At 72.5% G+C, this 220,145-nt stretch carries 239 protein-coding genes, 4 tRNA genes, 1 pseudogene and 2 CRISPR repeat arrays (1 of these 246 running past the window's edge); of the genes and pseudogenes, 150 read left to right on the top strand and 94 right to left on the bottom strand.

Annotated elements, in window-relative coordinates; genetic code table 11:
* Positions 1-235, top strand: the 3' end of a protein-coding gene (locus IF27_RS11120; protein ID WP_052849285.1) for an aldo/keto reductase. Its footprint begins 638 nt before the window's first position; the window shows 235 of its 873 coding nt (coding positions 639-873); its start codon lies beyond the left edge, outside the window; it ends in the stop codon at positions 233-235.
* A gap of 8 nt (positions 236-243) precedes the next feature.
* Here the strand turns inward: IF27_RS11120 and IF27_RS11115 are convergent, their stop codons facing one another.
* The 3 genes from IF27_RS11115 to IF27_RS11105 all read right to left on the bottom strand — a co-directional run bounded on the left by IF27_RS11115 (position 244) and on the right by IF27_RS11105 (position 3,084).
* Positions 244-1,200, bottom strand: a complete 957-nt coding sequence (locus tag IF27_RS11115) for an MBL fold metallo-hydrolase (RefSeq protein WP_190232903.1) — start codon at positions 1,198-1,200, stop codon at positions 244-246.
* 181 nt (positions 1,201-1,381) lie between these two features.
* On the bottom strand, positions 1,382-2,344 hold the full coding sequence (locus IF27_RS11110; protein ID WP_190232906.1) for a CehA/McbA family metallohydrolase: 963 nt from the start codon (positions 2,342-2,344) through the stop codon (positions 1,382-1,384).
* A 128-nt stretch (positions 2,345-2,472) separates the two neighbouring features.
* Positions 2,473-3,084: a TetR/AcrR family transcriptional regulator gene (locus IF27_RS11105; protein ID WP_052849282.1), complete on the bottom strand. Its 612-nt coding sequence runs from the start codon at positions 3,082-3,084 to the stop codon at positions 2,473-2,475.
* Between the two features lie 140 nt (positions 3,085-3,224).
* Here IF27_RS11105 and IF27_RS11100 point away from each other — a divergent pair, with 140 nt between their 5' ends.
* Positions 3,225-4,184, top strand: coding sequence for an alpha/beta hydrolase family protein (locus IF27_RS11100; RefSeq protein ID WP_052849281.1), 960 nt, complete (start codon positions 3,225-3,227; stop codon positions 4,182-4,184).
* Between the two features lie 99 nt (positions 4,185-4,283).
* Here the strand turns inward: IF27_RS11100 and IF27_RS11095 are convergent, their stop codons facing one another.
* From IF27_RS11095 to IF27_RS11085, 3 genes are read right to left on the bottom strand one after another with little or no spacing between them, the layout of a single operon-like run.
* Positions 4,284-5,075 carry an ABC transporter permease gene (locus tag IF27_RS11095; RefSeq protein ID WP_052849280.1) on the bottom strand — a complete coding sequence of 264 codons (792 nt, stop codon included), beginning with the start codon at positions 5,073-5,075 and terminating at the stop codon, positions 4,284-4,286.
* Complete coding sequence (locus tag IF27_RS11090; protein WP_052849279.1) at positions 5,072-6,064, bottom strand: ATP-binding cassette domain-containing protein; 993 nt, start codon at positions 6,062-6,064, stop codon at positions 5,072-5,074. Before IF27_RS11090 ends, IF27_RS11095 begins: the two co-directional genes overlap by 4 nt.
* Positions 6,065-6,076: 12 nt before the next feature.
* The gene (locus IF27_RS11085; protein WP_052849278.1) at positions 6,077-6,748 is read right to left on the bottom strand and encodes a DUF4097 family beta strand repeat-containing protein; all 672 of its coding nucleotides are present in this window, start codon (positions 6,746-6,748) and stop codon (positions 6,077-6,079) included.
* A 218-nt stretch (positions 6,749-6,966) separates the two neighbouring features.
* On the opposite strand from IF27_RS11085, the gene IF27_RS11080 reads away from it, so the two are divergent.
* Positions 6,967-7,737: a GbsR/MarR family transcriptional regulator gene (locus IF27_RS11080; protein ID WP_052849277.1), complete on the top strand. Its 771-nt coding sequence runs from the start codon at positions 6,967-6,969 to the stop codon at positions 7,735-7,737.
* Positions 7,738-7,755: 18 nt separating this feature from the next.
* Here IF27_RS11080 and IF27_RS11075 read toward each other — a convergent pair whose 3' ends face one another.
* The 4 genes from IF27_RS11075 to IF27_RS11060 all read right to left on the bottom strand — a co-directional run bounded on the left by IF27_RS11075 (position 7,756) and on the right by IF27_RS11060 (position 11,144).
* The gene (locus IF27_RS11075; RefSeq protein ID WP_052849276.1) at positions 7,756-8,625 is read right to left on the bottom strand and encodes a glycosyltransferase family 2 protein; all 870 of its coding nucleotides are present in this window, start codon (positions 8,623-8,625) and stop codon (positions 7,756-7,758) included.
* A 106-nt stretch (positions 8,626-8,731) separates the two neighbouring features.
* Positions 8,732-9,958, bottom strand: a complete 1,227-nt coding sequence (gene tgmC, locus IF27_RS11070) for an ATP-grasp peptide maturase system methyltransferase (protein WP_052849366.1) — start codon at positions 9,956-9,958, stop codon at positions 8,732-8,734.
* Positions 9,912-10,904 carry an ATP-grasp ribosomal peptide maturase gene (gene tgmB, locus IF27_RS11065; RefSeq protein WP_052849275.1) on the bottom strand — a complete coding sequence of 331 codons (993 nt, stop codon included), beginning with the start codon at positions 10,902-10,904 and terminating at the stop codon, positions 9,912-9,914. Before tgmB ends, tgmC begins: the two co-directional genes overlap by 47 nt.
* Before the next feature lie 6 nt (positions 10,905-10,910).
* A complete protein-coding gene (locus IF27_RS11060; protein ID WP_052849365.1) occupies positions 10,911-11,144 on the bottom strand; it encodes a putative ATP-grasp-modified RiPP in 234 nt (77 codons plus the stop codon).
* 187 nt (positions 11,145-11,331) lie between these two features.
* Between IF27_RS11060 and IF27_RS31540 the strand changes: the two genes are divergently transcribed.
* The gene (locus tag IF27_RS31540; RefSeq protein ID WP_110945750.1) at positions 11,332-11,610 is read left to right on the top strand and encodes a DUF6087 family protein; all 279 of its coding nucleotides are present in this window, start codon (positions 11,332-11,334) and stop codon (positions 11,608-11,610) included.
* Positions 11,611-11,878: 268 nt separating this feature from the next.
* Here the strand turns inward: IF27_RS31540 and IF27_RS11055 are convergent, their stop codons facing one another.
* The 3 genes from IF27_RS11055 to IF27_RS11045 all read right to left on the bottom strand — a co-directional run bounded on the left by IF27_RS11055 (position 11,879) and on the right by IF27_RS11045 (position 13,520).
* Positions 11,879-12,265 carry a hypothetical protein gene (locus tag IF27_RS11055; RefSeq protein ID WP_052849274.1) on the bottom strand — a complete coding sequence of 129 codons (387 nt, stop codon included), beginning with the start codon at positions 12,263-12,265 and terminating at the stop codon, positions 11,879-11,881.
* A gap of 116 nt (positions 12,266-12,381) precedes the next feature.
* Positions 12,382-12,606: a DUF397 domain-containing protein gene (locus IF27_RS11050; protein ID WP_052849273.1), complete on the bottom strand. Its 225-nt coding sequence runs from the start codon at positions 12,604-12,606 to the stop codon at positions 12,382-12,384.
* Positions 12,606-13,520, bottom strand: coding sequence for a helix-turn-helix domain-containing protein (locus IF27_RS11045; RefSeq protein ID WP_223291003.1), 915 nt, complete (start codon positions 13,518-13,520; stop codon positions 12,606-12,608). The genes IF27_RS11050 and IF27_RS11045 overlap by 1 nt, the downstream gene beginning before the upstream one ends.
* Positions 13,521-13,666: 146 nt before the next feature.
* On the opposite strand from IF27_RS11045, the gene IF27_RS11040 reads away from it, so the two are divergent.
* The 5 genes from IF27_RS11040 (at position 13,667) to IF27_RS11020 (ending at position 15,908) form a co-directional block, all read left to right on the top strand.
* Positions 13,667-14,092 (top strand): ATP-binding protein, encoded by a 426-nt coding sequence (locus IF27_RS11040; protein WP_110945749.1) that lies wholly within the window; start codon positions 13,667-13,669, stop codon positions 14,090-14,092.
* A complete protein-coding gene (locus tag IF27_RS11035) occupies positions 14,089-14,322 on the top strand; it encodes a DUF7848 domain-containing protein (protein WP_052849271.1) in 234 nt (77 codons plus the stop codon). The genes IF27_RS11040 and IF27_RS11035 overlap by 4 nt, the downstream gene beginning before the upstream one ends.
* The gene (locus IF27_RS11030; protein ID WP_052849270.1) at positions 14,319-14,522 is read left to right on the top strand and encodes a hypothetical protein; all 204 of its coding nucleotides are present in this window, start codon (positions 14,319-14,321) and stop codon (positions 14,520-14,522) included. The genes IF27_RS11035 and IF27_RS11030 overlap by 4 nt, the downstream gene beginning before the upstream one ends.
* A 115-nt stretch (positions 14,523-14,637) precedes the next feature.
* Positions 14,638-14,838, top strand: a complete 201-nt coding sequence (locus tag IF27_RS11025) for a DUF5708 family protein (protein WP_052849269.1) — start codon at positions 14,638-14,640, stop codon at positions 14,836-14,838.
* 47 nt (positions 14,839-14,885) lie between these two features.
* Positions 14,886-15,908, top strand: a complete 1,023-nt coding sequence (locus tag IF27_RS11020) for a protein kinase family protein (protein ID WP_052849363.1) — start codon at positions 14,886-14,888, stop codon at positions 15,906-15,908.
* Here the strand turns inward: IF27_RS11020 and IF27_RS11015 are convergent.
* From IF27_RS11015 to IF27_RS10960, 12 genes are all read right to left on the bottom strand, one after another.
* Positions 15,886-16,347, bottom strand: coding sequence for a GNAT family N-acetyltransferase (locus tag IF27_RS11015; protein ID WP_052849362.1), 462 nt, complete (start codon positions 16,345-16,347; stop codon positions 15,886-15,888). The genes IF27_RS11020 and IF27_RS11015 overlap by 23 nt on opposite strands.
* Positions 16,344-16,904, bottom strand: coding sequence for a GNAT family N-acetyltransferase (locus IF27_RS11010; protein WP_052849268.1), 561 nt, complete (start codon positions 16,902-16,904; stop codon positions 16,344-16,346). The genes IF27_RS11015 and IF27_RS11010 overlap by 4 nt, the downstream gene beginning before the upstream one ends.
* A gap of 84 nt (positions 16,905-16,988) precedes the next feature.
* Positions 16,989-20,297, bottom strand: coding sequence for a S8 family peptidase (locus IF27_RS11005; protein ID WP_052849267.1), 3,309 nt, complete (start codon positions 20,295-20,297; stop codon positions 16,989-16,991).
* Between the two features lie 158 nt (positions 20,298-20,455).
* On the bottom strand, positions 20,456-23,716 hold the full coding sequence (locus IF27_RS11000) for a S8 family peptidase (RefSeq protein WP_223291002.1): 3,261 nt from the start codon (positions 23,714-23,716) through the stop codon (positions 20,456-20,458).
* A 277-nt stretch (positions 23,717-23,993) separates the two neighbouring features.
* Positions 23,994-24,992, bottom strand: coding sequence for an inorganic phosphate transporter (locus IF27_RS10995; RefSeq protein ID WP_052849265.1), 999 nt, complete (start codon positions 24,990-24,992; stop codon positions 23,994-23,996).
* A 7-nt stretch (positions 24,993-24,999) separates the two neighbouring features.
* Positions 25,000-25,620 carry a DUF47 domain-containing protein gene (locus tag IF27_RS10990; RefSeq protein ID WP_052849264.1) on the bottom strand — a complete coding sequence of 207 codons (621 nt, stop codon included), beginning with the start codon at positions 25,618-25,620 and terminating at the stop codon, positions 25,000-25,002.
* A gap of 117 nt (positions 25,621-25,737) precedes the next feature.
* Positions 25,738-26,082, bottom strand: a complete 345-nt coding sequence (locus IF27_RS10985) for a DUF2516 family protein (RefSeq protein WP_052849263.1) — start codon at positions 26,080-26,082, stop codon at positions 25,738-25,740.
* A gap of 109 nt (positions 26,083-26,191) precedes the next feature.
* A complete protein-coding gene (locus tag IF27_RS10980; protein ID WP_052849262.1) occupies positions 26,192-26,743 on the bottom strand; it encodes a hypothetical protein in 552 nt (183 codons plus the stop codon).
* Positions 26,743-27,105, bottom strand: coding sequence for a helix-turn-helix domain-containing protein (locus tag IF27_RS10975; RefSeq protein ID WP_052849261.1), 363 nt, complete (start codon positions 27,103-27,105; stop codon positions 26,743-26,745). Before IF27_RS10975 ends, IF27_RS10980 begins: the two co-directional genes overlap by 1 nt.
* Before the next feature lie 53 nt (positions 27,106-27,158).
* Positions 27,159-27,938: a helix-turn-helix domain-containing protein gene (locus IF27_RS10970; RefSeq protein ID WP_110945770.1), complete on the bottom strand. Its 780-nt coding sequence runs from the start codon at positions 27,936-27,938 to the stop codon at positions 27,159-27,161.
* Between the two features lie 103 nt (positions 27,939-28,041).
* Positions 28,042-28,851: an alpha/beta fold hydrolase gene (locus tag IF27_RS10965; protein WP_052849260.1), complete on the bottom strand. Its 810-nt coding sequence runs from the start codon at positions 28,849-28,851 to the stop codon at positions 28,042-28,044.
* Positions 28,852-28,900: 49 nt separating this feature from the next.
* A complete protein-coding gene (locus IF27_RS10960; protein ID WP_052849259.1) occupies positions 28,901-29,881 on the bottom strand; it encodes a helix-turn-helix domain-containing protein in 981 nt (326 codons plus the stop codon).
* A gap of 67 nt (positions 29,882-29,948) precedes the next feature.
* On the opposite strand from IF27_RS10960, the gene IF27_RS10955 reads away from it, so the two are divergent.
* On the top strand, positions 29,949-31,163 hold the full coding sequence (locus IF27_RS10955) for an MFS transporter (RefSeq protein WP_052849258.1): 1,215 nt from the start codon (positions 29,949-29,951) through the stop codon (positions 31,161-31,163).
* Between the two features lie 103 nt (positions 31,164-31,266).
* Here IF27_RS10955 and IF27_RS10950 read toward each other — a convergent pair whose 3' ends face one another.
* On the bottom strand, positions 31,267-31,620 hold the full coding sequence (locus tag IF27_RS10950; protein ID WP_052849257.1) for a winged helix-turn-helix transcriptional regulator: 354 nt from the start codon (positions 31,618-31,620) through the stop codon (positions 31,267-31,269).
* A gap of 58 nt (positions 31,621-31,678) precedes the next feature.
* Between IF27_RS10950 and IF27_RS10945 the strand changes: the two genes are divergently transcribed.
* Positions 31,679-32,566 (top strand): NAD(P)-dependent oxidoreductase, encoded by an 888-nt coding sequence (locus IF27_RS10945; RefSeq protein WP_052849256.1) that lies wholly within the window; start codon positions 31,679-31,681, stop codon positions 32,564-32,566.
* A gap of 45 nt (positions 32,567-32,611) precedes the next feature.
* On the opposite strand, the gene IF27_RS10940 is transcribed toward IF27_RS10945, so the two are convergent.
* Positions 32,612-33,262, bottom strand: a complete 651-nt coding sequence (locus IF27_RS10940; RefSeq protein WP_052849255.1) for a LysE family translocator — start codon at positions 33,260-33,262, stop codon at positions 32,612-32,614.
* Positions 33,259-33,729 (bottom strand): hypothetical protein, encoded by a 471-nt coding sequence (locus IF27_RS30975; protein ID WP_190232902.1) that lies wholly within the window; start codon positions 33,727-33,729, stop codon positions 33,259-33,261. Before IF27_RS30975 ends, IF27_RS10940 begins: the two co-directional genes overlap by 4 nt.
* Positions 33,730-33,845: 116 nt before the next feature.
* Between IF27_RS30975 and IF27_RS10930 the strand changes: the two genes are divergently transcribed.
* Positions 33,846-35,318, top strand: a complete 1,473-nt coding sequence (locus IF27_RS10930) for an aminotransferase-like domain-containing protein (protein WP_110945748.1) — start codon at positions 33,846-33,848, stop codon at positions 35,316-35,318.
* 205 nt (positions 35,319-35,523) lie between these two features.
* On the opposite strand, the gene IF27_RS10925 is transcribed toward IF27_RS10930, so the two are convergent.
* Positions 35,524-35,703, bottom strand: a complete 180-nt coding sequence (locus tag IF27_RS10925; protein WP_052849253.1) for a DUF6126 family protein — start codon at positions 35,701-35,703, stop codon at positions 35,524-35,526.
* A gap of 14 nt (positions 35,704-35,717) precedes the next feature.
* On the bottom strand, positions 35,718-36,350 hold the full coding sequence (locus tag IF27_RS10920) for a helix-turn-helix domain-containing protein (protein WP_110945747.1): 633 nt from the start codon (positions 36,348-36,350) through the stop codon (positions 35,718-35,720).
* A 181-nt stretch (positions 36,351-36,531) separates the two neighbouring features.
* Here IF27_RS10920 and IF27_RS10915 point away from each other — a divergent pair, with 181 nt between their 5' ends.
* The gene (locus IF27_RS10915) at positions 36,532-37,356 is read left to right on the top strand and encodes an alpha/beta fold hydrolase (RefSeq protein ID WP_110945746.1); all 825 of its coding nucleotides are present in this window, start codon (positions 36,532-36,534) and stop codon (positions 37,354-37,356) included.
* A 13-nt stretch (positions 37,357-37,369) separates the two neighbouring features.
* Here the strand turns inward: IF27_RS10915 and IF27_RS10910 are convergent, their stop codons facing one another.
* Positions 37,370-37,723 (bottom strand): MerR family transcriptional regulator, encoded by a 354-nt coding sequence (locus IF27_RS10910; RefSeq protein ID WP_052849252.1) that lies wholly within the window; start codon positions 37,721-37,723, stop codon positions 37,370-37,372.
* 172 nt (positions 37,724-37,895) lie between these two features.
* Between IF27_RS10910 and IF27_RS10905 the strand changes: the two genes are divergently transcribed.
* The 10 genes from IF27_RS10905 to rocD all read left to right on the top strand — a co-directional run bounded on the left by IF27_RS10905 (position 37,896) and on the right by rocD (position 48,077).
* Positions 37,896-38,507 (top strand): nucleotidyltransferase domain-containing protein, encoded by a 612-nt coding sequence (locus IF27_RS10905; protein WP_052849251.1) that lies wholly within the window; start codon positions 37,896-37,898, stop codon positions 38,505-38,507.
* Positions 38,508-38,765: 258 nt separating this feature from the next.
* The gene (locus tag IF27_RS10900; RefSeq protein ID WP_052849250.1) at positions 38,766-39,920 is read left to right on the top strand and encodes a methyltransferase; all 1,155 of its coding nucleotides are present in this window, start codon (positions 38,766-38,768) and stop codon (positions 39,918-39,920) included.
* A 35-nt stretch (positions 39,921-39,955) separates the two neighbouring features.
* Positions 39,956-40,441, top strand: coding sequence for a MarR family winged helix-turn-helix transcriptional regulator (locus tag IF27_RS10895; RefSeq protein ID WP_052849249.1), 486 nt, complete (start codon positions 39,956-39,958; stop codon positions 40,439-40,441).
* 95 nt (positions 40,442-40,536) lie between these two features.
* Positions 40,537-42,015 carry an MFS transporter gene (locus IF27_RS10890; protein ID WP_263053836.1) on the top strand — a complete coding sequence of 493 codons (1,479 nt, stop codon included), beginning with the start codon at positions 40,537-40,539 and terminating at the stop codon, positions 42,013-42,015.
* Positions 42,012-42,479: a TIGR03618 family F420-dependent PPOX class oxidoreductase gene (locus IF27_RS10885; protein ID WP_052849248.1), complete on the top strand. Its 468-nt coding sequence runs from the start codon at positions 42,012-42,014 to the stop codon at positions 42,477-42,479. Before IF27_RS10890 ends, IF27_RS10885 begins: the two co-directional genes overlap by 4 nt.
* A 132-nt stretch (positions 42,480-42,611) precedes the next feature.
* Positions 42,612-44,357: a polysaccharide lyase family 8 super-sandwich domain-containing protein gene (locus IF27_RS10880; protein ID WP_052849247.1), complete on the top strand. Its 1,746-nt coding sequence runs from the start codon at positions 42,612-42,614 to the stop codon at positions 44,355-44,357.
* A gap of 38 nt (positions 44,358-44,395) precedes the next feature.
* Positions 44,396-44,821: a nitroreductase/quinone reductase family protein gene (locus IF27_RS10875; RefSeq protein ID WP_052849246.1), complete on the top strand. Its 426-nt coding sequence runs from the start codon at positions 44,396-44,398 to the stop codon at positions 44,819-44,821.
* A gap of 370 nt (positions 44,822-45,191) precedes the next feature.
* Entirely contained in the window at positions 45,192-45,671 is a 480-nt protein-coding gene (locus tag IF27_RS10870; RefSeq protein ID WP_052849245.1) for an Lrp/AsnC family transcriptional regulator, read from the top strand.
* 232 nt (positions 45,672-45,903) lie between these two features.
* The gene (ddaH, locus tag IF27_RS10865) at positions 45,904-46,860 is read left to right on the top strand and encodes a dimethylargininase (RefSeq protein ID WP_223291010.1); all 957 of its coding nucleotides are present in this window, start codon (positions 45,904-45,906) and stop codon (positions 46,858-46,860) included.
* Complete coding sequence (gene rocD, locus IF27_RS10860) at positions 46,857-48,077, top strand: ornithine--oxo-acid transaminase (RefSeq protein WP_052849244.1); 1,221 nt, start codon at positions 46,857-46,859, stop codon at positions 48,075-48,077. The genes ddaH and rocD overlap by 4 nt, the downstream gene beginning before the upstream one ends.
* A 16-nt stretch (positions 48,078-48,093) precedes the next feature.
* Here rocD and IF27_RS10855 read toward each other — a convergent pair whose 3' ends face one another.
* Positions 48,094-48,741 carry a TetR/AcrR family transcriptional regulator gene (locus IF27_RS10855; RefSeq protein WP_052849243.1) on the bottom strand — a complete coding sequence of 216 codons (648 nt, stop codon included), beginning with the start codon at positions 48,739-48,741 and terminating at the stop codon, positions 48,094-48,096.
* 133 nt (positions 48,742-48,874) lie between these two features.
* Between IF27_RS10855 and IF27_RS10850 the strand changes: the two genes are divergently transcribed.
* The 3 genes from IF27_RS10850 to IF27_RS10840 all read left to right on the top strand — a co-directional run bounded on the left by IF27_RS10850 (position 48,875) and on the right by IF27_RS10840 (position 52,179).
* On the top strand, positions 48,875-50,479 hold the full coding sequence (locus IF27_RS10850; RefSeq protein WP_052849242.1) for an MDR family MFS transporter: 1,605 nt from the start codon (positions 48,875-48,877) through the stop codon (positions 50,477-50,479).
* A gap of 127 nt (positions 50,480-50,606) precedes the next feature.
* The gene (locus IF27_RS10845; RefSeq protein WP_052849241.1) at positions 50,607-51,272 is read left to right on the top strand and encodes a class I SAM-dependent methyltransferase; all 666 of its coding nucleotides are present in this window, start codon (positions 50,607-50,609) and stop codon (positions 51,270-51,272) included.
* Between the two features lie 76 nt (positions 51,273-51,348).
* Positions 51,349-52,179 carry an isocitrate lyase/PEP mutase family protein gene (locus IF27_RS10840; RefSeq protein WP_052849240.1) on the top strand — a complete coding sequence of 277 codons (831 nt, stop codon included), beginning with the start codon at positions 51,349-51,351 and terminating at the stop codon, positions 52,177-52,179.
* 506 nt (positions 52,180-52,685) lie between these two features.
* Here IF27_RS10840 and IF27_RS10830 read toward each other — a convergent pair.
* Positions 52,686-53,558, bottom strand: coding sequence for an NmrA/HSCARG family protein (locus tag IF27_RS10830; RefSeq protein ID WP_052849238.1), 873 nt, complete (start codon positions 53,556-53,558; stop codon positions 52,686-52,688).
* 133 nt (positions 53,559-53,691) lie between these two features.
* Here IF27_RS10830 and IF27_RS10825 point away from each other — a divergent pair, with 133 nt between their 5' ends.
* The 7 genes and pseudogenes from IF27_RS10825 to IF27_RS10800 all read left to right on the top strand — a co-directional run bounded on the left by IF27_RS10825 (position 53,692) and on the right by IF27_RS10800 (position 57,860).
* Entirely contained in the window at positions 53,692-54,162 is a 471-nt protein-coding gene (locus IF27_RS10825; protein ID WP_052849237.1) for a MarR family winged helix-turn-helix transcriptional regulator, read from the top strand.
* Between the two features lie 93 nt (positions 54,163-54,255).
* Positions 54,256-55,200, top strand: a complete 945-nt coding sequence (locus tag IF27_RS10820; protein WP_052849236.1) for an SDR family NAD(P)-dependent oxidoreductase — start codon at positions 54,256-54,258, stop codon at positions 55,198-55,200.
* A gap of 35 nt (positions 55,201-55,235) precedes the next feature.
* Positions 55,236-55,583 carry a nuclear transport factor 2 family protein gene (locus IF27_RS10815; protein WP_052849235.1) on the top strand — a complete coding sequence of 116 codons (348 nt, stop codon included), beginning with the start codon at positions 55,236-55,238 and terminating at the stop codon, positions 55,581-55,583.
* 98 nt (positions 55,584-55,681) lie between these two features.
* Positions 55,682-56,521, top strand: coding sequence for an alpha/beta fold hydrolase (locus IF27_RS10810; RefSeq protein WP_052849234.1), 840 nt, complete (start codon positions 55,682-55,684; stop codon positions 56,519-56,521).
* 348 nt (positions 56,522-56,869) lie between these two features.
* A pseudogene (locus IF27_RS32040) lies at positions 56,870-57,163 on the top strand (WhiB family transcriptional regulator); the annotation flags it as partial.
* Positions 57,158-57,661 carry an RNA polymerase sigma factor gene (locus tag IF27_RS32035; protein WP_420821999.1) on the top strand — a complete coding sequence of 168 codons (504 nt, stop codon included), beginning with the start codon at positions 57,158-57,160 and terminating at the stop codon, positions 57,659-57,661. The pseudogene IF27_RS32040 and the gene IF27_RS32035, both read left to right, overlap by 6 nt.
* A 1-nt stretch (position 57,662) precedes the next feature.
* Complete coding sequence (locus IF27_RS10800) at positions 57,663-57,860, top strand: hypothetical protein (protein ID WP_052849233.1); 198 nt, start codon at positions 57,663-57,665, stop codon at positions 57,858-57,860.
* Here the strand turns inward: IF27_RS10800 and rarD are convergent.
* The 5 genes from rarD to IF27_RS10775 all read right to left on the bottom strand — a co-directional run bounded on the left by rarD (position 57,842) and on the right by IF27_RS10775 (position 64,236).
* Positions 57,842-58,831, bottom strand: coding sequence for an EamA family transporter RarD (gene rarD / locus IF27_RS10795; RefSeq protein WP_223291001.1), 990 nt, complete (start codon positions 58,829-58,831; stop codon positions 57,842-57,844). The two genes, IF27_RS10800 and rarD, sit on opposite strands and share 19 nt — an antisense overlap.
* Before the next feature lie 131 nt (positions 58,832-58,962).
* Positions 58,963-60,075 carry a 2-oxoacid:ferredoxin oxidoreductase subunit beta gene (locus tag IF27_RS10790; RefSeq protein WP_052849232.1) on the bottom strand — a complete coding sequence of 371 codons (1,113 nt, stop codon included), beginning with the start codon at positions 60,073-60,075 and terminating at the stop codon, positions 58,963-58,965.
* The gene (locus tag IF27_RS10785; protein ID WP_052849231.1) at positions 60,065-61,984 is read right to left on the bottom strand and encodes a 2-oxoacid:acceptor oxidoreductase subunit alpha; all 1,920 of its coding nucleotides are present in this window, start codon (positions 61,982-61,984) and stop codon (positions 60,065-60,067) included. The genes IF27_RS10790 and IF27_RS10785 overlap by 11 nt, the downstream gene beginning before the upstream one ends.
* A 209-nt stretch (positions 61,985-62,193) precedes the next feature.
* On the bottom strand, positions 62,194-62,853 hold the full coding sequence (locus IF27_RS10780) for a response regulator transcription factor (protein WP_052849230.1): 660 nt from the start codon (positions 62,851-62,853) through the stop codon (positions 62,194-62,196).
* A 66-nt stretch (positions 62,854-62,919) separates the two neighbouring features.
* Entirely contained in the window at positions 62,920-64,236 is a 1,317-nt protein-coding gene (locus tag IF27_RS10775; protein ID WP_052849229.1) for a sensor histidine kinase, read from the bottom strand.
* 208 nt (positions 64,237-64,444) lie between these two features.
* Here IF27_RS10775 and IF27_RS10770 point away from each other — a divergent pair, with 208 nt between their 5' ends.
* The 12 genes from IF27_RS10770 (at position 64,445) to IF27_RS10715 (ending at position 75,105) form a co-directional block, all read left to right on the top strand.
* A complete protein-coding gene (locus IF27_RS10770) occupies positions 64,445-64,816 on the top strand; it encodes an NADH-quinone oxidoreductase subunit A (RefSeq protein ID WP_052849228.1) in 372 nt (123 codons plus the stop codon).
* On the top strand, positions 64,807-65,376 hold the full coding sequence (locus IF27_RS10765; protein ID WP_052849227.1) for an NADH-quinone oxidoreductase subunit B: 570 nt from the start codon (positions 64,807-64,809) through the stop codon (positions 65,374-65,376). Before IF27_RS10770 ends, IF27_RS10765 begins: the two co-directional genes overlap by 10 nt.
* The gene (locus tag IF27_RS10760; RefSeq protein WP_052849226.1) at positions 65,373-66,290 is read left to right on the top strand and encodes an NADH-quinone oxidoreductase subunit C; all 918 of its coding nucleotides are present in this window, start codon (positions 65,373-65,375) and stop codon (positions 66,288-66,290) included. Before IF27_RS10765 ends, IF27_RS10760 begins: the two co-directional genes overlap by 4 nt.
* The gene (locus tag IF27_RS10755; protein WP_190232899.1) at positions 66,290-67,249 is read left to right on the top strand and encodes a complex I subunit 1/NuoH family protein; all 960 of its coding nucleotides are present in this window, start codon (positions 66,290-66,292) and stop codon (positions 67,247-67,249) included. Before IF27_RS10760 ends, IF27_RS10755 begins: the two co-directional genes overlap by 1 nt.
* Positions 67,246-67,776, top strand: a complete 531-nt coding sequence (locus IF27_RS10750; protein WP_052849225.1) for a NuoI/complex I 23 kDa subunit family protein — start codon at positions 67,246-67,248, stop codon at positions 67,774-67,776. Before IF27_RS10755 ends, IF27_RS10750 begins: the two co-directional genes overlap by 4 nt.
* The gene (locus IF27_RS10745; RefSeq protein WP_052849224.1) at positions 67,773-68,312 is read left to right on the top strand and encodes an NADH-quinone oxidoreductase subunit J family protein; all 540 of its coding nucleotides are present in this window, start codon (positions 67,773-67,775) and stop codon (positions 68,310-68,312) included. The genes IF27_RS10750 and IF27_RS10745 overlap by 4 nt, the downstream gene beginning before the upstream one ends.
* Positions 68,312-68,644, top strand: a complete 333-nt coding sequence (gene nuoK / locus IF27_RS10740; RefSeq protein WP_052849223.1) for an NADH-quinone oxidoreductase subunit NuoK — start codon at positions 68,312-68,314, stop codon at positions 68,642-68,644. Before IF27_RS10745 ends, nuoK begins: the two co-directional genes overlap by 1 nt.
* A complete protein-coding gene (locus IF27_RS10735) occupies positions 68,641-70,527 on the top strand; it encodes an NADH-quinone oxidoreductase subunit 5 family protein (protein WP_052849222.1) in 1,887 nt (628 codons plus the stop codon). The genes nuoK and IF27_RS10735 overlap by 4 nt, the downstream gene beginning before the upstream one ends.
* Positions 70,528-70,537: 10 nt before the next feature.
* The gene (locus IF27_RS10730) at positions 70,538-72,130 is read left to right on the top strand and encodes a complex I subunit 4 family protein (RefSeq protein ID WP_190232898.1); all 1,593 of its coding nucleotides are present in this window, start codon (positions 70,538-70,540) and stop codon (positions 72,128-72,130) included.
* The gene (locus tag IF27_RS10725) at positions 72,127-73,668 is read left to right on the top strand and encodes an NADH-quinone oxidoreductase subunit N (protein ID WP_052849221.1); all 1,542 of its coding nucleotides are present in this window, start codon (positions 72,127-72,129) and stop codon (positions 73,666-73,668) included. The genes IF27_RS10730 and IF27_RS10725 overlap by 4 nt, the downstream gene beginning before the upstream one ends.
* A gap of 156 nt (positions 73,669-73,824) precedes the next feature.
* Positions 73,825-74,688, top strand: coding sequence for a zinc metalloprotease HtpX (gene htpX / locus IF27_RS10720; protein WP_052849220.1), 864 nt, complete (start codon positions 73,825-73,827; stop codon positions 74,686-74,688).
* A gap of 15 nt (positions 74,689-74,703) precedes the next feature.
* A complete protein-coding gene (locus IF27_RS10715; protein WP_052849219.1) occupies positions 74,704-75,105 on the top strand; it encodes a YccF domain-containing protein in 402 nt (133 codons plus the stop codon).
* A gap of 13 nt (positions 75,106-75,118) precedes the next feature.
* Here the strand turns inward: IF27_RS10715 and IF27_RS10710 are convergent, their stop codons facing one another.
* The gene (locus IF27_RS10710; RefSeq protein ID WP_110945743.1) at positions 75,119-75,742 is read right to left on the bottom strand and encodes a DedA family protein; all 624 of its coding nucleotides are present in this window, start codon (positions 75,740-75,742) and stop codon (positions 75,119-75,121) included.
* Between the two features lie 100 nt (positions 75,743-75,842).
* Entirely contained in the window at positions 75,843-76,946 is a 1,104-nt protein-coding gene (gene corA / locus IF27_RS10705; RefSeq protein WP_052849353.1) for a magnesium/cobalt transporter CorA, read from the bottom strand.
* 179 nt (positions 76,947-77,125) lie between these two features.
* Between corA and IF27_RS10700 the strand changes: the two genes are divergently transcribed.
* Positions 77,126-77,635, top strand: coding sequence for a signal peptidase II (locus tag IF27_RS10700; RefSeq protein ID WP_223291000.1), 510 nt, complete (start codon positions 77,126-77,128; stop codon positions 77,633-77,635).
* A gap of 64 nt (positions 77,636-77,699) precedes the next feature.
* On the opposite strand, the gene IF27_RS10695 is transcribed toward IF27_RS10700, so the two are convergent.
* A complete protein-coding gene (locus IF27_RS10695; RefSeq protein WP_052849218.1) occupies positions 77,700-78,188 on the bottom strand; it encodes a YajQ family cyclic di-GMP-binding protein in 489 nt (162 codons plus the stop codon).
* A gap of 132 nt (positions 78,189-78,320) precedes the next feature.
* Here IF27_RS10695 and IF27_RS10690 point away from each other — a divergent pair.
* Positions 78,321-78,402 (top strand) — tRNA-Tyr (locus IF27_RS10690).
* 93 nt (positions 78,403-78,495) lie between these two features.
* On the opposite strand, the gene IF27_RS32030 is transcribed toward IF27_RS10690, so the two are convergent.
* Positions 78,496-78,792 carry a site-specific integrase gene (locus IF27_RS32030; protein ID WP_420821996.1) on the bottom strand — a complete coding sequence of 99 codons (297 nt, stop codon included), beginning with the start codon at positions 78,790-78,792 and terminating at the stop codon, positions 78,496-78,498.
* A 370-nt stretch (positions 78,793-79,162) separates the two neighbouring features.
* A CRISPR array of direct repeats spans positions 79,163-81,205; the repeat unit is 29 nt; unit sequence CGGAACACCTCCGCTCGCGCGGAGAGCAC.
* A 467-nt stretch (positions 81,206-81,672) separates the two neighbouring features.
* On the opposite strand from IF27_RS32030, the gene IF27_RS10680 reads away from it, so the two are divergent.
* The 8 genes from IF27_RS10680 (at position 81,673) to cas2e (ending at position 91,639) form a co-directional block, all read left to right on the top strand.
* Positions 81,673-84,558: a CRISPR-associated helicase/endonuclease Cas3 gene (locus tag IF27_RS10680; protein ID WP_052849217.1), complete on the top strand. Its 2,886-nt coding sequence runs from the start codon at positions 81,673-81,675 to the stop codon at positions 84,556-84,558.
* A 513-nt stretch (positions 84,559-85,071) separates the two neighbouring features.
* Entirely contained in the window at positions 85,072-86,682 is a 1,611-nt protein-coding gene (gene casA / locus IF27_RS10675; protein WP_052849216.1) for a type I-E CRISPR-associated protein Cse1/CasA, read from the top strand.
* A gap of 38 nt (positions 86,683-86,720) precedes the next feature.
* Entirely contained in the window at positions 86,721-87,494 is a 774-nt protein-coding gene (gene casB / locus IF27_RS10670) for a type I-E CRISPR-associated protein Cse2/CasB (protein WP_052849215.1), read from the top strand.
* Positions 87,495-87,567: 73 nt separating this feature from the next.
* Positions 87,568-88,806 carry a type I-E CRISPR-associated protein Cas7/Cse4/CasC gene (gene cas7e / locus IF27_RS10665; protein WP_052849214.1) on the top strand — a complete coding sequence of 413 codons (1,239 nt, stop codon included), beginning with the start codon at positions 87,568-87,570 and terminating at the stop codon, positions 88,804-88,806.
* Entirely contained in the window at positions 88,803-89,660 is an 858-nt protein-coding gene (gene cas5e, locus IF27_RS10660; RefSeq protein ID WP_052849213.1) for a type I-E CRISPR-associated protein Cas5/CasD, read from the top strand. The genes cas7e and cas5e overlap by 4 nt, the downstream gene beginning before the upstream one ends.
* Positions 89,657-90,331, top strand: coding sequence for a type I-E CRISPR-associated protein Cas6/Cse3/CasE (gene cas6e, locus IF27_RS10655; protein WP_052849212.1), 675 nt, complete (start codon positions 89,657-89,659; stop codon positions 90,329-90,331). Before cas5e ends, cas6e begins: the two co-directional genes overlap by 4 nt.
* 59 nt (positions 90,332-90,390) lie before the next feature.
* Positions 90,391-91,308, top strand: coding sequence for a type I-E CRISPR-associated endonuclease Cas1e (gene cas1e / locus IF27_RS10650; protein WP_110945766.1), 918 nt, complete (start codon positions 90,391-90,393; stop codon positions 91,306-91,308).
* A 19-nt stretch (positions 91,309-91,327) separates the two neighbouring features.
* Positions 91,328-91,639, top strand: a complete 312-nt coding sequence (cas2e, locus tag IF27_RS10645) for a type I-E CRISPR-associated endoribonuclease Cas2e (RefSeq protein ID WP_052849210.1) — start codon at positions 91,328-91,330, stop codon at positions 91,637-91,639.
* An 18-nt stretch (positions 91,640-91,657) separates the two neighbouring features.
* Positions 91,658-92,418: a CRISPR direct-repeat array (repeat unit 29 nt; unit sequence GTCCTCTCCGCACGCGCGGAGGTGTTCCG).
* Between the two features lie 194 nt (positions 92,419-92,612).
* Here cas2e and IF27_RS10640 read toward each other — a convergent pair.
* Both IF27_RS10640 and IF27_RS10635 read right to left on the bottom strand, forming a co-directional pair.
* The gene (locus IF27_RS10640; protein WP_223290999.1) at positions 92,613-93,134 is read right to left on the bottom strand and encodes a hypothetical protein; all 522 of its coding nucleotides are present in this window, start codon (positions 93,132-93,134) and stop codon (positions 92,613-92,615) included.
* Positions 93,135-93,225: 91 nt separating this feature from the next.
* A complete protein-coding gene (locus IF27_RS10635) occupies positions 93,226-93,594 on the bottom strand; it encodes a hypothetical protein (protein ID WP_052849209.1) in 369 nt (122 codons plus the stop codon).
* A 143-nt stretch (positions 93,595-93,737) separates the two neighbouring features.
* Between IF27_RS10635 and IF27_RS30970 the strand changes: the two genes are divergently transcribed.
* Genes IF27_RS30970 through IF27_RS10625 form a run of 3 tightly spaced genes read left to right on the top strand, consistent with a single transcriptional unit; the run spans position 93,738 to position 95,075 of the window.
* Positions 93,738-93,890: a hypothetical protein gene (locus IF27_RS30970; protein WP_190232897.1), complete on the top strand. Its 153-nt coding sequence runs from the start codon at positions 93,738-93,740 to the stop codon at positions 93,888-93,890.
* The gene (locus IF27_RS10630) at positions 93,887-94,468 is read left to right on the top strand and encodes a sigma-70 family RNA polymerase sigma factor (RefSeq protein WP_223290998.1); all 582 of its coding nucleotides are present in this window, start codon (positions 93,887-93,889) and stop codon (positions 94,466-94,468) included. Before IF27_RS30970 ends, IF27_RS10630 begins: the two co-directional genes overlap by 4 nt.
* Positions 94,449-95,075, top strand: a complete 627-nt coding sequence (locus tag IF27_RS10625; protein WP_190232896.1) for a hypothetical protein — start codon at positions 94,449-94,451, stop codon at positions 95,073-95,075. The genes IF27_RS10630 and IF27_RS10625 overlap by 20 nt, the downstream gene beginning before the upstream one ends.
* Positions 95,076-95,115: 40 nt before the next feature.
* Here IF27_RS10625 and IF27_RS10620 read toward each other — a convergent pair whose 3' ends face one another.
* Positions 95,116-95,832 carry a FadR/GntR family transcriptional regulator gene (locus IF27_RS10620; RefSeq protein WP_052849206.1) on the bottom strand — a complete coding sequence of 239 codons (717 nt, stop codon included), beginning with the start codon at positions 95,830-95,832 and terminating at the stop codon, positions 95,116-95,118.
* A 178-nt stretch (positions 95,833-96,010) separates the two neighbouring features.
* Here IF27_RS10620 and IF27_RS10615 point away from each other — a divergent pair, with 178 nt between their 5' ends.
* The 6 genes from IF27_RS10615 to IF27_RS10590 all read left to right on the top strand — a co-directional run bounded on the left by IF27_RS10615 (position 96,011) and on the right by IF27_RS10590 (position 103,579).
* Positions 96,011-97,630, top strand: a complete 1,620-nt coding sequence (locus tag IF27_RS10615; RefSeq protein ID WP_223290997.1) for an ABC transporter substrate-binding protein — start codon at positions 96,011-96,013, stop codon at positions 97,628-97,630.
* Between the two features lie 14 nt (positions 97,631-97,644).
* Positions 97,645-98,586: an ABC transporter permease gene (locus tag IF27_RS10610; protein ID WP_420821998.1), complete on the top strand. Its 942-nt coding sequence runs from the start codon at positions 97,645-97,647 to the stop codon at positions 98,584-98,586.
* Positions 98,583-100,505, top strand: a complete 1,923-nt coding sequence (locus IF27_RS10605; RefSeq protein WP_052849203.1) for a dipeptide/oligopeptide/nickel ABC transporter permease/ATP-binding protein — start codon at positions 98,583-98,585, stop codon at positions 100,503-100,505. The genes IF27_RS10610 and IF27_RS10605 overlap by 4 nt, the downstream gene beginning before the upstream one ends.
* Positions 100,502-101,530, top strand: coding sequence for an oligopeptide/dipeptide ABC transporter ATP-binding protein (locus IF27_RS10600; RefSeq protein WP_052849202.1), 1,029 nt, complete (start codon positions 100,502-100,504; stop codon positions 101,528-101,530). Before IF27_RS10605 ends, IF27_RS10600 begins: the two co-directional genes overlap by 4 nt.
* On the top strand, positions 101,527-102,447 hold the full coding sequence (locus tag IF27_RS10595) for a dihydrodipicolinate synthase family protein (protein ID WP_052849201.1): 921 nt from the start codon (positions 101,527-101,529) through the stop codon (positions 102,445-102,447). Before IF27_RS10600 ends, IF27_RS10595 begins: the two co-directional genes overlap by 4 nt.
* A gap of 124 nt (positions 102,448-102,571) precedes the next feature.
* Positions 102,572-103,579 (top strand): alpha/beta hydrolase, encoded by a 1,008-nt coding sequence (locus IF27_RS10590; RefSeq protein ID WP_052849200.1) that lies wholly within the window; start codon positions 102,572-102,574, stop codon positions 103,577-103,579.
* Here IF27_RS10590 and IF27_RS10585 read toward each other — a convergent pair.
* From IF27_RS10585 to IF27_RS10570, 4 genes are all read right to left on the bottom strand, one after another.
* Positions 103,566-104,795 carry a sialidase family protein gene (locus IF27_RS10585; protein ID WP_223290996.1) on the bottom strand — a complete coding sequence of 410 codons (1,230 nt, stop codon included), beginning with the start codon at positions 104,793-104,795 and terminating at the stop codon, positions 103,566-103,568. The two genes, IF27_RS10590 and IF27_RS10585, sit on opposite strands and share 14 nt — an antisense overlap.
* 101 nt (positions 104,796-104,896) lie before the next feature.
* Entirely contained in the window at positions 104,897-105,562 is a 666-nt protein-coding gene (locus IF27_RS10580) for an NAD(P)H-binding protein (RefSeq protein WP_052849198.1), read from the bottom strand.
* Positions 105,563-105,576: 14 nt separating this feature from the next.
* Entirely contained in the window at positions 105,577-107,463 is a 1,887-nt protein-coding gene (locus tag IF27_RS10575; RefSeq protein ID WP_052849350.1) for a sialidase family protein, read from the bottom strand.
* A gap of 153 nt (positions 107,464-107,616) precedes the next feature.
* A complete protein-coding gene (locus IF27_RS10570) occupies positions 107,617-108,816 on the bottom strand; it encodes an amidohydrolase family protein (RefSeq protein ID WP_052849197.1) in 1,200 nt (399 codons plus the stop codon).
* 127 nt (positions 108,817-108,943) lie between these two features.
* Here IF27_RS10570 and IF27_RS10565 point away from each other — a divergent pair.
* From IF27_RS10565 to IF27_RS10535, 7 genes are all read left to right on the top strand, one after another.
* A tRNA-Thr gene (locus IF27_RS10565) sits at positions 108,944-109,016 on the top strand.
* A gap of 44 nt (positions 109,017-109,060) precedes the next feature.
* Positions 109,061-109,133, top strand: a tRNA-Met gene (locus IF27_RS10560).
* Positions 109,134-109,229: 96 nt separating this feature from the next.
* The gene (gene rpmG, locus IF27_RS10555; RefSeq protein WP_052849196.1) at positions 109,230-109,394 is read left to right on the top strand and encodes a 50S ribosomal protein L33; all 165 of its coding nucleotides are present in this window, start codon (positions 109,230-109,232) and stop codon (positions 109,392-109,394) included.
* 107 nt (positions 109,395-109,501) lie between these two features.
* The gene (locus IF27_RS10550; RefSeq protein WP_052849195.1) at positions 109,502-109,960 is read left to right on the top strand and encodes a MaoC family dehydratase N-terminal domain-containing protein; all 459 of its coding nucleotides are present in this window, start codon (positions 109,502-109,504) and stop codon (positions 109,958-109,960) included.
* On the top strand, positions 109,957-110,391 hold the full coding sequence (locus tag IF27_RS10545) for a MaoC family dehydratase (protein WP_052849194.1): 435 nt from the start codon (positions 109,957-109,959) through the stop codon (positions 110,389-110,391). Before IF27_RS10550 ends, IF27_RS10545 begins: the two co-directional genes overlap by 4 nt.
* A 92-nt stretch (positions 110,392-110,483) precedes the next feature.
* Positions 110,484-111,062 (top strand): TetR/AcrR family transcriptional regulator, encoded by a 579-nt coding sequence (locus tag IF27_RS10540; protein ID WP_223290995.1) that lies wholly within the window; start codon positions 110,484-110,486, stop codon positions 111,060-111,062.
* An 89-nt stretch (positions 111,063-111,151) separates the two neighbouring features.
* Complete coding sequence (locus IF27_RS10535; protein WP_223290994.1) at positions 111,152-112,615, top strand: DHA2 family efflux MFS transporter permease subunit; 1,464 nt, start codon at positions 111,152-111,154, stop codon at positions 112,613-112,615.
* 75 nt (positions 112,616-112,690) lie between these two features.
* Here the strand turns inward: IF27_RS10535 and IF27_RS10530 are convergent, their stop codons facing one another.
* Positions 112,691-113,164, bottom strand: coding sequence for a VOC family protein (locus IF27_RS10530; RefSeq protein WP_052849192.1), 474 nt, complete (start codon positions 113,162-113,164; stop codon positions 112,691-112,693).
* Between the two features lie 117 nt (positions 113,165-113,281).
* On the opposite strand from IF27_RS10530, the gene IF27_RS10525 reads away from it, so the two are divergent.
* A complete protein-coding gene (locus tag IF27_RS10525) occupies positions 113,282-114,337 on the top strand; it encodes a UDP-N-acetylmuramate dehydrogenase (protein ID WP_052849191.1) in 1,056 nt (351 codons plus the stop codon).
* A 21-nt stretch (positions 114,338-114,358) separates the two neighbouring features.
* Here IF27_RS10525 and IF27_RS10520 read toward each other — a convergent pair whose 3' ends face one another.
* The 3 genes from IF27_RS10520 to IF27_RS10510 form a co-directional block, all read right to left on the bottom strand.
* A complete protein-coding gene (locus IF27_RS10520) occupies positions 114,359-115,180 on the bottom strand; it encodes an SAM-dependent methyltransferase (RefSeq protein ID WP_052849190.1) in 822 nt (273 codons plus the stop codon).
* 115 nt (positions 115,181-115,295) lie between these two features.
* On the bottom strand, positions 115,296-116,315 hold the full coding sequence (locus tag IF27_RS10515) for an adenosine deaminase (protein WP_052849189.1): 1,020 nt from the start codon (positions 116,313-116,315) through the stop codon (positions 115,296-115,298).
* A 101-nt stretch (positions 116,316-116,416) separates the two neighbouring features.
* Entirely contained in the window at positions 116,417-117,673 is a 1,257-nt protein-coding gene (locus tag IF27_RS10510; RefSeq protein WP_052849188.1) for a pyridoxal phosphate-dependent aminotransferase, read from the bottom strand.
* 223 nt (positions 117,674-117,896) lie between these two features.
* Between IF27_RS10510 and IF27_RS10505 the strand changes: the two genes are divergently transcribed.
* The 10 genes from IF27_RS10505 (at position 117,897) to IF27_RS10460 (ending at position 131,104) form a co-directional block, all read left to right on the top strand.
* Positions 117,897-117,969, top strand: a tRNA-Trp gene (locus IF27_RS10505).
* A gap of 94 nt (positions 117,970-118,063) precedes the next feature.
* Positions 118,064-118,330 carry a preprotein translocase subunit SecE gene (gene secE, locus IF27_RS10500; protein WP_223290993.1) on the top strand — a complete coding sequence of 89 codons (267 nt, stop codon included), beginning with the start codon at positions 118,064-118,066 and terminating at the stop codon, positions 118,328-118,330.
* 68 nt (positions 118,331-118,398) lie between these two features.
* Positions 118,399-119,244, top strand: coding sequence for a transcription termination/antitermination protein NusG (gene nusG / locus IF27_RS10495; RefSeq protein WP_052849187.1), 846 nt, complete (start codon positions 118,399-118,401; stop codon positions 119,242-119,244).
* A 184-nt stretch (positions 119,245-119,428) separates the two neighbouring features.
* Positions 119,429-119,863: a 50S ribosomal protein L11 gene (gene rplK / locus IF27_RS10490; protein ID WP_052849186.1), complete on the top strand. Its 435-nt coding sequence runs from the start codon at positions 119,429-119,431 to the stop codon at positions 119,861-119,863.
* Positions 119,864-119,942: 79 nt separating this feature from the next.
* Positions 119,943-120,659, top strand: a complete 717-nt coding sequence (gene rplA / locus IF27_RS10485) for a 50S ribosomal protein L1 (protein ID WP_052849185.1) — start codon at positions 119,943-119,945, stop codon at positions 120,657-120,659.
* Positions 120,660-120,820: 161 nt separating this feature from the next.
* Positions 120,821-121,807, top strand: coding sequence for an SCO4651 family lipoprotein (locus IF27_RS10480; protein WP_052849184.1), 987 nt, complete (start codon positions 120,821-120,823; stop codon positions 121,805-121,807).
* 318 nt (positions 121,808-122,125) lie between these two features.
* Positions 122,126-122,671 (top strand): 50S ribosomal protein L10, encoded by a 546-nt coding sequence (rplJ, locus tag IF27_RS10475; protein WP_052849183.1) that lies wholly within the window; start codon positions 122,126-122,128, stop codon positions 122,669-122,671.
* Positions 122,672-122,750: 79 nt separating this feature from the next.
* The gene (gene rplL / locus IF27_RS10470; protein WP_052849182.1) at positions 122,751-123,140 is read left to right on the top strand and encodes a 50S ribosomal protein L7/L12; all 390 of its coding nucleotides are present in this window, start codon (positions 122,751-122,753) and stop codon (positions 123,138-123,140) included.
* A gap of 472 nt (positions 123,141-123,612) precedes the next feature.
* Positions 123,613-127,098, top strand: a complete 3,486-nt coding sequence (gene rpoB / locus IF27_RS10465) for a DNA-directed RNA polymerase subunit beta (RefSeq protein WP_052849181.1) — start codon at positions 123,613-123,615, stop codon at positions 127,096-127,098.
* Positions 127,099-127,192: 94 nt separating this feature from the next.
* The gene (locus IF27_RS10460; RefSeq protein ID WP_052849180.1) at positions 127,193-131,104 is read left to right on the top strand and encodes a DNA-directed RNA polymerase subunit beta'; all 3,912 of its coding nucleotides are present in this window, start codon (positions 127,193-127,195) and stop codon (positions 131,102-131,104) included.
* A 155-nt stretch (positions 131,105-131,259) separates the two neighbouring features.
* Here IF27_RS10460 and IF27_RS10455 read toward each other — a convergent pair whose 3' ends face one another.
* Positions 131,260-132,525 carry an LCP family protein gene (locus tag IF27_RS10455; RefSeq protein ID WP_223290992.1) on the bottom strand — a complete coding sequence of 422 codons (1,266 nt, stop codon included), beginning with the start codon at positions 132,523-132,525 and terminating at the stop codon, positions 131,260-131,262.
* Between the two features lie 241 nt (positions 132,526-132,766).
* Here IF27_RS10455 and rpsL point away from each other — a divergent pair, with 241 nt between their 5' ends.
* The 44 genes from rpsL (at position 132,767) to IF27_RS10235 (ending at position 162,917) form a co-directional block, all read left to right on the top strand.
* Positions 132,767-133,138: a 30S ribosomal protein S12 gene (gene rpsL / locus IF27_RS10450; RefSeq protein ID WP_049572471.1), complete on the top strand. Its 372-nt coding sequence runs from the start codon at positions 132,767-132,769 to the stop codon at positions 133,136-133,138.
* Positions 133,139-133,140: 2 nt separating this feature from the next.
* Entirely contained in the window at positions 133,141-133,611 is a 471-nt protein-coding gene (gene rpsG, locus IF27_RS10445; RefSeq protein WP_052849178.1) for a 30S ribosomal protein S7, read from the top strand.
* 38 nt (positions 133,612-133,649) lie between these two features.
* The gene (gene fusA, locus IF27_RS10440; protein ID WP_052849177.1) at positions 133,650-135,770 is read left to right on the top strand and encodes an elongation factor G; all 2,121 of its coding nucleotides are present in this window, start codon (positions 133,650-133,652) and stop codon (positions 135,768-135,770) included.
* Between the two features lie 169 nt (positions 135,771-135,939).
* Complete coding sequence (gene tuf, locus IF27_RS10435) at positions 135,940-137,133, top strand: elongation factor Tu (RefSeq protein ID WP_052849176.1); 1,194 nt, start codon at positions 135,940-135,942, stop codon at positions 137,131-137,133.
* A gap of 217 nt (positions 137,134-137,350) precedes the next feature.
* Positions 137,351-137,743: a DUF485 domain-containing protein gene (locus IF27_RS10430; RefSeq protein WP_052849175.1), complete on the top strand. Its 393-nt coding sequence runs from the start codon at positions 137,351-137,353 to the stop codon at positions 137,741-137,743.
* Positions 137,740-139,443 (top strand): solute symporter family protein, encoded by a 1,704-nt coding sequence (locus IF27_RS10425; protein ID WP_223290991.1) that lies wholly within the window; start codon positions 137,740-137,742, stop codon positions 139,441-139,443. The genes IF27_RS10430 and IF27_RS10425 overlap by 4 nt, the downstream gene beginning before the upstream one ends.
* A 182-nt stretch (positions 139,444-139,625) precedes the next feature.
* Positions 139,626-140,279: an NAD(P)-dependent oxidoreductase gene (locus IF27_RS10420; RefSeq protein WP_052849174.1), complete on the top strand. Its 654-nt coding sequence runs from the start codon at positions 139,626-139,628 to the stop codon at positions 140,277-140,279.
* A gap of 87 nt (positions 140,280-140,366) precedes the next feature.
* Entirely contained in the window at positions 140,367-141,461 is a 1,095-nt protein-coding gene (locus tag IF27_RS10415) for a DUF5954 family protein (protein ID WP_223290990.1), read from the top strand.
* An 82-nt stretch (positions 141,462-141,543) separates the two neighbouring features.
* Positions 141,544-142,614 carry a sensor histidine kinase gene (locus IF27_RS10410; protein ID WP_110945740.1) on the top strand — a complete coding sequence of 357 codons (1,071 nt, stop codon included), beginning with the start codon at positions 141,544-141,546 and terminating at the stop codon, positions 142,612-142,614.
* On the top strand, positions 142,611-143,345 hold the full coding sequence (locus IF27_RS10405) for a LytR/AlgR family response regulator transcription factor (protein ID WP_052849173.1): 735 nt from the start codon (positions 142,611-142,613) through the stop codon (positions 143,343-143,345). The genes IF27_RS10410 and IF27_RS10405 overlap by 4 nt, the downstream gene beginning before the upstream one ends.
* Positions 143,342-143,719, top strand: coding sequence for a hypothetical protein (locus IF27_RS10400; RefSeq protein WP_052849172.1), 378 nt, complete (start codon positions 143,342-143,344; stop codon positions 143,717-143,719). Before IF27_RS10405 ends, IF27_RS10400 begins: the two co-directional genes overlap by 4 nt.
* A gap of 38 nt (positions 143,720-143,757) precedes the next feature.
* Positions 143,758-145,194, top strand: coding sequence for a sodium/solute symporter (locus IF27_RS10395; RefSeq protein ID WP_110945763.1), 1,437 nt, complete (start codon positions 143,758-143,760; stop codon positions 145,192-145,194).
* Positions 145,195-145,691: 497 nt separating this feature from the next.
* Entirely contained in the window at positions 145,692-146,000 is a 309-nt protein-coding gene (gene rpsJ / locus IF27_RS10390; protein WP_016473429.1) for a 30S ribosomal protein S10, read from the top strand.
* A 16-nt stretch (positions 146,001-146,016) separates the two neighbouring features.
* Positions 146,017-146,661: a 50S ribosomal protein L3 gene (gene rplC, locus IF27_RS10385; RefSeq protein WP_052849170.1), complete on the top strand. Its 645-nt coding sequence runs from the start codon at positions 146,017-146,019 to the stop codon at positions 146,659-146,661.
* A gap of 8 nt (positions 146,662-146,669) precedes the next feature.
* A complete protein-coding gene (rplD, locus tag IF27_RS10380) occupies positions 146,670-147,350 on the top strand; it encodes a 50S ribosomal protein L4 (RefSeq protein ID WP_052849169.1) in 681 nt (226 codons plus the stop codon).
* Positions 147,350-147,688, top strand: coding sequence for a 50S ribosomal protein L23 (gene rplW, locus IF27_RS10375; RefSeq protein ID WP_052849168.1), 339 nt, complete (start codon positions 147,350-147,352; stop codon positions 147,686-147,688). The genes rplD and rplW overlap by 1 nt, the downstream gene beginning before the upstream one ends.
* Positions 147,689-147,729: 41 nt before the next feature.
* The gene (gene rplB, locus IF27_RS10370) at positions 147,730-148,566 is read left to right on the top strand and encodes a 50S ribosomal protein L2 (protein WP_052849167.1); all 837 of its coding nucleotides are present in this window, start codon (positions 147,730-147,732) and stop codon (positions 148,564-148,566) included.
* A gap of 12 nt (positions 148,567-148,578) precedes the next feature.
* A complete protein-coding gene (rpsS, locus tag IF27_RS10365; RefSeq protein WP_052849166.1) occupies positions 148,579-148,860 on the top strand; it encodes a 30S ribosomal protein S19 in 282 nt (93 codons plus the stop codon).
* A 51-nt stretch (positions 148,861-148,911) separates the two neighbouring features.
* Positions 148,912-149,259 (top strand): 50S ribosomal protein L22, encoded by a 348-nt coding sequence (rplV, locus tag IF27_RS10360; protein WP_052849165.1) that lies wholly within the window; start codon positions 148,912-148,914, stop codon positions 149,257-149,259.
* On the top strand, positions 149,259-150,104 hold the full coding sequence (rpsC, locus tag IF27_RS10355) for a 30S ribosomal protein S3 (protein WP_052849164.1): 846 nt from the start codon (positions 149,259-149,261) through the stop codon (positions 150,102-150,104). The genes rplV and rpsC overlap by 1 nt, the downstream gene beginning before the upstream one ends.
* 4 nt (positions 150,105-150,108) lie before the next feature.
* The gene (rplP, locus tag IF27_RS10350) at positions 150,109-150,528 is read left to right on the top strand and encodes a 50S ribosomal protein L16 (RefSeq protein WP_052849163.1); all 420 of its coding nucleotides are present in this window, start codon (positions 150,109-150,111) and stop codon (positions 150,526-150,528) included.
* On the top strand, positions 150,528-150,779 hold the full coding sequence (gene rpmC, locus IF27_RS10345; protein WP_052849162.1) for a 50S ribosomal protein L29: 252 nt from the start codon (positions 150,528-150,530) through the stop codon (positions 150,777-150,779). The genes rplP and rpmC overlap by 1 nt, the downstream gene beginning before the upstream one ends.
* Positions 150,779-151,060 (top strand): 30S ribosomal protein S17, encoded by a 282-nt coding sequence (gene rpsQ / locus IF27_RS10340; RefSeq protein WP_052849161.1) that lies wholly within the window; start codon positions 150,779-150,781, stop codon positions 151,058-151,060. The genes rpmC and rpsQ overlap by 1 nt, the downstream gene beginning before the upstream one ends.
* Positions 151,061-151,064: 4 nt before the next feature.
* A complete protein-coding gene (gene rplN / locus IF27_RS30965; RefSeq protein ID WP_019433424.1) occupies positions 151,065-151,433 on the top strand; it encodes a 50S ribosomal protein L14 in 369 nt (122 codons plus the stop codon).
* Between the two features lie 3 nt (positions 151,434-151,436).
* Positions 151,437-151,760, top strand: coding sequence for a 50S ribosomal protein L24 (gene rplX / locus IF27_RS30960; RefSeq protein WP_052849160.1), 324 nt, complete (start codon positions 151,437-151,439; stop codon positions 151,758-151,760).
* Entirely contained in the window at positions 151,760-152,326 is a 567-nt protein-coding gene (gene rplE, locus IF27_RS10325; protein ID WP_052849159.1) for a 50S ribosomal protein L5, read from the top strand. The genes rplX and rplE overlap by 1 nt, the downstream gene beginning before the upstream one ends.
* Before the next feature lie 3 nt (positions 152,327-152,329).
* Positions 152,330-152,515, top strand: a complete 186-nt coding sequence (locus tag IF27_RS10320) for a type Z 30S ribosomal protein S14 (RefSeq protein ID WP_052849158.1) — start codon at positions 152,330-152,332, stop codon at positions 152,513-152,515.
* Between the two features lie 65 nt (positions 152,516-152,580).
* Positions 152,581-152,979 (top strand): 30S ribosomal protein S8, encoded by a 399-nt coding sequence (gene rpsH / locus IF27_RS10315; protein ID WP_052849157.1) that lies wholly within the window; start codon positions 152,581-152,583, stop codon positions 152,977-152,979.
* A 23-nt stretch (positions 152,980-153,002) separates the two neighbouring features.
* Positions 153,003-153,542: a 50S ribosomal protein L6 gene (gene rplF, locus IF27_RS10310; protein WP_052849156.1), complete on the top strand. Its 540-nt coding sequence runs from the start codon at positions 153,003-153,005 to the stop codon at positions 153,540-153,542.
* A gap of 2 nt (positions 153,543-153,544) precedes the next feature.
* Positions 153,545-153,928 (top strand): 50S ribosomal protein L18, encoded by a 384-nt coding sequence (gene rplR / locus IF27_RS10305; RefSeq protein ID WP_052849155.1) that lies wholly within the window; start codon positions 153,545-153,547, stop codon positions 153,926-153,928.
* Between the two features lie 37 nt (positions 153,929-153,965).
* Positions 153,966-154,568 carry a 30S ribosomal protein S5 gene (gene rpsE / locus IF27_RS10300; protein ID WP_052849154.1) on the top strand — a complete coding sequence of 201 codons (603 nt, stop codon included), beginning with the start codon at positions 153,966-153,968 and terminating at the stop codon, positions 154,566-154,568.
* On the top strand, positions 154,568-154,750 hold the full coding sequence (gene rpmD / locus IF27_RS10295; RefSeq protein ID WP_052849153.1) for a 50S ribosomal protein L30: 183 nt from the start codon (positions 154,568-154,570) through the stop codon (positions 154,748-154,750). Before rpsE ends, rpmD begins: the two co-directional genes overlap by 1 nt.
* Position 154,751: 1 nt before the next feature.
* Positions 154,752-155,234, top strand: coding sequence for a 50S ribosomal protein L15 (gene rplO, locus IF27_RS10290; protein ID WP_052849152.1), 483 nt, complete (start codon positions 154,752-154,754; stop codon positions 155,232-155,234).
* A gap of 216 nt (positions 155,235-155,450) precedes the next feature.
* Complete coding sequence (gene secY, locus IF27_RS10285; RefSeq protein WP_052849151.1) at positions 155,451-156,776, top strand: preprotein translocase subunit SecY; 1,326 nt, start codon at positions 155,451-155,453, stop codon at positions 156,774-156,776.
* Entirely contained in the window at positions 156,776-157,432 is a 657-nt protein-coding gene (locus tag IF27_RS10280; protein WP_052849150.1) for an adenylate kinase, read from the top strand. The genes secY and IF27_RS10280 overlap by 1 nt, the downstream gene beginning before the upstream one ends.
* Positions 157,433-157,457: 25 nt before the next feature.
* Complete coding sequence (gene map / locus IF27_RS10275; RefSeq protein ID WP_052849149.1) at positions 157,458-158,291, top strand: type I methionyl aminopeptidase; 834 nt, start codon at positions 157,458-157,460, stop codon at positions 158,289-158,291.
* Between the two features lie 204 nt (positions 158,292-158,495).
* Positions 158,496-158,717, top strand: coding sequence for a translation initiation factor IF-1 (gene infA, locus IF27_RS10270; RefSeq protein ID WP_003948620.1), 222 nt, complete (start codon positions 158,496-158,498; stop codon positions 158,715-158,717).
* A gap of 43 nt (positions 158,718-158,760) precedes the next feature.
* Positions 158,761-158,874 carry a 50S ribosomal protein L36 gene (gene rpmJ, locus IF27_RS10265; protein WP_049567412.1) on the top strand — a complete coding sequence of 38 codons (114 nt, stop codon included), beginning with the start codon at positions 158,761-158,763 and terminating at the stop codon, positions 158,872-158,874.
* Between the two features lie 201 nt (positions 158,875-159,075).
* Positions 159,076-159,456: a 30S ribosomal protein S13 gene (gene rpsM / locus IF27_RS10260; RefSeq protein ID WP_052849148.1), complete on the top strand. Its 381-nt coding sequence runs from the start codon at positions 159,076-159,078 to the stop codon at positions 159,454-159,456.
* Positions 159,457-159,523: 67 nt separating this feature from the next.
* Positions 159,524-159,928, top strand: coding sequence for a 30S ribosomal protein S11 (gene rpsK, locus IF27_RS10255; protein WP_004571845.1), 405 nt, complete (start codon positions 159,524-159,526; stop codon positions 159,926-159,928).
* A gap of 29 nt (positions 159,929-159,957) precedes the next feature.
* Positions 159,958-160,584 carry a 30S ribosomal protein S4 gene (gene rpsD, locus IF27_RS10250; RefSeq protein WP_052849147.1) on the top strand — a complete coding sequence of 209 codons (627 nt, stop codon included), beginning with the start codon at positions 159,958-159,960 and terminating at the stop codon, positions 160,582-160,584.
* A 121-nt stretch (positions 160,585-160,705) separates the two neighbouring features.
* Entirely contained in the window at positions 160,706-161,728 is a 1,023-nt protein-coding gene (locus tag IF27_RS10245; protein ID WP_052849146.1) for a DNA-directed RNA polymerase subunit alpha, read from the top strand.
* Positions 161,729-161,825: 97 nt separating this feature from the next.
* Entirely contained in the window at positions 161,826-162,368 is a 543-nt protein-coding gene (gene rplQ / locus IF27_RS10240) for a 50S ribosomal protein L17 (protein WP_052849145.1), read from the top strand.
* 165 nt (positions 162,369-162,533) lie between these two features.
* Positions 162,534-162,917: an SH3 domain-containing protein gene (locus tag IF27_RS10235; protein WP_190232895.1), complete on the top strand. Its 384-nt coding sequence runs from the start codon at positions 162,534-162,536 to the stop codon at positions 162,915-162,917.
* Between the two features lie 56 nt (positions 162,918-162,973).
* On the opposite strand, the gene IF27_RS10230 is transcribed toward IF27_RS10235, so the two are convergent.
* Complete coding sequence (locus tag IF27_RS10230) at positions 162,974-163,447, bottom strand: nuclear transport factor 2 family protein (RefSeq protein WP_052849143.1); 474 nt, start codon at positions 163,445-163,447, stop codon at positions 162,974-162,976.
* A 175-nt stretch (positions 163,448-163,622) separates the two neighbouring features.
* Between IF27_RS10230 and IF27_RS10225 the strand changes: the two genes are divergently transcribed.
* Together IF27_RS10225 and IF27_RS30955 are read left to right on the top strand one after the other, a co-directional pair.
* Complete coding sequence (locus IF27_RS10225; RefSeq protein ID WP_052849345.1) at positions 163,623-164,537, top strand: ATP-binding cassette domain-containing protein; 915 nt, start codon at positions 163,623-163,625, stop codon at positions 164,535-164,537.
* Between the two features lie 36 nt (positions 164,538-164,573).
* Positions 164,574-165,332, top strand: coding sequence for an ABC transporter permease (locus IF27_RS30955; RefSeq protein WP_052849142.1), 759 nt, complete (start codon positions 164,574-164,576; stop codon positions 165,330-165,332).
* Between the two features lie 63 nt (positions 165,333-165,395).
* Here IF27_RS30955 and IF27_RS10215 read toward each other — a convergent pair whose 3' ends face one another.
* From IF27_RS10215 to IF27_RS10195, 6 genes are all read right to left on the bottom strand, one after another.
* Positions 165,396-166,490 (bottom strand): methyltransferase domain-containing protein, encoded by a 1,095-nt coding sequence (locus IF27_RS10215; protein WP_338058204.1) that lies wholly within the window; start codon positions 166,488-166,490, stop codon positions 165,396-165,398.
* A gap of 68 nt (positions 166,491-166,558) precedes the next feature.
* Entirely contained in the window at positions 166,559-166,780 is a 222-nt protein-coding gene (locus IF27_RS30950) for a hypothetical protein (RefSeq protein WP_190232907.1), read from the bottom strand.
* 27 nt (positions 166,781-166,807) lie between these two features.
* The gene (locus IF27_RS10210) at positions 166,808-167,635 is read right to left on the bottom strand and encodes a helix-turn-helix domain-containing protein (protein ID WP_052849343.1); all 828 of its coding nucleotides are present in this window, start codon (positions 167,633-167,635) and stop codon (positions 166,808-166,810) included.
* Positions 167,632-168,156 carry a DUF6879 family protein gene (locus tag IF27_RS10205; protein WP_052849141.1) on the bottom strand — a complete coding sequence of 175 codons (525 nt, stop codon included), beginning with the start codon at positions 168,154-168,156 and terminating at the stop codon, positions 167,632-167,634. The genes IF27_RS10210 and IF27_RS10205 overlap by 4 nt, the downstream gene beginning before the upstream one ends.
* Positions 168,140-168,343 (bottom strand): hypothetical protein, encoded by a 204-nt coding sequence (locus IF27_RS10200; protein ID WP_052849140.1) that lies wholly within the window; start codon positions 168,341-168,343, stop codon positions 168,140-168,142. Before IF27_RS10200 ends, IF27_RS10205 begins: the two co-directional genes overlap by 17 nt.
* 125 nt (positions 168,344-168,468) lie before the next feature.
* On the bottom strand, positions 168,469-169,095 hold the full coding sequence (locus IF27_RS10195; protein ID WP_110945762.1) for a response regulator: 627 nt from the start codon (positions 169,093-169,095) through the stop codon (positions 168,469-168,471).
* Positions 169,096-169,384: 289 nt separating this feature from the next.
* On the opposite strand from IF27_RS10195, the gene IF27_RS32025 reads away from it, so the two are divergent.
* Positions 169,385-169,900 carry a GNAT family N-acetyltransferase gene (locus IF27_RS32025; RefSeq protein WP_420821995.1) on the top strand — a complete coding sequence of 172 codons (516 nt, stop codon included), beginning with the start codon at positions 169,385-169,387 and terminating at the stop codon, positions 169,898-169,900.
* Here IF27_RS32025 and IF27_RS10185 read toward each other — a convergent pair.
* The gene (locus tag IF27_RS10185; protein ID WP_052849137.1) at positions 169,816-171,357 is read right to left on the bottom strand and encodes a sensor histidine kinase; all 1,542 of its coding nucleotides are present in this window, start codon (positions 171,355-171,357) and stop codon (positions 169,816-169,818) included. The two genes, IF27_RS32025 and IF27_RS10185, sit on opposite strands and share 85 nt — an antisense overlap.
* Positions 171,358-171,445: 88 nt before the next feature.
* On the opposite strand from IF27_RS10185, the gene IF27_RS10180 reads away from it, so the two are divergent.
* Positions 171,446-172,375: a helix-turn-helix domain-containing protein gene (locus tag IF27_RS10180; RefSeq protein WP_052849136.1), complete on the top strand. Its 930-nt coding sequence runs from the start codon at positions 171,446-171,448 to the stop codon at positions 172,373-172,375.
* A gap of 11 nt (positions 172,376-172,386) precedes the next feature.
* On the opposite strand, the gene IF27_RS10175 is transcribed toward IF27_RS10180, so the two are convergent.
* The 3 genes from IF27_RS10175 to IF27_RS10165 all read right to left on the bottom strand — a co-directional run bounded on the left by IF27_RS10175 (position 172,387) and on the right by IF27_RS10165 (position 174,237).
* A complete protein-coding gene (locus tag IF27_RS10175) occupies positions 172,387-173,037 on the bottom strand; it encodes an NAD(P)H-binding protein (protein ID WP_052849135.1) in 651 nt (216 codons plus the stop codon).
* 77 nt (positions 173,038-173,114) lie between these two features.
* Positions 173,115-173,744, bottom strand: coding sequence for a TetR/AcrR family transcriptional regulator (locus tag IF27_RS10170; RefSeq protein WP_052849134.1), 630 nt, complete (start codon positions 173,742-173,744; stop codon positions 173,115-173,117).
* Between the two features lie 55 nt (positions 173,745-173,799).
* Positions 173,800-174,237 carry a hypothetical protein gene (locus IF27_RS10165; protein ID WP_052849133.1) on the bottom strand — a complete coding sequence of 146 codons (438 nt, stop codon included), beginning with the start codon at positions 174,235-174,237 and terminating at the stop codon, positions 173,800-173,802.
* A gap of 273 nt (positions 174,238-174,510) precedes the next feature.
* Here IF27_RS10165 and IF27_RS10160 point away from each other — a divergent pair, with 273 nt between their 5' ends.
* Together IF27_RS10160 and IF27_RS10155 are read left to right on the top strand one after the other, a co-directional pair.
* Positions 174,511-175,272 carry a hypothetical protein gene (locus IF27_RS10160; protein WP_223290988.1) on the top strand — a complete coding sequence of 254 codons (762 nt, stop codon included), beginning with the start codon at positions 174,511-174,513 and terminating at the stop codon, positions 175,270-175,272.
* Positions 175,273-175,320: 48 nt separating this feature from the next.
* Positions 175,321-175,788: a GNAT family N-acetyltransferase gene (locus IF27_RS10155; protein WP_190232894.1), complete on the top strand. Its 468-nt coding sequence runs from the start codon at positions 175,321-175,323 to the stop codon at positions 175,786-175,788.
* Between the two features lie 18 nt (positions 175,789-175,806).
* Here IF27_RS10155 and IF27_RS10150 read toward each other — a convergent pair whose 3' ends face one another.
* Both IF27_RS10150 and IF27_RS10145 read right to left on the bottom strand, forming a co-directional pair.
* Complete coding sequence (locus IF27_RS10150) at positions 175,807-176,127, bottom strand: DMT family transporter (RefSeq protein WP_052849131.1); 321 nt, start codon at positions 176,125-176,127, stop codon at positions 175,807-175,809.
* Positions 176,128-176,195: 68 nt separating this feature from the next.
* Positions 176,196-176,555: a DMT family transporter gene (locus tag IF27_RS10145; RefSeq protein ID WP_052849130.1), complete on the bottom strand. Its 360-nt coding sequence runs from the start codon at positions 176,553-176,555 to the stop codon at positions 176,196-176,198.
* Between the two features lie 111 nt (positions 176,556-176,666).
* On the opposite strand from IF27_RS10145, the gene IF27_RS10140 reads away from it, so the two are divergent.
* Positions 176,667-177,146, top strand: a complete 480-nt coding sequence (locus IF27_RS10140; protein WP_052849129.1) for a MarR family winged helix-turn-helix transcriptional regulator — start codon at positions 176,667-176,669, stop codon at positions 177,144-177,146.
* A gap of 60 nt (positions 177,147-177,206) precedes the next feature.
* Here IF27_RS10140 and IF27_RS10135 read toward each other — a convergent pair whose 3' ends face one another.
* The 4 genes from IF27_RS10135 to IF27_RS10120 are packed head-to-tail and all read right to left on the bottom strand — an operon-like array spanning position 177,207 to position 181,124.
* Complete coding sequence (locus tag IF27_RS10135) at positions 177,207-178,184, bottom strand: ABC transporter substrate-binding protein (protein ID WP_052849128.1); 978 nt, start codon at positions 178,182-178,184, stop codon at positions 177,207-177,209.
* Positions 178,181-179,026, bottom strand: coding sequence for an ABC transporter ATP-binding protein (locus tag IF27_RS10130; protein WP_052849127.1), 846 nt, complete (start codon positions 179,024-179,026; stop codon positions 178,181-178,183). The genes IF27_RS10135 and IF27_RS10130 overlap by 4 nt, the downstream gene beginning before the upstream one ends.
* Positions 179,023-180,099 (bottom strand): FecCD family ABC transporter permease, encoded by a 1,077-nt coding sequence (locus IF27_RS10125; protein ID WP_052849126.1) that lies wholly within the window; start codon positions 180,097-180,099, stop codon positions 179,023-179,025. Before IF27_RS10125 ends, IF27_RS10130 begins: the two co-directional genes overlap by 4 nt.
* A complete protein-coding gene (locus IF27_RS10120; RefSeq protein WP_052849125.1) occupies positions 180,096-181,124 on the bottom strand; it encodes a FecCD family ABC transporter permease in 1,029 nt (342 codons plus the stop codon). The genes IF27_RS10125 and IF27_RS10120 overlap by 4 nt, the downstream gene beginning before the upstream one ends.
* Before the next feature lie 108 nt (positions 181,125-181,232).
* On the opposite strand from IF27_RS10120, the gene IF27_RS10115 reads away from it, so the two are divergent.
* Positions 181,233-181,871, top strand: coding sequence for an HAD family hydrolase (locus tag IF27_RS10115; protein WP_052849124.1), 639 nt, complete (start codon positions 181,233-181,235; stop codon positions 181,869-181,871).
* Between the two features lie 5 nt (positions 181,872-181,876).
* Here IF27_RS10115 and IF27_RS10110 read toward each other — a convergent pair whose 3' ends face one another.
* Together IF27_RS10110 and IF27_RS10105 are read right to left on the bottom strand one after the other, a co-directional pair.
* On the bottom strand, positions 181,877-183,520 hold the full coding sequence (locus IF27_RS10110; protein ID WP_052849123.1) for a hypothetical protein: 1,644 nt from the start codon (positions 183,518-183,520) through the stop codon (positions 181,877-181,879).
* Positions 183,521-183,669: 149 nt separating this feature from the next.
* Positions 183,670-183,930, bottom strand: a complete 261-nt coding sequence (locus tag IF27_RS10105) for a hypothetical protein (protein ID WP_052849122.1) — start codon at positions 183,928-183,930, stop codon at positions 183,670-183,672.
* Positions 183,931-184,096: 166 nt separating this feature from the next.
* Here IF27_RS10105 and IF27_RS31905 point away from each other — a divergent pair, with 166 nt between their 5' ends.
* Positions 184,097-184,480, top strand: a complete 384-nt coding sequence (locus IF27_RS31905; protein ID WP_052849121.1) for a cold-shock protein — start codon at positions 184,097-184,099, stop codon at positions 184,478-184,480.
* 26 nt (positions 184,481-184,506) lie between these two features.
* On the opposite strand, the gene IF27_RS10095 is transcribed toward IF27_RS31905, so the two are convergent.
* Genes IF27_RS10095 through IF27_RS10080 form a run of 4 tightly spaced genes read right to left on the bottom strand, consistent with a single transcriptional unit; the run spans position 184,507 to position 188,185 of the window.
* On the bottom strand, positions 184,507-185,349 hold the full coding sequence (locus tag IF27_RS10095; protein ID WP_052849120.1) for a 1,4-dihydroxy-6-naphtoate synthase: 843 nt from the start codon (positions 185,347-185,349) through the stop codon (positions 184,507-184,509).
* Positions 185,346-186,101 carry a futalosine hydrolase gene (locus IF27_RS10090; protein WP_052849119.1) on the bottom strand — a complete coding sequence of 252 codons (756 nt, stop codon included), beginning with the start codon at positions 186,099-186,101 and terminating at the stop codon, positions 185,346-185,348. The genes IF27_RS10095 and IF27_RS10090 overlap by 4 nt, the downstream gene beginning before the upstream one ends.
* A gap of 25 nt (positions 186,102-186,126) precedes the next feature.
* Positions 186,127-186,708, bottom strand: a complete 582-nt coding sequence (locus tag IF27_RS10085; RefSeq protein WP_052849118.1) for a hypothetical protein — start codon at positions 186,706-186,708, stop codon at positions 186,127-186,129.
* A 28-nt stretch (positions 186,709-186,736) separates the two neighbouring features.
* Positions 186,737-188,185 (bottom strand): MFS transporter, encoded by a 1,449-nt coding sequence (locus IF27_RS10080; protein WP_110945738.1) that lies wholly within the window; start codon positions 188,183-188,185, stop codon positions 186,737-186,739.
* A gap of 350 nt (positions 188,186-188,535) precedes the next feature.
* On the opposite strand from IF27_RS10080, the gene IF27_RS10075 reads away from it, so the two are divergent.
* From IF27_RS10075 to IF27_RS10065, 3 genes are all read left to right on the top strand, one after another.
* A complete protein-coding gene (locus tag IF27_RS10075; RefSeq protein ID WP_052849117.1) occupies positions 188,536-189,282 on the top strand; it encodes a DUF3027 domain-containing protein in 747 nt (248 codons plus the stop codon).
* A gap of 97 nt (positions 189,283-189,379) precedes the next feature.
* Entirely contained in the window at positions 189,380-192,487 is a 3,108-nt protein-coding gene (locus IF27_RS30945) for a sacsin N-terminal ATP-binding-like domain-containing protein (RefSeq protein ID WP_052849116.1), read from the top strand.
* Positions 192,475-193,308 (top strand): endo alpha-1,4 polygalactosaminidase, encoded by an 834-nt coding sequence (locus tag IF27_RS10065; protein ID WP_223290986.1) that lies wholly within the window; start codon positions 192,475-192,477, stop codon positions 193,306-193,308. Before IF27_RS30945 ends, IF27_RS10065 begins: the two co-directional genes overlap by 13 nt.
* A 6-nt stretch (positions 193,309-193,314) precedes the next feature.
* Here the strand turns inward: IF27_RS10065 and IF27_RS10060 are convergent, their stop codons facing one another.
* The 3 genes from IF27_RS10060 to IF27_RS10050 are packed head-to-tail and all read right to left on the bottom strand — an operon-like array spanning position 193,315 to position 196,668.
* Positions 193,315-194,004: an alpha/beta fold hydrolase gene (locus IF27_RS10060; RefSeq protein WP_052849115.1), complete on the bottom strand. Its 690-nt coding sequence runs from the start codon at positions 194,002-194,004 to the stop codon at positions 193,315-193,317.
* A gap of 9 nt (positions 194,005-194,013) precedes the next feature.
* On the bottom strand, positions 194,014-196,374 hold the full coding sequence (locus tag IF27_RS10055) for an HAD-IC family P-type ATPase (protein WP_052849114.1): 2,361 nt from the start codon (positions 196,372-196,374) through the stop codon (positions 194,014-194,016).
* A gap of 27 nt (positions 196,375-196,401) precedes the next feature.
* The gene (locus tag IF27_RS10050) at positions 196,402-196,668 is read right to left on the bottom strand and encodes a DUF2530 domain-containing protein (RefSeq protein ID WP_052849113.1); all 267 of its coding nucleotides are present in this window, start codon (positions 196,666-196,668) and stop codon (positions 196,402-196,404) included.
* Between the two features lie 157 nt (positions 196,669-196,825).
* Between IF27_RS10050 and IF27_RS10045 the strand changes: the two genes are divergently transcribed.
* The gene (locus IF27_RS10045; RefSeq protein ID WP_052849112.1) at positions 196,826-197,272 is read left to right on the top strand and encodes a MarR family winged helix-turn-helix transcriptional regulator; all 447 of its coding nucleotides are present in this window, start codon (positions 196,826-196,828) and stop codon (positions 197,270-197,272) included.
* Between the two features lie 52 nt (positions 197,273-197,324).
* The gene (locus IF27_RS10040) at positions 197,325-198,656 is read left to right on the top strand and encodes an MFS transporter (protein WP_052849111.1); all 1,332 of its coding nucleotides are present in this window, start codon (positions 197,325-197,327) and stop codon (positions 198,654-198,656) included.
* Positions 198,657-198,689: 33 nt separating this feature from the next.
* Here IF27_RS10040 and IF27_RS10035 read toward each other — a convergent pair whose 3' ends face one another.
* A complete protein-coding gene (locus IF27_RS10035; RefSeq protein WP_052849110.1) occupies positions 198,690-199,217 on the bottom strand; it encodes a GNAT family N-acetyltransferase in 528 nt (175 codons plus the stop codon).
* A gap of 42 nt (positions 199,218-199,259) precedes the next feature.
* Between IF27_RS10035 and thpR the strand changes: the two genes are divergently transcribed.
* Entirely contained in the window at positions 199,260-199,793 is a 534-nt protein-coding gene (gene thpR, locus IF27_RS10030; RefSeq protein WP_052849109.1) for an RNA 2',3'-cyclic phosphodiesterase, read from the top strand.
* A 106-nt stretch (positions 199,794-199,899) separates the two neighbouring features.
* On the opposite strand, the gene IF27_RS10025 is transcribed toward thpR, so the two are convergent.
* From IF27_RS10025 to IF27_RS10015, 3 genes are all read right to left on the bottom strand, one after another.
* Positions 199,900-200,889 carry an aldo/keto reductase gene (locus IF27_RS10025; RefSeq protein WP_052849108.1) on the bottom strand — a complete coding sequence of 330 codons (990 nt, stop codon included), beginning with the start codon at positions 200,887-200,889 and terminating at the stop codon, positions 199,900-199,902.
* Positions 200,890-201,155: 266 nt separating this feature from the next.
* Entirely contained in the window at positions 201,156-201,683 is a 528-nt protein-coding gene (locus IF27_RS10020; protein ID WP_052849107.1) for a hypothetical protein, read from the bottom strand.
* Between the two features lie 66 nt (positions 201,684-201,749).
* Positions 201,750-202,307, bottom strand: a complete 558-nt coding sequence (locus IF27_RS10015) for a hypothetical protein (protein WP_190232893.1) — start codon at positions 202,305-202,307, stop codon at positions 201,750-201,752.
* A 162-nt stretch (positions 202,308-202,469) separates the two neighbouring features.
* Here IF27_RS10015 and IF27_RS10010 point away from each other — a divergent pair, with 162 nt between their 5' ends.
* Positions 202,470-203,531 (top strand): hypothetical protein, encoded by a 1,062-nt coding sequence (locus IF27_RS10010; protein WP_052849105.1) that lies wholly within the window; start codon positions 202,470-202,472, stop codon positions 203,529-203,531.
* Here IF27_RS10010 and IF27_RS10005 read toward each other — a convergent pair.
* On the bottom strand, positions 203,515-203,982 hold the full coding sequence (locus tag IF27_RS10005; RefSeq protein ID WP_052849104.1) for a hypothetical protein: 468 nt from the start codon (positions 203,980-203,982) through the stop codon (positions 203,515-203,517). The two genes, IF27_RS10010 and IF27_RS10005, sit on opposite strands and share 17 nt — an antisense overlap.
* An 81-nt stretch (positions 203,983-204,063) precedes the next feature.
* Positions 204,064-204,840 carry a TetR/AcrR family transcriptional regulator gene (locus tag IF27_RS10000; protein ID WP_052849103.1) on the bottom strand — a complete coding sequence of 259 codons (777 nt, stop codon included), beginning with the start codon at positions 204,838-204,840 and terminating at the stop codon, positions 204,064-204,066.
* A 115-nt stretch (positions 204,841-204,955) separates the two neighbouring features.
* Between IF27_RS10000 and IF27_RS09995 the strand changes: the two genes are divergently transcribed.
* Together IF27_RS09995 and IF27_RS09990 are read left to right on the top strand one after the other, a co-directional pair.
* Complete coding sequence (locus tag IF27_RS09995) at positions 204,956-205,939, top strand: ATP-binding cassette domain-containing protein (protein WP_052849102.1); 984 nt, start codon at positions 204,956-204,958, stop codon at positions 205,937-205,939.
* Complete coding sequence (locus IF27_RS09990; RefSeq protein WP_052849101.1) at positions 205,936-206,727, top strand: ABC transporter permease; 792 nt, start codon at positions 205,936-205,938, stop codon at positions 206,725-206,727. The genes IF27_RS09995 and IF27_RS09990 overlap by 4 nt, the downstream gene beginning before the upstream one ends.
* Positions 206,728-206,782: 55 nt before the next feature.
* Here the strand turns inward: IF27_RS09990 and IF27_RS09985 are convergent, their stop codons facing one another.
* On the bottom strand, positions 206,783-207,199 hold the full coding sequence (locus IF27_RS09985; RefSeq protein ID WP_052849100.1) for a VOC family protein: 417 nt from the start codon (positions 207,197-207,199) through the stop codon (positions 206,783-206,785).
* Positions 207,200-207,257: 58 nt separating this feature from the next.
* Between IF27_RS09985 and IF27_RS09980 the strand changes: the two genes are divergently transcribed.
* Together IF27_RS09980 and IF27_RS09975 are read left to right on the top strand one after the other, a co-directional pair.
* On the top strand, positions 207,258-207,872 hold the full coding sequence (locus IF27_RS09980; RefSeq protein ID WP_420821994.1) for a TetR/AcrR family transcriptional regulator: 615 nt from the start codon (positions 207,258-207,260) through the stop codon (positions 207,870-207,872).
* 151 nt (positions 207,873-208,023) lie between these two features.
* Entirely contained in the window at positions 208,024-208,575 is a 552-nt protein-coding gene (locus IF27_RS09975) for an Asp23/Gls24 family envelope stress response protein (RefSeq protein WP_052849098.1), read from the top strand.
* Between the two features lie 48 nt (positions 208,576-208,623).
* Here IF27_RS09975 and IF27_RS09970 read toward each other — a convergent pair whose 3' ends face one another.
* The gene (locus IF27_RS09970; protein ID WP_052849097.1) at positions 208,624-209,331 is read right to left on the bottom strand and encodes a LuxR C-terminal-related transcriptional regulator; all 708 of its coding nucleotides are present in this window, start codon (positions 209,329-209,331) and stop codon (positions 208,624-208,626) included.
* On the bottom strand, positions 209,328-210,617 hold the full coding sequence (locus IF27_RS09965) for an ATP-binding protein (protein ID WP_052849096.1): 1,290 nt from the start codon (positions 210,615-210,617) through the stop codon (positions 209,328-209,330). Before IF27_RS09965 ends, IF27_RS09970 begins: the two co-directional genes overlap by 4 nt.
* 121 nt (positions 210,618-210,738) lie before the next feature.
* Between IF27_RS09965 and IF27_RS09960 the strand changes: the two genes are divergently transcribed.
* Entirely contained in the window at positions 210,739-212,097 is a 1,359-nt protein-coding gene (locus tag IF27_RS09960) for a PspC domain-containing protein (RefSeq protein WP_052849095.1), read from the top strand.
* Complete coding sequence (locus IF27_RS09955; protein ID WP_190232892.1) at positions 212,094-212,381, top strand: hypothetical protein; 288 nt, start codon at positions 212,094-212,096, stop codon at positions 212,379-212,381. The genes IF27_RS09960 and IF27_RS09955 overlap by 4 nt, the downstream gene beginning before the upstream one ends.
* Here IF27_RS09955 and IF27_RS09950 read toward each other — a convergent pair.
* Positions 212,329-212,901 carry a DoxX family protein gene (locus IF27_RS09950; protein ID WP_052849093.1) on the bottom strand — a complete coding sequence of 191 codons (573 nt, stop codon included), beginning with the start codon at positions 212,899-212,901 and terminating at the stop codon, positions 212,329-212,331. The genes IF27_RS09955 and IF27_RS09950 overlap by 53 nt on opposite strands.
* 36 nt (positions 212,902-212,937) lie before the next feature.
* Positions 212,938-214,095, bottom strand: coding sequence for a hypothetical protein (locus tag IF27_RS09945; protein ID WP_052849092.1), 1,158 nt, complete (start codon positions 214,093-214,095; stop codon positions 212,938-212,940).
* 419 nt (positions 214,096-214,514) lie between these two features.
* On the opposite strand from IF27_RS09945, the gene IF27_RS09940 reads away from it, so the two are divergent.
* Positions 214,515-216,593 (top strand): glycosyl hydrolase family 28-related protein, encoded by a 2,079-nt coding sequence (locus tag IF27_RS09940; RefSeq protein WP_052849091.1) that lies wholly within the window; start codon positions 214,515-214,517, stop codon positions 216,591-216,593.
* Positions 216,594-216,795: 202 nt separating this feature from the next.
* Positions 216,796-217,242 carry an anthrone oxygenase family protein gene (locus IF27_RS09935; protein ID WP_052849090.1) on the top strand — a complete coding sequence of 149 codons (447 nt, stop codon included), beginning with the start codon at positions 216,796-216,798 and terminating at the stop codon, positions 217,240-217,242.
* Between the two features lie 45 nt (positions 217,243-217,287).
* Here IF27_RS09935 and IF27_RS32020 read toward each other — a convergent pair whose 3' ends face one another.
* From IF27_RS32020 to IF27_RS09925, 3 genes are all read right to left on the bottom strand, one after another.
* Positions 217,288-217,515, bottom strand: coding sequence for a nuclear transport factor 2 family protein (locus IF27_RS32020; protein ID WP_420821993.1), 228 nt, complete (start codon positions 217,513-217,515; stop codon positions 217,288-217,290).
* 155 nt (positions 217,516-217,670) lie between these two features.
* Entirely contained in the window at positions 217,671-218,750 is a 1,080-nt protein-coding gene (locus IF27_RS09930; RefSeq protein WP_110945734.1) for a C40 family peptidase, read from the bottom strand.
* A gap of 139 nt (positions 218,751-218,889) precedes the next feature.
* Positions 218,890-219,681 (bottom strand): DsbA family protein, encoded by a 792-nt coding sequence (locus IF27_RS09925; RefSeq protein WP_110945733.1) that lies wholly within the window; start codon positions 219,679-219,681, stop codon positions 218,890-218,892.
* Positions 219,682-220,145 lie beyond the last annotated feature (464 nt).

The following is a 220,145-nucleotide window of genomic DNA, read 5'->3' as shown; positions in this document are numbered from 1 at the left end:
CCCGCTGGCCACCGGCGGCCTGGTCGCGGAGAACGGCCCGCTCGGCCGGATCGCCGCCGACCGCGGGCTGCGGCCCTCCCAGCTCGCGCTGGCCTGGCTGCTGCGCCGCTCCCCCGTCCTCCTCCCGATCCCCGGCACGTCGTCCGTGAAGCACCTGGAGGAGAACACGGCGGCGGCCGAAGTGCGCCTGTCCGACGACGAGTTCGCCGCCCTGTCACAGGCCGTCGCGTCCTGACGCGGCGATCAGCGGCCGTCGTGCTGGTGCTGCTCGGGCAGCAGGCTCCCGGCGTGGGCCCAGGGCAGGACGTTGCCGAGGCGCCCGCCGTCCGCCTCCCGCGCGAAGAAGTCGAGGACCTCCCGGTCCGAGTGGCGCAGGCTGAAGTGGGTCAGGACGAACAGGGTGTGCCGGTGGGCCTCGACCACCGGCCGCAGGTCGCTCCACAGGGTGTGCCCGACCCGGTCGGCCCGCTCCCGCTCGCTGTCGTGCAGGAACGTGCACTCGGTGATGATCACCGGATACGCGAAGAGCCACGGGTTCCGCGCGAACACGCTGACGTGCGTGTCGCCGAGGAAGGCGAACAGCGGTCGCCGCACCTCCTGTTCGACCGCGACGCCCGCCTTCCGCCGCGCGGCCACGAGACGCCCGAACTCGCCGCCACGTCCCTGCCCGGCCAGCGAGCGGCGCAGCTCCTCGTACTCGGGCAGCAGCGCCTTGCCGACCTCGGAGACGGCGTACCCCACACAGGGCACCTTGTGCACGCACTCCACGACCCGTACGTGGTGGCGCCGCCCTCGCCCGAAGGTGAACTCGTCGCCCTGCCGCACCCCGTGCAGCCGGTGGCCCCCGCCGAGGCCGGGGTCGTACGCCGCGCCGTGGTTCAACTCCGCCGACGCCCGCAGGAAGGACTCCGCGAACGGCACGGCCTCGGCGGGCAGATAGATGTCGGTGCCCGGCCTGGAGGCGAGGAAGTCGAGGTCCTTCACGTGGTCGGCGTGGGTGTGGGTGAGCAGCACCGTGTCGGCCTGGCGTCCCTCGCACAGCCCGGCGTCCAGCGCGCACCGCAGCTCGGGGATGTGGAGGAACGTCTTGTCGTTGGCGCGCGAGTAGCCGGTGAGGGTGAGCCCGGTGCCGGGCATCTCCCACGTCTTCCACTGGCGGAACGGGTGCCCGCGTTCGAGCCGTGCGGGAGGGTTCGTCATGGCCGCGTCTCCTGGACGTCCGCGGGCGGACCGGGCGTCCACCGTGATCATGGTCGGCCGATCGTAGACGGACGGAGCGGCGGGCCGCCGCGAATTACTGCTGCTCCAGCACCTGTTGGGCTTCCGCCCTCTTGGCGGCCCGGTGGCCACCGTCCCGCGCCGTACCGCCGGTCGAGGCGGGTCAGAGCAGGACGACGGGGTTGCTCAGCGCGGCCATCAGCCCGTCCGCGTACCGCACCTCGACGCGGACGAACGCCGCCTCGGCCGCGTCCCCGCGCCACTCGACGGTGTCCGCCCCGGCGGGCGGCAGCGTGGCGCGGTGCGCCGGGCCGCGCTCCGTGCGCAGCGTGACCGTGCCGTGCGGGACGCCCCGGACGGTGACGCGCACCGTCGCCTCGCCGTCCCCGGCGTCCAGCCGCTCGCCGATCCCGGCCGTGCGGCCGTCCGCCTCGGCCGACACGGCGAGTTCGACGTCGGCCGACGCCGCGATCCAGCTGCGCCCGGCGCGGATGCCCGCGAGGACGGCGGCCGTGGTCAGGTCCTCGGCGAGGACGACGGTCTGCGGGGTGGCGAGCTGCCCGGGGAGGTGCGCGTCGCTGTTGCCCATCGCGGGCCGCCAGCGTCCGCCGCGGTGCAGGTCGGCGGCGAGGAGGCGGCCCCACTCGGCGAGCGCGGCCTCGTTGTCCGCCTGCCACGGCACGTCGGACGACCAGGCGCCGTTCCAGACCTCGACGGCGTCGAAGCCGTCGTAGGGGTACAGGAAGGTGCCGGACGGGTAGGGCGCGTGCGGATGCGCGGCGACGCACAGCCCTCCGGCGCGGTGCACGTCGTCCAGGTGCCGCCCGATGACGCCGTCGCGCACGCCGTGGTCCCAGGGCACGAGCTGCCCGGCGCGGATGCCGAGCGCGAGCCAGTGCCCGGTCCTGGTCGTGACCTCCTCGCCGAGCACCACCAGCAGGTCGTCGTCCGCGTACGGCGCCCAGGCGCCTTGCGGGGCGGCCGAGTTGTGCTCGGTGGTCGCGATGAAGTCGAGCCCGGCGGCCCGTGCCTCCGCCGCGAGCCGCTCCGGCGTCAGCTCGCCGTCCGAATGGACCGAGTGCACATGGCAGTCGCCCCGGTACCACCCTCGTCCGCGCCGCGCCATCGCCCGCCAGCCCCCTTCTGCCCCCGCGCCCGTCCCGTCCGGCCGCACCGTCCCTCTTGTATCACCGGGCGCGGGCCGGAAACGCGGCTTCGCCAGGAGCGGAGGGGAGCGGAGCCGCGGGCGGGCGGTCACGCCGCGCCGCCGCCCGGCGGGGGCTCCCGGCGCAGCCCGTCGAGCAGCAGCCCGATCAGGCGGCGCGGTTCGTAGCGGGGGTCGGTGTCCCGCCCGATGCACAGGTTGCCGATGCCGCGCAGGAGTTCGTAGGGCTGGACGTCCGCCCTGATCTCCCCGGCGTCGGCCGCGGCGTCGAGGAGCGCGGCGCAGACCGGCAGCAGGCGGTCGAGGAAGTGCGTGTGGAGCGCGGCGAAGCGTTCGCTGTCCGACTGGAGGGCGTCCGCGAGCCCGTGCTTCGTGACGAGGAAGTCGGTGAAGAGGTCGATCCACCCGGTCAGCGCGTCGAACGGCGCGTCGGCGTCGGCCAGCAGACGCGGGCCCGCCTGCGCGCACGCCTCGATCTGGTGCCGGTAGACGGCGGTGACGAGGTCGGCCCTGGTCGGGAAGTGGCGGTAGACCGTCGCCATGCCGACCCCCGCCCGTGCCGCGATCCGGCGGATCGGCGCGTCCACGCCCGAGGTCGCGAACACCTCGGCCGTGGCGCTGAGCACCGCCTCGCGGTTGCGCAGCGCGTCGGCCCGCGTGCTCCGGGGCGACGGCTCGTCGGCGGGACTCTCGGTGGGCATGACGCCATCCTTCCAGCGCGGCTTGACAAAACGGAGCGGTGTTCCGGATGCTGAAACGGAGCAATGCTCCACTTCAGCTCGGCCGAAGCGGAGAACTCCTGACCGCCCCGTCGGTCCGCAGAAAGGGCAGCCACCGCCTCATGAGCACATCCTCCGCCACCGCCGCCACCCCGGGCGCGCCCGTCCCCGTCCTGTCCTACAGCCCGGTCACGCTGCCGGTGCCGGGCCGTCCCGTGGACCTCCAGGTCCGCGTCACCGCGCCCGAGTCAGGGACAGGACTGCCCGTCGTCCTGCTCTCGCACGGACAGGGGCCGTCCCAGCACCTCTCCTCCCTCGACGGCTACGCGCCGCTGGCCGCCCGCTGGGCCGCCCAGGGCTTCGTCGTCGTCCAGCCCACCCACCTCTCCTCCAGGACGCTGACCCACCTGGTCGCCGACGCCCCGGGGGCGCCGTTCTTCTGGCGCTCGCGCGCCGAGGACATGACCCACCTCCTCGACCGGCTCGACGCGATCGAGAAGGCCGTCCCGCTGCTGGCCGGCCGGATCGACCATGGCAGGATCGCCGCCGCCGGGCACTCCTTCGGCGGTTTCACCACCGCCACCCTGCTCGGAGCCGGGCTCACCGACCCCGACACCGGCGCGCGCGTGGACCTGCGCGACCCCCGGATCGCGACGGGCGTCCTCCTCGCCGCGCCCGGCAGGGGCGACGTCCTGAACGGGCCCATGGGCGGCGCGCTGCCCGTCCTCACGACCCTCGACTTCTCCACGATGACCACCCCCGCGCTGGTCGTCGTCGGCGACGCGGACGACCCCCGGCACTTCACGGACGTGGGCCCCGCCTGGCACGCCGACCCCTACACCCTCGCCCCCGGCCCCACGTCCCTGCTCACCCTCTTCGACGCGGGGCACGCGCTCGGCGGAATCCCCGGATTCGACGCCGCCGAGACCACGGACGAGAGCCCCGAGCGGGTCGCCGCCGTCGCCCGCCTCACCGCCGCCTACCTGCGCAGCCGCCTCTTCCCCGGCGACCCTGCCTGGCAGGACGCGCGCGACGCGCTGGCCTCGGAGCCGGGCCCGCTCGGACGCGTCGAGTCCAAGTAACCCCCGCGCGCACGCGAGGCGGCGCACGCCGACCGTACGTCGGGGTGCGCCGCCTCGCGTGGTACGGGCCGCGGGGGATCGCCCGCGCCGTCACGACGCCTACCGCGGGTCGCGGTCGAAGGTGGCCGTGGACCAGAAGTAGCCGAGCGCCGCGAGCCCGAGGCACCAGGCCAGGGCCAGCCAGCCGTTGTGGCCGATCCCGGTACCGAGCAGCAGCCCGCGCAGCGTCTCGATCGCCGGGGTGAAGGGCTGGTACTCGGCGATCGGGCGGAACCAGCCCGGCATGGTCTCCACCGGGATGAACGCGCTGGACAGGAGCGGCAGCAGGATCATCGGCATCGCGTTGTTGCTGGCCGCCTCGGCGTTCGGGCTGACCAGGCCCATCCCGACCGCGACCCAGGTCAGCGCCGAGGCGAAGAGCACGACCAGCCCGAACGCGGCGAGCCACTCAAGCGCCGTCGCGTCCGTGGAGCGGAAGCCGATGGCCAGGCCGACGGCGCCGACGAGGACCGCGCTCATCGCGCACTGGAGCACGCTGCCGACGACGTGCCCGACGAGCACCGAGCCGCGGTGGATCGCCATCGTGCGGAAGCGGGCGACGATGCCCTCGGACATGTCGGTGGAGACGGAGACCGCCGTCCCGATGACGGTGCTGCCGATGGTCATCAGCAGGATGCCGGGGAGGATGTAGGCGATGTAGTCGGCGCGGTCCGCGCCCCCGCCGCCGATGCCCGCGCTCATCACGTCGCCGAAGACGTAGACGAAGAGCAGGAGCAGCATCACGGGCGTGAGCAGCAGGTTCAGGGTGAGGGACGGGTAGCGGCGGGCGTGCAGGAGGTTGCGCCGCAGCATGGTGTTCGAGTCGCGGACGGCGAGGGCGAGGGCGCTCATCGGACGGTCTCCTCGGGCTGGGTGGTCCGGTCGGTCCGGTCGGTCTTGGTCTGGGTGGGCACGGCGGAGCCGGTGAGGGCGAAGAAGACGTCGTCGAGGTCGGGCGTGTGGACGGTCAGTTCGTCCGCCTCGACGGCCGCGGCGTCCAGCCGGTCGAGCAGCGCGCGCAGGTCGCGCTGGCCGCCGTCGCTGGGGACCTGGAGGGACAGCGCCTCGTCGTCGCGGGCGGCCTCGCCCAGCGCCGTGGCGGCGGACCGGTAGACGTCCGGGTCGGTGAAGCGCAGCCGGACGTGCCCGCCGGGGACGAGCCGTTTCAGCTCGGCGGCGCTGCCCTCGGCCGCGATCTGCCCGCCGTTCAGGACGGCGATCCGGTCGGCGAGCTGGTCGGCCTCGTCCAGGTACTGGGTGGTGAGGAAGACGGTGACGCCGCCGGTGACCAGCTCGCGGATGATCCCCCACATGGTGTGACGCGAGCGCGGGTCCAGGCCGGTGGTCGGCTCGTCCAGGAAGATGATCCGCGGGCCGCCGACCAGCGTCATGGCGATGTCGAGGCGCCGCTTCATGCCGCCCGAGTAGGTGGACGCGGGCTTCTTCGCGGCCTCCACCAGGTCGAAGCGCTCCAGCAGTTCGGCGGCGACCCGTCGCCCGTCGGGGCGGGGGAGGTGGTGCAGGTCCGCCATCAGCAGCATGTTCTCCTCGCCGGTGATCAGGCCGTCCACGGCGGAGAACTGCCCGGTGACGCCGATCGTGGCGCGGATCGCCTGCGCGTCGGTCGCGAGGTCGTGGCCGCCGACGCGGATCGGGCCGGAGCCGGGGCCGGGGGAGACGAGGGTGGAGAGGATCTTGACGGCGGTGGTCTTGCCCGCGCCGTTCGGGCCGAGGAGGGAGAAGATCGTGCCCTCGGGGACGGTCAGGTCCACACCGTCCAGGACGGTCTTGTCGCCGTAGGACTTGCGCAGCCCGTGCGCGGCGATGGCCGGGTTCGTCATGGTGGGTGCTCCTCAGAGGCTGCGGGCGACGATGTCGCCGTGGGCGGTGGTCGCGTGGAGGGTCAGGGCGGCGTCGGCGCCCTCGCTGTTCCTGAGCGCGTTGCGGATGCGGCCGTGGGCGGTACCGGCGTCGAGGGAGGCGGAGACGCCGTGGGCGGCGCCGACCGTCACGTCGCCCGAGTCGGTGCGCAGCACGACCGTGCCGCGTACGGCCTCGGTGACGCCGATGTCGCCCCTGCGGGTGCTGATCTCGGCGGGGCCGTCCAGGCGGCCGACGGTGATGTCGCCGTCCTGGAGGGTGAGGCGGGCGCTCGCGGTCTCGTCGAGCTTGACCGAGCCCCGTGCGGCTTCGTAGGTGACCTCGCCCAGGCGGCCGACGCCCCGCAGTTCGGCGTCGGCCGCCTTCGCCTCGACGCGGGAACCGGCGGGCAGCTGGACGGTCACCTCGACCGATCCGGGGCTGCCGAGCGCCCGGTTCCTCGGCGGCGCGGACTCGATCCGCAGGACGCCCTCGTCGTAGGCGACCGTGACCTGTTCCGCCGCCTTCACATCGCGGCCCTTGGCGGCGTCGGCTGGCAGGACCTCGACCGTGACGTCGGACCGGTCGGCCGCGATGAGGCGGACGCGTCCCGCGGGGATGTCGAGGACGGCGGAGACGGGGGCGGTGGTGGCGAACTTCTGCATCGTGCTCTCCCTCGGCGTTGTTTTCCGATGCGAGAAAGCTACGTTGCGTTCAGGGATCTGGCAATCAACTCGTTGCACAGCAATGTGATCTGTGCAGCTCAGAGCCATGAAACTGTTGCAATGGGTCTGAAGCCAAAGCAACAGGCGAGACTTGTCGTTGCAATGGATGGTGGTTGACGCTAAGGTGGGCGGCACCTCGGACAGGAAAGGGGACGGCGATGCCGGGAGGCAGGCTCACCCAGCAGGAACGTCGGCAGATCGCGCTGGGCCTGGCCGACGGTCTCGCCTACGCGGAGATCGCCAGGGGGCTCGACCGTCCGACCTCGACCGTCACCCGTGAGGTGCTGCGCAACGGCGGCCCCGGCGGCTACCGCGCCGACCTCGCCCACCGCGCCACCGAGCACCGCGCCCACCGGCGCAGGCAGGCCGTGCCCCGGGGGGCGGCGGCCCCCGCGCGGGCCGACGGGCGCGACGCCGAGGCCGTGCGCGCGTACGAGGAGGTGTTCACGACCGTCCTCATGCAGACCGGCCTGCCCAAGATGATGGCCCGCGTGATGGCCGCCATCTGCATGACGGACGCGGGCAGCCTCACGTCGGCCGAACTCGTCCAGCGCCTCCAGGTCAGCCCGGCGTCCGTCTCCAAGGCGATCACGTTCCTGGAGAGCCAGGGCCTCGCCCGCCGCGAGCGCGACGACCGCCGCCGCGAGCGCTACATCGTGGACGACGACATCTGGTACGACGCGATGAAGGCCAGCGCCCGGTCCAACGCCCAGCTCATCGAGACCGCGCGGCAGGGCGTCGGCGTCCTCGGCCACGGCACCCCGGCCGCCGTGCGCCTGGAGAACATCGCCCGGTTCATGGACTTCGTCAGCGAGAGCATGGCCCGCGCGGCCGAACAGGCCCGCGAGGTGCTGTTCACGAAACCCACGCCCCCGCCGGGCGAGGACGGCGCCGGGGGCGACTCAGGGCCGGACACCGGCCGCCGGTAGACGGCCGTCAGGACGGTCTCACAGCACCGGCGGCCGTCCGAGGCGGGTCATGGTCCACACGGTGGACCAGCGCAGGGGGCGGCGTGTTCCGCAGGGGGTGCGCCAGCCTTCCGCGAAGCCGCCGAACCACGCCCGCAGTCCGGCCGTGTCCCGCGTGCGCGCGAGCGTCAACGCCGTCCAGACGCCCAGGTAGAGGGGCACCAGCGCGGTCGGCAGGTGGCGCCGGGCCAGATAGACGCGGTTGCGGGCGGTGGTCCGGTGGAAGACGGCGTGCCGGGCCGGCGAGGTGCGGGGGTGCTGCAGCAGAAGGCCCGGCTCGTAGACGATCTTCCATCCGGCGTCCAGCGCGCGCCAGGCCAGGTCCGTCTCCTCGTGGGAGAAGAAGAACGCGTCCGGCCAGCCCCCGACCTGCGCCAGCATCCGCTGCGACAGCACGTGCGCCCCGCCGAGGAACGTCGTCACCTGCCCACCGCGCAGCGGGTCACCAGCCCGCAGTCTCGGGACATGGCGGCGCTGGGTGAACCCGGTCTCGTCCGCGATCCGGAACCCGACGATCCCCAACTCCCGGTCGGCCTCGAACATCCGCACGATGCGCGCGAAGTCGGTGTCGGCGACGAGGAGTCCGTCGTCGTCCAGGTCCAGCACCAGGTTCACGTCCCGCAGATGCGCCAGGGCGACGTTCCGCCCGCCGGTCACCCCGAGGTTCTCCGGCAGTTCCACCGCCTGCACCCAGGACGGCAGCGCCAGGTCCGCCAGGGAGCAGCCGTTCCCGATGACCACGGTGCGTGCCGCCGGTGCCGTCTGCGCCCGGACCGAGGCGAGCAGCGCGGCCAGTTCTTCGGGGCGCGTCCCCATAGTGAGGATCGCGACGCCCAGCGTCAGGGCCATCCGGACCGTCCTGCCGGGGAAACGGGAGATGAACACGGAAGAACCGGAGCGTACTCCCCCCGCGCCGCCCGACCGCGCCGTGAGGGCGTGACGGTCGGCGGACGCCTCAGACGCCCAGGCGCAGGTCCGGCATCCGGGGGTGAGACACGTACTGCGTCCGGCCGTTGACGTGGAGGCCGAACTCCTGCTGGCCCGGCCTACCGGCCGCGTCGTAGGCGTCCAGCGTCTCCTCGACGCGTTCCCACAGGCGGACGGGCCCCTTCTCACCCACGCGCCAGGCTCCCTCGCCCCGGGTGAGAACCGCTGCTGATCCGGTCGCCACGTCGATGAGATGGAGGGCGTCGTCGCCGGTCGCGGTCAGTTGCGCGGTGGGTACGGAGGACTGGGCGAGGAAGCGGAGGAAGAACGCCTCCTCGGTCGCGTCCGTGATCCGTGCCGGGCTGTGCCGTGCGTCTCGTCGGGCGGCGGGGACCTCGGCTGCCCAGTGCGCCGGGTTGCCGAAGGGGGGCGGGGCGTCGGTGCGGGCCGACATGAACGAGACCGTCCCGGGCAGCAAGGGGCCCGCCGCCGTGCCGTCGGTGGCGACGGTGAGCAGGACGCGCGCGTACCCGTGCAGCCAACCGCCCAGTGTCACGAGGATCTTGCCGCCGGGGCGTGTCTGTGCGACGAGAGCGGGGGGTACCGTACGGAAGGAGCAGGCGGCGACGATCCGGTCGAAGGGCGACTCCGGCCAGTACCCATGGCGGCCGTCGGCCACCGCGAGGGTGGGTGTGTAGCCGCAGTCGTGGAGCGCGTCGGCTGCCACGGCGAGCCGGTGGTCGTCCACGTCGATGCTGGTCAGGCGGGTGGAGCCGAGACGTTCACCGACGAGGGCGGTGGAGTATCCGCTGCCCGTGCCGATCTCCAGGATGTCGTGTTCCTCGGTGACCTCCGCGTCGCGCCACATGCGCAGGACGAGGGACGGGAGCGTGGACGACGAGGTGGGCGCGCCGCCGTGCCGCGCGCGGGGCGCCGCCCAGTCGGGCTCCTCGCCGTCGAACTGGGTGATCAGCGAGATGTCCGAGTAGGCCGCCGTGAGCCACCGTGGCCGGTCGAGGGCGGCGGTGACCGGCTCCCAGACCGGCAGGCCGTGCTCGTCGGCGGCGCCGGACGGCAGGTAGAAACCGGGGGTGAACCGGTGCCGGGGGACCGCGCGGACCGCGTCGCCCCATCGCTCGTCGCCGACGACCCCGGCTTCCACGAGAGCCTCCGCCAGGCGTTGGCGCAGCCGTGTGGCCTCCGACTCGTCAGCGGGTGACGTGCTCACCGCCGGTCTCCTTCTCCATGAGGACATCGGCGAACGCCTCCGCGATGTCCGTCGCCTCGGGCAGCCAGCCCCACTGTCCGTTCGGGTTGCATTCGATCCAGATCCAGTGCCCCGGGTCATCGGCCGGCCCCGTGAGGGCGAAGTCGAAGCATCCGAAGACCAGATCGAAGGCTGCCAGATAGTGAAACAGAGCCGTTTCGATCGACGGCGGAAGCCGGACCGCCACGTGCGTCAGCTCGTCCCAGTGGCCGCGTCGCCAGTCGAGTTCGTCGTGCGGTGCTGTGATGCGCGTGGCGAAGGCCCTTCTTCCGACCACCGTCACGCGGACGTCGCCGGATTTCGGGATCTCCTTCTGGAACAGATGGGCCGTGACAGAAAGTGAACTGTCGAAGGAGGAGGGCGCGACGCGTTGTGTCCAGATGGCACCGGTTGTGCCGTCCTCCGAAAGGGGGAGGCCACGGAACGTCTTGTAGATGACGGGACCGTGTTCGCGGGCGAACTCTCCTGCCGCCTGGACCTCGTTGGTGATCAACGTGCGGGGAATGGCGAAGCCCAGCTGAGCGGCGATCCGTAGCTGGGTCGGCTTGAAGTCCGCCGCGGTCACAGCCTGCGGATGATTCACGTACCTGGCCGTTGGCAGATTGGCCAGTACACCGCCGAGTCCATGCTTGGCCTCGGCGGTGGCGAATGCTTGCTGCTGCTTGGACAGGTGCGCGAATCGGTTGGCGTACGGCGTGGGACGCCGATAGTAGACAGCCCTGATCTCCTCCAGCCTGACACTCCGCGTGGGCGTGCAGAGGCGTCCGCTCCATTCCCCACTTGCCGCATCGATGTGAGCCTCGAAGGAGAGGCCCCGACCGATGTCTGCCGGATCGACCCGTACGACGGATGAACCCCGCTTGTTGAGCACGTCGATGACCTGGTCGGAAGTGACGTCTTCCAGAGACGTGACGACCAGGACGGTGGAGCGCACCGTGTGTCAGTCCGATTCGTAGTCGGTCGTGTGATCGTCCTGCGTCTGAGTCTGCGGCGTCTGCCCGTCGCTTCCTCCGGACATCGACGCGGTGCCTTTCGTCTTGGAAGTACCGTGCCTTCCCATCTCCACGACGTGGCCTCTCCAGTCGGTGTAGACGGCCATCTGCGTCTTCCCGTCGAGCGTCACCCTCCCGTAGGCTGGTGGGGGCGTGGGCAGCCGGTCGGTGACGAGTTTCATCGCCCATGGGGTGCTGTGCTCGGACCGTTCCATTCATCGCTCCTTGCCGTAGTGCGAGGCAATGAATGGCTGCCCTTTCGCATCATGCTGACTCGTCTCATTTGAGACAGAGCACACGCCCAAGGCGGCGAGTGGGCCGCCTGCAGGCCGGTGGAGTTGATTGACCAGCGGGCCGGAGGGATGAGGGATGGGTAGGCATCGCAGACCCGGCCCTCCGAATCAACCGTCGCGTGCGGTGCCCGTCCACAACCCGGCCGATCCTCTCGGGCCCTATGAACGGCGCCGTCGCCCGCCCGGGGATACGTGGCGACGGCAGCGTCCGCTCTTGGGTGGTGCAGGCCACCTACGGCCGACCGAATCCCGGGTTCTGGAGGAATGGGACGGTTTCGCCTACGTCGTGGTCGGCGTCGCCCCCGATCTGGCGGTTGCGACACGGTGGGTCCACGGCGATCACCCCGACTGGTGAGGTACGTGGCGAGAGGGAAGGTCCGGTTCGTGGATGATCTTCCATCCGGCATCCAGCGAACGCCAGGCCATGTCTGTCTTGCGGCCGACCAAGGGGATAGCGATCACGACCGCGTGTTACTTGTGATCGTGTACGAGGCGCGACAGCGACCGAGGCGCGGGCGGATACCTGCCACCACCGCAGTTCAGCACGCTGAAGGGGCGGGGGGTTGGACAGCGGCAGGTTGACGCAGTCGAGGTATTGATCACGCCGGTCGGATCCTCCTGGCTCATGAAGTCGTCCGGCCCTTGAGGTCGTTCCGCAGGTCCTCGCTGGTGATGGGGGTGGCGGTGCCGCGTCGGCGGTCCAGCTCCCCTTGGAGCAGTCCGAGGGCGTCTTCCAGCACTTCCAGGACGGCGGAGAAGACGATCACCGCGACGGTCTCACCGTCGGCGTCGGCGTCGGTCAGCGACAGCGCTTTGGCCTCGTGGGCGAAGTTCAGCGCCTTCCCGGCGTCGAGAGCCGGGGGCTCGCCGTCCTTCTCCTGTTGGGAAAGGTCCTCCCGGGTCTGGGCGACGTAGCGGGTGATCGCCCCCGGTTGCCGGGCGGCGTCCGGGACGGAGAGGGTGTCCACCGCCCCTCGGCGGACATGACCGTCGAACTGTGCGGGATCCATGCGGATAACCGTGGAAGAGCGCGCAGCAGCCCAGCAAGTAGACGATCATCCGTCCGGCGTCCGGCTGCCGCCGCCACTGCGTGTGGCTGGCTCGCGTCGGCTCGGCGGAGATGTGGTCAGGGGAGGAGGAGGTTGGCTTGTCCGTTGCGGATGCCGCCGGTGTAGGCGCGGTAGTCGTCCTCGGAGAGGATCAGAACGGCGGCGTCAGGATCACCGACGTCTTTCGAGTCGCGCAGGGCCACGACGCCGTCGATGAAGGCGACCTCAAGGCAGTTGTCGCCGCCGTTGCTCAGGCTGCTCTTGGCCCACGCGGCATTGGTGAGGTCAACCTTCTTGATCATCAGTCCTGTTCCTTGATCGCATCGTGGATGAAGCCGAGGGACGCCTCGCCGTCGAGAGCTTCGGAGCGTAGATGGTTGAAGCACGTCTCGTAGCGCCCGATGTCGCTATCTTCCTCCAGGAACAGGGTGGTTGTCATCGGCTCGACGACCACGACGGGCGGTCCGGCCGGGAAATGAAGCAGGTGGAAGCCGCCATCCATCGCGGCATGCGAGCCTCGGTCGAACGGCAGGATTTGCAGGGTGATGCTTGGCTGGGCTTCGCAGACGTCGAGCAGGTATCTCAGCTGTTCACGCATGACTTCCGGGCCGCCCACCTGCCTTCGGACAGCCGACTCGTCCAGCACGCACCACAGGTGCATCGGCGTTTCCCGCGTGAGCACAGCCTGCCGTGCCATCCGTAGTCGGATGAAATTGTCGATCTCCCGCCCGGTCTGCCACTTCCTGCTGCCCTGAACGACAGCCCGAGCGTAAGCCTCGGTCTGGAGCAGCCCAGGGACGATGCTCGCGAATGTCTCCGACCGCGAGGCGAGTTCCTCCAGTTGGAGGTAGTCGGCGAAGGGGTCACGGATCGCCGTGCGGTACTCCTCGAAGAGGTTGCTCTGCTTGCCGGACGCCGCCTGCTTGGCCAGGTACATCAGGTAGTTCCTGCGCTCCTGGTCACGCAGGCCGTAGACCTCGAAGTAGCCCAGGACAGCGGTCGGTTGTACGCGTTGCCGACCGTGCTCTATGCGGCTGAGCGCCGATTCGCCGGACAGGGCGAGCTGTTCGGCGGCTTCCTTGAGTGTCAGACCGGCGGCGGTTCGCAGCCCCTTGAGCGCGAGTCCAAGCCTGCGGCGATGGATGTTCGGCTGAGCGTCTGTCACGCGTACCCCTCCCTGGGCGCGTACCTTATCGGCCTTGTCGCGCTGCGGCATATGCCAGATTCCCCGGTGCGCAAGTTTTCGATTGTCTTGAGCTTGCGAGCAAGTTTGCTGCTCTGTCATCCTGGCTGGACACTACCTTACGTAGCCGTACCGCGACGCAAGGACTCAACTCCTTTGTGAGCAGCCCTGGAGGAAACATGACCGTTCAGGCGTATGTCCCGCCGAGCCAGCAGGCGTACGGGTGGGCCTTAACGGCCCGGGAGCGGGACATCGAGCTGTGGCGGCGTGTGGTCGCTGATGTGTTCGGCGGGTGGGGGGCACCGGCCGAGGTCGTGGACCTCGCGCGGCTGGGTGTCTCCGAGCTGCTGACCAACGTCGTCCGCCACGTCGAGGACCCGCACTGCTACCTCCAGGTGGCACGCGAGGCCGGGCAGGCCGTCGTCCTCGTCATCGACACGTCGCGGCGCATGCCCAGGAGCGAGGAGCCGGACTGGGAGTCGGCGACCGGACGCGGTCTGTGGCTGCTGCGGGAGATGGCGGGCGAATTCGGTGTGCAGACGCTGCCGTTCAGGCGAGGCAAGGCCGTCTGGTTCGCCTGCGATCTCGGGGAGGTCGTGAAGTGACGGCGCGGGGGCGGGTGTTCAGGTTCCGCGAGTGGCGCGTCCAGCCGGAGAGCGGCCCGTTCGGCTTCTCGATGGAGTGTGTGGTGTGCGACCAGTACGGTCCTGAGGAGGAGTCCTCCGAGTCCGCCCTCGGCTGGGTCTTCGCCCACCTGCGGGCGAATCCCGAGCACCACGCCTACCGGGAACGCATCACCCGCCCCTACCGCGCCGTCCCCGGAGGCTGGCTGTGAGACGCGCACTGCTCGCGACCGCCGCCGTGACGGCCATGGCAGCGGCCCTGTACGCCTGCCGTCGCCAGGCTCGTACCCGCCGCCCGGCCTACGCCGGTGACCCGCCCCCCACGCCCGGCCCGGCCACTTTCCCGCCCCCGGCCGTCATCAACATCCCCACCGAGGAAGCGCTCTTCCGCCGCATGTTCCCCGACGGCTGACGCGGACGGCGAGGCCGCGTACGACGAAGGGTGCAGCCCAGGTCGTCCGGTCGGGGGACGGTCGTACGCGGCGCGGTTCCTACCGTGGAGGCCGACCGAGAACCTGGAGGCCGGAATGAGCAGCGCAGGAAAGAACCTGGTCGAAGGCGTGCTGACCTTCCTTGCCGGGCTGGCGCTCCGGCTGTTCACCGAGGGGGTCGAGACGCCCGTCGTCACCCTCACGAGTGTGGGAGTCGTGCTGATGTGGGTCGGAGGCGCGCTCATCCTGTGGGGAGCGGCGCAGGCGGCCCGCCTCGTTCGTTCCCCGGAGGAGTAGGCAAGGAGAGGCCGTTGAGGGATCTGACGAGGGACGGGCAGTTCGCCATGTTCCGGCGGGTGGCGCTGGAACTGGCCACGATGGACGACCGGAAGCTCGCCGACGTGGTGCGCGGCGCCGAACCGCTCGGGTCGGGGATCGGCGGACGGTCGGCGACGCTTGAGGCGGGCGGGGAGCGGGTGTTCGTCAAGCGCCTGCCGCTGACCGCGCTCGAACTGCGCCCGGAGAACGTCCACTCCACGCGCAACCTCTTCGGCCTCCCGCCCGCCTACCACTACCGGATCGGCTCGGCGGGCCTCGGCGCCTGGCGCGAGCTGGCCGTGCACCGGATGACGACCCGCTGGGTCCTCGACGGCGCGTACGGCGGCTTCCCGCTGACGTACCACTGGCGGATCCTGCCGGACACGCCGCCCACCGGCTTCGCCGACGAGTTCGGCGGCATCGACGGGGCGGTCGCGCGCTGGGACGGATCACCCGCCGTGCGGCGGCGCCTTGAGGGGATCGGACGGTCGGAGCACAGCCTCGTGCTGTTCCTCGAACACGTCCCCCACACCCTCGCCGCCTGGCTCGCCGGGCAGCGCGACCCGGCGGTGTGGGCGCGGGTCGAACAGGACGTCGTGCGTGGCGCCGACTTCATGGCGGCGCACGGACTCGTCCACTTCGACGCCCACTTCGAGAACATCCTCACCGACGGCCGCACCGTCTCCTTCGCCGACTACGGCCTCTCCCTCAGCGACCGGTTCACCCTCACGCCGGACGAACGCGCCTTCCTCACCGCCCACCTCGGCTACGACCGCGCCACCGTCGCCACCCAACTGCTGCGCCACCCCGTGCTCGACGGCCTGCACGGCCCCGACGAACGCCGCGCGTTCTTCGACGGCTGGGCGGCGGGCGTCCGGCCGCCGTGGGTGCCGCCGCAGGTCGCGGCGATGCTCGACCGGCACGTCGGCCCCGTGCGCGCCATCAACGGTTTCTACCGGCGGCAGCTCGCCGAGGGCGCGTCCGCCCTCTACCCGGCGGCCGACATTCCGCCGTCCGCCGGGCGGTTCACGGGTGAAGGTCCAGCCTGAGCAGCGGCAGCATGCGTCCTGCGATCGACTCGGACGGCATCTCGCCGATCCGTACGCCGCCCATCGCCCGGTAGAAGCCCTCGGCATGGGGGTCGGCGTCGATGAGCAGACTCGTGCAGCCCGCCGCCCGTGCCGTGTCGGCGGCATGGGTGAACAGGAGGCGGCCGATGCCCCGGCCCATCGCCTCGGGTGCGACGAACATCATGCCGATCTCCCCCTCGGGCGGCCCGCCGTCCAGCGTGACGAACCCGGCGAGCGCGCCGTCCAGTTCGGCGATCGCCGACCGCTCCGTACGGGCCGCCGTGATCGTCAGCTCGGCGCGGCAGGCGGCCATGAACGCCGCGTCGTAGCCCCAGTGCGCCTTGGAACGCATCGCGAGGGCGGAGAGCGTGGGGCCCTCGTCCCGGCGGGCGGGCCTGATCCGTACGCCCTCGGTCATCGCGCCGCCTCCCATGCGTCCCGCGTCAGCCCGTACTCCACGTCGCCGAACTCGGCGCCGGGGATCGGCTCGTCCCACTCACCGGTGTACGCGCCGACGAACGACAGGCCCGTCTTCTCCATCACACGCCGCGAACCGCCGTTGACCGTCATGGTGTTCGCCGTCACGCGCCGCACCTCCCACTCCGTGAACCCCTTGTCCACCAAGGCCCGCGCGCCCTCGGTGGCGTAGCCGAGACCCCAGACTGCGCGGCGCAGCCGGTACCCCAGCTCGACCACCCCCGGGTCCTCGTCGCTCAGCGGCCGGAACGCGAACCAGCCGACGTACGCGCCGCCCGCCCGCTCGCGTGCGGTCCAGTATCCGGGCCTGCCGGTCAGGGGGTGGGGCCGCCGCAGCCGGGGGAGGGTGGCGGCGACGACGTCGGCGCGGGGCTCGGGCCTGCCGCCGGTGAGGAAGCGCATCACCTCCGGGTCGCCGTGCAGCGCCGCCAGGTCGTCGGCGTCCGCGTCGGCGACCGGGCGCAACTCCAGTCGGACCGTGGTGAGGAGAGGATCCATGCGTCCGATCCTCGCCCGGCACGGGCCGGGCCCGCCACGGGAAATCCGCGGCGGGCCCGGCGTCGTGCGGTGTGCGTGTCCTGCCTACCTGGTCAGGTAGGCGTCGATGATCGTCTGGGTGCTGGTGTTGCCCGCGCGGTCGGTCGCCGTCGCCCGGAAGGAGACGCTGCCGCCCGCGTCCGGGTTGTGGACCTTGACCTTGCCGTGGCGGACGCGGACGTCGTCCCACGTCTCGCCGCTGTCGAAGGAGACCTCGACGGTCAGCTCGTCCAACTGCCGCCCGGCGGCCGGGCCTTCGACCGTGACCGGGACGTGGAACGTCCGGTCGGCCGGGGCCGTGCTGCGGGCGTCCAGGCGCGGCGTGAAGTGGATCGCCGAGGCGGGCAGGAGTTCCTGCTCGTCCTCGCCGGTCCGCGCCGAGGTGAACGTCCAGGCGGAGGTGACGGTGGAGCTGGTGGTCGAGCCGGGGGCGCCGCGTTCCACGGTCGTCACCAACTCGTACTCGGCCTCCTCGGCGGGCAGTTCGAACGCCGACCAGTCCAGCGGGTCGCTGCTGGACGCGTACTCCTCGCCGTTGCGGTAGAGCGTGGTCGTGTGGCCGTCCTCCCAGCCGATGTAGGAGTGGCCGCCGCTGTCGCGGATCGTCGGGAAGGTGGTGAAGATCGTGTCGCCGCTGCGGTAGAGGCCCTCGTCCGCGTCGGTGTCGAGCGTGGTGCCGAGGACGCCGACGTTGAAGGTGGCGCTGGCCCGCTCACGTGGCGCGTACTCGGTGGGCAGCCCCTCCAGCGTGGCGCCCGGATACCCCTCGGGCGTCAGGACCTCGAACGACTGGAACCAGGCACCGGCGTCCACCTCGACGTACACGTCCAGGGTTTCCGGGACCGGACGCGTCTCGGCCCACGCCATCCACTGGTTCTCGTTCATGGTGAACAGCAGCCCGGCCGCGTCAGGGGCCGGCGAGCCCAGCGTCGTGCGGATACGGGCCAGGTCGCGGTTGCGGAGGTGGTGCTCCAGGCCGGTGTAGAGCGGGGTCTCGCGGAAGTCGGCCGCGTGGTACTGGGCGCCCGCGGTCTCCCAGGTGCCGGAGAAGGACGTGCTGGTGTACCAGTCCTCGGGGGCGTCACCGAGCGCTCCGGAGCGCAGCCCCTCGGCCGGGTTGCCGGTGCCCAGGCTGGAGGCGAAGCTGTAGCCGTCCGGCGAGGCGACGTCGTATCCCAGCGTCACGTCGGTGAGTTCGGCGTTCCGGTCGGGCACGGTGGCGTCGATCGGGCGTGCGTCGGCCGAGTCGGTCGCGACGGTGGTGTCCTCGGTCAGCCGCAGGTGGGGGAGGGCGAGGAAGTCCACGCCGACCGGCGGCTCCTCGGGGTCCGCCCAGTCGTAGATCGTGTTGTCCACGACGTAGTCGCCCTCAGGCAGGCGGAGGGTGGCCGTGCCGTCCTCGCCGGGACCGATCCAGAACATCTCGTTCCTGGTCAGGTCGTAGACCGTGGCGCTCCAGTCCGTGCTGGGTTCGCCGTCGCGGCCGTTCGCGGTGATCGTCAGCTCGTGGCGCTCCGCCTCGCGCTCGACGCCGCCCGCCGTGCGGACGGTGGTGCCGTCCTCGCCGGTGGCGGTGACCCAGAGGCCGAAGCCGCCGAAGGCGTCGCCGACACGGGCGTCCGCCGTGACCTCGACGGTGGCGGTGCCGCCCGCCGGGACGGTGACGGTGTCGGCGGAGAGGGTGAACAGGCCCTCGGGTGCCGGGGCGCCGTCAGGGCCGATGGTGGTGGTGGCCAGGTCGAGCGTGACGTCGGCGTCGCCCAGGTTGCGGTAGGTCAGGTCCCGCGTGACGGGCTCCGACTCGTCCTGCGGGTAGGGCACGACGCCGAAGCTGAGCGGTCCGGTCTCGGCGATGACGCTCTGGGCGAGGGCGGCGGGGACGTCGATGCGGCCCGTGCCCTGCTGGAACGGCGTGTAGTAGTCGCCCGTCGAGACGGCGGACGACGTGAGCGCGGCCTTGAGCTGCTCGCCCGTCAGGTCAGGGTTGGCCTGCGCGAGGAGGGCGGCGGCGCCGGAGACGTGCGGGGTCGCCATGGACGTGCCGCTGATCGCGACATAGCCGTCCGTGACGGGCGTCCCGTAGTCCCAGATCGCGGCACCCTCGGCGCCCGCTGCGGCGATGTCCACGCCCGGGGCCGTGACCTCGGGCTTGACGAAGCCGTCGCCGATGGTCGGGCCGGTCGAGGAGAAGTCGGCGAGGAGATCCTGCTTGTCCACGGCGCCGACCGTCAGGGCCGCCTCGGCCGTGCCCGGGCTGCCGACCGTGCCGCTGCCGGGGCCCTCGTTGCCCGCCGCGATGACGAACAGCGCGTCGGACTCGGCCGACAGCGTGTTGACGGCCTCCTCCATCAGGTCGAGTTCAGGAGTGGCGGTGCCGCCGAGGCTGAGGCTGACGATGTCGGCGCCCTGATCGACGGCCCACTGCATGCCCTCGATGATGTCCGACTCCCAGCCGGACCCCGTGTCGTCCAGGACCTTGCCGTTGAGCAGGTCGGCGCCGGGCGCGACGCCGGTGTAGGTGCCGTCCGACAGGGCGCCCGTCCCCGTCGCGGTGGAGGCGACGTGGGTGCCGTGGCCGTCACGGTCCTCCGCGTCCTCGGCGTCGGAGAAGTTCTCGGCCGCGAGGATGTGGTCGGCGACGTCCGGGTGCGTGCTGCTGATCCCGGTGTCGAGCACGGCGACGGTGACGCCCTCGCCGTCGTAGCCCGCCTCCCACGCCTCCGGCGCGCCGATCTGCGGCACGCTCTCGGCCAGGGTCTTGGTGGCGATGCCGTCCAGCGCGATCGACGCGATCCCCGGCGCGGCGGCCAGGGCCGACGCCTCGCCGGACGCCGGTGCGGTGAGCTGCTGCCACAGCGCCCCGGCCCGTTCCGCGTCCACGGTCAGGGCCTCGCCGTCGATGGCGGGCAGGTCGGCGCGGACCTCGGCGGCGCGCAGCGTCGCCGGGCGGTCGCCGGTGTAGGTGACGATCAGCGGCAGGCCGTCCGCGCGCCGGTACGCGTCACGGCTCAGCTCGGTCACGTCGAACAGGCGGCTGTCCAGCGTGCCGTCCGCCACGAGCGGCTGGGCGTCCGCCGGTATGACGAAGACCGCGCCCTCCGCGCGCAGGACGCGGAAGGGTATCCCCTCGCGGCCCTCGGCGGGTATGAGACGGACGGTCCCCTCCGGCCCGTTCGTCACCACGCGGTCGCCCGTGACCAGCGTGACCGTCGTGGACGGCCCCTCGGTGGCGGTCCTTCCGCCCGTGCCTTCCGCCGGTGCGGCGGCTCCTGCCGGTAAAGCGGTGAGGGCGGCTGCCACGGCGGCGCAGGCCGCGACGGCGGCGACGCGCGTGCGGTGTCGTTTCGTTGTCACATCTCTCCTGGTGTCGCGCAGGACGCTTCGTGCACTACATGTCCGCAACTACACACGCGCTACAGGGCAGTTCGGCCGCGCCACTCCGTGTGGAGATCCTGTGAAGAATGCGGACGGCCCGCGCCGAGGGGGCGCGGGCCGTCCTGTGGGGGGTGGGTTCAGAGGGTCAGATAGGCGTCGATGAGCGTCTGCGTGGTCGCGTTGCCCGCCGTGTCCGTCGCGGTGGCGCGGAACGAGACGCTGCCGCCGGCCGCCGGGTTCTCCACCGTCACGGCGCCCTCCGCCACCGGCGCCTCGGCCCAGGTCGCGCCGCTGTCGAAGGACACCTCCACGACGGGCGTCGTCCCCGTCGCCGAGCCCTGCACCGCGACCGGCACCCGTACCGTCTCCCCGGCCGGGCCCGTGCTGTCGAGGGCCAGCTCCGGCGTGAACCGCACGGCGGACGCGGGCAGCGCCACCGTCTCGTCGGGCCCGACCGACGCCGACGTGAAGGTGTAGGAGACCGTGAGGCTCGTGCTGACCGAGGAGGCCAGCCCCGCGCGGTCAACCGTCGTCACCAGCTCGTAGTCCGCCTCCCCGGCGGGCAGCGTGAACTGCTCGGAGCCGAGCGGGCCGTCGCTCGACGCGTACTCCGCCCCGTCGCGGCGCAGGACCGTGGAGGCCGAGGCGTACGAGCTGTCGCCGCTGTTGCCCGCGCCGTCCGAGAACAGCGGGACGACGGCGAACAGCGTGTCGCCCGTGCGGAACAGGCCCTCGTCCTGGCCGAGGCGGGGGCCGAACACGCCGACGTTGAGCACCTGTTCGTAGCTCCCGCCCGCCTCGTACGGCTGGTAGCCGGTGCTCTGCAACGTCTCGGGCGTCCCGTCGGGGGCGACCTGCCACACGTCCAGGCTCCACTCGCTCGGCCCGGCCTCCACCAGGACGTCCGTCCTGATCGGCAACGGCTCGCTGCTCGCCGCCGTCCAGGGGATGACCGCCGCCGAGGTGAACAGGGAACCGCTGCGGCCCGGCAGCGAGTAGCCCGCCGTGGTCGCGATGCGCGCCAGGTCGCCCGCGTCGGCGTGGTGCTCCAGGCCGGTGTAGAGCGTGCCGGAGCGGCTGTCCGCCAGGTGGTAGCGGACACCCTCGCGCTCCCAGGTCGCGCCGGCGTACGCGGTGCCCGTCCAGTCGTCGGGGAGGTCGGCGAGCGCGGCGGTGCGCAGACCGTCGGGCAGCCCGGGGGCGATCCAGGTCGTGCCGAAGGCGACGCCCTCGGGGGAGAGCAGGTCGATGCCGACGGTGAGGTCGGTCTGCACGGTCTCGGCGTCGGGGCCTGTCATGTCGATCGGCAGCGCGTCCGCCGCGTCGGCGGCGACGGTCGTGTCCTCGGTCAGCGCCAGCGCGGGGTGGAGCAGCCAGTCCCAGCCGGTCGGCTCGGCCGCGCCCTCGGCGGCGTACGGGACGCTGACGTCCACGACGTACTCACCGGCGGGCAGGCGCAGGGACGCGGTGCCGTCCGCGCCGGGCGTGACGTCGTTGAACGTGCCGCGCTCCAGGTCGTAGACCAGCCCGTTCCAGGCGGTCGCCGCCGCGCCGTCGCGGCCGGTCGGGGCGAGGGTGAGGTCGAACTTCTCCTCCTCGCGTTCGACGGCGCCGACGGTGCGGGTGGTGGTGCCGTCCTCGGTGGTGGCGGTGACGGTGAGGCTGTGGGTGCCGTAGGCGTCGCCTGCTGCTGTGCTTGCCGTCGCCTGGACGGTGGCGGTGCCGCCCGCCGGGACGGTGACGGTGTCGGTGGAGAGGGTGAACAGGCCCTCGGGCGCGGGGGCGCCGTCCGGGCCGGTCGTCTCGGTGGTGAGGGCGAGGGTGACGTCGGCTTCGGCGAGGTTGCGGTAGGTCAGATCTCGGACGACGGGCTCCGCCGTGTCGTGCGGGAACTGCACGACGCCGAAGCTGAGGGGTCCGGTCTCGGCGATGACGCTCTGGGCGAGGGCGGCGGGGACGTCGATGCGGCCCGTGCCCTGCTGGAAGGCGCCGTACGTGCCGGTCGGGACGGCGGACGACGTGAGCGCGGCCTTGAGCTGTTCGCCGGTCCAGTCGGGGTTCGCCTGGGCGAGGAGGGCGGCGGCGCCGGAGACGTGGGGGGTCGCCATGCTGGTGCCGCTGATGGCGACATAGCCGTCCGTGACGGGCGTGCCGTAGTCCCAGATGGCGGCGCCCTCGGCGCCCGCTGCGGCGATGTCCACGCCCGGGGCGGTCACGTCCGGTTTCACGAGGCCGTCCCCGGCCGTCGGTCCTGTGGAGGAGAAGTCGGCGAGGGCGTCCTGCTTGTCCACGGCGCCGACGGTGAGGGCCGCCTCGGCGGTGCCCGGGCTGCTGATGGTCCCGCTGCCGGGCCCCTCGTTGCCCGCCGCGACCACGAACAGCGCGTCGGACTCCGCCGAGAGGCTGTTGACCGCGTCCTCCAGCGGGTCCACCTCGCCGGTGGCCGTGCCGCCGAGGCTGAGGCTCACGATGTCGGCGCCCTCATCGACGGCCCACTGCATGCCCTCGATGATGTCGGACTCCCAGCCGGAGCCGGTGTCGTCCAGGACCTTGGCGTTGAGCAGGTCGGCGCCCGGGGCGACGCCGGTGTAGGTGCCGCCGGACTGTGCGCCCGTGCCGGTCGCGGTGGAGGCGACGTGGGTGCCGTGGCCGTCGCGGTCCTCGGCGTCGGCCGCGTCCGAGAAGTTCTGCGCCGCCACGACGTGATCCGCGACGTCGGGGTGCGTGCTGCTGATCCCGGTGTCGAGGACGGCCACGGTGACGCCTTCGCCGTCGTAACCGGCCTCCCACGCCTCGGGCGCGCCGATCTGCGGCACGCTCTCCGCGAGCGTCCGCGTCGCGATCCCGTCGAGCGCGACGGTCTCGATGCCGGACGCCAGGGTGCGCGGCCCGGTGAGCTGCCGCCACAGGGCGGCCGTCTCGTCCGCCGCGACGGTCAGGGCCTCGCCGTCCACGGCGGGCAGGTCGGCGCGGACGTCGGCCGCGCGCAGCGTCGCCGGGCGGTCGCCGGTGTAGGTGACGATCAGCGGGAGACCGTCGGCGCGCAGGTACGCGTCACGGCTCAGTTCCTTCAGGTCGAACAGGCGGCGGTCCAGCGTGCCGTCCGCGAGCATCGGCAGCGCGTCGGCCGGGACGGCGTACGTCGTGCCGTCGTCGGCGAAGACGCGGAACGGGACGTCCTCCCGGCCCTCGCCGTGGAGGACGCGGCCCGCCGTGCCGTCCGCCCGGACGACGACGCGGTCGCCGGTGACGAGCGTGACCGTCGTGGACGGCCCCTCGGGAGCGGTCCCGGCCGTGGCCGCGCCGTCGGCCGCGCCCGCCGGTCCCGCCGGTGCGGCGGCCAAGGCCGCGCAGGCGGCCACGGCGGCGATACGTGAACGGTGTCGTGGTGTTCTCAACGTGTCCCCTCGTCTCGTCGGTCCGCGCTCCGCATCGATTCACGCATCACGCGGGCGCCCCGGGTGTACGGGGGAGGGTGAGAGTTGTGTGGCGGTGCGCGGCGCGGCCCGCACGGGTGTGCGGGCGGTCCGGAGGATGGGGAAGTGTCGGCGAGGTGGTGCGGCAAGCGTCAATGCCGGTTTGAGACACCGGTCGGCGACCGAGAGTGATCTTCACCGGCGTGGGATGTCCGAACAGTGATCACGGCTGACCGGAACCGGCCGGAAAGTGACGGGATCAGCCGATGGTGACGTGGACCACCAGGTAACACAGCGCCGCCACGGCCCCCGCCGCGGGCATCGTGACGAACCACCCGGCCACGATGCTCTTCGCCACGCCCCAGCGCACCGCGCTGACCCGCCGCGTCGCCCCCGCGCCCATGATCGCCGAGGTGATGACGTGCGTCGTCGAGATCGGCGCGTTGAACACGTACGACGCCGAGTACAGCACCGAGGCCGCCGTCGTCTCCGCCGCGAAACCGCGCGGCGGGTCCAGCTCGATGATGCGCCGGCCCAGCGTCCGCATGATGCGCCAGCCACCGGCGTACGTCCCCAGCGACAGCATCGCCGCGCAGGACAGCTTCACCCAGATCGGGATGGCGTCGCTCTCGTCCTCCACGTCCGCGATGACCAGGGCCAGCACCACGATGCCCATCGTCTTCTGCGCGTCCTGGAGGCCGTGCCCCAGCGCCATGCCCGCCGCCGAGACCGTCTGCGCCATACGGAAGCCGCGCTGCGCCCGGTGCGGGTTCGCGTGGCGGAAGATCCACAGGATGCCGACCATCACGAGGTAGCCGAGGACGAGTCCGATCAGCGGCGACGCGAACATCGGGATGACGATCTTCGTCAGCACCCCGTCCCAGTGCACCCCGGAACTGCCCGCGAGGGCCGCGCCGATCATGCCGCCGAACAGCGCGTTCGACGACGAGGAGGGGAGCCCGTAGTACCAGGAGATCAGGTTCCAGACGATCGCCCCGGCGAGCGCGGCGAACAGGATCGTCATGCCCTGCTTGCCGGTCGGCGTGTCGATGATCCCCTCGCTGACCGTCTTCGCCACGCCGCTGCCGAGGAAGGCCCCGGCCAGGTTCATGACGGCCGCCATGCCGAGGGCCACGCGGGGCGTCAGCGCCCGGGTCGAGATGGAGGTCGCGATCGCGTTCGCGGAGTCGTGGAAGCCGTTGGTGTAGGTGAAGAAGAGCGCGGTCAGCACCACGACGACCAGGGCGAAGGTGTCCACGGAAGGTTCAGGACTCCTTGACGACGATCGTCTCTACGGTGTTGGCCACGGCCTCGAACGCGTCCGCGGCCTCCTCCAGCACGTCCACGATCTGCTTGAGCTTCATGACCTCTATCGGGCCGTAGGTCCCGTTGAAGAGGTGCGCGAGGAGGCGGCGGTGGATCTGGTCGGCCTGGTTCTCCAGCCGGTTGACCTCGATCCAGTACTCGTTCAGCCGCTCCATGGTGCGCAGGTTCGGCATCGCCTCGGCCGTCAGCTCGGCCGCCCGGCCCAGGACCTCGATCTGCTGCTCGACCCCCTTGGGCAGCTCGTCGATCTCGTAGAGGACGACCAGATCGACGGCCTCCTCCATGAAGTCCATGATGTCGTCGAGCCGGGAGGCGAGCCGGTAGATGTCCTCGCGGTCGAACGGGGTGATGAAGCTGGAGTTCAGCTGGTGGAAGATCGCGTGGGTCGTGTCGTCCCCCGCGTGCTCGGCGGCGCGCATCCGGTCGGCGATCTCCACGCGCGTAGCGGGTTCGGCGCCGAGCAGCTCCATGAGCAGTTTCGAGCCACTGAGCACATTGTCTGCCGCTGCGGCGAAAAGTGCGTAGAAGCTTGTCTCCCGTGGGGTCAGGCGAAAGCGCACTACTGTTCCTCTGGCGTTCATCAGCGGGTGTCCCCGCTGATGCTAAGGGCTGTTTCCGGCCACGGCTAACCCTCGGTACGTGGGCTTTTTCTCATCCGCGCCGTGTGGGAGCGGACCTCAGCGGTTGCCGTTGTACGGACCATACGGCCCGTCGCTGCTGCTCCAGCCTCCACCCCTGTTGCCGCGCCCGCCACCGCTCACCGCGCGCAGGGCCGGTCGTACGTCCACCAGGTACACGATCGTCGCCACCGTCCCCGCCAGGACCAGCAGCAGCATCCCCAGGAACAGCTGCACCGCGACCGTCACCCCGAGGACGAGCAGCCAGAACGGCTTCGTCTGCTTGTCGGCCGCGCGGTAGGCGTCCTCCCGCTGGATGGCCGCGTTCACCAGGGCGTAGATGCTGAGGAGCAGGAGACCGAGGAAGATGAAGCTCACTACGGAGCCGAAGCTCACCAACAGCATTCCGTCACCACCATGTCGATTGGCCTGACCGTCCTCATCCACGCTACCGGCCGGATGCCTCGGTGCGTAATGCCCGCTTCAACCGGCCGGTACCCATGCGTGACGGGGCTCATGCCTGCGGGGGAGTCTTCTTCGCCGCGGACTTGCGCGGCGCGGCGCGCCGCTGGCGCGGGACGGCCTTCTCCGTCGAGGCGGCGGGCTCCGTGACGGACCCGGTGACCGGCTCGGCGACGGGCTCCGTGACGGGCTCGGAAACCGGCTCGGCCGTCGCGGTGGGCGTGGCGGGCGCGGCGAAGGGCTCCGTCACCGGCTCGGTGACCACCGGCTCCGTGACGGGCTCGGCCCGCTCCACGCGCACCCCGGCGTCCTCCGCCTCCTCGGCGCGCCGCCGCTCCACGACCGTCCGGCCGCGCTCGGCCAGCCCGTCGTACGTCTCGCGCGCCTTGACGGCGTACTCCAGCGCCAGGCCGACGCCCTGGAGCGCGATCGTCTGGGCCTGCTCGCGCAGCTTCGGCAGCCGCTCGGGAGCCTCGCTGCGCAGCCGCTCGAACGTCGAGGGCAGGTCACGCAGCTTCTGCGCGGCCAGGTCGGCCGTGCCCGCCGCGAAGTACAGCGGCGTCGCGTTGGACAGGGACTTGCGGAAGTCGTCGGTCAGAGGCATCAGGGGTTCTCCTTGCGGAACGATTCGTAGATCTGGAGCAGTGCCTGCTTCTGCGGCTCGGTGAGGGCGGGATCGGCGAGCACCGCTTCCCTCACCCCGCCCGGCGGCTGCCCCACGGCGGCGTCCTGCACACGTTCGTCGAGGATTCCCGCCTGGACGTAGAGCGTCTCGGCGGAGATCCGTAGGCCCTTGGCGATCTGCTGGAGGATCTCCGCGCTCGGCTTGCGCAGCCCGCGCTCGATCTGGCTCAGATACGGATTCGAGACGCCCGCGGCCTCCGCGAGCTGCCGCAACGACAGCTTCGCCTGCCGCCGCTGCTCCCGGAGAAACGCCCCGAGATCCCCCATACCGATCGAAGCCATGCCCCCAGCATGCACCCGCGTGCTAGCTATTGCAAGCGCCCGCTTGCGCCAGGCTATCCCCGCGCACCCGGGCGGGGCGCGTACGACGGCCATGCGGTGTCGTCGAGCGCGAGCCAGGGCGCGGTGGCGACGGCGCTCGGTGTCGTCCCGGTGAACGCCCTCACCTCGCGGTGCAGGTGCGACTGGTCGGTGTAGCCGCTCACGGCCGCCACCCGGGCGCCGTCGCCGCCCGCCGCCAAGAGGTGGGCGGCGTGGTCGAAGCGCACCAGCTGGGCGGCGCGCTTCGGGCTGAGGCCGACCTGGGCCCTGAAGCGCGACCACAGGCGCTTACGGCTCCACCCCACCTCCCTGGCCAGCCCGTCGATCCGCACCCGCCCCCGGTCGGCGCGCATCCGCCGCCAGGCGGCGGCGACCTCGGGATCGGGCGCACGGCGGGCGTCGAGCCGTCGGCCGAGGACGTCGGCCGCGACGGCGAACCGTTCGTCCCACGAGGTCGCGGCGCGCAGCCGGTCCTCGGTGCGCGCGGCGTCGCGGCCCCAGACGTCCGCGAGGGAGGCGACCGTGCCGACGAGGTCGGTCGATGCGCCGAGCACGGCGGTCGCGACGACAGGCGACAGCCGGATCTGGAGGCACCTGACGCCCTCGGCCGTCCGGCCGCTGACCCGGAGGTCGCCCGGGAGGAGCCCGACGGCCACGCTGCCGCGCTCGCGTCGGCCGTGCGCGTCGTGGAGGAGGCCGTCCCCGTCGCCCAGGTCCACGAGCAGGGTGACCGCCGGGTGCGGGACCATCGCGATGTCCACGATGCCCGGGGCACGTTGCCCGAACCCGGCCATGCCGACGCCGGGAAGCCGCTGCGACCGCCGCGGGGTCGCGACCTCCACCGACGTCAGGACGGGCCCCCCGGTGACACGCACGCCACCAGGGTAGCCACCGGCGTCAGCGGGCCCCCGTGGCGAAGGCCCGCAGCAGCTCGCCCGTCGCCCCTGGCGCCTCGAACATGGGGAGGTGCCCGACGCCCGCCAGCTGCTCGACGCGCGCGCCTGGCACCGTGTCGTAGTCGTGCGCCGAGGACGGGTCCCAGCGGCGGTCTGCGTCGCCGAAGATCACCAGGACGGGGACCCCGAGCGCGGTGAGGCGCGCGGGCATGCTCCGCTCGGCGATGTACGCGGTGTTGCGGCGCAGCACCGTCCTGAACGTGCGGTAGTCGATGCCGCGCATCTCGGCGACCAGGTCGTCCGGGATGTCCACCGGGCGGTTGCACACCGCCGTCATCCCCTTGCGCAGCATGCCGTCCGAACGGATCGACCAGAGCAGCGGGCCCAGCGGCGGGGCGAGCATCGCCCGCAGGACGGCGGGCTGCGGGAGGAGCGCGTCCGGGCGCGGGCCGCTGCTGATCAGCGCCAGCGAACCGACGAGGTCGGGGCGCAGTTCGGCGAGCGCCGTGGCGACGTACCCTCCGCTGGAGTGCCCGGCCACGGTGCCGGGACGGACGCCCAGCTCGTCGAGCACCGCGGCCACGCGGCCCGCCTGCTCCGGCACGTCGAACGACGGCGCGGGCGGGGACTGGCCGTGACCCGACAGATCGACCCGGATGACGCGGAACCCCTCGGCGAGCGTCGGCACCACCGGGCCCCAGCAGCCGCCCGCCGCCCCCGACCCGTGGACGAGCAGCAGCGGCGGCGCCTCCCGCGGGCCGTCCTGGACCACATGCATCCCGTGCACCTGCGCGGCGTCTACGTTTCCCATGCCACGGACGATGCCTGGGCCGTCGGCCGTCGGTCTTGTACGAATGTCGTCACCCGCCCGGGGCGCCCCCCGACGCCGCCACGAGCGCCTCCCCGGCCGCCGTCCGCACGTACAGCACCGACCGCCCGGCCCGCCGCCGCTCCACCAGCCCCGCGTCCAGCAGCACCCGCAGGTGCCGCCCCACCGACCCCAGCCCCCGCCCGGTCACGGCGACCAGCTGCGTCGTGCTCAGGGGGGTCCCGAGCAGCACGAGGAGCCCGGCCCGCGCCGTCCCGACGAGCGCGCCGAGCCCGGCGGGGACGGGGCGGCGGTCGTGGTCCTCGGCGAGCACGCCGAGACACGGGTAGACGACGGCGTACCGCTCCCGTCCCTCCCACGATGCCCAGCCGGCCCGCGGCGTCACCGGCATGAACAGCAGGTCGGCCCCGGCGGCGATCTCCCGCGGCGGGTACGCGTTCCCGTTGACCTGGATGCGGCTCTCCCCGAGCCACCGCATCCCCGGCCGCAGTGAGTCCAGCACGGCCGCCCAGCCGCCCCGGCTCACGCGCGCGGTCCGCGCGACCACGTCGGCCTCCAGGACGCGCCGCCGCCGCTCCCAGGAGGGCCGTACGGTCTCCCGCCAGACGAACGTCAGGAGCGCCGTCGCCCGTTCCGGCAGGTCGTCCCGCTCCAGCGCCGCGGGCAGCGGGCCGCGCAGGGACACGCGGAGATCGGCCCGCGCCTCCGCGGCCCCCGCCGCCCGCACCCGGGCCACCGTCTCCTCGAAGCCCTCGCCCTCGCACGAGGTCGGGCAGAAGAAGTCGGCGATCCAGGCCGGGCCGAGCGCCGCCCGCACGAGTGGCGCGGCCACCGGGTCGTCCGCGAGGTACGCGCGGTAGCGGGGCAGGTGCGCGCGCAGCCAGGCGTCCTCGCCCGGATGGGCACCGGCCCCCGCGTGCAGCAGCTTGAGGCTCGCGAAGGTCTCGGCGAAAGGCGAGAGCAGGAAACGGCTGCGGGCGAGGGTGTCCGTGTCGATCTGCCACAAGCCCATGCGTACGACCTTTCGCGTGTCGGCGAAACAGTAAACAGGGCCGCGCGCGGCTCGCAGACTCCGGCGTATGCGCAGCTACCGCAGCCTTTTCCGCACACCGGAGTTCACCCCGTTCCTGCTCTCCTTCGCCGCCTCGGCGGGGGCCCAGACGATCGGTTCCCTGGCCCTCGGCACGCTGGTCTTCCGGGCGACCGGCTCCCCGCTCCTGTCGGCGGTGAGCATGTTCGGCCCGCAGCTGGCGCAGCTGCTGGGGGGCGCGTTCCTCCTGTCGGCCGCCGACCGCCTGCCCCCGCGCGCGATCCTGACCGGCCTCGCCCTGGCCTTCGCGGCCGGTACGGCGGTGCTGGCGCTGCCAGGGCTGCCGCTCCAGGCGGTCTTCGCCGTCCTGCTGCTCCAAGGGCTGGTCGCGTCGCTCGGCGGAGGCGTGCGCGGCGGGATGATGAACGAGATCCTGACCAAGGACGGGTACGTCCTCGGCCGTTCGGTGTACAACATGCTCTGGGGCCTCACGCAGATGGCCGGGTTCGCCACGGGCGGCGTACTGCTGACGCTCCTGTCCCCACGGGCCTGCCTGCTCCTCGCGGCGGCGCTGTACGTCGTGGCCGCCCTCGTCACCCGCCTGGGGCTCACGGCCCGCCCGCCGCGCGCCTCAGGCCGTCCGTCCGTCTCGGCGACCTGGCGCACCAACGCCCTGCTGTGGTCCTCGCGCCCCAGGCGCCTGGCGTACCTGGGCCTGTGGGTGCCCAACGGGCTGATCGTGGGGAGCGATTCGCTGTACGTCTCGTACGCGCCCCAGGCCGCCGGGACGCTGTACGCGTGCGGGGCGCTGGGCATGTTCGTGGGCGACCTGGTGGTGGGCCGCCTGGTCCCGCCCGTGGTGCGCGCCCGGCTCGCGACGCCGCTGCGGCTGCTGCTGGCGGTCCCTTACCTGTTCTTCTTCCTGCGGCCAGGGGTGGCGCTGTCGGTGGTGGCCGTCACCGTCGCCTCCGTGGGCTTCGCCGCGAGCCTGGTGCTCCAGGAGCGCCTGATGTCCCTCACACCCGACGACCTGGCGGGGCAGGCGCTCGGCCTGCACGCCACCGGCGTGGCCGCCCTGCAAGCCGTCGGCGCGGTGCTCGCGGGGACGCTGGCGCAGCTGACGTCCCCTGCGTCGGCGATGACGCTGATGGCCGCCGGGTCGATCGCCGTCACGCTCACGCTGGTGGTGCTGGGCGGGCGCGACGGGCGGGCGCCGACCGTCCGCCGTGGTGGTGCGCCCGAGGTCGCCGCGGCCACCGACTGACGGGGGTGCGCGCCGTCCTACCCACTTTTTTGTGGGTACTTGGCGTGCGCGCGGCGCCGGGTCAGGGTGGAGGGGAGCGGTCGGGAGGCGAGTGGTGGTGGGTTCACATGACGGGCTGCTGGACGCCGGACAGCGTGTCCAGACGCCGGTGACCCCAGGCGGACAGCGGGGCCAGGGCGTCGGCGAGGTCCTGGCCGAACGGGGTCAGGGAGTACTCGGTCCGCAGCGGCAGGCCGTCGTACACCTCGCGGTGCACCAGGCCGTCGCCCTCCATCTCGCGCAGCGCCTGGGTCAGCACCTTCTCGGTGAGGCCGGGGAGGCGCCTGCGCAGCTCGCCGGGGCGTCGCGGTCCTGACTCCAGCAGCCACAGGAGCGCCGTCTTCCACTTGCCGTCGATCACCGCGATCGCGGCGGTCACCCCGCACACGTTCGGGTCCTGGGCACGACTCCGTGTCATTGCTGTCCCCTTTTTCGGTCCTGTCAATAATTGTCGCTCTTCATGCAGGGGTTGAGAGATGTCCTCGCACACCGCACAGTCTGACGTCACGGTCATCGGTCTGGGACCGATGGGCCGGGCACTGGCCGGGGCGTTCCTCGGCGCCGGGCTGCGGATCACCGTCTGGAACCGTACGCCAGGGCGGGACGGGGAGCTGGTCGCGCGCGGCGCGGCCGTCGCGCCCTCGCCCGAGGCCGCCGTCGCCGCGAGCCCGCTGACCGTCGTCTGCGTCGTCAACTACGACGCCTCGGACGCCGTCCTGCGCCGCGAGCCCGTCGCCGCCGCGCTGAAGGGCCGCACCCTCGTCAACCTCACCGCCGACACCCCCGACCGCGCCCGCGACACGGCGCGCTGGGCGGACGAGCACGGCGTCCGCTACCTCGACGGCGCGATCATGACGCCCACGCCGACCATCGGCACGCCGCACGCCGTCCTCCTCTTCAGCGGCCCGGCCGACCTCCACGCCGAGCACGCGCCCGTCCTGGAGACGCTGGGAGGCAGCCACACCCACCTCGGCGAGGACCCCGGGCGCGCGGCGGCGTACGACGTCGCGCTGCTCGACATCTTCTGGACCGCGATGGCGGGCTGGGCGCACGCCCTCGCCGTGGCGGGAGCCGAGGGCGTCACGCCGGGCGAGCTGGCGCCGTTCGCCCAGGGCATCGCCGCCATCCTGCCGCCGCTCTTCGAGGAGACGGCCGCGGACGTGGCGGACGGCACGTTCTCCGGGGAGGGCAACCCGCTGACGTCGGCGGTCTCGTCCATGGCGCACATCGTCCACACCTCGGAGGCCCACGGCATCGACGCGGGCGTGATGCGGGCGGCCGAGGGGATGGCGCGGCGTGCGGTGGGGCTCGGGCACGGCGCGGACGGCTTCGTGCGGATCGCGGAGGTCATCGGCCGCCGCTGACGGCGGGGGCCGGGCGGCGCCGGGCGGTCGGACGCCCGGCGCCGCTCAGCCCCGTGCGGTGGACGGGCCCGAGGTGTCGGTGGCGAGCCCCACCGCGAGGGCGCCGAGCGCCGTGCCCATCAGGTAGCGCTGCACGCGCAGCCAGCCCGGGTGGCGGGCCAGGAAGACCGCGATGGTCCCGGCGGCGAGGACGATGGCGAGGTTCACGGTGACGGCGACGGCGATCTGCGCGCTGCCCAGCACGATGCCCTGGAGCAGGACGTGCCCGGCGTCCGGGTCGATGAACTGCGGGATGAGCGACAGGTACATGATCGCGATCTTGGGGTTCAGCAGATTCGTCATCAGGCCCATCGTGAACAGGCGCCGGGTGGAGTCGGCGGGCAGGTCGCGCGGGCTGAAGGCGGAGTGCCCGCCCGGCCTGACGGCCTGCCAGGCGAGCCACAGGAGGTAGGCGGCTCCGGCCAGTTTCACGGCGGTGTACAGCTCGGGTACGGCGACGAGGACGGCGGACAGGCCGAGGTTCGCGGCCAGGAGGTAGCAGAGGAAGCCGACGGCGACGCCGCCGAGGGAGACGATCCCCGCGCGGCGCCCCTGGGTGATGCTGCGGGAGACGAGGTACACCATGTTCGGCCCCGGGGTGAGGACCATGCCGAGGGCGACCATGGCGACGCCGAGTATGCCGTGTGTGCTGATCATGCGGGGAGTGCTACTTCCGTGAGCAGGTGGGCGAGGGTGCGCAGCAGCTGGTCGGTGAGGGTCTCGACCGTGAAGGGCGCGGCTGCGGGGCGGGGGTCGTGTCGGGCCCAGTCGGCGGGGGAGAGGAGGGCGAGGCGGTCGGCGAGTGCTTCGGCGGCGGCGCGCAGTTCGTGGGCCACGGTGCGGGGGTTCTCGTCGCGGTAGGGGACGGGCGGGGGCGGGGCGATGGGGAGCGGGGCGGCCGGGAGGCCGAGGGTGATGCCGAGCCGGGTGTGGAAGGCGAGGCAGATGTCGCGGGCGTGGCAGGCCCGTTCGAGCGGCGAGCCGGGGCGCCCCGGGGCCGCGTGCGGGTGGGTGAGCAGCCGGTGCGTCCGTGCCGCGTACCGGCGCAGGACGGCCGGTGCGTCCGCGCGGTCGAACGGCGGGAGGTGGTGCGGTGGTGGCGGGCATCCGGAGTGCGGGGACACGGGCATCGGCCCCTCGGTCTGCTGACTGCTACGAAGCAATATGAGTCTATGGACGCACTTTTCTCGGTGCAATGCTTTCTATTGATCTCGGTGCAATGATGTGGTTCGATGCCGGGATGGAGCGTGTAGGCCAGAATGATGCGGGTCGGGATGATGCGGGTCGGGATGGTGCGAGGCAGGACTTCGACGCGTGGGCTCCGGGCCGACGGGATGATCCGGGCCGCAGGGATCCGGGCGGGCGCGACACGGGCGGTCGGGACTTCCACCAGGTCGCCGATCTCGTCGCCGCCCGGATCCGGCGCGGCGAGCTGAGGCCGGGTGACCGGCTCCCGACGCAGCGGGACTTCGCGCGCCGCCACGCCATCGCTCCCTCGACCGCCGCCCGCGTCTACCGCGAGCTGGCCCGGCGCGGCCTGACGGTCGGCGAGGTGGGGCGCGGCACGTTCGTCCGGGCCGCGGCCGTGCCCGACGCGTCCGCGCTCAGCGAACCGGCCGGTTCCCGTATCGACCTCGAACTGAACCACCCCGTCGCCCCCGGGCAGGCCGCCCTCCTCGCCCCCGGCCTCGACCCGCTGCTGCGGCCCGACGTCCTCGCCGAGGCGCTCCGCCCCGTCGGCGCCGCCGGTACGCCCGCCGCCCGCCACGCCGCCGCGAGCCTGCTCGCGCGCGGCGGCTGGTTCCCCGACCCGGACCGCGTCCTCTTCGCGGGCAACGGACGGCAGGCCACCGCCGCGGCGATCGCCGCCCTGGTGCCGCCGGGGGCGCGCCTGGGCGCCGAGGAACTGACGTATCCCGTGCTGAAGACCGTCGCCGCGCGCCTCGGCGTCACACTGGTGCCGCTGGCGATGGACGACGACGGGCTCGTGCCCGAGGCCGTCGAGGAGGCGAACCGCCGGGCCCGCCTGCACGCCGTCTACCTCCAGCCGACCCTGCACAACCCGCTCTCCGTGACCATGCCTGGCGCCCGCGCCCACCGGCTCGCCGACGTGCTGCTCCGCACCGGTGTGCACGCCGTCGAGGACGGCGTCTGGGGCTTCCTGCGGGACGACCTGCCGCCGCTGGCCGCCCTCGCGCCCGAGCGCACCGTCCTGATCGACAGCCTCTCGAAGCGCCTCGCGCCCGGGCTCACCGCCGGTTTCGCCGTCGCGCCCGCCGCGCTCACGGCCCCGCTCGCCGCCGCGCTGCGCTCGGGCGGCTGGACGCCGCCGCGCTTCGCGCTGGAGGCGGCGGCGCGCTGGCAGGCGGACGGGACGGCCGACGCGCTGGTGCGCGCGAAGCAGCGGGAGGCGGGTGTGCGGCAGGAGATCGCGGCGCGGCACCTGGGCGGCTACGCGGTGCGTGGCGACCGGCGTTCCTACTACTGCTGGTGGGAGCTGCCCGCGCCGTGGCGGGCCGACACGTTCGTCGCCGCGGCGGCGCGGCGCGGGATCGGCGTCACCCCGGCGGCGGCGTTCGCCGTGGGGCGGCACCGTGCGCCGAACGCCGTGCGGCTCGGCCTGGCGTCGCCCGACGTCGGGGACCTCGACCGGGCGCTGGCCGTTCTGGCCGCCCTCGCCCGCTCGGCGCCTGAGGACGACATGGCGGGCTGAGCGCGCGATTCACCCGCACGAGCGATACCGCAACGGCTACGGAACGCTTACGGTGAACCCATGAATGAATACAGTGAGTCACTGTCGGATGGGTCGGACGGGTCGGACGGGGCGGAGTGGGTCGGGGAACGGCTGCTTCGTCCGGTGGCTGCCCGGGATACCGCTGGGCCCCGGGGCGCCGGTGCGCCGAGCCCCGTGGCCCGGGTCACTCGCCGAGCTGGAAGAGCAGCAGCAGGAACGCCGCGAAGACGTGCCCCACGAGCCCGTACAGCACGACGCGGATCCACAGCCCGCGCGGGATCCGGTCCCTGACGAACCGGCGCGGGCCGCCGTCCCCCCGAGGCTGTCCCTGGATCCCGTCCTGGGCCTCGTGCTGTCGCTCCATGGTTCGTGTTCCCTTCAGATCCCGGTTCCCAGGCACAGGCCGCTGGTGGGGCTGCGCAGCAGGGTGTGGACGAAAAGCAGCTCGGCGCCCGTGCGGTGGACGGCGCTGAGCCGGTGGGGTGTGAGCGAGTCGAAGTGGGCACTGTCGCCCTCGTCGAGGATGTACTCGGCCTCGCCGAGGAAGAGCCGCAGCCGCCCGCGCAGCACGTGCACCCACTCCTCGCCCGGGTGCACGCGCACCAGCGCGTCCTGCGGACCCCCGTACGGCACGTGGACGCGCAGCGCCTGCATCGCCCGGCCCGAGCCGCCCGCCCGGCGGTACGTCCAGCCGTCCGCCTCGCGGGCGCCTGCCGCGCCGCCCCGGATCACCGGGTCGGGCACGGGGGTCGTCTCGCCGAGCAGCCCGGAGACCGTCGTGCCGTAGACGCGGGCCAGGCTCAGCAGCATCGGCAGCGACGGCTGGCGCTGCCCGGTCTCCAGCCGCGACAGGTGCGCGGGGGACAGCCCGGCGGTGGCGGCGGCCTCCTCCAGCGTCAGCGCGGCGCGGTGGCGCAGGGCGCGCAGCTGCGGGGCGACGGAGTCGGGCGCCGGGACGTCGTGGCCCGGCAGTCCGTGGGACGCGGTTCCTGGTGCGCTGTCGGGGGCCATGTCCCCGATTGAGCCAGAGACTTTCCCCTCGGGCAAACGGTCTTGTCACAGAGGCAAAAGGCGCCCAGGGGGGGCGCCGTCCTCCCCACTGTACGGACGCCCCCCGGCCGCGCACCACCCGGGCGTCCCGCCCCGACGTGGCTTGACCCTGACACGGATGTCAGGCCCTACGGTCCCGTCCATGACCACCGACACCACTCCGTCCAGCACCCTGTCCAGCACCCCGTCCGGCACCCCCGACACCGTCCTGCGCGGCAGCGGCCCGGCGCTCCTCCTCGCCCACGGCGCGGGCGGCGGCATCGCGGGCAACTACGGGCTCGTCCTGGACGACCTGGCCCGCGACCACACCGTCATCGGCCCGCACTACCCCGGGTCGGGCACCACCCCGCCGTCCGCCGTGCCCCTGGAGCTGGACGGGCTGGCGGACCTGCTCGTCGCCACGGCCACCGGGGCGGGGCACGAGCGCTTCACCGTCATCGGCGAGTCCCTGGGCAGCGCGGTCGCCGTGCGCGTCGCCACCCGTCACCCCGAGCGGGTGAGCGCGCTCGTCCTCACCGTCGGCTTCGCGACCGCCGACCCGCTGCTCGCCACGGCCGCCGAGCTGATGGTCGCGCTGGACCGGGCGGGCGACCGCCACGCCATGGCCAGGTTCGCCGTCGCGGGCTGCCTCACCGACGCGCAGCTCGCGCGGCTGACGTCCGAGGAGTTCGACGCGCTGACCACCGCCGCCGAGGCCGGGATGCCCCCGGGCACGGCCGCCCAGTTCGCGCTGGCCGCCCGGGTGGACGTGCGCGCCGAGCTGGCGGGCGTCGCCGTGCCCGTCCTGGCCTTCGTCGCCACGGCCGACCGGCTCGTCCTGCCCGCGAGCCAGCGGGCCCTCGCGGCGGGCATCCCCGGCGCGCGCCTGGTCGAACTGCCGGGCGCCGCCCACGTCCTGGGCGAGCCCGACCGGGCCGCCTGGCTCGGGCACGTGCGGGACTTCCTCGCGCAGACCGAGGCACGCTGAGACCGGCCCCGGATCAGGCGGCGGCGCGCTCCGAGGACGCGAGGAGCGCGCCGAGCGCGGCGCGGGCCCGCGTCAGGTCGTCGATCCGGACGTCCATCTCCGCGAGCTGCCCGCGCAGATGGTCGAAGAGGCACGGTTCGAGGGCCTGGCCTTCCCCGTGGAGGCAGGGCAGCACGTCACGGATCACGCGCGTCGGCAGCCCGGCGGCCAGCAGGGCGCGGACGCGCCCGACCGTCTCCGCCGCGTCGGGCCCGTACGCGCGGTGCCCGCCCTCCGTGCGCCGGGGCGCCAGGAGCCCCTGCTCCTCGTAGTACCGCAGCAGCCGCACGCTCACCCCGGTCGCACGGGACAGCTCACCGATCCGCACGTGACCCGCCTCACTTCGCCCGGCCCTGAATCTCACATGGATGTGACAGCCTACGGTCGCCGTTCCACGGCACAGAACGCCCCGTCGCCCCGAAGCGCGCCAGGACCCCGCCCCCGCCCAGGGCCGACGCCGGTGTGTGTCCGCCCTGGGCGGCCGGGGGAGAACGGCCGGTATGACAGGTCTCCGCGCCCCGTTCGGCAGGTGGGACCCCGCCCCCGTGCGCGAGGTCGCCGCGAGGTTCTCCGGCTCGGGGGCCTCCTGGTGGGTGGCCGGGGGGTTCGCGATCGAACTCGCGGTGGGCCGCCGGATCCGCGACCACGGGGACGTCGATGTCCTCCTGCTGCGTCCCGACCAGTTCGCGGCCCAGCGGGCCCTTCCGGGCTGGGAATGGTGGGCCGCCGATCCGCCGGGAAGCCTGCGCCCGTGGGCGCCGGAGGAGGTCCTGCCCCCGGAGGTCCACGACGTCTGGTGCCGCCCCGGCCCCGGCGCCCCCTGGCGCGTCCAGATCATGATCGACGAGTCCCACGGCGAGGAATGGGTGTCACGCCGCGATCCCCGGGTGCGCAGGCCGATCGGCACGCTGGGCACGACCTCGGCCGACGGCGTGCCCTTCATCGCCCCCGACATCCAGCTCTACTACAAGGCGAAGGCGCCCCGGCCCAAGGACGAGGAGGACTTCGAGGCCGCGCTGCCCGTGCTCACCGCCCGGCAGCGACGCTGGCTCGCCGACGCGATCGCCGGGACGTACGGGCCGCACCCCTGGATCGAGCGCCTGCGGGCCTGACCCGAGGACCGTCCGTGCCCGACCGGTTTGCGCGCGGCGGGAGAGCCGTGCGAGCCTCTCGTGTCCTCCCCTCGGAAGGCCAGCTCATGACACTCGGCATGGTTCTCGGCGACCTCTCCTCCCGCGCCTCGACGCGGGAGCGGTAGCCCTACCTGCCCCGACGCCCGCGCCCGTGCCGCAGCACGGGCCGCTCGTCCTGCTCCTCGTCGAAAGCGCGCCTCGTGCCCCCGCACGTCGTCCGCCCACGAGGAGTACCCGGTGTCCACCATCCGCTGGACCGAGGCCCACACCCCCCGCTCCGCCCGCTGGCATTCCGAGAACGCCACGCCGCCGCCCGCCCGGGTCGTCACCGCCGACGACCGCACGGGGGCAGACGCCGCCCACCGTCTGGCCTGCGAAGGCACCGCCCTGCTCTGGCGCGGCGACTTCCACCAGGCACGTCAGCTGCTCCGGGCGATGGGCCGCCGCATCGACCGGAAGCCCGTCCCACGAGGCGGCGGCCCGGCCGAGTCGTTCCACCTGTACCGCAGGGCCCGCGGCCACCGTGCCCGCGTGCTCGGCCGGCTCCTCGTCCTGCTGGAGGACGACCACCGCCTGGACCTGCGCAGGGCGCCCGACGTGCGCCGGGCCTGCGCCGAGGCGTACGGCCCGCCGTCCGGGCCGACGGCCGTCGCGCTCACGGAGCTGCTCGGCGTGATCGGGGCGCACCAGTGGCGCACGAAGGGCGTGGACGTACCGGCCCTCGGCGCGCGCGTCCATCCGCACCACGGCGTGTTCTCCCCGGTCAGGGGCGAGTACATCGACCTCGTCGCGCAGGCGCCGCTGCCCCCGCCAGGCCGCCGCCGCACCGCGTTCGACCTCGGTACGGGCACGGGCGTGCTCGCCGCCGTCCTGGCCCGCCGGGGGTTCGACCGCGTCGTGGCCACCGACATCAGCCCGCGCGCGCTGGCCTGTGCGCGCGAGAACGTCGGCCGCCTGCGCCTCACCGGGCGCATCGACGTCGTCGGCCCCTGCCTCTATCCCGGCGGCCACGCCGACCTCGTCGTCTGCAACCCGCCCTGGATCCCCGCCCGGCCCACCTCCGCCGTGGAGCAAGGGGTCTACGACCCGGGCGGCGGCATGCTCCGCGGCTTCCTGGACGGCCTGGCCGCGCACCTCGCGCCGGGAGGTGAGGGGTGGCTCGTCCTGTCGGACCTGGCCGAGCACCTGGGGCTCAGGACGCGCGGCGCGCTCCTGGCCGCCGTCGGGGCGGCGGGGCTGCGCGTGGTGGACAGGATCGACACCCGGCCGCGGCATCCACGGGCGAGGGACACGGCCGATCCCCTCCACGCGGCCCGTGCCGGGGAGGTCACCTCGCTGTGGCGGCTGCGCCCCTCGGCCGTCGCCGACCGGAAAAAGGAGGTTCACGGATAATCCGCCTCGGAACGTCCCTCGTTATCCTGGGCCGCATGACTGCCCTGACCCCTGACAACGGCACGACCGACCTGTCCTTCCTGCTCGACCACACCAGCCATGTCCTGCGCACCCGCATGGCGGCGGCCCTCGGGGAGATCGGCCTCACCGCGCGGATGCACTGCGTCCTCGTGCACGCCGTGGGCGAGGAGCGTACGCAGGCGCAGCTCGCCGAGATCGGCGGGATGGACAAGACGACCATGGTCGTCACGGTGGACGCGCTGGAGCGCGCCGGGCTCGCCGAGCGGAAGCCGTCGAGCACCGACCGGCGCGCCCGGATCATCGCCGTGACCCCGGCGGGGGCGGAGACCGTGGTGCGGAGCCAGGAGATCGTGGACGGCGTGCACCGCGAGGTGGTGGGGACGCTTCCCGGTGGTGACGGGGAGGCGATGCTCCGCGGGCTGCGGGCGCTGGTGGACGGCGTGCTGGCGACCCCCGTGGAGAGCCGACGCCCGGTGCGCAGGGCGCGGCAGGCCGAATGACGAACCGAGGCGGATGATCCGCCAAGGAATCGTCTGCAACAAAACAATATGCTACGGTCGCTCTCGCTGGTCCCGCCCCGACCGTAGGAGTCCCCGTGGCCCACCCCGGCGTCCCCGCCGCACCACCCGCACCACCCGCCCCGCCACGGACGCCCCGCCCGTCCCGCGCGCTCGCCCTCGCCGTCCTGTGCGCGGGCACCCTCATGACGATCCTCGACGGCAGCATCGTCACCGTCGCCCTCCCCGCCATCCGCGACGACCTCGGCTTCGGCGAGGCGGGCCTGAGCTGGACCGTCAACGCCTACCTCATCCCGTTCGGCGGCCTGCTGCTCCTCGCCGGACGCCTCGGCGACCTGCTGGGCCGCCGCCGGATGTTCCTCTACGGCACCGCCCTCTTCACCGCCGCCTCCGCCCTCGCGGGCGCGGCCACCAGCCCCGCCGCCCTGCTCGCCGGGCGCTTCCTCCAGGGCGTCGGCAGCGCCATGGCCACGGCCGTCAGCCTCGGCATCCTCGTCTCCCTCTTCCGCGAGCCGGGCGAACGCGGCCGGGCCATCGCCGCGTTCAGCTTCACCGGCGCGGTCGGCGCCTCCCTCGGCCAGGTGCTCGGCGGCGTGCTCACCGAGGCCGTCGGCTGGCACTGGATCTTCTTCATCAACCTGCCGATCGGCGCCGCCGTCCTCGCCCTCGCCGTCCGCGCCGTCCCGGCCGACCGGGGCAGCGGCCTCGCGGCCGGGGCCGACCTGATCGGCGCGCTCCTCATCACCGCGGGCCTGATGCTGGGCATCCTCACCCTGGTCGAGACGGACTCCCAGGGCTGGACGTCCACCCGCACACTCAGCACGGGGGCGGTGGCCGTCGCGCTGCTGGCCGCGTTCTTCGCGCGCCAGGCCACGGCACGGACGCCGCTGCTGCCGCTCCGCCTGTTCCGCTCGCGCGTCCTGGTCGGGGCCAACGTGACGCAGATGCTCATGGTGGCCGCCATGTTCTCCTTCCAGATCGTGCTGGCCCTCCACCTCCAGACCGTCCTGGACCTCGGCGCGGCCGGCACGGGGTTCGCCATGCTCCCGGCCGCCGCCGTCATCGGCGTCGCGTCCCTCGGAGCCTCCGCGCGCCTGTCCGCACGCTTCGGCCACCGCGCGGTCGTGGTCACGGGGCTGCTGATGCTCACCGCCCTGCTCGTCCTGCTCGCCCGCGTCCCGGCCGACGCCGACTACGCCACCCGCGTGCTGCCGCCGATGCTGCTCACCGCCGGGTTCGGCCTGGCGATCCCCGCGGTGTCCGCGCTGGGCATGTCCGGCGCGCGGGAGGACGACGCGGGGCTGGTCTCCGGCCTGTTCAACACCGCCCAGCAGGTCGGCGCGGCCCTCGGCGTCGCCGTGCTCACCACCCTGGCCGCCTCGCGCACCGAGCACCTGCTCGCGGACGGCCAGGGGCGGGCCGCCGCGCTGACGGGCGGCCACCAGCTCGCCTTCGGCATCGGCGCCGCCCTGACGGCCACCGCCGCGCTCCTCGCGCTCACCGTCCTGCGCAACCCCTCTGTCGCCGACCGCACCACGGAAGAGGTCTCCTCATGAGCGCCACCACCCGCCCCGGCCCCCGCCCGCTGACCGACGAGGAGGCGTCCGCCCTGATCGCCGCCCAGCGCTTCAGCGTCCTGGCCACCACGCGCCGCAGCGGCCACCCGCACCTCACCACCGTCGTGCACAGCTGGGACCCCGCGACGCGCACCGCCCGCGTCTCCACGACCGAGGACCGCTTCAAGGTCCGCCGGATACGGGCGGATCCGCGCGTGGCCCTGCACGTCCAGGGGCCCGACCCGCTGTCGTTCGCCGTCGCGGAGGGCGAGGCCGAGGTGTCCGCGCCCAGCACCGTGGAGGGCGACGCGATCGGCCGCGAACTCCTCGCTCTCGCAGGTGAATTCGTCGCACCGGGGGAGGAACAGGCTTTCCTGGCCGAGCAGGTCGCCGAGCGGCGCGTCGTCATCAGGCTGCGGGCCACGCGGCTGTTCGGCGTGGTGCTGGAGGTCACGGCCGACTGACCGCGCGCGGCGGGGGCGGGCGCCGGGCCGGTCCGCAAACGCTTCGTTCCCGCCGCTTCGCCGCAGTGGCAAAGGCCATTCCGTGGCGGACATCACTTTCGCAACGGGCCCCGCGCGGTGGAGAGTACAGCCATGCGCGAACTGGGTACGGTCATCGACCGGCTGCGGCGTGACCTGCTGGAGGACGGCGGCCCGCCCGCCGCCAAGGAACCGGGGGCCGACGGCACATGGGCCGACATCGACTACACCGGCCGTGACCGGGCGAGCTGGCAGCCGTTCCGCCATCTCGAACGCACCCTCGCCCTCGCCCGCGACCCCGTCCGCCATCCCGCCGCCCTGCGCGCCCTGGACGCCTGGGGCCGGCTCGACCCGCGCGCCGACAACTGGTGGTACAACGAGATCGCCGTCCCAGGGTGCCTCGCCGACATCCTCCTGCTGACCACGGGCGCCCCCGCCCCCGACCGCCTCGCCCCCTGGACGGCGCGCCTCGCCGCCGCCCCCGGGACCGTCCCGCTGACCGGGCAGAACCTCGTCCGCTCCCAAGGCGTCCTCCTGCGCCGCGGCCTCCTCACGGGCGACCCCGCTCTCGTCGCCTCTGCCGCCGGCGCGATCGCCTCCACCCTGCGCGTCACCGAGGCGGAGGGCATCCAGCCCGACCTCAGCTTCCACCAGCACGGCGCCCAGCTCTACTCCGGCGGCTACGGCCACGGCTTCTCCCTCGACGTGTCCGGCTGGATCCTCGCCCTCCACGGCACGCCCTGGGCCTTCGGCCCGGCGCAGGTCGCGCTGTTCACGGACTTCACGCTGGACGGGCAGCGCTGGGCCGTGCACGGCGGCGGGTTCGACCTCACGACGATGGGCCGCGAGGTCGCGCGCGCCGACGCGCACCGTCGCGCGCGGGACGGGCTGGCCACGGTCGTCCGCCGCCTGCTGGCGGCCGGCGCGCCGCGCGCCGCCGAACTGACCGCGTTCGCACGGCAGTTGGCGGGGGAGGGCCCGCCGCCCGTCGGCAGCCGCGCGTACCCCAGGTCCGACTACCTGGCGCACCGGCCGCCCGGCTGGTCGCTGTCCGTGCGCATGGCGTCCACGCGGACCGCGCCGACCGAGAGCATGAACGGCGAGAACCTGCTCGGCCGCCACCTCGGCGACGGCGTCGCCGCCGTCCGCGTCGGCGACGCCCCCGAGGACGGCTACCGCGCCGTCCTCCCGCTGTGGGACTGGGCGCGGCTGCCGGGCGTCACCGCCGAGCAGCTGCCCGACCCCGGCGCGCTCTTCCCGCGCCCCAACGGGCAGCACGGCGCGTCCGCGCACGTCGCGGTCGGCGCGGACGGCCGCCACGCCGTCGCGGCGCTCGACCTGACGGGCACCGACCGCTTCACGTCCGGCCGGAAGGCGTGGTTCTGCTTCGAGGACTGCTACGTCGCGCTCGGCGCGGGCATCAGCGCCCCCTCGGCCCTCCACCCGGTCGTCACCACCGTGGACCAGCGGCTGGCCACCGGCCCGCTGACCACCGGGCAGGGGTACGCGCACCACGGGCGGATCGGCTACGTGGCGCTCGGCGGGGGGACGGCCCCGGCGGCGCGGGTCGCCGAACGCTCCGGCAGCTGGGACGACCTCACCACCATCGGGGCCGACACGCGGCTCACGGCCGCCGTCCTGTGGACGGGCTTCGACCACGGGCCCGCGCCCTTGGACGCGTCCTACGCCTGCCTCGTCCTCCCCGGGGCCGACGCGCGGACCACCGCCCGGCGGGCCGCCGCCCCCGGCGTCACCGTGCTGGCCAACGGGCCTGACGTCCAGTCCGTGCGCCACGAGGCGACCGGCGCCGTCCTCACCGTGCGTCACGATGCGGCCGGTCCTGCACTGCTCCTGTCGTGACGCGGAGCATTGTCAGAGGGGTGTGCTTCACTCTCCGCATGGAACAGAGCGCGTTCGACCAGCGGGTCATCACGGAGTTCAGGGAGCAGCGGGGCACGGGCAAGGTCGCCGACGCGATGGACGCCGCGGTGCTCCTGCTGCTGACGCACATCGGCGCGCGCAGCGGCGAGCCGCGCACGACCCCGCTCGGGTTCCTGCGGCTGGGGGAGCGGCTGTGCGTCATCGCCTCGGCCAACGGCGCGGCGCGGCACCCGGCCTGGTTCCACAACCTCGTCGCGAACCCGGCCGTCGAGGTGGAGCTCGGCGCCGAGCGGTTCCGCGCGACGGCGGTCGTGCCGTCCGGGCGCGAGCGGGACGAGCTGTTCGCGGAGGCCGCCCGCATACGCCCCTTCCTCACCGAGCACCAGTCCCGCACCCAGCGGCTGATACCCGTGGTCGAGCTGCGCCGCGAAGGCGAGCACTGACGGTCACGGGCCGGGGGGAAGGGACAGTCGCCGGGCGCTGCCGCGGGACGAGCTGTTCCCCGGGGCAGCTCGGGGACGAAGCGCTCACGTTGATCGGCTGCCGCTGACCGGACGGGCACTGCCGGTGACCGTTCACCACCGCCCGAACCTGACCATGCGGCGTCTCGCCCGCGCGCGTGCGCCGGGCGGTCCGACGGCCCGGTCCGTTGCTCGCGCAGGACCCGGCCCTGACCTCCCCGTGGCCCGGGAGAGTGACGGGGCGGCGCCCGGGGTCCACGGCGCGGGGTGACGGGCGGACACTCGTCCGGTACGGGCGTCCGGCCGCGCGCCGCACCGGCCGCCACCCCGCCGGACGGAGGATCCCCCGACGATGACACGCCCCGCGATGACCCTGGACGACCTCGACCGCCGCATCGTGACCGCCCTCGTCGCCAACGCGCGCAGCACCTTCGCCGAGATCGGCGCCGCCATCGGCCTGTCGGCCCCCGCCGTCAAACGCCGCGTGGACCGGCTGCGCGAGGCGGGCGTGATCACCGGCTTCACCACGGTCGTCACCCCGGCCGCGCTCGGCTGGCGCACCGAGGCGTACGTCGAGGTGTACTGCGTCGGCGCCGCACCGCCACGCCGTCTCGCCGAGGTGGTCCGCAACCATCCGGAGATCACCGCCGCCATGACGGTGACCGGCGGCGCGGACGCGCTCCTGCACATCAGGGCCAGCGACATCGGCCACTTCGAGGAGGTGCTGGAGCGCATCAGGGCCGAGCCGTTCATCCGCAAGACGGTCAGCCAGATCGTCCTCTCCCACCTCATCCCCACCAGCCCGGAGGCGGGCGCAACGAACAGCCGCTGAAACGGGCGGCGACGCAACGACGCTGCGCGGACGCGCAATCCCGGTTCCTTGTCGCGGAGGGTGAGCGTTCCTACCGTGGGGGGTAGACCTCGCATTCCCTGCATTCCCTGTAATCCGCGCGTTCCCCGCATTCCCAACATTCCCCCCGGATACCGCGCAGGCCAGCGGGAGGCCTCACCCCCGCCGTCGCATCCCCCTCCACAGGAACCGGGAGGACGCCGCCGTGCCCACGATCCCCGTACCCCTCGTCCCGCCGTCACCGTCACCGTCACCGCCGACGCGCACCGCGCGCCCACGGCACTACCTGACCTGCGAGCCCCGCCACTTCGCCGTCGAGTACGCCATCAACCCCTGGATGGTCCCCGGCACGGCGGCCGACACGACCCTCGCCCGCGCCCAGTGGGCCACCCTGATGCGGACCTACGAGCGGTACGGCCACACCGTGGAGACCGTCCCGCCCGTCCCGGGACTGCCCGACATGGTCTTCGCGGCGAACGCCGCCGTGACCCTCGACGGACGCGTCCTCGGCTCCCGCTTCCACGCCCCGCAGCGGCGCCCCGAGGCCGCGCGGTACGCCCGCTGGTTCGCGGCGGCGGGCTACACCGTCCGCCCGGCCGGCGCCGTCTGCGAGGGCGAGGGCGACTTCGTGCCGGTGGCCGGGCTGCTGCTCGCCGGGCACGGATTCCGGACCACGCGCACGGCCCACGCGCGGGCGCAGGAGTTCTTCGGCGTCCCCGTCGTGTCCCTGCGGCTGGTCGATCCGCGCTTCTACCACCTGGACGTGGCCCTGTTCGCGCTGGACGACCGGAACGTCGCCTACTGGCCGGGGGCCTTCTCCCCCGGCAGCCGCGCCGTGCTGCGGCTGCTGTTCCCCGACGCCGTGGTGGCGGACGAGGCGGACGCCCTCGCGTTCGGTCTGAACTCGGTCTCCGACGGCCGTCACGTCTTCCTCGCGCCGCGCGCCACCGGCCTCGCCACGCAGCTCGCGCAGCGCGGATACGTACCGGTTCCCGTGGATCTGTCGGAGTTGCACAAGGCCGGGGGCGGCATCAAGTGCTGCACTCAGGAGATCAGGCCCGCCCGCGTCCCGCCCGCACCCGTCACCACTCCTGTCACCACCACCGTTCCCCCCACGCCGGTCCTCACCGCCCCGATCCCCACCGCCCCGGTCCAGGAGGCCACGCCATGACCCTCGCCCCGCTCCGCGGCTCCGCCGAGCTGATCCGCGCGGAGCAGCCCGTCCTCGCGCACAACTACCACCCGCTGCCCGTCGTCGTCGCCCGCGCCGAGGGCGCCTGGGTCGAGGACGTGGAGGGCCGCCGCTACCTCGACATGCTCGCGGGCTACTCGGCGCTCAACTTCGGGCACCGCCACCCCGCGCTCGTCGAGGCCGCCCGCCACCAGCTCGACCGCGTGACGCTGACCTCCCGCGCCTTCCACAACGACCGGCTCGCCGGATTCGCCGAGAGCCTGGCCGCCCTCACCGGCCTGGAGACGACCCTGCCGATGAACACCGGCGCCGAGGCGGTCGAGAGCGCGGTCAAGGTCGCCCGCAAGTGGGCCTACGAGGTCAAGGGCATCCCGGAGAGCCAGGCCACGATCGTCGTCGCGGCGGGCAACTTCCACGGCCGCACCACCACGCTCGTCAGCTTCTCCACCGACCCGGAGGCCCGCGACGGCTTCGGCCCCTACACGCCCGGCTTCCGCGTCGTCCCCTACAACGACCTGGCCGCGCTCACCGCCGCCGTGGACGACTCCACCGCCGCCGTCCTCATCGAGCCCATCCAGGGCGAGGCGGGCGTGATCATCCCCGACGACGGCTACCTCGCGGGCGTCCGCGAGCTGACCACCCGCGCCGGATGCCTCTTCGTCGCCGACGAGATCCAGTCGGGCCTCGGCCGTACCGGCACCACCCTGGCCGTGGACCACGAGGGCGTCCTGCCCGACCTGCTGCTCCTCGGCAAGGCGCTGGGCGGCGGGATCGTGCCGGTCTCGGCCGTCGTCGGCCGCCGGGACGTCCTCGCCGTGCTGCGGCCAGGACAGCACGGCTCGACGTTCGGCGGCAACCCGCTGGCCGCCGCCGTCGGCACGGCCGTGGTCGAGCTGCTGCGCACCGGCACCTACCAGCGGCGGGCCGCCGAACTGGGCGTGGTGCTGGACGAGGGCCTGGCCGCCCTGCACGGCCACGGCGTCCTCGCGCACCGGGCGCGCGGCCTGTGGGCGGGCGTGGACATCGACCCGGCCATCGGCACCGGCCGCCAGATCGGCGAGCGGCTGCTGGGCGAGGGCGTCCTCGTGAAGGACACGCACGGCTCGACGATCCGCGTCGCGCCGCCGCTCACCGTCACCCGCGAGGAGCTGGAGCAGGCGCTCGGCGCGCTGCGCACCGTCCTCACGGCCGGGTGACGGGGCGGGAGGCCCGTCAGACCCCGGCGGTCCCCGGCGCCGCCTCGGGCGCCGGGGCCCCGGCCGCCCCGGGCTCGGCCGCCGGGGCCTCGCGCGCCTCGTACGAGGAGGTGACCAGCTCGGTCGCGACGGTGAGGGACGCCCGGCTCATCTCGTCCTCGTCGGCGTCGATGAAGTGGGCCCAGAAGAGGCTGGCGTGCACGGCGAACAGTGCGGTCAGGCAGCGGACCTGGTCGGTCACGGGGGCGTCGGGGCTGGTCATCAGGTCGGTCATCGCCATCATGCGGTGCTTGAAGGTCGCGCCCACGCTCAGCTCGCGCACCGTCGCCTGGTTCTCCTGCATGAAGCGGAAGAGGGGCGCCCCCCGGTGGAGGGCGGCGCTGTAGCGGCGCAGGATCTCCAGGCGTGTCTCCAGCGTCGGGGGCTGGCTCCTTCCCCACGCGGCCACCTCGTCGATCGGACGGGTCAGGTCCTCGAAGAGGCTGATGACGATGTCCTCCTTGGCCTTGAAGTGGTAGTAGAGCGCCGCCTTGGTGACACCGAGCCGTTCCGCGATCTCGCGCAGGGACGTCTTCTCGTATCCCTGTTCGGCAAACAGCTCCAGGGCGACGTCCTGGATGCGCTGCCGGGTGTCCGACCTGCGCTGCTGGTGGCCGTGAGCCATGCCTTCTCCTCGGGGACCGACGGGCCGGCGGCGCCAACTAACTTGACGACCGGCTAGTGACCGTTCTACCGTCCCCAAGAGTAACCGACACTTGCCGGGCGGCAAGTAAGTACGTGAGAGAGGCTTTGGGGGAATGTCCCAGACCACCGCCGCCGGGGCCACGGCACCGGGCACGGAGGAGCCGAGGACGCGCAGTGTCCGCGTCGTCCTCATGGCCCTGCTCATCGCGATGATGCTCGCGATGCTCGACAACATGATCATCGGCACGGCGATGCCCACCATCGTCGGCGAGCTGGGGGGTGTCGCCCACCTCTCGTGGGTCGTCACCGCCTACACGCTCGCGACGGCCGCCTCCACGCCCATCTGGGGCAAGGTCGGCGACATGTACGGCCGCAAGGGCGCCTTCCTGACGTCGATCGTCATCTTCCTGATCGGCTCGGCGCTGTCCGGCATAGCGCAGAGCATGGGCGAGCTGATCGCCTTCCGCGCCGTGCAGGGCCTCGGCGCGGGTGGCCTGATGGTCGGCGTCATGGCGATCATCGGCGACCTGATCCCGCCGCGCGAGCGCGGCCGGTACCAGGGCATGATCGCGGGCGTCATGGCGCTCGCCATGATCGGCGGCCCGTCCCTCGGCGGTTTCATCACCGACCACTGGGGCTGGCGCTGGACCTTCTACATCAACCTGCCGCTCGGCGCCGTCGCGCTCGTCATGGTCACCTCCGTGCTGCACCTGCCGAAGCGCCGGGCCGCCGGACGCATCGACTACCTCGGCGCGGGTCTGCTGACGGTCGGCATCACGTCGATCGTGCTCCTCACCACCTGGGGCGGCACGGAGTACGACTGGGCCTCCTGGCAGATCGTCGGCCTGGGGGTGCTGGGCGTGGCCGCGCTGGGCGCGTTCCTCGCCGCGGAGCGCCGCGCCGCCGAGCCGGTCGTCCCGCTGCACATCTTCCGCAACCGGAACTTCACGCTGGTCGCGATCGTCGGCTTCGTCACCGGCTTCGTGATGTTCGGCGGCACGCTGTACCTGCCGCTGTACCAGCAGGCGGTGCAGGGCGCGTCGGCGACGAACTCGGGGCTCCAGCTCCTGCCGATGCTGCTCGGGATGATGATCGTCTCCATGGTCGCCGGGCGCTGGACGAGCAACACCGGCCGGTACCGTGCCCTGCCGATCATCGGCAGTGTGCTGATGATCGTCGGCCTGTTCCTGCTGGCCACGATGGGCGTGGACACCTCGCGGGTCACCTCGGGCGTGTTCATGGCGGTGCTCGGTGCCGGGATGGGCTTCCTGATGCAGACGTCGATGCTCATCGCCCAGAACAGCGTCGAGATGAAGGACATCGGTGTGGCGTCCTCGACGTCCACGCTGTTCAGGACCCTCGGCAGCTCGTTCGGCGTCGCCATCATGGGTGCCCTGTTCACCAACGCGGTGCGGGACGAGATGGCCTCGCGGGTCGGCGCGTCGGGCGACGGCGCCATGGGCGAGAGCGCGCAGCTCACGGCCGACGCGCTGGCGGCCCTCCCGCAGCCGCTGCGGGAGGCGTACGAGTTCGCGGTCTCCTCCGGCACGCACATCGCCTTCCTGGTCGGCGGGTTCATCGCGGTGGTATCGCTGGCCGCGGCGCTGTTCATCCGTGAGACGCCGCTGCGGGGCGCAGGTCCCGAGAAGGCCGCGGCGCTGCCGGACGGTCCCGACCGGGCCGAGTCGGGCACGGCCCCGGCGGCTGCCCCGGCCTGACGGCCCCCGCCCGCCCGTCCATCAGTCCGCACGGAGCCCGTCCGCCCTCACCGGCGGGCGGGCTCCGCGCCGTTCCCGCCTCTGCTCGGATGACCGGACGACACCGGCGACCGCGTACCACGGCGAGATGGGCAGGCAGTTCGCCGCCCAGGCGACGGACAGTGCCTACAACGCGTACACCGAGCGCCCGGCCATGCTCGGTCCCGCCGGTGACGTGACGGGGCGGCACGTGCTGGACCTCGGGTGCGGCGCGGGCCACCTCGCCGCCGCGCTGCGCGAGCGAGGGGCCGCCAGGATCGTCGGCGTGGACGGCAGCCAGAGCCTGCTCGACGCCGCAGGGGAACGGCTCGGGGACGGCGCCGCCCTGCACCGTCACGACCTGGAGGAGCCACTGCACTTCCTGGCGGACGCGTCGTTCGACCTCGTGGTCGCGGGCCTCGTCCACCACCACCTGCTCGCTCGCGCGCAGTTGCTCTCCGCGATCCGGCGCGTCCTGCTGCCCGGCGGGACGCTCCTCGTCTCCACCACGCATCCGACGGACGACCGGGTCCACTTCGGCGGCTCCTCCTTCGCCGAGGAGCGGGTCGAGCTGCCCTTCGGTGACGGATTCGCCCTCGTCCCGGGGCGGATGACGCCGGAGACGTTCCCCTGCGAACTGCTCGGCGCCGGTTTCGTCCTGGAGGAACTGCGCGAGCCACGCGCCACCGAGGAGGCCAGGCACACCGAACCGCGCCGGTACGACAAGACGCACCACCTGCCGGTCTTCCTGTGCGTGCGGCTCCGCCGCCCCTGAAGACGCGCGCTCCCGGCCGGGTGTTCACGTCCGAATCCCGCTGGTCCCGGCCGTCGGCCGGTGCTGGTATGGGCGGATGACCGCACAGCATGACAAGGCCCGCCTCCTCCACGCCCTGCACGCCCCCGACCGGCCCGTCCTCGTCCTCGCCAACGTCTGGGACGCCGCCGGGGCGCGGATCGTCGCGGCGGCCGGCGCCCCCGCCGTGGCCACGACGAGCGCCGGTGTCGCCTGGGGCCTCGGCGCGGCGGACGGGGGCGGGCTGCCGCGCGCCCTGGCGCTTGAGCTGATCGCCCGTGTCGCCGCCTCGGTGGACCTCCCGGTGACGGCCGACATCGAGACCGGTTTCGGCGCGAGCCCCGACGACGTCGCCGTGACCGTGCGCGGCGTCCTGGCCGCCGGTGCCGTCGGCGTGAACATCGAGGACGCCGACACGGAGGGCCGTGGCCCGCTACGGCCCGTCGCCGAGCAGGCCGAGCGGCTGCGCGCCGCCCGTGAGGCGGCGGACGCCGCGGGCGTCCCCCTGTTCCTCAACGCGCGCGTGGACACCTACCTCCGCCAGGTCGGCGACCCCGCCGACCGCCTGCGCGCCACGCTGGACCGCGCGGCGGCCTACGTGGCGGCGGGCGCGGACGGCGTCTTCGTCCCGCACGTGCGCGACCTGCCCACGGTGTCGGCGCTCGCGCGGGAACTCACCGTGCCGCTGAACGTCTCCGGCGTGCCCGGCTCCCCGCCCGTCCCCGACCTGGCCGCGGCCGGGGCCGCCCGCGTCAGCCTCGGCGCGGCCGTCGCCGAGGCGGCCTACGCGGTGGTGCGCCGCGCCGCCGACGAGGCGTACGGCCCCGGCACCTACACCTCGCTGGAGGACGCCCTCCCGTACACCGAACTGAACGCCCTGCTGAGCTGAGCCCGGCCGCCGCGCCCCCGGGAGGCGAGCCGCCGGTCCCCGTCCCGCGCGACGGCGGGGACCGGATCACCCCCCGGGCGTCGGCGTCGGCCCCGGCGCCCGCCGGTCGGCCACGCGCCCGCGCCGCTTCGTGTCGCCCCCCGTCAGGACCCCCCTCCCGCCCTCGACAGCCACCCGCCCGGCGTCCCCCTCCTCCGTACCGGCAACGCGATGAACGCCCCGCCGACGTCCGCCGTGAGCAGCCCGAACTCCGGCACGACACCCGTGGTCCCCGAGCCCTTGGCCAGCTCGTCGTCCCCCGGGGCCCTTCGCGCCTCGGCGACGTCCACCGCGCCCCACCTCCCTTCCACCGCTCCACCCGGTCAGCCGTCGTCACCACACCTCAGGGGCCCGTCACTGCCCCCTCGGCGCCTCGCCGCCGCCCGTCCTCCCCCCACGAGGACAGGCGGCGCCGTGAGCCTAACCGGAGGCACTGACAATCGCCGGTGCGCGGCCGGGAGGGCCCATCACCGCCCCGGCGGCGCCCAGTTGTCCCGCGCCCACACGGCCAGCGTCCGCAGCTCGGGCCGCTGCGCCCGCAGCGCGGGCAGGTCCGCCGCGTACCCGCGGGTGTCGAACCACGTGAACATCGTGGCCGACTCCTCGTCCCGCGCCCGCACGTCCTCGACGGGCGTCGTCTCCCACCGCACCGGCTCCCCGGCCACCTCCGCGAACACCTCGGCCATCCGCGGCCCCGTCAGCTCGTCCCCCGCGATCTCGATCCGCCGGTCGAGATGGCCCGCCGGGTCGTCGAACGCGTCGGCCGCCAGCACCCCGACGTCCGCGACCGCGATCATCTGGAGCGCCGTCGTCGGCCGCAGCGGCAGGGCGAGCACCAGGGCGCCGTCCCGGCGCGCAGGACCGAGCGGCCCCTGGAAGTTCTCCATGAAGAAGACGGGGCGCAGGATCGTCGCCGGGAGCCCCAGCGCCTCGATCCGCCGCTCGACCCGGCCCTTGGACTCGAAGTGCGCCACGCCGCTGCCCCGTTCCGCGCCGCCGACCGAGCCGTAGACGAACTGCGACACCCCCGCGCGGGCGGCGGCCTCCGCGACGAGCCCGCCCTGCCTGACCTCGCCCTCCGGGCCGTCGGGACCGGTGAACGTCTGCACGCTGTAGACGCCGTACGCGCCGCGCAGCGCGGCGTCGAGGGAGGCCGCGTCGTCCATGTCCCCGGTCGCCAGCTCCGCCCCCGCCCCGGCGAGCGAGCGGGCGCCGTCCGAGGACGGGTCACGCACGACCGCGCGCACCGTCCGCCCGCGCCGCAGCAGTTCACGCGCCACGGCGCCGCCCTGCCGCCCGGTGCCGCCGAACACCACGACCACATCCGTACCGTCGGTCATCGCCGCTCCGTCCCTCCGCGATTCTCTGGTCAGACGACGGTAGCTCTCGGCGGGCCGATGAACGCGGTGACGCGGCCGAGCCGCAGGTCGGAGCGCCTATAGTATGTGGCGGGCCAAACAATCGGGGGAGCAGATGACCGAGCACGGCGGGACGAGCCACCTGATCGTCCGCCTCGCCCACGCCCACCGGAACGCCGCCGCGGCCCTGCTCCAGCCCCTCGGTCTCCACCCCGGGCAGGAGCTGGTGCTCATGCGGCTCGGCGAGGAGGACGGGCAGCCGCAGAGCCGCCTGGTGCACGCCCTGGACCTCGACCCCTCCACGGTCAGCCGCACCGTCCAGCGCCTCGAACGCAAGGGCCTCCTGACGCGCGCCCCCTCGCCCGCCGACCGCCGCGCCGTCCTCGTCACGCTCACCCCGGAGGGCCGCGCCCTGCTCCCCGGCGTCCACGCGGCGTGGGCCGCCCTGGACGCGGCGACGGCGCGCGGCCTGTCCGAGCGGCGCCGCGCCGAGGCCGTCCGCCTCCTGCGCCACCTCGAACGCGGCCTCGCCGAGGCACCCGCCCGTCCGGCGGACGACGCCCGCGGCGACGACGCCCGCGCCTGACCGTGTTGCCGGGCCACCGGCGGCAGCCTCGCCCATAATGTCCGGAAAGTGACCGCGGGAGCCCCCGCCAGGCACCGGACAGGAAGAGGCCCCATGAGCGAGCCGGAGCGCATCACCACACCGTTCGACGCCCGGTCCACCGCCGCCGAGGTCATCGACGGCGTGGACCTCACGGGCCGCCGCGCCGTCGTGACGGGCGCCAGCTCGGGCATCGGCGTCGAGACGGCCCGCGCGCTGGCCTCCGCCAACGCCGAGGTGACCCTCGCCGTACGCGACACCGCCGCCGGGGCGCGCACCGCCGAGGACATCGCCCGCAGCACCGGCAACCGGCAGGTCCTCGTCGCGCCGCTCGACCTCGCGGACCAGGCGTCCGTCACCGCGTTCACCGACGCCTGGGACGGGCCGCTGCACATCCTCGTCAACAACGCCGGGGTCATGATGACCCCCGAGAGCCGCACGGCCGAGGGCTGGGAGCTGCAGTTCGCCGTCAACCACCTCGGCCACTTCGCCCTCACCACGCGGCTGCGCCCCGCGCTCGCCGCCGCCGACCGGGCCCGCGTCGTCGCCCTCAGCTCCCGCGCGCACCTGCGCGACGGCCTCGACCTCGACGACCTGGGCTTCCGCCACCGCCCCTACGACCCCGCGGTCGCCTACGCGCAGTCGAAGACGGCCACGGCCCTGTTCGCCGTCGAGGCGAACCGCCGCTGGTCGCCCGACGGCATCACGGTCAACGCCGCGCACCCCGGCGGCGTCCTCTCCCGCCTCACCCGCTACCTGAGCCAGGAGGAGCTGGACCAGGCCACCTCGACCGGCGAGACGTTCAAGAGCCCCGAGCAGGGCGCCGCGACCTCGGTCCTGCTCGCCGCCTACCCGCCGCTCGCCCACGTCGGCGGCCGGTACTTCGAGGACTGCAACGAGGCCGTCCCCCACGCCGAGGGCACGAACAGCGGCGTCGCGGCCCACGCCCTGGACCCGGAACGCGCCCGGCGCCTGTGGCAGCTCTCGCAGGACATGGTCAGCACCTCGACCCGCGCCTGAATCCCCCGACAGACCCCGTCAGCGAGAGCACGCCCATGCCCGACGCCACCCCGCCCGGACTCCCCGCGCCCATCCGCCACTACCTCGACGCCCACCGGGCGCACGACACCACCACCGCCCTGGCCTCGTTCACCCCCGACGCGACCGTCACCGACTCCGGCCGCACGTGGGCCGGTACCGCCGAGATCGCCACCTGGCTCGCCGGTACGACCTCCGACTACACCTACACCGTGACCCCCGCGGCGGCCGACTGCGAGGACGACGCCCACTGCACCGCGACGCTCCACCTCAGCGGCGACCTCCCGGGCGGCGCGCACGACCTCGCGTACACCTTCACCCTCCGCGACAGCCTGATCTACACCCTCACCGTCACGCCCGCCTGACGCCGCCCCCGCCCGCCGCGCGGCATACGGGGCGTTCCGGGGCGAAGTGCGTTAAATGGCTCCTGTCAGCGCTCACCCTCGCTGCCCGGGAGGCACCCATGGCGTCCGTGACCATGCACGACGGCGCGGAGATCTACTACAAGGACTGGGGCATCGGCGCGCCCGTCGTCTTCCTCCACGGCTGGCCGCTCGACGCGGACGCCTGGGACGACCAGCTCGTCGCCGTCGCGGAGGCGGGCTACCGGGGTATCGCCCCCGACCGGCGCGGGCACGGGCGCTCCACCCAGACCTGGCACGGCAACGACATGGACACCTGGGCCGACGACCTCGCCCAGCTCGTGGAGGCCCTCGACCTGCACGACATCACGTTCGTCGCCCACTCGATGGCCGGGGGTGAACTGGCGCGCTACATCGGCCGCCACGGCACGGCGCGCGTCGTACGGGCCGTGCTGCTCGGCGCGGTCCCGCCGCTCATGCTGAGGACCGAGACCAACCCGGAGGGGCTGCCGATCGACGCCCTCGACGCCGTACGGCAGGGGCTGCGCGCCGACCGGGCGGAGTTCTGGCGGACCCTCGCCGACCGCTTCTTCAGCACGGGCGGCGAGGACGACGACCCGGAGGGCCGCGTCAGCCAGGGCCTGAAGGACGCCTTCTGGTTCATGGCGATGCACCAGAGCCTCAAGGCGGCCGTCGCGTGCGTGGGGGAGTACGCGGAGACCGACTTCACGGAGGAACTGCGCCGCTTCGACATCCCGACGCTGCTCGTCCACGGCGACGACGACCGGATGGTCCCGCTCGCCGCGACGGCGGAGAAGGCCGTCGGGATCATCCCGGACGCCACGCTGAAGATCTACCCCGGCGCGTCCCACGGCCTGGCGCTCGTCCCCGGCACGAAGGAACGCTTCACCGAGGACCTGCTCGCGTTCCTGCGCGGCTGAACGCCCCTGGCGGCGCCCCCGGAGAAGAAACTTCGCCGACCGAGGTCACGCGGAGCAGCCTCCGGAGCCACTACCTCCGACAAGGTGTTCTGCTGGAGATCGGAGCCGGGTGTTGTCGGAGTGGGAGATCGCCGCGGTCGTCGCCGTGGCGGGCTACGTGATGCGTCTTCTGCACACGTGGGTCCGGGTACGGGGGCGCGTCCAGAGGGAAAGACTCCGGGGGACGGTACGACGCGACGTGGTGCGCGCGCTGCCCGCGGGCAGCCGTGTCGTCGAGGGGCCAGAGGGCACGGTGACCATCGAGGTCGGACCGAGGCCGCCCGGTGGCGCGGGGGAGGGGGGATCGGGATGTGGGTGACCGACTGGGCGGACCACGCCGCGTGCCTGTCCACCGCGTCGGACAGCGACCCGACGCCGCAACTGTCCCCGCGGGCGGCCGAGAAGCTGGTCTGCCTGCCCTGCCCCGTGCGGACGGAGTGCCTCGCGACCGCGCTCGACAACCGCGTCGAGTCCGGTGTGTGGGGCGGGATGTCGGAGCGGGAGCGCCGCGCGCTGCTGCGCAGACGCCCCGCCGTGGCGTCGTGGGCCGAGCTGCTGAGGAGCGCGCGCCGGGAGTACGAGCGCGGCGCCGGGGCCGTGCCGGGGCCGGGGTTCGACGCGGCGTTCGAGGCGCTGTTCCGCGAGCGCTTCGTCCCGCTGGTGGGCTTCCTCATCAAGGCGGGCGCCAGGCGGCCCGACGCCGAGGACGCCGTCCAGTGCGCGTTCATCGACCTGGCGGGCGTCTGGGAGACGGTGACCCACCGGGCGGCCTGGCTGCGTACGACGTGCTACCGCGCGTGGCTGCGGCTCGTGCGCCGGAACCGCGCGGACCAGCTCGGGCACCTGCTGCCCGAGGCGGTCGCGCGGGACGCGACGGAGGACGTCCCCGGCCGGTTCCTGATCCTCGAACTGCTGTGGCGGCTCCCGCCGGTGCAGCGGACCGTGATGGCGTTCGCGTTCGACGGATGCGGCCCGGCGGAGACGGCGGCGGCCATGGGCGTGCCCGCGGCCAACGTGCGGCAGAACCTGCGCCGGGCCCGTGCCGCGCTCGCGCGGTTCCTGGAGGAGAACGACGAAGAGGACCGAGAGGGTGAGGAGTGACATGACCGCATCGGAACCCGTGTACACCGCCGAGACGGAACGCCGTCTGCGGGAGGGTCTCGCCGCGTTCGACGAGGCGCTCGCCGCGACGATCGACGTGGACGTGAGGCTGGCCCAGGTCACCGAGGAGGTACGCGCGCGGACCGCCGGGCGCCCGGCCGACGAGGCGCGGCTCGCCGGTCACCGCCCCGTGGGGTGAGCGCGCCCCTCGTCCGGAGCGGGGACGGGGGCGGGCGCGGTGGCGGTGGTGGTGGCCGGGGTGTGCACGGCGACCGTCCGGCGGTTGGCGCGCGCCGTGCGCAGCGCGTCCCACGTGAGGATCGTGAGCGCGGTCCACACGAGGAGGAAGCCGATCCAGCGCTCCGGCGGCATCTCCTCGTCGAACGCCAGCAGGCCCAGCAGGAACATGGCGGTCGGCGCGATGTACTGCATCATGCCGATCATCGACAGCGGCAGCCGGACCGCCGCCGCGCCGAAGAAGATCAGCGGCAGCGCCGTCGCCAGCCCGCTGCCGACCAGCAGCGCGGTGTGGCCCGCGCCCTCGGTGGTGAACGTGCCGTCGCCGCGCGCGCCCAGCACCACGACGAACACCAGCGCCGGGAGGAACTGGAACGCCGAGTCGGCGGTGAACCCCTGGAGCCCGTCCAGGCCCGTCGTCTTCTTGACGAGCCCGTACACCCCGAAGCTGACGCTGAGGGTCAGCGAGATCCACGGCACCTGCCCGTACGCCACGCTCATCACGACCACCGCGAGCCCGCCGACCGCGACGGCCGCCCACTGCGCCCGCCGCAGCCGCTCCCGCAGCAGCACGACGCCGAGCGCGATGGTCAGCAGCGGGTTGATGAAGTAGCCGAGCGACGCCTCCAGGACGTGGTCGCTGGCCACCGCCCAGATGAACACGTACCAGTTGACGGTGATCAGCGCCGCCGACGCCGCGATCAGCGCCAGGCGTCGCGGCTGCCGCAGCAGCGGCCGTATCCAGCCCCAGTCGCGGACGAGCGCCACGAGCACGAGCGCGGTGGGCAGCGACCACACGACGCGGTGCGCCAGGATCTCGCCGGTGTCCGTCGTGTCGAGCAGCGCCCAGTACAGGGGCAGCAGGCCCCACAGACCGAACGCGCCGAGCCCGAACACGATGCCCGACCGGCTCGCCGTCCCGCCAGTACTCACGTCCCCCACCCTTCAGGCCAGCCCGCCTCGCGCGCGCGGTCCGTCCCGACGCTACGCCCGGCCCGTCGGCTTGTCATACCGGTTGCGCCCCACGGCAGGGCTGCCGTGGGGCGCGAGCGGGAGGCGGCGGGTCAGCCCGCGACGGTCCAGGTGTCGTTGCCGGTCAGCAGCGCGCCCAGGTCGCCCTTGCCCCGCTGCACGACGGCCTGCTCCAGCTGCTCCGCCATCAGGTCGTCGTAGACGGGCCGTTCCGCGCTGCGGAAGACGCCGATGGGCGTCCGGTGCAGCGTCTGCGGGTCGGCCAGCCGGGACAGGGCGAACGCGGTGGTCGGCGACGCGGTGTGCGCGTCGTGCACGAGCACGCCGTCCGTGCCCTCGGCCGTCACGTCCACGACCGCCAGCTCGCCGCTCGCCCGGTCGCGGACGACGCCGAGGGAGCCGAGGCCGTCGCCGCCGTCCGCCTCGGCCCACGGCACGCCGAAGCGGATCGGCTCGCCGTGCTCCAGGCGGATCACGGCCTCCTGCGCGGTCTGCTTGTCCTTGATGAGGTCGAACGCGCCGTCGTTGAAGATGTTGCAGTTCTGGTAGATCTCCACCAGCGCCGACCCGCGGTGCTCGGCCGCCGCGCGCAGCACGCCCGTCAGGTGCTTGCGGTCGGAGTCCACGGTCCGCGCGACGAACGACGCCTCGGCGCCCAGCGCGACCGACACCGGGTTGAACGGGGTGTCGAGCGAGCCCATCGGCGTGGACTTGGTGATCTTGCCCGACTCGGACGTCGGCGAGTACTGCCCCTTGGTCAGCCCGTAGATCCGGTTGTTGAACAGCAGGATCTTCAGGTTGACGTTGCGCCGCAGCGCGTGGATCAGGTGGTTGCCGCCGATGGACAGCGCGTCGCCGTCACCGGTGACGACCCACACCGACAGGTCACGGCGCGCCGTCGCGAGGCCCGAGGCGATCGCGGGGGCGCGGCCGTGGATCGAGTGCATCCCGTACGTGTTCATGTAGTACGGGAAGCGGGACGAGCAGCCGATGCCGGAGATGAAGACGATGTTCTCGCGCGCCACGCCCAGTTCCGGCAGGAAGCCCTGCACGGCGGCGAGGACCGCGTAGTCCCCGCAGCCGGGGCACCAGCGCACCTCCTGGTCGGACTTGAAGTCCTTCGCGGACTGGCGCCCGGCGGCGGTCGGCACGAGGGACAGCGCCGTACGGATGCGGTCGGGTGTCTGCGTGGCCTCAGTGGACATCGTCGAGAGCCTCCTTGATTGCGGACGCGAGCCGCTCGGCCTTGAACGGCAGCCCCGTGACCTGCGTGACCGACCGGACGTCCACCAGGTACTCCGCCCGCAGCAGCAGGGCGAGCTGACCGAGGTTCATCTCCGGCAGCAGCACGTGGTCGTAGGACCGCAGGATCTCCCCGAGGTTGGCAGGGAAGGGGTTGAGGTGGCGCAGGTGGGTCTGCGCGACATGCCCGCCCTCGCGGCGGACGCGCCGCACGGCGGCGGTGATCGGCCCGTACGTCGAGCCCCAGCCGAGCACCAGCGTGCGCGCCCGGCCGCCCGGGTCGTCCACGACCGCGTCGGGCACGCTCACGCCGTCGATCTTCGCCTGGCGGGTGAGGACCATGTGCTCGTGGTTGGCCGGGTCGTAGGAGATGTTGCCGGTGCCGTCCTGCTTCTCGATGCCGCCGATGCGGTGTTCGAGCCCGGGGGTGCCCGGCACGGCCCAGGGGCGCGCCAGCGTCTCGGGGTCGCGCTTGTACGGCCAGAACACCTCGGTGCCGTCGGCCAGCTCGTGGTTCGGGCCGCTCGCGAACTGCGTCCGCAGGTCGGGCAGTTCCGACGTCTCGGGCACGCGCCACGGCTCGGAGCCGTTGGCCAGGTAGCCGTCGGACAGCAGGAAGACGGGCGTGCGGTACGTCAGCGCGATGCGCGCCGCGTCGAGGGCGGCGGTGAAGCACTCGCCCGGCGTCGCGGGCGCCACGATCGGCACGGGCGCCTCGCCGTTGCGGCCGAACATCGCCTGGAGCAGGTCGGCCTGCTCCGTCTTGGTCGGCAGGCCGGTGGACGGGCCGCCGCGCTGGATGTCGATGATGAGCAGCGGCAGTTCGAGCGAGACCGCGAGGCCGATCGTCTCCGACTTCAGCGCCACGCCCGGCCCCGACGTCGTCGTGACGGCGAGGGAGCCGCCGAACGCCGCGCCGAGCGCCGCGCCGATGCCCGCGATCTCGTCCTCGGCCTGGAACGTCCGCACGCCGAAGTTCTTGTGCTTGGACAGCTCGTGCAGCACGTCGGACGCGGGCGTGATCGGGTAGGAGCCGAGGTACAGCGGCAGGTCGGCGCACTGCGCGGCGGCCACGAGGCCGTAGGCCAGCGCCAGGTTCCCCGACATGTTGCGGTAGGTGCCCGCCGGGAAGGCGGACGCGGCGGGCGCGACCTCGTAGGAGACCGCGAAGTCCTCGGTGGTCTCGCCGAAGTTCCAACCCGCCCTGAACGCGGTCAGGTTGGCCTCGGCGATCTCCGGGCGCTTCGCGAACTTCGCCCGCAGGAACGCCTCGGTGCCCTCGGTCGGCCGGTGGTACATCCACGACAGCAGGCCGAGCGCGAACATGTTCTTCGAGCGCCCCGCCTCCTTGCGCGTCAGGTCGAAGCCCTTCAGGGCCTCCACCGTCAGCGTCGTCAGCGGCACCCGGTGGACGCTGTACCCGTCGAGCGAGCCGTCCTCCAGCGGATTGCCCGCGTACCCGACCTTCGCCACGGCGCGCGAGGTGAACTCGTCGGTGTTGACGATGATCTCGGCGCCGCGCGGCAGGTCGGCGATGTTCGCCTTGAGCGCGGCCGGGTTCATCGCGACGAGCACACCCGGGGCGTCACCCGGAGTGAGGATGTCGTGGTCCGCGAAGTGCACCTGGAATGACGAGACACCGGGCAGGGTCCCGGCGGGTGCGCGGATTTCCGCGGGAAAGTTCGGCAGCGTCGCGAGGTCATTACCGAACGACGCTGTCTCGGAGGTGAAACGGTCGCCCGTCAGTTGCATTCCGTCGCCGGAATCCCCTGCGAACCGGATGATGACCCGGTCCAGGCGCCGGACGTCCTTACCGGCTCCGTTGTTCTCACCGGCGGTGTCCCGGCTCGCCTGGTTGACCTCAGTGGTCACTGCAGTAGCCCTCCTTGAGGCGGCTCGTGTCAGCCATGGTACGCGGGTAAGGCATGCCTTCCTGAAGGTGATCACATGATGGACGTGGCCCGGGGACAGGCTTCCCCGCCCGGCACATGATCCGCCCAGGAACGGCGGAGAAGACGGAAAAGTCTCTGGTCAGGGACGCGGGACGACCGGATCCGCCCGGCCCGCGCGGGCCGGGCGGCTCAGGAATTGAGATACGTGAGAACCGCGAGAACCCTCCGGTGATCTGTGTCACTCTGGGCCAGCCCGAGCTTCGAGAAAATGTTGCTGACGTGCTTTTCCACCGCTCCGTGACTGACCACGAGCTGCCGGGCGACCGCCGAGTTCGTGCGTCCCTCGGCCATTAGTCCTAGGACTTCTCTTTCCCGGGGCGTGAGCCCTTCGAGAACGTCCTGTTTCCGGCTGCGCCCGAGCAGTTGTGCGATCACTTCGGGGTCCAGCGCCGTGCCCCCGCGCGCCACCCGGTCCACGGCCTCGGTGAACTCGCCGACGTCCGCCACCCGGTCCTTCAGCAGATAGCCGACCCCGCGGCTCGACCCGGCGATCAGCTCCGTCGCGTACTGCTCCTCCACGTACTGTGACAGGACCAGCACCCCCAGGTCGGGGAAGCGCTTCCGCAGCCGCACGGCCGCCCGTACGCCCTCGTCGGTGTGCGTCGGCGGCATCCGGACGTCGGCCACGACCACGTCGGGCGGCGTGCCCGCGTCCACGAGCCGGTGCACCGCCTCGACCAGCGCCTCGCCGTCGCCGACACCGGCGGCGACCTCGTGCCCCCGGTCGGTCAGGAGCCGCGTCAGGCCCTCCCGCAGCAGCACCGAGTCCTCGGCGATCACCACCCGCACGGCGCGAGCCCCCTGTTCCCGACGTCTTCTCCGGGGACGGGCGAGAGCCCGTCCCGGTGCAGCATCTCATCCACGGCGCGGCGCCGCGGCGCCGCGGTCACGCCAGGGCAGCGCGGCCGACACGGTCGTGGGACCGCCGAGCGGGGAGTTGACGGCCAGCACGCCGTCCACCGCGGCCAGCCGCTCCGCCAGGCCCGCGAGCCCCGAGCCCGCCGCCGCGTCGGCGCCGCCCCGCCCGTCGTCGGTCACCTGGATCATCAGCCGCTCGTCGGCCCGCCAGATCTCCACCTCGGCACGGCGCCCGCCGCTGTGCTTGCTGACGTTCTGGAGCAGCTCGGAGACCGTGAAGTACGCGATCCCCTCGATCGCCTCCGCGGGCCGCTCCGACAGCTCCACGTCCACGCCCACCGGGACCGTGCAGCGCGCCGCCAGCACGGAAAGCGACGGGCCGAGGCCCCGGTCCGTGAGGATCGCCGGGTGGATGCCCCGCGCCAGGTCGCGCAGCTCCTGGAGCGCCAGCTTCACCTCGCCGTGCGCCTCGTCCACCATCCGCGCCGCCGCCTCCGGGTCGCTCCCCAGCTTCTCCTTCGCCATGCCGAGGCCCATCGCCAGCGCCACGAGCCGCGCCTGCGCCCCGTCGTGCAGGTCCCGCTCGATCCGCCGCAGGTCGGCGGCCGAGGTGTCCACGACGGTCGTGCGGTCCGACTCCAGCTCCCGCACGCGGGCCGCCGTCGCCGAGGGGCCGAGCAGCAGCGTCGTCGCCTCGCGCTCCGCGAGCGCCGCACCCCTGATCAGCGGCGCCGTGATCAGCAGCATCACCAGGCCGATCGCCACGGCGAGGAGCATCTCGGCCGGGCCGTCCCAGACCCAGCGGTTCCGGTCGCCGCCGATCCCGATGCCCTCCTCGCCCGACGCGTGCAGCGGCCAGAACCAGATCGGGTACGTGAGCAGGGAGAGGGACCCGGCCCAGGCGATCGCCATCAGCGTGAACGTGAGGACGCCCCACGGCATCATCAGCAGCGCGTGCGCCGTGCTGCGCCACGCCTGGCCGTCCCGCAGCGTCCCGCTCAGCACGACGAGCCACCCCTCGCGCCGCTGCCGCAGGGCGCGCAGCCGCTCGCCGAGCGGCTCGGGCTCCTCGATCCGTGCGCCGAGCAGCAGCCGGGCCCGCGCCCGGCCGAACGCCCCCCACGACCGCATCAGGACGAGCACGAGCGCCATCAGCGGGAGGCCGACGAACGTCACGGCGAGGCCGAGGCTCACCGACAGGCCGGTGACCGCGGCCGTGAAACCGGCGATGCCGAGTGGCAGGTTCAGCGCCAGGTGGGCGCCCTCGCGGAGCGTGCGGGGCTGGAACGGCAGGCGGAGCAGCGTCGTGATCATGGAAGGCGGCCCTTCGGGTTCGTTCGGCACAGCTCAAGGGTGCCGAACCCCCCGCCCGGCGGGCCATGGGGTGCGTCGGCGGACCGGGGGTGGGGCCAGCCCCACCCCGCGCGGCCGGGCGGCGTGGTCACAACACGGCCCGCACCCCCTAGACTCCCGTGCAGTCAGTCCCAGTCCCCTCCTCCCCACAGGTCAGCGGAGGCCGCACGTGCCCGACTACTTCCACGGCTACTCCGTCGTCGGTCTGGTCGCGGTGGTCGGCGTGCTGTTCGTCGCCGTCGCGTTCGGCGCCTCGGCCCTGCTGCGGCCGACCGTGCCCACGCCGGAGAAGCTGCTCCCGTACGAGTGCGGCGTCGATCCCGTCGGGGAGGGCTGGGCGCACACCCAGATCAGGTACTACGTCTACGCGTTCCTGTACGTGATCTTCGCCGTGGACGCCGTCCTCCTCTTCCCCTGGGCCACCGTCTTCGCGGCCGACGGGTTCGGCGCGGCGACGCTGGTGGAGATGTTCGTCTTCCTCGGCTTCCTCACCGTGGGGCTGCTCTACGCGTGGCGGAAGGGCGTACTGGAATGGACCTGACCCCCGCGACACCCGCGCCCCGGCTCGGCGCGCTCGCCCGGCTGGCGCCCGAGCCGATGAAGGTGGTCCTCAACTGGGGCCGCCGCTACAGCCTGTGGGTCTTCAACTTCGGACTGGCCTGCTGCGCCATCGAGTTCATCGCCGCCTCCATGTCGCGGCACGACTTCATCCGCCTCGGCGTCATCCCGTTCGCGCCCGGGCCGCGCCAGGCCGACCTGATGGTCGTCTCGGGCACCGTCACCGACAAGATGGCGCCCGCCGTGAAGCGGCTGTACGAGCAGATGCCCGAGCCGAAGTACGTGATCTCGTTCGGCGCCTGCTCCAACTGCGGCGGCCCGTACTGGGACTCGTACGCGGTCACCAAGGGCGTGGACCAGATCATCCCCGTGGACGTGTACGTGCCGGGCTGCCCGCCGCGCCCCGAGGCGCTGTTGCAGGGCATCCTGAAGCTCCAGGAGAAGATCGCCGAGGAATCGACGGCGGAGCGGTACGCGCCCGCCGCCGCCTCGCCCGCCGCGCTGACCGGCCCGCTCGTCCTGCCGGGGGAGGACGGCCGGTGACGGTCGGCTGGCTGCCGCGCGAGGCCACCGCCCTGTTCGGCCCCGGCGCCGAGGCGTCGGAGGCGTACGGCGTCCTCACGGTGGACGTGCCCGGCGGCGACGCCTGGCCCGACGCGCTGCGGACGGCGCGTGACGTGCTCGGCTGCACCTTCCTCGACTGGCTGAGCGCGGTGGACGAGGCGGACGTCTTCCAGGTGTGCGCGCACGTCGTCGCCCTGCCTGGCCCAGGCGCCCCCGCCCCGCGACGGCTGTTGCTGCGGACGTCCGTGCCGCGCGGGGACGCGTCCCTGCCCAGCGCGACGGACGTGTACGCGGGCGCGGCGTGGCACGAGCGGGAGACCCACGAGATGTTCGGCATCGCCTTCCCCGGCCACCCGGGGCTGACGCCGCTGCTGCTGCCCGACACCTTCGAGGGGCACCCGCTGCGGAAGGACTTCGTGCTGGCGGCGCGCGTCGCGAAGGCGTGGCCCGGCGCGAAGGAGCCGGGGGAGTCGGAGCACGGCGGGCCCCGGCGGCGGCAGGCGCTGCCGCCAGGCGTTCCCGACCCGAACGAGTGGGGGCCGCTGAAGGGCACCCTGCCCGCCGCCCCGGCGCGCCGGGGGCGTCCCGCCCCGGCGGCGCGTGGTGAGGCGGGGCCTGCCGGAACGGGCGGCGGGGAGCGTCCGCCGCGCAGGACGCGTACGGCGGGCGGGGGTTCGGCGAGCCAGCGGGCCGACGAGGCGGGCGAGGCGGGGTCGCCTGGCGCGCCGCGCCCGCCGCGCAGGAACCGTTCGGCCGGTGACGGGTCGGCGAGCCAGCGGCCCGAGGGCGGCGTGCGGCGGGCCGGTGCGGGCGACGCGCCGTGGCTCCCGCCGCAGGACGGCGCGGAGGAGCCCGAGCCCCGGGACGGCCGGGACGGGGAGGAGGAGCGCTGATGGACGTCGTCGATGTCCTGTGGCGGCTGCTCGCCGTCCTCGCCGCGTTCCTCGTCCTCCCCCTCCTCGTCGGGCAGGCGGAGCACAAGGTCATGGCCCACATGCAGGGACGCGTCGGGCCCATGCACGCGGGCGGCTTCCACGGCTGGGCGCAACTCGTCGCCGACGGCGTGAAGTTCGCGCAGAAGGAGGACACCGTCCCGGCCGAGGCCGACCGGCGGATCTTCCGGCTCGCGCCCGCCCTCGCGCTCGTCCCGTACCTCGTCGTCCTCGTCGCGATCCCCGTCGGCCCCGACGGGTTCGTCGCCCAGACGCTCGACGCGGGCCTCGTCTTCGTCCTCGCCGTCCTCGGCGTCGGGGTGCTCGGCTCGCTCATGGCGGGCTGGGCGTCGGCCAACAAGTACGCGCTGCTGGGCGCCCTGCGCACCGCCGCGCAGCTCATGGCGTACGAACTGCCCCTGCTGCTCTCCGCCGCCTCCGTCGCGATGGCCGCCGGGACGCTCAGCCTGCCCGGCATCCTCGACGCCTTCGAGTGGTGGTGGATCCCCTGGCAGCTCGCGGGCGGCCTGGTGTTCTTCACGGCGGGCATGGCCGAGCTGCAACGGCCGCCGTTCGACGCGCCGATCGCGCCCGAGGAGATCATCTTCGGCGCGTACACCGAGTACTCGGGCCTGCGCTTCGCGCTGTTCCTGCTGGCCGAGTACGCGGGCATCGTCGTCGTCTCCGCGCTGACCGCCGTGCTGTTCCTCGGCGGCTGGCACGGGCCCGCGTCCGACAGCCTCGGCTGGCTGTGGACGCTGCTCAAGACCGGCGCGCTGAGCTTCCTCGTCATCTGGGCACGCGTCGCCTGGCCCCGGCTGCGCGCCGACCAGATCCAGCGGTTCGCGTGGACCGTGCTCGTCCCGGTGGCGCTCGCCCAGCTCGCGCTGACCGGCATCATCAGGGTGGTGACCGCATGAGTTTCGGGTCGGGACTCGCCAAGGGCCTGGCGATCACGCTGCGGACGATGACCCGCAGGAGCGTCACCCAGCAGTACCCGGAGACGTCCCCCTCGCTGCCGCCGCGCAGCCGGGGCGTGATCGCGCTGTTCGAGGAGAACTGCACCGTCTGCATGCTGTGCGCCCGCGAGTGCCCCGACTGGTGCATCTACATCGACTCGCACAAGGAGACGCTGCCCCCGGCCGCGCCCGGCGGGCGCGAGCGCAGCCGCAACGTCCTCGACCGGTTCGCCATCGACTTCTCGCTGTGCATGTACTGCGGGATCTGTGTCGAGGTCTGCCCGTTCGACGCCCTTTTCTGGTCGCCCGAGTTCGAGTACGCGGAGACCGACATCCGTGAACTGACGCACGAACGCGACCGGCTGCGCGCCTGGATGTGGACGGTCCCCGAGCCCCCGCCGCCCGACCCGGCCGCCGAGGAGCCCAAGGAGATCGCCGCCGCGCGCAAGGCGGCCGGGCGCGCCACGGGCCAGGAGGCGGGCGGGTGACCAGCCGCGAACTGCTGTCCCCCTCGGGGCAGGACGTCGTCTTCGTCCTCGTCGGGCTCGTCGTCCTCGGCGCCGCCGTGCTGTGCGTGACGACCAGGCAGCTCGTGCACGCGGCGCTGTGGCTCGTCGTCGCCCTCGGCGGCCTGGCCGTGCAGTACCTGCTGCTCACCGCCGAGTTCGTCGCGTGGGTGCAGGTCCTCATCTACCTCGGCTCGGTCGTCGTGCTGCTGCTGTTCGGCCTGATGCTCACCAAGGCCCCCATCGGCCCGTCCCCGGACGCCGACTCGGGCAACCGGCCGGTCGCGCTGGCGGTGGCGCTGGCCGCCGCCGCGCTGCTCGTCACGCTCGTGATCGACGCGTTCCGCACCGCCTGGATCGACCTCGACACGCCGCACGGCACGGCGGAGCAGGTCGGCGACAGCCTGTTCCGCACCTGGGTGCTGCCGTTCGAGGCGCTGTCCGTGCTGCTGCTGGCCGCGCTGATCGGCGCGATCGTCGTCTCCCGCGTCCGCTCGCGCGCCGGAGGCGACCGCTGATGCACCTCGTCTACCCGGCCGTGCTCGCCGTGCTGCTGTTCTGCGTCGGCCTGTACGGCGTCCTGGCCCGCCGCAACGCCGTCCTCGTGCTCATGTCGGTCGAACTGATGCTCGCCGCCGTCAGCCTGAACCTCGTCGCCTTCGACGTCTGGCTGCGCGACGCGACGCACGCGGGCCAGGTCTTCACGCTCTTCCTCATCGCCCTGTCCGCCGCCGAGATCGGTATCGGCCTCGCCATCGTGCTGCTCGTCCACCGCGCGCGCGGCACGGTGGCGATCGACGAGCTGCGCGCCCTGCGCGAACCGCGCGCGCCGCAGCGGGAGACCGAGTGAACACCACGACCGCAGCCGTCCTCGTACCGCTGCTGCCCCTGGCCGCCGCCGCGCTGATCCTGCTGACCGGCCGCAGCGCACCCGGGTACGTACGGCCCCTCGCCGTCCTGCCCACCCTGGCCGCCGCCGCACTCGCCGTGCTGGTGGCCGTCCGCCAGGGCGGCGACGACCCGATCGACGCCGCTACACGGCTCACACCCACCGGCGGAATCCCCGTCCAGCTCGCCCTGCACCTCGACGGCTTCGCCGTGCTGGTGGCGGTGCTGGTGGCCGTCGTCGCCACATGCGTCCAGCTGTACTCCATCGGCTACATGGCGGACGACCCGCGCTACGCCTCGTACGCCGCCCTCGTCTCCCTGTTCACCGCCGCCATGCTGCTCGTGGTGTACGCCGACGACCTGATCGTCCTGCTGGTGGGCTGGGAAGTGATGGGCATCTGCTCGTACTTCCTCGTGGGCCACTACTGGGAGACACCCGCCGCGCGTGCGGCGTCGCTGAAGGCGTTCCTGGTCACCAAACTGGGTGACGTCCCGTTCCTCCTCGGCATCCTCGCGCTGGCCACCGACGTCGGCACGTTCCGCATCAGCACCATCGTCACGCGCCTCACGTCCTCCCTGTCCGACCACCAGCTCGACCACCCCACCCTCATCGCCCTGCTGCTGCTCGCAGGCGTCGCGGGCAAGTCCGCCCAGTTCCCCCTGCACACCTGGCTGCCCGGCGCCATGGCGGGCCCCACCCCCGTCTCCGCGCTCATCCACGCGGCCACGATGGTCGCCGCTGGCGTCTACTTCATCGCCCGCCTGCTGCCCGTCTTCGCCGCCTCGGCCGCCGCGCTCACCGTCCTCGCCGTCGTCGCCGCGCTGACCCTCCTCGGCTCCGCGCTCGCCGCCCTCGCCCAGGACGACATCAAACGCGTCCTCGCCTACTCGACCATCGGGCAGCTCGGCTACATGACGGGCGCCCTGGCCGTCGCCGACCGCGACGCCGCCGTCTTCCACCTCCTCACCCACGGCGCGTTCAAGGCCCTGCTCTTCCTCGGCGCGGGCGTCCTCATCCACACGGCGGGCACCGGCTCGCTGCGCGCCCTGTCCCGCATGGACGGACTGCGCCGCCGCGCGGCCGACGCCTACTGGACCATGGCGATCGGCCTGCTCGCCCTGGCCGCCGTGCCGCCCTTCGCCGGGTTCTTCTCCAAGGAGGCCGTGCTGACGGCCGCAGAGCACACCGCGCTCGGCGACACCCACGGCGCCCCCGCCGTCGCCGGATGGCTCGTCCTGGTCGCCGGGCTCCTGGCCGCGCCGCTCACCGCCGCGTACGCCGCCCGCCTCTTCCTCCTCGCCTTCTACGGCCCCGCCGACACACGCCCCGACCCCGTGCCCGCCGCCGAGGGCACCAACCCCGTCATGACCGCCACGCTGTGGGTCCTGGCCCTCCCCTCGCTGCTCCTAGGCCTCTCCTACCCCTGGCTCGACGACTGGTGGGACGGCGGCGGCCTCGGCCCGCAGCTCACCACCTCCGTCCTCGCCGTCGCCGCCGCCCTCACCGGCCTCCTCGCCGCCTGGGCGGCGTGGCGCCGCGCCTGGTCCGACCCGGCGCCCGCCCTGCTCGGCCCGCTGCGCGCCCCCGCCGCCGCCGGATTCCACCTCGACGCGCTGTACACCGCGGCCGTCGTCCGCCCCACCCTGGCCGGGGCGCGGCTGGTCCGCTTCCTCGACCGCGCCGTGATCGAGACCTACGTACGGGGCGCCGCCGCCGCGCCCGGACGCCTCGGCGCGCTGGCCCGCCGCGCCCAGACCGGCAACGTCCAGACGTACCTGAGCGCCGTCGTCGCGGGCGCGCTGGTGCTCGGCGTCGCCGCCGTCCTCGTGGCCGCCGGAGAGTGAGGACCGCCCCGTGATCCCGCTGAACGACACCGTCACCCAGTGGCTGCTGATCGCCGCCGTCGTCCTGCCGCTGCTCGGCGCCGCCGCCGCGCTGCTGCCCGCACCGCCGGGCCTGCGCGGGCCCGGCGGACCCGAACGCGACGTGCTGCGGCACGGCGTGACCGTCTCCGGCGCCGTCCTGCTGCTCACGCTCGCGCTGGCCGCCGCGTTCGACCGCGACCGGCCCGGCGTCCAGGCCGAGACCGACGTGTCCTGGATCCCCTCCCTGGGCGCGCGCATCCACCTGGGCGTGGACGGCATCTCGCTGCCCCTGCTGGTGCTCTCTGCGCTGCTGACGTTCCTGTGCGCCCTCTACGCGTACGTCCGCCCGCCCGCCGGGGGCGACCCGCGCGCGTTCGTCGCGTTCGTGCTGCTGCTCGAAGGCGGCACGCTCGCCACCTTCGCCGTGCTCGACCTGCTGCTCTTCTTCCTGGCCTTCGAGACGGTGCTCGTGCCGATGTACTTCCTCATCGCCCGCTGGGGCGGCGAGGGACGCGGCCCCGCCGCCTGGCGCTTCGTGCTCTACACCGTGCTCGGCTCCGTCGTGATGCTGCTCGGGCTGCTGCTGATCGGCCTGCGTGCGGGCACGTTCGACATGATCGCCCTCGCCGAGGCGCACGGCGAGGGACTGACCCACACCACGCAGCTCCTCGCCGTCCTCGCCATCGGCATCGGACTGGCCGTCAAGACCCCCATGTGGCCGCTGCACAGCTGGCTCCCCGACGCACACACCGCCGCGCCCACCGTGGGGTCCGTGCTGCTGGCCGGTGTGCTGCTGAAGATGGGCACGTACGGCCTGGTGCGCATCGCACTGCCCATCGCACCCGACGGCATGCGGACGTTCGCGCCCTACCTCGGCGCGTTCGCCGTCGCGGGCATCGTCTACGCCTCCCTCGCGTGCCTCGCCCTCGTCCGGCAGGGCGCGGGCGGCGACCTCAAGCGGCTGATCGCCTACTCGTCGGTCGGCCACATGGGCTTCGTCCTCCTGGGCATCGCCACCCTCACGCCCACCGGCGTCAACGGCGCCCTGTTCGCCAACGTCGCGCACGGCCTCATCACCGGCCTGCTGTTCTTCCTCGTCGGCGCGCTCAAGGAACGGACGGGCACCACCGACCTGGACCGGCTCGCCGGTGCCGGAGGAGCCGCGCTGTACGGGCGCACGCCCCGCTTCGGCGGACTGCTCGCGTTCGCCGCCGTCGCCTCGCTGGGCCTGCCGGGGCTCGCCGGGTTCTGGGGCGAACTGCTCGCGATGCTCGGCGCCTTCGACCCCGCCGCCGGGCTGAGCCGCCCCGCCTACCTCACCTACGCCGCCGTCGCGGGGGGCGGCACACTGCTCACCGCCGCATACATGCTGCTCGTGGTGCGCCGGGTCTGCATGGGCGACCCTGTGCCAGGCGACCCCACCGCGCACCTGCCCGGCGCCCTGCCCGACCTGCGGCGCCACGAGTTCGCCGCCTACGGCCCGCTCGCCGCGCTCACGCTGCTCGCCGGACTGTGGCCCGCACTGCTCCTCGACCTCACCGATCCCGCGGTGCGGCATCTGCTGCCGGGAGTCGCCGGATGACCACCCTCGCCGACCGCCTGACCCAGAGCGTGGACTGGGCCGTCATCGCCCCGCCCGTCATCACCGCCGTGACGGCCGTCGTCGTGCTCGTCGCCGACCTCTTCCTGCCCGCCGCGCGCAAACGGCTCCTCGGCCCGATCGCCCTCGCAGGGCTCGCCCTCGCCGCGCTGGCCCTCGTACCGCTGCGCCACGGCGACCGCGTCACGTTCTGCCTGGCCGACGGCCCCGGCGCCTGCTCCTACGCCGCCGACCGCTTCGCCGTGCTCGTCCAGCTGCTCGTCCTGGGGGGCGCGCTGCTGACGGCGCTGCTCTCCCTCCAGGAGACCGATCCCCGATCGGGTGACAGCGCGCTGCCCGGCGGCGAGTACTGGTTCCTGCTGCTGTCCTCCGTCACCGGCGCCGCCCTGCTGCCCGCCTCCCGTGACCTGGCCACGCTGATCATCGCCCTTGAGGTCACCACCCTGCCCGCCTACGCCCTGGTCGCGCTGCGCAAGGGCGGCGACGGGCCCGAGGCCGCGCTCAAGTTCTTCCTCACGTCCGTCGCCGCCACCGCCGTGACGCTCCTCGGCGTGAGCTTCGTGTACGCCGCCTCCGGCAGTCTCCACCTCGGCGAGATCGCGTCCGGACTGTCCGCCGCCGACCCACGCCTCGCGACCCTCGCCGAGGCGGGCGTGGCCCTGACACTCGTCGGCTTCGCGTTCAAGACGGCGGCCGTCCCGTTCCACTTCTGGGTGCCGGAGACCTACCTCGGCGCGCCCCTGCCCGTCGCCGCCTACCTGTCGGTCGTCGGCAAGACCGCCGGGCTCGCCGGGCTCGTCGTCCTCACCGCGCGCGGCTTCCCCGACCACGGCCACCTGTGGGGGCCCGTCCTGGCCGCCCTCGCCGGGCTCACCATGACGGTCGGCAACGCGGCGGCCCTGCGCGCCACCGAGGACGCGCCAGGGGGCGCCGTACGCCTGCTGGCCTGGTCGTCCGTCGGGCAGGCCGGGTACCTGCTGGTGCCGATCGCCGCCGGGGCGTACGTCGGCGCGGACGAGGCGATGGGCACCCTGCTGGCCTACGCGCTCATGTACGCGGCGGCGAACCTCGGCGCGTTCGCCGTGGTCGCGTACGCCGGACGGCGTAGTCCCGGGCAGCGGCTCGCCGACTACCGCGGCCTGTGGGCGCGCCAGCCGCTCGCCGCGCTGGCCCTCGGCTTCTTCCTGCTCTGCCTGGCCGGGCTGCCGCCCGGGGTGATCGGGCTGTTCGCCAAGGTCGCCGTCCTCCGCACAGCCGTGGACGCCGGGCTCGGCGTCCTCGCCGTCGTGATGGCCGTGAACGTCGCCGTCGCCCTGTACTACTACCTGCGCTGGACGGCGCTCCTGTTCCGTCCCGCGCCCCCGGCCGCCGCCGCCGAGGCTCCGGCGGACGGGCCGGGCGACGCCGCGCGGCCCGGCAGGTCCCTCGCGGGCGCGATCGGCCTCGCCGCGGCTGCCGCCCTCGCGTTCTCCGGCGCGCCGCAGCTCATCCTGGGGTTCACCACCGACGCGTTCCTCTGAGCGGACGCCGGTCCCACCGCCCCGCCGCCACGCCGCGCGGGAACGGATCTCCCCCGTATGGCGTTGTCCCCTTCAGCAGTGTCCACTGTCAGTGGAGAAACCCGACATCGGGCACAACCGGCCACCCCCACGCTGCGGAACCAGGAGGGCACCCCCGTGCACCGCCGGCACAACGGACTGCGGACAGCCGCCCTGCTCGGCGGAATGTCGGCGCTGATCCTGGTCATCGGCAGCTTCTTCGGCCGCGGCGGCCTGGTGATCGCCCTGGTGATCGCGCTCGCGACGAACGGCTACGCCTACTGGAACAGCGACAAGCTCGCCCTGCGCGCCATGCGCGCCCGGCCGGTGGGGGAGTTCGAGGCGCCGGGGCTGTACCGCATGGTCCGCGAGCTGGCGGGGGCGGCGCGGCAGCCGATGCCGCGGCTGTACATCTCGCCCACCGAGGCGCCCAACGCGTTCGCCACCGGACGCAACCCGCGCAACGCCGCCGTCTGCTGCACCGAGGGCATCCTGCGGCTGCTGGACGAGCGGGAGCTGCGCGGCGTCATCGGCCACGAGCTGAGCCACGTCTACAACCGGGACATCCTCATCTCCTCGGTCGCCGGCGCCATGGCCTCGGTGATCATGTTCCTGGTGAACTTCGCCTGGTTCATCCCCTTCGGGCGCGACGACGACGAGGGCGGCCCCGGCATCGTCGGGATGCTGCTCGTCCTGCTGCTCGGCCCGATCGCCGCCTCCTTGATCCAACTGGCCGTGAGCAGGTCGCGGGAGTACGAGGCGGACGCGTCCGGCGCCCGGCTGACCGGCGACCCGCTGGCCCTCGCGGGCGCGCTGCGGAAGCTGGAGGCGGGCACCCAGGCACGTCCGCTCCGCCCCGAGCCGCAGCTGGAGACGGCGAGCCACCTGATGATCGCCAACCCGTTCCGGCGCGGGGAGGGGCTGGCGCGCATGTTCGCCACCCACCCACCGATGGCCGAACGCATCGAGCGGCTCGAACGCATGGCGGGCGGCCCTTCCTGACGCCATGCTGGAGAGGTGCGAACTCTCCTGAACGTCATTTGGCTCGTCTTCTCGGGATTCTGGCTCGCCCTGGGCTACGCGGTCGCCGGGGTGATCTGTTTCGTCTTCATCATCACGATCCCGTTCGGCATAGCGTGCTTCCGCATCGCGGGCTACGCCCTGTGGCCGTTCGGCTACCGCGTGACCGAACGGCGCGACGCCGGGGCGGCGTCCCTGGTCGGGAACGTCATCTGGCTGATCGTGGCGGGCATCTGGCTGGCCCTCGGCCACATCACGGCCGGGATCGCCTTCTGCGTGACGATCATCGGCATCCCGTTCGGGCTCGCCCACTTCAAGATGGTCCCGGTGTCGCTGATGCCGCTGGGCCGCGAGGTGGTGCCGACCGCGGACGCGCTGCCGCACTACCGCTGGTCCTGAACCGCCCCGCCGGTCAGTCCGCGGAGGCGCGCCTGGCGGCCACACGGTTCCGCAGGTGGCGTACGCCCTCGTGCAGCACGGTGATCGCCAGGGCGAGGCCGAGCCCGAGGGCCACGCCGCGCAGCGGGTTGTCCTCGAAGGCGTGCCCGCCCAGGTAGCCGATGCCCGCCGAGTACACGGCCCAGCTCGCGGCGGCTATCGCGTCGTACCGGGAGAACAGGCGCAGCGGGTAGCCGGTGGCGCCGGTGGTCAGCGTGGCCGCGGTGCGACCGCCGGGTATGTAGCGGGCGATGATCAGCACGAGGCCGCCGCGCCGCTCCAGCAGGGCGCCGACCTGGTCGTACGCCCGCTGGGTGCGGCTGCCGGGTTTGAGCCGGGAGTAGATCTTGGCCCCCGACTTCCGGCCTATGAAGTACGAGATGTGGTCGCCCGTGAACGCGCCGAGCGCCGCGACGAGGATGATCAGCCCCAGGTCGGGGGAGCCGTCCGTCGCGGCGAACACCCCGAGGGTGACCACCAGCGTCTCACTGGGGACCACGGGGAAGAAACCGTCGAGCTTTGCGACGACGAAGAGCGCCAGGTACACCCAGGGGGTGGAGACGAACTCCTCGATCGCGTTCAGGATCGCGTTGTCCACGGGCCCAGCCTAGGCAATGCCTCCCGCCGTCCGGATCTGGCGTTCGTCTACGAGGACCGCGACTTTCGTCGTGATCTCCCTACGCCGGTCGGCGCAGCGCTCACAGCCAGCCGTTGCGCCGGAAACCGCGGTGGATCAGGACGCACGCCACCAGGATCACGCCGATCACCAACGGATAGCCGAAGCGCCAGTGCAGCTCGGGCATGTGGTCGAAGTTCATGCCGTAAACGCCCGTGACCATCGTCGGCACGGCCAGGATCGCCGCCCACGCGGTGATCTTCCGCATGTCCTCGTTCTGCGCGACCGTGACCTGCGACAGGTTCGCCTGGAGGATCGAGTCGATCAGCGAGTCGTAGCCGTTGATCTCGCCGGTGACGCGCGACAGATGGTCGGCGACGTCCCGGAAGTAGCTGCGGATGTCGGCATCGACCATCGGCAGCGCGGACTCGGACAGCTGCTGGAGCGGCCGGTCCAGCGGCGCCACCGCCCGCCGCAGCTCCAGCAGTTCGCGCTTGAGCTGGTAGATCTGCCCCGGGTACGCGGCGCCCCGCCCCCGCGTGTCCGCGAAGACGGCCGTCTCGATGTCGTCGATGTCGTCCCGCACCGCAGCCGCGACGTCCAGGTACTGGTCCACGACCTGGTCGGCGATGGCGTGCAGCACGGCGGACGGCCCCTTGGCGAGCTGCTGCGGGTCGCCCTCCAGGCGCTCGCGCAGCGGCCCGAGCGAGCCGTGCCCGCCGTGCCGGACGGTGATGACGAAGTCCTTGCCCGTGAACACCATGATCTCGCCGGTGTCCACGACCTCGCTGTTCGACGTGAGCTGCGCGTGCTCCACGTACCGCACCGTCTTCAGCACCGTGAACAACGTGTCGTCGTACCGCTCCATCTTGGGCCGCTGGTGCGCGTTGACCGCGTCCTCGACGGCCAGCGGGTGCAGGCCGAAGAGGTGCGCGATGTCCTCGAACTCCTCGGCGGACGGCTCGTGCAGCCCGATCCAGACGAACCCGCCGCGCCGCTTGCGTACCAGCTCGATCGCCTCGTCCGTCGTCAGCCGCCCGGGGCTGCGGTGGCCCTGGAGGTAGACGGCGCAGTTGACGACGGCGTTGCCCAGCGGCGAGCGGGCCGGGTGGCTGAGGTCCACCTTGGTGGTCAGCGGCGGCCGTTCCCTGCCGAACCGTACGGCCCTGCGGATGTTCCGGATCATCGACACGGGGGCGCTCCTCGTCACGGCCGCCGCGCGGCGGGATCGGCGTTGGTCTGGATATTACTCTCGGTGTCCGCTCTCTCTCCCGGTACACCTTCCTCCCGCCCCGCCCGGAGCGGCGTGGGGGCCGATAGTCTGCGGAAAGCTCGACTCGGACACGGCTAGGCGCGGAGGCCACGATGATGCAGTGGGGGCGGAGTACCACGGGCCGGCTGTACGGCGCGATGCTCGCGCTGGCGGCGGTCGTCCTGCTCGTGGACCAGCTCACCAAGCTGTGGGCGACGTCCGCGCTGTCGGGCGGCGAGCGCATCGACGTGATCCCGCCGATCCAGTTCCGGCTGCTGTACAACCCCGGCGCCGCCTTCTCCATAGGCGCCGGGGCGACATGGATCTTCACCCTCGCGGCGGCGGCAGCGGTCGTCGGCATCCTCCACATCGCGCGACGGCTGGCCTCCACCGGCTGGGCGCTCACGCTGGGCGCGCTCCTCGGCGGCGCGGTGTCCCACCTGGGCGACCGCCTCTTCCGCGAGCCGGGCCTGGCCCGCGGGCACGTGGTGGACTTCATCGACTACGGCCCGTTCGTGGGCAACGTCGCGGACATCGTGCTCTTCTGCGGCTGCGCCTCCGTGATGCTGCTCAGCCTGCGCGGGGTGGAGCTGGCCGAGGCGCCGAGCACGGAGTCCGCCTGACCTCACGGGCGGGCGGGGCGTGGAACCGCCCGCGCCGCCCCGTCCCGCGCGTGCCGCCCCGACGTCAGCGGTAGTTGACGAACTGCACCGCGAAGTCGAAGTCCTTCTCGCGCACCAGCCGCTGGACGTCCTGGAGTGCGTCCCTGCTCTTCGAGCTGACCCGCAGCTCGTCGCCCTGCACCTGCGCCTTCACGCCCTTGGGGCCCTCGTCGCGGATCAGCTTGGCGACCTTCTTGGCGTCGTCCGTGGAGATCCCCTCCTTGACGTCGCAGTACAGGCGGTACTCCTTGCCGGACGCCTGCGGCTCCCCGGCGTCCAGCGCCTTCAGGGAGATGCCGCGCTTCACGAGCTTCGTCTGGAAGATGTCCAGCACGGCATTGGCGCGCTCCTCGGCGTTGGCGCGGATCTCGATCCGCTCGCCCGACCAGGAGATCGACGCGTCCACACCCCGGAAGTCGTACCGCTGGGAGATCTCCTTCGCGGCCTGGTTCAAGGCGTTGTCCACCTCCTGGCGGTCAACCTTCGAGACGATGTCGAAACTGGAGTCGGCCATGTGATCTGGCTCCTCACGTCACTCGCCGGGCACGGGTCGCCGGACAGCCTACGACCCACCGCCCGCCTCCAGCGGCGCGCAACCGAGTGGCGGAGCACCCTGCCCCATCGGGTATCGTTGTGCGCGTCGCAAGGCGGTGTGCCCGAGTGGCCAAAGGGAGCAGACTGTAAATCTGCCGGCTCAGCCTACCCAGGTTCGAACCCTGGCGCCGCCACAGCTCAGCGAAGACCCTCTGACCAGCAATTACGTCTGGGAGGAGGGTCTTTTTGCTGCGTTCGACAGGCGCGCTCGAACGTGAACCGAAAAGCTACTTTCGTCTCACTCTGTTCCTGGGGTGTCCTGCTGCGGCCCAGTCCGTGTCCCCCAGGATTCCCGGCGTTGGCCGGTCCTGAATCGGGTCGTCCCATTCCCTTGTCGCGGTCTCGATGCGGCGGTTGGAACGTTCCTCGTTCTGGGCGAGGACCTTGGCGTAGACGTGGAAGAGGAGGGCGAGGCTGTGTCCGGCGCGACGGGCGCACTCGGCGGGGGCGACGCCGGAGCTGAGCCAGAAGGAGATGCCGGCGTGCCGTAGGTCGTAGGGGCGGCGGGCGAGCCGTGAGGTCACTTCGTCTTCTGTGAGGGCGGCTTTCCGTGCGCGTGCCCAGACCTTGCCGTAGCCCCTCTCCTGGAGGACGCCTTCTCGCCCGGTGCGGAGGAGCCGTCCGTCGGGCGCGGTGCCGAAGATGTTGATGTGCCGACGCAGTATCCGAACCAGGGGCGGCGGGATCGGCCCTGGGCGGGTGTCCTCAGGTGCGCGGGCCTTCAGCCCGCGTACCTCGTGGGCTTTTCCGTCGTCGGTCCAGCTTCGTCCGGCGCGGACCACGCCACCGCGCAGGGTGAGTCGGGTCGGCCCCAGCCTCGGGTGGGGAGGTGGCACTGGCGTTGGGTGAGGTGGATGGCTTCGGCCGGGCGGAGAACCCCGTGGAGTCCTGCCACGGAACGCCTCCGCTCGCGCGGAGAGCACCCCAACACGACCTACCGGCGCGGGCGGTGGACCGGAACACCTCCGCTCGCGCGGAGAGCACCCGGCGACGGTCGCCTCACGCCTGTCACGGTCCGGAACACCTCCGCTCGCGCGGAGAGCACCCCCGCTGGCGGAGCGACTGCGTGATGCCCTGCGGAACACCTCTGCTCGCGCGGAGAGCACCTGGGCGCCGACGGGCATGGGCATACGGATTCCGGAACACCTCCGCTCGCGCGGAGAGCACGCCACCGCCGCAGCCAGCGCGCGGGCGGTGGACCGGAACACCTCCGCTCGCGCGGAGAGCACGCACGCCTCGGCGCCCTCCGTGTACCAGTCGCCGCAACACCTCCGCTCGCGCGGAGAGCACTCTTCACCGCGCTCGTCGCGCCGGTCCTTCTGCGGAACACCTCCGCTCGCGCGGAGAGCACGGGCTCGGGGGACTGCTCTGCGGCGGCAGGCGCGGAACACCTCCGCTCGCGCGGAGAGCTCGTCCCGGGCTCCGGCGCCCAGCGCAGCGTGGTCGGAACACCTCCGCTCGCGCGGAGAGCACGAGACGCGGGCGGGGTCCCCGGGCCTGATCAACGGAACACCTCCGCTCGCGCGGAGAGCACCCCGGGTATTCGGCGCGCAGATCCTCCACCATCGGAACACCTCCGCTCGCGCGGAGAGCACCCTCGGCTGAGAGAAACGAGAGACACATGAACCGGAACACCTCCGCTCGCGCGGAGAGCACGGTGCCAGGTTCGATCTTCCCGTCCGGGGCCACGGAACACCTCCGCTCGCGCGGAGAGCACATACCGCACGGGAGTGGCCGGGCGGGAGCCGCCGGAACACCTCCGCTCGCGCGGAGAGCACGTCACCCGCCGCGTCGGTGGTCAGCAGGACCGCGGAACACCTCCGCTCGCGCGGAGAGCACTGGATGTACAGCCACGTCACCCGGCCACCGCGCGGAACACCTCCGCTCGCGCGGAGAGCACACCAGCACCACCGCCGCCCAGCAGCCGCACCTCGGAACACCTCCGCTCGCGCGGAGAGCACTACTCTCGCTCTATGGCCACCGTTCCGAACACCGGAACACCTCCGCTCGCGCGGAGAGCACTGGCAGGTGCGTTCGCGGCCGAGCTGGTACGTCGGAACACCTCCGCTCGCGCGGAGAGCACGGCGGAGCGCGACCAAGCTCGCGCCGAGCTGCAGGAACACCTCCGCTCGCGCGGAGAGCACCGGGCAAACCGACCGTGCGCCTGCCCGAGCGGCGGAACACCTCCGCTCGCGCGGAGAGCACGCGCACACGGCAAAGCGCATTCCGGTTAATCCCGGAACACCTCCGCTCGCGCGGAGAGCACGAGCGCGAGCCGTGCTCCCGCTCGAACTGGAACGGAACACCTCCGCTCGCGCGGAGAGCACCTCGCCACCCCGGAGAAGTGGGTGGTGGACTGGGGAACACCTCCGCTCGCGCGGAGAGCACGAAGAGGGGAAGCTGATGGCACGCTGGAAGATCGGAACACCTCCGCTCGCGCGGAGAGTACGACCCCGTGGTCGCCCTGTCTCACGTCCACATCGGAACACCTCCGCTCGCGCGGAGAGCACCCGCACGCAACCGCCCAGGCGACCCAGGCGGCCGGAACACCTCCGCTCGCGCGGAGAGCACGGCCGCCGCTGCCGGTCCGTACGCCCCGCGTGCGGAACACCTCCGCTCGCGCGGAGAGCACCACTCGCCGACGATCCATCCGGCGTCCGTAAGCGGAACACCTCCGCTCGCGCGGAGAGCACTGTTCATTTCGCGAAAATCCCATGAAGTCTCCTGGAACACCTCCGCTCGCGCGGAGAGCACCTGACGGGGTCGAAGCACAGCCTCGCCTGGTCCGGAACACCTCCGCTCGCGCGGAGAGCACGGACGGGGCAAGCTGATGGCACGCTGGAAGATCGGAACACCTCCGCTCGCGCGGAGAGCACCATATACGGAGCCGATAGGCTCCTCGCGTTGACGGAACACCTCCGCTCGCGCGGAGAGCACCTTTTTGACCTGCGGCGTTAGAGGCGGTTTGCCATTCCTTTGCCATTGGCGGCCGCGGGCCCCAGGCCGGTCCTGCTTCCCATGCCGCAAGTCTAGGCGCCGCCCGCTGCGCCGTGCCCGGCTCCGAGAGCCGGACGTCGGCGTCGTCGGCGAAGCCCGTCGCGGGCAGGGCTTCAGAACAACGACCCTGCGATAGGGGCGTTTTTCGGACGGTAGCGGCAGGAGGCGATTTTCCCTGGCTTTTGTCTCGAAAGCGACGGCGGTGAAGACCGCCCCCGGTGCTCGTCGATGGCGTTCGGGGCGCTTCATGGCTGGTTACAGCGAGTGTGCATGATCATCCAGGCGGCAACGCCCGCATGGTGATCTTTCCGCGTATGGCCGGAAGTCGGTCACTGCCGGTCGCCTGTGCGCGTCCGGAACCCGCTTCGAAGGGGTCGCCTGTCAGTGGCGCTTGCTTCGATACACACGTGACTGACGAGGGACTCGGAGCGGCGACGTGCACGGCCCTGGACACCCGGCTGTGGGGCAAGGAGCACGGGCTGGACAGGCCGTACCCGGTGGTGTGTCACCTGCTGGACACGGGGGCGGTCTACCGCGTGCTGTGGGACACGGTGTTGGGCGAGACCGTGCGGGCCCGTATCGCCGCGGCGCTCGGTCTCACGGTCGAGGCGGCGCGCGAAGTCACGGCGTTCTGGGCAGCCTTGCACGACCTGGGGAAGATCACCCCACCCTTCCAGGCCCAGGTCCCGGCCGCGTTCGGACGGCTGAGCGGTGAGTCGTTCTACCGCTTCAGCCAGGGCGCCGAGAAGCACCGCGAGTTCCGGCACGAGATGGCCACCCACTGGGCGCTGGTCAGTCTGCTGGCCGAGATCGGCTATCCGGATCACGCCACGAGTCGCAGGTCCGTTGCTCACCAGGTGGCTCAGCTTCTCGGCGGTCACCACGGGCATTTCGGCGGCGTGCTCAAGCGGAGGGATCTGCTGCTGGACAGCCGGTCTCAACCGGCGTTGGGCGAGGAGGGCTGGGGCGAGCAACGGCGCGTCCATCTTCACGAGGTGCGGCGGGTCCTCGGGGCCGACGGCGTCCCTACGGCTGGGCTTCCGGCCGAGTTGGCCGTCGTCGTCGCCGGACTCGTGGTCGTGGCCGACTGGTTGGCCAGCCAGACGCCGAGCGTCCGTGCGCTTCTCCCCCCACCCGACTGGGCCGGCACCCCGGAGCAGTTGGACGCGCACTTCGCGCGCGCCGTTCTCCAGGCCGAGGACGCCGTCGGCAGAAGTCGCCTGGGCCGAGCGCGTTTCGACGAGCGAAGCTTCGACGCGATCTTCCCCTTCTCGCCGAACCCGCTCCAGCGCGACATCGTCGAGCGGTTGCCGGCGCTGGTCGAGGAACGGGGGCCGGGGCTCGTCCTGGTGACCGCGCCCACCGGCGACGGGAAGACGGAGGCCGCTCTGTTCGCCGCGTCCGTCCTGGGGCGCGCCGCGGACGCCCGGGGCCTCTATTTCGCGCTCCCCACGATGGCGACGGCCGACGGGATGTTCCCTCGCGTGCGGAAGTACGCCAAGGCCGCGCTGTCGGGCGAACGCGCGCTCACCCTCCTCCACTCCATGGCGTGGCTCAGTCCCGTCTACACCGACAACCCCGCCGACGAGCCGGATGGTGTGGAGGCTTCCTTCGAGGTGGAGGAGGTCAGTGCCGCACAGAGCACGGTCATCGAGTCCGACGGTTGGTTGCGCGGCGCCAAGCGGCCGATCCTGGCTTCTCTCGGTGCCGGGACCATCGACCAGGCGCTGGCGGCGATGCTGCCCGTCAAGCACAACACGCTCCGGCTCTTCGGGTTGTCGGAGAAAGTCTTCATCGTTGACGAGGCCCACGCCTACGGGCCCTGGATGCAGCAGCATCTGGTGCGTCTTCTCGAATGGCTCGGAGCGCTGAGGACGCCGGTGGTGCTTCTCTCGGCGACACTTACCGGGCAGGCCGCCGGCTCCCTCGTGGAGGCTTACCGCCGGGGCGCCGGTTTCACCGAACCGCTGGAGTTCGATCCCTGCTACCCGGGCTGGCTGTTCGCGGACGTGCGAACGGGGCAGGTCACGAAGCCGCGGCCCACGGGCACGCTGCGTGGACGAACCCTCGACGTCGATCTCCGGATGGTCGCCTGGGACGTCAGGGAACCGCATCTGAACCCCACCCGGAAGGGAGGGCGTCGAGCGATCCTTCGCGAGGTACTCGCCCCGATCTCGACTGAGGGCGGCACCGCGTTGGTCTGCTGCACGACCGTCGCCGAAGCGCAGCAGACGTACCGCGACTTGTGCGGAGCGTTTCCCGAACTGGCGGAACGGGACGGCGGTATCCGACTGCTGCACTCCCGCTTCCCCGCCCGCGAGCGCCAACGGATCAGCGAGGAGTGCGAAGCGGCCTACGGCAAGCCGCACACCGCCCAGGACGCCCCCGCGGTTGAAGCACGGCCGGGGTCGATTCTGGTGGCCACACAGGTAGTCGAACAATCACTCGATCTGGACTTCGACCTCGTCGTCAGTGACCTGGCGCCGTTGGCCCAACTCCTGCAACGCGCCGGCCGCTGCTGCCGCCACGCCCGCGGGTGGTCCGGCCGGCCCGCCTGGCTTGCCGACGAGGATCGCCCACCCCTGGTGGTTCTGGCCCCGGCGGGCAGCGCCAGCGCTTCGGGGCTCCCCGGCGCGATGACCGCGGTGTACGACCCGAGCCTGCTGGTCCGCACCGTGACCTTGCTCGACCAGCTCCCCGAAGGGGAGATCACCGTCCCCGACGACGTCCAGCGCCTCATCGACGAGGTCTACGCGGAGGACTTCGCGCACGGGCTGGACGAGGCGGCGCTGCGCCAGCTCAAAGGGATGGATCTCGACCGGAGCGCCCGCGAGATGGTCGAGAAGAGTATGGCCACCACGGTCCACATGGTCTCGCCCGACGGCGTGAACGGCGATCTCGGCCGGCTGAGCAAACGGGAGGTTGGCGTCACGGAGGACCTCCTGACAACCCGCCTCGGCGCGGACACCGGCCGGGTGCTCTGCCTCTACGAGCAGTCGCCGGACCGCTTCACCCTGGACAGAGAAGGGGCCATTCCCCTGCCACGCGACTGGAACAAGCAGCCATCGCGTGACTCTGTGCGTCAGCTGATGCAGTTCGTGACCCCGGTCCCGGGCAAGTGGGCGCGCGACGCGGCTGGCCGCATGGAACGGCCGGAGAGCTGGGAGAAGCAGACGCTGCTACGGCAGTTGGTTCTGCTTCCCATGGGCTGTGACGGCCACGGCGGCCCATGGATTCACGACGTTGGCGAGAGCAGGTTCGCCAGCTCTCATCTGGGGCTGGAGCGGAGCTGATGAGAATTCCAAGGCTTGCCGCAGGTGGTCGGAGTCGCGCTAATCGGGCAAGGATTAGTACGACTGCGGCTCCTGTCCGGGCCCGTCCGCGCCATCTCTCGCGGCGAGTCAAGAAGGCAAACCTCCCCTCTGCTAGCTGCTGCGCAGATAACTCCGTTAACGGGCGGCGTACTTGGGCTCCGTCAACGCGAGGAGCCTATCGGCTCCGTATATGGTTATGAGACCGCCTCCGTCTCAATACTCTCTTACGCTAGATAGTGAATATGGCTCCGTCTCGGTACTGGCTTGGAGCCGTACCAGGCGGCCTGAAGCCGGAGCGCGGGCGGTTCTCATGAGTCGGTCGTAGCGCGGAGCGCGGATTCCACCTTGGCAGAGCGGAACCCACGACATCCGCAACGCCCGCTCGCGCGGGCAGTACCTGCAACACGGCAACGGCTCCGTCTCGGTACTCACGGGCCACCCCCGCTCGGTGGCGGGGACCGGCTGACCATGGTGAAGCAAGCAAGGAGACTCATGACGACGGGTGGGTTCGATCTACTTGAGGAGCCGTGGGTTCCTGTCCAGTGGACCGGAACGGCGCCTACGCCACGGTCCGAACAAGTCGGGCTCGCCGAGCTGTTGCGCCGTGCCCACGAGATCGCCGGGTTGGCCGTGGTGGACCCGCCGACGCACTCCGCGTTGTTGCGGGTGCTGTACGCGCTGACCGTGCGCGTCACGGGCCTGGACAGGGTGGGCACATCGGAGGACGACTGGGCCGATCGGCGTCAACAGGTGTGGGAGGAAGGCCGGCTGCCGGCCGACGGGATCGCGGAGTACGCCGACCGTTACGCGCACCGCTTCCTGGTGTTCGACCCCGAGGGGGGACGCCCGTGGATGCAGGACCCGAGGCTGGAGAAGCAGTGCGACCCGGCCAAGACCGCCGGGGTCAACAAGCTGGTCGTGACGCGGCCCGCAGGCAACAACCACGCCTGGTTCCGTCACAATTCGGACGCGAAGCCGGACCCGCCGACGGTTTCGGAAGCTGTTCTCAACCTGCTGGTGTGGCACTACTGGGGGCCCTCCGGGCGGTGCTCCGCCCGTGAGGTGGACGGGGAGAAGACCGCCAGCGCGACAGCTGGCCCGCTTCGGACCGCTCTGTCGTACCACCCGGAGGGCGAGACGCTCTTCGAGACGTTGCTGGCCGGCCTGGTGCCGCCTGACCCACGCGACCGGCTCGACGAGGACCACTGCCCCTGGGAGCTGCCGGAGCTGCTGGACCCCGCCGCGGTGCCGAGGGAGCCGGTAGGGCCTTGTTCCCGGCTGACCGGCCGCTCCCAACACGCGCTCCTGCTCGTACCTGACGATGACTCGCGCGACAACCACGGCACGCCCACTCTGGTGCGCGACGCGTACATCACCTGGGGAAACCGGGCGGGGCGCATGACCAGGGACGACGACTTCCTGATCTGGCAGATCAGTCAGCAGGGAAACCGCTACCCGCGCCCAGCGGACTCGCGGCGCGCGCTCTGGCGGGACCTGGACGCGTTGCTGCTCGCTGAGCCGGGGGGTCCCGCTCAGGCCAGGCGGCCGAAGGTGTTCGCCTCGGCCGCCGAGATGCCCGAGGAGGTCAGACTCCGGGTGCGCGCCCTGGGATTCGAGCAGGACGGTCAGGCCAAGGACACGCAGTTCGTTGACGGCTCCACGCCGCCGGTTCTCGGGTTCGTGGAGGAGAGAGTCCCGCGGACCGCCCACCCGGTCGCCAAGCTTCGGCAGTTGGGCGAGCGTTACGGCTTCCGTCTGGATCGGGCGCTGGCACGGGCCTGGAAGACGTACATGGGCGATCCCACGAGCGATGCGAGCGCGTGGACGACGCCTGCCGCCGCCCGGTACTGGCCCGGAGCGGAGGACCAGTTCTGGGCGGTTTTCCGTGAGTTGAGCCGCGATCCCGAACAGATCGACCCGGGCTTCGACTTCCAGGACGCCCGTAGAGCCTTTCTCCGGCTCGCGGAGAACGCCTACGACGAGGTCACGCGCAGCATCACCGGGAGCCAACGAGGCGCCAAGGCTGTGTTCGAGGCACGCGTCGGCCTACGGCGGCCTCCCGGGAAACAGCCAGACGCAGAGCTGACAGCTGACAAGAGCTGAACGGAACCGACAAGACCAAGAAGGAGGGGAAACAGACTTTGACCACCACCGAGTCGCCGAAGCTCGACCGGGCGGCGGAGCACCGTCAGAAGCTCGTCGAGTACGTGACCCGGATCGACCGGATCTGTTCCGAGAACCCGGGCGCCCGTGTCGCACTCCGAGCCGGGCTTCGGCAGAACATCGACAACCGCAGCACCTTCGCGATGAACCGCTACATCGTCCCATGGCTGCCGAAGAACGCCTCCGACGCCATCCAGCGGGCCTACTTCACCGTCGCCGCGTTGATTGCCTCCCGCCCCCGGGCCACCGAGAACGAGGACGACGAGGACGAGGACGAGGCGCCGGACGGAGCGAGCGCCGAGCGTTCGGACAACAGTGTTCAGAGCCCCGAGAGCGGCCCCGACTCCACCGGCTCCACCGATGTCCCTGGCGGCAACGATGCCGAGTCCGCTGTGCCGGCCGAGACCCCAGAGCGCTGGGGGCCCAGCCTGGGCAGCGCCTTCGCCGAGGCCGTGGCGGAAGTTCCCGGTGGGGACCGGAAGATGAGGGAAAGTGCGGCGGAGAGCCGGTTGAACATGCTCACCCGACAGGGCGCCAGCGGCATTCACCGGAGCCTGCCCGCGTCCGTTCTCTATCTCCGCCAGCTCGACGTTCCCGTCGACTGGGCCCAGCTTCTGGCCGACCTCATCGCCTGGCCGGACCACTCCGGGCGAATCGCCCGGCGCTGGCTTCAGGACTTCTACCGCCGGCGTCACCTCGACGCGAACCAGGCCGGCGGGGACGAGGACTCCACCGAGGAGTCCCCGGAATAGCCCGGCCTGACAACGGTCCTCACTCGCGCGAGGCGCCCGCCTTTCCCAACCTTTCGAAGCCACCAACAGCAGCATGGAGAAGACCGTGTCCGCAACGACTCGTCCCGCCCGTTTCATCGACATCCACGTGCTTCAGTCGGTCCCCTTCGCCAACCTCAACAGGGACGACACGAATTCGGTGAAGACCGTCCAGTACGGCAACGCCCAGCGCACGCGGGTCAGTAGCCAGTCCTGGAAGCGCGCGGCGCGGGAGAAGTTCCAGGAGGAGATCGGCGAACGAGCCCTCCGCACACGCCGGATCGGCGAGCGCGTCACGCGCGAGCTGGCGGAGACGCGAGGCTGGCCGTTGCCCCTCGCGGAACGTGCCGGCGCCCACGTGGCCGCCGGCAGCAGCATCAAGTTCGAGCTGGCGAAGGAGAAGCAGAAGGAAGGATCCGAGGGGGGCGCCGCGAAGAAGGACACCAAGGTGGTCGTCCCCAACAAGGTGTTCACCAACGCGCTGGTCTATGTCCCGGAAACCGCCGTGCGGGAGCTGGCGGACATCGCCGAGGAACACCGCGAGAAGCTGGAGTCCGCCAAGGACATCAAGAAGCCCGGCGACAAGAGCGTGCTGCCCCAGCCGGCGATCGACGGGGTGCTGAAGGCGCGAAACGGCGTGATCAACCTCTTCGGTCGCATGCTCGCCGAGGTCGATGACGCAGGCGTGGACGGGGCGGTTCAGGTCGCGCACGCGATGACCACCCACGAGACCGACGTGGAGTTCGACTACTTCTCGGCCGTGGACGACATCAGCCAGGAGTGGAACGACGCCACCGGCAGCGGTCACATGGGGCACGGTCAGTACAGCGCCGGCACGTTCTACCGCTTCGCCACCGTCGACCTGGAGGAGCTGGCGGGCAACCTCGGTGACGACCCCGCGAGCGTGCGTGAGCTGACCGGCGCCTTCCTCGCGACGTTCGTCGAGTCGTTGCCCGGCGCCAAGAAGAACTCCACCGCCCCGTACACCCCTCCCGGTCTCATCCATCTCGCCGTTCGCGCGGACCGGCCGCTCTCCTTCGCCGCCGCCTTCGAAAAGCCGGTGACGTCCTCCCCCGGCGGGGGCTTCGAGGAGCCCTCCGTAGCCCGGCTGACGAAGTACGCGGCGCAAGCCAACAAGATGCTGGGAAGCCGCCGGCTGCTGGCCTCCGGCTGGACCAGCATCGGGCACGAGGACGCCCAGCACGTGGGGGACCGGTACGACGGCATCGAGGAGCTGGTCGAGGCCACGCTGCGCGGCGCCCTGCGCGAGAAGACCGGTGAGGTCTCCTCGTGACCAGTTCGGAAGCCGAAGACCGGCCGGGTCTGCTGCTGCGGCTGGCCGGTCCGCTCCAGTCCTGGGGCGAGAAGAGCCACTTCACGGATCGGGACACCGCGCGGTTTCCCACCCGCTCGGGCGTCATCGGGATGCTGGCCGCCGCGCTCGGCCGCAAGCGTGGGGAGCCGCTGGACGATCTGATCGCCCTCTCGCTGACCGTGCGCGAGGACCGGCCGGGCGTCATGATGACCGACCTGCACACGGTGGGCGGCGGCCTGCCGAACCGCGACACCGTCACAACCGCCGAGGGCAAGAAGCGCGGTGGGACGACCGCCACCTTGCTCAGCCGGCGCGCGTACCTCGCCGACGCGGTGTTCACCGCCGCGCTGACGAGCGCTCCCGGCGGGCCGGACGCGAAGACCCTGAGCCGGTACGCCGAGGCGCTGCGCGAACCGCGTTGGCCGTTCTACCTCGGTCGGCGCTCCTGCCCACCCGAAGGGCCGGTGCTGCTGGCGCGAAGCGAGCGCCCGCTGGAGGAACTGGTCAGGCTGCCCGTCTCGGCCGAACGTGCTGAGGGTGCCGGGCCGTTGAACCTCGTCTTCCTCTCGGACGAGCCCCTGGACGCGCTGCCGGTACCCAACGGGTGGGAGTCCTCTCCCGCCGACGAATCCGCGCGGCCGACCAGCACGATCAACGACGACCCCCGTTCCTTTCACCCGAAGCAGCGGACTTACCGGGTGCGCCCGCTCTACCGCCGCACCGTCGCCGTTCCCGAGGAACGGTTCGCCGGGCTGGGCGCCCCGTACCTCGCCGTGCTGGAGAAGCACCTGGCGGCGTATCGGGTGCCGTCCGAGGACGGGGTGGCCCCGTGACCGTCTGGCTCAGCCGACTCACGCTCAACCCGCGTTCCCGCGCGGTCCAAGCCGACCTGGGGAGCAGCAAAGCGGCGATCAACTTGCATCGACGCGTGATGTCCCTCTTCCCGGAGACCGAGGGCGACGACGCGCGCGCCCAGTTCGGCGTGCTGTTCCGCGTCGAGGACACGCCCCAGGGGTACGCCGTCCTGATCCAGAGCGCCCACGAGCCCGATCCCGCCCGGCTGCCCGAGGGCTACGGCGCGCTGCGGAGCAGGTCCCTCGACCCGCTGCTCGACGCGCTCAAGCCGGGACGCCGGATTCGCTACCGCTGCGTGGCGAACGCCGTGCGGCGCCCCGGTGCGACCACCCGCGAGCTGTATCAGTTGAAGGCGATCGTGCCGTTGAGCGGGCGGGTCGCCGACGAGTGGTGGCAACGGCAGGCGATCGCCGCCGGCCTGGACGTCGAAAGCGTGCTCTCCCACCCGGTCGATACGGTGCGCGGCCCGCGCGGCACCTCGGGGGAGGCGGCGAAGCAGCACATGCGACACCACCGCACCCAGTTCGACGGCACCGCCGTCGTCACGGACGCGGATCAGCTCCGGGAACGGATCATCGCGGGCGTTGGCCGCGCCAAGTCCTACGGCTGCGGGCTGTTGACGATCGCACCGGCCGGGGGTGGGTCATGACAGTCGCGCCGCAGACTCCCAGCCAGGCGCGGCGCCGACTGGCCGCGCCCACGGTCGCGATGCTGCCGCGCATCGCCGACTCCCTCTCGTTCCTCTACCTCGACGTGGTGCGCATACAGCAGGACGACACCGGCGTCTGCGCCGAAATCACCAGCGAGCGGCGCGGCACCGAGACGGTCTACCTGCCGACGGCAGCCCTGAGTTGCGTCCTCTTGGGCCCCGGGACATCCATCACCGCCCGGGCCCTGGCGACTCTGGCTCGCCACGGGACCACCGTCCTGGTCGTCGGCTCGGGTGGAGTCCGCTGCTACGCCGCAACATTGCCCGACTCCCTCACCACCACCTGGTTGGAGCGTCAGACCCGAGCCTGGGCGGACGACGAGCAACGACTCAGCGTCGCGCGGGCGATGTACGAGATGCGTTTCGGGGAAGGGACGGTCGCGGCCGACGCGACGCTGCAACAACTACGCGGCTTCGAAGGTGCGCGGGTCAAGGCCCACTACCAACTCCTCGCGAAGCAGCACAAGATCGGCCGCTTCCGGCGCAACTACGATCCGGCGTCCTGGGAGGACCAAGACCCGGTGAACCTCGCGCTCTCGTCCGCCAACACCTGCCTGTACGGGATCGTCCACGCGGCCATCGTCGCCCTGGGCTGCTCACCGGCGCTGGGGTACATCCACAGCGGCAACCAGCAGGCGTTCGTGTACGACGTCGCTGACCTGTACAAGGCGCAGCTCACGATCCCGCTGGCGTTCTCGCTCCACGCCTCCACCAACCCGGAGGCCCAGGCCCGCCGCTCCTTCCGCGACGGACTGCGGCTGTTCAAGCTGCTGCCGCGCATCGTCGCCGACATCCAGCAACTGCTGGACCCGGCAGGTGATTACGAGATCGAGGACCCCGACGAGCAGCTCGTTGACCTCTGGGACCCAATCGCCGGCGCCATCCCCGGCGGGATCAACCACGGGGCCGAGACATGAGAGACGAGAGGCCGCACCCATGGCATCCATGATCATGATCTCGGCGACAGCGGTCCCCGACCACCTCCGAGGCGCCCTCAGCCGCTGGCTGCTGGAGGTCACCCCGCAGCTCTACGTCGGCACCGTCTCGGCCCGCGTCCGCGACGAACTGTGGACCTCGGTCTCCGCCGTCATCGGCGACGGCCTGGCCGTTCTTGCGTACCCGGACGCCAACGAGCAAGGCTTCTCCCTACGTACGGCAGGGACCCGTCGCAGACACCCACTCGACTTCGATGGGTTGACCCTGATCGGCTTCCGAAAGGAAGGTCAAGAAACAGCAAAGTCACTCTGACGTCGCAGGTCAGAAAGTGTCCTCTCCGCACGCGCGGAGGTGTTCCGGCGCTCGCCGAGATCCAACAGCAGATAGTGGAGTCCTCTCCGCACGCGCGGAGGTGTTCCGCTGTTGCCCCCGAACGCCTCACGGAGCGAGGGGTCCTCTCCGCACGCGCGGAGGTGTTCCGTGGCAGCGCATCGCCGAGGACGTGCTGGAGGCGTCCTCTCCGCACGCGCGGAGGTGTTCCGGGACTCGGCGAACTGGATCTGCGCCTCGGCGGGTCCTCTCCGCACGCGCGGAGGTGTTCCGCTGCGCCACCACGAGTCGATGACGCGGCCGGTGTCCTCTCCGCACGCGCGGAGGTGTTCCGATCCCGGGGGCGCTGCGTAGCTGGGCGCAGCGGTCCTCTCCGCACGCGCGGAGGTGTTCCGCCATTGGCATATTCGTTGACGGGGGTCGTGATGTCCTCTCCGCACGCGCGGAGGTGTTCCGGATGAGGTGCTGGATGGCGTGGGGCGGGCCTTGTCCTCTCCGCACGCGCGGAGGTGTTCCGATGACGCCCGAGACGATCGGGCAGCTCGGCGGGTCCTCTCCGCACGCGCGGAGGTGTTCCGGGCGAGACGTGACGGTAGCTGAGTGGCTGGGCGTCCTCTCCGCACGCGCGGAGGTGTTCCGACGACTGGCGGCGCGTCCTCCGCGTCGCCCCCGTCCTCTCCGCACGCGTGGAGGTGTTCCGGTACGGCTGCTGCGGACGACGGCCCCGGGGCTGTCCTCTCCGCACGCGCGGAGGTATTCCGGCCGGGATCAACAACGCACTGTCGAACCCGGTGTCCTTTCCGCACGCGCGGAGGCGGGTGGGGGATTTGGGGGAACCCGGGCTCCGCAGGGGGCTGTCCCCAGCGCTGGAGCCACTCGCTGACGCGGCGGTTGGCGTCCTCGCCGGTGCCGAGGACGAAGCGGGCGTGGACGCGGAGCAGGAAGGCCGGACCGGTCAGAGCCCTGCGGCGTGACGCCGACGGTGGTGGGCGAGGGTGACGGCGGCGAGGAGGGGGCCCCAGGCGACCAGCGGCAGGTAGAGGATTCCGGCGATCGTGCTGCCGAGAGGGGTCATGTCCTGATGAGGGAAGGCCCACCAGAAGGCGAACTGGCCGAGGGCCAGCGTCAGCACCCCGGCGCCGAGGCCCGCCGCCACGGTCACCGCCCGCTGGTTCGGCCGACGCCCGCCGACGACGGGGACCCACCGCGGCAGCACCTCACCCCACGGCCGGATCAGCCCGAGCGTGAGCAGCGCGAGCAGTTCTCCACCCACCGTCAGCCCGACCACGTACACCGCGCCCCAGCCGGTGAAGCCCATCGCCTCGTACCCGGCCTCGGTGTACCCGGCGGTGAAACCGGCCGCCAGCAGCAGGCGCCAGATCCCGGACGGCACGGTGACCAGCGCGGCGGCGTGGGCGGCACGGACAGCCCAAGGAGGCGGGGGCGGAAGCCTCGTGTCGAGTTGCGTCGTCGGCATGTGCACCATCGTCGCGGTGTCCCGTCCACCCGGCATCGCCCCTGAGGGCCACCTCCGAAGCCGACTTCGGGATGAGCCTCGTCCCTCTTTCTCAGCCGTGCGGGGGAGGGCTGCCGCCCCGTCGGCCACAAGCACTTCCCCCGTGTACGTTCGGCCGGCCTCTGTCCATCCGGTTCATGGACGCGTCCATGGAGTCGTCGATGCCGATGATCCCCTTGTTGACCTCGCTCAGGTCGGCGGCGTTGTCGATGAACCGCTCGGCCACCGGCAGCGCCTGGCCGAGGAATCGGAAAGCGGCCGGAAGCAGGCGGGGTTGCCGCTTCCGGTCCCGGCCGCCGTGGAACGAACCACCTCGCCCATCCGCATCTGCCGTGACCTGCGTCACGTCGCCATGTGCCGTCTGACATATGCGCGGGCGTGCGCCGGGGTGGTCGTGGCTGGTGGGGAGGTGGATGAGCATGTGCCGCTGGCATATGCCCCGTTGTGGGGGGTCACGCTCCGGAAAGATATGGTCACCCCCTTCCACGTTCGGGCACTCCGCGCGCTTAGCTGATTGCTGAGGGCGAGCACGCTCTCGCCGGATCTCCCGAAGGAGCACAGGAGTTGAGTTACGACACCGCGAACGGCGCGCTGGCCATGGCCGTGGCGCTGCGGGTGTTCGCCCCCGACGTACGGACGCTGGCCCGGTGGCTGCTGGGCGTCGGCGTGCGCGTCGGCATCGACGCCGTGGCGCGGCGTGGTGGGGGGCGGGCGTGAGCGGGCACGGACCGGCGCGACCGGACGTACGGGAAGCCGGGGTCACGATGCCCGCCGCCTTCTGGGCGTTCCACGAGCGGTACTACCCGGTGTACCTGTCGTACGCCGAGCTGCAACTGGGCGAACGGCGCCGCGCCGTTGACCTCGTGGACCGCGTGTTCGTGCACCTCGCGCGGCACTGGCCGATGCTGATGCGCGAGGAGTCGCCCGAGGCCACCGCCTGGGCGATGATGAAGTCGGCCGTCGAGGAACGGCTGATCTTCGAGGGGCGTCGGCACACGATGCCCGCCACCGCCGCGTTCCAGCAGGTGAGCCGCCGCGTGTTGGACGACTTCCGCGCCGAACTGTCGGTGCTGGAGAGCGCCTTGGGCCTGTACGCGGCCATCGCGGAGCTGCCGGAACGGCAGTTCGACGTGGTCGTGCTCCAGTACGTCCTCGGCTACCCCGCCGCGCGGACGGCCGAGATCATGGGCATCGCCGAGGTCACGGTCCGTACCTACCGCCACCTGGCGCGCCGCACGCTGGCGCGGAAGCTGTCGCTGGACGGGGGTGGACGCGGTGCCGACGCCGATCGATGAGCTGCTGGCCGAGGCGGCGTTCCTGCCGGGGGCGGTGACGGCCGCCGACCTGGCCGCGTCCCGGCGCCGCATCGAACGCGCGCTGGACGACACGGCGCTGACCGTCCCGTACGACGCCGCCCGGCGGTTCGAGAGCGACGAGGAACGGTCGGGGCGCGAACTGCTCGCCCTGTGCGGCTCGTTGGTACGGGACGCGCGCGCCCCCGCCTGGATGGCCGGCCTCGTCAACTCCGAGCGGATCGAGCCCGCCGGTGGCCTCGTCTTCGCCTGCCTGCTGCACCTGAGCGGGCTGACGGACGGGGCGCGCTTCTGGTGGGAGTTCAGCGCGGGCGCGGGGACGTCCACGGCGGCGCTGTGCCTGTGCCTGCTGCACCTCCAGCGCGGCGAGCCGGAGGACGCGGAGCACTGGGCGGGCCAGGCGGCCGAGTTGGAGCCGCTGGAGCGCGAGCACGAGTGGACGGCGCGGCCCCGCGTCTGGTGGCCGCGGGGGGCGCTGGCGGAGGCGCTGGAGAGCCTGGACATCGGGCGTGACCAGGATCTCGGGATGGTCCCGCGCCCCGATCCCGCGCTCGCGGGGCGGCTGGAGGACTGCGTGGCCGTCTCCTGAAGGTCCGGTCCCCCGCCCCCGGCAGGCGGGGGGCCGTGTCTCAGGGCGCCGCGGTGGCGGTCGTGGCGGTCGCGTGCTCGGCGAGGAGGTGCCTGATCCCCGCGAAGTGCGCCCGCATCGCGACCGCCGCCCGCGGCCCGTCGCCCGCCTCCAGCGCGGCGAGGATGTCCTCGTGCCGCGCGCAGACGACGCGCGGGTCCTGGTCGTCGGCCCGCAGGTCGCCGCGCACGCGGTGAAAGGCGGACCAGAAGGCGTCCAGCACCTCGCTCAGCAGGTGGTTCCCCAGCGAGCGGTAGAGGGCGACGTGGAACGCGCGGTCCGTCGCGGCCGAGACGCGCCCCCCGGCGGCCTCGCGTTCCATGGCGGCGACGAGTTCCCGCAGCCGCGCGAGGTCCTCGGCGGGCACGTCGCCCGCGACCTCGACGATGAGCCCGGCCTCCAGCGCCTCGCGGACCTCAAGCAGCTCGTGCAGGCTCGCCTCGCCCCTGCGGTGCCTGACGGCGGCGCGGAAGACCATGGCCTCGACGAACGAGTCGAGGCTGAGCGAGCCGACGTACGTGCCGAAGCCGTGCCGGATGTCCACGACGTTGACGGCCTGGAGCGCCTTCAGTGCCTCGCGCACCGAGTTGCGGCTGACGCCGAAGAGCGTCATCAGGTCGCTCTCGGTGGGCAGCGGGTCGCCGGGCGCGAGGCGGCGGTGCAGGATCAGCTCCTTGATGCTGCTCTGCACTTCCTCGGACATCATGCGGCGTGCCATCTCGGCCTCCCCTGGGTCCTGACCGGGCCTGCCTCCCGGCCGGAGATGCACATTGTGCCACCGGAGATAGGACATCTGACGTCCGGGCTCTTGACCTCGTTCCGCCGCCGAACCTACGGTGCTCGGACATAGAACGTAGTACGTAGGACGTCCAAGAGCAGCGTCGCTGGAGGAGTTCGTGAACCATGCCCTCGACCGCAGGGCCCTGCTACGGGCCACCGCCGCGCTCGGCGCCGCCGGAGCCGTCTCGGCCGCCCTCGGCGCCTGCTCAGGCCCGCCCTCGACGACCGGCGGCGGGGGCGGTTACGGCTCAGGCGGCGGCGAGGAGCTGACCGCCGTCATCGGCTACGGCAACGACCAGAGCTGGGACCCGACGCAGACCGCGTCCGCCTTCACCATGGCCGCGAATCACCACCTCTACGAAGGCCTCCTCGACACCGACCCCCTCACCCGCGCGCCCTACCCTGCGCTCGCCACCGCCGTGCCGCCCGACCAGAACGCGACCCGCTGGCGCTTCACCCTGCGCGACGACGCGACCTGGCACGACGGCGAACCCGTCACGGCGGACGACGTCCTGTTCACGTTCGACCGCATCCTGGACGCGGAGGCCAACCCGCTGGCCCGCTCCTTCTTCGTCTCCTGGCTCAAGGAGGTACGCAGGACGGGCGAGCGGGACGTCGAGCTGGACCTCCACTTCCCCTTCCCCGACGCCGCCTCCCGCCTCACGCTCGCGAAGATCATGCCGCGCCACGTCTTCGGCCGCCCCGGCGGCTGGGACGAGGCGGGCGCGGGCCTCGCCGTCGGCTCCGGCCCGTACCGGCAGGCGTCGCACCAGCCGAAGACCAACACCACCTTCGCGGCCTACAACGGCTACAACGGGCCGCGCCCCGCCACCTTCGCCCGGATGAACTGGCTGTCCATCGTGGACGCCGCGCCCCGCGTCGCGAAGATCTCCGGGAGCGGCGCCGACGCCCAGATCGCCGAGAACATCCCGTACGCCAACGCCGAGCAGCTGCGCGGCGACGGCCTCACGGTCGAGGGCGGCGCGGGCATGAACCACGTCTTCCTCATGTTCAACACGGCCAACCCGCCGTTCGACGACGTCCGCGTCCGGCAGGCGCTGTTCCACGCCGTGGACACCGGTCAGATGATCGACGTCGGCCTGCGCGGGCACGGCAGGGCCGCCACCTCGTTCCTCAACGAGGAGAACCCCGCGCACACCGAGGCGTCCACCGTCTACACCCACGACCCCGACCGCGCCCGCGCCCTGCTGCGCGCGGCGGGCGTCACGGACCTGCGCGTCAACCTGATGGCGGTGAACGTCAGCTGGCTCGTGGACTGCCTGCCGACGATCAAGGAGTCCTGGGACGCCATCGGCGTGCCCACCACCCTGGAGCCGCAGGAGACGTCGGCCCTGTTCACCAAGATGGACCAGAACCAGGACTACCAGGTCGTCGCCGCCGTCGCGAACCCCAACCAGTTCGGCCTCGACCCCGACCTCATCCTCCGCTACAACTACACGCCGGGCGGCGGCTGGATGACCTACACGCGCTGGGACGAGAGCGACGACGCGCGGGCGCTGTTCGCCCTCATGGACGAGGCGACGCGCGAGCCCGACCCCGCGCGCAAGCTCGCGCTGACGCACCGCTCCCTCGACGTCATCGCCGAACAGGCCGTCCTCTACCCGCTCCTGCACAACGAGCTGCTGACCGCCTGGAACCCACGGGCCCTCACCGGCGTCCGCGCACAGCCGTACCCCGGCATATCCGTCCTCCAGGCGAGGCCGTACACGTCGTGATCCTCGTCGTCCGGATGCTGACACGCCGCGTCCTCCTCCTCGCGCCGCTGATGCTCGGCGTCGTCCTGTTCGTCTTCCTCGTCATGCGCTTCTCCGACATGGACCCGGCGTCCGCCTACTTCCAGGGCGCCAACCCCACGCAGGAGCAACTGCACCGCTTCCGCGAGGAGAACGGCCTCCTCGACCCGCTGCCCGTGCGCTACGCGGGCTTCGTCGGCGACCTGTTGCACGGCGACATGGGCATCAGCGTGCTGACGCGCACCTCCGTCCTCGACCTGGTGACGACCGCCCTGCCGCTGACGCTCCAGCTGACGTTCCTCGGCCTCGGCATCGCCGTCCTCCTGGCCGTGCCGCTCGGCGTCGCCGCCGCGCTCCACCGCGACCGCGCGCTCGACCAGGTCATCCGCGTCGTGTCCCTGACCGGCGTCGCCGCGCCCGGGTTCTGGCTGGCGCTGCTGATGATCCAGTACCTCGGCGTCGAGGCGGGCTGGTTCCCGACCAGCGGCTGGACGAACCCGACCGACTCGTTCACCGGCTGGATCAGGACGATGACGCTGCCCGCCCTCGCCCTCTCCCTGCCGGTCGCCGCGCAGCTCACCCGCGTCGTGCGCACGGCGGTGGTGGAGGAGCTGGACAAGGACTACGTGCGCACGGCGACCGGCAGCGGCCTGCCGCCGTTCGTCGTCGTGGGCCGCAACGTCCTGCGCAACGCGCTGATCAACCCGCTCACGGTCCTCGGCCTGCGCGTCGGCTACCTGCTCGGCGGTGCGGTCGTCATCGAGACGATCTTCGCGCTGCCCGGCATGGGCAAGCTGATGATCGACGCCGTGCGCAACGGCGACCCGGCCGTCGTGCAGGGCGTCGTCCTCACGACGGCGGTCGGCTTCGTCGTCGTGAACCTGGTGATCGACATCCTCTACCTCCTGGTCAACCCCCGGCTGAGGAGCGCCGCATGAACCCCCGCCCCCTCCTGAGCGGACTGCGCCGCCTGCCCCCGCTCTCCCGCGCAGCCCTCGCGGTCCTGGGCGTCGTCGTGCTCGTCGCCCTCCTCGCGCCGCTGCTCGCGCCGCACGACCCGTACGCGCAGGCGGGCACCGCCGGGGGCCCGTCCGCCGCGCACTGGATGGGCCAGGACAGCCTGGGCCGCGACATCCTCAGCCGCCTCATGTACGGCGCCAGGTCGTCGCTGGCCATCGGCCTGGGCGCGACCGCGCTCGCCCTGCTGGCCGGGGCGGTGGTCGGCGCGGTCGCCGCGACGTCCCGCAAGCTCGTGGACGAGACGCTGATGCGCTGCCTCGACGTCGTGATGGCCTTCCCCGGCATCGCCATCGCCGCCGTGCTGATCTCCGTCTTCGGCGGCGGCACGTCCGTGCTGATCGGCGCCATCGCCTTCCTGAACGTGCCGCCCGTCGCCCGCGTGGTGCGGGCCAACGTGCTCAGCCAGTACGGCGAGGACTACGTGACGGCCGAGCGCGTCGTCGGCGCCAGGACGCCGCACATCCTGCTGCGGCACGTCGCCGTCAACTGCGCGGCGCCCGTCCTCGTCTTCTGCACGGTGATGGTGGCCGAGGCGATCGTCTTCGAGGCGTCGCTGTCGTTCATCGGCGCCGGGGTCAGGCCGCCCGAGCCGTCCTGGGGCAGCGTCATCGCGGACGGCAAGAACCTCGTGCTGCTCGGCGGCTGGTGGGCCACGGTCTTCCCCGGCCTGCTGATGCTGGTCACCGTGCTGGCGCTGAACGTGCTGTCCGAGGGCGTCTCCGACGCCTGGGCAGCGCCCGCCGCACGCCCCACCGGCGCGCGTACGCCCCCTGCCACCGGCCAGGGCGCGCCCCCGCCGCCGCCCCGCGAGGTCCCGCCCCTCCCCGGCCTGGCCGCCGCGGGGGAGCGCCTGCGCGCCCGCGCCCGCCCGCCCGTCACCGGCGAGCCCGTCCTCACCGTCCGCGACCTGGCGATCGGCTTCCCAGGACGCCACGGCGACCGCGACGTCGTGGACGGCGTCAGCTTCTCCGTACGGCCGGGCGAAGTCCTCGGCCTGGTCGGCGAGTCGGGCTGCGGCAAGTCCCTGACCGCCCTCACCGTCATGGGCCTCCAGCCGCGCGACGCCCGCGTGCGCGGCAGCGTCACGTTCGCCGGGCAGGAGCTGACGGGCCTCGCCCCGCGCGCCAGGCGCCGCCTGCTCGGCCACGAGATGGCGATGGTCTACCAGGACGCCCTGTCATCCCTGAACCCGGCGATGACCATCCGCGCCCAACTGCGGCAGCTCGTCCGCCGCGGCGGGCGCCGCACCCCAGCCGAGCTGCTGGAACTGGTCGGCCTCGACCCCGCCCGCGTCCTGCGCAGCCACCCGCACGAGCTGTCGGGCGGCCAGCGCCAGCGCGTCCTCATCGCCATGGCGCTCTCCCGCGAGCCGCGCCTGCTCGTCGCCGACGAACCGACGACGGCCCTCGACGTGACGGTGCAGGCGCAGGTCGTCGCGCTCCTGCTGCGGCTGCGCGCCGAGCTGGGCTTCGCGCTCGTCCTCGTCTCGCACGACCTCGCGCTCGTCGCCGACGTCACCGACCGGATCGTGGTGATGTACGGCGGGCAGATCGTGGAGAGCGGCGTGACCGCCGACCTGGTCGCCGCCCCCGCGCACCACTACACGCGCGGCCTGCTCGGCTCCGTGCTCTCCCTGGAGTCGGCCGCGCCGCGCATGACGCAGATCCACGGCGTCGTGCCCTCCCCCGCCGACTTCCCGCCGGGCTGCCGCTTCGCCGACCGCTGCCCGATGGCCGACGCCGCCTGCGCCGCGCCCGCGCCGCAGCGCCCCGCCCCCGGCACGCTGCACACCGCCGCCTGCCACCACCCCGCGCAGGAGAAGGAGGCCGCACGATGACCCCCGCCGCGCTGCTGACCGTCCGGGACGTCCACCAGGTCTACCCGGCCCGCGGCCAGGGCCTCTTCCGCGCCGCGAAGGTGCACGCCCTCACCGGCGTCAGCCTCTCCGTCACCCCCGGCGAGACCCTCGGCGTGGTCGGCGAGTCGGGCTGCGGCAAGTCCACGCTGGCGCGGCTCCTGGTCGGCGTCGAACGGCCCAGCGCGGGCACCGTCGCCCACCGGGGCCGCGACCTGTGGACCATGCCGCCCGCCGAGCGCCGCCGCACCGTCGGCACCGGCATCGGCATGGTCTTCCAGGACCCGGCGACCGCGCTCAACCGCCGCCTGTCCGTCCGCCGCGCCCTGCGCGACCCGCTGGACGTCCACCGCCGCGGCACCCCCGCCGGGCGCGAGGCACGCGTCCGCGAACTGCTGGCCCTCGTGGGCCTGCCCGCACACCTCGCCGACGCCCTCCCCGGGCGCCTGTCGGGCGGCCAGCGGCAGCGCGTCGCCATCGCCCGCGCGCTCGCCCTGGAACCGGCCCTGCTCGTCGCCGACGAACCGACCAGCGCCCTCGACGTGTCCGTCCGCGCGCAGATTCTCAACCTGCTCCTGGACCTCAAGGAACGCCTCGGCCTCGCGATGGTCCTCGTCTCGCACGACATCCAGACCGTCCGCCGCATGAGCGACCGCGTCGTCACCATGTACCTGGGCCGCGTCGTCGAGGAGGCCCCGGCCGACCGCGTCACCGCCCACGCCCGCCACCCCTACACCCGCGCCCTCTTCTCAGCCGCCCCCTGCCTCCTCGACCCGGTGGACCCCATCCCGCTGACCGGCCCGATGCCCTCCGCCGTCCACCCGCCGAGCGGCTGCCCGTTCCGCACCCGCTGCTGGAAGGCGGACGACGTGTGCGCCGCGTCGATGCCGGACGCGGAGGCGGCGGGCGGGGAACATCTCTACCGCTGCCACCACCCCGTGGGTGACGGCGACGCCACCCGCGATCTCGTCCACCAGGCCGCCACCGCACAGGAGACCCGTTCATGACCCTCCCCGACCGGCTGACCGGAGTGATCCCGCCCGTCTGCACCCCGCTGACGCCCGACGGCGAGGTGGACACCGCGTCACTGGTCCGGCTCGTGGACCACCTCGCCGACGCCGGGGTTGACGGGCTGTTCGTCCTCGGCTCGACCTCCGAGGTCGCCTTCCTGACGGACGCGCAGCGCCGCACGGTCACCGAGACCGTCGCCGGTCACCTCGCCGGGCAGCTGCCGCTGCTGGCCGGTGCCATCGACATGACGACACCCCGCGTCCTCGACCACGCGCGCACCGCCCTCGCGGCGGGCGCCGACGCCGTCGTCGCCACCGCCCCCTTCTACACGCGCACCCACCCGGCCGAGATCGAACGGCACTTCCGGCTCCTGGCCCGGCACGTCGAGGCCCCCGTCCTCGCCTACGACCTGCCGGTGTCCGTCCACACCAAGCTGACCGCCGACCTCGTCACCGCCCTCGCCACGGACGGCGCGCTCGCGGGCCTGAAGGATTCGAGCGGCGACCTCGGCACCCTGCGCGCCATCCTCATCGGCGCCCCCGAGGGCTTCGCCGTGCTCACCGGCTCGGAGGTCACGGTGGACGCGGCGCTGCTGATGGGCGCGCACGGCGTCGTCCCCGGGCTCGGGAACGTCGATCCGCACGGCTACGTCTCGCTCGTGCGGCGCTGCGCCGCGGGCGACTGGGCGGCGGCGCGGGCCGAGCAGGAGCGGCTGGTGGCGCTGTTCGCGATGGTGGACGTCGGGTCGCCCGCGCGGATGGGGCGCGGCTCGTCGGCGCTCGGCGCGTTCAAGGCGGCGCTGCGGCTGCGCGGCGTGATCGACCACCCGACGCTCGCCGAGCCGCAGGTCGCGCTGTCGGACGACGAGGTGGCGGAGGTCGCCCGCCTGCTCGCGGCGGCCGGGCTGCTGTGACGGGACGCGCGGGGCGCGCAGCCGGGTGAACCCGCCGCCGGGCGGCGGGAGCGTGCCGGGGGGTGTGCCGTCCGGCGCGTGAGACTGGGCCGGTCCCAGGTCGCGCACGGTCGGAAGGTCCCGCATGGACGTCGCACTCGATCCCGAACTCGCCGCGCTCGCGCCCTCGATCCCGCCGCTCGACCTCACCGACGTCGCCGCGACGCGCGCGCTGCTGCGGCAGGCCCAGGCCGACGCGCCGCCGTACGAGGCCGCGAACCCGCTGGACGTCCTCGACCTCACCGTCCCCGGGCACGACGGCGGCCCCGACGTCCCCTGCCGCCTCCACCGCCCCGCCCGGCGTACCGGGCCGCTGCCCGCCCTCGTCTACCTGCACGGCGGCGCGTTCGTCCTCGGCGGCCTGGACGAGCTGGACGCCGAGTCCCGCAGGCTCGCCGACCTGGCGGGCGTCGCCGTCCTCGGCGTGGACTACCGGCTGGCCCCCGAGCACCCCTACCCGGCCGCCCTGGAGGACGCCTACGCGGCGCTGCGCTGGCTGGCCGGTGACGCCGGGGCGGCGGAGGGCGTGGACCCCGCGCGGCTCGCGGTCCTGGGCGAGAGCGCCGGGGGCGGGCTGGCTGCGGCGCTCGCGATGCTGGCCCGCGACCGGGGCGGCCCCGCGCTGGCCGCGCAGATCCTGGACGCCCCGACCGTGGACGACCGGCTGGCCACCCCGTCCATGCGCGACCTCCCCGACACCCCGACCTGGAAGGCGTCCAACTCCCGCCTGAGCTGGCGCTACTACCTCGCGGGCACCGCCGCGCCCGGCGACCCCGACGTGCCCCTGTACGCCGCCCCTGCCCGCGCCGGGGCCGACGACCTGGCCGGGCTCCCGCCCGCCTGGGTGACCGCCTACCAGATCGACCCGACGCGCGACGAGGTCCTGGACCACGCGCTCGCCCTGATCAGGGCAGGGGTCCCGACCGAGGTCCACCACTACAGCGGCGCCTTCCACCTCGCCCACGCCGTCCCCGGCACGGCCATCGGCGAACGGATCGTCACCGACCGGCTGGACGCCGTACGGCGCCTGCTCGGCGGCCCGCCCCGCCGCCCCGCGACCGCGGCCAGGGGCAGGGGCGTCACAGGTCCGTGAAGCGGCGGAGGACGACGCGCTCGTACGGCCCGTCCGCGCCCGTCTCGTAGAGCAGGCCCACCGTCCGGCGGTCCAGCTGCACCAGCTCGGAGTACGCCGCCGGGTCGGCCGACAGCGTCTCCACCGGCGCGAACGTCCGCCCGTCGTCGTCGCTGCGCCACAGCCGCATCGCCCGCCGCGCCGCCGGATCCGACGGCCCGGAGAACAGCAGCGGCCCCGCGGCGCCCGGCGTCCGCAGCGTGCTCGCCTGCACGACCGGCACGTCCCCCAGCGACCCGACGACGGCGTACGGCCCGTCCAGCGTCCCGCCGCCGTCCGACGACCAGGCGCCGAGGCGGTTGCCCGCGACGGTGCCGTTCTGGTCGCGGGCGGAGAACCAGAGGCGGCCGTCGGGCAGTTGCGCGACGGTGGACTCGTTCGCGTTGACCGCGCCGTCGTAGGAGTCGTCCACGTAGCCGATGCGCCAGGTCGCGCCCCCGTCGTCGCTGAGCAGGGCGTGGGAGCCGTAGTACTTCGCCTCGCGGCCGGTGTCGGGGGAGCCGTCAGGCGGCGCCGCCGAGTGGTTCGCGGGGACGACGAGACGGCCCGCGTGCGGACCGTGCGTGAGGGCGATCGCGTGGCCTGGCCCGGTCGCGTACCAGCGCCAGTGCGGCAGCTTGGCCTCCGCGGTGATCTCGCGCGGCGCGTCGAACGACCGCCCGTCGTCCGTGCTGACCTGCACGAACGCACGACGGCTCTGCTCGGGCCTCGCGACGCCGCGCATGATCTCGTCCTCCGTGACCTCCCCGCTGTTGTACGTCGTCAGCAGGACCAGACGCCCGGTCGCCGGATCGACCACGGGCGACGGGTTGCCCCGCGTGTCCCCCTGCCCGGCCGCCACCACCGACAGCGGCCCCCACGAGCAGCCCCCGTCGTCCGAGCGCCGCGCCACCACGTCGATGTCACCCGTGTCGCCCGCGCCCCCGACGCGGCCCTCGGCGAACGCGACCACCGTGCCGCGCGGCGTCGTCACGGCGGCCGGGATGCGGTACGTGTCGTAGCCGCCCTCGCCCGACACGAACGGGACGGACGTGGTGCACCGGCCGCGTGGCGGGCGCTCCCGGTCCTGCGCCTGGTCCTGCGCCTGGGCCACGCCGCCGCCGGTGGCGGACAGGGCGGCGGTCGCGGCCAGCCCCAGCAGGGCACCGGCCGTCACGGTGCGCATGTTTCTTCCCATGCTGCTGCCTCCTCATCCTGGAGATAGGACATCGGACGTCCGACAACGACGGTAGGTGCCCACCGCGACCGCGACAACCCCCCGCGCACCACCCCGGCGCCCTACGGGCGCGCCACCGCCGCCACCGCCTCGGCGACCGGCTCCGACCCGCCCACCAGGTCGAGCGTCAGCCCCGCCGTCCCCGGCGTGTCCAGCAGCGCCACCAGCACCGCCGCCACGTCGTCCCTGGGCACGGCCCCCGCGTCCACCGGCGGCTCGGCCAGCAGCACCCGGCCCGTCCCCGGACCGTCCGTCAGCCGCCCAGGCCGCAGGATCGTCCAGAACAGCCCGGAACGCCCCCTGACCTCCGCGTCCGCCGCGCCCTTGGCCCGCCGGTACGCCGCGAACACCGGATCGGCGTCCGGCGGCGGAGGCGCGTCCGCCCCCATCGCCGAGACCACGACGAGGCGCCGCACGCCCACCCGCTGCGCCGCGTCGGCGACGAGCACCGCCGCCCCCCGGTCCACCGTGTCCTTCCGCGCCGCGCCGCTGCCAGGACCGGCCCCTGCGGCGAACACCACCGCGTCCGCGCCCGCCAGCCGCCGCGCCACCTCGTCCACGGCGGCCGTCTCCAGATCGCAGACGACGGGCTCCACGCCGTCCGAGAGCAGGTCGGCGGCGTGCTCCCCGTTCCTGATGAGCCCGGCGACCCGGTCGCCGCGCCGGGCGAGCAGCCTCCCCAGCCGCCTGGCGATCTGCCCATGTCCACCTGCGATCACAACGCGCATACCGTGACGGTACGTCAGCCCCCGCCCCCGGCAGGACGCACGCCGTCCAGCGGCAGCGCGAACACCGCACCGGCGGGCGACGCGTTCGACCGGCGCACCGCGTCCCACTCGGCCGCCGTCAGCGCCCGGTCGTAGACGCGCACCTCGTCCAGCGCGCCGACCAGCCGCAACCGGTTGTCCGGCCGCTGCGCGAGATGCACGCCGAAGACGGACGTCCGGCTCACCGACCCCGGCACGTCCGCCGCCGTCCGCGCCGCCCCGCCGTCCACGGACAGCGAAAGCCGCCCACCTGAACGCGTGAGCGCCAGGTGGTGCCACGCCCCGTCGTTGAACGCCCCCTGCGTGTCCACCCACGCGCTCGCGGGCGCAGCCGCGCCGTCCCGCGTCGTGATCAGCGCGCGGACGCGGCCGTTCCCCGGCTCGCCGCGCACCCAGACCTGCGGCGCGTCCGCCCCGACGCCGCCCATCCACAGGAAGGGGTGCTCGCCGGTCCGCGCCGCGTAGCGGAACCACAGGCTCACCGTGAAGTCGCTCTCGCCGAGCGGCAGCGCGTCGCGGTACGGCAGGCGCACGGCGTCCTGCGGGCCGTCGAACAGGAGCCCGGCGCCGTACCGCCCCTGCGTGCCCGCCGGTGCGCCGACGACGGTCGCGGGGGCGGCGCCCGCGGCGGTGTCGGGCGTGACGGGGGACGGCGCGCGGCGCGGGCCGAGCCAGTCCTCGCCGAAGCGGGCGAACCGGATCTCGTCCCGCGCGTCCACCGCGCCGCCCTCGTAGAGCAGGCCGACGACGCCCTCGGCCGTCGCCACCATGTCGGAGTAGCCCGACCAGTCGTCCGTCACCGGCGCGCCCCGGTCCACGGAGTCGAACGTCCGCCCGCCATCCCATGACGACCTGATCATCATCGAACGCCGACGGTCGGGATCGGACGGCGCGGCGAACAGCAGCCGGTCACTTCCTGGCAGTTGCAGCAACGACCCCTGCACCTGCGGCGTGTACAGGTCGGGAAGCGCGCGGAAGGGCGCGGCGAAGCTCCCGCCGCCGTCCTCGCTCATTGCCCACGTCCTGTGCCCGAGATCGGTGCCCCTGTCCTCACGGCCGTTCACGTAGACCGAGCCGTCCGGCAGTTCGGCCACGGCGCTCTCCGACGGCTTCTGACGGAACGTCCCGTCGGCCGCCACCGGCCAGCTGTCCACCGCGCCCAGACGCCAGCTGTCGCCGCCGTCGTCGCTGTACGCCAGCGCCGCGTGGTTCGCGGTGATCCGGCCGCCCGCGTACGTCTCGCCATTGACCGTGAACAGCAGACGGCCCGCGTGCTCCCCGTGCCGCAGCTCGATGCCGTGCAGCGGCCCCGTGGCGTACCAGGAGTTCCAGTCGTCGGGGCGCAGCTCGGCGCCCAGGTCGCGCGGCTCGGACCAGGTGGCGCCGTCGTCGTCGCTGAACGAGAGGAACGGCACGCGCTCGCACGGCACGCCGCAGTTCCCGCTGTCGTGGCCGGGGTTGCGGGTGCTGGCCAGCAGGACGCGGCCGGTGGCGGAGTCCACGACGGGCGCCGGGTTGCCGTGGGTGTCGCCGCCGCCCTCGTCGATGACCTCCAGGGGCGTCCACGTCCTGCCGTCGTCGAAGGAACGCTTCAGCACCAGGTCGATGGCGCCCGCGTCGCCGCAGTCGTCGCGGCGGCCCTCGGCGAAGGCGAGCAGCGTGTCCTGCGTCGTGCGCACCAGGGCAGGGATGCGGAAGCAGGCGTAACCGGGGTCGGTCCCCGGCCGGAAGAGCACCTGCTGCTCGGGGACCGCGGCGGGCGTCTCTACTGCGGTCGCGTGGGGGAGGGGGCCTGCGAGCAGCGCGCCGACGGCGGCCGACCAGGCCGCGTACCGCGCCGACCTGCGGGGGAGGGGGGACATCGACACCGGCTTTCTCTCGGGGTCCTTCCGGCACGTCGGTCGTCCCTCGTGGGACATCCGACGTCCTAGGTCAGGAGGAGTGTCCCGGGACACCCGGGGGCTGACAAGACCGCGCGCACGACGCGCGGCCCCGTACCGCCCGACCGGACGTGCTCAGCCCGTCGCCTGGCGCGGCAGCTCGGGGCCGCCGCCCCCGTCCCCCGTCGTGCCGCAGTACTCGCGGACGGCGCTGGTCCGCGTCACGATCCGCCCCCGGTGGATCACCACCCGGCTGTACGCGAGCGACAGCGCCCCCGCCACCGTCTCCCCGCGCACGGCCAGCAGCTCCGCCGGGAACCCGGCCTCGATCCTGACCTCCGGCAGCCCGATCGCCGCCCGCGCGCCCCCGCTCACCGCCGCGTACGCCCCCGCGGGCCGCAGCGCGCCGTGCGACGCGAGCTGATAGGCCGCCTCCAGGGGATCGCCGCGCCCGACCGGGTTCGCGACGTCCCGCAGCGCCCCGCCCCCGGCCGCCACCCGCACCCCGGCCGCCGCGAGCAGCCGCGCCGGTGTGCCGGGAACGGCGGCGCCCGACAGGCCGCAGGGCCCCTGCGGCAGGCAGACGACCGTCACCCCGGCCGCCGCCAGCCGGTCCGCCGCCCGCGCGGCCACGTCGGGCGGCAGGCGCAGCAGCCCGGCGCACGGCCCGAGCGTCACCCCGAACCGGCACGCGCCCGCCGCCGACGCCAGCCGCGCGAGCCTGGCCGGTTCGTCGCCCTCGGTGTGCAGGTCGATCGCACAGCCGTGCTCGTCGGCCAGCTCCAGGACGATGTCCAGGTATCCGGCCGGGTCGGGGTCGAGGTCGGGCGAGCCGCCGAGCGCGCCGGCGCCCATCTTCGCCGCGTCGCGCAGCACCGCCCGGTTCTCCGCCCCGGCCAGGCCGGTGAGCACCCGGGGCGCGGCGACCGCCGCGAGTTCCGCCGAGCCCCGCAGCGAGCGGCGTACCTCCAGGGCCGCCTCCAGCGCGGCGAGCCCGACGGCGTCGCCGATCCGTACGTGGGTGCGCTGGGCCGTCGCGCCGTGGCCGAGCTGGAGGAGGGCCGCCTCGGTGATGCGGCGCCGCAGCGCGGCGGGGGTCTGCGCCGGTGGCGGGCCCGTGGCCGTGAGCGCGGAGTCGTGGTGGGCGTGCGGCTCCGCGGGGGCCGGGAGCAGCAGCCACCCGGCCAGATCGACGCGGTCGCCGCCCTCCACGGCCGGCCCCGTGAGGCTGCCCGGAGTGCCCACCGCCGCGATGCGGCCCGCGCTCAGCGCGACGTCCACGGTCCGTCCGTCGGCGAGGCGAGGCCCAGTGAGTACAAGACGGTCATCAGGCATCAGGGGGGAGCGTACGGCGCCGCCGGGCCCCTGAGCGGTAAGGGCCGAATAGTCGTACTGGGGCCGGTTGGTTCCTTGGCTATCGATTTCGCCTTACGGCCGCGACCGTGTAATCTCTTGAGCGCTCGCCCCAATAGCTCAGTCGGCAGAGCGTCTCCATGGTAAGGAGAAGGTCAACGGTTCGATTCCGTTTTGGGGCTCTGGAGTGCTTCGTTCTCACAGCAACGGGAGCGGGTCGCTCCGAGGCGGCGTAGCTCAGTCGGTAGAGCAAACGGCTCATAATCGTTGTGTCACCGGTTCAAGTCCGGTCGCCGCTACCCACCGTAGCCGATTGCGGGGTCGGTCCTCCGATCGGCTACTCTTTTCTGTGTTCGATCAGATATACATTGTCCCTTCCGTCAAGGAGCACTCACGTGGCTGCCACCGACGTCCGCCCGAAGATCACGCTGGCCTGCGTGGAGTGCAAGGAGCGGAACTACATCACCAGGAAGAACCGGCGCAACGACCCGGACCGCCTGGAGATGAAGAAGCACTGCCCGCGCTGCAACGCGCACACGCCGCACCGCGAGACCCGCTGACCTCGGCGATCTCCGCCGTGACGAGGCCGCACCCCGCAAGGGTGGCGGCCTCTTCCCGTAGTCCTTGTGAACGGTTCCTTTCACCTGAACGGATGTGAGGCCGCGCGATGGCACTCGACCAGTCGTTCGTAGGGCGGAGCTACCCGCCCACCGAACCCTACGAGGTGGGCCGCGAGAAGATCCGGGAGTTCGCCGTCGCGATCGGTGACACGCACCTGGCGTACACCGACCCCGAGGCGGCCAAGGCCCTGGGCCACCCGGACGTGATAGCGCCGCCGACGTTCGTCTTCGCCCTCAGCTTCGAGGCGGCGCAGACCGTCGTCCAGGACCCGGCGCTCGGGCTCGACTACAGCCGCGTCGTCCACGGCGACCAGAAGTTCGCCTACACGCGGCCGGTCCGCGCAGGCGACCGGCTCACCGTGACGTCCACCATCGACTCCATCGCGTCCCGCGCGGGCAACGAGATGATCGACATCCGCGGCGAGGTGCACGACGCCTCGGGCGAGCACGTCGTGACCGTGGTCACCAAGCTGGTCGCCCGCCGCGTCGAGGAGGGGGCCGCATGACCGCGACCGTCAGGTACGCCGACGTCGAGGCGGGCACCGAGCTGCCCGGCGCGTCGTTCCCCGTCACCCGGGCCACGCTGGTGCGGTACGCGGGCGCCTCCGGCGACTTCAACCCGATCCACTGGAACGAGCGGTTCGCCCGCCAGGTGGGGCTGCCCGACGTCATCGCGCACGGCATGTTCACCATGGCGGAGGCGGTCCGTGTCGTCACCGACTGGGCGGGCGACCCGGGCGCGGTCGTGGAGTACGGCGTGCGGTTCACCAAGCCGGTCGTGGTGCCGGACGACGACACGGGCGCGCTGATCGAGGTCACGGCGAAGGTCGGCGCCAAGCTGGACGACGAGGCGCGGACGGTCCGGGTGGACCTGACGGCACGCAGCGCGGGCGAGAAGGTCCTCGGCCTGTCCCGCGCCGTGGTCCGCCTCGCCTGACCCGCGCCCCGCGCGCGTACGGAGCCGGTCCGGCCACCGCCGGGCCGGCTTCCTGTTGACAGCGGTAGTGATTACTCACTAACTTTCTCTCCATGGCCAAGGAGAGCAGCCGTATGAGCGCGGCGGAACGGCGCGAGAGCGTGATCCGCGCCGCCGTCACCGAGTTCGGCCGCGGCGGCTACGCGGGCACCTCCACCGCCGCCATCGCCCAGCGCGTCGGCGTCTCGCAGCCGTATCTCTTCCGGCTTTTCCCCGACAAGCGCGCGATCTTCCTCGCCGCCGCCGAGCGCTGCACCGGCGACGTGCGGCGGGCGTTCGAGGCGGCGGCCGACAAGGCCCCGGCCGACGCCGCCCCCGAGGAGATCGAGCACCTGATGGGGGAGGCGTACAACGGCCTCATCGCGGACCGTGACGCGCTGATGTTCCAGATGCAGATGTACGTGGCCGTGCACACCGCCGAGGTCACGGGCGACACGGCGTTCGGCGAGGAGATCCGCGCCCACTGGGGCAGGCTGTGGGAGTCGGTCCATCTGCGGCTCGGCGCCGACCCCGGCGTCACCGGCGGGTTCTTCGGCACCGGCCTCCTCATGAACGTGCTGCTCGCCCTCGGCTTCCCGCCCGAGGACCACCTGTGGACCGCGTGCAGGAAGGTCCACGACCCCGACGTCTGACGCCCGACGGGACGCCCCCGTTGTCGGCGCTCCCGTGTGTCGCTGAAAGTTATTGAGTAATCACTAAATCTCCGTAGGAGGAGAGACCCGTGGCAGGACACGCACCACCGCCGTCCGGGACGGCGCCGTCGCGCGCGCTCATCGTCTGGACGCTGATCCTCACCGGCGCGGCCACCTTCATGGCCGCCCTCGACAACCTCGTCGTCACCACCGCGCTCCCCGTCATCCGCGACGACCTCGGCGGCGGCCTCGACGACCTCGAATGGATCGTCAACGGCTACACCCTCCCGTTCGCCTGCCTCCTGCTGCCCGCCGCCGCGCTCGGCGACCGCTTCGGCCGCCGCCGGATCTTCAGCTACGGCATCGCCCTGTTCACCGTCGCCTCGGCCGTCGCCGCCCTCGCCGAGTCCACGGACCTCCTGATCGCCGCCCGCGCCCTCCAGGGCGTCGGCGCCGCCGGTATCTTCCCGCTCAGCCTCACCCTGATCACCGCCGTCGTCCCGGCCGAGCGGCGCGGCGCGGCCCTCGGCATATGGGGCGCCATCAACGGCCTCGCCGTCGCGGGCGGCCCCCTCGTCGGCGGCGCCATCACCGACAACCTGTCCTGGCACTGGATCTTCTGGCTGAACGTGCCCATCGGCATCGCGCTGCTGCCCCTGGTCCTCACGCGCCTGCGCGAGAGCCGTGCCCCCGGCGTCACCCGCCTCGACATCCCCGGCGCCGTCCTCGCGAGCACCGGCCTGTTCGGCATCGTCCTCGCCGTCGTCCGCGGCAGCGAGCACGGCTGGACGTCCGGCACCGTCCTGACCGGCTTCGTCCTCGGCGGGCTGCTGATGATCGCGTTCGTCCTGTGGGAGCTGCGGACCGACGCGCCGATGCTGCCCATGCGCCTCTTCCGCTCCCGCGCCTTCAGCGCCGTCAACGCCACGAACCTGCTCATGTACGCGGGGATGTTCGGCTCGATCTTCCTGCTGACCCAGTTCCTCCAGCTCATCCAGGGCTACACGCCGACCGAGGCGGGCGTCCGGATGCTGCCGTGGACCGCGATGCCGCTGCTGATCTCGCCGCTGGCCGGGGCGTTCTCCGACCGCATCGGCGGACGGCCCATCGTCGCGGGCGGCCTGCTCGCCATGGCGGGCGGCCTCGGCTGGCTCGCGGTCCTGGCGGAGCCCGAGGTCAGCTACGCCAGCCAGGTCCCCGGCTTCGTCCTGTGCGGCATCGGCATGGCCCTGTTCTTCGCCGCCATCGGCGAGATGGTGATGGCGAGCGTCGAGCCACGCGAACAGGGCATCGCCTCCGGCGTCAGCAACGCCATGCGGGAACTCGGCGGCGCGCTCGGCGTCTCCGTCCTCGCCTCCGTCTTCGCCGCCCAGGGCGGCTACGAGACACCGCAGCGCTTCACCGACGGCCTCGTGCCCGCCGTCTGGGGCGGCGTGGTGGCGCTGCTGGCCGCGACCGTGGCCGTGCTCATCGCCCCCGGCCGCCGCAGCCGCGCCACGCGGGCCCCCGGCGCCCCGGACGCCCCGGCCGAGCGCGTACCGGTCGCCGCCTGACGGACACCCGAAGGACACCGCCCCCGGGACCGTACGGAGCGCCCCGCCGCCCCCGTACGGTCCCGGCGCGCGCCGTCACCCCGCGTCCGCCGCCGCCTCCAGCGCCGCGACGTCGATCTTCTTCATGCCGAACATCGCCTCCGTCGCACGCCGCGCCCGCCCCGGGTCCGGGTCGCTCGTCAGCTCGTTCAGCCGCAGCGGCACCACCTGCCAGGAGAGCCCGTAGCGGTCCTTCAGCCACCCGCACGGCCCCTCCTCGCCGCCCTCCGTCAGCGCCGCCCAGTAGCGGTCCACCTCCGCCTGGTCGGCGCACTCGATCAGCACCGAGACCGCCTCGTCGAACGTGAACTCGGGGCCGCCGTTGATCGCCGTGAACCGCTGCCCGTCCAGCGTGAAGTCCACCGTCAGCACCTGCCCCACCGGCCTCGGCCCCGCCTCGGTGTAGTGCGTGACGCCGGTCACCTCCGAGTTCGGGAAGAGCGACGTGTAGAACCTGGCGGCCTCCTCGCCCTCGGTGTCGAACCACAGACTCGTCCTGATACCCGGCATGATCGGCTCCTTCTCCCCTGCGCGCTTCCGGATGTTTCCCTTCCCCCGTACCGACTCGCGCGCCGCCCGGAAGTCATCGCCCCGGCCGCCCCCGACCCCCGCCCGTATGCTGGCCCGGTGCAGGAGATCCACAACGCCCCGCTCGCGACCCTCACCACACTCCGGGTCGGCGGCCCGGCGGACCGGCTGGTGACCGCCACGACGGACGAGGAGGTCATCGACGCCGTCAACGCGGCCGACGCCACCGCCACCCCGCTCCTCGTCATCGGCGGCGGCAGCAACCTCCTCATCGGCGACGACGGCTTCCCCGGCACCGCCCTGCGCATCGCCACCACCGGCCGCCACCTCGACGGCACCCGCCTCGAACTGGCCGCGGGCGAGAACTGGTCCGACGCCGTCGCCCACGCCGTCGATGCCGGGCTCGCGGGCATCGAATGCCTCGCCGGTATCCCCGGCTCCGCGGGCGCCACCCCCATTCAGAACGTCGGCGCCTACGGCCAGGAGGTCTCCTCCGTCCTCACCGAGGTCGTCGCCTACGACCGGGTCGCCCGCGAGACGGTCACCCTCCCCGCCGCCGCCTGCGGCTTCGCCTACCGCCACAGCCGCTTCAAGGAGAACCCCGACCGTCACGTCATCCTGCGTGTCCACCTCACGCTGGAGGACGCCGCCGGGCTCTCCGCCCCCCTCCGCTACCCCGAGACCGCCCGCGCCCTCGGCGTCGCCCCGGGCGACCGCGTCCCCGCCGCCGCCGCGCGCGAGGCCGTCCTCGCCCTCCGCGCGGGCAAGGGCATGGTCCTCGACCCGGCCGACAACGACACGTGGTCCGCCGGGTCGTTCTTCACCAACCCGGTCCTCGACGCACTGGAGTGGGACGTCTTCCTCACCCGTGTCGCCGAACGCCTCGGCCCCGACGTCCTGCCCCCGGCCTACCCCGCCGACGACGGACGCACCAAGACGTCCGCCGCCTGGCTCATCGACCGCGCCGGGTTCGCCAAGGGCCACGGCACGGGACCGGCCCGCATCTCCGGCAAGCACACCCTCGCCCTCACCAACCGGGGCACGGCCACCGCCGCCGACATCGTCGCCCTCGCCCGCGAGGTGCGCGACGGCGTCCACGCCGCCTTCGGCATTACCCTCGTCAACGAGCCGGTCACCGTCGGCACCTCGCTGTGACGCCGCGCCCCGGCGCCCCGCTCACGGCTTGACGGCGAGCCCCGCCACGATCAGCCGCTGCCACTCCGTCAGCTCGGGGACGCCCTCGCCCTCGGGACGCCACAGCGCGCACGGCACTATCCCCGGCTCCAGCAGCGTCAGCCCCTCGAACAGCTCCGCCACCTCCTCGTCCGACCGCCAGCGCCCCCGGCCCAGCGACCCCTGGAGGATCTCTTCGAGCCGCGCCGACCCCGGATCGTTCTCGCTGCGGAAGTGACTGATGTACACGTAGCTGCCCGACGGCACCGCCTCCCGCCAGAAACGCGCGAGGTCGAGCGGGCCCTCGTCGTCGTTCACGTGGTGCAGGATCGCCGACAGGACGACGGCCACCGGCTGCTCGAAGTCGATGAGCCGCCGCGTGTCCTCGTGGTCGCGGATACCGGCCGGGTCCCGCAGGTCACCGGTGATCACGACCGTCCGCTCGTTCTCCGCGAGCAGCGCCCGGCCGTGCGCCAGGACCACCGGGTCGTTGTCCACGTACACCACCCGCGACTCCGGCGCGTGCCGCTGCGCGACCTGGTGCACGTTGTCCGCCGTCGGCAGACCGCTGCCGATGTCGATGAACTGCCGGATGCCCGCCGCGCTCATCGCCGCGATCGCCCGCGCCAGCACCCGCCGGTTGTCGAACGCGATGACCTGCGCCCCCGGCAGCTGCGTCACGATCGCGTCGGCCAGCTCGCGGTCCACCGCGTAGTTGTCCTTGCCCCCGAGGACCGCGTCGTAGACCCGCGCGACGCTCGGCCGGGTCACGTCGATCCCTGGCACCGGAGCGCCCCCGTCGGCCGTCGTGTCCTCGTACCCCATGCGACTCTCCCCTTCCACGGCTGATACTGCCGCTCACTGTAGGCGCAGCCCGTGCACGCCGGAACGAACGCGGCTGCTCAGCAAGGGAGTTGTCACCCCGACAGGTCCGGCGCCCTCACAGCGCCAGCCACTCGTCGATCTCCACCATCAGCTTGCCCCGCACGTCCTCGGGCGCCGCCGACGCGCGCACCGACTGCCGTGCCAGCTCCGCCAGTTCGTGGTCGGTGAAGGCGTGGTGCGCCCGCGCGATCTCGTACTGCTCCGCCAGCCGCGAGCCGAACAGCAGCGGGTCGTCCGCCCCCAGCGCCATCGGCACCCCGGCGTCCCACAGCGTCCGCAGCGGCACGTCCGCCAGGTCCTCGTAGACGCCGAGCGCCACGTTCGACGACGGGCAGACCTCGCACGTCACGCGCGCGTCCGCCAGCCGCGCCATCAGCGCCGGGTCCTCCGCCACGCGCACCCCGTGCCCGATCCGGGCCGCCCGCAGGTCGTCGAGGCAGTCGCGCACGCTGATCGGGCCCGACAACTCGCCCCCGTGCGGCGCCGACAGCAGGCCGCCCTCCCGCGCGATGGCGAACGCCCGGTCGAAGTCACGGGCCAGCCCGCGCCGTTCGTCGTTCGACAGCCCGAAGCCGACGACGCCGCGGTCCCGGTAGCGCACGGCGAGCCGCGCCAGCGTGCGCGCGTCGAGCGGATGCTTCATCCGGTTCGCCGCGACCAGGACCCGCATGCCGAGCCCGGTCTCCCGCGCCGTCGTCTCCACGGCGTCCAGGATGATCTCCAGCGCGGGGATCAGCCCGCCGAGCCGCGGCGCGTAGGACGTGGGGTCCACCTGGATCTCCAGCCACCGCGACCCGTCGAGGATGTCCTCCTCCGCCGCCTCGCGCACCAGGCGCCTGATGTCCTCCGGCTCCCGCAGGCACGAGCGCGCCGCGTCGTACAGGCGCTGGAAGCGGAACCAGCCCCGCTCGTCCGTCGCCCGCAGGCGGGGCGGCCGGCCGCTGCTGAGGGCCTCCGGCAGATGCACGCCGTACTTGTCGGCCAGTTCCAGCAGCGTGCCGGGCCGCATCGACCCGGTGAAGTGCAGATGCAGATGCGCCTTGGGCAGGGCACGGACGTCACGTACACGATCCATCCCAGGATCTTGCCGCATCAGGCGAGACGCCCGGTAGTCGTGTGACCCGCACGTGCGGTCGCCCGAACCCCTGTCCCGTCCCCGGGCCGCGGGGAACGCGGTCAGTCCCTGGCCTCCGCGAGCAGCTTCTGGAGCCGCGAGACGCCCTCGACCAGGTCGTCGTCACCGAGCGCGTACGACAGCCGCAGGTAGCCCGGCGTCCCGAACGCCTCGCCCGGCACCACCGCGACCTCGGCCTCTTCGAGCAGCAGCCCGGCCAGCTCCAGGCTGGTCGCCGGACGGCGGCCCCTGATCTCCTTGCCGAGCAGCGGCTTCACGGACGGGTACGCGTAGAACGCGCCGTCGGGCACCGGGCAGGTGACGCCCTCGATCTCGTTCAGCATCCGCACGATCGTGCGGCGCCTGCGGTCGAACGCCTCGCGCATCGCGTCCACCGCCGACAGGTCGCCCGAGACGGCGGCCAGCGCGGCGGCCTGCGCGACGTTGCTCACGTTCGACGTGGCGTGCGACTGGAGGTTCGTCGCCGCCTTGATCACGTCGCGCGGGCCGATCAGCCAGCCCACGCGCCAGCCGGTCATCGCGTACGTCTTCGCCACACCGTTCACGATCACGCAGCGGTCGGCCAGCTCCGGCACGGCGGCGGGCAGCGACGTGAAGCGCGCGTCGCCGTAGACCAGGTGCTCGTAGATCTCGTCGGTGAGCACCCACAGCCCGTGCTCCACCGCCCAGCGGCCGATCGCCTCGGTCTGCTCAGGGGTGTAGACGGCGCCGGTCGGGTTGGACGGCGAGACGAACAGCAGCACCTTCGTCCGCTCGGTGCGTGCCGCCTCCAGCTGCTCCACGGTCGCCAGGTAGCCGCTGGTCTCGTCGGTGACGACCTCGACCGGCACGCCGCCCGCGAGGCGGATCGACTCGGGGTAGGTCGTCCAGTACGGCGCCGGGACGATGACCTCGTCGCCCGGGTCGAGCAGCGTGGCGAACGCCTCGTAGATCGCCTGCTTGCCGCCGTTGGTCACCAGGACCTGCGAGGCGTCGATCGCGTACCCCGAGTCGCGCAGCGTCTTCGCGACGAGCGCCTCCTTCAGCTCCGGCAGGCCGCCGGGCGGGGTGTAGCGGTGGAAGCGCGGCTCGCGGCAGGCCGCCTCGGCCGCCGCGACGATGTACTCCGGGGTGGCGAAGTCGGGTTCACCGGCGCCGAAGCCGATGACGGGACGCCCGGCGGCCTTGAGGGCCTTCGCCTTGGCGTCCACGGCGAGGGTGGCGGACTCGGAGATGGCGCCGACCCGGGCCGAGACACGGCGCCCGGTGGGCGGCGCGACGGGTGGCTGCGCGGGAGATGGGGAGGATGTGGCACTCATATACGCATCGTCCCAGACCGTCCCGTCGGGTGGCACGCGGGTCACGAGGGGTGGACGGGGCCTCGCGGGGGCGGGGCGCGGGGGCGATGTGTCCGGGAAAGCCCGGGACCGGCGGCGGATCCCGCGGCAAGATCCATGTGCCGTTCGACGCCCGGCGCTTCACCACGTACACTCCTCACCGGTGGTGCCCGATGCGGTACGTTGTCGGTAAGCCATGCGGTAAAGGGTCGTAGCTCAATTGGTAGAGCACTGGTCTCCAAAACCAGCGGTTGGGGGTTCAAGTCCCTCCGGCCCTGCTAGGCGCTAGGTACACAGCCGTCCGGGTGGACCGGGCGGCTTATGACCATGACCGGGAACAGGTGAGGACGAGTGGCGGGGATCACAGACTCCGTGGAGACGCCAGAGCCCCGGGGCGAGGGCGCCAGTGGCGGCGGTGGCACCGGCCGCCGCGGCAAGCGTGCCAAGCGCGGCCCGCTCGGCCGTCTCGCGCTGTTCTACCGGCAGGTGGTCGCCGAGCTGCGGAAGGTCGTCTGGCCGTCCCGCAACCAGCTCACGACCTACACCACGGCCGTCATCGTCTTCGTGATCGTCGTCATCTGCATCCTGACCGTGCTTGACTGGGGGTTCAGCCGCGCCGTCGATTACGTCTTCGGCTGATCACCCGGCTGGTCATCTCCGGCTGATCATCAACACCGTGTCCGGAAGCGCAGGAAGAAGCAGCAATCGTGTCTGACCCGTACCGCAACGACGCCGCGTCCCCCGGGACCGAGGGCGACGACACCGCACGCGACATCGTCGAGGAGGCGGAGGAGCAGGCGGACACCCTCGGGGCGCCCGAGGAGGCGGCCACGGAGACCGACGAGATCGGTGAGGACGACGGGACCGGCGCCGAGGCGGCCGAGGAGCCCGCCGGGACCGAGGCCGACGCGGGCGAGGAGGCGGAGCCCGCCGAGCCCGTCGATCCGGTCGCGCAGCTGCGCGAGGAACTGCGGGCCCTGCCCGGCGAGTGGTACGTCGTCCACACGTACGCGGGGTACGAGAACCGCGTGAAGACCAACCTGGAACAGCGCGCCGTCTCGCTGAACGTCGAGGACTACATCTTCGCGGTCGAGGTGCCCCAGGAAGAGGTCGTCCAGATCAAGAACGGCGACCGCCGCACGATCAAGCAGAACAAGCTCCCCAGCTACGTCCTGGTCCGCATGGACCTGACGAACGAGTCCTGGGGCGTCGTGCGCAACACCCCGGGCGTCACCGGCTTCGTCGGCAACGCCTACGACCCGTACCCGCTCACGCTCGACGAGATCGTGAAGATGCTCGCCCCCGAGGTGGAGCAGAAGGCCGCCGCCGAGGCGGCTGCCGAGGGCGGCGCGGGCGGTGGCCGCAAGGTCGAGGTGCAGGTCCTGGACTTCGAGGTCGGCGACTCGGTCACCGTCACGGACGGCCCGTTCGCGACCCTCCAGGCGACGATCAACGAGATCAACCCCGACTCCAAGAAGGTCAAGGGCCTCGTCGAGATCTTCGGCCGCGAGACCCCGGTCGAGCTGAGCTTCGACCAGATCCAGAAGAACTGAGCCGCCGCCGGGCCGTGAGGCCCGGCACGGTGTCCCGCCCCGGTCCCGGTCACCCGGTTCCGGGGCGCGCGATTTTGGCCGTACGACGGTACCCGTTACCGTGGTCCGGTATGCCTCCGTCCGGCACCGGCTCCGGTGCCCCGGCGGCACACCCATCACACACTGAGGTAGAGGACCCGAGAACATGCCTCCCAGGAACAAGAAGGTCACCGGGCTCATCAAGCTCCAGATCCAGGCCGGCGCCGCGAACCCCGCGCCGCCCGTGGGTCCGGCGCTCGGTCAGCACGGTGTCAACATCATGGAGTTCTGCAAGGCCTACAACGCCGCGACCGAGTCGCAGCGCGGCTGGGTCATCCCGGTGGAGATCACGGTCTACGAGGACCGCTCCTTCACCTTCATCACCAAGACCCCGCCGGCCGCGAAGATGATCCTCAAGGCCGCCGGTGTCGAGAAGGGCTCGGGCGAGCCCCAGAAGACCAAGGTCGCCAAGCTCACGCGCGCCCAGGTCCGGGAGATCGCCACCACCAAGATGCCCGACCTGAACGCCAACGACCTCGACGCCGCCGAGAAGATCATCGCCGGTACCGCCCGTTCCATGGGTGTCACCGTCGAGGGCTGAGCCCCGCCGACGTCCACCTTCCCGTGGCAGGGCCTGCGCCGGCCCGCACCACGACTCCGATTCGATCGCAGGAGCAGCAGTGAAGCGCAGCAAGAACCTTCGCAGCGCGGACGACAAGTTCGACCGCACGAGCGTCTACGCGCCGCTCGCGGCCGTCCGTCTCGCCAAGGACACCTCGACCTCCAAGTTCGACGGCACCGTCGAGGTCGCCATGCGCCTGGGTGTGGACCCGCGCAAGGCCGACCAGATGGTCCGCGGCACCGTCAACCTTCCGCACGGCACCGGCAAGACCGCCCGGGTCCTGGTCTTCGCGACCGGTGACCGTGCAGCGGCTGCGGAGGCCGCGGGCGCCGACATCGTCGGCTCCGACGAACTGATCGAGCGGGTGGCGGGCGGCTGGCTCGACTTCGACGCCGTCGTCGCCACCCCTGACCTCATGGGCAAGGTCGGCCGCCTCGGCCGCGTCCTCGGCCCGCGTGGTCTGATGCCGAACCCGAAGACCGGCACCGTCACCCCCGACGTCGCCAAGGCCGTCACCGAGATCAAGGGCGGCAAGATCGAGTTCCGGGTGGACAAGCACTCGAACCTCCACTTCATCATCGGCAAGGTCTCCTTCGACGAGACCAAGCTGGTGGAGAACTACGCCGCCGCGCTGGACGAGATCCTGCGGCTGAAGCCGTCGGCGGCCAAGGGCCGTTACCTGAAGAAGGCGACGATCAGCACCACGATCGGCCCCGGCATCCCCGTGGACACCAACCGCACCCGCGACCTGCTCAGCGAGGACAACCTCGTCTGAGCGCACGCGGCCGGTACCGGTCCGACACACGCCCGTCCCACGCCCTCGCGGCGTGCGGACGGGCGTTTGCGTAGGGCGCCCGCTGCGTTAGCGTGGAGGCGACAGCAGGCCGAGGACGGCGCGGTGGGAGTGCGGCCCCCGGCCCGGACGGAGGGGGAGCGATGCGTTCCGAGAGGCTTTTCCCGTGGGCACGGCACCGGGCCGGGACGACCGGACCCCGCCGCGCGGCGCGGGCCGTCGCGCTCGGCGGCGCGGCGCTGCTGCTCGCCGGTACGGCGGCGTGCGGCGGCTCGGGGGACGACGGGGACGGTGACGGCGGCTCCGAGGCGTCCGCGGACACCGTCCGCACCGACCCCGAGGTCCTGGCGGCCGTCCGCGCGGCGGCCGACAGCGCGGGGCGCACCACCTCGGCCTCCTTCGAGGCGAGCCTCACCGGCTCGGGTGCCCAGGACGGCGGCGTGACGGCCGAGGGGGTCATGTCCTGGGGCGACGACCCCGCCATCGACGCGACGGTCGAGGGCGACGCGCTGGGCCTCGGCCCCGCCGCCCCGGCCGAGACGCACGTCCTGTGGGTCGGCGACACCGTGTGGGCCTCGCTCGACGGCGCGTTCGCCGCCGAGTTCGACGGCCGCGACTGGCTGCGGGTGGACGTCGCCGAGGTGGCCGAGGACTCCGGCGGCTCCGACGGCGCCGTCGCGGGCGCCGTCGCCTCCGCCCTGGACACCGCGGCGCAGGACCCGGCCGACCAACTCGCGCTGCTGCTGCGCGCCCCCGGCATCGAGTCCGTGGGCACCGAGGACATCAACGGGACCACGGCGGAGCACTACCGCGGCACGGTCTCCCTCGCGGACGCGCTGGCCGCCGAGGGCGACGGCCAGGACGGGCAGCTCACCGACGCGCAGCGCCACCGCCTCACCGAGGCCGCCGAGCGGCAGGGCGTCGAGAGCTGGACGATCGACGCCTGGGTCGGCGAGGACGACTTCCCGGTCCGCCTGAGCCAGCGGTACACGACGACGACCGGCGAGCTGACCTACCAGGTGGACTACGCCGACCTCGGCACCGAGGTGGCCGTCACCGAGCCGCCGGCCGACCGGGCCGTGGACTTCGACGAGGTGCTTGAGGCCGTCCTGGGCGGCCTCGGCGGCTGACACCCGGCGCGGCAGGCGGCCCGATTTGCCTGCCGCGCACCGTGTCCCGTACGCTCCCCCACGAAGCCAAAGACCGCTGGTTGTCGTCGTGTGTCCTCACCGGGCTCGCGGCGGCCGAAGGATCCGCTGAGGCGGACGGCCCGCGCAGGTGTTCGTGATGACGCCCCAGGTGTTCCTGGCCGTCCGGTGAGTCCGTCCCGGGCCTGTGAACCCCGGTCCCGTCCGCCCCGAGCGCCCGCGCCGGGGCGTTCCGTTTTCTCCGGCTCCCTTCCGTGCGGTTCGAATCACCCGGAAAGTCCCGGAAGGAGGGCCGAGGTTATGGCGAGCACCGACAAGGTCGCGGCAGTCGCGGAGATCAAGCAGGATTTCGAGAACTCCCACGCGGCCGTCGTCACCGCGTACACCGGTCTCACCGTGGCCCAGCTGAAGCAGCTGCGCCGTTCGCTCGGTGGGAACGCCCAGTACCGTGTGGCGAAGAACACGCTGAGCAAGATCGCGGCCAACGAGGCCGGGGTCACCGGGCTCGACGAGTTCTTCAAGGGCTCGACCGCCGTCGCGTTCGTGACCGGCGACCCGGTCGAGACGGCGAAGGGTCTGCGTGACTTCGCCAAGGAGCACCCCGCGCTCGTCATCAAGGGCGGTGTCCTCGACGGGCGCACCCTGAGCGCGGCGGAGATCGTGCGTCTCGCGGACCTGGAGTCGCGCGAGGTGCTGCTGGCCAAGCTGGCCGGCGGCATGAAGGCGTCCATGGCCAAGGCCGCGGCGACCTTCCAGGCCCCGCTCACGAAGCTGGTCCGCACCGCGGACGCGCTGCGCGAGAAGGTCGAAAAGGGCGAAGCCGGCGAGGCCGCTCCCGCCGAGTAGGCACCCGCCCGCTCGTACCACCCCGGATGGTCACCCGGCACCCGCCGTCTGACCCGTTTGACATGGAAGGACCGCCACCATGGCGAAGCTGAGCCAGGACGAGCTGCTGGAGCAGTTCGCGGACATGACCCTGCTGGAGCTCTCGGACTTCGTGAAGAAGTTCGAGGAGAAGTTCGACGTCGAGGCCGCCGCTCCGGCCGCCTTCGCCCTGCCCGCCCAGGGTGGTGGCGCCGGTGCCGCCGAGGCCGAGCCGGAGAAGGACGAGTTCGACGTCGTCCTCACCGGTGCGGGCGAGAAGAAGATCCAGGTCATCAAGGTCGTGCGTGAGCTGACCTCGCTGGGTCTGAAGGAGGCCAAGGAGCTCGTGGACGGCGCCCCGAAGCCCGTCCTGGAGAAGGTCAACAAGGAGGCCGCCGAGAAGGCCAAGGCTTCCCTTGAGGCCGCCGGCGCCGGCGTCGAGGTCAAGTGATCTCCACCCGCTGACGCTGCGCTCCTTCGCAGCTCAGGCGGGTCGTTGTAAGGGGCGATCACCCAGTCGGGTGATCGCCCCTGGGCGTTGTGGTGGCCACCTCCTTGCCCCTGCCCGCTGGCCGGGTATGGTGATCTTCGGTTCCCAGGGGCCTTGACGAACCGCACCGGGCGCGCGATTCTCAGGGCGCGTCGCCAGATCAGTCCATGAACCGAGGCATGGATGCTCGGCGGAGTGGGAATTGATGCGGCAGACGGAAGATCCGCAGCCGGCTACGAGGCGGCCGGGCGTGGATCGACGAGAGGCACGAAACGAGTACACCGAGGGTGGCTCCTCGATGGTCGATAGAGGCGTTGGACATCAGTGGGTCTTGTGGCTACACTGACCCTTTGCGCTGCCTAGCTGCCTCCTGCCCGTCACCAGGGGGGTAGGTACGCGCGCAGAGAGTCCGAGCCCTCGGAAGGACCCCCTCTTGGCCGCCTCGCGCAACGCCTCGACCAACAGTACGAACAACGGCACCAGCACCGCACCCCTGCGTGTCTCTTTTGCGAAGATCAAGGAACCCCTTGAGGTTCCGAATCTCCTTGCGCTCCAGACCGAGAGCTTCGACTGGCTCCTCGGCAACGACGCCTGGAAAGCCCGCGTCGAGGCCGCGCTGGAAAGTGGACAGGACGTACCCAGGAAGTCCGGTCTCGAGGAGATCTTCGAGGAGATCTCCCCGATCGAGGACTTCTCCGGGTCCATGTCCCTGACATTCCGGGACCACCGGTTCGAGCCGCCGAAGAACTCCATCGACGAGTGCAAGGAACGCGACTTCACGTACGCGGCGCCGCTCTTCGTCACCGCCGAGTTCACCAACAACGAGACCGGTGAGATCAAGTCCCAGACGGTCTTCATGGGCGACTTCCCGCTCATGACCGACAAGGGCACCTTCTGCATCAACGGTACCGAGCGCGTGGTCGTCTCGCAGCTCGTCCGTTCCCCTGGCGTCTACTTCGACAGCAGCATCGACAAGACGTCCGACAAGGATCTGTTCTCGGCCAAGATCATCCCGTCCCGGGGTGCCTGGCTGGAGATGGAGATCGACAAGCGCGACATGGTCGGCGTCCGCATCGACCGCAAGCGCAAGCAGTCCGTCACCGTGCTGCTGAAGGCCCTGGGCTGGACCTCCGACCAGATCCTGGAGGAGTTCGGCGACTACGAGTCCATGCGCGCCACCCTGGAGAAGGACCACACCCAGGGGCAGGACGACGCGCTGCTCGACATCTACCGCAAGCTCCGCCCGGGCGAGCCGCCGACCCGCGAGGCCGCGCAGACGCTGCTGGAGAACCTGTACTTCAACCCGAAGCGCTACGACCTGGCCAAGGTCGGCCGCTACAAGATCAACAAGAAGCTCGGCGGGGACGAGCCGCTCGACGCGGGCGTGCTGACCGTCGAGGACATCGTCGCCACGATCAAGTACCTGGTCCGCCTGCACGCCGGTGAGACCGAGACGGCCACCGCCGCGGGCCGCACGATCGTCGTCGAGACCGACGACATCGACCACTTCGGCAACCGCCGCCTGCGCAACGTCGGCGAGCTGATCCAGAACCAGGTCCGCACCGGCCTCGCGCGCATGGAGCGCGTCGTCCGCGAGCGCATGACCACCCAGGACGTCGAGGCGATCACGCCGCAGACCCTGATCAACATCCGGCCGGTCGTCGCCTCCATCAAGGAGTTCTTCGGCACCAGCCAGCTGTCGCAGTTCATGGACCAGACGAACCCGCTCTCCGGGCTGACCCACAAGCGCCGCCTGTCGGCGCTCGGTCCCGGCGGCCTCAGCCGTGAGCGGGCGGGCCTCGAAGTCCGTGACGTGCACCCCTCGCACTACGGCCGCATGTGTCCGATCGAGACCCCCGAGGGCCCGAACATCGGCCTCATCGGCTCGCTGGCCGCCTTCGGCCGGGTCAACGCGTTCGGCTTCGTCGAGACGCCGTACCGCAAGGTCACCGACGGTGTCGTCACCGACGAGGTCAACTACCTCACCGCCGACGAGGAGGACCGGTACGTCATCGCGCAGGCGAACGCCCGCCTGACCGACGACTACACCTTCGCCGAGGCCCGCGTGCTCGTCCGCATCCGCGGCGGCGAGGTGGACTACGTCGCCGGGACCGACGTGGACTACATGGACGTCTCGCCGCGCCAGATGGTGTCGGTCGCGACCGCCATGATCCCGTTCCTGGAGCACGACGACGCCAATCGCGCGCTCATGGGCTCGAACATGATGCGCCAGGCCGTGCCGCTGATCCAGGCCGAGTCGCCGCTCGTCGGCACCGGCATGGAGTACCGCTCCGCCGTGGATGCGGGCGACGTCATCAAGGCCGAGCGCGACGGTGTCATCACCGACGTGTCCGCCGACTACATCTCCATCCAGTACGACGACGGCACCCACGTCACGCACCGGCTGGCCAAGTTCCACCGCTCCAACCAGGGCACCTCCTTCAACCAGAAGGTGCTGGTCGAGGAGGGCGACCGCGTCATCACCGGCCAGGTGATCGCGGACGGTCCTTCCACCGAGAGCGGCGAGATGGCGCTCGGCAAGAACCTGCTGGTCGCGTTCATGCCGTGGGAGGGCTACAACTACGAGGACGCGATCATCCTCTCCCAGCGTCTGGTGCAGGACGACGTCCTCTCCTCGATCCACATCGAGGAGCACGAGGTGGACGCCCGTGACACCAAGCTGGGCCCCGAGGAGATCACCCGGGACATCCCGAACGTCTCCGAGGAGGTCCTCGCCGACCTCGACGACCGCGGCATCATCCGCATCGGCGCCGAGGTCGAGGCCGGCGACATCCTGGTCGGCAAGGTCACCCCGAAGGGCGAGACCGAGCTGACCCCCGAGGAGCGCCTGCTGCGCGCGATCTTCGGCGAGAAGGCCCGCGAGGTCCGCGACACCTCCCTGAAGGTGCCGCACGGCGAGACCGGCAAGGTCATCGGCGTGCGCGTCTTCGACCGCGAGGAGGGCGACGAGCTGCCGCCCGGCGTCAACCAGCTGGTCCGCGTCTACGTGGCCCAGAAGCGCAAGATCACCGACGGCGACAAGCTCGCCGGGCGCCACGGCAACAAGGGCGTCATCTCCAAGATCCTGCCCGTCGAGGACATGCCGTTCATGGAGGACGGCACCCCGGTGGACATCATCCTGAACCCGCTGGGCGTCCCGTCCCGCATGAACCCGGGCCAGGTGCTGGAGATCCACCTCGGGTGGCTCGCCTCCCAGGGCTGGAAGATCGAGGGCACCGACGCGGAGTGGAAGGAGCGGCTGGCGGCCATCGGCGCCGACGACGTCGCGCCGGGCACCAATGTCGCCACCCCGGTCTTCGACGGCGCCCGCGAGGACGAGATGGCCGGGCTGTTCGAGTCCACCATCCCCAACCGCGACGGCGACCGGCTCGTCCTGCCCTCGGGCAAGGCCCAGCTGTACGACGGCCGTTCCGGGGAGCCGTTCCCCGACCCGATCTCCGTCGGGTACATGTACATCCTGAAGCTGCACCACCTGGTCGATGACAAGCTGCACGCGCGCTCGACCGGCCCGTACTCCATGATCACCCAGCAGCCGCTGGGCGGTAAGGCCCAGTTCGGTGGCCAGCGCTTCGGTGAGATGGAGGTGTGGGCCCTGGAGGCGTACGGCGCGGCCTACGCCCTGCAGGAACTGCTCACCATCAAGTCCGACGACGTCACCGGCCGCGTCAAGGTCTACGAGGCCATCGTCAAGGGTGAGAACATCCCGGAGCCCGGTATCCCGGAGTCCTTCAAGGTGCTCATCAAGGAAATGCAGTCGCTCTGCCTCAATGTGGAGGTGCTGTCAAGCGACGGCATGTCCATCGAGATGCGCGACACCGACGAGGACGTCTTCCGCGCCGCGGAGGAGCTCGGCATCGACCTGTCCCGGCGCGAGCCGAGCAGCGTCGAAGAGGTCTGACGGGTCCGGCCGGGGGCGGCCCACCGCCGTCCCCGGCCCAGCCCCGGGACCCCGATCAGACCACCACACTCGAACCTGAGAGGGATTGACGAGAGTGCTCGACGTCAACTTCTTCGACGAACTGCGGATCGGCCTCGCCACCGCTGACGACATCCGTCAGTGGTCCCACGGTGAGGTCAAGAAGCCGGAGACCATCAACTACCGCACGCTCAAGCCCGAGAAGGACGGCCTCTTCTGCGAGAAGATCTTCGGCCCCACCCGGGACTGGGAGTGCTACTGCGGCAAGTACAAGCGCGTCCGCTTCAAGGGCATCATCTGTGAGCGCTGCGGCGTCGAGGTGACCCGCGCCAAGGTGCGCCGTGAGCGGATGGGCCACATCGAACTGGCCGCCCCCGTCACCCACATCTGGTACTTCAAGGGCGTGCCCTCACGCCTCGGGTACCTGCTCGACCTGGCGCCGAAGGACCTGGAGAAGGTCATCTACTTCGCCGCCTACATGATCACGTACGTGGACGAGGAGCGCCGCACCCGCGACCTGCCCTCGCTTGAGGCCCAGATCTCCGTCGAGCGCCAGCAGGTCGAGCAGCGCCGTGACGCCGACCTGGAGACCCGCGCCAAGAAGCAGGAGTCGGACCTCGCCGAGCTGGAGGCCGAGGGCGCCAAGGCCGACGTGCGCCGCAAGGTGCGCGAGGGTGCCGAGCGGGAGATGAAGCAGCTGCGCGACCGCGCGCAGCGCGAGCTGGACCGTCTGGACGAGGTCTGGACCCGCTTCAAGAACCTCAAGGTCCAGGACCTGGAGGGCGACGAGCTGCTCTACCGCGAGCTGCGCGACCGCTTCGGGACCTACTTCGACGGCTCGATGGGCGCCGCGGCGCTCCAGAAGCGCCTGGAGACCTTCGACCTGGAGGAGGAGGCCGAGCGGCTGCGGGAGATCATCCGCACCGGCAAGGGCCAGAAGAAGACCCGCGCCCTGAAGCGGCTCAAGGTCGTCTCGCCGTTCCTCCAGACGTCCAACAGCCCGCGCGGCATGGTGCTCGACTGTGTGCCGGTCATCCCGCCGGACCTGCGGCCGATGGTGCAGCTGGACGGTGGCCGCTTCGCGACCTCCGACCTGAACGACCTGTACCGCCGCGTCATCAACCGGAACAACCGCCTCAAGCGTCTGCTCGACCTCGGTGCCCCCGAGATCATCGTGAACAACGAGAAGCGGATGCTCCAGGAGGCCGTGGACGCGCTGTTCGACAACGGCCGTCGCGGCCGTCCGGTCACCGGTCCCGGCAACCGTCCGCTGAAGTCGCTGTCCGACATGCTCAAGGGCAAGCAGGGCCGCTTCCGGCAGAACCTGCTGGGCAAGCGCGTGGACTACTCGGCGCGTTCCGTGATCGTCGTCGGCCCGCAGCTCAAGCTGCACCAGTGCGGTCTGCCGAAGGCCATGGCGCTCGAACTGTTCAAGCCGTTCGTGATGAAGCGCCTGGTCGATCTGAACCACGCGCAGAACATCAAGTCGGCCAAGCGCATGGTCGAGCGCCAGCGCACCGTGGTGTACGACGTCCTCGAAGAGGTCATCGCCGAGCACCCGGTGCTGCTGAACCGCGCCCCGACCCTGCACCGCCTCGGCATCCAGGCGTTCGAGCCGCAGCTGGTCGAGGGCAAGGCCATCCAGATCCACCCGCTCGTGTGCACCGCGTTCAACGCGGACTTCGACGGCGACCAGATGGCCGTGCACCTGCCGCTGTCCGCGGAGGCGCAGGCCGAGGCCCGCATCCTGATGCTGTCCTCGAACAACATCCTGAAGCCGGCCGACGGCCGCCCGGTGACCATGCCCACCCAGGACATGGTGCTCGGCCTCTTCTTCCTCACCACGGACGAGGAGGAGCGCGAGGTCAAGGGCGAGGGCAGGTCGTTCGCCTCCACCGCCGAGGCGATCATGGCCTTCGACTCGGGCGAGCTGTCGCTCCAGGCGAAGATCGACATCCGCTTCCCGGTCGGCTCCGTCCCGCCCCGCGGCTGGACCCCGCCCGCCCCCACCGAGGCCGACGGCTCCGGCGCGGGCGAGTGGCAGCCGGGCGACAGCTTCCGGATGCGCACCACGCTGGGCCGGGCGCTCTTCAACGAGCTGCTGCCCGAGGACTACCCGTTCATCGACCAGTCCGTCGGCAAGAAGCAGCTCTCGCAGATCGTCAACGACCTGGCCGAGCGCTACCCGAAGGTCATTGTCGCCGCGACGCTGGACAACCTGAAGTCGTCCGGTTACTTCTGGGCCACGCGCTCGGGCGTCACCGTCGCGGTCTCCGACATCGTCGTGCCGCCGGTGAAGAAGCAGATCCTCGCCGACTACGAGGCGCAGGACGAGAAGGTCCAGAAGCAGTACGAGCGCGGTCTGATCACCAAGGACGAGCGCACGCAGGAGCTGATCGCGATCTGGACCAAGGCGACGAACGAGGTCGCCGAGGCCATGAGCGAGAACTTCCCGAAGATCAACCCCATCTTCATGATGGTGGACTCCGGTGCCCGCGGAAACATGATGCAGATGCGTCAGATCGCGGGTATGCGCGGCCTCGTCTCCAACGCGAAGAACGAGACCATCCCGCGGCCGATCAAGGCGTCGTTCCGCGAGGGTCTGTCCGTGCTGGAGTACTTCATCTCCACGCACGGTGCCCGTAAGGGCCTCGCGGACACCGCCCTGCGGACCGCCGACTCCGGGTACCTCACCCGTCGTCTGGTGGACGTCTCCCAGGACGTGATCATCCGCGAGGAGGACTGCGGCACCGAGCGCGGCCTGAAGCTCTCCATCGCGGCCAAGGGCCCCGACGGCGTGCTGCGCAAGGCGGAGGACGTCGAGAGCAGCGTCTACGCCCGCTGCCTCGCCGAGGACATCGTCGTGGACGGGAAGGTGCTGGCCCCGGCCGGTACCGACCTGGGCGACGTGCTCATCGACGAGCTGGTCGGCCACGGCGTCGAGACGGTCAAGACCCGCTCGGTCCTGACCTGCGAGTCGGCCGTCGGCACCTGCGCCATGTGCTACGGCCGTTCGCTGGCCACCGGCAAGCTGGTGGACATCGGCGAGGCCGTCGGCATCATCGCGGCCCAGTCCATCGGTGAGCCCGGCACCCAGCTGACGATGCGTACCTTCCACACCGGCGGTGTCGCCGGTGAGGACATCACGCAGGGTCTGCCGCGTGTGGTCGAGCTGTTCGAGGCCAGGACGCCCAAGGGCGTCGCGCCGATCTCCGAGTCGGCGGGCCGCGTGCGGATCGAGGAGACCGAGAAGACGAAGAAGGTCGTCGTCACCCCGGACGACGGGTCGGACGAGACGGCCTTCGCGGTCTCCAAGCGCTCCCGTGTGCTGGTCAGCGAGGGCGAGCACGTCGCCGTCGGCCAGCCGCTGACCGTCGGCGCGGCCAACCCGCACGACGTCCTGCGCATCCTGGGCCAGCGCGCCGTCCAGATCTACCTGGTCGGCGAGGTGCAGAAGGTCTACAACTCGCAGGGTGTGGCGATCCACGACAAGCACATCGAGATCATCGTCCGGCAGATGCTGCGCCGGGTGACGATCATCGAGTCGGGCGACGCGGAGCTGCTGCCCGGCGAGCTGGTCGAGCGCTCGAAGTTCGAGAGCGAGAACCGGCGCGTCGTCGCCGAGGGCGGTCACCCCGCCTCCGGCCGTCCGCAGCTGATGGGTATCACCAAGGCGTCGCTCGCCACCGAGTCGTGGCTGTCGGCGGCGTCCTTCCAGGAGACGACCCGGGTGCTCACCGACGCGGCGATCAACGCCAAGTCGGACTCCCTGATCGGCCTCAAGGAGAACGTGATCATCGGCAAGCTCATCCCGGCCGGTACGGGCCTGTCCCGCTACCGGAACATCCGGGTCGAGCCGACCGAGGAGGCGAAGGCCGCGATGTACTCGGCCGTCGGGTACGACGACATCGACTACTCGCCCTTCGGCACGGGCTCCGGCCAGGCCGTTCCGCTGGAGGACTACGACTACGGCCCCTACCAGGGCTGAGCCGTCCTCCCCGGGGCACCGGGCACGACGTACGCGGGCCCGTCCGGGCGGCATCCTCGCCGCTCCGGACGGGCCCGCGGGCCGTTGTGGTGGTGGCACGGCGCGCCGCCCCGGCCCGGCCTGTGCGGGCGGCCGGTCGGGGGCGCGGCGCGGGCTCAGCGCACGTCGTCGCCGAGCTGTTCGGGGGCTTCCCCGCTCGCGAGGAACCCGGCCATGGCGTCGTCGCGCATGGCGTCCCACAGGGGGCGTGCCGCCTCGTCGTCGAGGAGCACGACCGACTGTCCCCCGCGGCGGTCGGCGCCGGCGACCGGGGCGTTCATGAAGTTGACCTCGTCGCCGCTGATGCCGCGCAGGTCCCAGGCGAGGGAGCGCAGGTCGCCGTTGCTGAGCTGGTCGTCCACGCTGACGACGTCGCCGAGCGTGCCGAGCAGCCCGGTGAGACGGCCGGGGTCGGTGAGCGTCCCCGCGCCGGCCGTCTGGTTGAGCAGGGCGCGCAGGAAGTTCTGCTGGCGCCTGGTGCGGTCGAGGTCGCCGCCCGGGAGGGTCTTGCGCTCCCGCACGTAGTCCAGGGCCTCGCGGCCGTCCATCCGCTCGCCGTCCACGGTCACACCGCCGACGGCGTCGGTGAACGCGCGGAAGCCCGACCAGTCGATGATCGCCACATGGTCGATGCGGATGCCCGTGAGGTTCTGCACCGTCTCGACCAGCAGCGCGGGGCCGCCCCAGGAGTAGGCGGCGTTCAGCTTGGCCTCGCCGCGGCCCGGGATCTCCGTCCAGGTGTCGCGGGGCAGCGAGACGAGGGAGACCGTCTCGCGGTCGGCGGAGATCTGGGTGAGCATCATCGTGTCGCTGCGGGCCACGCCCGCGGGCCAGTCCTCGCCGGGTTCCGGCGCCTGGTCGTTGTCCACCCCGATCAGCAGGTAGACGAGTGCGTCGCCCTCGATGCGTGGGGGCTGCGCGGTCACCGGCAGGTGCGTCGGCAGCGCGTCGGGGATGCGTTCGATCGAGTCGAGCGCCTCGTCGGTCTCCCACCACAGCCAGGCGCCCGCGGCGCCCGCCGAGGCGAGGACCAGGGCCAGGACGGCCGCCACGACCAGTGGCCAGCGGCGCCTGCGGCGGCGTGGTGGCGCCGCGTCCTGCTCCGTGTCCTCGGTGCCTTCCGGCGCCTCCGCGGCCTCCTCGTCGCCCGGTGCCGGTCCCGCGTCGTTCCCGCCGGTGCCGCCCGAGGTGGTACGTTCCGTCGTGACGTCGCTCACCTGCGTACCGGCGGCGGCGTCGCCTTCTCCGGCTCCGGCTCTGTCGCTTCTGTCTCCACCACCCTCCGTGGTGCCTTCCCCGTCCCCGCCGTCCGCCTCGGCACCGCCGGCTATGTCGCCGACATCCCCCGGCCCCGCCCCGTCCATGTCCCCACGTGTGTCCATGGGGTCATTGTGCGTGCGCAGCCAATCATTTTGACCGGAGCCCCCGGGGTAGGTACCCTCTGACCTTGTGCCTGGGGTGTTCCCTGCGCTTTTTCGCCGCATGGACTCCGGGATCTGCGTCCCCTCCTCGCTCCGCGAGGGGCTTGGACATCCGCAGTCTTTCCGACACACCCGACCGCGTGGGTCGGGGAGTGGCCCAGGTTAGCTTTATCGAGATCGGCACAGAGAAACCGGAGATACGGTGCCAACGATCCAGCAGCTGGTCCGCAAGGGCCGGCAGGACAAGGTCGAGAAGAACAAGACACCCGCACTGGAGGGTTCGCCCCAGCGCCGCGGTGTGTGCACGCGTGTGTTCACGACCACCCCGAAGAAGCCGAACTCGGCGCTGCGCAAGGTCGCCCGTGTGCGACTGAGCAACGGCATCGAGGTCACCGCCTACATTCCGGGTGAGAACCACAACCTTCAGGAGCACTCCATCGTGCTGGTGCGCGGTGGGCGTGTGAAGGACCTGCCGGGTGTTCGCTACAAGATCATCCGTGGTTCTCTCGACACCCAGGGTGTCAAGAACCGTAAGCAGGCCCGCAGCCGTTACGGCGCCAAGAAGGAGAAGTAAGCATGCCTCGTAAGGGCCCTGCCCCGAAGCGTCCGGTTCACATCGACCCGGTCTACGGCTCCCCTCTGGTGACGTCGCTGATCAACAAGGTGCTGCTGAACGGCAAGCGCTCCACCGCCGAGCGCATCGTCTACGGCGCCATGGAAGGTCTGCGGGACAAGACCGGCAACGACCCGGTCATCACCCTCAAGCGTGCCCTGGAGAACGTCAAGCCGACGATCGAGGTGAAGTCCCGCCGCGTCGGTGGCGCCACCTACCAGGTGCCGATCGAGGTCAAGCCCGGTCGTTCCTCCACCCTGGCGCTGCGCTGGCTGGTGGGCTACTCGCGCGCCCGTCGCGAGAAGACGATGACCGAGCGGCTGATGAACGAGCTGCTCGACGCGTCGAACGGGCTGGGTGCCTCCGTCAAGAAGCGTGAGGACACCCACAAGATGGCCGAATCCAACAAGGCCTTCGCGCACTACCGCTGGTAGTCGCGCCCCCATCGAGACCGAGAGAAGACTGAAGCCATATGGCTACCACTTCACTTGACTTGGCCAAGGTCCGCAACATCGGGATCATGGCCCACATCGACGCGGGCAAGACGACGACCACCGAGCGCATCCTGTACTACACCGGCATGAGCTACAAGATCGGTGAAGTCCACGACGGCGCGGCCACCACCGACTGGATGGAGCAGGAGCAGGAGCGCGGCATCACGATCACGTCCGCCGCGGTCACCTGTCACTGGGTCCTGGACGACGTTGACAACACCATCAACATCATCGACACCCCTGGTCACGTGGACTTCACGGTCGAGGTGGAGCGTTCGCTCCGCGTCCTCGACGGTGCCGTGACGGTGTTCGACGGTGTCGCCGGTGTCGAGCCGCAGTCCGAGACGGTGTGGCGTCAGGCCGACCGCTACGGTGTGCCGCGTATCTGCTTCGTGAACAAGCTGGACCGCACGGGTGCGGACTTCTTCCGCTGCGTTGACATGATCGTCGATCGGCTGAAGGCCACCCCGCTGGTGATGCAGCTGCCGATCGGTGCCGAGGCCGGTTTCCAGGGCGTCGTGGACCTCGTCCGCATGAAGGCCCTGGTCTGGTCCGAGGAGACGAAGCTCGGCGAGATGTACGACGTGGTGGACATTCCCGCCGACCTGCGCGAGCAGGCCGAGGAGTGGCACACCAAGCTCGTCGAGGCCGTCGCCGAGAACGACGAAGCGGTCATGGAGCAGTACCTGGAGGGCGAGGAGCCCACCGAGGAGCAGCTCATCGCGGCGATCCGCCGTGTGACCCTGGCCTCCACCGGGACCGGCGACACCACGATCACCCCCGTGTTCTGCGGCACCGCGTTCAAGAACAAGGGCGTCCAGCCCCTGCTCGACGCGGTCGTGCGGTACCTGCCGTCGCCGCTGGACGTCGAGGCGGTCGAGGGCACCTCGCCGCGCGACCCCGAGCAGGTCATCTCGCGCAAGCCGTCCGAGGACGAGCCGCTCGCGGCGCTCGCGTTCAAGATCGCCAGCGACCCCCACCTGGGCAAGCTGACCTTCATCCGGATCTACTCCGGCGTGCTCCAGGCGGGCGCGCAGGTGCAGAACTCCGTGAAGGAGAAGAAGGAACGCATCGGCAAGATCTACCGGATGCACGCCAACAAGCGTGAGGAGATCGACCGCGTCGGCGCCGGCGACATCGTCGCCGTCATGGGTCTGAAGCAGACCACGACGGGCGAGACCCTGGCCGACCCGGCCAACCCGGTGATCCTGGAGTCGATGGACTTCCCGGCCCCGGTCATCGAGGTCGCGATCGAGCCCAAGTCCAAGGGCGACCAGGAGAAGCTGGGTGTCGCCATCCAGCGTCTCGCCGAGGAGGACCCGTCCTTCCAGGTGAAGGCTGACCAGGAGACCGGTCAGACGATCATCGCGGGCATGGGCGAGCTGCACCTCGACATCCTGGTCGATCGGATGAAGCGCGAGTTCAAGGTCGAGGCCAACGTCGGCAAGCCGCAGGTCGCGTACCGCGAGACCCTGCGCAAGACGGTGGACCGTCTCGACTACACGCACAAGAAGCAGACCGGCGGTTCCGGGCAGTTCGCCAAGGTGCAGATCGCCCTGGCGCCGCTGGAAGGCGACGGGTACGAGTTCGAGAACAAGGTCACCGGTGGCCGTATCCCCAAGGAGTACATCCCTTCGGTGGACGCGGGCTGCCAGGAGGCGATGGAGTTCGGCGTGCTCGCCGGCTACCCGCTGACCGGTGTCAAGGTGACCCTGCTCGACGGCGCGTACCATGACGTTGACTCCTCCGAGATGGCCTTCAAGATCGCCGGTTCCATGGCGTTCAAGGAAGCCGCTCGCAAGGCCGGACCGGTTCTGCTGGAACCGCTGATGGCCGTCGAGGTCACCACGCCCGAGGACTACATGGGTGACGTGATCGGTGACATCAACTCCCGCCGTGGCCAGATCCAGGCCATGGAGGACCGCAGCGGTGCCAAGGTCGTCAAGGCGCTGGTCCCGCTGTCGGAGATGTTCGGTTACGTGGGTGACCTCCGCTCCAAGACCTCGGGTCGCGCGAGCTACAGCATGCAGTTCGACTCCTACGGCGAGGTTCCGCGGAGCGTCGCCGAGGAGATCATCGCGAAGGCCAAGGGCGAGTAGCCCGTAGGCTGGAGCCAGAGGGTGTCCGGGGGCCCGTGCCCCCGGCCCCAGCCCATCAGCGAAGCGGTCAAGGGCATCCCCCTCGGGGTCCTGGCCGGTTCGGTCGAAATTCTGAAAACCTCCCGCGCAGTGCGGGGGGCGTACAGCATCAGTCCACAGGAGGACCCCAGTGGCGAAGGCGAAGTTCGAGCGGACTAAGCCGCACGTCAACATTGGCACCATCGGGCACATCGACCACGGCAAGACGACTCTTACCGCGGCGATTACCAAGGTGCTGCACGACGCGTACCCGGACGTGAACGAGAGCTTCGCGTTCGAGAACATTGACAAGGCTCCCGAGGAGCGTCAGCGCGGTATCACGATCTCCATCGCGCACGTCGAGTACCAGACGGAGAGCCGTCACTACGCTCACGTTGACTGCCCGGGTCACGCTGACTACATCAAGAACATGATCACCGGTGCCGCGCAGATGGACGGCGCCATCCTCGTGGTCGCCGCCACCGACGGCCCGATGCCGCAGACCAAGGAGCACGTGCTCCTGGCCCGCCAGGTCGGCGTGCCGTACATCGTCGTCGCGCTGAACAAGGCCGACATGGTGGACGACGAGGAGATCATGGAGCTCGTCGAGCTCGAAGTCCGTGAGCTGCTCACGGAGTACGAGTTCCCGGGCGACGACCTCCCCGTCGTCAAGGTCTCCGCGCTGAAGGCGCTGGAGGGTGACCCGGAGTGGGCCAAGTCCGTCCTGGAGCTCATGCAGGCCGTGGACGACGCCATCCCGCAGCCCGAGCGTGACGTGGACAAGCCGTTCCTGATGCCGATCGAGGACGTCTTCACGATCACCGGTCGTGGCACGGTCGTCACCGGCCGCATCGAGCGTGGTGTCCTCAAGGTCAACGAGACCGTGGACATCATCGGGATCAAGGAAGTCAAGTCCACCACCACGGTGACCGGCATCGAGATGTTCCGCAAGCTCCTCGACGAGGGTCGTGCGGGCGAGAACGTCGGCCTGCTGCTGCGTGGCATCAAGCGCGAGGACGTCGAGCGCGGCCAGGTCATCATCAAGCCGGGCTCGGTCACCCCGCACACGGAGTTCGAGGCGCAGGCGTACATCCTGTCGAAGGACGAGGGTGGCCGCCACACCCCGTTCTTCAACAACTACCGCCCGCAGTTCTACTTCCGTACCACCGACGTGACCGGTGTGGTGCACCTCCCCGAGGGCACCGAGATGGTCATGCCGGGCGACAACACCGAGATGCGCGTGGAGCTGATCCAGCCCATCGCCATGGAGGAGGGCCTGAAGTTCGCCATCCGTGAGGGTGGTCGGACCGTCGGCGCCGGCCAGGTCACCAAGATCATCAAGTGACCTGACGCTTTCCCCGCAAGGGCCCCGTCACCGCGTGCGCGCGGCGGCGGGGCCCTTGTGCGTGCGCGGGGCCAGGACGCGTCAGCGCGGCGGCGGGCCGTCGTCCGTTCGGCGCGGATATCGACCGTTCGCCGACCGGCGGTCCCGGCGCACCGGCAGGGTGTGTGACGCTCTCGGACGTTCCTGGAGCACTCGTCCCCCCTGACAGGAGCCGGTGATGACTTCCACGCACCCCGTGCCCGACGCCAGTGATCCGCCGGGCGGTGATCTGGAGACACGGTCGGCCGCCATGTACGACGACCCGCGTTTCCGTGAGCTGCGCGCGCGGCTCGTCCGGTTCGTCCTCCCGGCGAGCATCGCGTTCCTCGCCTGGTACCTGCTCTACGTGGTGATGTCCGTGTACGCGCGCGGCTTCATGTCGCGCGAGGTCGTCGGGAACGCGAACGTGGCGCTGTTCTTCGGGCTCCTCCAGTTCGTGACCACCTTCGGCATCGCGATCCTCTACTCGCGCTACGCCGTCCGCCGCTTCGACCCGCTGGCCGACGAGCTGCGCGACGAGTTGGAGCCCGACCGTGCCGTCCCGGCCGCCAGGAAGGGGGAGGACGCATGATGCTGCTGGCGGAGGAGAGCACGTCGCAGGAGCGGCTGATCACCATGATCCTGTTCACGGTGCTGATCGCCGTGACGATCGCGGTGACGGTCCGCGCGAGCCGCAGGACCAAGTCCGCGGCCGACTTCCACTCGGGGGGGCGCGGCTTCACCGGCATCCAGAACGGCTTCGCGATCGGCGGCGACTACATGTCGGCCGCGTCCTTCCTCGGCATCGCCGGGATGATCGCGCTGTTCGGCTACGACGGCTTCCTCTACTCGATCGGCTTCCTGGTCGCCTGGCTGGTGGCGCTGCTGCTGGTCGCCGAACTGCTGCGCAACTCGGGCCGCTTCACGATGGCGGACGTCGTCTCCTACCGGATGCGGCAGCGCCCGGTGCGTACGGCCGCCTCGGTGTCCACGCTGACGGTCTCGATCTTCTACCTGCTGGCGCAGATGGTCGGCGCGGGCGCGCTCGTCGCGCTGCTGCTCGGCATCGAGGAGGGCGACACCTACCTCGGGATGAGCGCCGACACGGCGAAGATCGTCGGCATCGTGGTCGTCGGCATCCTGATGGTCGTCTACGTGTCGTTCGGCGGCATGACCGGTACCACCTGGGTGCAGATCATCAAGGCCGTCATGCTGATGGGCGGCGCGCTGCTGGTGACCGCGCTGGTCCTGTCGATCTACGACTTCGACATCGGCGCGCTGATGAGCGACGCGTCGAACGCGAGCGGGGCGGGGGACGCGTTCCTCCAACCGGGGCAGCGGTACGGCGTCGAGGTGGCGGGGGACGCCTGGCAGACCCTCGTGAACAAGCTGGACCTGATCAGCCTGGGCCTCGCGCTGGTCCTGGGCACGGCGGGCCTGCCGCACATCCTGATCCGCTTCTACACCGTGCCCGACTCGAAGACGGCGCGGACGTCCGTCAACTGGGCCATCGGCATCATCGGCACCTTCTACCTGCTGACGCTGATCCTCGGCTTCGGCGCCGCCGCGCTGGTCGGCGGCGAGGCGATCACCGCGCAGAACACGGCGGGGAACACGGCCGCGCCCCAGCTGGCCGAGGCGGTCGGCGACCACTTCGGCGGGGACACGCTGGGCGCGATCATGCTGGCGTTCATCGCCGCCGTCGCCTTCGCCACGATCCTGTCCACGGTGGCCGGGCTGACGATCGCGTCGTCCTCGTCGCTGGCGCACGACTTCTACAACAGCGTGCTGCGCAAGGGGCAGGCGAGCGAGCAGGAGGAGGTGCGGGTCGCGCGGTTCGCGGCCATCGGCGTCGGCGCGGTCTCGATCGTGCTGGCCGTCTTCGCGCAGAACCTGAACGTCGCCTTCCTCGTCGCGCTGGCGTTCGCGATCGCCGCGTCCGCCAACCTGCCCGTCATCCTCTTCAGCCTGTTCTGGAAGCGGTTCAACACCCGGGGCGCCGTCGCGGGCATCTACGGCGGGCTGATCTCCTCGGTCGGCCTGGTGCTGTTCTCGCCTGTCGTCTCCGGCAAGGGCGAGGACGCGGCGGGCAACAGCCTCTCGCTCTTCCCCGCGAGCGTGGACTTCCACTGGTTCCCGCTGGAGAACCCGGGCCTCGTCTCGATCCCGGTCGGCCTGCTGTGCGCCGTCATCGGCACGCTGACGTCGCGCGAGGAGGACCACGACCGGTTCGCCAAGCTCCAGGTACGCGCCCTGACCGGGGCGGGGGCCGAGCGCGCCGGTTCGCACTGAGCCGCGCGGCGCCACGCCGCCCGCCACGGTCGCTCCCCACGACCATCCTCCCCTGCCCGGGGCCTCGCGTTTCCCCACCCGAGGCCCCGGGCGCCTCCACGCCACGGCGGCGCCGCGGTGGCAGGCTGCTCCTGGACGGGCGTCCGGCGGGCGGGCGCCCCCGACCCCCAGGGAGCAGTGACGTGGCGACCATCGCCGTCTTCGGAGCGAACGGGACCATCGGCCGCGACGTCGTGCGGGAGGCACTGGACCGGGGGCACACGGTCGTCGCCGTCGTGCGCGACCCCGCCACGTTCACCGACACGCACGACCGGCTCACCGTGCGGATCGGGGACGTCCTCGACCCCGCGTCCGTGAGCGCCGTGGGGCAGCACGCGGACGTCGTCGTCAGCGCCGTCGGCGGCGTGGACGGCCCCGGGCACGCGGCGCTCATCGAGCCGTCGGCCGAGTCGCTGGCCGCCGGTCTGCACGCGCTGGGCGAGCGGGCGCCGCGGCTGATCATGGTCGGCGGCGCCGGGTCGCTGCGCACCCCGGACGGCCGCCAGGTGTGGGACGCGGAGGGCCTGCCCGAGGACGTCCTCCAGATCATGCACGCGCACGGCGACGCGCTGGCGTACCTGCGCGGGATCACCGGCGCGCTGAACTGGACGAGCCTCAGCCCCGCCGCGTCGATCGCGCCCGGCACCAGGACCGGCGTCTACCGGACCGGTCGCGACGAGCTGATCGCCGACGCGGCGGGCGTCAGCCAGATCTCGACCGAGGATTACGCCGTCGCACTTGTGGACGAAATCGAGCGCCCCGCGCACCTCAAGGAGCGTTTCACCGTGGGGTATTGAGCATGGGATCTGTCCCGTTGGTGCGCGCGGGTGTGAAGAGCGTGAATACGGGGGCAACGTAGCCCCGGCTCCCGTCACACTGGGCGCATGAAGGATTACCGGAAGAACTCGCAGCGCCACCTGACCTTCCGGGTGACCCACCGGGACGATCCCGTCTCGGAGGTCACCGAACAGGACGCGCTTCAGGCCGCCGAGCGTTATCCCCACGTCGTCCTGCGCGGGCCCGTCTTCGGGTACGCGGTCCAGACCCCCGAGGACGGACCGGGCTGGCGGCTGCTCAGCGACGTGTCCGACGGCTTCCCCCAGCACTCGCGGGACGGGCTCAACTCGCACCTGTGGTTCACGGCGAAGGACGAGACGGCCGCCGGTGACCCGCTGCGCGAGCACCTGCTCGCCGCCGTCGCCCGGCTGGAGACGGAACCGGTGGACGAACTGACGGTCGGCGACGCGCGCTACCGCGTCGTGCGCGCCGACGAGTTCGCCCGCGTCGGCGAGGACGGCATCGAGGGCCCCCGCCCCACCGACCCCGACGACCCGGGCCGCGACATCGGCGACCGCCGCCGCGGCCGGGACGCGGAGAACAGGACCAAGGGCTTCGTCGTGGACCACGGCAGCCCCACCAGCGTCATGGAGAGCATCCAGCGCATGGAGCTGCTCACCCTCCACTACCAGGCGGAACGCATCCCCGCCCCGGTCAGGGAGGACTCCAGGGAAGCGCTCACCAGCCACCCGGGCGTCGTGCTCCTCCCCGCCGCCTTCACCTTCGCCGAGCGGAAGACCGGCTCCTGGGAGCCGATGGCCGGGCTCCAGGCCACCCCGTCCGAGGCCCGCGCGACGCTGTACAACTACCTCTCCGCGTTCCTCCCCGAGCTGGAGCGTGACCTCTCCCCGGGCGACGCCGCCTCCTACGCGTCCGCCGCCGAGGCGTTCCGCGCCGGGCCGCCGCGCTTCTCGGTCGAGGTCCTGGGCCGCCACTTCCAGGTCATCCGCGTCGAGCGCCTGATGCGCGTCGGCCCGGACGGTCCCGAACCGCCCCGGCCCTCCGACGTCGATCCGTACGGCCCCACCGGCATCCACCCGCCGCTGCACGAGGTCGAGGCGCGGGAGGCACGCGAACGGGCCGGGCTGCCCGCCGCCGACGCCCGGGACGCCGAGCCCGGCGGGCCGGGAGCCGACGGCTGAGCGCACCGCGCGGAGCCGGGGCGCGGAAGGGCGTGCGGTCAGGGGCCTACTGGCCGCCGCCGCACTCGGCTACGGTCGGGCCATGCTGGAGCGCATACGGACGCGGCGCGACGACGGCACCGAGGCCGGGTCGCGCCAGACCGTGCGCCTGCTCGCCCTCGTCCAGGACCTCGACGCCGACCTGCGCGACGGCCTCGCGGGCCGCGGCGCCCCGGCCGCCGCCCGGCGGCTGCGGCGGCTGCTCGCCGCGGGCACCGTCGTCCTCGCCGACCTCGACGGCCGCCCCGTCGCCGTCGCGGGCCCGCCCCCCGCCCCCGCCGCGCTCGCCGCGCTCCTCGCGCGCGCCTACGAGGACGGCGGCCCCGCCCACGACCCGCCCTGGTCCGCCGAACCCCTGACCGTCGCGGGCGAACTGTCCGGCGCCCTCGTCACCGACAGCGGCGGCGGCCCCGAACTCACCGCCGCCGCCGGGCTCGTCGCCCGCTCCCTCGACCACGCGGCCCTGCGCCGCGCCAGGGGCCGGATCGCGCAGGCCGACCTGCGCACCCTGCGCGCGCAGATATCGCCGCACTTCCTGCACAACGCCCTCGCCGTCATCGGCGCCCGCATCCGCACCGACCCCGACCGCGCCCGTACCCTCCTCGGCGACTTCTCCGACTACCTGCGCTACAGCTTCTCCGCCAAGGGCGACTACGCCACCGTCGCCGACGAACTCCAGGCCATCCAGACCTACCTGGAACTGCAACGCGCCCGCTTCGACGACCGCATGGAGCTGTCCGTGCGGATGGCGCCCGAGGTGCTGCCGGTCGCGATCCCGTTCCTCGTCGTCCAGCCGCTCGTGGAGAACGCCGTCCGCCACGGCCTCGAACCCAAGCCGGGGCCGGGCTCGATCAGCGTCTCCGGGTTCGGCGAGGGCCCGCTGTGCGTCATCGAGGTGGAGGACGACGGCGTCGGCATGGACCCGGCGCTGGCCCGCGCCATCCTCGCGGGCAGCGGACCGCCCGCCCGCCGCGTCGGCCTCGCCAACGTCGATCAGCGCCTGCGGACCGTCTACGGGCCCGAGCACGGCCTCGTCATCGAGACGGCGCCAGGCGCGGGCACCAAGGCCGTGATCCGCGTGCCCCGCTTCATGCGCGGGGTGACGGCCCCATGAGCCTGCGCGTGCTCGTCGTCGAGGACGAGACCTCCACCCGCCAGGAGCTGGCCCGCATGCTCACCGGCCTGCCCGAGCCCGTGACCGTGCGCGAGGCGGACGGCGGGGAGGCGGCCGTACGGCTGCTGGGCACCGGCAGCTTCGACGCCGTCTTCCTCGACATCTCCATGCCGGGACTCGACGGCATGGCCGTCGCCCGCGTCCTGCGGATGCTGTCCAGGCCGCCCGCCATCGTCTTCGTCACCGCGTCGGAACGGCACGCCGCCGAGGCCACCGGCATGGGCGCCACCGACTACCTGCTGAAGCCCGTACGCCCCGAGCGGCTCGCCGAGGCCGTCGCCCGCGTCGCCGCGCCACGGGCCGCCGCACCGGCGCCGCCCGACGAACTCGCCGTCGTCCAGGTCGAGACGGGACGGCACACCGTCTTCGTCCGCCGCGACGACGTGCAGTACGCCGAGGCGCACGGCGACTACGTCCGGCTGCACACCGACCGGGACAGCCACCTCGTCCGCCTGTCCCTGGCGCACCTGGAGGAGGTCTGGGGCCCGGCCGGTTTCGTCCGCGCGCACCGCGGCTACCTCGTCGCCGTCCACTGGGTCAGCGACCTGCGCGCCACCAGCTCGGCCGGGCTCCTCGCCCGCGTGCCCGCCGGGGAGGTCCCCGTCAGCCGCCGCCACGCCCGCGCGCTCAAGGAACGGCTGATGGCCGCCGTACGGGACGCCGCCAGGTGAGCGGCGGCCCGCGCCGCGTCCGCGTCACCAGCCCGCAGACCCGCATCGCCCTCACCCGCCGCCACCGCCCCGCCCAGCACCTCCTGCCGCCGCCGCAGCAGGGCGCGGACGACGAGCAGGCCGTCGAGGCGGCGCGCGCCCTCTTCCTGCGGCAGCGCCGCCTCGCGCTGCGCACGCTCGGGCTGCTCGGCGCCCTGCTGCTCGGCCTCAGCGGCCTCCTCGCCGCCCTGCCCGCGCTCGACCGCGTCACGGTCCTCGGCTTCCCCGCGTCCTGGCTGCTGCTGATGGCCGCGGGCTACCCGCTGCTGCTCGTGCTCGCCGTCACGCACGTACGGGCCGCGGAGCGCGCCGAACGGGGGCGGCGGGAGCCGTGACCGGACTGCTGGCGATCGGGCTGCTGGTCGTCGCCAGCATGGCCATCGGCGTCTACGGCGTACGCGCCACCCGCTCCACCACGCCCGACTTCCTGGTCGCCTCCCAGGGCGTCGCGCCCGGCTGGAACGCCATGGCGATCGCGGGGGAGTACGTCTCGGCCGCCTCCGTCCTCGGGCTCGCCGGGCTGATGCTGAAGGACGGCATCGGCAGCCTGTGGTATGCGGTCGGCTTCACCGCCGGGTACGTCGTGGTCGCCGCGCTGGTGGCCGGGCCCATGCGCCGCTCGGGCGCGTACACCGTGCCCGACTTCGCCGACTACCGGCTCGGGTCGCAGGCGATCAGGAAGCTGTGCGCCGTCATCGTGCTGGTGATCATGTGGCTCTACCTGGTGCCGCAGTTCAAGGGCGCGGGCATGGTGCTGCACCTGGTGAGCGGCACCCCGTACTGGGTCGGCGTCGTCCTCGCGGGCGCCGTCGTCACCGTCTCCATCGCCGCCGGGGGCATGCGCTCGGCGACGTACGTCCAGGGGTTCCACTACCTGGTGAAGCTGCTGTTCATCGCCGTGCCCGCCGTCTTCCTCGTCGTGCACGCAGGCGAGGACGCGCGGGAGGCGGCGCTGCGCGTGGACCCGAGCACGTGGAGCCGCCCGCTGCTCGACGTCGAGGACGCGGGCCATCCGCTGCTCGCGACCTGGTCCGTGCTGCTCGCCACCACGCTGGGCGCCGCCGGGCTGCCGCACGTCATCATGCGCTTCCACACCAGCGCCACCGCCTGGACCGCGCGCCGGGTCGCGGTCGGCGTGATCGTGCTGCTCGGCCTCTTCTACCTCTTCCCCGCCGCCTACGGGCTGCTCGGCCGGGTGTTCACGCCCGGGCTCGGGGACGGCGGGGACACCGACACCGTGACCATCGTCCTGCCGGGCGAGATCGTCCCCGGCACCTGGGGCGCGCTGCTGACCGCGCTGGTCGCCACGGGCGCCTTCGCCGCCTTCCTGTCCACCTCGTCCGGGCTGCTGATGGCGCTGGCCGGCGGCCTGTCGCACGACCTGTCGCGCGCCAGCGTGCCCCGGCTGCGCGGCGCGGTGGCGGGCGGGGCGCTCGTCGCCGTGCTGCTGTCGCTGCCCGCCCGCGCCGTGGACATCAACGTCGCCGTGGGGTGGGCGTTCGCCGTGGCGGCCTCGACGTTCTGCCCGCTGCTCGTCCTCGGCATCTGGTGGCGCGGGCTGACGGCGACGGGCGCGGCTGCGGGGCTCGCCGCGGGCGTCGTGTCGGCCACCGGCGCGGCGCTCGCGTCACTCCTCACCGACGCGGGGCCGGGCTGGCTCGTCGTGCTGCTCGCGCACCCGGCCGCGTGGACGGTGCCGTTCGCGTTCGCCGTCATGGTCGCCGTGTCGCTGCGGGGGACGCCGCCCGAGTGGGCGGAGCGCGCGGTCCTGCGTCTCCACGCGCCGGAGCCGGGTGCCCGGTGCGAGTGAACTCACGTCACGAGGGGTTGACGCGGGGGCCGTGCGTGGTCCATGCGGCGGGCGCCAACACCCGGCGGTCCGGGCGCAGTACATAGCAGGCACGGAGGGGCGCGGACGCGGCGGGGTGCCAGGTGGGGCCGGAATCCTTGGGCCGATTGGCCCCGGCGCCGGGCGGTATGGCACACTGACCAGGTTGCTCGGTTGGCAGCCGATGCTGCGCGCCTCCCGCCGGGAGGACCGGAAGCGAGTCCCACTGTATTCGTCGTCCCTGATCAGGGGCGGAAATACCGGGATCTTCCGGGAAGCGTGGGCGGGGCTCCGGCCAGGCACCCGGTGGATGTTCTCCCCACACTCCTCACGGAGGAAACCCCCTGCGGTGTGATTCCCCAGGTGGCACGTTCCGAAGGTGAGTACGACACGCCCGACCGCGTGGGTCGGAGCGGGGGTGGGAAGGGACGCCGCCGGGCTGCCAGAGCGTGAAGAAGAGACAGGACTGCGAACCAGCCATGGCGGGACAGAAGATCCGCATCCGGCTCAAGGCCTACGACCACGAGGTCATCGACAACTCGGCGAAGAAGATCGTCGAGACGGTGACCCGCACGGGTGCGTCGGTCGCGGGCCCGGTGCCGCTGCCCACGGAGAAGAACGTGTACTGCGTCATCAAGTCGCCGCACAAGTACAAGGACTCGCGCGAGCACTTCGAGATGCGTACGCACAAGCGGCTGATCGACATCCTCGACCCGACCCCCAAGACCGTTGACTCGCTGATGCGCCTGGACCTTCCGGCCGGCGTTGACATCGAGATCAAGCTCTGAGAGGCCGGGCAGAGAGATGACCAAGCAGATCAAGGGTGTCCTGGGCGAGAAGCTCGGCATGACCCAGGTCTGGGACGAGAACAACCGTGTCGTCCCGGTGACCGTGGTGAAGGCCGGACCCTGCATCGTCACCCAGGTGCGCTCCAACGACCGCGACGGCTACGAGGCCGTGCAGATCGCCTTCGGCGAGATCGACCCGCGCAAGGTGAACCGCCCCCTCAAGGGCCACTTCGCCAAGGCCGACGTCACCCCGCGCCGCCACCTGGTCGAGCTGCGGACCGCCGACGCCGCCGAGTACACCCTCGGCCAGGAGATCACCGCCGAGGTGTTCGACTCCGGCGTCCGCGTCGATGTGACCGGCACGAGCAAGGGCAAGGGCTTCGCAGGTGTCATGAAGCGTCACGGCTTCAAGGGCCTCAGCTCCTCGCACGGCACGCAGCGCAAGCACCGCTCGCCCGGCTCCATCGGTGGCTGCGCCACCCCCGGCCGCGTGTTCAAGGGCCTGCGCATGGCCGGCCGTATGGGCAACGAGCGCGTCACCACCCAGAACCTGACCGTCCACGCCGTTGACGCGGAGAAGGGACTGCTGCTCATCAAGGGCGCCGTCCCCGGCCCCAACGGCGGCCTCGTCCTGGTCCGCACCGCGGCCAAGGGGGCGTGAGTTGAGCCATGAGTACACCGAAGAGCATTGACATCCTCTCCCCGGCCGGTGACAAGACCGGCACGGTGGAGCTTCCCACGGACATCTTCGACGCCCAGGTCAGCGTGCCGCTGATCCACCAGGTCGTCGTCGCGCAGCTGGCCGCCGCCCGTCAGGGCACGCACAAGGCCAAGACGCGTGGCGAGGTCCGCGGTGGTGGCAAGAAGCCGTACCGCCAGAAGGGCACCGGCCGCGCCCGCCAGGGCTCCGTCCGCGCGCCGCAGTTCACCGGCGGTGGCGTCGTGCACGGCCCCGTGCCGCGTGACTACACGCAGCGGACCCCGAAGAAGATGAAGGCCGCCGCCCTGCGTGGCGCCCTCACCGACCGGGCCAGGCACGACCGCATCCACGTCGTCTCCGGCGTCGTCGATGGTGCCGTCTCGACCAAGGCCGCCCGCGGCCTGTTCGCGAAGATCACCGAGCGCAAGAAGCTGCTGCTGGTCGCCGACCGCTCCGACGAGAACGCGTGGCTCTCGGCGCGCAACCTGCCCCAGGTGCACGTCATCGACCCGGGTCAGCTGAACACGTACGACGTGCTCGACTCCGACGACGTCGTCTTCACCAAGGCCGCCTTCGACCGCTTCGTGGCCGCCCGTACCGCGTCCGCCACGGTCGCGCTCGACAAGACGCCCGAAGGGAGCGACGCCTGATGACTGACGGGACCACCGGTACCGGTACCTCCAGCAAGGAGTTCACCGCACCGCACGACATCCTGATCAAGCCCGTCGTGTCCGAGAAGAGCTACGCGCTGCTCGACGAGAACAAGTACACGTTCATCGTGGACCCGCGTGCCAACAAGACCCAGATCAAGCAGGCCGTCCAGGCGGTCTTCTCGGTCAAGGTCATCGGGGTCAACACCATCAACCGGCAGGGCAAGCGCAAGCGCACCCGCACCGGTTACGGCCGGCGCGCCGGCACCAAGCGCGCCATCGTGACCCTTGCCGAGGGCGAAAGCATCGACATCTTCGGCGGCCCGGTCCTCTCCTGACGGAGAGATCGGTCCGTCCGATACCGGACGAGGACTAAGACATGGGAATCCGCAAGTACAAGCCGACGACGCCGGGCCGTCGAGGTGCCAGCGTCGCCGACTTCGTCGAGGTGACGCGGTCCACGCCGGAGAAGTCGCTGGTCCGCCCCCTGCACAGCAAGGGTGGCCGGGACAACGCCGGTCGCGTGGCCGTCCGCCACCAGGGCGGTGGCCACAAGCGCGCCTACCGTCTGATCGACTTCCGCAGGCACGACAAGGACGGTGTGCCGGCCAAGGTCGCGCACATCGAGTACGACCCGAACCGCACCGCGCGTATCGCCCTGCTGCACTACGCGGACGGCGAGAAGCGCTACATCATCGCGCCGGCGCACCTGAAGCAGGGTGACCGCGTCGAGAACGGGGCCGGGGCCGACATCAAGCCCGGCAACAACCTGCCGCTGCGCAGCATCCCGGTCGGTACCGTCATCCACGCGATCGAGCTCCAGCCGGGCGGCGGCGCCAAGTTCGCCCGCTCCGCCGGTGCCTCGGTGCAGCTGCTCGCGAAGGAGGGCCGCATGGCCCACCTCCGCATGCCCTCCGGTGAGATCCGCCTGGTCGATGTGCGCTGCCGCGCCACCGTCGGCGAGGTCGGCAACGCCGAGCAGTCGAACATCAACTGGGGCAAGGCCGGCCGGATGCGCTGGAAGGGCGTCCGGCCGAGCGTCCGCGGCGTCGTGATGAACCCCGTCGATCACCCCCACGGTGGTGGCGAGGGGCGGACCTCGGGTGGTCGTCACCCGGTGTCCCCCTGGGGCAAGAAGGAAGGCCGTACGCGCTCGCCGAAGAAGGCAAGCAACAAGTACATCGTCCGCCGCCGCAAGACGAACAAGAAGCGCTAGGAGCAGGTTTCGATGCCGCGCAGTCTCAAGAAGGGGCCCTTCGTCGACGACCACCTGATCAAGAAGGTGGACGCACAGAACGACTCGGGGTCCAAGAACGTCATCAAGACCTGGTCTCGCCGCTCGATGATCATCCCGGCGATGCTGGGCCACACGATCGCGGTGCACGACGGCCGTAAGCACGTCCCGGTGTTCGTCACCGAGTCGATGGTCGGCCACAAGCTCGGCGAGTTCGCGCCGACCCGCACCTTCCGCGGGCACGTCAAGGACGACCGCAAGTCGCGGCGTCGCTGAGCGGGGTCGCCGATCATGCCGGACTCACGGAATAACACCGAAGGGACAACCATGGAAGCCGTGGCCCGTGCGCGGTACATCCGCGTCACGCCCATGAAGGCCCGCCGTGTGGTGGACCTCATCCGCGGCAAGGGCGCCGGTGAGGCGCAGGCCGTCCTGCGGTTCGCCCCGCAGGCCGCCAGCGTGCCGGTCGGCAAGGTGCTGGACAGCGCCATCGCCAACGCCGCGCACAACTTCGACCACACCGACATCGACAGCCTCTACGTCAAGGAGGCGTACGTCGATGAGGGTCCGACCCTGAAGCGGTTCCGGCCGCGTGCCCAGGGCCGCGCCTACCGGATTCGCAAGCGCACCAGCCACATCACGGTGGTCGTGGGCAGCAAGGAGGGGACCCGGTAATGGGTCAGAAGGTAAACCCGCACGGGTTCCGCCTCGGCATCACGACCGACTTCAAGTCGCGCTGGTATGCCGACAAGCTGTACAAGGACTACGTCAAGGAAGACGTGGCCATCCGCCGCATGCTGACGCAGGGCATGGAGCGCGCGGGCATCTCCAAGGTGGAGATCGAGCGCACCCGTGACCGTGTCCGCGTGGACGTCCACACCGCCAGGCCCGGCATCGTCATCGGCCGCCGCGGTGCGGAGGCCGACCGGCTCCGGGGCAACCTGGAGAAGCTGACCGGCAAGCAGATCCAGTTCAACATCCTTGAGGTGAAGAACCCGGAGCTGGACGCCCAGCTGGTGGCCCAGGCCGTCGCCGAGCAGCTGTCCTCCCGCGTCTCCTTCCGCCGTGCGATGCGCAAGTCGATGCAGAGCACGATGAAGGCCGGGGCCAAGGGCATCAAGATCCAGTGCGGTGGCCGTCTCGGCGGCGCCGAGATGTCCCGCTCTGAGTTCTACCGCGAGGGTCGCGTGCCGCTGCACACCCTGCGCGCCAACGTGGACTACGGCTTCTTCGAGGCCCGCACCACCTTCGGCCGCATCGGTGTGAAGGTCTGGATCTACAAGGGCGACGTCAAGAACATCGCCGAGGTCCGCGCCGAGAACGCCGCCGCCCGCGCCGGTAACCGCCCCGCCCGTGGTGGCGCCGGTGGCGACCGTCCGGCCCGTGGTGGCCGTGGCGAGCGCGGTGGCCGTGGCGGTGGCCGCAGGCCGCAGCAGCAGGGCGCGCCCGCCGCCGAGGCCCCCAGGGCCGACGCGTCCGCCGCCCCCGCCGCGGACGGCGCAGCAGGAACGGAGAGCTGAGACCATGCTGATCCCTCGCAAGGTCAAGTACCGCAAGCAGCACCACCCCAAGCGGAGTGGCCAGGCCAAGGGTGGCACCGAGGTCGCGTTCGGTGAGTACGGCATCCAGGCCGTCACCGCCGCCTACGTGACGAACCGGCAGATCGAGGCCGCGCGTATCTCGATGACCCGGCACATCAAGCGTGGCGGCAAGGTCTGGATCAACATCTACCCGGACCGTCCGCTCACCAAGAAGCCCGCCGAGACCCGCATGGGTTCCGGCAAGGGCTCGCCGGAGTGGTGGATCGCGAACGTCAAGCCGGGGCGCGTGATGTTCGAGCTGTCCTACCCCAACGAGAAGATCGCTCGTGAGGCGCTCATCCGCGCCGCTCACAAGCTCCCGATGAAGTGCCGGATCGTCCGGCGCGAGGCAGGTGAGTCCTGATGGCTGCCGGTACCAAGCCCTCCGAGCTGCGCGAGCTGAACGACGAGGAACTCCTCGTCAAGCTGCGTGAGGCGAAGGAGGAGCTGTTCAGGCTCCGTTTCCAGGCGGCCACCGGCCAGCTGGAGAACAACAGCCGGCTGCGGGCCGTACGCAAGGACATCGCCCGGGTCTACACCTTGATGCGCGAGCGCGAGCTGGGCATCGAGTCGGTGGTCCCGGTCGGCGGTGCCGAGGCGGTGGAGAACGCCTGATGAGTGAGAAGACTGTGACTGAGACGACCGAGCGCGGCCGGCGGAAGACCCGCGAGGGTCTGGTTGTCAGCGACAAGATGGACAAGACCGTCGTCGTCGCTGTCGAGGACCGGGTGAAGCACGCCCTGTACGGCAAGATCATCCGCCGCACCAGCAAGCTCAAGGCACACGACGAGCAGAACGCTGCGGGCGTCGGCGACCGCGTCCTCCTGATGGAGACGCGTCCGCTGTCGGCGACCAAGCGCTGGCGCGTCGTCGAGATTCTGGAGAAGGCGAAGTAACGACATGATCCAGCAGGAGTCGCGACTGCGCGTCGCCGACAACACGGGTGCGAAGGAGATTCTCTGCATCCGCGTTCTCGGCGGCTCCGGGCGCCGCTACGCGGGCATCGGCGATGTCATCGTCGCCACCGTCAAGGACGCGATCCCCGGCGGCAACGTGAAGAAGGGTGACGTCGTCAAGGCGGTCATCGTGCGCGCCGTCAAGGAGCGCCGACGTCCGGACGGCTCGTACATCCGGTTCGACGAGAACGCCGCCGTCATCCTCAAGAACGACGGCGACCCCCGCGGCACCCGTATCTTCGGCCCCGTGGGCCGGGAACTGCGCGAGAAGAAGTTCATGAAGATCATCTCCCTCGCGCCGGAGGTGCTGTAACCGATGAAGATCAAGAAGGGCGACCTGGTCCAGGTCATCACCGGCAAGGACAGGGGCAAGCAGGGCAAGGTCATCGTGGCCTACCCCAGCGAGGACCGTGTCCTGGTCGAGGGTGTCAACCGGGTCAAGAAGCACACCAAGGCCGGGCAGACGGCCCGCGGGTCCAAGACCGGCGGCATCATCACGACCGAGGCTCCGATCCACGTGAGCAATGTCGCGCTCGTGGTGGAGAAGGACGGCAAGAAGGTCACCACCCGGGTCGGCTACCGCTTCGACGAGGAGGGCAACAAGTTCCGCGTTGCCCGCCGCACCGGTGAGGACATCTGATGACGACTGCCACCACCACCAGCGCGCCGCGTCTCAAGACGCGGTACCGCGAAGAGATCATCGGCAAGCTGCGTGACGAGTTCGAGTACCCGAACATCATGCAGGTGCCGGGTCTGACCAAGATCGTGGTCAACATGGGTGTGGGCGACGCCGCCCGCGACTCCAAGCTGATGGAGGGCGCCGTGCGCGACCTCACCACGATCACCGGTCAGAAGCCGACCGTGACGAAGGCCCGCAAGTCCATCGCGCAGTTCAAGCTGCGTGAGGGCCAGCCCATCGGCGCGCACGTGACGCTGCGGGGCGACCGGATGTGGGAGTTCCTGGACCGTCTGCTGTCCCTGGCGCTTCCCCGCATCCGTGACTTCCGCGGCCTGTCGCCGAAGCAGTTCGACGGCCGGGGCAACTACACCTTCGGTCTCACGGAGCAGGTCATGTTCCACGAGATCGACCCCGACCAGATCGACCGGACGCGCGGCATGGACATCACCGTCGTCACCACGGCGAACACCGACGAGGAAGGCCGCACGCTGCTGCGTCTCCTCGGATTCCCGTTCAAGGAGGCGTGACCGATGGCGAAGAAGGCCCTGATCGCCAAGGCCGGCCGCAAGCCGAAGTTCAGCGTGCGTGGCTACACCCGCTGCCAGCGGTGTGGCCGTCCGCACTCCGTGTACCGCAAGTTCGGCCTGTGCCGCGTCTGCCTTCGTGAGATGGCGCACCGCGGCGAGCTGCCGGGCGTCACCAAGAGCTCCTGGTAACACCGACTACGCCGTAGGTCCCCCGGAAGAGGGAAACCCCGGCGAGAGAGGCCCAAGGCCGTTTCATGACCATGACCGACCCGATCGCGGACATGCTCACCCGTCTGCGCAACGCGAACTCGGCGTACCACGACTCCGTGGTGATGCCGCACAGCAAGATCAAGACGCACATCGCGGAGATCCTCCAGCAGGAGGGTTACATCACCGGCTGGAAGACCGAGGACGCCCAGGTGGGCCGCGCCCTGGTCCTTGAGCTGAAGTACGGCCCGAACCGCGAGCGTTCGATCGCCGGCATCAAGCGGATCTCGAAGCCGGGCCTGCGGGTCTACGCGAAGTCCACCGGCCTGCCGAGGGTGCTCGGCGGCCTGGGTGTCGCGATCATCTCGACCTCGCACGGCCTGCTCACCGACAAGCAGGCGCAGAAGAAGGGCGTGGGTGGGGAAGTCCTCGCCTACGTCTGGTAACGGAAGGGAACGGAGGACAAGCCATGTCGCGTATCGGCAAGCAGCCCATCCAGGTTCCCGCCGGTGTGGACGTCACCATCGACGGCCGCACGGTGGACGTGAAGGGCCCCAAGGGCACCCTGAGCCACACCGTCGCCGCGCCGATCTCGGTCGAGCGCGCCGAGGACGGCACCATCCAGGTGACCCGCCCGAACGACGAGAACCGCAACCGTGCCCTGCACGGTCTGTCCCGCACGCTGGTGGACAACATGATCACCGGTGTCACGCAGGGCTACGTCAAGAAGCTCGAAATCAGCGGTGTCGGCTACCGCGTCCAGGCCAAGGGCTCCAACCTGGAGTTCTCCCTGGGCTACAGCCACCCGATCCTGGTCGAGCCCCCGGAGGGCATCACCTTCAAGGTCGAGAACCAGACGCGCTTCAGCGTCGAGGGGATCGACAAGCAGAAGGTGGGCGAGGTCGCAGCGAAGATCCGCAAGCTGCGCAAGCCCGACCCGTACAAGGCCAAGGGCGTCAAGTACGAGGGTGAAGTCATCCGCCGCAAGGTCGGAAAGGCTGGTAAGTAGCCATGGCGTACGGTGTCAAGATCGCGAAGGGCGACGCACGCAAGCGTGCGGCGACCAAGCGCCGTCACATCCGTATCCGGAAGAAGATCACGGGTACGGCCGAGCGTCCGCGCCTGGTCGTGACGCGGTCCAACCGCCACATGGTGGCCCAGATCGTGGACGACACGGTCGGTCACACCCTGGCGTCCGCCTCGTCCCTCGACACGTCCATCCGTGGCGTGGAGGGTGACAAGAGCGACAAGGCCAAGCAGGTCGGCGCACTGGTCGCCGAGCGTGCGAAGGCCGCCGGTGTCGAGGCCGTCGTGTTCGACCGCGGTGGCAACAGGTATGCCGGGCGGGTTGCCGCACTGGCCGACGCCGCCCGCGAGGCGGGGCTCAAGTTCTGAGCCGGTCCCGCTACTGAGTAACGAGGAAGGTAATCCAATGGCTGGACCCCAGCGCCGCAGTGGTGGCGCCGGTGGCGGCGAGCGGCGGGACCGTAAGGGCCGGGACGGCGGCGCTGCCGCCGAGAAGACCGCGTACGTCGAGCGTGTCGTCGCGATCAACCGTGTCGCCAAGGTAGTGAAGGGTGGTCGTCGCTTCAGCTTCACCGCGCTGGTCGTGGTGGGCGACGGTGACGGCACCGTGGGTGTCGGTTACGGCAAGGCCAAGGAGGTGCCGGCCGCCATCGCCAAGGGTGTGGAGGAGGCCAAGAAGCACTTCTTCAAGGTCCCCCGTATCCAGGGCACCATCCCGCACCCGATCCAGGGTGAGGCCGCCGCGGGTGTCGTGCTGCTGAAGCCGGCGTCGCCTGGTACCGGTGTGATCGCCGGTGGCCCGGTGCGCGCCGTGCTGGAGTGCGCGGGCATCCACGACGTGCTGAGCAAGTCGCTCGGTTCGTCCAACCCGATCAACATCGTGCACGCCACGGTGGCCGCTCTGAAGGGCCTTCAGCGCCCCGAGGAGATCGCGGCCCGTCGTGGTCTGCCCCTTGAGGACGTCGCTCCCGCCGCTCTGCTGCGGGCGCGCGCCGGGGTGGGTGCGTGATGGCGCAGCTCAAGATCACCCAGGTCAAGTCCCGTATCGGGAGCAAGCAGAACCACCGCGACACGCTGCGTTCCCTCGGGCTGCGCCGCATCAACGACGTGGTGGTGAAGGACGACCGCCCGGAGATCCGCGGCATGGCCAACACCGTGCGGCACCTCGTGACGGTCGAGGAGGTGGACTGAGATGGCTGACCTCTCCAAGGGTGACGGCGGCGCGGAGGGTACTCCCCTCGGCCTGCACAACCTCCGTCCCGCCCCCGGCGCCAAGAAGTCCAAGATCCGCGTGGGTCGTGGTGAGGCGTCCAAGGGCAAGACCGCGGGCCGCGGTACCAAGGGCACCAAGGCCAGGTACCAGGTCAAGGCGGGCTTCGAGGGCGGGCAGCTGCCGCTGATCCAGCGGCTGCCGAAGCTCAAGGGCTTCAAGAACCCGGCGCACAAGCAGTACCAGGTCGTCAACCTCGACCGGCTGGCCGAGCTGTACCCCCAGGGTGGCGAGGTCACGATCGCGGATCTGGTCGAGAAGGGCGCCGTTCGCAAGAACGAGCTCGTGAAGGTCCTCGGTTCGGGTGACATCTCCGTCGCGCTGACGGTGACGGTCGATGCCGTCTCCGCCTCCGCCAAGGAGAAGATCACCGCGGTCGGTGGGACCATTACCGACCGTTCCTGAACAAAACCGGTGAACTCTCCGGTGACCGCATGACCGACCGGGGATGCCTGAGACAAGGGCATCCCCGGTCAGTCGTTCCGGCTTTGCGCTTACGCCGGTAAGGTGGCCCTCGTTGCCCTCTTCTGGACCCCTAGAACTTCCCCTTACGTTTGACACATTCGTTGGCCCATCAGACCGAAACCTCTCGCGCGAGCCGCGGGGGGCGCAGGAGGAGCCGTGCTCACCGCGTTCGCACGGGCGTTTCAGACGCCCGACCTGCGTAAAAAGCTGCTCTTCACCCTAGGCATCGTCGTGGTGTTCCGGCTCGGACAGCATGTGCCGGTGCCGGGCGTCAGCTTCCAGAACGTTGACCAGTGTGTGACAGAGGCCGACGCCGCAGGTGCGGGTTCCAGCCTCTTCGGTCTGGTCAACATGTTCAGCGGCGGCGCTCTGTTGCAGCTCACGATCTTCGCGCTGGGCATCATGCCGTACATCACGGCGAGCATCATTCTCCAGCTGCTCGTCGTGGTGATCCCCCGGCTCGAAGCCCTCAAGAAGGAGGGCCAGTCCGGCCAGGCGAAGATCACGCAGTACACCCGTTACCTGACCATGGCCCTCGCGGTCCTCCAGGCCACCGGCCTGGTGGCGACCGCCCGCAGTGGCACCCTTTTCCCCCAGTGCTCGGTGCGGAACGACATCATCCCCGACGACGGGATGTACACCACCATCGTCATGGTGATCGCCCTGACCTCGGCCACCGCGCTCATCATGTGGATGGGCGAGCTGATCACCGACCGCGGTATCGGTAACGGCATGTCCATGCTGATGTTCACCTCCATCGCCGCCGGCTTCCCGGCCGCGCTGTGGCAGATCAAGCAGCAGGGCACCCTGGCCGACGGCTGGATCGAGTTCGGTGTCGTCGTCCTGTGCGGCCTGGCGATGGTCGGCCTCGTCGTCTTCGTCGAGCTGGCCCAGCGCCGTATCCCGGTGCAGTACGCCAAGCGCATGATCGGCCGTCGCTCCTACGGCGGTACCTCGACGTACATCCCCCTCAAGGTGAACCAGGCCGGTGTCATCCCGGTGATCTTCGCCTCGTCGCTGCTGTACATCCCCCAGCTCCTCGTCCAGTTCGCCGGTTCGGACGCCAGCGGATGGGCGGACTGGGTGACGCGGTACTTCACCAACGGTGACCACCCGTACTACATCGTGACCTACTTCCTGCTCATCGTGTTCTTCGCCTTCTTCTACGTGGCCATCACGTTCAACCCTGAGGACGTGGCCGAAAACATGAAGAAGTATGGTGGTTTCATCCCGGGTATCCGGGCGGGCCGCCCCACGGTCGAATACCTGAGCTATGTGCTGAACCGCATCACCTGGCCCGGGTCGCTGTACCTGGGGCTCATCGCCCTGGTGCCCACCGTGGCGCTGGTGATGTTCGACGCGCAGCAGGACTTCCCCTTCGGCGGCACCTCGATCCTGATCATCGTGGGTGTCGGCCTGGAGACGGTGCGGCAGATCGAGAGCCAGCTCCACCAGCGTAATTACGAAGGGTTCCTCCGCTGATGCGCATCGTTCTCGTCGGTCCGCCCGGTGCGGGCAAGGGCACTCAGGCCGCCCTGCTCGCCGAGCGCCTGTCCATCCCCCACATCTCCACCGGTGACCTGTTCCGCGCGAACATCCGCCAGGGCACGGATCTCGGCCGCCAGGTCGAGTCCATCCTGCGCGAGGGTGGCCTCGTGCCGGACGAGATCACGCTGGCGATGGCGGTGGAGCGGATGGCGCTGCCGGACGCCGAGAACGGTTTCCTGCTCGACGGCTTCCCCCGGAACATCGCCCAGGCCAAGGCCCTGGACGACGTGCTGGGGGAGGCCGGGCAGCGGCTGGACGCGGTGCTCGACCTGGAGGTCCCCGAGGACGAGGTCGTCAAGCGCATCGCCGGACGCCGCACCTGCCGCAACGACAGCAGTCACACGTTCCACGTCGCCTACAAGCAGCCGCGCCGTGAGGGCGTGTGCGACGTGTGCGGGGGCGAGCTGTACCAGCGCGAGGACGACCGCGAGGAGACCGTCCGCCACCGGCTGGCGGTCTACCACGAGGAGACCGAGCCGATCATCGACTACTTCCGCGAGCAGGGCCTGGTCGCCACGATCCCGGCCCTCGCCCCGGTGGACGAAGTGACCGGCAGGGCGCTCGCCGCCCTGTCGGAACGCGCCGCGTGACGACGGCGCAGGAGGAAAGAACGCCATGGTCGAGCTGAAGACCCCCGAGCAGATCGCGCACATGCGCGCCGCCGGACTCGTGGTCGCGGAGATACACCGCCGTACCGCCGAGGCCGCGGTGCCGGGGGCCAGCACCAAGGACCTCGACGACATCGCCGCCGCGGTCCTGGCCGAGCGGGGCGCCAAGCCGAACTTCCTCGGCTACGGCGGCTTCCCCGCGACGATCTGCACGTCGGTGAACGACGTCGTCGTCCACGGCATCCCCGACCGGACGGTCCTCGCCTCGGGCGACATCCTCTCGATCGACGCGGGCGCCATCGTGAACGGCTGGCACGCCGACGCGGCGATCACCGTGCTCGTCGGCGAGGGGCACGGCGCGGAGCTGGTCGAGCTGAGCCGTGTGACCGAGGAGTCCCTGTGGGCCGGTATCGCGGCCATGCGCAAGGGGAACCGGCTCGTGGACGTCTCGCGGGCCGTCGAGACCTACATCCGGCGGCAGCCGCTGCCCGTCTCGGGCAAGTACGGCATCGTCGAGCAGTACGGCGGGCACGGCATCGGCAGTGAGATGCACATGGACCCGCACCTGCTGAACTACGTGGACCGGCGCCGGGGCCGTGGCCCGCGCCTGGTGCCGGGCATGTGCCTGGCGATCGAGCCGATGATCACCCTGGGCACGCCGAAGACGCATGTCCTGGCCGACGAGTGGACCGTGAAGTCCAACGACGGCACCTGGTCCTCCCACTGGGAGCACTCCGTCGCCCTGACGGAGGAAGGGCCGCTGGTCCTGACCGCGCCCGACGGCGGCCGGGAGAAGCTGGCCGCGCTCGGCGTCACCGTGGCGCCCGACCCGCTGGCGTGACGCGGACGGCCCGTACGGTGACGTATGGTGGCTGCTCCGATCGCGCCGATCACGGGCCCCGGCCGTTTTCGGTGCCGCCGGATGGGGAATGATCTCTGATTCGTCTTTTCGGGTGGGCAGGCGTAAACTGACCCTTCGGTCCTGGTGCAACCATGTGTTCAGGGCTGTCCAGGTAGCCGATCCCGGAAGGTGAAGCGCTCAAGTATGGCCAAAAAACAAGGGGCCATCGAGATCGAGGGCACGGTCGTCGAATCTCTGCCGAACGCGATGTTCAAGGTGGAGCTTCAGAACGGACACCAGGTCCTCGCGCACATCAGCGGCAAGATGCGGATGCACTACATCCGTATCCTTCCCGACGACCGGGTCGTGGTGGAGCTGTCTCCCTACGACCTGACGCGCGGGCGGATCGTCTACCGCTACAAGTAGACCGAGATCAGTGGATCTCTCGACCCGGAGAACCTGAAGAACCATGAAGGTCAGGCCGAGCGTCAAGAAGATCTGCGACAAGTGCAAGGTGATCCGCCGCCACGGCCGGGTCATGGTCATCTGCGAGAACCTGCGCCACAAGCAGCGCCAGGGCTGATCTCGCGGTACGCCGCGCACCCACGCAGCACTCTTCCCAGCACGCCACACACAGACACGCAGTCACCCGACCCCTCGCGCGCAGCGCGCGGGGACGACACCCCCGGTCGGAGGCCGGGGACCCGCAGGCCCGCGCACGGCGCGGGCGGACCGGGAGCGGTGCTGCGACAGACCTCCGCCGACAACATCAGGAGCCGGACCAATGGCACGCCTCGCAGGCGTTGACCTTCCGCGTGACAAGCGCGTAGAGGTCGCCCTCACCTACGTCTTCGGCATCGGTCGCACCCGTGCCCAGGAGACCCTGGCCAGCACCGGGGTGAACCCCGACACCCGTGTCCGCGACCTCGCCGAGGAAGACCTCGTCAAGATCCGTGACTACGTGGACGCCAACCTCAAGACCGAGGGTGACCTCCGCCGGGAGATCCAGGCCGACATCCGCCGCAAGGTCGAGATCGGCTGCTACGAGGGTCTGCGCCACCGCCGCGGCCTTCCCGTGCACGGCCAGCGCACCAAGACCAACGCCCGTACCCGCAAGGGTCCGCGCCGCGCGATCGCCGGCAAGAAGAAGCCGGGCAAGAAGTAGTCCGCACCGAGCCTTCCCATCAAGGTCCGGTAGCAGGACCGATCACCTCCACAGGAGTTAACAGCTCATGCCTCCTAAGGGCCGTACAGCGGGCGCCAAGAAGGTGCGCCGCAAGGAGAAGAAGAACGTCGCTCACGGGCACGCCCACATCAAGAGCACGTTCAACAACACGATCGTCTCGATCACCGACCCCACCGGCAACGTGATCTCCTGGGCCTCCGCCGGCCACGTCGGCTTCAAGGGCTCCCGGAAGTCCACGCCGTTCGCCGCGCAGATGGCCGCGGAGAGTGCCGCGCGCCGGGCGCAGGAGCACGGCATGCGCAAGGTCGATGTGTTCGTCAAGGGTCCCGGCTCCGGCCGTGAGACCGCGATCCGCTCCCTCCAGGCCACCGGCCTTGAGGTGGGTTCGATCCAGGACGTGACCCCGACCCCGCACAACGGCTGCCGCCCGCCCAAGCGCCGCCGCGTCTGACACTGGTGAAGTAGGAGACTGAGACAACTATGGCGCGTTACACCGGGGCCGACTGCAAGCGTTGCCGTCGGGAGAAGCAGAAGCTCTTCCTCAAGGGAGCCAAGTGCGAGAGCGCTAAGTGCCCGATCGAGATCCGTCCTTACCCCCCGGGTGAGCACGGACGCGGGCGCACCAAGGACAGCGAGTACCTCCTCCAGATGCGCGAGAAGCAGAAGTGCGCGCGTATCTACGGTGTCCTGGAGAAGCAGTTCCGGGGGTACTACGACGAGGCGAACCGTCAGCAGGGCAAGACCGGCGAGAACCTGCTGCGCATTCTTGAGACCCGCCTCGACAACGTGGTCTACCGCGCGGGCTTCGCCAAGTCCCGCGACCACGCCCGTCAGCTCGTCCGGCACGGCCACATCACGGTCAACGGCCGGAAGACCGACATCCCCTCGGCGCGTGTGTCGCCGAGCGACATCATCGAGGTCCGCGAGTCCTCCCGTAACCTGACCCCCTTCGAGGTGGCCAAGGCGGAGGCCGGCGACAAGACCGTCCCGGCGTGGCTGGAGACGGTCCCGACGACGCTGCGGATCCTCGTGCACTCGCTGCCCGAGCGCCAGGTGATCGACACCCAGGTGCAGGAGCAGCTGATCGTCGAGCTGTACTCGAAGTAAGGCACGCCACCGGGGTACGGACGGTCCGCGAGGACCGCCCGTACCCTTGGTCCGTGCGGTACCGCGCACCATTCCCTGGTTCGGCATCAAATAGTGGGTGCCGAAGACTGGAGTTCTACACATGCTGATCGCTCAGCGTCCCTCCTTGACCGAAGAGGTCGTGGACGAGTTCCGTTCCCGGTTCGTGATCGAGCCGCTGGAGCCGGGCTTCGGCTACACCCTCGGCAACTCCCTGCGGCGCACGCTGCTGTCCTCCATCCCGGGTGCGGCTGTCACCAGCATCCGCGTGGACGGCGTCCTGCACGAGTTCACCACCGTGCCGGGCGTGAAGGAGGACGTCACCGACGTCATCCTCAACATCAAGCAGCTCGTCGTCTCCTCGGAGCACGACGAGCCGGTCGTGATGTACCTGCGCAAGCAGGGCCCCGGCCTCGTGACGGCCGCGGACATCGCGCCGCCCGCCGGTGTCGAGGTGCACAACCCGGACCTGGTCCTGGCCACCCTGAACAACAAGGGCAAGCTGGAGATGGAGCTGACCGTCGAGCGCGGTCGCGGCTACGTCTCCGCGGTGCAGAACAAGGCCGCGGGCCAGGAGATCGGCCGTATCCCGGTGGACTCGATCTACAGCCCCGTGCTGAAGGTCACCTACAAGGTCGAGGCCACCCGCGTCGAGCAGCGCACCGACTTCGACAAGCTGATCGTCGATGTCGAGACCAAGGAGTCCATGCGTCCGCGTGACGCCATGGCCTCGGCGGGCAAGACGCTGGTCGAGCTGTTCGGCCTGGCGCGCGAGCTGAACGTCGATGCCGAGGGCATCGACATGGGTCCGTCGCCGACCGACGCGGCCCTGGCCGCCGATCTGGCGCTGCCGATCGAGGAGCTGGAGCTGACCGTCCGCTCCTACAACTGCCTCAAGCGCGAGGGCATCCACTCGGTGGGCGAGCTGGTGGCCCGTTCCGAGGCGGACCTGCTCGACATCCGCAACTTCGGCGCCAAGTCGATCGACGAGGTCAAGGCGAAGCTGGCCGGTATGGGCCTGGCCCTGAAGGACAGCCCGCCCGGATTCGACCCGACCACCGCCGCCGACGCGTTCGGCGCGGAGGACGACGGCGACGCGGGCTTCGTCGAGACCGAGCAGTACTGACCCCTCGGGGTCGCCAACCGCCGCCGGGGGTCTCCCCGGCGGCACCGCACTGAGCCGGTACCTGGTACGGCCGGCTCAGGAATGACAGGAGACTGACATGCCTACGCCCACCAAGGGCCGCAGGCTCGGCGGCAGTGCCGCTCACGAGCGCATGCTGCTGGCGAACCTCGCCACCTCGCTGTTCGAGCACGGCCGCATCACCACCACCGTGGCCAAGGCCAGGCGGCTGCGTCCGGTCGCCGAGCGGCTCATCACCAAGGCGAAGAAGGGCGACCTGCACAACCGTCGCCAGGTGATGCAGACCATCCGTGACAAGAGCGTGGTTCACACCCTCTTCACGGAGATCGGCCCGAAGTTCGCCAACCGGCCGGGTGGCTACACCCGCATCACCAAGCTCGGCCCGCGCCGTGGCGACAACGCGCCCATGGCCGTCATCGAGCTGGTCGAGGCCCTCACCGTGCAGCAGGCGGCGGTGGGCGAGGCCGAGGCCGCGACGCGTCGTTCGGTGAAGGAGTCCGAGCAGGCGAAGGCCGCGCAGGAGGCTCCCGCGGACGCCGAGACGGAGGCCGTGAACGAGGCCGCCGACGAGGCGAAGGACGAGTCGAAGGACGCGTCGCCCGAGGGCGGCAAGGAGTCCTGACGGCTCGCGCCACCTGTTCCACGCGTTCCACGCACCGGTGCCCGCTCCCTTCCGGGGGGCGGGCACCGGTGTTCTCGCGTGCGGTGACGGGCGCCGGTGGGTTACCTTCCATACGGAACCGTATGGACGGCCCGCGGGGCGGTCCTGTACAGGAAGAGGTGTGCGGTGAGGGGACACAGACGGTGGTTCGTGGCCGTCCTGGTGGCGTTGTTCATGGCCGGGGGAGCGGGGGTGGCGCCGGTCGCCGTGGCCGACGTGGGTACGGCGGCGACCTGCACGAACCCGAGGTATTCCGACAAGGACCCGGGGGTCGGCTCCCTGCGCTCCGGGCTGTCGCGGGCGCCCATCCGCAAGGGGCCCAACGAGGGCTGCGGCGTGGTGGACTACGCCTACTTCCACAACGACATCTACTACCACTGCTATGTGCGCAACGCGGCCGGTAACACCTGGAGCCACGTACGCGCGTACGACCGGTTCACCGGGCAGTCGGTCAACGGCTGGATCTGGGACGGGAACCTGGACGACGCGGGGGCGCTGAAGTACTGCTGAGCGCGGTCGTCCCGCGGGGCCGTGGCACGTCACCGTGCCGCGGCCCCGCCGTCGTGTCAGGGGGTCGGCGGGGGGACGTGGGGCGGGGTGCCCTGCGTCCAGACGATGCGCAGGGCCGTGGCGGCGATGCGCCAGCCGTCCGGCGTGCGCACCAGGTCGCTGGTGCTGTGCCCCGCGGAGACGAACAGGTCGCCGTCCGAGCCGCCCGCGAGGATGTGGGTGCTGAGCTGCGGGCCACGGGCCGTCGCGCGGTCGCCGTCGATCTCGACGACGGCGCCCGAGGCCATGTGGACGGTCCGGTCGAACCGGGACATGCCCTCCCTGATGCGCGCCGTGACGGCGTCCCGGCCCCTGACGGTGCCGATGGGCATCTCGGCCGACACGTCCGCCGTGAAGAAGGCGCGGGCCCAGGCGTCGTCGAAGCGCGCCGGGTCGGCGACCCTGTCGTCCAGGGAGAGCAGGAAGCGGTTCAGCAGGTCGGTGATCGCGGCGTGGTCCCGGAGGTCCCCGGGCGTGGTGTCGTCAGGCATGCGCCCACTCTCCGGCCTCAACCTCACTTGAGGTCAAGCGCGACGGGCCGGGAGCCGTGGGGGTGCCGAAAGTCGGGGGTGGCCGCTGCCCATCGGCAGATACGCCGGGGTGGGCGCGATTCCTACCGTGATCCGTGTCAGGAAGAGCGGCGACCGGAAGGGCACGGAGACACACGTGATCACGCTGGAGGGGCTGACCAAACGGTACGGGGACAGCATGGCCGTGGACGGGCTGAGCCTGGCCGTCGGGGAGGGGAGGGTCACCGGCTTCCTCGGGCCGAACGGGGCGGGGAAGTCCACGACGATGCGGATGATCCTCGGCCTCGACCGGCCCACGGCGGGGCGCGCCCTCGTGGGCGGGAAGCCGTACGCCGAGCTGCGCCACCCGCTGCGTGAGGTGGGCGCGCTGCTCGACGCCAAGGCCGTGCACCCGGGGCGCAGCGCGCGGGCGCACCTGCGGGCCCTGGCGCGGACGCACGGCATGCCGGGGCGGCGCGTGGACGAGGTGCTGGAGCGCGTCGGGCTGACCGAGGTGGGGGACAGGCGGGCGGGCACGTTCTCGCTCGGCATGAGCCAGCGGCTGGGCGTGGCGGGTGCGTTGCTGGGGGACCCGCGGGCGCTGCTCCTGGACGAGCCGGTCAACGGCCTCGACCCGGAGGGGGTGTTGTGGATCCGCCGCCTGATCCGCTCGCTGGCCAACGAGGGGCGGACGGTGTTCGTCTCCAGCCATCTGATGAGTGAGATGCAGCTGATGGCGGACCAGCTGGTCGTGATCGGGCGGGGGCGGCTGATCGTGGACGCGCCGATGGCCGAGGTGATCGGCGGGAGTTCGGCGGTGTCGGTGGTGGTGAGGGCGGCGGACGCGGAGGGACTGCGGGTGCTGGCCGACCACTTGGCGGCCGGCGGCGCCCGCGTGGCGGCGGACGGGCCCGGCGGGGCGCTGGCGGTGACCGGCGTGACGGCGGAGGACGTCGGGCTGCTGGCGCACCGGTTGGGCGTGGCGCTGTTCGAACTGACCACGCGGCGGCCGTCACTTGAGGACGCCTACATGGAACTGACGGCGGACGCCGTGCGGTTCTCCGCGTCCTGAACGCGGCCAGGGAACGGAAAGGTGCGGGGAGAAGAGATGGCGACGGGTGCGGAGCTGTCCCCCTGGCGGGGGACGCTGGGTGCGGAGTGGATCAAGTTCTGGTCGGTGCGTTCGACCTGGTGGTCGGTGGCGAGCGCGGTGGGGCTGATGGCGTTCTCGTCGATGGTGCTGGGGATCGACTTCTCCGGTGACGTGGAGGCGGGCGAGTCGGCCGACGGGCCGACGATGGGGCGGGGCGAGCCCGCCACCGAGTCGGTGGTCGTGGCGCAGTTCGGCATCGTCGCGCTGGCGATGCTGCTGATGACCGCGGAGTTCGCGACGGGCGCGATGCGCGTGACGCTGACGGCGGACCCGTCGCGGGGGCGTGTGCTGCTGGCCAAGACGGCGGTCGTGGGGGCGGTCTCGGCGGTGCTGGGCGTGGTCCTGGCGGTCGTGGGCGTCGCGGCGGGGGCGGTGGCCCTGGGCGACCAGGGGACGGGCGGCGCGGGGTCGTTGCTGCGGGACGGCCTGGCCATCACGGTGTACGTGGCGCTGACGGCCGTGATCACGGTCGGGGTCGGGGCGTGGGTGCGCAGCACGGCGGGGACGATGGGGGTCGTCCTGAGTGTGATGGTCGCGCTGCCGCTGATCATGACGACGACCGGGTCCGAGTACCTGCCGGGGCGGGCCGGGATGATCCTGCTGTCCGGCGAGGACGACGTGCTGCACCCGGTGGTGGCGGGGGTGGTGCTGGCGGCGTGGGCGGTGATCGCGCAGGTCGTGGGCTGGGTGGCGCTGCGGCGCCGGGACGTCTAGCGACGCCGGGCGGGGCGCGGTCGCCGTACCTCCGGTACGCGACCACGCCCCGCCGGTCCGGCGTCAGGCCCGGACGGGGACGGGGTGGGAGGGCTCGTCGAGCCACACGGTGTGGTTCCCGTCGGCCAGGGAGAGCCCGAAGCGCTCGAACCCGGGCCCGCCCTGGGTGTCCCACCAGTGCCAGGACGCCTCCAACTCGCCCCAGAGGGATCGCGGTCCGCCCTGCGTCACCGCGAACTCGGTCCGCTCCCCGGCCCAGGCGGCCACCGCCCAGGAGGTCAGCCCCGTGTCGAACAGCCACAGCCGGTAGGCGCCGTCCTGTCCCGGCTCGACCCGGCAGAACAGGTCGGGGACCTGAACACCGATGGCGAACATGTGGATCCAGTCCCCCACGTCGTCAGGGGACAGCGCCGTCCTGCTCCTGCGTCCGCCGCCGGGCTGTTCCGCGCCGGTCGGAGGAAGCCGCTTGCGCTGGTCCCGCAGCCGCATGAACGCCGACGAGCCGACGAAGCGCCCGGAAGCCGTGCCGTCCCCGGCCACCGTGAGCCTGGCCACGGCTTCCCCGCCGTAGGTGGGCCCCCAGGGGGTCACGACGACGCCTCCGGGCCGGGTCTGGGTGATCCATGCCTCCGGCACACGGCCGACGGAGCACGTGGCGATGACGCGGTCGTACGCGGCTCCTTCCGGATGCCCGCCCGCGCCGTCGCCGAGGTGGGTGAGCGGCGTGCACCCCGCGGCGTGGAGGCGTGTGCGTGCCTGACGCGCGGTGGTCGCGTCCACCTCGACGGAGACGACGTTCGCGGACCCCAGGCGGTGACACAGCAGCGCGGTGTTCCAGCCGGTGCCTGTACCGATTTCCAGCACACGGTCCCCCGGCCGGACGTCGAGCGCGCCGAGCATGGTGAACACCATCGTCGGCATGGAGCTGGAGCAGGTCGGTGCCCGTCCGGTGTTGGGCCCGGTATGGCGGCCGTCGTCCCACTGCGTCGTGATCGGCGCGTCACGATGAACCGCTTCCCACCACAGGTCGGGATCTTCCGTGCGGAGGACGCGCGCGCTCTGGCGGTTTCCTCCCGCGCGTCCCGGCCATATCGCGTCCGGCATGAACTGGTGCCTGGGCATTGCCTCGTAGGCGGGCAGCCAATCCTCCGTGAGCACACCTCGCTTCCTCAGGGAGGAGGCGAGCCTTTCGGGGCCCGCCTCTTCGGTGGAGACGCCGGGCGTGGTCATTTCTTGCCGTCCGCGGGATTCTGGCCGTCGTTGGTGTTGCCGCCCTCGTCGGAGCCACCACCGCCGTGTTTGTTGCCGCTGTTGCTGTCGTCCTGCGGGTTTCCGCCGTCCGTCGCCGAGAGCTGCCACCGTGCGCGCATTCGGGATACCTCCGTCGGGTGAGGTTCTTGCCGGTCCATGTCGCCGTGAACCAGCGGTCGGTTGACCTTCTGCGTCACCAGCGTAGGAACGGCCGCGGGACGCCCCTAGCCGATTCTTCGTTCGCGCAAGAAGTCGTCCCGTATGCCGCCCACCATGTCGCGCATCTCGTCGCCGAAAACGCTGACGTGCGTGAAACGCTCGAACTTATCCCGGTACAGATCGATGTCGCGTGGTTCCCGGGTCGTGATCTCGGCGTGAGGAATCTCCACGATGACCAGCCGCTCGTCGTAGACCGCGAAGGCGGATGTGGGTACCTCGTGCATACAGGCGGACAGTGGAACGATGCCCATGCGTACGTTCGGCAGGCGCGACAGGGCGATGACACGGTCCAGTTGCATCGCCATTCCGGTGGCCGGGAGCAGGCGCCATCGGAGCACGGACTCGGTCACCAGGAAGTGGAACGACTTGTCCTCGTGGTGGAGCACCTGCTGCCGTTCGATCCTGGCGCCGACCGTCCGTGACAGCATCTCGGGGGTGAGCTGTTTTCCGGCCAGAACGGCGCGTGCGTACTCCGGGGTCTGGGCCAGGCCGGGCACACATGACGGCTGGAAGAGCCGCTGTGTCGTCGTCCCCGCCTCCACAGCGGCAATGGCGTCCTGGTGACGCGCGAATCCCGTGCGGCGGTACAGGCGCCACGCGACTGCTTCCGTGGCCGCTCTGCGGGCGGCCTCCACAAGCTCGGCCCGTGCCTCGCCGGTCACGCCGAGGGCCACCAGGATGCGTTCGACGTCCATGACGGTCGGCGTCGTCCTGCCGGTCTCCACCCGGCTCAGCTTGGACGGAGACATGGCGGCGCCCCGGGCAACTGCCTTGGCCTCCTTGCCGGTGGCCTTGCGCAGCGCCCGGAGCGTCGGGCCGATGCCGTCTCTCATCCGCCGCCGTGCACCGCCCACCACGCGGCGAACGGCACGGCCTCGGCGAGCGCTGCGTCCCGGTGGGCGTGCCACCGTTCCGCGTCCTGTTCGCGCCGCGCTCCCAGGAATTCCCCGGACGCGTTGTACTGCATGCTGATCACGGTGGACTTGTCGAAAGCCCAGAAATCGGGAACGCCGTCGAGGGGGTTCGCACGCCCGGTCACGTCGAGGATGAAGAACTCCTCGCCCGCCGCGGCATTGCGCTGGTAGCCCCAGCCCATCTCGTACCGCAGATAGTCGGTGAGAGGGCGGCGGACGACATGGACGCGGTACATGCGCCTGCCCGCTTCCACGTTCCGGCGGACGGTTCCCACCCAGGGGGCGTTCCTGTGCTGCTCGGGCTGGGCCTCTCCCGCCTTGAACCGCGCGAAGGTCTCCTGCTCGTCCGGAACGGTGTAGACGCTCAGGGTCTCCAGACGGAATGCCTCGCGCTCGAAGGTGGCGAACAAGCTGCCGAATTCCTCAGGAGAGATGGTCACGTGCGGCCTTCCGCAGAAGCGCGAGCGGGATCCTGACCGCCGTCTCGTTCTCCGGGAGCCGCATGGTGGCAAGCGCCTCCGGGGCGTCCACGACGAAACCCTGCACGATCACATCCGGTCCGTCCGTACCCCATAAGGTCGGGCAGGGGCCGGACTCACAATCGCTCGCCCACTTCGTCAGCTTCACCGCATTCCTTTCCCTTGTGTTCCGTCCGATGCTGTCCGACCTGTGCGGTGAACACAAGAAGTCCCCGTTGCGACAACGTGCAATCGGCCGGTGCGCAGGCAGGGGGGCCGTTGCGGGCGGGGGGTTCAGTTCTCGGTGACGATGCCCGCCTTGTGGGCCAGGACGGCGGCCTGGACGCGGTTGCGGACGCCGAGGCCGGTCAGGATGGCCGACACATGGGCCTTCACCGTGCCCTCGACCAGGTGGAGACGGCGGCCGATCTCCGCGTTGGACAGCCCGGCGCCGACCAGGGCCAGGACCTCGCGTTCGCGGGCGGTCAGTGCGGCGACCTGCTCGGCCGCCGTCGCGGTGTCCTGGTGCGGCGCGGTGCGGCCCAGGCGTTCGATGACGCGGCGAGCGACCTTGGGGGACAGGTAGGCGGCGCCGTCCGCCGCCGCGCGGATGCCGGTGAGCAGTTCCCTGGGGTCGCCCGACTTGAGCAGGAAGCCCGTCGCGCCGCCGTCCAGCGCGCGGACGATGTACTCGTCCTCGCCGAAGGTGGTGAGGATGACGACCGCCGTCCCCGGCAGCGCGCGGCGCAGCTCCCGCGTCGCGCTCAGCCCGTCGAGCCGGGGCATCCTGACGTCGAGGACGGCGACGTCGGGGCGGTGCTCGCGGGCCAGTTCGACCGCCTCCCGGCCGTCCCCCGCCTCCGCCACGACCTCGAAGCCCGGCGTCATCTCCAGGATGGCGCGTATGCCCGCGCGGATCATCGGCTCGTCCTCGGCGAGGAGGACCCGTACGGGCCCCTCACGCCTGTCCACCTGCGGCGTCTCGGTCACGGCGCCAGCCTACGGCCCACCGCCCGTGGGGCACCGGGCGGTCGGTCGCCGAAGGTGGGAGGTCGGGCGGGGATCGTGGCCGTCAGGGGTGACGTGCCCACTGGCGGGCAACTCCCCTCTGTTCGTGCGGTGATGAGACCGAAGGAGCGTTGCCCAGCGAGGCGGCGGCAGTCCTCGTTCGCCGTCCTCTCGCGCTGCGCGTCCGGGTACGACGAGCACCGTGACCGGCCGGAGATCACCGCATCCACGCCGCGGCCCGGCTGGACGAACTGCGGGGATCCGCTGGGGTGGAGGCGATCCTGTCGCTCGCGGACAGGGCCGAGGTGGAGGGGCTGTTCGACGGGCAGGTGTGGGTCGCCGACGACGAGGTGACGTGCTCCACGTCGATCCCGCCCGGTACCGCCGCGGCGTCGGACGGCTCCTGTTGCAGCATGCCGTCGCGCACGGCGGAGCCCGCGTGGAGACGGCCGTCCTGGTCGGCAACGACGCGGCTCTCGCCCTCTACCTGGGGGAGGGCTTCACCATCGCCGAGACCCGCGTGGGCCGTCTCGGGGGCAACGAGGCGTTCCCCGCCTCCGGCCGTGTCATCGAGCTGCTGAGGCCGCCGATGGCGGGGAAGGCGGCCGTGCCGCGTGGTCCGTGGGCGGCGGGTCATCCTGCGTCCGCCTCGTCCCGGTCGTGCAGGGGTATGCGGTCCTTGGACGCGAGGCGGCCGTCGCGGAAGCAGAGGCGGTAGACGTGGCTCGGGGAGAAGTTCTCGTCCGCCGCGTAGTACTCGCAGACGGTGCCAGCCGGGGCCGCGGGCTCGCGGTCCGGGCGCTCGCCGTACTGGCCGCTCGGGAGGTCCTGCGCCAGCGCCGACCGTGGCGCGCCGAGGGCGAAGGACGCGTACTCGTCGTCCGAGAGGGTGGGCACGCCCGACACGAAGGTGAAGACGGACGCGGCGAGCGCCAGGGCGCCCACGGTCAGCCCGGCCGTCTTCACGAAGCCGCGGCGCAGGGTGCGGCGGTCCTGGTGCAGCCGTTCCGGGGTGGGCGGGCGGTCCTGCGGCGCGCTGGGCGCGGGCCGGTGCGGCAGCCGGGCCGTGACGAGGAAGCCGCCCGCGCCGTCCGGCTGCGCGTCGAACGTCCCGCCGAGGAGCCGCACGCGTTCCCGCAGGCCGGTCAGGCCGCTGCCGCTGCCGGGGGACGCCGCAGGGGCGTCCCGCGGCGGTTCGCTCGCGACACGGACGAGGGTGACGCCGTCGCCGTGCTCGACGCGCAGGTGGACGGCGGCGCCCGGCGCGTGCTTCGCGGCGTTCGTCAGCGACTCCCGCATCACGCGGTGCAGCGCGTGCGCGGTCATCGGGGACAGGTCGCCCGACTCCCCGGTGTGCTCCAGCGTGACGTCCATGCCCGAGGCGCGGCAGCGCTCGGCCAGGTCCTCCGGCGTCTCGGTGCCGGGGGTGACGGGAGCCGGGCCCGTGTCGTCCTCCCGCAGGACGCCGATGATCTCGTGCAGCCGCTCGGTGGCTGCCCCGGCGCCCGCCCGCAGTTCGGCCGCCCTGGCACGGACCTCCTCGTCGAGGCCCGGCGTCATCTCCAGGACGGCGGCCCGTACCGCGAGCAGCCCCAGGTCGTGGCCGAGGGAGTCGTGCATGTCCTGGGCTATTCGGGCCCGTTCCCGCAGACGGGTCTGCTCGGCGACCATCTGCCGCTCGCGCTCCAGCCGGTCGGCGTGCGCCCACCCCGACTCGTCCAGGACGACGCGCTGGTAGGTGTAGCGGCCGACGAGCCAGGGCAGCACCGCCAGCCCCAGCAGCTCGACGGGTATGAGGGCCAGTGCGCGCGGCGGGTCCGCCTTCAGCAGCGCAGCCCCCACCGCAGGGGCGACGGCGCATGCCACCCACACCGCCGTGCCCGGCCGCCGCCGCGGATGCCGCCCGGCGAGGAAGGCGATCAGGGCCACCACCGCGTAACAGCGGTCGTCCCAGGCGGCCAGGGCCACCGCGACGGCGAACGCGGCGGGCGGCGCGACCTGGTTGACGGCGGCGGCGGCCACCGTGCCGCCGACGAGGGCCAGGAAGTAGTTGCCGTCCTGGGACCAGTCCATGTTGACGCTGAGCATCCCGGCCAGGACGAGGCACCACAGACCGGCCTCGGCGATACGCGAGCGCCGCCGGTCCGTGGGCGTCGCGCCGGGAAGTGCGTCCATGGTGCCCGAGGCTACCCGGCGTCACTGACAGTGACCATGGTGCGGCGGGGTTGAGTCTCCAGCGGCTGGAGACGCCAGGGTGGTCCCCATGAACGGCGAACCGCTCCTGTCCATCGGCGAGCTGGCACGACGCACCGGCCTGTCCGTGCGCACCGTCAGGTTCTGGTCCGACGAGGGGCTCGTGCCGCCCACCGGCCGCAGCCCCGCCGGCTACCGGCTCTACGACACCGCCGCACTCGCGCGGCTCGCCCTGGTCCGCACGCTGCGTGACCTCGGCGTGGACCTGGCGACGACCCGGCGGGTCCTCGCCAGCGAACTGACCGTCCCCGAGGTCGCCGCCGCCCACGCGGACGCCCTCGGTCTCCAGATCCGCACCCTGCGGCTGCGCCGCGCCGCCCTGCGGGCCATCGCCGCCCGGGGCACGACACAGGAGGACATCGACTTCATGCACCGCCTCGCCCAGCTCTCCGACGACCAGCGCCGCGCCCTGGTCCACGACTTCATCGACGCGACCTTCGGCGGCCTCGACGCGAACCCGGAACTGCTCGCGATGATGCGCTCCGCCATGCCCGACCTGCCCGAGGACCCCACGCCGGAACAGGCCGACGCCTGGGTCGAACTGGCCACCCTCACCCAGGACCCCGACTTCCGGGCCGCCGTGCGCCGCATGGCCGAGTACCAGGCCGAGCAGCGCGACCTCGGCGACACGACAGGGCTCCACCACGCCCTGACGGAGACCGTCCGCGAGACGGTCGGCGCGGCCCTGGAGCGCGGCGTCCTGCCGGGCTCGCCCGAGGCCGCGCCGTACGTGGACACGCTCACCGCCCGGTACGCCGAGACGTTCGGCCGCCCCGACGACGCGGCGCTGCGCGACTGGATCGCGGTGCGCGTCGAGACCGGCAACGACCCGCGCGCCGAACGCTACTGGCAGCTTCTCGCCGTCATCAACGGATGGCCGGTGCCGCCGACGCTGACCCCGGTCTTCGCCTGGTTCACGGAGGCGCTGCGCGGCCGGTGACGCGGACGGCCTCAGCGCGCCAGGCGGCGGATGTCCGCGGTGCGGACCACGCGCGGCGGCGGGGGCACGTCACCGCACGCCACGCGCACCAGCGCCGTCGCCAGCTGCCGCACCCCCACGGCGAACGGCGCGAGCAGCAGCCGCCCCGCGGGCCCGGCGCGTTCCGGCAGGACGCCGCCCGGCCGGAAGGCGTAGGGGACGAACCCCTCGTGCTCGCGGGCGACATCGATGAGGTCCCGCTCGGTCCTGCCCTTGAGCAGCCGGGTCGCCTGCCGGACGGGGAGCCGGGCGGACTCCGCGGGGGTGGCGCCCGCACCGCTGACGTAGCAGAACGTGAACTCGCCGGTCAGCCGGGGCACCAGCGCCCGCGCGAAGGCGAGGGTGAACGTGTGGGTGAGCCGCTCGTACGCCACCGGGTCCTTCGCGTCCTGCTCCTTCCCGCCGAGCGCCCACACGCAGGCGCGGTGGTCGGCGAGCCGGTCGAGGAGCGCGTCCTCGTAGTGCGTGAAGTCGCCCATCGTGACGACCGTCAGCTTGTCCGACCGCACGGGGGGCGGGCGGCGGGTCAGGCAGGTCACGCCGGTGACGCCCGGTTCCGCCAGCAGCCGGGCGAGGACGCGTGAGCCGATGAAGCCGGTGGCGCCGGTCAGGACGACCCGCATGGGCGCTCCTCGTCGTCGGGGGCCCGTCCCCAGGTGGGGGCGCGGGTCACCGTACCAAGGGGGCGCCCGCCGGGCCGTCACGCCGTGCCGGTGCCCCAGGCGCGCAGGAACGTGTCGGTGGCGGCGTCCGCGACCGCGCGCAGCTCGTCGTCGCCCACGGGCCGTGTGCCCATCCGGGAGCGCGCCTCCATCGGGCCGACGAGCAGCGCGAGGAACTGCTCGGCCGCCGACGCCGGGTCCCCGGCGCGCAGCCGTCCGGCCAGGGCGAGGCGGGCGAGGCGGTCGGCGAGGGACTCCGTGAGCCGGTGGGCGCCGCTCTCGTTCGCGATGTCGAGGACCTCGGGGAAGTGCGTCACCTCGGCGTACAGCAGGCGGCGCAGGGCGCAGGAGCGCTCGTCGCCGTACAGGACGAGGAGGTGGTGGCCGACGTCGCGGAGCGTCGCGCCCAGGTCGTCGCCCGGGGCGGCGAGCGGGTCGAGCGCGGCGGTCCGCTCGCGCAGCGCCTGCTCGGCGGCGGCGCCGACGGCGTGCCGGAAGAGGGTGGCCTTGTCCTGGAGGTGGTTGTACACGGTCGGCTTGGCGACGCCCGCCTCGTCCGCGATCTCCTGGACGCACGCCTGCGCGTAGCCCTGCCGGGCGAACACGGTGAACGCGCCTTCGAGGATCGCCTTGCGCTTGTCGATGCGCCCGCGTGTCGCGACTGCCATGCGGTCGAGTGTACGCGCGGGTTCAGTCGCCGTACGGGTGCGCGACCGGCCCGGGTCAGGGCACGACGAGGGTGAAGCCGGTACGCCGGGCGTCGCCGTCCGCGTCACGCGTGGCCACCTCGACCTCGCGCGTCCCGTCGCAGGTGGAGGGCGGATCGACGAGCCGCGCGAACACCATCCGCCCGTCTCCTCCGCCGTCGCCTGAGTGGATCGCCGTGACGAGCGGGACGACGGTGTCAGGGGCGATCCCGGCGGCGAGCCGTACGCAGGTGACCGCGGGGCCAGGGGAGTGGACGGCATCGACGTTGCGCCCGCGGACGAGACGGCCGCCGCCGTCCACGACCGCGGCGGCGGTCGCGCTTCCGGCGCGGGCCGTCCCGCCCGGTGGGCCGCCGTCGGGCGAGGCCGCCGCGGCGACGCCCAGCGCGGCGCAGGCGACGAGCGCGGCCGTCCCGGCGGCGAGACGGGAGGGGGCCGTGCGGGGCGTCGGCATGGGGTGGGTCCTTCCGTACGGGACGGGCGTCACGCCTGTGTGTGTCCGACAGGAGGGAGAACGACGCGGCGCCCGCCTGGGGGAACGTTCCGCCCTCACTCCTCGGGGGGACGGGCAGAAAAACGTTTCCGCACGGGCGTGCGGCGGCCTAGCCTCCCGTGCGTGAGGTGAACCCCGCGTGGCCGTCCGGCAGGACCGCCACAGATGCGCTCCCTTTTCTTCGCCGCCGCCCGGTCTCCCCGCGCGGCGGGACTTCCGCATGGAGACCTCACCGTGACGCACTCCCACCTGCCCGCTCCGCCTGCCTCCCTCGCCGCCGTCCTGGAACGCGCCGACGCCGATCCTGGCGTCGCCGGAGTCCTCCTCAGCGGCTCGCGCGCCCACGAGGGCATGGCCACCGTCCACTCGGACGACGACGTGCACGTCGTGACGCACGACGGTGTGCCGTCCTCCTTCGACGGCCTGGACGGCCACCGCTCCCGCGACCTGGACCTCGTCGTCATGCCGCTCTCCGCCTTCCGCGTCCGCGGCCTGCCGGGCGACCCGATGAGCTGGGCCCGCTACGCGTACGTCCACGCCGTCGTGCTGCGTGACCGGCTCGACGGCGGGATCGCCACGCTCCTCGACCGCAAGCGCGCCCTGGACGCCGAGGAGGCGCGCGAGGAGGCGGACGGTCACCTCGACGCCTTCACCAACTCGGCCTACCGGGCGATGAAGAGCGAGCGCGACGGCCGCCCCGAGGCGGCGCGCCTCGACGCCGCCGAGGCCGTGCCGTACGCGCTCGACGCCCTGTTCGCGCTCCACCGGCGCGTGCGTCCCTACAACAAGTTCCTGCGCTGGGAGTTGGAGCACCACCCGCTGGGCGACCCGCTGTGGTCGGCCGACCAGCTCGTGCCGCGCCTGCTCGGGCTCGCCGCCGAGGGCGGGGTCGGCCGCCTGCGCGCGCTCTTCCGTGACGTCGAAAGGACCGCCCGCGCGGCCGGTCATGGCGCGGTTCTCGACGCGTGGGGCGACGACCTGGCGCTCCTGCGCTGACGGACGGCGCGACGGTCACTGTCAGTGGTCGGTGGCAGACTCCGGGGCATGGATGAACGGGTGGGTCTGCGGGACGTCGGACCGGACGACCTTGAGGTGTTCTTCGTGCAGCAGTGCGACGAGGAGGCCGTGCGGCGGTCGCGCTTCCCGTCCCGGGAGCGGGACGCCTTCATGGAGCACTGGACGCACACGATCCTCGGGGACCCGGCGGTCTTCGTGCAGGCCGTCGTCGTGGGCGGGGAGTTGGCGGGCAACGTGGTGGCCTGGTGGAAAGGCGATCGGCGTTTCGTCGGCTACTGGTTCGGTCGGCGGTTCTGGGGGCGCGGCATAGGCACCCGGGCGCTGGGGCTCTTCCTCGAACGGGAACAGGCCCGTCCGCTGTACGCCGACCCTGTGGCGGGGAACGTCGGCTCGGTGCGGTTGCTGGAGAGGCACGGCTTCCGGCGCACCGGGACGGTCCCGCGCCGCGAGGACGAACACCTCGTGCTCGTCCTCGCGGCGGCGGCCGACAGGTGACGGTCTCCCGCACCGGGGTCAGGCCCCCGCGGCCAGGCGCAGGACGACGGCGCCCGCGATGATGGCGGCGAAGGAGACGAGCTTCGGCCTCGTGATCCTCTCCTTGTAGATCAGCGCGCCGAGCAGGACGGTGCCGATCGAGCCGACGCCGGTCCAGAGGGTGTAGCCGACGCCGACGTCGAGGGTGCGCAGCGCCAGGCTCAGCGTGAAGATGCCGCCCGCGGCGGCCAGCACGGTGAACACGGAGGGCCACAGGCGCGTGAATCCTCGGGTGGCGTTGGTGCCGAGTGCGAAGGCGACCTCGAACACGGTGGCGATGAGCAGGTAGATCCAGGGCATGTCGGTGACTCCTCGGTGAGGCCGGGACGGAACGGTCGTTGCGGGGGTGGTGTGGAAGGGGGTGGTGGTCAGGCGGGGAGGTGGGCGGATTCCGTGGTGGCGCGGGGGCTGACGCCGTCGGCGAGCTTCAGGCCGAGCACGCCGCCGATGATCAGGACGAAGGCGAGTGCCTTCGCCGGGGTGATCTCCTCGTCGAACACCACCGAGCTGAAGATCACGGTCCCCACCGAGCCGATGCCGGTCCACACGGTGTAGCCGACGCCGACGTCCAGGGATCTCAGGGCGAGGCCGAGGAAGAAGATCCCGGCCGCCGCGGCGGCGACGGTCAGCAGCGAGGCGCCGAGCACGGTGAATCCGTCGGTGGCGTTGGTCGCCAGCGCGAACACGACTTCGAACACGGCGGCGATGAGGAGGTAGGTCCAGGCCACGGCGGTCTCCTTTAATGTATGTACGTGCAAGTTCTCGAAGAGAATGCATGTGCAAGTAAGCTGGTGTCAAGTCGGCGGCCCCTGGCGCCCGGTCGATCGGAGGAGTGCGCAATGTCATCGCAGATCAGCGGCGTGGGGGAGGCCGTCTCCGACGCGCGGATGTGGGACCGGATGCTGCGTCTGCACACGCATGTCGAGAGCCGGTTGGCGACCGCCCTCCAGCGCCGTCACGGTCTCGGCCTGTCGGAGTACCGCGCGCTGGCCGTCCTCGACCGGGCGCCCGAGGGGGAGCTGCGCATGCAGGAACTCGCCGACGGGCTGGGCCTCAACCAGAGTTCGGTCACCCGCCTGGTCGGCCGTCTGAACGCGGCCGGGTACACCTACCGCGACCCGTGTCCCGACGACAGGCGCGGCGCGTACACCGTCCTCACCGAGGACGGCCGTGTCCGCTGCCACGAGGCCCGCGCCACCTATGACGGGACCCTCGCCACGGCCACGGAGGAGATCGCCGCAGCCGACGCGGCGATCGCCGCGGTCCTCACCACCGCCCGCCGGGCGGTGGAGCCGCCGCCTCGCCCGGGGCCCGGGTGACGCGCGCCGCCCCCGGCGGTGGTGCCGTGCCGGGGGCGGGACGCTGTGCGGGGTGCGGGGTCAGGCGGTCGGGGCGAGGGTCGCCCCGATCTCGTCGAGGATCTGCTCCGCCGCCTCGTAGCCGATGCCGAGGAACCACAGGTCGTCGTCCACCGCGAACGCCCGGTCGTTCTGCACGGCGGTCAGGTCGTCCCACAGCGGGCCGCCCACCGCGGCCTCCTCGCCGGACGCGTCGGCCGAGCCGTAGGACGTGTAGTAGATGACGTCCGCGTCGGCCTGGTCCAGCTGCTCCGGGCTGATCTCGACCGCGAAGCCGTCAGGGGCGTCGTCCGTGATCGCCGGGCGGCCGAGGCCGATGTCCGCCAGGATCGAGCCGATGAAGTTCTCCCGCCCGTACAGGCGGGTGTTGGCGCCCTCCATGAACCGCAGCATGCTCACCTCGGTCCCGGCCGCCGCCTCCGCGCCGCCGAGCGCCTCGGTGACCTGCGCGACGTGCTCGTCGTAGGCGTCCACGACCGCTTGGGCCTCCTCCGCCCTGCCCAGCGCCGCCGCGTGCAGCGTGAAGTTCTCCTTCCACGGCGCGCCGGTCGTCTCGGTGAAGACGGTCGGGGCGATCGCGGACAACTCGTCGTAGAACTCCTCGGCCCGGATCTTGCTGCCGATGATGACGTCGGGCTCCAGCGCGTTGATGGCCTCCAGGTTGGGCTGGCCGATGACGCCGACGCTCTCGATGTCCGCCAGCGCGTCCTGCGGCAGGTAGGCGAGGCCCATGGTGCCGGTGGCGGTCTCGGCGGCGCCGACCGGGGTGATGCCCAGCGTGACGGCGGTGTCCAGCTCGCCCGTGTCGAGGACGACGACCCGCCGGGGGTCGGCCGGGACCTCGACCTCGCCCATCGCCGTGTCCACCGTCGTCGTGCCGCCGCCCCCTTCCGCGCCGCCCGAGCCGGAGTCGTCGTCCGCGTCGGAGCCGCAGGCGCTCAGGGCCAGCGTGCCGGACAGGGCCATGGCCGCGAGAACGGTCAGGCGGGTGCGCTTCATGGGGTGCGTGCCTCTCGTGCTGAAGGGAGGGTGGGAGCGGTGGGAGCGGCCGGTACGACGAGCGGCGAGCCCGTGACCGGATCGGGGACGACCAGCGCGTCGAGGCCGAAGACGTCGCGGACCAGCTCGGCCGTGACGATCTCGCCCGGCCGTCCGCGCGCCACGATCCGGCCGTCCTTCATCGCGACGAGGTGGTCGGCGTACCGGGCGGCCTGGTTCAGGTCGTGCAGGACCGCGACGACCGTGCGCCCCGGCAGGTGCCGGACGAGGTTGAGCACCTCGACCTGGTGGGCGATGTCGAGATAGGTGGTGGGCTCGTCCAGGAGCAGCAGGTCCGTCTCCTGCGCCAGCGCCATGGCGATCCAGACGCGCTGGCGCTGCCCGCCTGACAGCTCGTCCACGGCGCGGTCGGCGAGCGCCGTGACGTCGGTGCGGTCCATCGCCTCCGTCACCGCCCGCTCGTCCGCCTCCGACCACTGCTGCCACCAGCGCTGGTGCGGCTGGCGGCCCCGGGAGACGAGGTCGGCGACGGTGATCGCCTCGGGGGCCGTCGGCGACTGCGGCAGCAGCCCGATCGCCTGGGCGATGCGGCGCGTCGGCAGCGTGGACAGCTCCTGGCCGTCGAGGAGGACCGCGCCGCCGCGCGGCTTCAGCAGCCGCCCGAGGGCCCGCAGCGTCGTGGACTTGCCGCAGGCGTTGGGCCCCACGATGACGGTGACCTGCCCGTCGGGGACGGCGAGGTCGAGGCCGTCCACGATCGGGCGGGCCGCCTCGTCGTAGGAGAGCGTGAGGGCGCGGGCGGTCAGCCTGGCCGTCGCGGGGCCGGTCTCTGCGGGGCTCATGCGCGGCCTCCTGTGCGGTGGGTGACGATCAGCCAGAGCAGGTAAGGGGCGCCCACCGCCGCCGTGACGACGCCCGCGGCCAGCTCGGTCGGCGCGAACAGCGTGCGGGCCAGCACGTCGGCGGTCACGGTGAGGACGGCGCCCGCCAGCGCCGAGCACAGCAGCGGCAGTTGGGCGGTGCGGGTCAGGCGGCGCGCGATCTGCGGGGCGAGCAGGGCGACGAAGTCCACGGGGCCGGCCGCGCCCGTCGCCAGCGCGGCGAGCAGGACGCCCACGGTGGCGAGGCCGAGGCGCGTGCGTCCGAGCCGGACGCCGAGGGCGGTCGCCGTGTCGTCGTCCAGCACCACCGCGCGCTGCGCGCGGGCCGCCCACAGCACGGCGGGCAGCAGGGCGAGCAGGGCCCACGCGAGGGGCTGCGCCTGGTCGTAGCCGCGGCCGTTGAACGAGCCGGTCATCCACACCGTCGCCTGCTGCGCGATCTGGTGGTCGCCCTTGGTCAGGAACAGCTGGGTCACCGAGCGCAGCGCGACGGCGATGCCGATGCCGATGAGGACGAAACGGCCCGCGTGCAGGCCGCCGCGCCAGGCGAAGAGGTACACCAGCGCGGCAGCGGCCAGGCCGCCGGTGACGGACAGGTAGGGGAGGGCGGCGGCGGACGTGAGGCCGTAGGTCATCGCCGTGACGGTCACGGCCGCCGCGCCGTGCGTGACGCCGATGACGTCGGGGCTGGCCAGCGGGTTGCGCGCCACGGCCTGGATCAGCGCGCCCGCGACGCCGAGCGCGGCGCCGACGAGCAGGGCGAGCGTCAGGCGCGGCAGCCGCAGGACGCCGACGACGAACTCGGCGTCGGACGGGCGGCCGAACACGGCGCGCAGCGCCTGATCGGGGGCCACCGTCGTCTCGCCCAGGCACAGCGCCGCGAGGCACGCGCAGGACAGCAGCGCCAGCAGGATCAGCGCGACGACGCCCGCGCGCCGGTGGAGGAGGAACGAGGCGCGGCGCCGCCGTGCCAGCCCGTACCCGGCGGGGCGTGCGCGGCGCGGGGGAGCGTCCCGCGGTTCGGTGACCGTCACGCCGTCACCGCCGAGCGCCGCACCAGGACGATGAGGAACGGCACCCCGACGAGCGCCGTCATCACGCCCGCGGGTATCTCGGACGGCGGGAACACCAGCCGTCCCACCACGTCGGAGACCAGCAGCACCACGGGGCCGAGCAGCGCCGCCATCGGCAGCAGCCACCGGTGCGCGCCGCCCACCAGGGCCCGCGCGAGGTGCGGGACGGCGAGGCCGACGAACGCTATCGGGCCGGTCGCCGCCACGCCCGCGCCGGTCAGCACGGCGGCGCCGAGGCCACCGGTGACGCGCACCAGCGCGACGTTCTGCCCCAGGCCACGCGCCACGTCGTCACCGAGGGCCAGCGCGTCCATGCCGCGTGCGGCGGCGACGACGAGGAGGAGCCCGGCGAGCAGGAACGGCCATATCTGCCCGGCTATCTCCGCGTCCCGGCCGGTCAGCGACCCGACCTGCCAGAACCTGAACTCGTCCAGGGCCGCCCCACGCGTCGTCAGGATGCCCGCGACGACGGACGCCAGGAGCGCGTTGATCGCCGCCCCGGCCAGCGCGAGCTTCACGGGTGTCGCGCCGCCCCGGCCGCGCGCCGCCACCGCGTACACCACGACGGCCGCCGCCCCCGCCCCGGCGAAGGCGAACCACACGTAGCCCGCGAGCGAATGCGCGCCCGCGAACGCGATCCCGACGACGACGGCGAGCGCCGCGCCCTGGCTGACGCCGAGGATGCCGGGCTCGGCGATCGGATTGCGGGTCAGGCCCTGCATCACGACACCGGCCATGCCCAGCGCGGCGCCGACCATGAGGCCGAGCACGGTGCGGGGCAGGCGCAGTTCGCGGACGACCTCGGCGTCCGGGGTGTGCGCGTCCTGGCCGCTGGCGAACAGGGCGCGCAGGACCTCGTCGGGCGGCACGGAACGGCTGCCGAGGGCGAGGCTCAGGAGCGCCGCCAGCCCGACGACGACGCCGCCCGCCGCGAGCCGCCCCCAGGGCAGCCGTCGCGTGGGCGGGCGTGTCGCGGGCTGTCGCATGGTGTCCTCGGGTGGAGCGGGTCGTACGGGTGCGGGTACGGCGGGCCGGGGCCCGGGTCAGGTTAGGCGAGCCTAAGTGTACGGGTGGGGTCGGGGGAGAATGGCCCCATGGTTCACTTCTCCGGCCCTTCGCACCCGTTCACCGTCGGCTTCGACCTGGACATGACGCTCGTGGACTCACGGCCCGGTATCCGCGCGGCCTACGTGGCGCTCGCGGCGGAGACCGGCGCCGTCATCGACGCGGATCTCGTCGTCAGCAGGCTCGGGCCGCCGGTGGAGCAGGAGATGGCCCACTGGTTCCCCGCCGCGCTGGTCCAGGAGATGAGCGACCGCTACCGCGCGCTGTACCCCCGCCATGCCGTGGAGGGCACGTTCCTGCTGCCCGGCGCGGCGGAGGCCATGGCGGCGGTGCAGGGCGGCGGCGGGCGGGCGATGATCGTGACGGCCAAGCACACGCCCAACGCCCGCCTGCACATGGACCACCTGGGGCTGCGGCCCGACGTCCTGATCGGCGACCTGTGGGCGGAGGGCAAGGCGGTGGCGCTGCGCGAGCACGGCGCGGGCGTGTACGTCGGCGACCACGTGGGGGACGTGCGGGCGGCGGACGCGGCCGGGGCGCTGTCCGTCTCGGTGGTGACCGGGCCGTGCGACGAGGCGGAGTTGCGGGCCGCCGGGACGTCGGTGGTGCTGCCCGACCTGCTCGCGTTCCCCGTGTGGCTGGAGGGCCACCTGGCCGGGCGCGGCTGAGGGGGTCACCCGCCCTGGCGGCCGAACTCCCAGTTCTCCGGGAGCCGCCGGTCGAACAGCGACGCGAGCCCGTAGACGCCCTCGCGGACCTGCCACTCCGGCACGTCCTGCGGGTCCAGGTACTCGGGGTCGCCGTACTCGTGCGCGAGGCGCTGTTCCGGGGTGTTCCACCGGTACTGGTCGTTCCACGGCTCGTAGCCGCGCGGCCGGTCGTAGGACACGTCCCACTCGGCGTACTTCCCGCCGTAGTAGCTGTCCTCGTCGTGCTGCCGTCCTGCGGTCTCCTCGCCCAACGCGTCCAGCCGGAGGCGGAACTCGTCGCCGACCGGGACCGTGCTGGTGCTCAGCAGGGTGCCGAAGTCCAGCGAGGCGTCCAGCGACGCCCGGGGCACCGGCTGGCGGTCCAGGCCGGGGTCGGGCGCGAGCGCGCCGACCGCCTCGGGGACGAGGTCCTGGTCCCGGCGGCCGTTCTCCCCCATCCAGTTCGCGAGGTCGAGGCCGCCGATGCCCTCGTTCATCAGCATCAGGAGGCCGTTGGAGACGTCGCGCCCCGTGGCGTACAGGGACGGGCCGTCGTCCTCCCACCCTGAGTAACGCCCGCCGCCGATCCCCGCCGCCTCCTCGAACAGGTCACGCCCCAGGCCGGACAGCGTCTCGGGGGACAGCGCGCCGTAGAACTCCACCAGGTACGCGCGCTCCTGCTCCGTGAGGGAGCCCCTGACGGCGTCCTCCATGTCACCGGGGCCTGAGATCTCGTCGTCAGGGGCGAAGATCCGCTCGCGGATCGTGGCGAGGACGGCCGCGTACTCGGCGAGCCTGGTGCGGTCGGGATGCTTCTTCGCCAGCTCGTCGGCGAGGCCGTCCGCCGCGTAGCGCGCCATCTCGGGATTGGCCAGCAGTTGGAAGGGGCCGCCCAGGATGTCGTAGCCGTCGTCGCTCAGCTCACGGCCGAAGCCGCTCAGACGATGGCGGTAGGCGTCGATCTCGTCGCGTACCTCGCCGTCGAAGCGGACGGCGGTCGTGGCGGCCTTGCCGAGGTGGCGGTTCCTGATGCGGTCGTGCAGTTCCTGCGTGAGCTGGAAGTCGAAGGTGGCGCCCGCCCAGACGGGCGGGACGGGGACGGTGCCCCCGGCGTCGGTCACGAACACGGCGGGGAGGGCGGCGGGTACGCGGTAGGTGGTGCCGAGCGGGGGACGCTGCGCCTCCAACTGGGCCAGGCAGTCGTTCCACTCGTCCACGGCGTCCGCGCTGTGGCGGCCGACCTCGTGGTCGAGGCCGCCGTCGTGGATCAGCGTGGACACCCGCTCGGCGGTCTCGATGGCGGTGTTCATCGCCTTCTGGAGCCCGTGCACGACCTTCTCGACGCCGGGGGTGTCCAGCTCCGCGGTGGTCATGCGGATGAGCCCCTCGTCGTCCACGAGCGACGCGCCGTCCCGGCTGCCCGACTCCGCGCCGACCCGGCTCGCCAGCTCCGCCAGCTCACCCGCGTCGTCCGCCTCGGCGGCGGCGCGCTGGTAGCGGGCGGCGGTCTCGGCCATGTCGTCCGGCTCCACCTCGGCGTCGAAGTCCGCCTGGCGCTTCCAGGGGTTCGTCTGTGCCTCGGTGACGATCTGCGAGCGCGTGTAGTGGAAGTCGGGTGTCACAGCCATGGGGTCACCCTCCGGGGCGTAGCAGATGCATCACGTTCCGTTCGCGAATGCCGTGGATGTCCACCTGTCGCGGGACGGCCCGCCCTGGGGTCACCGACAAGGGAGTTGCCTCCCCGCACGGCAGCAGCGTGGGTGCATCGTACCCTTGGCTATCGCGAATTCCCGCTCCTTTGCACGGCTTTGGCCGCCGCCCGTTCCCGCCCGATCGACCTCAGCAGCCCGGCGGCGGCCAGCAGGAAGCCGACGCCCATCAGCATGGAGACGCCGTAGGCGATCGACGGCAGCGGGTCCGCGCCGATGAACAGCGGCAGGACGGTGACCAGGGTGGCGACGGCGCCGACCAGGAAGACGACGCCGCCCGTCCGGACGAGCGCGTCCCCCGTGCGCGGGGAGGATTCGTGCGTACTCATCCCGACAGGGTCGCAGAGGCGAGCATACTTGCGACGCGCCGGGGGCAGTCATCCTCCGAAACGGCCCGGCGGCATCTTGTCACCGGGCCAGGGCCGGTTAGCCTTGGCTGCGAGGCGGGTCCAGCGGCCCGCCGAACTGTTGTGACGAGCGCGAGGACGGGGACACGTGCCTACCGGCAAGGTCAAGTGGTTCAACAGCGAGAAGGGCTTCGGCTTCCTCTCCCGCGACGACGGCGGCGACGTCTTCGTCCACTCGTCCGCCCTGCCCACCGGTCTCGACGGCCTGAAGCCCGGCCAGCGCGTGGAGTTCGGCGTCGTCGCCGGTCAGCGCGGCGACCAGGCGCTGTCCGTCGTCCTGCTCGACCCGGTCCCCTCCGTCGCCGCCGCCCAGCGCCGCAAGCCGGACGAACTCGCGGGTATCGTCCAGGATCTGACGACCTTCCTCGAAGGCATCTCGCAGCAGCTCGAACGCGGCAGGTACCCCGACCGCGCCAGCGGCGCCAAGGTCGCGGGGATGCTGCGCGCGGTCGCCGACCAGCTCGACGTCTGACGCGCGGCGCCCGGAGCCGCCGGGACCTACCAGGTGCCGTGCGGGACGGCCGGTACCAGGCCCTCGTCGGCCGCGCGCGTCAGCAGTTCCCGTACCGCGGCGTGGCCGGTGTCGCCGAGGTCGGCGGTGAACTCGTTGACGTACAGGGCGATGTGCTGCTTCGCGACGTCGGGGTCCATCTCCTGCGCGTGCGCGAGGACATGGTCCGCGCTCGCCGCCGGGTCGGCCCACGCGTGGCGCACCGAGGCGCGCACGGCGTCCGTGACGGCCCGCAGCCGCTCCTCGCCGAGCGAGCGCTTCGCGATGATCGCACCCAGCGGGATGGGGTGCCCTGTCGTGTCCTCCCAGAACTCGCCCATGTCCGCGACGCGGTGGAGGCCGTAGTTCCGGTAGGTGAAGCGCGCCTCGTGGATCACCAGACCGGCGTCCACCCGGCCGTCGCGCACGGCGGGCATGATCTCGTGGAACGGCAGCACCCGCACCTCGCCCACCCCGCCAGGCACCTCGGCCGCCGCCCACAGCCGGAACAGCAGGTAGGCCGTTGACCGCACGGCCGGTACGGCGATCGTCCGCCCCGCGAGGTCGGCGGGCCCGGCCTCACCGCGCGTCAGCACCAGCGGCCCGCAGCCCCGGCCCAGCGCGCCGCCGCACGGCAGGAGGGCGTACGCGTCCAGCACGTAGGGCAGCACCGCGTAGGAGACCTTGAGGATGTCGCCCTCGCCGCGCTCCGCCTGGCCGTTGGTGACGTCGATGTCGGCGAAGGTGACGTCCACCGGCGGCGCGCCGGGCAGCAGGCCGTGCGACCAGGCGTGGAAGACGAACGTGTCGTTGGGGCAGGGCGAGTAACTGATGCGCAGCGGCTCGGTCATGGCTGCTCCTCGTGCGGGACGGCGCCGTCGGCCCCGTCGCGCAGGACGGGCGCGACGGCGGTGAACGTCCTGGTCAGGGCGGCGAGCGCCTCGGCGACGCGCCAGGCGGCGCGGTCGCGGGGGCCGACCGCGTTGGACACGGCGCGGATCTCCAGGAACGGCACGCCGTGCAGCGCGGCGGCGCTCGCGACGCCGAAGCCCTCCATCGCCTCGGCGGCGGCGCCCCGGTGACGGGCGGCCAGCTCCGCGGCGCGGGCGGCCGTGCCGGTCACGGTCGAGACGGTCAGCACCGGCGCGAGGACCGCGCCCGCCGTCGCGGCGACGGCGCGCGCCAGGGCGCGCGGCGGCCGGTGGGCGACGACGCCGAAGCCGAGCGCGGCGGCGTCGGCGAAGCCCTCGCCGGTGTCGGCGCCGAGGTCGGCGGCCAGGATCTCGGAGGCGACGACGGTGCCGCCGACCGGCACGACGTCCGCGAAGCCCCCGGCGATCCCGGCGGAGACGACGAGGCCGTGGCCGCCCGGCGCGAGGGCCAGCGCCGTCGCGGTGGCCGCGGCGGCAGCGGCGGGACCCGTCCCGGCGGCGAGCACGTCGAGGAGGACGGGACCGGTCGGCAGGGCGACCTCCCGGAGGTCGAGCGCGAGGACGCCGGGCGCGGCGGGCGGGCTCTGCCGCCTGACGGCCGCGCCCGCACCCGCGGCGGCGACGACCGCGTCACGCTCGGCGGCTACGGCGGTGACGACCAGGACACGCACGCGGCGACCCGTCCCCTCTCGTTTCTCAGTGCTCTTCCGGCTTCAGCCGGACGGTCCAGGTGCTCTGGAGGGAGGAGAGCGTGTTGGCCTGGAACTCTTCGAGCGACGTGCCGTCGAGGTTCAGGCCCTCGGTGTCGTCGCGCAACTGGCCCACGGTGATGTCCACCTCGCCCTCGGCGGGCGGCTCCACGCCCGCCTGCGACTGGAGCTGCGTCGCCGTGGAGAACAGCTCGTCCGTGTCGAAGGTCTGGTAGGTGCTGCTGTACGGCTCCTGCGTCCCGGCCGGGAAGCCGTTGATCAGGACGACCCAGCCGTCCTCGGCGACCTTCGGGTCCACGCCGATCCGGAACGTGTCGCCGGAGCGCGTCCCGAACTCGACGCCGTCGTCCGTCGTCAGGCAGGTCTCGACCAGGTCGGCGCCGAGCCCGTCGCCGTCGTGGCAGTCGTGGTCGGCCTCGAACGAGTCGGTGTGCGTGTTCAGCGTGAAGTGGGCGTTCGGCGTCGGCTTCTGGCATGCGGCGAGTACGACGAATCCCAGCGAAACGGCGCCGACGGCAACGGTGGTGCGGACGGCCCGTCGGCCCCGGCTCGTGGAGATCGCAGTCATGCGGGCAGGGTACCCGCGCGCCACGGGCTCACCGGACGCGGGGGTGCGGCGTGCCGCGCCGTACGGCGCCCAGCAGTCCGCGGGTCGTCGCGACCGTCCCGAGCAGCACCACGACGGCGGCCACCGTCATGCCCAGCGTCCCGTTCAGCGGCAGCGAGATGCCGATCGCGCCGCCCGCCACCCACGACATCTGCAACGCCGTCTCGGAGCGCGCGAACGCCGAGGTGCGCACGACCTCCGGCACGTCCCGCTGGATCATCGCGTCGAGCGACAGCTTGCCGAGCGCCTGGCAGATCCCGGCCACCGCGCACACCGCCACCACGGTCACCGCCGCGTACGCGACGGCGGCGGCCGTCGTGGTGACGAGGGCGAGCAGCACCATCGTCAGCAGGATCAGCTCGGGCGCACGGTCGCGCAGCCAACTGCCCAGCAGGTTGCCCGCCGCGTTACCCGCGCCCGCCGCGAGGCCCACGAGTGCCAGCGAGAACGCGGCCGACAGCCCAGGCAGCGACTGCGAGCGCAGCAGGAACGCCATGAAGAACAGGAGGAAGCCGGACAGCGCCCGCAGCGACGCGTTCGCCAGCAGGGCCTGCACGACGTTCGAGTCGGGCGCGCGCAGCAGCCCGCCGCGCGTGCCGTCGTCCTTCTCGCGGGCGAGGGCGGCACGGGTCTCGCGCAGCTCGGCGAGGTGGTACGTCCGCTCGCCGCGCGCCAGGTCCACCTGCCCCGGCAGCCGGAAGGAGAGGAACGCGCCCGTCACCGTGACGAGACAGGCGGCGTACAGCGGCAGCCGTTCGCCCAGCGCGTTCAGCGCCAGGCCCACGGGTGCCGCGGCGCCCGCCGCGATGAGACCCGTCAGGGTGATCCGCGCGTTGGCCTTGACGAGGGACACACGGGTGGGCAGCAGCCGTGGAACGACCGCCGCGCGCACGATGTTGTACGCCTTCGAGCACACCAGCACGCCCAGCGCCGCCGGGTACAGCGCGAGCCCCCCGCTCGCGACTGCGCCCGCGATGACCAGCGCCAGCACCCCGCGCGCCAGCAGCGCCGCCGCCATCGCGGCCCGGCGGCCGTGCGGCACCCGGTCGAGCAGCGGGCCGATGACCGGCGCGAGGAGGACGAACGGCGCCATCGTGATCGCCAGGTAGAGCGCCACCCGGCCGCGCGCCTCGGCCGTCGGCACGGAGAAGAAGATGGTCGAGGCGAGCGCCATCGTGATCAGCATGTCGCCCGCCGAGTGCACGGCGTGCAGCTCGATCAGCTTGGACAGGCCCGATTCGCCCGCGCCCTCCGCCGTCGTCGCGCGGCGGATGCGGCGGCCGACGAACACCGGGAACGCCCGCAGGGCGTGCCCGCCCGCCCGCGCCGTCCGCACGAGGCGGCCCGAGCCGGTCTTGTTCTGGGTGTCGGACGAGCTGCCACCAGCCACGGCCTCAAGCCTACGGGCTGACGGCCCGCCGGTTCCTGTTTCGCGCATGGCATTTACCTGGGTTTCCGCGGCGAAGTCGTCGCTGTTCACGGGGACGGGGCGGCCACGCCGACCGCTTCCCGCCGGGGGAGCGACGGCGTGTTGTGCCGCTCCGTCTACCCCGCCGCCCGTCACGCATCCGTGCGGGTCCGCTACAGCCGTCCGGGCGGCCGTCCCCCGGGCACCGGGCGCGCGCGTCGGCCGGTCGGGGTGTGCGGTAGCGTGGTCGGACGGTGCGCCTTGCCTCGTACAGCATGACGTCGTAGCGGTCCCAGCGTCCGCTCCGTCGGCTCCGTTCGCCCATCAGGCGCCCGCACCGGTACTACGGCGGAGGAGAGAGAGTTCTCGTGAATGCTGGGATGCGAAGCCGTACGCCCGACCGGCTCTGCGCCGAGGCGGTGGACGTGGCCCGCGACGCCGCCGCGGAGGCGGCGCACCCACAGCCGCTCGGCGCGTACCTCGGGGCCGTCGCCGAGGGCGACCGGCTGGTGACCCACCTCTTCGCCGCCGAGGACCCCGGCTACACCGGCTGGCGCTGGGGCGTCACCGTCACCCGTGCCTCCCGCGCCAAGTACGTGACGGTGGACGAGGTCACGCTCACTCCGGGCCCCGACTCGCTGCTCGCCCCCGCCTGGGTGCCCTGGCACGAACGGCTGCGCCCCGGCGACCTCGGCCCCGGCGACCTGCTGCCGGCCGAGGAGGACGACCCCCGCCTCGAACCCGGCTGGGAGGCCGGGACGCCCGAGCAGGAGACGGCGGAACGCGCCACCGTCACCGACGTCGCGCTCCAGCTCGGCCTGTGCCGCCCGCGCGTCCTGTCCTGGATCGGCGGCCAGGAGGCGGCCGACCGCTGGGAGGAGAGCTTCGGCCCCGAGACGCCCATGGCGCAGGCCGCGCCCGCCGGGTGCGTCAGCTGCGGATTCCTCCTGCCGCTGGCCGGTTCGCTGCGCCAGGCGTTCGGCGTCTGCGCCAACGCGTACTCGCCCGCGGACGGCCGCGTCGTCTCCCTGGCGTACGGCTGCGGCGCGCACTCGGACGCCGAGCAGCCGAAGCCGCAGCAGCCCCCGCCGCCCGTCATCGACCACCTCGGCGCCGACCCGCTCTGACGGCCCGGCGGCGCCCGGGGCCCCCTGACCTGGGCCGCCCGCCGCCCCCGCGCACCGGCAGCCTGAGGGCCTCCCCGTACCCGGTACTGTCGCACCCGTGACCACCGACCACGACGACGATCCCTTCGGCACCGCCACGCTCCGCGCCGGTGTGCTGAGCGCATGGACCGCCTCGCCGGCCCGGTTCCGCGAGGACGCCAACGCCGAGGAAGACCTGGCGCGTGGCGGCTACCGCGACCGGCTCGTCGTCGAGCTGGCGCAGAACGCCGCCGACGCCGCGGCCCGCGCCGACGCGCCGGGCCGCCTCCTCCTGGCGCTGCGCGACGGGGTCCTCACCGCCGCGAACAGCGGCGCGCCCCTCGACGCGGCGGGCGCGGAGTCGCTGTCCACGCTGCGCGCCTCGGCCAAGCGGGACGCGGGTGGCACCGTCGGCCGCTTCGGCGTCGGCTTCGCCGCCGTCCTCGCCGTCAGCGACGAGCCCGCCGTCGCCAGCGCGGGGGGCGGCGTGCGCTGGTCGCTGCGCGAGTCCGCCGAGCTGGCGCGCGGCGCCGCCGAGGGCAACGAGGGGCTGCTGGCCGAGCTCGACCGCCGCGCCGGACAGCGGCACGCCGTGCCCCTGCTGCGCCTGCCCTTCCCCGACGCGGACGCGGTCGTGCCCGAGGGCTACGACACGGCCGTCAGGCTCCCGCTGCGCGACGCCGCGGCAGAGGACCTGGCGAACCGGCTGCTGGACGCCGTGGACGACACACTGCTGCTCGCCCTGCCCGGCCTCACCGAGATCACCCTCTCCACGCCCAGCGGCGAACGGACCCTCACCCGCGCCCAGTTCGGCCCGTACACGCAGATCACCGAGGAGCCGGGCCCCGCGGGCAGCGCCGTCCGCTCGACGCGCTGGCGCGTCGCCTCCGACAGCGGCGAGGCCGCCCCCGAGCTGATGGCCGACCGGCCGCTCGAAGAGCGCGAACGCACCCACTGGTCGGTCACCTGGGCCGTCCCCGTGGACGCCGAGGGCGCGCCCGCCACGCCCGCCAGCGCGCCCGTCGTCCACGCGCCGACGCCGACCGACGACGCGCTCGGCCTGCCCGCGCTGCTCATCGCCAGCTTCCCGCTGGAGCCGACGCGGCGTCACGTCGCGCCCGGGCCGCTCACCGACTTCCTCCTCGGCCGCGCCGCCGACACGTACGTCACCCTCCTCACGGACTGGCGGCCCGTCACGACCGGCACGCTCGGGCTCGTCCCCGGGCCGCTCGGGCGCGGCGAACTGGACGGCGCGCTGCGCGAGCTGCTGCTCGACCGGCTGCCAGGCGCCGCGTTCCTGCCGGGCGCCGCGCCGCACGCCGAGGGCGCCCCCGAGGCGCTGCGGCCCGTCGAGGCGGAGCTGGTGGAACGGGCGGGGGCGGAGACCGTCGCCGTGCTCGCCGAGCTGTTCCCCGTCCTGCTGCCCGCCGGGCTGGAGCGCCGGGCCGAGCTGCGCGTCCTGGACGTGGCGCGCGTGCCGCTGGGCGAGGCCATCGACCGCCTCGTCGGCGTGGAACGGCCAGCCGAGTGGTGGTGGCGGCTGTACGAGTCGCTGGCCGGGGTGGACCCCGAGCTGCTGACGGGCCTGCCCGTCCCGCTGGCCGACGGCCGCACGACGATCGGCCCGTCCCGCGTCCTGCTGCCCGTGCCGGGCACCGACCCGGAGGGCCTGGGGCGGCTCGGGCTGAAGATCGCCCACCCGCAGGCCGCCCACCCGCTGCTGGAGAAGCTGGGCGCCGCGCCCGCGAGCCCGCGCGCCGTCCTGACGAGCCCGCAGGTCCGCGCCGCCGTCGCCGCGTCCGCCGACCCCGACGTGTGGGACGAGGACGCCGTACCGGCCGCCGAACTGGCCGGGATCGTCCTGGCGTTGGTGCGGGACGCGGGCCTCGGCCCGGGCGACGAGCCGTGGCTCGCCGCGCTCGCGCTGCCGGACGAGGACGGCGAACTGTCGCCCGCGGGTGACCTCGTGCTGCCCGGCAGCACCTTCGCCGCGATCGTGCGGCCCGGCGAACTCCCCGCCTGCGACGCGGCGCTGGCCGACGCGTGGGACGCCGCGACGCTCACCGCGGTCGGCGTGCAGGCCGACCTGGCCGTCGTGCGCGCCTCGGGCGTCGTCCTCGACCCCGACGACCTCGAACCGCGCGACGCCGGGTACGCCGAGCCGGACGACATCGGCCTGCTGGACGCCGTGGACGTCTGGTGCGAGGACCTGCTCGACACCCTGCCCGACGCCGACCTGCCGCCCGTCGCCACCGAGATCCTCGCCGTCCGCGACCTCGAACTCGTGGACGACGAGCAGTGGCCGCGCGCCCTCGCCCTCATCTCGGGCTCGCCCACGCTGCGCGCCGCGCTGACGACACCGCTGCGCGTGCGCATGCCGGACGGCACGGTCGAGCGCGCCCGCTCGTACACCGCCTGGTGGCTGCGCGGCGCGCCCGTCCTCGACGGCCGCCGCCCCGCCGGGCTGCGCGCGGCCGGGGGCGACCCGCTGCTCGCCGGGCTGTACGACGACGCGGACACGGCCGACGTGGACGACGAGGTGCTGCACGCCCTCGGCGTGCGCACCAGCGCCCGCGCGCTGCTGGCCGAGCCGGGCGGCGCGGCCGACCTGCTCACCCGGCTGGCCGACCGGGAGGTGACGGTCTCCGCCGCGCAACTCCACGGCCTGTACGCGCTGTTGGCCGAGCTGGACCCGGAAGAGGTCACGCTGCCCGACGAGTTGCGGGCCGTCGTGGACGGGGTGCCGCAGGTCGTCGCGGCGGGGGCCGCGCTGGTCGCGGACGCGCCCGACCTGCTGCCGCTGGCCACCGGACGGGCGCTGCTGCCGGTGCCGCCCGCCCTGGCGGCCGGTCTCGCGGCCGTCCTGGACGTGCGCCCGCTCAGCGCCGCCCTGGCCGCGCCGCCGCCCGAGGACGGCACCGAGCGGGACGTGCCGGAGGCGGCCCGCGCCCTCCTCGGCCCGGACACCCCGGCGACCTACGTGGAGCACGACGAACTGGTCATCGACGGCACGGAGATCGAGTGGCGGCTGACGGACGACGGCGTCCTGCACGCGGCGACGTTCGAGGGCCTGGCGGCCGGGCTCGCCTGGGCCACGGGCCGCTGGCCGCGCCGTTTCGAGCTGGCCGCGCTGCTGGAGGACCCGGCGCGCGGCGCGGAGCTGGACACGGCCCGGTGGTTCGACTGACGGGTGGCCGCGCGCTGGGCGCGGCGCTGCTGGCGTGCGCGCTGGTGGCCTGCGGCAGCGGCGGTGACGGCGACAGCGGCGGCACGGACGGCGCGGCGGAGGAGCGCGAGGCCCAGGAGCTGTGGCGCCCGGCGCCCGGCACGCCCTGGCAGTGGCAGCTCGGCGGCACGCTCGACCTGACGGTGGACGTGCCCGTGTACGACGTGGACGGCTTCGAGACGACCGCCGCGCAGGTCGCCGAGCTGCACGCGCGGGACGTGCGGGTCATCTGCTACGTCAACGCGGGCGCCTGGGAGGAGTTCAGGCCGGACGCCGACGCGTTCCCGCCCGAGCTGCTGGGCGAGGGCAACGGCTGGCCGGGCGAACGCTGGCTGGACATCCGGGAACTGGACGCCCTGCGCCCGCTGTTGGCGGCGCGCTTCGACATGTGCGCGGAGAAGGGCTTCGACGCGGTCGAGCCCGATCTGCTGGAGGGCTTCACGAACGACACCGGCTTCCCGCTGACGGCCGCCGACCAACTGGCGTTCAACCGCATGGTCGCCTCGCTCGCCCATGACCGCGGCCTGGCGGTCGGCCTGAAGAACGACGGCGCGCAGGCGGCCGAGCTGGTGGACGACTTCGACTTCGCGGTGAGCGAGGAGTGCGCGGCGTTCGGCGAGTGCGAGCTGCTGCTGCCGTTCGTCGAGCAGGGCAAGGCCGTGCTCCACGTGGAGTACGACCTCGCGGCCGACGAGTTCTGCGCGGAAACGACGGCGCTGGGCTTCAGCTCGATGGTGAAGCGCCTCGAACTCGACGCGTGGCGGGAGCCCTGCCCGTCCTGACGCGGATCACCCCCGGGGGACGGCCGCCGCCGCGAGCAGGACGTCGGCGAGCGCGCGCGGCTGCGAGTACATCGGCCAGTGGCCGGTGTCCATCTCGACCAGTTCCCAGCGGTCGCCGGTCAGCAGCGCGGCGACGTCGGGGCTGGGCTCGGGCCAGTCGAGCAGGCACTTCACATAGGTCGTCGGCAGGTCGGCCTGCGGGCGCCGCAGGACGGCGGGCTCGGTGAGCGACGCGCCGGGGTGGGGCGTGGACTCCGCGACGAGGCGGGCGATCTGCGCGTCGGTGAGGCCCTGGTCCGCGAGGTCGGCCGGTGCGAGCGGCGGCCAGAAGCCGTCGTTCGCCTCGATCGCGGCGAGGACGTCGGGCCCGGCGAACGACTCGCCGTCGGCGGGCACGTTGGCGTCCACGTGCACGACGCGGGCCAGCCGTCCGCCGATCCGTTCCGCGGCCTGCCCGACCGGGATGCCCGAGTAGCTGTGGCCGACCAGCACGACCTCCCGCAGGTCGGCCGCCTCGATCGCGCCGGTGATGTCGTCCACGTGGGTGCGCTGCCCGGCCGGAACGCCGCGCTTCTCGCCGAGCCCCGAGAGCGTGAGGGCGTGGGCGCCGTGCCCGGCGGCCCGCAGGAGCGGCACGACGTCGGACCACGCGCGCGCGTCCAGCCATGCACCGGACACCAGTACGAATTCCGTCATGGCGGGAGACTACCCCTCGTCACGCCCCGGGTGGCGGACCCACGGCAGGAACCTGCTGGCCTCCAGCAGGACGCACGCCGCCACCGCGACGCCCACGGCCGTCCAGGGCATCGTCCAGCCCGCGAGCCGCAGCTCGAAGAACCGCTGGAGCCACGGCACGGCCATGACCAGCAGGAACGCGCCGCCCATCGCCGCGACCAGCAGCACGCGCCACCACGTCAGCGGCCGGGCGACGATGACGAGGACCCACAGGGTGATGAGGAAGAGCGTCAGCGTCGCCACGCTCGTCTCGGCCCGCAGCGCGCCGTCCGAGCTGCCGCCGTAGTAGGCGCGGGCGCCGAGGTAGACGGCGAACGTGGCGGCGCCCGCGACCAGTCCGAAGGGGACGGCGATCCGCAGGACGCGGCGCACGAAGTGGGGCCGTGCCCGTTCGGCGCTCGGCGCGAGCGCGAGGAAGAACGCGGGGATGCCGATGGTCAGCGCGGAGAGCAGCGTCAGGTGGCGGGGGAGGAACGGGTAGGGCACGGCGGTGCAGATCACCGCGACGGCCATCAGGACCGAGTAGACCGTCTTGGTGAGGAACAGCCCGGCGACCCGCTCGATGTTGCCGATGACGCGGCGGCCCTCGGCGACGACGGACGGGAGCGCCGTGAAGTCGTCGTCGAGCAGCACGATCTGGGCGACGGCGCGGGTCGCCTCGGAGCCCGAGCCCATGGCGACGCCGATGTCGGCGTCCTTCAGGGCCAGCGCGTCGTTCACGCCGTCGCCGGTCATGGCGACGGTGTGGCCGCGGGAGCGCAGGGCGCGGACGAGGGCGCGCTTGCGGTCGGGGGTGACGCGGCCGAGCACGGTGGCGTGTTCGGCGGCCTCCGCGGCGCCGTCCTGGGGCAGCGTGCGCGCGTCCACGGGGTGGTCGGCCCCCGGCAGGCCGAGGCGGGCGGCGACGGCGCCGACCGAGACGGCGTTGTCGCCCGAGACGACCTTCACGGCGACGCCCTGCCCGGCGAAGTAGCGCAGGGCGTCGGCGGCCTCGGGGCGTACGCGCTGTTCGAGGACGACGAGCGCGGCCGGTTCCGGCGGGGCGTCGCGGGGCGCGTCCGGTGGGCGGTCGGAGGCGGCCAGGAGGAGGACGCGCAGCCCCTCCGCGTTCAGCCGTTCGATGTCCACAAGCTGTGGATGACCGTCGGGCAGCAGGACGTCGGGTGCGCCGAGCAGCCAGGAGCCCGCGCCGCTCGTGCCGGTCAGGACGGCGCCGCCGTACCCGCGTGCGGAGGAGAACGGGAGGGTGGCGTCCGCGCGCAGCCCTTCGGGCGTGGGGCAGGCGGCGGCGACGGCCCGCAGGCTCGCGTTCGGGCGCGGGTCGGCGGCGGCGAGCGCGCCGAGGACGCGGCGTACGTCCTGCTCCTTCGCGCCGCCGAGCGGGCGCAGGGCGGCCAGGTCCAGACCGCCCTCGGTGAGGGTGCCCGTCTTGTCGAGGCAGACGGTGTCCACCCGCGCCAGCCCCTCGATCGCGGGCAGTTCCTGCACGAGGCAGCGGCGCCGCCCGAGCCGGACGACGCCCACGGCGAAGGCGACCGACGTGATCAGCACCAGGCCGTCAGGCACCATGACGACGATCCCGGCGACCATGCGGCGGATCGCCTCGCGCGTGTCGGTGCGTTCCACCAGCAGCTGGCTGAGGATCAGGCCGAGCGCCGCCGGGATCATGATGCCGACGCACCAGCGCAGCACACGGCCGATGCCGCCGCGCAGCTCGGAGCGGACGAGCGTGAAGCGTGACGCCTCGTCGGCGAGCCGGGCGGCGTAGGCGTCGCGGCCGACCCGTGTGGCGGTGAACGCACCGCTCCCCGCGACCGCGAAGCTGCCGGACAGCACGGCGTCGCCCGGCCGTTTGGCGACGGGGTCGGCCTCGCCGGTCAGCAGCGACTCGTCCATCTCCAGGCCGTCGGCCTCGGTCACCGTGCCGTCCACCGGGGCCTTGTCGCCGGGGCCGAGTTCCACGAGGTCGCCCAGGACGATCCCGTGCGTCGGCACACGGTGGGTGCGGCCGTCGCGGCGGACGGCCGGGTGTGCCTCGCCGACGACGGCCAGGCCGTCGAGCGTCCGCTTGGCGCGCAGTTCCTGGACGATGCCGACGGCGGAGTTGGCGACGACGATGAAGCCGAACAGGGCGTCCTGGAGCGGGCCGACGACCAGGACGACGAGGAACAGCGTGCCCATCAGGGCGTTGAAGAAGGTGAGGACGTTGGACCTGACGATCTCGCCGGTGGAGCGGGAGGTGCGGGCCGGTACGTCGTTGACCTCGCCGCGCCGGACGCGCCGTGCGACCTCGTCGGCGGACAGGCCGGGCGCCGCCCCGTTCTCCGTCATCCCCCGACGGTAACCGCGGGCCGGGGCTCAGCCCGCCTGACGCTCCCGGGCCGCGCGGATCGCGGCGTCGCGGCGGCGGACGAACCAGATGCCGAAGGTGCCAAGACCCGCGCCCGCCAGGCAGGACCACACCCACCAGGTGTGGCCGTGGTCGTCGAACCAGCCGTAGAAGGGGAGCTGGGCGACGAACAGGACGGCCCAGACGGCGGTGCCCGTCACGATCGTGCCCACGACCGGCCCTTCGAGGGGTTCGGGGGCCTCGCGTTTGCCGTCGGTCAGGTTCGCCCAGCGCATGGCGCAAGCCTACTCGGGGCGTGCGGGCGGTTCGTGGCGTGTGCGTGGCGTGGAGATCGCGTGGAATGCGTCACTCGTCCGGCCGAGCAGGAGTGGGAACAGTCGTATGAGCGTAATATTGTTCGTTAGGCAAGCTAATGAGTGAGAGCGGTGGTACATGTCCGACCTGAAGCTGGACGGTCCCGAGGACGCCGAGGCGGTCAACGCCCTGCGGATGGGCGTCCTGCGGCTGTCGCGACGGCTGCGGCACCTCGGCGGGGACCGCACCCTCGGTCTCGCCGAACTCTCCGCACTCGGCACGCTCGCACGCTGCGGACCGCTCGCCCCCGGCGAACTGGCCCGCAAGGAGCACGTCCAGCCGCCCTCCATGACCCGCATCATCACGCTCCTCCAGGAGCGCGGGCTCATCGAGCTGACCCCCCACCCCGACGACCGCAGGCAGAAGCTCGTCGCCGTGACCGACGAGGCGGAAGAGGTGCTTGAGGCGAGCCGCAGCAGGCGCAACGCCTGGCTCGCCGAACTGGCCGCCGCCGGTCTCGACGAGGAGGAGTGGGCCGCGCTGCGCGCCGCCGCGCCCGTCCTCCACAAACTCGCCCACCTGTGAGCCGAACCCCCCGCACGACCGCACGACGCAGCGCACGAAGGAGTGTTGACCCTTGAGTCCGGGACCCGGAGCAGACTCCGCACCCGCACCCCTGACGACCGAGAAGATATCCACCTTCAGTTCCTTCCGGGTCCGCAACTACCGGATCCACTACCTGGGCTCCGCCGTCTCCAACATCGGGACGTGGATGCAGCGCATCGCCCAGGACTGGCTGGTCCACGAACTGACCGGATCGGCCGCCGCCGTGGGCATCACCATGGCGCTCCAGTTCCTCCCGATGCTGCTGTTCGGCCTCTACGGCGGCGTCCTCGCCGACCGGCTGGACAAGCGGCGCCTCCTGCTCGGCACGCAGTTCGCCCTCGGGATCACCGGACTGACGCTGGCCGTCCTCACGTTCACGGGCGTCGTGAACGTCTGGCACGTGTACGCGATCGCGTTCGTCGTCGGCCTCGTCACCGTGGTGGACAACCCGGCGCGGCAGACGTTCGTCTCCGACATGGTCGGGCCGCGCCTGCTGCGGAACGCCGTCTCGCTGAACTCGGCGAACTTCCAGTCCGCCCGCCTCGTCGGCCCCGCCGTCGCCGGTGTCATGATCTCGGCGGTCGGCTCGGGATGGGCGTTCCTGGTCAACGGCCTGTCGTTCGCCGCGCCCATCGTCGGGCTCCTGATGATGCGCACCTCGGAGCTGAACCCGGCCGTGCGCACGCCGCGCGGCAAGGGGCAGCTGCGGGAGGGCCTGCGTTACGTCGGCGGCAGGCCCGACCTGCTGTGGCTCATCGTCCTGGTCGGCTTCATCGGCACCTTCGGGTTCAACGCGGCCATCTGGCTGGTCGCCTTCACCGACACCGTGTTCCACTCGGAGGCCGGGACGTACGGCCTGCTCAACTCGCTGATGGCCGCGGGGTCCGTGGCGGGCGCCCTGGTCGCGGCCCGGCGCGGCAGCCGCCGCATGCGGTTCACGGTCGCGGCGGGCGCGCTGTTCGGCGTCGCGCTGACGGCCGCCTCGCTCGCCCCGGCGTTCTGGGTCTTCGCGCTGGTGATGCCGCTGGTCGGCGTCGCGTCGCTGACGTTCCAGGTCACGGCGAACTCCAGCATCCAGCTGGCCAGCGACCCCGCCATGCGCGGCAGGGTCATCAGCCTGTTCATGATGGTGTTCGTCGGCGGCACCCCGATCGGCGGCCCGCTGATGGGCTGGGTCACCGACCAGTTCGGCGCACGCGTCGGCATGGCGTCAGGCGGCCTCGTCTGCCTGCTGGCTGCCATGGGCGTCGCGCTCGTCCTGGCGCGGATCGGCGGGCTGCGGCTGGAGATCTCGCTGCGCGCCGGGCGGCGGCGGGTCGCCTTCGTCCCCCGTGAGGGCGACAAGCTGACCGCCCCCGCCTGACGCGCGGCGCCGTCCCGTGCGGGCCCGGCACTCCTACGCGGGAGTGACGGGCCCGTCCGTCAGCACCCGGCGGCCGAGCACCTGCCCGTGCCACTCGCCGACATCGAACGTCTCGACGGGCGCGAAGCCCTGCCCCCGGTAGTACGCGACGAGCGCCCCGTCGCCCCCTGCGTAGCAGTCCACGCGCAGCAGATCGACGCCCTTGCCCCGCGCCTCCGCGACGGCGTGCCGCAGCAGCGCCGCCCCGACGCCCCGGCCCTCGAAGCGGCGGTGCGCGACGAGGAGCTGCACGTACACCTCCGGCTCGTCCGCCGGGCGCACGTGGGCGCGCGGCGCGGGCAGCAGCACCATCGCCCCCGCGGGCACCCCGTCCAGCTCGGCCACCCACGTCTCGCCGTCCCGCACGTACCCGGCCACGCGGTCCGGCAGGCCCTCCCGCGTGGACCACGGCTCCGTGCCCCACTGCCCCGTACGCCCCCGCTCGACCAGCCACGCCACGGCGCTGTCCAGCATCCCCAGCATCGCGGGCACGTCCTCCGGTCCACCACGTCTGATCAGCATGGCAGTTGATCCTACGGGTGACGGGCGGGGATGATCCGGGGCATGAGGCTGTTCGCGGCGGTGGTGCCGCCCGAGACGATCACGCGGGAACTGGAACCGGCCCTCGCGGCGCCGCGCGGCCTGCCGGGCGCCGACACGCTCCGCTGGAGCGCCCCCGCCGACCGGCACATCACCCTCGCCTACTACGGGGAACGCACGCCCGAGCAGCGCGCCGACCTGCTCGCGGGGCTGGCGGCGACGGCGGCCGGGACCGCCCCGTTCACCCTGGGTCTCGCGGGCGCCGACACGTTCGGCGGGCGCGTGCTGTGGGCCGGGGTGGAGGGCGACACGGACGCGCTCACCCGCCTGGCCGCGGCCGTCCCGCGCCGGGAGGACGAGCGCCACCCCGTCTACCGTCCGCACCTCACCCTCGCGCGCGGCGGGCGCGGCGCCGACCTCGCCCCGTACGCGGCGCGGCTGGCCGGGCTGCGGACCGGCCGCTGGCGCGTGGAGCGGCTGCTGCTCATGGGCGGCGTGGACGGACTGCCGTACACGACGGAGGCGGCCTGGCGGCTGGGCGTACCGTTGAGCGGGTGAACGCCAGGACCAGGAGCAGGATCGTCACCGCGGCGCTGGTAGCGCTGCTCGCCGTCGTCGTGGTCGCGGCGGCCATGGGCTGAGCCCCTGGCCGCCGCGTGGGGTGTCACCAGGCGAACGCCTCGGGGGAGGGGCCCGTGGCGGGGAAGATCGCGTCCAGCTCGGACAGCAGCTCCTCGTCGAGGTCGAGGTCCACGGCGCGGACCGCCGAGTCCAGCTGCTCCCGCACGCGCGGGCCGATGATCGGCCCCGTGACGGCCGGGCGCGTCAGCAGCCACGCGAGGGCCACCTCGCCCGGGTCCAGGCCGCGCGCGGCGAGCAGGTCCTCGTACGCCTCGATCCGCTCGCGCGCGCCGCTGCGGGCCAGCGCCTCGGCCGACCGCTTCGCCGCCCCGCCGCCCTCCCGCTCCTTGCGGACCGCGCCGCCCAGCAGCCCGCTCGCCAGCGGCGACCAGGGGATGACGCCCAGGCCGTAGTCCTCGGCCGCCGGGAGGACGTCCATCTCCGCGCGCCGCTCCACCAGGTTGTAGAGGCACTGCTCGCTGACGAGCCCCAGCGAGTGGCGGCGCGCGGCGGCCTCGTTGGCCTTGGCTATGTGCCAGCCGGCGAAGTTGGACGAGCCCGCGTACAGGATCTTGCCCTGCTGCACGAGGACGTCGATGGCCTGCCAGATCTCCTCCCACGGCGTCGCGCGGTCCACGTGGTGGAACTGGTACAGGTCGATGTGGTCGGTGCCCAGACGCCGCAGGCTCGCGTCCACGGCCCGGCGGATGTTGAGGGCGGAGAGGCGGTCGGTGTTGGGCCAGGGCGCGTCGCTGTTCGGGTCCATGCCGCCGTAGACCTTCGTCGCGAGGACGACCTTCTCGCGGCGTCCGCCGCCCTGCGCGAACCAGGAGCCGAGTATCTCCTCGGTGCGCCCCTTGTTCTCCGGGCCGCCGTAGACGTTGGCCGTGTCGAAGAAGTTGACGCCCGCCTCCAGCGCGGCGTCCATGATCGCGTGGCTGTCGGTCTCGCCGGTCTGCGGACCGAAGTTCATCGTGCCGAGCACGAGCCTGCTGACCTTGAGTCCTGTACGTCCGAGTTGCGTGTACCTCATGGGGCCCCAGCCAACGCCTTGGAGCGCGCTCCACGCAAGGGTGTTCGGATCATCGGTGCCGGTGGGCGCCCGGGGAGTGCGGGCGGAATCGGGATTCCCTTTCCGTGCGGCGGATTCCCTTTCCGTGTTTTTCCGCGGCGGGATCTCTTTCCGGGCGCCCGCCCTTTCCGCTGTGTGCGGGAATTCCCTTGCCGGTCCGCCGAATTCGACGCCGAAGGCCGCCGCCCCGGGGGGCGACGGCCTTCACCCGTGTGCCGGGCGCGGAGTCAGGAAGCGGTCTTCCGGCCCAGGAAGACGGCCGAGCCGATCGCGAGCAGCGCGCCGACGAGGGCGATCCACACACCGAAGCCCGCCGACACCTCCACGAGGTCGAGCACCTCGTCTATCGCCTCGGAGGGGATGTCCTCGCCTTCGAGGTCCGCGCGGGCCGTACGGTCCGGGCTGACCACGTTGAGGATCACCACGAGCAGGGCGATGGCGGAGGGCGCCAGCGACGCCAGGACCAGGACGGCCTTGGCCCGCAGCAGCCCGACGACCAGCAGCGCGCCCGCGGCGAGGGCGAGGAGCAGCGTCCACAGCCCGTCGCCGTTGATGCCGCTGGAGGACTCGCTCTCCGTCGGGCCGAAGCCGCCGCCGTCGAGGGGCTCGACGGTGGACCAGGCGAGCAGGGAACCGAGGAGCAGGAGGAGCGGCCCGGCGACGCCGAGCAGCAGGGTGGTGCGGGCCGACCCCGGCGCGGCGCCCCCCGTGGGCGTCGCGCCGGGAGCGGCGGGGTACTGACCGTAGGAACTCATGGCGAGGAACCTAGAAAGCCCCGGGAAATGCCGCAACGCGCGTGCCCGTTTTGCGGCTCATCGGACTTACCTTTTCGCCAACTCTTCCTCGACGTGCCGCACTTCCTCCTCAACGGGAAGGAGCGCCCCCGCTTGGACGACCGTCCAGACCGCCGCGGCGACACTCACCAGCGCCGCCGCGAGGACCAGCCAGACGCCCGCCGCCGACCCGTGGTCGAGCAGCAGGCCGAAGATCTCCTGCTCCCCGTCCCCCGCCCTCCCCAGGACCTCACGGACGTAGATCCGCGCCGACCGGTCGGGCCCGAACGCGTTGAGCCCGCCGAGCCCCGCCGCGCCGACCGCGAGGAGCCCCGCGACCGCCGACAGCAGCGGCAGCCGGGCCACCGGCGTGCCCAGGAACAGCAGCAGCGCGCCCAGCGACAGCCACAGCGTCCACATCCCGTCCCCGTCGAGCCCGGCGATCTCCTGCTCGCCCCACATCGGATGGTTGACCGTGCCCCAGGTGAGCAGCGAGCCGACGACGGCGAGTGCCGCGCCCGCCGCGCCGATGCCAGGGGCCACCCAGGGCGCCACACGGCGCCGCGCCGTGCCGCCGGACCTTTGCCGTTGACCATGTCCGCTCATGAGGGGGACAGTAGGGAGCGCGAAGGGTGGCCGCAATGTCGCTGCCTGCGATGTCCCCATGATCACCAACGTCCCCCCGCGCGGGCCGGGTTCCCCGCCCCCCGGGCGTGCTCCCGGCAGGGGGACGCGCCGCACGGGCGCCGCTCCTGGCAGGCTTGGCCCATGCCGCCGACGCCGCGCCCCGCCGCCCTCGTCACCCTGGTGACCCTCGCCGTCCTCGCGCCGCTGCCCGTGGCGACGGCCGCAGGTCCCGCCGTGGCGGACGACGCCGCCCCCGAGGCGTTCACGCTCACCGATCCCCGGATCGTCGAGTCCAGCGGCCTCCAGGCCAGCAGGCAGCACCCCGGCGTCTACTGGACGCACAACGACAGCGACGACGCCGCCCTCCTCTACGCCGTGGACGGCGCCACGGGCGACACCGTCGCGACCGTCACGCTCGACGGCGTGGAGGCCCGCGACATCGAGGCCGTCTCCCTCGGCCCGGGCGACGAACTGTTCGTGGCCGACATCGGGGACAACTTCGACGGCGGCTGGAGCGAGGTGTGGATCTACCGCCTCCCCGAGCCCGCCGACCTCGCCGACGCGACGGTCACGCCGACCGTCAGCACCCTCACCTACGCGGACGGCCCGCGCGACGCCGAGGCCCTGATGGTCCACCCCGTCACCGGGCGGGTGTACGTCGCCAGCAAGAAGCAGGACGGCGGCGCGAAGCTCTACGCCGGGCCGGAGGAGCTGTCCACGAGCGGCGTGAACGTCTTCGAGCCCGTCGCCGACCTCGACCTGTGGGTGACGGACGGCGCGTTCTCGCCGGACGGCACGCGGCTGCTGCTGCGCGGCTACTTCGGCGCCGTCATGTACCGGTGGCACGACGACGGCGCGCCGGAGCCGCTCGACCAGCGCGTCGTGCCGCCCCTCCAGCAGCAGGGCGAGTCCGTGACGTTCACCCCGGACGGGCGGACGCTGATGTTCGGCAGCGAGGGCGAGGCCAGCGCCGTGGAACCGGTCGCCCTCGGCGGCGCGCTGCTGCCGGAGACCGTCCGCGAGCAGGCAGCCGAAGGCGACGCCGAAGGGGACGGCGGGACGGCCGCGCAGGACGGCGCGGCGGGGGAGGGGAGCGGGGACGACGACGGCGAGATCGCCCTGTCCACGCGCGCCGCCGTCGTGGTGGCCGCCGCGGTCCTCGCCGTCGTCCTGCTGCGGCGGCTCGTCACCCGGCGGCGCTGAGGTAGGGCCCCAGCACCGCGACGACCTCGTCCAGCGGCGGCGTGAGGCTGGCGTCGTCCGCCATCACGTAGCGCCCGTCGTGCACGAACGTGTAGTGGTACGCGTCCGGCGCGGGCGTGTCGTACGTCTGCGGCGGCAGGGCGGTGAACCCGCCGTCCTCCAGCAGCCCGGTCAGCGTCGCGAGGTCGCCGGGCGGCAGCGCGTCCTCCGCGACCTCGGCGCCCGTCCCGGCCACCGTCGTCAGCCCGCCGTCCGCCGCGACGGCCAGGAACACCCCGGGGCCGCCCGCCAGTCCGCCCGCGACGCTGACGGTCAGCAGCTCCGCCGCCGGCCCGGCGCCGGTCGGCGGCGCGCCGTCGTCACCCTCGCCGCCGCCGCCCGAGCCGCAGCCGGAGAGCAGGGCCGCCGCGAGCAGCGCCCCGGCGAGCGCGAGCCCGCGTCCTGACCCCATGTCCGCCGTCCCCCCGCCGTAGGCCGCCCCGCCGCACGGAACGTAACACCGCGCCCCCGTACGGCGGAACACGCGCGCCCGTCAGTCCGCGGCGCGGTCACCCGCCGCGCCGCCGCGCGCCGCGATGAGCGCCGCGCACCCGTCGAGCACCAGCGCGAGCCCGCAGCGCATCGACTCCTCGGCGCCCATGGCGAACGAGTCCTCCGCGAGCCCGAACACCTCCGGGTAACGGCCGGTCTCGTAGGCCGTCGCCATCAACGGGCCCTGCTGCTCCCAGAACTCCTCGTCGCTGACGCCGGTCTCGCGTCTCGCCTGCTCGCGCAGCACGTGGTAGCGGGCCATGCCGGTCACGTAGGAGTCCACGGTCATGATGAGCTGGACCTTCTCCTGGCCGCTCAGCCCGAGGCCGGTGAGCCCGGCGAGCGAGAACTCGAAGCCGAGCATCGCGTTCGGGCCGAGCAGCGGGCGCGACTGGTTGACCTGGAGCAGCCACGGGTGGTCGAGGTAGAGGCGGTAGGTGCCCTCGGCGATCAGCTCCATGATGGTGCGCCAGTCCTTGCCCCGGTGGTTCTCCGGGTCGTCCCCCGGGGCGTTCATGTGGTCGAGCATCAGGTCGAGCAGCTCGGCCTTGCCGGGGACGTAGCGGTAGAGCGACATGGTGCCGACGCCGAGTTCCGCCGCGACCTTGCGCATCGACAGCGCGCCGATGCCCTCCCGGTCGGCGAGCGCGACAGCGGCGGTCACGATGCCGTCCAGCGTCAGGCCCGGCCGCGGGCCGCGCGCGGCGGTCTCCCGGCCGTGCCACATCAGTTCGAGACTCCGGCTGATGTCGCCGCCGCCGCTGTGTACCGACTCCATGGTGCGCGCAGTCTAACGAACCCCCTCGCCACTGGGTACGCCGTACGCTACAGTGGCGTCCCATTGAGTACGCCGTACCCAGTCGGGGCGGCGGCCAGAAGGGGGCCCGATCCGCGTGCCAGTACCATCCGTCTCCGCGCGCCGAGGGGCGTCGGAGCACTCCGTCGTCGCCGAGGGGCTGACCAAGCGCTACGGCGACCGCCTCGCCGTGGACGGCCTCGACCTCGCCGTCAGGCGCGGCACCGTCCTCGGCCTGCTCGGGCCGAACGGCGCGGGCAAGACCACCACCGTCCGCATGCTCGCGACCCTGACCCGCCCCGACGGCGGCCGGGCCGAGGTCGGCGGCCATGACGTGCGGCGCGAACCCGCCCTCGTCCGCCGCCGCATAGGGCTCGCCGGGCAGCACCCGGCCGTGGACGAGATCGTGACGGCCCGGCAGAACCTGGTGCTGTTCGGCCGCCTGTTCCACCTCGGCCGCGCGGCGGCGCGGGCGCGGGCGGACGAGCTGATCGCCGCGTTCACGCTCCAGGAGGCCGCTGACCGGCAGGTCAAGGGCTTCAGCGGCGGCATGCGGCGCCGCCTCGACCTGGCGTGCAGCATGATCCTCGCGCCCGACGTGCTCTTCCTCGACGAGCCGACGACCGGCCTCGACCCGCGCGGGCGCGGCGAGGTCTGGGACGCCGTGCGCGGCCTCACCGCGACCGGCACCACCGTCATCCTCACCACGCACTACCTGGAGGAGGCCGACCGGCTCGCCGATCGCATCGCCGTCATCGACCACGGCCGCAAGATCACCGAGGACACCCCCGCCGGGCTCAAGCGCGCGGTCGGCGGCGCCCGCATCGAGGTCGTCGTCGCCGACCCGTCCTGGCTCCCGGCCGCGCGGCGGGCCGTCGCGCGCGTCGCGCGGGGCGAGGGGCCCGACACGGACGAGGAGGCGCTGCGCGTGCACGCCGCGGTGGACGACGAGGTGGCGGCGCTGACCGAGGTCGCCCGCACGCTCCAGGACGAGGGCACGCCCGTGGCCGACATCGGCCTGCGGCGCCCGACGCTCGACGAGGCGTTCCTACGCCTGACCGCCGCCGGAGGTGCCGCATGAGCGCGCTGTCCTGGGCGGTCGCCGACTGCCTCACCCTCGTGCGGCGCGAGCTGCTGCACATGTCCAGGCAGCCGTCCCTCCTCGCGTGGGGGCTCGGCTTCCCGATCGTCTCGGTCCTGCTGTTCGTCTACGTCTTCGGCAGCGCGATGGACGTCGGCGACGGCGCGGACTACGTCGCATACGCCATGCCGGGCATGTTCGCCATGACGATGGCCTTCGGCTTCACCAACACCGCCATGGTCATGGCGGTGGAGCGGGACCGGGGCGTGCTCGACCGGTTCCGCTCCATGCCCATGGCGCCCTCGGCCGTCGTGACCGGACGCGGCGTCGCCGACATCGCGCAGGCGACGCTCGACCTCGTGGTGATGGCGGTCATCGCCCTGGTCATCGGCTGGCGCTCGGACGGCGGGTTCCTCGCGACGCTGCACGCCTTCGGGCTGCTGGTGCTGCTGCGCTTCGCCCTGACCTGGGTGGGCGTCTGGCTCGGGCTGCTGGTGCCGAGCATCGAGGCGGCGGGCAACCTGTTCGCCGTCGCGTTCCCGCTCGGCATGGTCTCGTCGGTGTTCACCCCGCCGCACCTGATGCCCGACTGGCTCGGCTTCCTCGCGATGTGGAACCCGGTGTCCTCCACGGCGGGGGCGGTCCGCGAGCTGTTCGGCAACCCGGCGCCCGCCGGTGACAGCTGGATCGAGCAGAACGCGCTGCTGATGGCGCACGTGTGGCCCGTGCTCGTGACGGCGGTCTTCCTCGCGCTGGCCCTGCGCCGCTACCGGGCGCTGAGCGACTGACCGGCGCCGCCTCCCCGGTGACCCCAGGTCCCGCCCCGGCCCGCCCGGGGCGGGATCAGGCGCCCGTGTACTGCGCCGCGAAGTCGGCCGAGGGGGCGATCGGCGTGATCACGTCGATCAGCACGCCGTTCGGGTCGGGCACGATGAAGTGCCGCTGCCCGAAGTCCTCGTCGCGCAGGGCCAGTACGGGCCGCAGCCCCTCGCGGGTGACGAGCCGCTCCCACTCCGCGTCCACGTCGGCCACCTCGACGTTGAGCAGCAGGCCGCGCGCCGGGACGCGGTAGCCCTCGGGGACGGTCGGGTGGGTGGGGTCGAGCAGGGCCAGCTCGAAGCGCGGGTCCGCCGTGTGCCGGAGGCTGACGTACCAGTCGGCCTCGAACGTCGTCTCGAAGCCGAGCAGCCGCGTGTAGAAGTCGTGGGACTCCGCGACGTCGGTGGTGCCGATCACGGGATAGAAACCGGTCAGTCGCATGGCGATCACCTTTCACATACCATCGGTATGTGAGCGAGAGTATTCACGTACCGTCGGTATGTCAAAGTGGGGTGGGCTGATGCGGGCGGACGGCATCAGGGGGCGGCAGCGCGAACGGACCCGCCGGGTGCTGCTGCGCGAGGGCAGACGCCTGTTCGCGGAGCGCGGCTACGCCGAGGTGAGCCTCGCCGGGATCACCGAGGCCGCCGGGGTCACCAAGGGCGCGCTCTACCACCACTTCGCCGGGAAGGCCGAGCTGTTCCGCGCCGTCCTGGCGGGCGTGCAGGACGAGGTCGGCCGCCGGGTCGCCGCCGTCGCCGACCAGCACGCCGACCTGTGGGACCGGCTCGTCGCGGGCTGCGAGGAGTTCCTCACCGCGACCGCCGACCCCGAGGTCCAGCGGATCATGCTCGTGGACGGCCCCGCCGTCCTCGGCTGGAACGAGTGGCGCGCCATGGACCGCGAGGCGTCCGCCCGGCACCTGGAGGACGCCCTCACCGACCTCGTACGCGAGGGCGTCGTCCCGCCGCAGCCCGTCGCGCCCCTCGTGCACCTGCTGTCGGGCGCCATGAACGAGGCCGCGCTGTGGCTCGCGTCCTCCGACGGGCCGGGCGACCTCGCCGACGCGCGGGCCGCCCTGCGGCGCCTCCTCGGCTTCGTGCGCGCCGGATGACGGGAAGGGAGGACCCGCCGCGGTGATCCGCGCCCGTACGGGGAAGGCGTCCGGCGCGGGGATCGCGAGGACCGCGCGCATACGGAACAATTCGGCGTGCCGCGTGATGCCTGGCGGACCGGGCACGGCGAGTGAGGGGTGTGAGGCAGCGATGGACACGACGAGGGCGGCGTTCCCCGCGGACGGGACCGAGGGCGTGGAGACGAGCGGCGCACAGGTGCCGCCAGGGCGTACGGAGAGCCCCGCGGGCGCGGGCGTCCCGCCGGGCGCCGAGGGCGCCACCACCGTCACCGACGGCGGCAGCGGTCCCGAGGAACCGGCCGCCACCCGCGGCCAGACGTCCATCGCCGACGGAGTGGTGGAGAAGATCGCCGGCATGGCGGCGGCCGAGGTCACCGGCGTCCACTCCCTCGGCGGCGGCGGCCTGGCGCGCGCCCTGGGCGCGGCCCGCGACCGCGTCCCCGGCGGGCGCTCCAACGTCGCGCGCGGCGTCCACGCCGAGGTCGGCCAGCGCCAGACGGCCATCGACCTCGACGTCGTCGTGGAGTACGGCGTGCCGATCCCCGAGGTGGCCGCCGAGATCCGCGAGAACGTCATCACGGCGCTCGAACGCATGACCGGCCTCGAAGTCGTCGAGGTCAACGTCGCGGTGGGCGACGTCCACCTCCCGGACGACGGCCCGGCCGACACCCGCCTCGTCTGACACGCACCCCCGCGGGCCCGGCGCTCCGGGCCCGCGCGGGCGTCACGCTCAGACCAGACGGCGCGCCGTCGCCCAGCGGGTCAGCTCGTGCCGGTTCGACAACTGGAGCTTGCGCAGCACGGCCGAGACGTGGCTCTCCACCGTCTTCACCGAGATGAACAGCTCCTTGCCGACCTCCTTGTACGCGTAGCCCCGCGCGATCAGCCGCAGCACCTCGCGCTCCCGCTGCGTCAGCCGGTCCAGGTCCTCGTCCACCGGCGTCGCGTCCGACGACGCGAACGCGTCCAGCACGAACCCCGCCAGCCGCGGCGAGAACACCGCGTCCCCGTCCGCCACCTGGAAGATCGCCCCCACCAGATCGGGCCCGGTGATCGTCTTCGTCACATAGCCGCGCGCCCCGCCCCTGATGACGCCTATGACGTCCTCCGCCGCGTCCGAGACCGACAGCGCGAGGAACCGCACCGGCCGCTCCGGCGCCGAGATCAACTCCGCGCTCCGCCGCAGCACCTCCACCCCGCCGCCACCCGGCAGGTGCACGTCCAGCAGCACGACGTCAGGACGCGCCGCCTTGATCGCGGCGACCGCCTGATCCACGTCACCCGCCTCGCCGACCACCTCGACGCCCGTCTCCTCGGTGCGGCCGATCTCCGCCTGCACCCCGGCCCGGAACATCCGGTGGTCATCGACCAGGACCACCCGCGCCCTGCGTCCCTCGCCCGCCCCGGCGCCCGCCGCGCCGACAGGAGTGTCCGTCATGCCGATCGCTCCATCGCCCGCTCCATCGTCAGTTCCACCTCGGTCCCCTCGCCGGGAGCCGACCGCACCCGGGCCGACCCGCCGTGACGCTGCATACGCCCGATGACGGACTCCCGCACACCCATCCGGTCCGCCGGGATCGCGTCCACGTCGAACCCCGGGCCCCGGTCGCGGACCGACAGGAAGACGGTACGCCCCTCCACCTCCGCGAAGACCTGCACAGGACCGCCCTCGCCACCGTACTTGGCGGCGTTCACCATCGCCTCACGCCCGGCCTGCAACTGCGCCGCCAGCCCCTCGTCCACCGGGCAGTCCCCCACGCAGACCACCTCGATCGGCACCCCGTGATGGTCCTCGACCTCCGCGACCGTCGCCCGCACCGCCTCGGCGAACGTACGGTCCGTCTCCTCCTCCGGCTCCGCCGCCCGCCCCGGCTGCTCCGCCGACTTGTACAACCACGCCCGCAGGTCACGCTCCTGCGCCCGCGCCAGCCTGGCGACCTCACGCGGCTTCTCCGCGTTGCGCTGGATCAGCGTCAGCGTGTGCAGCACCGAGTCATGGATGTGCGCGGCCACCTCGGCGCGCTCCTGCGCCCTGATGCGCAGCGTCCGCTCGTCCGACAGGTCCTGCACCATCCGCACCACGTACGGGCCGACGAGCAGCGCGATCCCGACGACCATCGCCACCGACGCCTGGAGCACGATGCTCAGCGCCTCCGCCGACACCCCCTGCCCCACCACGAACGCCGCGACCCCCAGGCACACCAGCACCGCGCCCGCCGCGCTGCGCAGCAGCGGCAGCCAGCGGCTGTCGCGCGTCGCCGCCGCCCACTGCGCGCGCCGTGCGTTGTCCGCCTGCCGCCACACGACGGCCGCGCCGATGCCGCCCACGAGCAGCGGCCACATGTACTGCGGCTGGATCGGGAAATGCAGGTTGACGCCCAGCGCGCCCAGCGCCGCGACGGCCACCACCAGCGCCATCAGCTGCTGCTTGTCGTGGTGGTGCAGCAGCCGCAGACGCGACAGCCCGGTCGGCGGCGGCGGCACCGGCCGCACCGGCGTGCCCAGCGGGACGACGAACCAGAAGATCCCGTACAGCGGCACGCCCAGACCGTTCGCCATCACCAGCGCGAAGAACGTCAGCCGCACCCAGGACACCGGCACCCCCAGGTGACCGGCCAGCCCCTGGGCCACGCCGCCCAGCCAGCGGCCCTCCACGACGCGGTAGAGCTTGCGCACGGCCGCGTCGTCGTCCGCCGTGCCCGGCGCTGCGGTGGGGGTCGTCATACCCCGATCGTCACACGAACGGCCCACCGGGGGCATCAGGGGTGTCCCCGGCGCCGGACTCAGGGACGGATCGGGGGCGCCCCGGATTCCGCACGCGTCCGCCGCCCGCGACCATGGGGGTATGAGCGAGCGCACCACCGGCGGCCCGGCCGGGGAATCGACGACCGCACGCGTACGGCGCGAGTGGACGCGCCTGACGCGCAGCAGGCGCCACAAGGTCGTCGGCGGTGTCTGCGGCGGCCTGGCCAGGCACTTCAGGCTCGACCCGGTGATCCTGCGGGTGCCGCTCGCGCTGCTGTCGGTCGTCGGCGGCCTCGGCCTCGTCGCGTACGGCCTGGCCTGGCTCCTCATCCCCTTCGAGCGCGAGGAGGAGAACGAGGGCCGCCGCCTGCTGTCCGGCCGCGTCGAGGGCCCTGGGCTGACCGCGCTCCTCATGATCCTGGCCGGATGCGGCCTGCTGCTCGCGGCCCTGGCGGACACCGGCGAGGTCGTGTGGTTCTCCGTCCTCGTCTTCGCGTCGATGGCCGCCGCCGCCCACTGGGCCAGGGTCCGGGACGTGCGGGGCGGCGCGGCGGGGGAGCCGGGCGACCCGGTCGTCGCGCAGGCCGCCGCCGAGGCGCCCCCCGAGGCGAAGGCCCCGCCGCCCGCCGCGCCCTCGTGGTGGCGTGACACGACGGCGGACGGCAGGAGCGGCCAGGGCTACCTGTGGGGGCCCGCCGACCACGTGCCGGGCGCGCGCGCCGAGCTGCCCCGGCAGCCCGAGCACGTCCTGGCGCCGCGCGAGAGCGTCCCGCCGCCGTGCCCGGCGGAGAGCCCGCACCGCGAGTTCCGCCTCGGCGTCCTGGTGACGCTCCTCGCCCTGTGCGCGGCGGTCGCGGGCACCGCGCTCGCCTGGGAGGGCGAGCCGCTGGGCACGGCCCTCGTCGTCGGCCTCACGGCGGCGCTCGCCGTGTTCGGCGCGGGCCTGGTGATCAGCGCGTTCGCCGGGCGCGTCGGCGGCGGCACGGTGTTCATGACGGCCGTCACGGCGCTGATGCTGGGCGGCGCCGCCGCGCTGCCCGACACCATCTCGACCGGCTGGTCCGAGCCCGTGTGGCGCGTCGAGTCGGCGGACGCGCTGCGGCCCGCGTACTCCCTCGGCACCGGCGACGCGCGGCTCAACCTGACGGCCCTCGACCTCGCCGCCGACGAGCGCGTCACCACCTCGGTCGAGGCGGGCGCCGGGCAGGTCACGGTGCTGGTGCCGCCCGACGTCACCGTCGAGGTCCACGCCGAGATCGACGTCGGCGCGTTCAGCTACGACCCGCTCGGCACCGTGGACGACGGCGGCCCCGTCCGCTCGTTCGGCGGCGTCAGCCAGGAACGGACCGTCACCTACGGGCCGCAGGACGGCGACGCGGCGGGCGGCACCGTCGAGCTGCGTCTCGACATGGGCATCGGGCACCTCGCGGTGCGGCGTGCCGTGGAGGCGACCTCATGAGCGGCGGAGTGCGGCGGCACCGGTTCGAGCCCTGGCGGCTGGTGCTCGGCCTGACGATGATCGGGATCGCGATCGTCCATGTCGTGCGGTTGCAGGGCGACGGGGACGGCGTGCCGCTGATCGCGGTGTTCGTGCTGGCTCCCGCCGCGCTGCTGGTGAGCGGGGCCGTGGCCGCCGTGACGTTCACGGCCCGGCGTGCGGCGCGCGCGTGGCGCGTACGGCGCGGGTGGGTCAGCTCGGACGGGCGAACAGACGGCGGCTCCGCCGGTCCTGGCGGCGGGTGAGGGCCGGGCCGAGGGCGTGCGTCCCTGCGCCGGTCAGCAGCAGCGTCACGAAACCGAGCGCGTACGGCAGGTCGTGCCCGAAGTAGAACGGGTCGGCGTGCCAGCCCGTCGTCAGCCAGAAGGCCAGCGTCAGCAGCGCGCCGCCCGCCGCCGCCCAGCGCGTCAGCATCCCGAGGAGGACGGCCGCGCCGATCGCGATCTCGGCGCTGCCCACACAGGCGGCGAACAGCTCGGGCCGGTCGAGCAGCAGGTCGGACAGCCGCGGCAGGGCCGCGTTCTCCCGGGTGACCGCCACCAGCCGCTCGACGGCGCCCGCGTTCATCGTGCCGCTGAAGGGGCGCGCGTCCGAGAACTTGTCGATCCCCGCGTACAGGAACGTCACTCCCAGGAAGACGCGCAGGGGCAGCGGGGCGAACCGCGCGGTGCTCTCCCTGGCCGCCTCCTGCCGCCCGGGCACGGGCACACCCGACAGGCGGGTGTGGACGGGGGGCGGGCCACCGATGCGGGGCGTGACTGACATGGCCGGGAACCTTCCGTGGGGCGTCCGTGAGGGCGGTCAGTCTGCCACGGTGATCACATAGCGTCCCGACTCCGTTCCGGCCGCCGTGATCACCTGGACCTCAACGGCGCCCGGGTCAAGCTCCACCGGGACCGGCACCCGCAACCGCGTATCACCCGGATTGCTGAACCCGCCCGTGACCGGCACGAGGGGGACGGGCACCTCCACCCCGCCGATCCGCACCACCGTCTCCGCCAGCCGGTCGGGCGCCGCCGCGCCCGCGGGCACGAAGCCCGAGCCGCGGATCTCCAGCTCGTCACCGTGCCGGATGGGCGCGTGCAGGTCGCCCGCCTCGCGCACCCGCACGATCGACTGGATCACCGGGCGCCCGCCCTCGGTGTACCTCGCCGCGACGTACGCCAGCGCCGACGCCACGCCGAGCAGCACCAACGGCCACGGCACGGCCGGGAGGCGCCCCGGCTCGCGCGCGAACGCCGCCGCCGTCCACAGCAGCCCGGTCGCGCCGACCGCCACGTACTGCCCGGCGGTGAAACTGCCCCGCCCGCCGTCGTCCGTCAGCAGATCGGCGGCGCGCGGGCGGTCCGCGCGGACCTTCTGCATCCGGAAGCCGCGTACGCGCGTCGCCACCGTGTGCCGCGTCCACACCGTCACCGCCAGCGCGACGGCCACGGACGCCAGCAGCCCGGCACCGTCCCCGAACCCCGCCCCGCCGCCGGTCAGGGCCACGGCGAGCGCGCCGTGGCACGTCACCAGCAGCCAGGCGGCGGCGACCGCCCGCGAGGTGGACAGCCGGTTGTCGTCACCGATCAGCGGCGCCAGCACCCCGCCGCGCGTCCCGCGCCGCAGCGCCGCGTACGCCACGGCGGCGCCCGGCGGGACGAGGGCGACCAGCGCCGCCGTCCGCCCGGCGGGCCAGCCGTCGCCCAGCAGCAGCGCCGCGACCGGCTGGGCCACGGCGAGGAGCGCCAGCAGCGCGCCGATGCCCCAGGCCGCCCGGCCGCCGAGCCGCGCGAGCCGGGCGGCGTCCCCGGCACGGTCGCGGGCCGCGGCGTCGCGGGCGGCGCGGCTCAGCTCGTCCGACACCCACTGCCGTGACGCCTCGGGCGAGTACGCCAGGGCCTCCGGTATCCCGCGGCCCGCCGCGAACTCGTCCCGCAGCCGCGCGAACTCCTGTGCCGCTCCCTCCCCGCTCACGACACTCCCGGCTCCTCCCGCGTACGGCGACGCACTCTGCCGCCGATCCCTGGTGACCGGCGGCCTCTGATGGGGGGATTGTGCCCTACGGAACGGGAGTGGCGGCGGTTTCCGGGCAACGGGCCGACGGGGCGGGGGACTTGCCCGCGGGCGCCGGGGCGCGGGGCGGCGCGCCCGCGGGGACGCGTCGGCGCGCGGGCGTGCCCCCGGCGTCCGTTGCTGCCGTGAACGGTCCCGGCAACGGGAGCGGCTTCCCGGTAATTGCGCGTGTCAGTCGGCTTTTTGCGTGGTGCTGCGCAGGTTATTGCTCGCCCGGGGGATCGGTGGTTGAGTGTGCGCCACTTCCCACCCCCCTCCATCCCCCGGCCGGGACCAGCCGCCCGCCGTCGCCCGTTCCCGAGAGAAAGAACAGGTCAACGATGACAGGCACGCGCGAACGGCCCTCCGCCGCGCCACCCACCCGCCGACGCCGGGCCGAGGCCCTCCTCGCCGCCGTCACGTCCCTAGCGCTGCTCGGCAGCGGAGCGGGTACCGCCCTCGCGAGCGGCGGTAACGGCTCGGCCCCCGCCCCCGTGGTGACCCGCGCCGCCCTCGACCCCGCCCTCGTCACCGGACGCGGCGCCGACGTCCCCTTCCTGGAGCAGGAGGCCGAGAACGCCGCCACCACCGGCACCGTCCTCGCCCCGGACCGCACCCCCTACACCCTCCCGTCCGAGGCGTCAGGACGCTCCGCCGTCAGCCTCGCCCCCGGCCAGTACGTCGAGTTCACCCTCCCCGAGGCCGCCAACGCCGTCACCGTGCGCTACAGCATCCCCGACGCCGCGGACGGCGGCGGCATCACCGCCCCGCTCGACGTCACCGTCCGCCGCGACGGCTCCCGCGTCGGCCCCGCACGCCACCTGACCCTCACCTCCGAGTACTCCTGGCTCTACAACCAGTACCCCTTCACCAACGACCCCCAGGCCGACCTGCTCCACCCCGACTGGTGGCTCACCGAATGCGACTGCGTCCCGGCCGCCACCGACCCCGCCCCCGTCATCGAGAAGCCGTTCCGCCCCACCCACATGTACGACGAGCAGCGCCTCCTGCTCGGCCGCACCTACCAGGCGGGCGACACCGTACGGCTCACCGCGCCGCCCGGGACCAACGCCGAGTGGACCGTCATCGACCTCATCGACACCGAGAAGGTCGCACCCCCGCGCTTCCTCCTGCGCGCCGCCAACGTCCTCGCCTTCGGCGCCGACCCCACCGGGCGACGTGACGCCGCCCCCGCCATCGAGCGCGCCATCGCCTTCGCCCAGCGCGCCGACCTGCCGGTCTACCTCCCGCCAGGCGTCTTCAAGGTCAACCGGCACATCGTCGTGGACGACGTGACGATCCGCGGCGCGGGCAACTGGTACACCATCATCCGCGGCGAGGAGGTGCCGCTGGACGAGCCGCTGCCCGACGGCTCCACGCACACCGGCGTCGGCTTCTACGGCCGCTACGCCGAGGACGGCGGCAGCAGCGACGTGCACCTGGCCGACTTCGCCATCGAGGGCGACGTCGCCGAGCGCATCGACACCGACCAGGTCAACGCCATCGGCGGCGTGCTCAACGACTCCACCGTCCGCCGTCTGTACCTCACCCACACCAAGGTCGGCCTGTGGTTCGACGGGCCGATGGACAACTTCCTTCTCGAGGACACGGTCATCGTCAACCAGATCGCCGACGCCCTCAACTTCCACCGGGGCGTGACCGATTCGGTGGCGCGCGGCAACTTCGTCCGCAACACGGGTGACGACGGCCTCGCCATGTGGTCGGAGCCGGGCAACACCAACGCGCGCAACTCGTTCGTCCGCAACACCGTCCAGAGCCCCACCCTGGCCAACGGCATCGCGATCTACGGCGGCACCGACATCACCGTCGAGGGCAACCTCGTCGCCGACCCCGTCCGCGAGGGCTCCGGGCTGCACGCGGGCTCCCGCTTCGGCGCCGACCCGTTCGGCGGGCGGCTCGCGTTCACCGACAACACGGTGGTGCGCGGCGGCACGCTCGACCTGAACTGGGACATCGGCCTCGGCGCCATCTGGTTCTACGCGCTGGAGCGCGACATCGACGCGGACATCCGCGTCACCGGGGACCACTACCTCGACTCGACGTACAACGCGATCATGCTGGTGACCGAGTTCGCGCAGCGCAACGAGCACAGCATCGAGAACGCGCACTTCCGTGACATCCGTGTGGACGGCACGGGCACCTCGGTCCTGAGCGCGCGGACGGCGGGCTCGGCGACGTTCGAGAACGTGGACGCGCGCCATGTCGGCGCGGTCGGCATCAACAACTGCGGGGCGTTCAACTTCCCGGCCACGGGCTCGGAGTTCAGCGTCCTGGACGGTGGCGGGAACGACGGTGGCGGCACCACGGGGCCGTGGTTCGGCGCCTGGCAGCTGCCGAACACCCTCACGTGCGACGACCGTCCCCCGGTGGTGGCGCCCCCGGCGCCTTCCCCCTGGTGACGCGCCCGCCGACGGCCACCCGGTGACCGTCGGCGCCTCCTGAACGGCCTCCGCGGCCGGGGTGCCCGCCCCGGCCGCGGAGGCGTTCCCGGCGCGCCGCCACGACAGTTTCCTAGCGCCGCTAGACAAGCGAGCGATGCAACGGTTAGCATCGCATCAATATCTAGCGGCGCTAGAAGTGCCGGGACTCGGAGGAATCGACATGCAGGACGCACTGGCCGTCGCCACCGTCGTGATCGTCGGCGTGATGGTGGGCGTGGAATTCGCGGTGGCCTTCTTCGTCAACCCGATCTTCGACCGGCTCCCGAACGACGGCGGCCTCGACGCCCGCACCGACGGCGCCCGCGTCCTCGGCAAGGTGATGCCCTTCTGGTACATCGGCTCCGTCGTGCTCGGCGCCGCCGTCACCGCACTGACCTGGGGCGACGCCGGGGCCCGCGCCTTCGGGACCGCGACCGCCCTCCTCGTCCTCAGCGTGCTGCTGTCGATCACCCTGCTCGTCCCCATCAACTCCCGCGTCGCCCGCTGGACCCGCGAGAGCCTGCCCGCCGACTGGAAGCAGCAGATGCGCCGCTGGGACCGGTTCCACTTCGTCCGCGTCGCCCTCCTCATAGCCGCCCTCGCCCTGATGGTGATCGGCGTCAGGTAGGACCGGGCCGGTGGTCCGGGCGGGGCGGGGCGGGGCGTCGGACGCCTACGCCCCGCAGGCGTCGGCGATCGCCACGCTGTCCCAGGAGAACGGCCGCACCTCCACGATCCGGCCGTCCCGCACGGTGAGCGCCCCAAGGACCGGGAGGACCGGCTCACGCCCCGTCGCGCGGGCACGGGCCCTGACCCGCGTGAGCACCACCGCCGTCGCGCCCGTCCCAAGGAACTCCGCTCCAGCAGCTCGAACCACTCCATCCCCGCATGACCGCGCCACATACCCCCGTAGGGCAGCGCTTCGGCCCGATGCGGGACCCCCGGGGCGGGAAGAAGGGCACGAGCCCGTCGAACGCCGCCAGACCCCGACCCCGACCCCGTCCACGCCGACGGCCGCCGGACACCGCGCTCCGCCACCTCCGCCCGGGCAGCGCGCTACGCGGGACGCGTCGCGGCCACCAGCGGCATCGAGTCCACCGGCGCCAACCGCACCGGGGTGCCCGACCGCGCCGCGTGGATGATCTGCCCCTCACCCACATAGATGCCCACGTGACTGAGCCCCGAGTAGTAGAAGACCAGATCGCCCGGCGCCAACTGCTCCCGCGAGACCCGCGCCCCCACACCCACCTGGCTGTAACTCGTACGCGGCAGCGAGACGCCCGCCGCCCGCCAGGCGGCCTGCGTCAGGCCCGAGCAGTCGTACGCGTCAGGACCCGTCGCGCCCCAGCCGTACGGCTTGCCCAACTGCGCGTAGGCGAACCCCACGGCCGCCGCCGCGCGTGCACTGGGCGACGCCTCCCGCGCGGCGGACGCACCGAGCGGCGCGGCGCCCGTCTCCCCGCCCCCACCCCCACCACTCGCGGCGACCGGGGAGGACTCCTCGGCCAGCGTGGCCGCCCGCTCCGCCTCGGTCAGCCCGGCGAGCAGGTCCTCGGCCTCGGCGAGCCTGCGCTCGATCGTCGCCTGCTGCTCCTCCGCCTCGGCGAGGGCGTCGGTCAGCACCAGAGCCGTCTCCTCGGCCTCCGCCTGGAGGCGGTGGACGGCCAGCAGCTCGTTGTTCAGCGTCGTGATCGCGTCCGCCTGGCGGGTGCCCGCCCGGTCGAGCGCGGCGGCCCGCTCCAGGTACTCCTCCGGATCGGACGCCAGCGCGAGCTGCACGGACGGCGGCAGCCCCGACGCCCGGTACGCGGCCCGCGCCTGCGAACCGAGGCCACGGCGCACGGCGTTCAGGTCGTCGGTGCGCCGCGCCGCCTGGTCGCGCAGCCGGTCCAGCTCCTCCTCGGCGTCCGCGGCGGTCTCCGTCGCCGCGTTGTACGCCTCGGTGGCCTCCTCGGCCTCGTGGTGCAGCTCGTCCACCTGCTGCCGCACCTCGGCGACACTCGGCTCCGGCGCCGCGACCGCCGCGCCCCCCACGGCGAGCGGCGCGCCGGCCAGGGTGAGGGTCGCCGCCGCCGTACGCAGCGGCGCCGTCCGGTGGGCGCCGGCGCCCCACCGTCTCCTCCGATGTTGAGCCATGGCCCGGAACGCTAAACCGTGACGAGGCGGGCGCTTGACCGTCCGACCGGGATTGGTGGCAATCCCGCAGGCAGTGGCGGAACGCGATCAGCGCGGTGACATATCGTCGGTCGATTGTGACAGCTTGTGGCCGACCTGGTCAGCCCGTCGCCGCCTCGTACGCCTGGTCGAGCACCGAGCGGAACGCGTCGGGATCCTGCGCGCTGGTCACGAACCGGCCGTTCACGAGGAACTGCGGCACCTGCGTCACCCCGGCCGACAGCGCCTCCTCGGAGTCCCGGCCCACCGCCTCGCCCGCCGCCGTCGAGTCCAGATCGCGGCGGAACGTGTCAAGGTCGGGCACCCCCGCCTCCTCCGCCAGCGCCAGCGCCCCCTCGTCGGAGAACCGGCCGCTGTCCATGTCGAACTCCTCGCCGAGCGCCGCCGCGTAGAACTCCCAGAAACGGCCCTGCTGCCCCGCCGCCCACGCCGCGCGGGCCGCCGCGTCCGACTCGGGGCCGTAGATCGGGAAATTGCGGAACTCGATGCGGACCTTCCCCGAGTCCACGTACTCGTCCACCAGCTCCGGGTGCAACTCCCGCGCGTGGATGCCGCAGTAGGCGCACTGGAAGTCGAGGAACTCGACGAGCACCACCGGCGCGTCCACGTCCCCGAGCGCCAACGGGTCGTCCGGGTCGCGATGCGCGACGTCGGCCAGCGCCGGGTTCCCGAACGGCTCGCCGTCGTCGCCCTCGCTCCCGCCCGCGCCGCCGAGCGCGGCGAGCACGCCCGCGCCCAGCGCGCACACCAGCAGCACGACGATCACGACCACCCAGGGGCGCCGCCGGTCGGCGCTCCGCGAGGGCGCGCGCCCCTGGCCTGACGGCCGACCGCCGCCGCGCTGCGGCGTCCTGCCGGGCTTCTGGGGCTTCCTGGTACGCGACACGGGCATGGGCCCAAGCGTAGGCGGAGCCTCCACACACCCAGAACCGGCGGTGCCACAACCCGGCGCACGCCCCCGCGCCGACCACCGGACACCCCGCCGCCCACCACTCTTCCCACCACGCCAGCACCCCCGCACCTCGCACCGACACACGGGCGCGCGGCCCGAGGCACGCCCGCGCCTCCCTCACGTCCGACGCCTCACCGCGCCCACCACCCCCGCCCCCGCCCGGGTGCGCCACTCGCCGGACGATCCACCGGCCTCCGGCCCCACACCCCTCAGCCCGCCCCTCCGGCACACCGCAATCACCCACCGCCCCCACGCCTCGCCCGCACCCCACCCCACCCGCCGCTCAACACGTTCTTCCCGCGGCCTCGTCACCCGGGCCCCGTGGGGCGAGTGGGGCGAGTCCATCCCCATCTGCCGCTCGACAAGTGCTTCCGGTTCTCCCCCTCCCCCCCCCGCCCCCACCC

The organism is Streptomyces avicenniae (genome assembly GCF_000719135.1).
Classification (GTDB): Bacteria; Actinomycetota; Actinomycetes; order Streptomycetales; family Streptomycetaceae; genus Streptomyces; species Streptomyces avicenniae.
Note: the sequence above shows the minus strand (reverse complement) of the source record. Positions and strands in the feature narration are given on the sequence as shown.

Excerpts from the sequence above, each read along its gene's own strand:
- IF27_RS10045 (WP_052849112.1), top strand. The coding sequence starts at position 196,826 with ATGTCCGACCTGAAGCTGGACGGTCCCGAGGACGCCGAGGCGGTCAAC.
- IF27_RS11115 (WP_190232903.1), bottom strand. The coding sequence starts at position 1,200 with ATGACGAACCCTCCCGCACGGCTCGAACGCGGGCACCCGTTCCGCCAG.
- IF27_RS10005 (WP_052849104.1), bottom strand. The coding sequence starts at position 203,982 with ATGGGGTCAGGACGCGGGCTCGCGCTCGCCGGGGCGCTGCTCGCGGCG.
- IF27_RS10095 (WP_052849120.1), bottom strand. The coding sequence starts at position 185,349 with ATGACCGAGCCGCTGCGCATCAGTTACTCGCCCTGCCCCAACGACACG.
- infA (WP_003948620.1), top strand. The coding sequence starts at position 158,496 with ATGGCCAAAAAACAAGGGGCCATCGAGATCGAGGGCACGGTCGTCGAA.
- IF27_RS10520 (WP_052849190.1), bottom strand. The coding sequence starts at position 115,180 with ATGGGGTACGAGGACACGACGGCCGACGGGGGCGCTCCGGTGCCAGGG.
- IF27_RS11100 (WP_052849281.1), top strand. The coding sequence starts at position 3,225 with ATGAGCACATCCTCCGCCACCGCCGCCACCCCGGGCGCGCCCGTCCCC.
- IF27_RS10510 (WP_052849188.1), bottom strand. The coding sequence starts at position 117,673 with ATGAGTGCCACATCCTCCCCATCTCCCGCGCAGCCACCCGTCGCGCCG.
- rplP (WP_052849163.1), top strand. The coding sequence starts at position 150,109 with ATGCTGATCCCTCGCAAGGTCAAGTACCGCAAGCAGCACCACCCCAAG.
- IF27_RS10725 (WP_052849221.1), top strand. The coding sequence starts at position 72,127 with ATGACCACCCTCGCCGACCGCCTGACCCAGAGCGTGGACTGGGCCGTC.
- rplJ (WP_052849183.1), top strand. The coding sequence starts at position 122,126 with ATGGCGAGCACCGACAAGGTCGCGGCAGTCGCGGAGATCAAGCAGGAT.
- IF27_RS10075 (WP_052849117.1), top strand. The coding sequence starts at position 188,536 with ATGCGAAGCCGTACGCCCGACCGGCTCTGCGCCGAGGCGGTGGACGTG.
- IF27_RS10620 (WP_052849206.1), bottom strand. The coding sequence starts at position 95,832 with ATGGCACGCCGCATGATGTCCGAGGAAGTGCAGAGCAGCATCAAGGAG.
- IF27_RS09965 (WP_052849096.1), bottom strand. The coding sequence starts at position 210,617 with ATGACGACCCCCACCGCAGCGCCGGGCACGGCGGACGACGACGCGGCC.
- IF27_RS11080 (WP_052849277.1), top strand. The coding sequence starts at position 6,967 with ATGCCGGGAGGCAGGCTCACCCAGCAGGAACGTCGGCAGATCGCGCTG.
- IF27_RS10425 (WP_223290991.1), top strand. The coding sequence starts at position 137,740 with ATGATGCTGCTGGCGGAGGAGAGCACGTCGCAGGAGCGGCTGATCACC.
- rpsK (WP_004571845.1), top strand. The coding sequence starts at position 159,524 with ATGCCTCCTAAGGGCCGTACAGCGGGCGCCAAGAAGGTGCGCCGCAAG.
- IF27_RS10025 (WP_052849108.1), bottom strand. The coding sequence starts at position 200,889 with ATGAGGTACACGCAACTCGGACGTACAGGACTCAAGGTCAGCAGGCTC.
- IF27_RS10875 (WP_052849246.1), top strand. The coding sequence starts at position 44,396 with ATGGAACAGAGCGCGTTCGACCAGCGGGTCATCACGGAGTTCAGGGAG.
- IF27_RS09975 (WP_052849098.1), top strand. The coding sequence starts at position 208,024 with ATGGACACGACGAGGGCGGCGTTCCCCGCGGACGGGACCGAGGGCGTG.
- IF27_RS10915 (WP_110945746.1), top strand. The coding sequence starts at position 36,532 with ATGACCACCGACACCACTCCGTCCAGCACCCTGTCCAGCACCCCGTCC.
- IF27_RS10695 (WP_052849218.1), bottom strand. The coding sequence starts at position 78,188 with ATGGCCGACTCCAGTTTCGACATCGTCTCGAAGGTTGACCGCCAGGAG.
- IF27_RS10120 (WP_052849125.1), bottom strand. The coding sequence starts at position 181,124 with ATGCGACAGCCCGCGACACGCCCGCCCACGCGACGGCTGCCCTGGGGG.
- rplO (WP_052849152.1), top strand. The coding sequence starts at position 154,752 with ATGGCTGACCTCTCCAAGGGTGACGGCGGCGCGGAGGGTACTCCCCTC.
- IF27_RS10815 (WP_052849235.1), top strand. The coding sequence starts at position 55,236 with ATGCCCGACGCCACCCCGCCCGGACTCCCCGCGCCCATCCGCCACTAC.
- IF27_RS10590 (WP_052849200.1), top strand. The coding sequence starts at position 102,572 with ATGGACGTCGCACTCGATCCCGAACTCGCCGCGCTCGCGCCCTCGATC.
- rpmJ (WP_049567412.1), top strand. The coding sequence starts at position 158,761 with ATGAAGGTCAGGCCGAGCGTCAAGAAGATCTGCGACAAGTGCAAGGTG.
- IF27_RS10055 (WP_052849114.1), bottom strand. The coding sequence starts at position 196,374 with ATGACGGAGAACGGGGCGGCGCCCGGCCTGTCCGCCGACGAGGTCGCA.
- IF27_RS10895 (WP_052849249.1), top strand. The coding sequence starts at position 39,956 with ATGACTGCCCTGACCCCTGACAACGGCACGACCGACCTGTCCTTCCTG.
- IF27_RS11015 (WP_052849362.1), bottom strand. The coding sequence starts at position 16,347 with ATGACCGAGGGCGTACGGATCAGGCCCGCCCGCCGGGACGAGGGCCCC.
- IF27_RS11090 (WP_052849279.1), bottom strand. The coding sequence starts at position 6,064 with ATGACGAACCCGGCCATCGCCGCGCACGGGCTGCGCAAGTCCTACGGC.
- rpsE (WP_052849154.1), top strand. The coding sequence starts at position 153,966 with ATGGCTGGACCCCAGCGCCGCAGTGGTGGCGCCGGTGGCGGCGAGCGG.
- IF27_RS10415 (WP_223290990.1), top strand. The coding sequence starts at position 140,367 with ATGAAGGATTACCGGAAGAACTCGCAGCGCCACCTGACCTTCCGGGTG.
- IF27_RS10885 (WP_052849248.1), top strand. The coding sequence starts at position 42,012 with ATGAGCGCCACCACCCGCCCCGGCCCCCGCCCGCTGACCGACGAGGAG.
- IF27_RS10150 (WP_052849131.1), bottom strand. The coding sequence starts at position 176,127 with ATGCCCTGGATCTACCTGCTCATCGCCACCGTGTTCGAGGTCGCCTTC.
- rplL (WP_052849182.1), top strand. The coding sequence starts at position 122,751 with ATGGCGAAGCTGAGCCAGGACGAGCTGCTGGAGCAGTTCGCGGACATG.
- IF27_RS10825 (WP_052849237.1), top strand. The coding sequence starts at position 53,692 with ATGACCGAGCACGGCGGGACGAGCCACCTGATCGTCCGCCTCGCCCAC.
- IF27_RS10245 (WP_052849146.1), top strand. The coding sequence starts at position 160,706 with ATGCTGATCGCTCAGCGTCCCTCCTTGACCGAAGAGGTCGTGGACGAG.
- IF27_RS10545 (WP_052849194.1), top strand. The coding sequence starts at position 109,957 with ATGACCGCGACCGTCAGGTACGCCGACGTCGAGGCGGGCACCGAGCTG.
- IF27_RS10085 (WP_052849118.1), bottom strand. The coding sequence starts at position 186,708 with ATGACTGCGATCTCCACGAGCCGGGGCCGACGGGCCGTCCGCACCACC.
- IF27_RS10115 (WP_052849124.1), top strand. The coding sequence starts at position 181,233 with ATGGTTCACTTCTCCGGCCCTTCGCACCCGTTCACCGTCGGCTTCGAC.
- IF27_RS11050 (WP_052849273.1), bottom strand. The coding sequence starts at position 12,606 with ATGATCAAGAAGGTTGACCTCACCAATGCCGCGTGGGCCAAGAGCAGC.
- rpsD (WP_052849147.1), top strand. The coding sequence starts at position 159,958 with ATGGCGCGTTACACCGGGGCCGACTGCAAGCGTTGCCGTCGGGAGAAG.
- rplV (WP_052849165.1), top strand. The coding sequence starts at position 148,912 with ATGGAAGCCGTGGCCCGTGCGCGGTACATCCGCGTCACGCCCATGAAG.
- IF27_RS11055 (WP_052849274.1), bottom strand. The coding sequence starts at position 12,265 with ATGGATCCCGCACAGTTCGACGGTCATGTCCGCCGAGGGGCGGTGGAC.
- IF27_RS11025 (WP_052849269.1), top strand. The coding sequence starts at position 14,638 with ATGAGCAGCGCAGGAAAGAACCTGGTCGAAGGCGTGCTGACCTTCCTT.
- IF27_RS09930 (WP_110945734.1), bottom strand. The coding sequence starts at position 218,750 with ATGGCTCAACATCGGAGGAGACGGTGGGGCGCCGGCGCCCACCGGACG.
- IF27_RS10985 (WP_052849263.1), bottom strand. The coding sequence starts at position 26,082 with ATGCTGTTGGTGAGCTTCGGCTCCGTAGTGAGCTTCATCTTCCTCGGT.
- IF27_RS30955 (WP_052849142.1), top strand. The coding sequence starts at position 164,574 with ATGGCGACGGGTGCGGAGCTGTCCCCCTGGCGGGGGACGCTGGGTGCG.
- corA (WP_052849353.1), bottom strand. The coding sequence starts at position 76,946 with ATGATCCGGAACATCCGCAGGGCCGTACGGTTCGGCAGGGAACGGCCG.
- IF27_RS10850 (WP_052849242.1), top strand. The coding sequence starts at position 48,875 with ATGTCCCAGACCACCGCCGCCGGGGCCACGGCACCGGGCACGGAGGAG.
- rpmC (WP_052849162.1), top strand. The coding sequence starts at position 150,528 with ATGGCTGCCGGTACCAAGCCCTCCGAGCTGCGCGAGCTGAACGACGAG.
- fusA (WP_052849177.1), top strand. The coding sequence starts at position 133,650 with ATGGCTACCACTTCACTTGACTTGGCCAAGGTCCGCAACATCGGGATC.
- IF27_RS10155 (WP_190232894.1), top strand. The coding sequence starts at position 175,321 with ATGGATGAACGGGTGGGTCTGCGGGACGTCGGACCGGACGACCTTGAG.
- casA (WP_052849216.1), top strand. The coding sequence starts at position 85,072 with ATGACGACGGGTGGGTTCGATCTACTTGAGGAGCCGTGGGTTCCTGTC.
- IF27_RS10575 (WP_052849350.1), bottom strand. The coding sequence starts at position 107,463 with ATGTCCCCCCTCCCCCGCAGGTCGGCGCGGTACGCGGCCTGGTCGGCC.
- IF27_RS10015 (WP_190232893.1), bottom strand. The coding sequence starts at position 202,307 with ATGAGCGGACATGGTCAACGGCAAAGGTCCGGCGGCACGGCGCGGCGC.
- IF27_RS10110 (WP_052849123.1), bottom strand. The coding sequence starts at position 183,520 with ATGGCTGTGACACCCGACTTCCACTACACGCGCTCGCAGATCGTCACC.
- rpsM (WP_052849148.1), top strand. The coding sequence starts at position 159,076 with ATGGCACGCCTCGCAGGCGTTGACCTTCCGCGTGACAAGCGCGTAGAG.
- rplE (WP_052849159.1), top strand. The coding sequence starts at position 151,760 with ATGACGACTGCCACCACCACCAGCGCGCCGCGTCTCAAGACGCGGTAC.
- IF27_RS10280 (WP_052849150.1), top strand. The coding sequence starts at position 156,776 with ATGCGCATCGTTCTCGTCGGTCCGCCCGGTGCGGGCAAGGGCACTCAG.
- IF27_RS10975 (WP_052849261.1), bottom strand. The coding sequence starts at position 27,105 with ATGGCTTCGATCGGTATGGGGGATCTCGGGGCGTTTCTCCGGGAGCAG.
- IF27_RS11110 (WP_190232906.1), bottom strand. The coding sequence starts at position 2,344 with ATGGCGCGGCGCGGACGAGGGTGGTACCGGGGCGACTGCCATGTGCAC.
- IF27_RS10800 (WP_052849233.1), top strand. The coding sequence starts at position 57,663 with ATGACCGCATCGGAACCCGTGTACACCGCCGAGACGGAACGCCGTCTG.
- rplX (WP_052849160.1), top strand. The coding sequence starts at position 151,437 with ATGAAGATCAAGAAGGGCGACCTGGTCCAGGTCATCACCGGCAAGGAC.
- rplC (WP_052849170.1), top strand. The coding sequence starts at position 146,017 with ATGACCAAGCAGATCAAGGGTGTCCTGGGCGAGAAGCTCGGCATGACC.
- IF27_RS10550 (WP_052849195.1), top strand. The coding sequence starts at position 109,502 with ATGGCACTCGACCAGTCGTTCGTAGGGCGGAGCTACCCGCCCACCGAA.
- IF27_RS11060 (WP_052849365.1), bottom strand. The coding sequence starts at position 11,144 with ATGAAACTCGTCACCGACCGGCTGCCCACGCCCCCACCAGCCTACGGG.
- IF27_RS11085 (WP_052849278.1), bottom strand. The coding sequence starts at position 6,748 with ATGCAGAAGTTCGCCACCACCGCCCCCGTCTCCGCCGTCCTCGACATC.
- IF27_RS10480 (WP_052849184.1), top strand. The coding sequence starts at position 120,821 with ATGCGTTCCGAGAGGCTTTTCCCGTGGGCACGGCACCGGGCCGGGACG.
- IF27_RS10570 (WP_052849197.1), bottom strand. The coding sequence starts at position 108,816 with ATGCCTGATGACCGTCTTGTACTCACTGGGCCTCGCCTCGCCGACGGA.
- IF27_RS09935 (WP_052849090.1), top strand. The coding sequence starts at position 216,796 with ATGCAGGACGCACTGGCCGTCGCCACCGTCGTGATCGTCGGCGTGATG.
- IF27_RS11020 (WP_052849363.1), top strand. The coding sequence starts at position 14,886 with ATGTTCCGGCGGGTGGCGCTGGAACTGGCCACGATGGACGACCGGAAG.
- IF27_RS09950 (WP_052849093.1), bottom strand. The coding sequence starts at position 212,901 with ATGTCAGTCACGCCCCGCATCGGTGGCCCGCCCCCCGTCCACACCCGC.
- IF27_RS11040 (WP_110945749.1), top strand. The coding sequence starts at position 13,667 with ATGACCGTTCAGGCGTATGTCCCGCCGAGCCAGCAGGCGTACGGGTGG.
- rpsJ (WP_016473429.1), top strand. The coding sequence starts at position 145,692 with ATGGCGGGACAGAAGATCCGCATCCGGCTCAAGGCCTACGACCACGAG.
- IF27_RS10810 (WP_052849234.1), top strand. The coding sequence starts at position 55,682 with ATGGCGTCCGTGACCATGCACGACGGCGCGGAGATCTACTACAAGGAC.
- IF27_RS10230 (WP_052849143.1), bottom strand. The coding sequence starts at position 163,447 with ATGCCTGACGACACCACGCCCGGGGACCTCCGGGACCACGCCGCGATC.
- IF27_RS10180 (WP_052849136.1), top strand. The coding sequence starts at position 171,446 with ATGAACGGCGAACCGCTCCTGTCCATCGGCGAGCTGGCACGACGCACC.
- IF27_RS10410 (WP_110945740.1), top strand. The coding sequence starts at position 141,544 with ATGCTGGAGCGCATACGGACGCGGCGCGACGACGGCACCGAGGCCGGG.
- IF27_RS10035 (WP_052849110.1), bottom strand. The coding sequence starts at position 199,217 with ATGCTGATCAGACGTGGTGGACCGGAGGACGTGCCCGCGATGCTGGGG.
- IF27_RS10105 (WP_052849122.1), bottom strand. The coding sequence starts at position 183,930 with ATGAGTACGCACGAATCCTCCCCGCGCACGGGGGACGCGCTCGTCCGG.
- IF27_RS10175 (WP_052849135.1), bottom strand. The coding sequence starts at position 173,037 with ATGCGGGTCGTCCTGACCGGCGCCACCGGCTTCATCGGCTCACGCGTC.
- IF27_RS10170 (WP_052849134.1), bottom strand. The coding sequence starts at position 173,744 with ATGGCAGTCGCGACACGCGGGCGCATCGACAAGCGCAAGGCGATCCTC.
- IF27_RS10750 (WP_052849225.1), top strand. The coding sequence starts at position 67,246 with ATGAGTTTCGGGTCGGGACTCGCCAAGGGCCTGGCGATCACGCTGCGG.
- rplD (WP_052849169.1), top strand. The coding sequence starts at position 146,670 with ATGAGTACACCGAAGAGCATTGACATCCTCTCCCCGGCCGGTGACAAG.
- IF27_RS10870 (WP_052849245.1), top strand. The coding sequence starts at position 45,192 with ATGACACGCCCCGCGATGACCCTGGACGACCTCGACCGCCGCATCGTG.
- rpsH (WP_052849157.1), top strand. The coding sequence starts at position 152,581 with ATGACCATGACCGACCCGATCGCGGACATGCTCACCCGTCTGCGCAAC.
- IF27_RS10925 (WP_052849253.1), bottom strand. The coding sequence starts at position 35,703 with ATGGAGCGACAGCACGAGGCCCAGGACGGGATCCAGGGACAGCCTCGG.
- IF27_RS11105 (WP_052849282.1), bottom strand. The coding sequence starts at position 3,084 with ATGCCCACCGAGAGTCCCGCCGACGAGCCGTCGCCCCGGAGCACGCGG.
- IF27_RS10050 (WP_052849113.1), bottom strand. The coding sequence starts at position 196,668 with ATGCGCTGGGCGAACCTGACCGACGGCAAACGCGAGGCCCCCGAACCC.
- IF27_RS11045 (WP_223291003.1), bottom strand. The coding sequence starts at position 13,520 with ATGCCGCAGCGCGACAAGGCCGATAAGGTACGCGCCCAGGGAGGGGTA.
- IF27_RS10635 (WP_052849209.1), bottom strand. The coding sequence starts at position 93,594 with ATGCTCATCCACCTCCCCACCAGCCACGACCACCCCGGCGCACGCCCG.
- IF27_RS10405 (WP_052849173.1), top strand. The coding sequence starts at position 142,611 with ATGAGCCTGCGCGTGCTCGTCGTCGAGGACGAGACCTCCACCCGCCAG.
- IF27_RS10515 (WP_052849189.1), bottom strand. The coding sequence starts at position 116,315 with ATGGATCGTGTACGTGACGTCCGTGCCCTGCCCAAGGCGCATCTGCAT.
- cas2e (WP_052849210.1), top strand. The coding sequence starts at position 91,328 with ATGGCATCCATGATCATGATCTCGGCGACAGCGGTCCCCGACCACCTC.
- IF27_RS10585 (WP_223290996.1), bottom strand. The coding sequence starts at position 104,795 with ATGGGAAGAAACATGCGCACCGTGACGGCCGGTGCCCTGCTGGGGCTG.
- IF27_RS10945 (WP_052849256.1), top strand. The coding sequence starts at position 31,679 with ATGTCCTCGCACACCGCACAGTCTGACGTCACGGTCATCGGTCTGGGA.
- IF27_RS10970 (WP_110945770.1), bottom strand. The coding sequence starts at position 27,938 with ATGGCCGGGTTCGGGCAACGTGCCCCGGGCATCGTGGACATCGCGATG.
- IF27_RS09955 (WP_190232892.1), top strand. The coding sequence starts at position 212,094 with ATGAGCGGCGGAGTGCGGCGGCACCGGTTCGAGCCCTGGCGGCTGGTG.
- IF27_RS10880 (WP_052849247.1), top strand. The coding sequence starts at position 42,612 with ATGCGCGAACTGGGTACGGTCATCGACCGGCTGCGGCGTGACCTGCTG.
- IF27_RS10210 (WP_052849343.1), bottom strand. The coding sequence starts at position 167,635 with ATGAGAGACGGCATCGGCCCGACGCTCCGGGCGCTGCGCAAGGCCACC.
- IF27_RS10595 (WP_052849201.1), top strand. The coding sequence starts at position 101,527 with ATGACCCTCCCCGACCGGCTGACCGGAGTGATCCCGCCCGTCTGCACC.
- IF27_RS10600 (WP_052849202.1), top strand. The coding sequence starts at position 100,502 with ATGACCCCCGCCGCGCTGCTGACCGTCCGGGACGTCCACCAGGTCTAC.
- IF27_RS10920 (WP_110945747.1), bottom strand. The coding sequence starts at position 36,350 with ATGGCCCCCGACAGCGCACCAGGAACCGCGTCCCACGGACTGCCGGGC.
- IF27_RS09985 (WP_052849100.1), bottom strand. The coding sequence starts at position 207,199 with ATGCGACTGACCGGTTTCTATCCCGTGATCGGCACCACCGACGTCGCG.
- rplF (WP_052849156.1), top strand. The coding sequence starts at position 153,003 with ATGTCGCGTATCGGCAAGCAGCCCATCCAGGTTCCCGCCGGTGTGGAC.
- IF27_RS11095 (WP_052849280.1), bottom strand. The coding sequence starts at position 5,075 with ATGAGCGCCCTCGCCCTCGCCGTCCGCGACTCGAACACCATGCTGCGG.
- IF27_RS10010 (WP_052849105.1), top strand. The coding sequence starts at position 202,470 with ATGCCGCCGACGCCGCGCCCCGCCGCCCTCGTCACCCTGGTGACCCTC.
- IF27_RS10640 (WP_223290999.1), bottom strand. The coding sequence starts at position 93,134 with ATGCCGACGACGCAACTCGACACGAGGCTTCCGCCCCCGCCTCCTTGG.
- IF27_RS10140 (WP_052849129.1), top strand. The coding sequence starts at position 176,667 with ATGTCATCGCAGATCAGCGGCGTGGGGGAGGCCGTCTCCGACGCGCGG.
- IF27_RS10905 (WP_052849251.1), top strand. The coding sequence starts at position 37,896 with ATGACAGGTCTCCGCGCCCCGTTCGGCAGGTGGGACCCCGCCCCCGTG.
- rpsQ (WP_052849161.1), top strand. The coding sequence starts at position 150,779 with ATGAGTGAGAAGACTGTGACTGAGACGACCGAGCGCGGCCGGCGGAAG.
- IF27_RS10395 (WP_110945763.1), top strand. The coding sequence starts at position 143,758 with ATGGCCATCGGCGTCTACGGCGTACGCGCCACCCGCTCCACCACGCCC.
- IF27_RS10130 (WP_052849127.1), bottom strand. The coding sequence starts at position 179,026 with ATGAGCCCCGCAGAGACCGGCCCCGCGACGGCCAGGCTGACCGCCCGC.
- rplB (WP_052849167.1), top strand. The coding sequence starts at position 147,730 with ATGGGAATCCGCAAGTACAAGCCGACGACGCCGGGCCGTCGAGGTGCC.
- IF27_RS10610 (WP_420821998.1), top strand. The coding sequence starts at position 97,645 with ATGCTGACACGCCGCGTCCTCCTCCTCGCGCCGCTGATGCTCGGCGTC.
- nuoK (WP_052849223.1), top strand. The coding sequence starts at position 68,312 with ATGCACCTCGTCTACCCGGCCGTGCTCGCCGTGCTGCTGTTCTGCGTC.
- IF27_RS10020 (WP_052849107.1), bottom strand. The coding sequence starts at position 201,683 with ATGAGTTCCTACGGTCAGTACCCCGCCGCTCCCGGCGCGACGCCCACG.
- IF27_RS10755 (WP_190232899.1), top strand. The coding sequence starts at position 66,290 with ATGGACGTCGTCGATGTCCTGTGGCGGCTGCTCGCCGTCCTCGCCGCG.
- IF27_RS10185 (WP_052849137.1), bottom strand. The coding sequence starts at position 171,357 with ATGGACGCACTTCCCGGCGCGACGCCCACGGACCGGCGGCGCTCGCGT.
- IF27_RS10840 (WP_052849240.1), top strand. The coding sequence starts at position 51,349 with ATGACCGCACAGCATGACAAGGCCCGCCTCCTCCACGCCCTGCACGCC.
- IF27_RS10540 (WP_223290995.1), top strand. The coding sequence starts at position 110,484 with ATGGCCAAGGAGAGCAGCCGTATGAGCGCGGCGGAACGGCGCGAGAGC.
- IF27_RS10965 (WP_052849260.1), bottom strand. The coding sequence starts at position 28,851 with ATGGGAAACGTAGACGCCGCGCAGGTGCACGGGATGCATGTGGTCCAG.
- rplN (WP_019433424.1), top strand. The coding sequence starts at position 151,065 with ATGATCCAGCAGGAGTCGCGACTGCGCGTCGCCGACAACACGGGTGCG.
- IF27_RS09990 (WP_052849101.1), top strand. The coding sequence starts at position 205,936 with ATGAGCGCGCTGTCCTGGGCGGTCGCCGACTGCCTCACCCTCGTGCGG.
- IF27_RS10135 (WP_052849128.1), bottom strand. The coding sequence starts at position 178,184 with ATGAAGCGCACCCGCCTGACCGTTCTCGCGGCCATGGCCCTGTCCGGC.
- rplW (WP_052849168.1), top strand. The coding sequence starts at position 147,350 with ATGACTGACGGGACCACCGGTACCGGTACCTCCAGCAAGGAGTTCACC.
- IF27_RS10950 (WP_052849257.1), bottom strand. The coding sequence starts at position 31,620 with ATGACACGGAGTCGTGCCCAGGACCCGAACGTGTGCGGGGTGACCGCC.
- IF27_RS10845 (WP_052849241.1), top strand. The coding sequence starts at position 50,607 with ATGGGCAGGCAGTTCGCCGCCCAGGCGACGGACAGTGCCTACAACGCG.
- IF27_RS11075 (WP_052849276.1), bottom strand. The coding sequence starts at position 8,625 with ATGGCCCTGACGCTGGGCGTCGCGATCCTCACTATGGGGACGCGCCCC.
- IF27_RS09980 (WP_420821994.1), top strand. The coding sequence starts at position 207,258 with ATGTCAAAGTGGGGTGGGCTGATGCGGGCGGACGGCATCAGGGGGCGG.
- tgmC (WP_052849366.1), bottom strand. The coding sequence starts at position 9,958 with ATGTCCTCATGGAGAAGGAGACCGGCGGTGAGCACGTCACCCGCTGAC.
- IF27_RS10605 (WP_052849203.1), top strand. The coding sequence starts at position 98,583 with ATGAACCCCCGCCCCCTCCTGAGCGGACTGCGCCGCCTGCCCCCGCTC.
- rpsG (WP_052849178.1), top strand. The coding sequence starts at position 133,141 with ATGCCTCGTAAGGGCCCTGCCCCGAAGCGTCCGGTTCACATCGACCCG.
- IF27_RS10820 (WP_052849236.1), top strand. The coding sequence starts at position 54,256 with ATGAGCGAGCCGGAGCGCATCACCACACCGTTCGACGCCCGGTCCACC.
- rocD (WP_052849244.1), top strand. The coding sequence starts at position 46,857 with ATGACCCTCGCCCCGCTCCGCGGCTCCGCCGAGCTGATCCGCGCGGAG.
- IF27_RS10165 (WP_052849133.1), bottom strand. The coding sequence starts at position 174,237 with ATGCCGACGCCCCGCACGGCCCCCTCCCGTCTCGCCGCCGGGACGGCC.
- IF27_RS10980 (WP_052849262.1), bottom strand. The coding sequence starts at position 26,743 with ATGCCTCTGACCGACGACTTCCGCAAGTCCCTGTCCAACGCGACGCCG.
- IF27_RS10790 (WP_052849232.1), bottom strand. The coding sequence starts at position 60,075 with ATGTCCACTGAGGCCACGCAGACACCCGACCGCATCCGTACGGCGCTG.
- IF27_RS10580 (WP_052849198.1), bottom strand. The coding sequence starts at position 105,562 with ATGCGCGTTGTGATCGCAGGTGGACATGGGCAGATCGCCAGGCGGCTG.
- IF27_RS10430 (WP_052849175.1), top strand. The coding sequence starts at position 137,351 with ATGACTTCCACGCACCCCGTGCCCGACGCCAGTGATCCGCCGGGCGGT.
- IF27_RS10195 (WP_110945762.1), bottom strand. The coding sequence starts at position 169,095 with ATGATCCGCGCGGGCATACGCGCCATCCTGGAGATGACGCCGGGCTTC.
- cas1e (WP_110945766.1), top strand. The coding sequence starts at position 90,391 with ATGCTGCCGCGCATCGCCGACTCCCTCTCGTTCCTCTACCTCGACGTG.
- IF27_RS10960 (WP_052849259.1), bottom strand. The coding sequence starts at position 29,881 with ATGGGCTTGTGGCAGATCGACACGGACACCCTCGCCCGCAGCCGTTTC.
- IF27_RS10060 (WP_052849115.1), bottom strand. The coding sequence starts at position 194,004 with ATGACGGAATTCGTACTGGTGTCCGGTGCATGGCTGGACGCGCGCGCG.
- rplR (WP_052849155.1), top strand. The coding sequence starts at position 153,545 with ATGGCGTACGGTGTCAAGATCGCGAAGGGCGACGCACGCAAGCGTGCG.
- IF27_RS09960 (WP_052849095.1), top strand. The coding sequence starts at position 210,739 with ATGAGCGAGCGCACCACCGGCGGCCCGGCCGGGGAATCGACGACCGCA.
- rplQ (WP_052849145.1), top strand. The coding sequence starts at position 161,826 with ATGCCTACGCCCACCAAGGGCCGCAGGCTCGGCGGCAGTGCCGCTCAC.
- IF27_RS10830 (WP_052849238.1), bottom strand. The coding sequence starts at position 53,558 with ATGACCGACGGTACGGATGTGGTCGTGGTGTTCGGCGGCACCGGGCGG.
- rpmD (WP_052849153.1), top strand. The coding sequence starts at position 154,568 with ATGGCGCAGCTCAAGATCACCCAGGTCAAGTCCCGTATCGGGAGCAAG.
- IF27_RS10700 (WP_223291000.1), top strand. The coding sequence starts at position 77,126 with ATGATGCAGTGGGGGCGGAGTACCACGGGCCGGCTGTACGGCGCGATG.
- IF27_RS09940 (WP_052849091.1), top strand. The coding sequence starts at position 214,515 with ATGACAGGCACGCGCGAACGGCCCTCCGCCGCGCCACCCACCCGCCGA.
- IF27_RS10855 (WP_052849243.1), bottom strand. The coding sequence starts at position 48,741 with ATGGCTCACGGCCACCAGCAGCGCAGGTCGGACACCCGGCAGCGCATC.
- IF27_RS09925 (WP_110945733.1), bottom strand. The coding sequence starts at position 219,681 with ATGCCCGTGTCGCGTACCAGGAAGCCCCAGAAGCCCGGCAGGACGCCG.
- IF27_RS10765 (WP_052849227.1), top strand. The coding sequence starts at position 64,807 with ATGGACCTGACCCCCGCGACACCCGCGCCCCGGCTCGGCGCGCTCGCC.
- rpsS (WP_052849166.1), top strand. The coding sequence starts at position 148,579 with ATGCCGCGCAGTCTCAAGAAGGGGCCCTTCGTCGACGACCACCTGATC.
- IF27_RS11010 (WP_052849268.1), bottom strand. The coding sequence starts at position 16,904 with ATGGATCCTCTCCTCACCACGGTCCGACTGGAGTTGCGCCCGGTCGCC.
- IF27_RS10080 (WP_110945738.1), bottom strand. The coding sequence starts at position 188,185 with ATGCGCGAAACAGGAACCGGCGGGCCGTCAGCCCGTAGGCTTGAGGCC.
- rpsC (WP_052849164.1), top strand. The coding sequence starts at position 149,259 with ATGGGTCAGAAGGTAAACCCGCACGGGTTCCGCCTCGGCATCACGACC.
- IF27_RS10000 (WP_052849103.1), bottom strand. The coding sequence starts at position 204,840 with ATGGAGTCGGTACACAGCGGCGGCGGCGACATCAGCCGGAGTCTCGAA.
- thpR (WP_052849109.1), top strand. The coding sequence starts at position 199,260 with ATGAGGCTGTTCGCGGCGGTGGTGCCGCCCGAGACGATCACGCGGGAA.
- IF27_RS31540 (WP_110945750.1), top strand. The coding sequence starts at position 11,332 with ATGGGTAGGCATCGCAGACCCGGCCCTCCGAATCAACCGTCGCGTGCG.
- rplK (WP_052849186.1), top strand. The coding sequence starts at position 119,429 with ATGCCTCCCAGGAACAAGAAGGTCACCGGGCTCATCAAGCTCCAGATC.
- IF27_RS10320 (WP_052849158.1), top strand. The coding sequence starts at position 152,330 with ATGGCGAAGAAGGCCCTGATCGCCAAGGCCGGCCGCAAGCCGAAGTTC.
- IF27_RS10775 (WP_052849229.1), bottom strand. The coding sequence starts at position 64,236 with ATGATCACGACGCTGCTCCGCCTGCCGTTCCAGCCCCGCACGCTCCGC.
- IF27_RS10930 (WP_110945748.1), top strand. The coding sequence starts at position 33,846 with ATGGAGCGTGTAGGCCAGAATGATGCGGGTCGGGATGATGCGGGTCGG.
- IF27_RS10455 (WP_223290992.1), bottom strand. The coding sequence starts at position 132,525 with ATGGACACACGTGGGGACATGGACGGGGCGGGGCCGGGGGATGTCGGC.
- map (WP_052849149.1), top strand. The coding sequence starts at position 157,458 with ATGGTCGAGCTGAAGACCCCCGAGCAGATCGCGCACATGCGCGCCGCC.
- cas7e (WP_052849214.1), top strand. The coding sequence starts at position 87,568 with ATGGAGAAGACCGTGTCCGCAACGACTCGTCCCGCCCGTTTCATCGAC.
- IF27_RS09970 (WP_052849097.1), bottom strand. The coding sequence starts at position 209,331 with ATGACGGACACTCCTGTCGGCGCGGCGGGCGCCGGGGCGGGCGAGGGA.
- IF27_RS10940 (WP_052849255.1), bottom strand. The coding sequence starts at position 33,262 with ATGATCAGCACACACGGCATACTCGGCGTCGCCATGGTCGCCCTCGGC.
- IF27_RS10530 (WP_052849192.1), bottom strand. The coding sequence starts at position 113,164 with ATGCCGGGTATCAGGACGAGTCTGTGGTTCGACACCGAGGGCGAGGAG.
- IF27_RS10955 (WP_052849258.1), top strand. The coding sequence starts at position 29,949 with ATGCGCAGCTACCGCAGCCTTTTCCGCACACCGGAGTTCACCCCGTTC.